Source organism: Kribbella sp. NPDC051620 (assembly GCF_044453825.1).
Taxonomy (GTDB): domain Bacteria; phylum Actinomycetota; class Actinomycetes; order Propionibacteriales; family Kribbellaceae; genus Kribbella.
The window spans coordinates 150613-376961 of sequence record NZ_JBITDB010000007.1 but is presented as its reverse complement, the minus strand read 5'-3'; the positions used below and the strand labels follow the sequence as shown (position 1 = coordinate 376961).

Below are 226349 nucleotides of genomic sequence, written 5' to 3'. Positions count from 1 at the left end.
GGCCTGCTCGATCGCCATCGGCACCGGGATGCCGCAGGCCGAGCCGGGGTCGGTACGCGGCCTGCAGATCGTGGTCGCGGATGTCGCCGCCGCCCGGGAGGAGCTGGCCGGCCGCGGGGTGGAGGTCAGCGAGGTGCAGGAGTTCCCGTGGGGGAACTTCGTCTTCTTCGACGACCCCGACGGCAACGGCTGGGCCCTGCAGCAGCTGCCCGCCTGGCGCTGACCCGGGTGCTGACCGGGCGCTGACCGGGCGCGGGGCGGATTAGGGACGGACAGTTTCGAAAAGTCCTTGCCTGGTTGGGATGTGAACACCGGGTTTCCGGTCTTCGGACAGTTCGAGATACCGCTGGGTTCGCAATGGTGACCGGTTGTAAGGTGGCCTTTGGTTGAGCAGCCAGCCGGCGTTGGATGCGTCGACGACTGATGTCCCTGCCGAGGACGACTATGACCGATCTGCATCACCACCCCATCCCTGCTGTTCGACGCCGTAAATCCGTCTCCGCCCCTGTTCAGAAGTCTGGTGCCATGCCTGTTGCCACCTCCGTGCGCCCCTCGAGCACGCGGCCGGAAGAAGTCCAGGTCCAGCTGGGCGGTCGATGGATCGCCGGCCAGGCCCTGGCCCACCGCAGCGGCGAAGTGCTGGTCAGCCACCACGGCCACTTGGTCTGGGTGGACCAGCAGTCCGTCCGCAAGGCCTGAGCTCTTCCAAGTACTGGTCGATGGGGCCGAGGTTGATCAGGCCGCTGCCGGCGGACAGTTGGCCGGCTGCAGGGGTCAGTGCTTCGAGTGCTCGGCGCATGGTCTCGTGGTCGTCGTGCTCGATGGCCTGCTTGGCGATCAGGCACCAGCGGGCCTCCAGTAGGAGGTCTGCGGCCGGCTCTGTTGGGCCGGGCGTTGGTGCGGTGAGGCCGAGGGACTGCAGCGCCAGGTCCAGCAGGTTGTCGGCCAGCATGCCGGGCATGCCTGCGTTGTCCAGGAGGGTCGCAGCCTGCCGGTACGCCGTTTGATCCCCAGCTCGCATTGCCCGGTACCAGGTGGTGAAGACGGCGACCAGCGGCAGCTCTCGCCTTGCGGCCAGGTCATCGGCTGCTGCTGCGTGTGAGTCGGCAGCGGTGAAGTCTTGGAGTGCGCTGCGGGCTTGCATGCGGATGAGGTGGCCCAGTACCTCGTACGTCGTCAGGTCATGGCGGCTGGCCAGGGTGATCAGCTCGGCGCCGATCTCGTCGCGCTGGTCGGCCAAGCCTGCCCGGTAGAAGGTCTGCATGAACAGGCTGTTGAGGGCGAAGGCGAGCAGCGCCGGGTCCTCCAGCTCCCTGGCGAGCTCCACTGCGTCTTGTGCGGCTGCTCGTGCTCGGGTGCTGTTGCTGCCGCGGGATTCGATCGCCACTGTCGCTAGGAGGCGGGCTCGGGCTGCTGGTTGGGTCGCGGCTTTCAGGGCCCGCTCGGAGGCCGCGACGATCGCATCGGCTTGCTGCTGGTCGTCGGAGCGCGTCCAGATCGCCGGTACGTCGTAGAGGCCGATGACTCGGGCTGTCAGCTCCGGGTCGCCCAGTTCCTCGGCGGCGGTGATGGCGGCCAGCCTGTGTTCGCGGGCCGCCTCCAGACCAGTTCCGCCCGTCACTGCGAGGTTGCGGAGGAGTCCGACGGTCGACTCGAGCCGTGCGCGTGCAGTGGAGGCCACTGCACGGTCATAGGCGGCGGTGGCCTTCGCCCAGACCTGTCCGGCCGCTTGAGGGGTCAGGTGCTCGGCCTGGTTGAGGATGTCGGTCTCCAGTCGCTGTAGTGCTGGAGTGGGGTCGACGCCGAGTTGCTCGATGAGGAGGGTCCGGGCGTTGCGTAGTACGGCTAGAGCGTCGCCCTGGCGGTCGCTGCGGTACAGGGCCAGCGCCAGTAGACGCCAGGCGTCCTCGCGCCACGGGTGCTCGGCCACATGCGCGTCCAGAGCCGGTACTGCGTCCGCCGCCAGGCCCATGGCGAGTTGGGCTTCGGCCTGGCGTTCGATGGCGGTCAGCCGGAGTTCCGCGAGCTTGGAGCGCTCGGCGTGTGCCCAGGGGGTGTCGGCGAACTCCGCGTAGGCGGGGCCTCGCCACCAGTCCAGTGCTTCTTGTAGCTCGGCCAGGGACGCTTGGGGCCGGCGGGCCATCACCTGCTCGAAGCGCCATGCGTCGACGTCCGTTGCTTTCAGGGCATAGCCGGGGCCCTCGGTGATGAGCAGCGTGGGCTTTGAGCGCGGTGGGCGGTCGGGTTCCAGTGCTCGTCTCAGCGCCGCGACGAAGGTACGGACTGCGCTGGTGGCGCCGTCCGGCGGGACTGTCCACAGGTCGGCGACCAGCGAGTCGACGGGGACGACGCGGCCGCGGGCGATGACCAGCCGGGCGAGTACCGCGCGGTGGCGCGGGCCCTTGAGGGCGAGTTCCACGCCGTCCCGCCAGGCCGTGACCGGTCCGAGTACGCCGAAAGCCACCACCTGGTCACCGTATAGCGCTGCTCATCGGATGCTCATCGGCGCGCGGCAGGCTGCTTCGTGTGTCAGACGAAAGGACGAAGATGACCATTCCCGGTTTCGGCTACCAGCGCATCGAGGTCGCCGACGGTGTCTCGCTCAACGCGGCCGTGGGCGGCAAAGGCAGCCCGATCGTGCTTCTGCACGGCTTCCCGCAGACCCATCTGATCTGGCGGCACGTCGCCGTCGAGCTCGCCAAGGATCACACGGTGATCTGCCCCGATCTGCGCGGGTACGGCAACAGCGACAAGCCGGTCGAGACCGACGGTACGACGTACTCGAAGCGCACCATGGCCGCCGACATCGTGACCCTGGCCAAAGCTCTGGGCCACTCCCGGTTCGCGCTGGCCGGGCATGACCGCGGTGCCCTCGTGGCCTTCCGGGCCGGACTCGATCACCCGGACAAGATCACCCACCTGGCCTGCCTCGACGTACTGCCGACCCTGGACATGTGGGACGCGATGCATGGTGTCAACGCGGCCGTCGCCTTCCACCTTTACCTGATGGCCCAGCCACCCGGCCTCCCCGAGCAACTGATCGCGTCGGCTCCCGATGCTTTCTTCGGCTACTTCCTGGACCTGTGGATCAAGGACCCGGCCGCGATCCCCGCGGACATCCGCGCCACCTACCTGAAGGCCTCCCGCGAGGCGATCCCCTCGATCATCGCCGACTACCGGGCCAGCGCCGGCATCGACATCACCCACGATCGCGAAGACCTTGCCGCAGGCAACAAGCTGACGATGCCGGTCGCGGTGGTCCAGCAGGACTGGGGTTCCGCACTGGGCTTCGACGCCGCCGCCCTCTGGTCCGCCTGGGCCCCCAACCTCCACCACTCCACCACCACCGCCGGACACTTCATGGCCGAGGAGTCCCCCGAAGAAATCACCAAGACGATCAGGTCCCTCACCGACTAGCCTCCCGAGCTATGGACAACGAGGCGGCGAAGGACCTGGTACGCCGCGGGTACGACGCGCTCTCGGCCCGGTACGACGAGGCGTTCGACGCCGAAACGAAGTACGGACCCTGGCTGGAAGAGCTGCTCGGTCGACTCGACGGCCCGGGGCGCGTCCTCGACCTGGGGTGTGGCTCGGGGGTTCCGGTGGCGCTCACTCTGGCTGACGCCGGCCATCAGGTGGTCGGCGTCGACATCAGCGAAGTACAGGTTGAACGGGCCCGCGAGCGCGTTCCAGCGGCCACCTTCCTCCGAGCCGATGCCACCCAGCTGGAGTTTCCGGCGGCTGGCTTCGACGCGGTGGTCTCCTTCTATGCGTTGATCCACATCCCCCTCGACGAGCAGCGGGAGCTGCTCCGGCGGATCGGCGAATGGGTCCGGCCGGGTGGGCTTTTCGCGGCAACCGTCGGCGCCGGCGCGTGGACCGGCTCTGAGGAGAACTGGCTCGGGGGCGAGGTGCCCATGTGGTGGAGTCATGCCGATGTCGGCACGACTCGGGGGTGGATCGAGGAGGCGGGCTTTGTGGTGGATCGTGAGGAGTTCGTGCCCGAAGGAGCAGTTGGCCACGCGTTGTTGTGGGCCGTGCGGGGCTAACCTCTGGCATGGAGTTGCGGCAACTGGAGTACTTCGTGGCGGTGGCGCATGAGCGGAGTTTTACGCTGGCGGCGCGGCGGCTGCACGTGGTGCAGAGTGCGGTCAGCGCGGCGATCGCGTCGCTGGAGAAGGATCTCAAGGTCACGCTGTTCGAGCGGAACGCTCAACGTGTAGTACTGACGGAAGCAGGTACTGCGCTGCTGCCCGAGGCGCTCGCGGTGATGGATGCGGTGCAAGGGGCCCGGGACGTGGTGGACGAGCTCGGAGCCGGAATGCGCGGCACCGTGCGGGTCGGGCTGCTTCCTGGGCTCGGGTTGATCGACCTGCCCGCGGCGGCTGGCGAGTTCAGGCGGCGGTACCAGAACGTCGAACTGCAGTTGCGGGTCGAGCCCGAGGGGTCGGCCGGGGTGATCGTCGGGCTGCGCAACGGGGACATCGACGTCGGGTTCCTCGGTGTCGGCGCGGGCAGTGTGCCGCGGGAGCTGACCGCTTGGGAGCTGCTGAAGGTGCCGCAGGTGCTCGCCGTGCCGACCGGTCACCGGCTGGCCCGGCGCCGGTCGGTCACGCTGGCCGACCTTGCCGACGAGGCCTTCGTCGACTTCCCGCCGGGCTTCGGCACCCGGACGCTGATCGACCAGCGGTTCGAGGCGGCCGGGATCGAGCGGCAGGTGGTGGTGGAGGCGCTCGGCATCGACAACGGCGTGCAGTTCGTCCGGCACGGGGTCGGGCTCGGCGTCCTGCCGGCGTATGCCGTCGCCGGGGACGAAAGGATCCGCTCGGTCCCGATCGTCGACGAGAACTTCCAGTGGTCGCTCTACATGGCCACGCTGCGGAAGCGGAAGCCGTCGGCCGCCCTCAGGGCCCTGCTCGGCCTGGTGACCGCGCACCTCCAGCACCCCGCCGGGACCGAGCTCGGCCGCGATCTGATGGATCACCAAAACTGATCTACCCATCGAGATGAGTCGTTGGATTTGATCCGTACTCCGGAGCAAGATTCAAGTGTCAGCAAGGACAAGGCACCAGAATCCGGAGTGAACGACATGACAGAGAACGCAACCACCACCACCCAGCGGGTAGCGATCGTGACCGGTGGCTCGCGGGGGATCGGGCGGGAGACCGCCGGCCGCCTCGGGCGTGACGGCTACGCCGTGGTGGTGACGTACAGCGGCAGCCCCGCCGAGGCCGATCAGGCCGTCAAGGAGGTCGAGGAGGCCGGTGGCAGGGCGATCGCGGTCCAGGCCGACGTCGCCGACGAGCAGGCCGTGAACGCGCTGTTCGACCGGGCCGAGGAGGCCTTCGGTGGTGTCGACGTGGTCGTCCACGCGGCCGGCATCATGCCGCTGTCGCCGTTGAGCGACCTCGACCTCGACGTCTTCGACCAGGTCATCCGCACCAACCTGCGCGGCACCTTCGTGGTCGACCAGCAGGCCGCGCGCCGGGTCCGCAAGGGCGGCGCGATCATCAACATCTCCAGCTCGCTCACCCGGCTGGCCCGCCCCGGCTACTCGGCCTACGCCGCGTCCAAGGGCGGCGTGGAGGCGATCACCCTGATCCTCGCCCGCGAGCTGCGCGGCCGTGACATCACCGTCAACGCGGTGGCCCCCGGCCCGACCGCGACCGCCATGTTCTTCGACGGCAAGCCGCAGGAGATCATCGACCGGATCACCGCCGAGCCCCCGCTGGAGCGCCTCGGCCAGCCCGAGGACATCGCCGAGATCATCCATTTCCTGGCCGGCCCGGCTCGCTGGATCAACGGTCAGGTCATCTACGCGAACGGTGGCTCCGCGGCATGACCAAGACCATCCTGATCAGTGGCGCTTCGAGCGGGTTCGGCGCCCTGACCGCACACGCTCTAGCCGATGCCGGGCACATCGTGTACGCCGGTATGCGCGGCATCGCCGGCCACAACGCGTCGGCAGCAGCGGAGGCCAAGCAGTACTCCGACGAGCACCACGTGGACCTCCGTACTATCGAGCTTGACGTCAGTACGGAGGAGTCGGTCCAGCAGGCCGTGCGGACGGTGATCGCCGAGCAGGGCAAGCTGGATGTACTGATCCACAACGCCGGCCACATGGTCCTCGGTCCCGCCGAAGCGTTCACCCCCGAGCAACTGGCCGACATCTACGACACCAACGTCATCGGCACGCAGCGACTCAACCGGGCGGCCCTGCCGTACCTGCGCGAGCAGCGTGACGGTCTGGTGGTCTGGGTCGGCAGCTCGAGTACCCGCGGCGGCACCCCGCCGTACCTGGCTCCGTACTTCGCAGCAAAGGCCGGTATGGACGCACTGGCCGAGAGCTACGCGTTGGAGCTGGCCAGGTTCGGAATCGAGACCACCATCATCGTGCCCGGCGCCTTCACCAGCGGCACCAACCACTTCGCCCACAGCGGCAAGCCGTCCGACGTGGAGGTGGCGGCCGCGTACGACGAGAAGTACGCCGGTCTGATGGACCAGGTCGCCCAGAAGCTGGCGGAACTCGAGCCGGAGTGGGCTGATGTGGCCGAGGTGGCCAAGGCGATCGTGACCGTGGTCGACACCGAGAAGGGCCGTCGTCCGTTCCGCGTGCACATCGACCCGTCCGACGATGGCGCTGCCGTCGTCAACGCGGTGGCCGATCGGGTCCGCGCCGAGTTCCTGCGCCGGGTCGGGCTCGACGATCTGCTGCACCCCGCGGTCTGATCATGGGACTCATCGATGTCCACGCGCACTTCCTGCTTCCCGAGTACGTCGCGGCAGCCGAGCGGGCCGGGCATGTCCGGCCCGACGGGCTGCCAGCCTGGCCGGAGTGGAGTGTGCAGCGGCACCTGGACCTGATGGACAGCACTGGGATCGCCAAGTCGGTGCTCTCGGTGTCGTCGCCAGGAGTCCACTTCGGCGACGACTTCCGGGCACAGGTGCTCGCGCGACGGGTCAACGAAGCAGCGGCCGAGTTGGGGCGGCAGCACCCGGGTCGGTTCGGGTTCTTCGCGAGCCTGCCGTTGCCGGATGTCGATGGGGCGGTGGTGGAAGCGCAGTACGCGCTGGACGTGTTGCATGCGGATGGCGTGGTACTCACTAGCAATGCAGGTGGGCAGTACCCGGGGGACCCGTCGTGGGATCAGCTGTGGCGGGAGTTGGACGCGCGGTCGGCAGTGGTGTTCCTGCATCCCACCTCGCCGCCGCAGTGGCGGCAGGTTGCGCTGGACCGGCCGCGGCCGATGATCGAGTTCCTGTTCGACAGTGCGCGAGCAGTAGCCGACCTGGCGTTGACGGGGATCTTCAACCGCTACCCGAACGTCCGGTTCATCATCACGCACGCTGGTGGAGTCCTGCCGCTACTCGGCGACCGGCTCGACCTCTACCGCTCCACCTACGTCCCTACTTCGGGTGAGCTGCCCAGTGTGACCTCTCAGCTCCAGGAGCTCTGGTACGACGTAGCTGGTACTCCGGTACCGCACCAGCTCCCAGCAGTGGCCGGCACCGACCACCTCCTCTACGGCAGCGACCACTGCTTCACCCCTGCGTCGGCCGTCGCCGCACAGATCGCCGCCCTCGACCAGTCACCCGCCACCGCCAACTGGCGTACCCGCACGACGGCGAACGCAGTACAGCTCCTGGGCGAACGCGTCAGCTTGTGAACCGCCCGGTACCTGAGACGAGCCTGCCCGCGGAAGCGTTTCCAGGCGTACAGTTCTGAGCTGTTGGGTAATCAACAAAGAGCCCCGGCGGTGCTGTCAGGGCCCGCCGGGGCCTCGTTCGACGCTCAGCTCCGGCCGCGGCCGGTGCGCGCCTGGAGTTCGTCGATCAGCTCGGACGCCTGCGCCTTGGTCAGCTCGCCGTCGGGCAACTCCTCGCCGGCCTCTTGCGCCAGCGTCTGCAGATACGACGCCTGCGGCCCGGTCATCGGCTCGTCGCCGGTGGTCCAGTCGGCCGGGTCCTTCTCCGGTACCGGTTGGACCCCATCGGTCGCGCTCATCTGACTACCTGCCCTTCGAACATCCGCTCGTTTGTCCTCGTCCGGCCGCCCTGTACCCGTCGTGCGCCCGGCGCATGCACAAGCCGCTCGCGGAGCCGCCTCCAAGGCTGACGACGGGCAGGCTTATCGTTGGGTACTGCAACCAAATGTCTGGTCCGGGTGAGGCTTCGCCGTACGGCGAAGTGCCGGTCCGTACTCCTCCGCCCCGAGGCAGCTCGATCAGCTGGCTCGGCCTTGTTCGGCAAGCGCGCAGGAGAACCGACCCACGATGTCTGCCACCGAGACCATGGCACCGCCGGCTGCACCGATCGCCGGACAACCGACGCCGACCGCCGGGCAGCCGGCTCCCGGCGGCCCGACCGCAGGCGGCCCGACCGCTGGGGATCCGGCGCTGACGCATCGGGAGATCCTCGAGATCCTGGCCGGGCTGCTGGCCGCGTTGTTCACCGCGATCCTCAGCTCGACCATCGTCAGCAACGCGCTGCCGACGATCATCGCCGACCTCGAGGGGTCGCAGACGCAGTACACCTGGGTGATCACCGCCAGCCTGCTCGCGATGACCGTGTCGACGCCGGTCTGGGGCAAGCTCTCCGACCTGATGAGCAAGAAGCTGCTCGTGCAGCTCGCGATCACCTTGTTCGTGATCGGGTCGGTGGTGGCGGGGATGGCGCACAACGTGCCGTTCCTGATCGGCGCTCGTGTCCTGCAGGGGCTTGCGATGGGCGGGCTGATGGCGCTGGCTCAGGCGATCATCGGCGCGGCGATCCCGCCGCGCGACCGCGGCCGGTACTCCGGGTACATGGGCGCGACGATGGCCTTGGCGACTGTGAGCGGTCCGCTCATCGGCGGGGTCATCGTCGACACGTCCTGGCTGGGTTGGCGTTGGTGCTTCTACGTCTGTGTGCCGCTCGCCGTGATCAGCTTGATCGTGCTGCAGCGGTATCTGCACCTGCCGCTGGTGAAGCGCCGGGTTCGGATCGACTATCTCGGTGCTTTGCTGATCAGTGGCGCGGCGAGTTTGCCGTTGATCTGGGTCTCTTTCGCGGGTGCGCACTTCCCGTGGTGGTCGTGGGAGACGGGCGCGTACCTGGGTGGCGCCTTGGTACTTGCGCTGCTGGCCGTCGTTGTCGAGACCAGGGCGAGCGAGCCGCTGGTGCCGATGGGGGTGGTGCGCGAGCGGACCACCGCGTTGGCCATCGTCGCGAGTCTTGCGGTTGGCGTCGCCATGTTCGGCAGTGCGGTGTTTCTCGGGCAGTACTTCCAATTGGCTCGCGGCTACAGCGCTACCGAGGCCGGGTTGCTGACGATTCCGATGATGTTCGGGTCGTTCCTCGGGTCGGTGGGTGCCGGGCAGTTGATCACGCGATTCGGGAAGTGGAAGCGGTACCTGGTTCTTGGTGGGCTGTTCCTGGCGGCGGGGCTCGGGGTGCTCGGCACGATCGATCACACCAGCCCGTACTGGTACATCGGCCTCGGCATGCTCGGCATGGGCATCGGGATGGGCATGATGATGCAGAACCTCGTACTCGCCGTGCAGAACACGGTCGACGTCAGCGAGGTCGGCGCTGCCAGCGCGTCCGTGACGTTCTTCCGCAGCCTTGGTGGAGCTGTCGGCGTCTCGGTGCTCGGGGCAGTGCTGGCGACGCGGGTGAAGGACCTGATCACCGACAACGTCCGCGCCCTCGGACCGGATGGCGCGTCGTTGGGCCGGGCGTTGCAGGACGGGTCGGGCACAAGCGTGCTCGACGTCGGCTCGCTGCCGCCGCAGCTGGGTGAGATCGTCAGGCACGCGTACGGCGATGCAACCGGCCGGATCTTCCTCATCGCCGCCTGCTCGGCTGTGGTGAGCCTGCTCGCCGTCCTGTTCATCCGCGAGGTCCCGCTGCGTCGCACGGTCGCGATGGGGGCAGACGCGGTACCGGCGTCGGAGGATCCGGCGGAGCGGGCTGCGGTGGTGGCGCTGGATGTGATCACCTCCGCTGAGCTGACCGCGCGTGAACGCGAACGCGAGGCCAGCGAACGGGTGCAGGCTGCGGCGACCGTCATCCGGCAGATGCGCACGGATGTCGCCGACCTCTTCACCCGGGTCGATCAGCAGATCGCCGACCTCGAGTCGACCCTCCCGGTGCCCGTCGACCCCTCCAACCCGGCCGCCGCCCTGCTGAACTCCCGACGCCCCAACGACGACCTGGTCGACGAACTCCGCCGCTACGAACTGAGCGTGCTCTCCGCCAGCCAACGCACCGCCGACCACCTCCGCGAAACAGCCCGAACCGAAGCCGACGAACTACTCGCCACCGCCCGCGAGGAGGAAGAAGCAATCCGCCACCGCATCGCCGAGCTGGAAGCAGTAGAACAACGCCTACTCGGCACGATCCGAGACGGCCTCTCCAACACCCCACCCCCACCCGCCGCGCCGCCATCGGCCATCACCAACCCGCACTGCGCCGGCTCCGACCACGCCGTCCACCCATCCCACGATCACGCCACCAATGGCTACCCAGCCCAGCACGACCAGGAACGTCAGGCGTTCGGCTGAGGACTGCGGAGCGGGCTGTCCGGGGTGGGTGGCATGCTCTGCGGGGTAGGGACTGAGCGGCAGGGGGTGTGGTGGCGGGCTTGGATGTGGAGCAGGTGCTTGCTTTGGCGCCCGATCCCGCGTCGGCCAAGGCTGCCCAGAGCCTGGCGCGCCCTGAGAAATGGTCGCAGACAGGTGGCTCCGAGCGGGCTCTCTGGGGCCTGTGTCAGGGGAGTGGGAAGAAGCCGTACGAGACGGTGGTCGACCTGGGCGGGCCTGCGTTCAAGTGCTCGTGTCCCAGCCGGAAGTTCCCCTGCAAGCATTCGCTCGGACTGATGTTGCTGGCGGCCGGTGAGCACCTGGAGACGGCGGCTGAGCCGGCTTGGGTGACGCAATGGATCGAGGAGCGGGCAAGCAGGGCTGAGAAGGCGGCTGAGAAGAGCGAGAAGAAGCCGGGTGAGGTTGCGGATCCGTTGGCGGCGCAGCAGCGGATGGCTCGGCGGGCTGATCGGGTGTCGGCGGGGATGGCTGAGCTGGAGAGCTGGCTTGATGACCAGGTACGCCGCGGCCTCGGCGGGTTCGAGCAGCGCGGGTACTCCGAGCTGAGCCGTCTGGCCGCCCGCATGGTCGACGCACAGGCACCAGGAGTAGCAGGCGCCGTACGCCGAGCCGCCGCCGTAGTCGGCCGCACCCACGGCTGGCCGGGCGAACTCCTCGAGGAGCTCTCCCTCATCCACCTGATCGTCTCCGCCCACAAGCGGCTGGCCGAGCTCCCACCCAGCCTCGCCGACACCGTCCAGTCCCGCATCGGCTGGACCGTCGAAACCGCCCGCGTCCTCGCAGAAGGCGAGAAGGTAGAAGACGACTGGCTGGTCCTGGGCCGGGTGATCGAGCCCGACGACCACCTGACCGTACGACGCCTGTGGCTACGCGGCTCCACCACTGGACGCCTGGCCCTGATCCTCAACTTCGCAGCCGGCGGCCGTCAGCTGGACCCTCTCCCGGCCCGCCCCGGCGAACTAGTCCCCGCAGTCCTCTCCTACTACCCGGGCGCCCTCCCCATGCGAGCCCTGCTAACGCAGACCGCCCCACGCCGACCAGCTCCCCGCCCAGGCGGCCTCACCGCCAAGCAAGCCCTGGCTCAGTACGTCGAATCGCTAGCAGCCGACCCCTGGAACGAGCGCTGGCCGCTGGTCCTCGCAGACGTCCGCCCAACCCCCAACGGCGACAACTGGGCTCTGATCGACGCCAACCAAGACGCACTGGAAGTCCTGCCCGGTGTAGACCTCTGGAAGCTCCTAGCTGTCTCCGCAGGCGACCCAGTGACCGTCGCCGGCGAGTGGAACCGAGCAGGCTTCAAGCCGATGACCTGCTGGCACGGCGACCGCCCGGTGATCCTGTCATGAGGGGCTGGGACGGCCTGGTCAGCTCAGCTCTGCTCGGTACCGACCGCAGACCACCCCACTTCGAGGAACTCCCGCCGAAGATCCAGGAGGAACTAGGCGAAGGTGGCCTACTCGACGCCGCCGCGCTGGCCACTCTCTACAAGCGGGCCGGTCGGACACCCCTCGAAGGGCTCCAGCCGCTACCCGCCGCCCCCGGTGAGGACAGCCCGCTCCCGAGGCCGGCCGCGATCCGCAGGCTGGCGGCGATGCTCAGTGGGTTTCAGACGACAGCACTTGGCGAGTGGCTGCGCACGGCCGATGCGAAGGGGTGGGGTGTTCCGCCGGAGTACCTGCCGGCGCTGGCCGACCACGCGCGCGGCCGTGCGGAGTACAGGCCGTTGGTGGTGAAGGCGGCCGGACGCCGGGCGAGCTGGCTTGCGGATCTCAACCCTGATTGGCGATTCCTGCACGAGGCTGTTGTCGAGGGCAATGATCAGTGGACGCACGGGAATCCGACCCAGCGACGCAGTTGGTTGCGAGCGCTGCGCAAGAGCGATCCGGCGGCAGCACTGGAAGCGCTGGAAGAGGTCTGGCCCGCCGAGCCGGCTGCCGTCCGGCTCGACTTCCTCAGCCTGCTTGGAGCCAACCTGTCCGGCACCAACGCGGCGGCCGACGAAGCCTTTCTGGAGCGGGCGCTGGATGATCGTTCGAAGGAGGTCCGGCGGGCGGCGGCCGGTCTGCTGCAGCGCATTCCTGGTTCGCAGTACGGCGAGCGGATGGCGCAGCGGGTCTGGTCGCACCTGACGGTCAGCCAGGGCGTCCTCGCCGTCGACCTGCCGACCAGACTGACAAAAGCGATGGAGCGTGACGGCGTCGAGCCGGAGCCGCAGGAGGGATTCGGCAAGCGGGCTTGGTGGTTCCTCCAGATTGTGGCCGCCGCTCCACTCAAGACCTACGAGCTCGACTACCTGAAGCTACCGGTCGAGGGTTGCTCGCCCGAGGTCCTCCAGGTCGCCTGGGCGCAAGCGGCCGTCCGCGAAGGCAACGCCGACTGGGCCCGCGCACTTCTGCGAGCGAACACCAGGACCGGCGGCCGGGTCGCCGAGCTGCTGAAGATCCTGCCGCCCGAGGAGTGGGTGCCGGCCATCGAGTCGCTGCGCGCCCGCGTCGACATCGCTGACCTGGTCGGCGGCCTGCCGGTGCCGTGGCCTGCCCAGTTGGGCAATGCGGTACTCGACCAGCTGGCCAAGGTCGGCAGCGATCGCCGGCACGCGCGACTCGCGAGCATCGCGGCACGCGCGGTACCGGCCGAAGTACTGGACCATCTGATCACCCGTGAGCCGACCGGTGAGGAAGACACCTGGCGGCGGCGCTTGGTCGAGACCCTGATTTTCCGTCGTGAAATGTACGAGGAGCTGTCATGACAGTGAGCCCTGAGGTCCTTCGCCCGCACGCCGAGCACGAGTACGCCGACGAGCTGGCCGCCCTGGCAGCCACCGACGACCGCACCCGGCCTCCCTCGTGGAAGCTGTCGCCCGCCGCCGTGGTCACCTACCTCCTGGGTGGCAAGGCAGGAGACGTCGAGATCACCCCCAAGTATGTCGGCCCGCGGCGGCTCGTCGAGGTCGCCGTCGCCACCCTCGCGACGGACCGCGCGCTGTTGCTGCTCGGCGTACCGGGTACTGCGAAGACGTGGGTCAGCGAGCACCTGGCGGCGGCGATCAGCGGCGACTCGACGCTGCTCGTGCAGGGGACGGCGGGCACTGCCGAGGAGTCGATCCGCTACGGCTGGAACTACGCGCAGTTGATTGCCCAAGGCCCCAGTGAGCAGGCGCTGGTGCCGAGTCCGGTGTTCCGCGCGATGGCCGACGCGAAGATCGCCCGGATCGAGGAGCTGACCCGGATGCCGTCCGACGTCCAGGACGCGCTGATCACGATCCTGTCCGAGAAGGCGCTGCCGATCTCCGAGCTGGGCACCGAAGTCCAGGCCCGCAAGGGATTCAACGTCATCGCCACCGCCAACGATCGCGACAAGGGCGTCAACGAGCTGTCCAGCGCGCTCAGAAGAAGATTCAACACCGTCGTACTTCCGTTGCCCGACGACGCCGAGGACGAGGTCGGCATCGTCTCCCGCCGGGTCGCGCAACTCGGCTCGTCGCTCGAGCTGCCGCAGCAGGATGACGCGCTGGAGGAGATCCGCCGCGTCGTCACCGTGTTCCGCGAGCTGAGGTCGGGCCGAACCGAAGACGGCCGTACCGCCGTCAAGTCACCGTCAGGCACCCTCTCGACGGCCGAGGCGATCAGCGTCGTCACCGGCGGACTCGCCTTGGCCGCGCACTTCGGCGACGGCGTTCTCCGGTCGAACGACGTCGCCGGCGGCATCCTCGGGGCCGTGGTGAAGGACCCGTCGGCGGATCGGGTGGTCTGGTCGGAGTACCTCGAAACCGTCGTCCGCGAGCGCGACGGCTGGGCCGATTTCTATCGGGCGTGCCGGGACATCTCGGGATGAGCGTCCACCTCTTCGGCATCAGGCACCACGGTCCCGGGTCCGCCCGGGCGCTCGCGGCTGCCCTGGCGGAGTTGCAGCCGGACATCGTGCTGATCGAGGGACCGCCCGAGGCAGACAAGGTGGTCGAGCTGGCGGCCTCCGAGGAGATGGTGCCGCCGGTCGCGCTGCTGGCCTACGCGGCGGACGACTCGACCCGGGCCGCTTTCTGGCCGTTCGCGGTGTTCAGCCCGGAATGGCAGGCCATCAAGCACGCATTGGCGGCCGGCATACCGGTGCGTTTCTGCGATCTGCCGGCGGCGTACCAGTTCGGTAGCTCTGACAAATCCGACCGCCGCGGAGCATCAGCGGATCCGCTGGCGACGCTGGCCGCGGCTGGTGGGTACGACGATCCCGAGCGCTGGTGGGACGACGTGATCGAGCATCGGCGCGACGGCGCCGAGCCGTTCACGGTCATCGCCGAGGCGATGACCGAACTGCGGCGCGGTGAGGAGGCGACCGGCCGCGAGGCCCAGCGCGAGGCCTACATGCGCACGACCTTGCGCAAGGCGATCAAGGAAGGTTTCGAGCGGATCGCCGTCGTCTGCGGCGCCTGGCATGTCCCGGCCCTGCAAATTCCGTTGCCTACAGCAACACATGACCAGAAGATCCTGAGGGGCCTGCCGAAGCGCAAGGTCGCCTGTACCTGGGTACCGTGGACGCATGGCCGGCTCGCCACCGCCAGCGGCTACGGCGCCGGCGTCACCTCACCCGGCTGGTACCACCACCTCTTCACCGCGCCCGACCAGATCACCACGCGATGGCTGACGAAGGTCGCCCAGGTACTGCGCAAAGAAGACCTCCCGGTGTCGAGCGCGCACATCATCGAGGCCGTACGCCTCGCCGATGCCCTTGCTGCGTTGAGAGAACGCCCCCTCGCCGGGTTGAGTGAGGTCACCGAGGCCACTCGGGCGGTGATGTGTGGCGGCAACGACGTACTGCTCAACCTGGTGACTCGCGAGGCCGTGGTCGGCGAGTTGCTGGGCGCAGTACCGGCCGAGACGCCGCAAGCTCCCGTCGCGGCGGACCTTGCAGCGCAGGCCAAGACCCTCAGGTTGAAGCGAGACGCCGCCGAACGGGTGATCGAGCTGGATCTGCGCAAGCCGAACGACCTGGCGAAGTCGCGCCTGCTGCACCGGCTCCGCATCCTCGGCATCGACTGGGGGCTGCCGACCGCGGACGAGCGACGCAACCAAGGCACCTTCCGGGAGAGCTGGAAGCTCGCCTGGGACCCGGGCCTCGAGGTCGATCTGGTCGCCGCCGGCGCCCACGGCACGACCGTGCTCGGAGCCGCCACGACGACGATGCTCAAAGCCGCCGAGGATTCAGCAACTCTGGCCGAGGTGACCTCAGCCTTGGAGCGCTCGCTGCTGGCCGACCTCGAAGACGCCCTGCCGACGCTGCTCCAAGGCGTCGACACCCGAGCCGCGAAGGACGCCGATGTCGGGCACTTGATGGCCGCGCTGCCCGCCCTCGCGCGATCCGCCCGGTACGGCGACGTGCGCGGCTCATCAGCCGAAGGCCTCGGCCTGGTCGCCGCACGAATGGTCTCGCGCGTCTGCGCAGGACTCGGCCGAACCGTGCACGGCCTCGACCCCGAAGCAGCCGCCAAGGTCCTGGAACTCATCGACGACGTCCAGGACGCGACGGCCCTGCTCGACGAGACCATCCGCGAAGAATGGCTCGCGACCCTGCAAGGCCTGAGCGACCGCCCATCCGTACCACCCTTGATCGCCGGCCGCCTCACCCGCCTGATGCTCGACACCTCGCGATTGGAGGCGGCAGAGGTCGCACTGCGGCTGGGCCGAGCGCTTTCTCCCGGTACGCCGACAGCCGACGCGGCCGGCTATGTCGAGGGCTTCCTCGCCGGTGGTGGACTCCTGCTGGTCCACGACGAACGCCTGCTCGCCCTGGTCGACACCTGGCTCGCAGCGATCCCCGATGACGCGTTCCTGGAGGCGTTGCCCTTGCTGCGCAGGACCTTCGGCACCTTCGCCTCACCCGAACGGCGCTCGATCGGCGACCGTGCCAGAGCGCTCGCCGACCCGGCAGCCGCCATCGTCGCCGACGACCACGAGCTGGATTCGTTGCTCGCGGCATCGGTCCTGCCGGTCGTCAAGCAATTGCTGGGGGTGTGACGATGGCCGACGACGAACGGATGCGCCGCTGGCGGATGGTCCTCGGCAGCGAGGCCGACCCGGAGACCGGTTCAGAGCTGTCCTCCACCGACCGCTCCGTCGACGCAGCACTGGCCGCTCTGTACGACGCCGAGCGCGGCGAGCCCGGTACGAAGCGTTCAGCCGGACTGGGTTCATCAGCACCACGCGTCGCCCGCTGGCTGGGGGACATCCGGCAGTACTTCCCGAGCACGGTCGTCCAGGTGATGCAGCGCGATGCGGTGGAGCGGCTGGGCATCACCCGGATGCTGATGGAACCCGAGCTGCTCAACGCGGTCGAGCCGGACGTCCACCTGGTCAGCACGTTGCTGGCGCTCAACGAGGTCATGCCCGAGGAGACCAAGCAGACCGCCCGTGAGGTGGTCGGCCGCGTCGTCGCCCAGTTGGAGGCCCGGCTGGCCGAGCGCACCCGGGCGGCGGTGACCGGTGCGCTCGACCGCGCCGGTCGTACCGGTCGGCCGCGGCACTCGGACATCGACTGGGACCGGACGATCCGCGCCAATCTCAAGCACTTCTCGCCGACGCTCGGCACGATCGTCCCGGACCGGCTGGTCGGCTACGCCCGGCGCAACCACAGCGTGCAGCGGGATGTGGTGCTGGCGATCGACCAGTCGGGGTCGATGGCCGAATCCGTCGTCTACGCGAGCCTGTTCGGCGCGGTACTGGGCTCCATGCGCGCGCTGCGGACGAGCCTCGTCGTCTTCGACACGGCCGTCGTCGACCTCACCGAGGAGCTGGACGATCCGGTGGACGTCCTGTTCGGCACCCAGCTCGGCGGCGGCACCGACATCAACCGCGCCGTCGCGTACTGCGAACAGCTCATCACCCGGCCCGGCGAAACGGTGATGGTTCTGATCAGCGACCTCTACGAAGGCGGCATCCGCGAGGAGCTCCTGCGCAGAGCGCGCAACCTGGTCGAGTCCGGCGTCCAGCTGATCGCGTTGCTCGCGCTGTCGGATTCGGGCACCCCGTCGTACGACGCCGAGAACGCGGCCGCCCTCGCCGACCTCGGCGTACCGACCTTCGCCTGTACCCCCGAACTCTTCCCCGACCTGATGGCCGCCGCGATCCGCCGCGACGACATCTCCGCCTGGGCGGCGACGAATCTCGATTGAGTCGTGGTGATTGACTGAGCGCATGCGGATCGTGACGATGAACGCGTTCTTGCCCGGCTACAACAACATCGCTGGGTGGGCGGAGGAGCACGGCCACGAGATCGTCCTGGTGGTGACTCCTCCAGCGGGCGCCGGCGACCGGTACGACGCGGCTGCGCCGCCGTTCGTGCTCGGACTGCCACGCACGGCCGACGTCCTGGTCACCAGCAAGCTCCGCACCGTGGCCGCGCCGGCGATCGCCGCGCTGGAGCCCGACCTGGTCATCTCGGCCGCATTCCCACGGCTCATACCGGCCGAGATCCTGAAGATCCCGACCTACGGAGCGGTGAACCTGCACCCCTCGCCACTGCCGGCCGGGCGCGGGCCGAATCCGGTCCGGCTGGTCTACGAAGGCGCGACGACGGTCGGCGCGACCCTGCATCGGACCGAGGCGGAGTTCGACACCGGCGCGATCCTGAGTCAGCGTGAGCGGCCGCTGCCCGAGAACCTCACCGGCCCGGCGATCTTCGAGGCCTGGCGGGAGATGCTGCGCGAAGTACTGGTCGAAGGTGCTGCGCGAGCCCTTGCCGGGGAGCCCGGCTCGCCGCAGGATCCAGCGCTGGCCTCGGAGGCGCCGATGTTCACGCCGGAGGAGCAGGTGCTGCGGTTGAGCGATCCGGGCGCGACTCTGGTGCGGAAGTCCGCTGCGCTGAACGTGCTCGAGGCGAAGAGCAAGGTGATCGTGGCGGGGACGAAGCAGTCCGTCCGGCGGATCGAGCTCGTCTCGGCCGGTGAAGAGTCGTCGCAGGCCGGCGAGATCATCACGTATCACACGGACGGCTGGACGGTCCGGTCAGGCGACGGAGTTGTCAGGTTGTACACGACCTGAAGGTGCTTCGGTCCGGGGGTTCCCATCGGGTCGGACCGAAGCGGATCGCCGGCGGTTGCCGGAAGAGGCGTGGTCTGGGCGCGGTTGGTCCTGGGGCTACGGACGGCTGGGGATGAGCCCGGTCGTAGGCGGCACGACGGGCCGGGTCGCGCAGGACGGCATAGGCGACGAGGACTTCCTGCAAGAGCCGGTCGGCCTGCGGGTCGGGGCGTGACTCGCTGCGGGTGTCAGGGTGAAGGCGACGGACGAGGGCTCGGAAGGCCTGGTCCAGCTGGGTCCTGGTACTCGCGACGGTGAGGCCGAGTACTTGGTAAGGGTCCGGGGTCGCTGCCATGACTGTTTCCGTTGGCTGGCTTGCGGGATCGGGGATCGGGGATCGGGGAGGGACGGGGTGATGCGGCGGCCCGTCAAAATGTGTCGTCCTGGGAAGGACAGGCGGCGGGTCGAGGTGCCGCGGATCGAGGTTGTTCGACGGGCGGCCGCATCACCGGTCTGCAGAACTGTGATCTGGGGTGGTCAGCTCCTTTCGGGCAACGGGGACTGGACTGGTCGTCGCGGCGGGGGACCGCGCTGCCGGCTCTCGGGCCGGCGGTGCCGCGCCGGGGTGGCGGGCAGGCCGGGGCGCTGCGGTTTCGGCAGCGGCGGCCGGCCGGCCCATCCACCGTCGGGCGGGCACTCCTTCCCGAGCGGTGGCTCGCACGGTGACTCCCAGCACGCGGCGATCAAGGCATCGAACTCGGCCCGGACCAGGTCGACGTCGTCGTAGACGAGCTCTGCGAAGACGTCGGCCTCGGTGGGCCGTGGTGCGGTCGTGGTCATCGATCTCACCTCGTCGACAACTTCAGTCTGCCTTCATCACTGCGTCACTGCGTCACTGCGGGGAAACGAGCAGGCCTGCGACCGGGGTCGCGGCCGGCGATACCGGTCAGGCGTCGATCTGCTTGCGGTCGCTGTCCGCGGCGGCGATCGAGATCTTGCGCGGTTTGGCCTGCGCCGCGATCGGGATCTTCAGGGTCAGCACGCCGCTGTCGTAGCTCGCCTCGATGTGGTCGGCGTCGAGGGTCTCACCGAGGAACAGTTGCCGGGAGAACACCCCACGCGGCCGCTCGGCGACCTGCATCTCCACGTTGTCGCCCAGGTCCAGCGGCCGGCGTTCGGCCTTCACCGTGAGCACGTTGCGTTCGACGTCCAGGTCGATCGCGTCGGGCGCGACGCCTGGGAGATCGAACGAGACCACGTACTGGTCGCCTTCTCGGTAGGCGTCCATCGGCATCGCCGTCGGCCGGGACCACGTGCCGGTCTGGTTGCCGAAGAACTGCTGGGCGAACTGGTCGAGTTCACGGAACGGATCGGTGCGCATCAACATCGTCCTGCACCTCCTGCTTCGTCGATTCGAGGTGTCAATACGCACTTCCGATATAACACTTCGACCGGCCGGCCGCAAGACCCTTTTCGTTCTTCGATCGCGGTGCCGGGATCGAGTTTGTCCGGCGGCGTCCGGAGTGCTAATTCCTTGTACAGAGGGCGATTCGACCAGGGGAGGGATGTTGAGCTGCAAGGCCTGGGGGCGGCTCATCGCAGTACTTCTGCTGTATCCGTTGATGGCGACCACGGTCGCGCTCGACGCGCTGTGGATCACGGCGTACGACCGCCACTGGCCGCCCGGCCTCTACACCGTGGCGGCGCTCCTGATCGCCGGAGCGGTCTCGACCAGCAGGCAACGGTTGTCGTGTCTTCCGCCAGCGGCCTGCCTTGCGGTCGGTGCGGTGGGGATCGGACTGGCCAACGTGGCGATGATCGTGGCGACCGCTGAGGTTGCGAGCACCAGACAGTACTCCGCGGCTGTGGTGGCGCTGGTGATGAGCGGGCTGACCTTGGTGCTCACCGCCTTGGCTTGCCGCCTCGGCGAGGTCGCGGTCGAGGCGCGTGACGCTCAGCCGGTACGCCGTACGGAGGCTGTCGACACACAGCCGACGCTCATCGACCCCGTGCTCGCCGAACAGGCACTCGCGGAACTGGTCCGCGCCGCCGACCTTCGCACCGCGACGCTGATCGACCTCGACGAGGCACGGGCCGCCTGACCCCGGCATCGCCCGCTTCTTCGCGGCGATCGATTCGCTCGTCAGCGCCGAGGGAGGAACAACAGCCGCCGTGCCCATTGCCTGACGGCAGCGGACACGGCGACCGTGTGGTAGCGGATCAGCCGGCCAGGAAGGCTGAGGTGGTGGCGCGGGCGAGGACGGTGGTCAGGCCTGCTTTGTCTGCGACGGTGCCGGCGACGGTGAGCTCGACGCCGGCGGAGCTGCCGTCGCCGTACGCGTCCTGGAAGCGGGTCGCCACCCAGCGGGTGTGGTTGGCGGCGTCGGTGTAGGTGTACACGATCGTGGAGTACACGACCCGGCCCGAGCGGGCGGTGGCCACGCCCTGGATCTTCAGGTTCTTGGTGTTCTTCAGCGCCTTCTGCTTCTGCGCGACGGCCTGCCTGGTGCTCAGGTTGTACGGGCCCTGGGCCACGCGGAGGAAGTACGACCCGGACCGGGGCGTGAACTTCGCGTCGCTGTGGTTGAGCGAGGTCACCTTCCACCCCTTCGGCACGACCGCGCCGATGTGGCAGTCCTTGCCGCCGAACCAGTTCCCCTCCATGCAGAACCAGCGGGCGTTGACGAAGCTCAGGCTGGACGGCTTGAGGCCGGTGGCGTTGCCGGCGGCAACATTGTGCGTGGTTGCCGCGTTGCTCGGCAGCGCGCCGAGCAGCATCGCTCCGGCGGCGCCGACGGCCGCGATCCCTGCGGTGGCAGCGGAAACGGCCAGCTTGATCTTCTTGTTCATGATTCCCCAAACCCCTTGTGTCAGTCTCGGCAGCACCCCCTCGGCCCTGCACAGACTGAGACGACGTCGCTAGCCGAAAGGTTGACGGCCGATCAGGTTTTTCTTCGGGGCGTAGTAGCTCGTCGGCGTGGATGCTCTGGGCAAGCTCCCGAGAGCAGGCGCGAGGGCCTCCGGGGTGGGGATCAGGACCGAGTCGCCGCGAGCGATGGCGGGGTCCAGGTACTCATGGCCGGGCAGGTTGGCGACCGCGGTCCGGCAGCCGAGCAGCATGCCCTCGAAGAGGGCAGTGGTGGAGACGCCGACCTGGTACGTCGCAGCCGCCAGTAGGGCCAGCGTGTTGCCCGACGACAGCCGGACGCCGCTAGGAACGGCATAGTCCGTACTGCGCTCGCTCGGGTGCAGGTGGAAGGCCACGTCCAAGTCTGGCCGGGCACTGGCCAGCGTGGCTGCATAGGAGAGGAGTGCCGGGCCGGTGGTGCCTTGGGAAAGGAAGACGACCAGGCGCGGGTCCTTGGCCGCCAGCTCGGTTGCCGACAGCGGGGAGATGAAGGAGGCGCCGGACACCTCGGCCTTCATCCCCGCCGGTAGCTCGGCGACGTCGGTCCAGTACGAGCCGAAGCACCAGAGCTCGTCGGGCTGGTCGGCCACGTCGGGACGGCCGGGATAGCTGTAGCCGAGGTGGTACGGGCTGATCGCGCCGTGCTGGAGTTCGACGACGCGGATGCCGAGGTCGCGGGCGGCCCCGACGATGTGCTGGTGGAAGTACGCGACCACGACGTACACGGTCTTGATCCGGCGGCGCTTGAGCAGCGTGCGATAGATCGCCCGCAGCCGAGCGTGTTTCGGGACCTCGCGAGCGACCAGTGCAGCGACCGGGACCTTGATGCCCGTCTCGCTCTCCAATGCCGACGCGATCTCGGCGCAGCGGGCATGCACACGCCGGCTGCGGACAGCGCCGGCCGCCGAGGTGAAGAAGTCGAGATTGACGCTCCCCGGCAGCGGCGTCCCGTTGATCCCCGAGTCGAGGACCAGTGCCGAGTCGCCGAGCGCCGCACGCAGTGAGTCGGTGTAGATCTCGATGCCGCCGGGCTTGCGGGGGTGCGGGACCACCAGGGCGTCGTACGAGCCGCGGGCCAGGAACGGGTTGCGGGTGACGGTACCGGCGACATGCTTGCCGACGAGACGGACCTGGTCGGCGCGGGTACGGCGTACCGGGTGGGGGTCGCCGTGCAGGCCGCTGCGCCGGGTCAGCTCATGGAAGATGCGCATCCGGATGATCGGCCACGGACGTACGCCGTCGATCTGCCAGGTCAGCAGGTCCAGCTCCCGCTCGGCCTTCCAGATCGCCTGGCAGACCGTCGTCACCGTCAGGATGGTGCCTCTCCCGGTACTCGTCATGGTTGATCCCTACTATCCCCGCGAGGCTGCCGATGCCGGAGAAGAACCGGCGGACGGCCTTCAGCAGGTAGGCCTTCCGGAGCGACACCAGGCCGCCCAGGCCGAAGCCCAGCGCCGACACGATCCGGGCCAAAGAATAGGCCAGTACCAGGACGTAGCCGCGCACGCCCGGCCGGATCAGCAGTCGGCTGATGGTGTCGCCGCTACCTGAGCGGAAGGCGCGGCGGACCAGCCAGGACAGGGTCGTCCGGGACGGTGGCACATGTTCGTGAATCTGGGCTTCCTCGCACCAGACGATCCGGTACCCGGCGCGGTGCACGCGGAGGAAGAAGTGCAGGTCGCTGGAGCCGGTGTAGCGGAAGGCGGGATGGAAGCTGGGCGTCACCGAGTGGTAGACGTGCTGGGCGACCAGGGTGTTGTTCGTGTACGCCTTGTTCCGCGGGTCGCCGGTCTGGTGCCGGCCGGTGGAGTCGTGGACGTCGCTGTGCCGGTTCCAGGCCGGCGCGCCGGGTGGCAGGATGCCCCGGACCGGGCCGGTGACAACGTCGGCGCCGGTCGAGCGCCAGGCGCGCAGCAGGGTGGCGAGCCAGCCGGGCGGAGCCACCTCGTCGTCGTCGACGAAGATCAGCGCGTCGTCGTCCCAGGCGAGCAGGACCGACTTCTCCCGGGCGAACGGGATTCCCGGCTCCGGTTCCATCGCCGCCTCGACCGGGTAGCGGCCGTCCTTGGCCGCGCGCTCGATCACCTCGGTGGCGCTGCCCTCGTCGTCGTTGTCGACGACGATGATCCGGACGGTGTAATCCTCTTCGGCCGGAAGTTCCTGGGCGAGCAGGCTGTCGAGCAGCGCTTCCAGCAGCGCGGGTCGCCGAAAGGTGATGACGGCGATCGCGACCCTGGTGCCCATGCCGCCAGACAATATCTGTACATGGGTACCCCGCGTGAGGTCGGCTGTGTCGGGAAACGTACTGGTAACAGTGCAGTCCGGATTCCTGTACCTACGCGTGGGTACAGTGGCGAGGTGGAGACAGCGGAACGGTTGATCCGGAGTACCCAGGAATTGCTCTGGGAACGGGGCTATGTCGGTACCAGCCCGAAGGCGATCCAGCTCGCCGCCGAGGCCGGTCAGGGCAGCATGTACCACCACTTCAGCGGCAAGGCCGAGCTCGCCAAAGCCGCCATCGAGCGGTCCGGCGCGGAGCTGCGGGAAGCCGCGTCGGAGCAGTTCGCAGGCACCGGTACGGCGACCTCCCGGATCACGAGTTATCTCGAGCGCGATCGCGAGGTGCTCAAGGGCTGCCGGATGGGCCGGCTGACCGCCGACCCGGACGTCATCGCCGATCCGGTACTGCGCGCGCCGGTCGCCGAGACCTTCGCCTGGCTCCGCGCCCGGCTCGCCGAGATCGTTGCTGAGGGCAAGAAGTCGGGCGAGTATCCGGCGTCGCTGGACCCGGAGCGGACAGCAGCCACCATCGCGGCCGTGCTGCAGGGTGGGTATGTACTGGCGCGGGCGGACGGGTCGGACCAGCCGTTCGAACTAGCCGTTCAAGGCCTGGTCGATCTGCTCAAGGGAGTTGCCTCGTGAGAATCGGTGCCATCTTTCCGCAGCTCGAGATCGGTGCCGATCCGGGCGTCGTCCGGGACTGGACCGAGACGGTCGAGGCGGCTGGGTACACACATGCGCTCGCCTATGACCACGTGCTCGGCGCCGACCCCGCCAACAGGCCGGGCTGGACCGGGTACACGGACAAGTCGCTGTTCCATGAGGTCTTCGTGCTCTTCGGGTACATGGCGGCCATCACGACGACGCTGGAGCTCGTCACCGGCGTACTGGTCCTCCCGCAGCGCCAGACCGCGCTGGCCGCGAAGCAGGCGGCCGAGGTCGACGTACTGAGCGGCGGGCGACTGCGGCTGGGAGTGGGCATCGGGTGGAACGCGGTCGAGTACGAGGCGCTCGGGGTGCCCTTCGAGCGGCGTGGCGCCCGGTTGACCGAGCAGGTCGAGTTGCTGCGGAAGCTCTGGGCCAAGCCGGTCATCTCGGCTGAGGGCCGGCACGAGAAGGTCGTCGAGGCGGGGCTGAACCCGTTGCCCCCGCGTCGGCGCATTCCGGTCTGGTTCGGCGGCGGGGCGGACGCGGTACTACGCCGTACCGGCCGGATCGGTGACGGCTGGATGCCGCAGAGCCCGCCGACCGCTGAGGCGCGTCGGCAGGTCGAGCTGGTCAGGTCGAGTGCGGTGGAGGCCGGCCGCGATCCGGCGGAGATCGGGTTCGAGGCGAGGCTGACTCTGGGTGCCGTACCGGAGAAGGAATGGCCTGATTTCGTCGAGGGATGGCGGGAGCTGGGGGCGACGCATCTCGGGGTGAATACGATGAACATGGGTCTCGGGAAACCCGAGGAGCATGCCGCCGTACTACGAGACGTCCTGCCGCTGTTGCGGGGCTGATGGGAGATCCGCTGTGTCTGTGGACGTCACCGGGCCGATGGGTGAGCGCTACGACGAGATCCTGAGCGAGCGGGCGCTGGAGCTGATCGGGCTCCTGCACCGGGAGCTGAACCCGCGCCGGCTGGAGTTGCTGGAGCGACGGCAGGCGCGGCAGGCGGAGATCGCGGCCGGTGGGTCGCTCGGGTTCCTGGAGGAGACGAAGGCGGTCCGCGAGGACCCGTCGTGGCGGGTGGCGGAGGCGGCTCCGGGGCTGGTCGACCGGCGGGTGGAGATCACCGGGCCGACCGACCGGAAGATGACCATCAACGCGCTCAACTCGGGCGCGAAGGTCTGGCTGGCCGACCAGGAGGACGCGAACACGCCGACCTGGGAGAACGTCGTCGGCGGGCAGCTCAACCTGCTCGACGCGGTCACCCGCAAGATCGACTTCACGTCAGAGGCCGGCAAGACCTACGCGCTGAAGCCCGACGAGGAGCTGGCGACGATCGTGGTCCGGCCGCGCGGCTGGCATCTGCCGGAGAAGCATCTGCTGGTCGACGGTGAGCGGACTTCGGGGTCGTTGGTCGACTTCGCGTTGTATCTGGTCGCCTGTGGACAACTGCAGCTCGACCGTGGCGCCGGGCCGTACTACTACCTGCCGAAGATGGAGTCGCACCTCGAGGCGCGGCTGTGGAACGACGCGTTCGTCCTGGCCCAGGACTTCCTCGGGCTGCCGCGCGGCACGATCCGGGCGACCGTGCTGATCGAGACGTACCCGGCGGCGTTCGAGATGGAGGAGATCCTGTACGAGCTGCGCGAGCACTCGGCCGGGTTGAACGCGGGGCGCTGGGACTTCATGTTCTCGGTGATCAAGACGTACCGGACCCGTGGCGCGGACTTCCAGCTGCCGGACCGCAACTCGGTGACGATGACGGTGCCGTTCATGCGGGCGTACACGGAGTTGCTCGTCCGGACCTGCCACAAGCGCGGTGCGCACGCGATCGGCGGGATGGCGGCGTTCATCCCGAGCAAGGATCCGGCGGTCAACGAGCAGGCGTTCGCGAAGGTCGAGGCGGACAAGACGCGCGAGGCGGGCGACGGCTTCGACGGGTCGTGGGTCGCGCACCCGGGCATGGTCGAGACGTGCAAGGCGGTTTTCAGTTCGGTGCTGGGTGACCGGCCGAACCAGCTCGACGTACTGCGCGAGGACGTGCACGTGACCGCCGAGCAGTTGCTGGACGTCGCCTCGACGCCCGGCTCGGTGACCGAGGCGGGCCTGCGAAACAACATCAGCGTGGCGATCCAGTACCTGGCCGCCTGGCTCGAAGGCACCGGTGCGGTCGGCATCTTCAACCTGATGGAGGACGCGGCCACCGCCGAGATCTCGCGCTCGCAGATCTGGCAGTGGCGGCAGAACAACGTCGTCCTGGACAGCGGCGCCACGGTCACCACCGACCTCGTCACCAAGCTCGCCGACGAGGAGATCGCCAAGCTTGATGATCCAGCACGTTTTGCCACCGCTCGCGAGACCTTCCTCGCGGTGGCACTCGCCGACGAGTACGTGGACTTCCTGACGCTGCCGGCCTACGAGCGCTTCAAGTAGTCCTCGACGTTCACGGTCGGGATGCCGCCACCCGCGCGAGCGATCACAGCGACGGAGACCTCGTCGGTGGGATTGCTCTCGCGGTGGATGGTGAAGGCCGGGACGTGGATGAAGTCGCCGGCCTCGGCGTCCAGGTAGCCCTCGCCGCCGTCGAACTCCAGCCGGAGGATGCCCGACACGACGTACAGGCTGGTCTCGTTGCGATCGTGGTGATGCCAGCCGGAGATGGCGCCGGGCTGGGTCTCGACCCGCCCGGCCCACAGGATCGGCAGCTCGAACGCCTTCTTGCGAAGCATTCCACTGGTCGGGTCGGTCGCCACCAGCTCGACCTCCCGGATCACCCGCACAGGCTCGCTCATGGGATCAGTCTGCCGCTCAGGACCGTTTCCAGAAATCCCTGGTGGGTGCTTTTGCGGGGGCTGTGGTGCCGGCGAACTCGTCGAGGGCTTGCAGGGTTTCCGCCCAGAGCGCGTCGAGCTGGGCGGCGTCGAGGGGGGTGGTGTCCAGGGACTTCAGGGTGGTGATGAGGGTGTGGAGCTTGGTGGCTTCGACGTTTCGGAGTACGGCTTCCAGGCGGGTGGCGAGGTCGGACAGGATGACGCGGCGTTGCGCGGCGGTCGGCGTACCGGCTGAGCGGAGGAGTTGCGCTTCGCCGGCTGCTTGAGCGCGGGCTTCGACCAGCGGGTCTGCTCCGGCCGGCTCGTCGAAGTCGGCACGGCTCGCCGCTACGCGTTTCGAGCTGCGGGAGAAGATGCCTGGTCCGCCACCGAAAGCCCGGCCTCGGTGTGCTTGCTCGTGGACGGGTATTGGGGCCGGGGCGCCTCCGGGAGCTGAGCCCATGGCGTTGAGGACTTGGGGGGCGAAGGCGGCTGCGGCGAAGCCGGCGGGTGGCGCGGGCATGGCGAGTTGGCGGGCGTCCCAGCCGGCAGGGAGTTCCACGGGTTGGGTGACGCGGTGCTTGGGGCCGCCTTCCGCGACGACCCTGGAGTCGACGGCGACGAGAGCCGTGAAGCGGCACAGGACGTGGTGCTTCAGGGAGACCGCGACGATCTGGTGTTCCAGCGCTTCGAGATCTGTTGAGGTGCCGCCGAACGTGTCGCTGGCGGTGACGTAGCGGTCTTCGAGATCGCGCAGGTGGCTGCGAGCCCAGACGGGGGCTGCGGCGCCTTCGGTTTGGACAGCTGGGATCGTCACCTGCCAGGGCTCGCCGGCGGGGGTGAGGCCGTGGAGGTGGGCTCTGGCGTTTTCGGGGGTGCCTCGGTAGCGGCCGCGGAGTACGAGCGGGACGCCGGCGAAGGCGTTCGGCATCCGGGCGGGGCTGATGGTGTCGTCGAGCAGGGTGAGACCGTCAGCGGTGAGGGTGAGGCTGGTGAGCAGCGGCGTACCGATCCTGAGGTGGATGCGGTCGAGTGCTTCGTCGAGGCGGTCCTCGCTCTCGACCAGTTCGCACCGGCCGCCGCCGAGCCCGGCCAGCCGACCGAGGAAGCCGGCATTGACGGCCTGGTCGATACCGACGGTGTGGATCCGTACGCCGGCCAGCGGGGTGGCCAGTCCAGCGAGAAGCTGGTCCTCGTTGCCTACCTGTCCATCGGTCACCAGGACGAGGACGCGGTCGCGTTTGCCGTCGTTCTCGCCGAGCAGGCGGGCGGCTTCTTGGAGCGGGGTGAACATTTCGGTGCCGCCGCGAGCGGTGAGGCCGGCGAGGTGCTCGACGGCGCGGAAGCGGTTGCGGTCGGTGCCGTCGGCCAACGCGTCTGACGGCAGGTCGGTCGGGCGCTCGATGACAGTGTCGAAGCTGAGTACGGCGAAGCGGTCGGTCGCGGTCAGGGTGTCGACGATCCGGGCGGCCGCGCGACGGGCGGCGACCATCTTCCAGCCGCTCATGCTGCCGGATCGGTCCAGGACGAGGACGACGTCGCGTGGTCTGGTCTGGGTGGTTTCGAGCGGAGGCAGGACGGTCAGCTCGAAGGTGCCTTCGGACTCGCCTGCTGGCTGGCCGTCGACGAGGTGCTGGTCGGGTTGGGTGGTGAAGGCGGTGGCGGTTGCCTCGGGTTCGCCGTACGCGAGCCTGAGGATGAAGTCGCGGTCGACGCGCTCGCCTGGGTTGATGGTGACGGTGGTCTGGCGGTCGCCTTGCTCGGTGGCGATCGCGTGCAGGCTGGAGCGGATGCCGTTGAGGGGCAGGCCGGCGGGGTCGATGTCGGCGCTGATACTCAGGCGGACGGGGTTCGGGAAGCCGGGGAGCAGGATCGGTGGGGTGATACGGGAGGCGTCCGGTACTGCGTCCGTGTCGGGGATGACTCCGTCGCCGACGGAGGGTCCGCTGATCGGCGTACCGGGGATGTAGCGCGGGGCGACGACGAGCGGGAGCCGGTACGTCGCTTCGCCGTCCTCGTAGGGGAGGGGGCCGACCAGGGTGAGCTGCACCGACACCCGCTCGCCCGGGACGATGTTGCCGACGCGAAGGGTGAAGATGTCGGGCCGCTCCTCCTCTGCGATCGACGCACGCTGGCCGGCTGCAATTGCTTGGTCGTAGGTCTCGCGCGCCTGGGCACGCTCCTGCAGCTCAGCCTCGACGGTGCGGCCGTCAGCAGTCATTCGCAATCCGGTCACCGCGGCGCGCGGGGGCAACGGGAAGATGTACGTCGCTTCCAGCGCCACCTCATGAGGATTCTGGAAACCCTGCGTCAATACGGTCCGCGCGACCAGCCCTGTGATGGTGGTCTGCACGTCGATGCTCTCCAGCGGAAGATTCCCCCGCTCGGTCTGCAAACTACCGAGCCCCGCATCAGAGACCGCTTCCAACTCGTCGGGTCGGAGGGTGGGCAGAACAGTCATGACTCGTCTCCTGACGATCGAGAAAGAAGCCCCTGCCGCCTCAACTCAGCAAGGAACGGAGCAGCCGCAGCAGCAAGCCGCTCGGCATCTAGTTCGCCCACCCCGTGATCCAGCACCACAGTCACACCCTCAGCAAGCCGGAAAGCCCCCATCACCGCGACCTCCGGCGCTATCGCGCCGGAGGTCGCGGGAAGAAGGTCGCGCGCCGAGGCGGCAGCGAGACGGTGAGCGGTGTCCGGGGCACCGGCGGCGGCGAGCACGTCGTGGTCCGCCGCACCGAGCGGAGCGGTAGCGCGCCGAGGGGTCTCGCCGGGCGCGGCGTCGGCGGGGATGGCCCCGGGGGAGCGGTCTGCCCAGAAGCGGGCGCGGGGCAAGGCGGGCTGGCTCGCCGGCGCAGCCGCGACCGGCTCGGCCATCGCACCGCCGGGTGCTGTCGGCTCGGGTATCGCGTTGGCTGCCACGCCCGCACCGCGTGGCGCGGGCGGGAGGGGGTTGGGGAGGGCTGCTATGGGTTCGAGGGTTTGGTTGGGGGCGCCGGCTAGTTCGGATTGGATTTGGGCGAGGGTGTGGCCTTGGGACTGGCGGCGTTTGATGGCTACCAGTTGCAGCAGATGGCGGCGGCCGTACAGGGCGGTACGGCCGCGCATCTCCGCCGGCCGATCGATTAGGCCGGTCGTCGTGTACCAGCGGATCGCCCGCTGATCGGGAACCGCGCGCACACGGCCATTGGCCTGGCCCGGGTAGTCGGCCAGTGCCGCTTCTACCCGTTCCGCCAACTCACTGAGGGTCCACAGTTCCATGGACGGATCATGACACTGTTATATGACAGTGTCAACGTTTGGGGTAGGCGGCGTCCACCTCCACCTCGACGAGCCAGCCGGCTACGGGGAGGTTCTCGATCTCGAGGGCGAAGCGGGAGGGGCGGGACTTGTTGATGACGAAAGGTCGCGCGGGGGCGGCGGTGCCCAGGGGTACGGGGACGAATTGGCCGGTGGTGAGGTCGGTGTTGGCGAAGTACTGGCGGTATGCCCGGTTCCAGCCGGCGAAGTCGGCGGCTGGGGCGCCCGCCGGGTTCTGCAGGAAGACGCGCATCGTGTAGACGTCGGAGTACGAGAGCCCGACCGCCTTGAGGTTCTCGCCGATCCGGCGCAAGGCGTTGATTCCCTGGGCTTCGGTGATCGTGACGCCGGCCGGCAGCACGCCACCGGGGAAGATGACAGTGTCGACGTACGACGCCTCGCTCCCCGCCGGAGCGTCGGTGTTCAACGCGGACGGCCCGAGCCCGCTCGTCTTGTAGATCGGGGTGTCGGCGCCGATCCCCACACCAGTGGCGATCAACGGATTCGCCTGACCGGCAGGCAGAGCCGGTACGACGGTGCCGGGCCGCGGCGGTTTCGGCCGATCCCACCAGACGTCGGCGCTCGCAGTACCGGCCGTGAAGGACAGGGCAACAATGGCAACGCCGGCAATCAGACGTTTCTTCATCGGCTCATCACCTTGCTGTGCAGGGCAGTCACGGTCGCCCGGGCGGAGACCATCGCGCCGTGCTGCCAGGCGATGGTGTGGGTGAGGTGGTCGCCGGCGAAGTAGATGTTGCCGGTCGGTTCGAGCAGCTTCGCGTAGACGCCGTCGGTCTGCGACGGCCAGCCGACCCACGAGCCGCGCGAGTACTCCGTCCCCGCCCAGTCCACCGAAAACGATGCCTTGATGTCCTTGCCGTAACCGTCGCCGTGGATTTTGATGCCCTGGGCAACAGCTCGCTCGAGCCGCGCGGCCGGGCTGAGTGCCCCGTACGCCGTAGCGTTGGCGCCCGTGTTGTAGTAGCCGATCATCGTCCCGCGCTCGCCGTGGAAACCGGTCGACGGATACCACATGTTCACCAGGTCCAGATTGCTGTTCGTGATCCCGCCGTAGATCCGGTGGTCGAGCTCCCACCAGCGCCGCCCGTACTCGATCCCGATCTTGCCTGCGTTGGTCGGTTTCGCGTACTGCAGAGCGCTGATGATCTCGCCCGGCAGGTTCGACGGCACGGTCGCCGCGATGTGCGGTGGCAGCGCGCAGATCGCGTAGTCGGCCTTGATCTCACGAGGTTTGCCGCCGCTGCTGTAGACCACCGAGACGCCGGCCGACGTGTTGCGCAACCCGAGCACCTTCGCGCCGTAGACGAACTTCTCCCGGCCGATCGCCCGCTCGAACGCGTACGGGATCCGGTCCATCCCGCCGACCGGCTGGAACATCATCATCGCCTGGTCCCAGCCGAACTCGAACGAGAAGTAGTTCCCGACCCCGCTGGCCAGCACATCACTCAGCCCGTACGGCGACGCGGTCCGGCCACCCTCCAACCCGGCGCCAGGTTCAACCTCGTACCCGCGCCGCCCATCGGCGCCCGTGTACCCGAAGCCGGCCGCTTTGTTGCCAATGGCACCAAAACTGCTGAGGAAGCCGATCAGCGCCTCCTTGTCGGTCGGCGTCAACAGGCTGTCGAGCGCGCCCTGATCGGTCGCCTTGGCAAGCAACTCGGAGACATAGCCGTAGACGTCGGCCTTCGCCGTCCGATGCCGGATCGCCTTGTTCGACAGGGAAGTGGCGCCCTCGCGGTAGAGATAGGCATCGGCGTTCTGGTTGACGAACGGCTCGATCGCCACGCCGAGTTCGCGGCAGTAGTCCAGCGTCACGTGATGCTGCGGGATGCGGCCGGGGCCGGCGTTCATGTACTGGCCCTTGGAGAATCTGGCCCGCTGCGTGTTGCCGTGCAGATCCTTCTCTTCGGTACCGCCGCGGACGGTCCAGTTCCGTCCGCCCGGCCGCTGCCGGGCCTCCAGCAGCGTCACCTGGTACCCGGCCTTGCCGAGTTCGTACGCCGAGGTCAGACCGGCGATCCCGGCGCCGAGGATGACGATGTGCTTCTTGCCGCGTCCGTTCAGGTCATTGCGCGTCGGCGCTGCGAAGGCCGGGGTCTCCGCGGCGGTGGTCAGGCCGAGCGCGCCCATCGTCGAGTACAAGACACCGGCTCCACCGGTGATGCCGACCTGTTGCAGGAACTGCCGTCGGGTCTGGGGCATGTGCCAACTCCTCACTAGGCGGGTGGGGTTGCCTAGAAAGGTAAGGACAAAGTGTTTCCCAGCCGTATCGGCGCTGTGAGTTCTTGGCGGCGATCGCGACAGTAATGTTACGTATTAACGACCCTGTGGGCGTGGCAGGTCTGCCGCGTTACTTGGCGAGCTGCGCTTGGAGGGTTTTCGCTGCTGAGGAGATCTGGGCATAGACGCCGGGGTAGCCGGGTTCGGCGCAGCCTTTGCCCCAGGAGACGGTGCCCAGCAGGCGCCCGTTGAGGACGAGGGGGCCGCCGGAGTCGCCTTGGCAGGCGTCGCGGCCGCCTTCGGGGTAGCCGGCGCAGATGTTGGTGGGAGCGGAGTAGCCGTTGGCGGTGTACTCCTTGTTGGCCAGGCAGGCCGCGTCGCCCAGGTCGGGGACGGCCAGCTTCTCGAGGGTGTCGGCGGGGCCCGTGTCCTGCGTGTCGCCCCAGCCGTAGACGGTCGGTACCGCGCCCTTGCGGTCGGCCTTCGGATTCGTCTCCAGCGGCAGGACCGGTACGCCGGTGAGCGGCCGGCTCAGCGTGAGGACGGCGAAGTCGTAGCGGTTCTGGTCGTGGTTGTAACCAGGGTGGACCCAGATCGACTTGATGCCGGAGGTGCGGCCGACACTGGTGTCGGTCAGGTCCGGCCGGCCCTGGATCGCGGTGTAAGTCGAGGCGGGCTGGATCATGCAGTGGGCGGCGGTGATGATCTTGTTCGCGCTGACCAGGGCGGCGCCGCAGTACCGGCCGGTCGCCTCGGCGGAGTTGGAGTTGGTCAGGGCGATCGCCCACGGCGCTTCGGTGGTGCTGGCCAGCGTTCCCCCGACGATCAGCTCGTGGTCATGGCCGTCCGAAGCAGTCGCCGCACTCGCGGTGACGAGCAGGAGGACGCTGGCGATGGCCGCAGCACGCTTCAACATGGGCCGAACCTACTGCACGTGTTGGCGTGAATGCGGTAAGTCATCAGGCAGGTCGGGTCCGGATCGTGCATAGGTCTGCGGAGTAAGGGCACAGGGCGGTCAAGAGGTTGTCGGAACTCGAGGTCCCACAACCTCCAGGCCCCGGCGTTGAGGAAACCAGCGCCGGGGTCGCCTCATTGCTGGATCCATGACGCACACTGGGGACCAAGAGCGCCGAGTTCCCGGGGGGAAGATCGGCTTCCGGCAAGGAGCTGATGATGATCGACGAACAGTCCGCACATCTGGAGATCGCCGCGGCGATGACCGAGGTCGCGGCCGCGATGACCGGGCCGAGTGATCTGGACGAGACGCTGCAGGTGATCACCCGCTGCACGGTGGACACCATTCCGGGCATCGTCGAGGCGAGTATCTCGATCACCACCAAGGACGGCCGGATCGAGACGCTGGCGCCGACCGGTCCGCTGGTCACCCGCGCGGACCACCTCCAGTACGAGCTGGGTGAGGGCCCGTGCCTCGACGCGGCCGTCGCGGAGCCGGTGGTCGCGGTGGACGACCTCGCCGCCGACCCGCGCTGGCCGGATTTCGGTCCGAAGGCGGCGGCGCTCGGTTTCGGTTCGCAGGTCGCGTTCCAGTTCCGGGCCGAGCCGCATGTCCGCGGCGCGCTCAACCTGTACGCGCTGGAGCCGAACGCGATCGACGAGGACTCGGTCCAGCTCGGCAGCATGTTCGCCGGCCAGGTCGCCATCGCGATGGGCTGGGACCGCCAAGACCGCACCCTGACCGAGGCGCTCGCCACCCGCAACCTGATCGGCCAGGCGGTCGGCATCGTGATGGAGCGCTACAAGCTCGACTCCGACCGGGCCTTCGCCTTCCTCACCCGGCTCTCCCAGACCAGCAACACCAAGCTCAACGCCATCGCCAAGGCGCTGGTCCAGCAGACGAACGACCTCTCCCGGCAGTAGACCGTGTAACCCCGCGCCACATGGGCACGGGAAGCCATGACTGTCTACGGCTTCCATGCCTCGCACGAACAGGTCCCGCCCGCCGACCTGCTGAAGGCGGTGGTACGGGCCGAGCAGGCCGGGTTCACGGCGGCGATGTGTTCCGACCACTTCAGTCCCTGGAGCACCCGCCAGGGTGAGTCGGGGTTCGCGTGGTCCTGGCTCGGCGCCGCGCTCCAGGCCACCGAGCTGTCCTTCGGTGTCGTCAACGCGCCCGGTCAGCGCTACCACCCGGCGATCATCGCGCAAGCGATCGGCACGCTCGCGTCGATGTATCCGGGCCGGTTCTGGGCAGCGCTCGGCACCGGCGAGGCGAGCAACGAGCACATCACCGGCGACCGCTGGCCGCGCAAGGAGGTCCGCCAGCAGCGGCTGGAAGAGTCCGTCGAGGTGATACGGAAACTCCTGCAGGGTGAGGAAGTGAGCCACGACGGGCTCATCACGGTCGACCGGGCGAGGCTGTGGACGTTGCCGGCCGAGCCGCCCGCGTTGCTCGGTGCGGCGGTCTCGACGGCGACTGCGGAGAGATGCGCCAAGTGGGCCGACGGGATGATCACGGTCCCGGCCGAGGACGACCAGTTGCGCCGGATGATCTCGGCGTACAAGGACAACGGCGGTCGCGGGAAGGTCTGCCTGCAGGTGCATCTGAGCTATCACCCGGACGAGGCCGAGGCGATGCGGATCGCGCACGAGCAGTGGCGGACCAACGTGTTCTCGCCGCCGTTCTGCTGGGACACCGAGACTGCCGAGGCGTTCGACCAAGCAGCCGAGCATGTTCGGCCCGAGGCGATGCACCAGGCCGTGCGGATCTCGTCCGACCCGGCGCGGCACGCGGACTGGCTCAACTCGTACGCCGGGTTGGGGTTCGACGCGATCTATCTGCATCACGTCGGCCAGGAGCAGGAGGAGTTCATCGACGTGTTCGGCGACAAAGTACTGCCCCAACTGGAGGTGACCCGTCCGTGAGACTGACCGAGACCGCTGACGTCTGGTGGAAGAACGCCGTCGTCTACTGCCTGGACATCGAGACCTTCTTCGACACCGACGGCGACGGCCGCGGGGACATCCGCGGACTGTCGCAACGGATCGACCACCTGCACGAGCTCGGCGTGACGTGCCTGTGGCTGATGCCGTTCTATCCGACGCCGGATCGGGACGACGGATACGACATCACCGACTTCTACGGAGTGGACTCCAGGCTCGGTACGCACGGTGATCTGGTCGAGCTGATCACGCTGGCGCAGGACCGGGGAATCCGGGTGATCGCGGATCTGGTGGTGAACCACACGTCCGACCAGCATCCGTGGTTCCAGAGCGCCCGGGCGTCGCGCACCTCGCCGTACCGGGACTGGTATGTCTGGCGCGACGAGCCGCCGGCGAACCAGCACGAGGGGATCGTGTTCCCGGACCAGGAGGACAGCCTGTGGCAGTACGACGAACAGGCCGGCCAGTACTACCTGCACCAGTTCTACAAGCATCAGCCCGATCTCGACATCGCGAACCCGGCGGTGCGCGAGGAGATCCTGAAGATCATCGGCTTCTGGCTGCGGCTGGGGCTGTCCGGCTTCCGGGTCGACGCCGTGCCCTTCCTGCTGGACACCAGCGGCGCGACGGACGCCGCGAACCTGGCCGACCCGCACGACTACCTGCGTGACCTGCGCGCTTTCATGAGCCGGCGGGACGGGCAGGCAGTGCTGCTCGGTGAGGTGAACCTGTCGTACAAGGACACCCGGACCTTCTTCGGTGACGAGGACGGCGACGAGCTGACGATGTGCTTCGACTTCATCGGCATGCAGAGGCTGTACCTCTCCCTGGCCCGCAACAACCCCGCGGAGCTGGTCAAAGCGCTGCGCGAGCGGCCCGAGCCACCGGAGGAGGCGCAGTGGGGGACCTTCGTCCGCAACCATGACGAGCTGACCCTGGACAAGCTGACCAAGGACGAGCGGCAGGAGGTCTTCGACGCGTTCGGCCCGGAGGAGGACATGCAGCTCTACGGTCGCGGGCTGCGCCGCCGCCTCCCGGGGATGCTCGGCAACGACCAGGCCCGGATCAAGATGGTCTACAGCCTGCTGTTCTCCCTGCCCGGTACGCCGGTGCTGTTCTACGGCGAGGAGATCGGCATGGGCGAGAACCTGGCGGCCGACGGGCGGAACGCCGTACGGAGCCCGATGCAGTGGACCACCGGCCCGACCGGCGGCTTCTCCACGGCCGATCCCGACAATCTGGCCGGGCTGGTGGTCGAGGGCGAGCTGTCCCCCGAGCACGTCAACGTGGCCGCGCAACGCCAGGACCCCGACTCGCTGCTGAACTGGATCAAGCTCCTGACCCGGCGCTACCGGGAGTGCCCCGAGCTGTCCTGGGGCGAGTGCACCATTCTCGAGCACGAGGCACCGTCGGTCTTCGCGCATCGGTCGGACTGCGAGAACGGCACGGTGATCGCGCTGCACAACTTCTCCGCCGAGCCCGCCGACATCACCCTGGCCGTCGCGGGCGCCGGTGTCGGCGTACGGGTGGCCGACCTTCTCACCGGGGCGACGACTGACCTCGACAACGACGGCACGCTGCGTCATCGAGTGGAGGGCTACGGCTGCTGCTGGCTGCGCGTCCTCCGGCCTGGGGACAGATACCTCGTCTGAGTGAGCGTTGTCCAACAGGACAACGCGAGCAGTTCGGGGCGGTTCTGGGCAGTCGGTGCCGATTGTGGGCAGCGGCGTCCAAGCCGCGGTTTACCTGCATAGAATCCCCCGGCGGCCGTGGATCGGCCGTCGGGGGATTTCTTGTTCGCATGCAGGTTTCTGCTGGGGGTTGTCTGTGCTGCGTCGATGCATCGTCATGCTCGTTTCCGCCTCGCTTCTCACCTCGTCTGTGGTGGTCCCGGAGGCCACGGCCAGGCCGGCCGCCGCTGAGGTTCCAGCGAGCACCACCCAAGCTGCGGCCGCTGCTGAGCTGCAGCCGGCTGCCGGTCAGTTCGTGCCGGTCGCGCCCGCGTCGGTGATCAACGGAGTCGCAGTGGCCGCCGCCGGGGTCTCGACCGTCACGGTCGCCGGTGCCAACGGCATTCCCGCCGCCGCGCAGGTCAGCGCCGTGGCCGTCCAGGTCACCGCGATCGGGACCACGGCCGCCGGCTACATCCAGACCTACGCAGCCGGTACTACGCGCCCCGCCGACAGCACCACCAACTTCGTCACCGGTCGCAACACGGCCAGCTATGACGTCGTACCGGTGTCCGCGTCGGGACAGATCAGCGTCTACTCCAGCGCCGCGTCGAAGGTCTGGGTCAGGCTCCGCGGGTACTTCACCTCGTCGTCGGCCGTGACTGCCGGCTCGACCTTCGTCCCGCTCGCGCAGACCACCGTGATCAACAACGTCGCGCTGGCCGCCAACGGGACCACCAGCTACACCTTCGCCGGCGCCAACGGCATCCCTGCGGCCACCGACGTCGCCGCGGTCGCCCTCGAGGTCACGTCGGCCGCACCGACGGCAGCAGGCGTCCTCAAGGCCTATCCGACCGGCGAAGCCGCACCGGCCGACGCGGTCGTGAACTACCCGGTCACTCAGGCCCAGACCAATTACGAGACGGTCAGGCTGTCCGCTGCCGGGCAGGTGACCTTCTCGGCCAGCGGCGCCACCAAGCTGACCGTCCGCCTCCGCGGCTACTACTCCAAGCCGACCGCGACCAAAGCAGCCGCCTCGTACGTCCCAGTCGCCCCGGCGACCGTCGTGAACAACGTCGCCCTGGCAGCAGCCGGTACTACGACCGCAACCCTCGCCGGCGCCAACGGTGTGCCAGCCGCAGCGACTGTCGCGGCCGTCGATGCCAACGTGGTCGCATCCGCCCCGACCGCCGCAGGCTTCCTGACCGGCTACGCAGCCGGTACCACGCGCCCGACCGACGCCTCGGTGTACTACGCCAACGCCACCAACACGGCTGCCCACGACACCCTCAAGATCTCGTCGGCCGGCCAGACCACCTTCTACGCCAGCGGCGCGACCAAGCTGCTCCTGCGTCTGCGCGGCTACTACAAGAAGGCCACGGCTCCACTGGCTCCGACCGGCATCACCGCTGCAGCCGCGGACGGCCGGGCCACCATCGGCTGGACCGTCCCGAAGGACGGTGGCGCCGCAATCACCGGCTACACGGTCACGGCGAACCCGGGCAACCTCAAGACCACGGTCGGGGTGACCGGTACCGCGACTGTCACCGGCCTGACCAATGGCACGCCGTACACGTTCGTAGTACAGGCCATCAACGCTGCGGGCACCAGTGCTGCGTCTGCCGTCTCCAAGCCCGTCGTGCCGATGGGTGGCGAGGTCCTCTACGCCCATGACGCCGCAGGCCGGGTCAAGGCCGTGTTCACCTCAGACGGCGCCGGTGTCGCGTACCAGTACGACGCTGTCGGCAACATCACCGCCACCCAGGCATTGCCCGCCAACCAGTTGTCCGTCGCGCAGGCCGGTCCGGCGACCGCTGTCGTCGGCGACTCTTACGAGATCTACGGCACCGGCTTCGGGCTCGACCCCGAGCAGGTGTCGGTGACCATCGGCGGTGCCACCGCGCCGATCACCTCGTTGCGACGCAACCACCTGGTCGTCACCGTGCCTGCGGCGGCAACCACCGGCCAGGCCTTGGTGACGGTCGCCGGTACGACGGTCACCGCCGGCTCGGTCACCTTGCTGGCCGCGCCGCAGGTCACGAGTGTCAGCCCGGCGATCGTCGACCGTGGAGCGACGTTGACCGTCTCCGGCAGCAACTTCGCCCCGGCGACCACCGCCAACACCGTGTCGGTCAACGGCACCAAGGTGCAGGTGCTCTCGGCGACCCCGACGACGCTCACCGTCCGGGCGCCCGGCTTCGGCGTGGCCGGCAAGCTGATGGTCCGGACCCGCGCGGGCGCTGTCACCTCGGCCGGGCAGGTGACCGTTCCGCCGTCGCCGTTCCTGGCGGTGGACGTCGCGGCCTCGGTGCACCTCACTCCCGACGCCCCCGCGACCATCACGATGGCGACGTCCAACCAGCTGGCCTTGTTCAGTATCGACGGCACTGCCGGGCAGCGGCTCGGGTTCCAGGTCGACGAGACGATCAGCGGTTGCTACGAAGCGCACATCTGGGCGCCGGACCGCACCGCGGCGTACGCCGAGGAGACGATCTGCGGCAAGGACTACCTCGAACTGCCGCGACCGGCCGTCAACGGCACCTACCTGGTCGAGCTGGACCCGCGGAACCCCGAAACCGGCACCTTCACCGTGGTGGCCAGGCAGAGTGCCGATCTCACCGCGCCGCTGACGATCGACGGCCCGGCCGCGAGCCTCACCACGACCGTCGCACCCTCCCATGCGACCTTCACCTTCACCGGCGCCAAGGGCCAGCTCGTCTTCACCACGCTGACCGCGCCCAGCAACCTGGCCTCCGGGGCGGTGCTCTGGGGTCCGCACGGCCAGAAGCTGGTCACCACCAATTCGTACTACGGCAGTACGAGTGGCTTCCTCACCTCGGTCCTGCTACCCGAGGACGGCGTGTACACCGTCGATGTCGATCCCTACAACTTCGAGCTCGGGACGTACACCGCCCAGGTCAACCTGGTCCCGACGCCGATCTCCGCGACCACCACGCTCGACGGAGCGGCCGCGCGACTGACCATCACCAAGCCAGGGCAGACCGGCTCGGTCGCTTTCACCGGTACGCAGGGCCAGTTGGTCCACGTCGACCTCGCCACCCAGCTGACGTCGACAGCGACCGGCAAGGTCACCCTGCGCGGTCCGGACGGCTCGTTCCTGTTCCGGGACCAGACCTGGACCTACTTCATGGACTACCTCGCCGACCGCTACGTGCTGCCGCAGACAGGTGAGTACCTGTTGCTGGTCGAGCCGGCCGGCGCCCAGACGGGCACCATCGACGTTGCGGTCAACACGATCCCGGCGGATGCCGTCGTCGCCACCACGGTCGATGCCGCGGCGGTTGCTGTCAGCAACAGTAAGCCGGGGCAGCTGGCCCGGATGACCTTCCCCGCAACGGCCGGCCAGCGGGTGATGGTCACCTGCGTCGCGATCACCGGTCACGAGTACGACGTCAGCTACCAACTGCTGAACCCGGCCGGCACGAAGGTCGAGACCGGCAACTGCGCCTCGTCGGACAAGGGCATCCTGTTCGACACCCGGGCGCTGACGGCAGGCACCTGGACCGTCCTGGCCGACCCGAACCGGGCACTCCTGCTCACCTCGACCCTGCGGGCCGTCTCGGTCGCAGCGGACCCGGTGGTCAACTCGACGCTCGGCTCCAGCCCGGTGGTCAACCTCCTGCCGGGCCAGAACGGGACTGTCGTCTTCCCGGTCACAGCAGGCCAGCGCATCTACGTCGGCTGCACCCTGACCGTTCCGGACCAGCAGTACGACATCTCCTTCGAGTTGCTGCGCCCGGACGGCACCAAGGCCGACACGGGTAGTTGCTACACCTCCTTCAAGGGAGAGCTCTTCGACACTGTCACGGCCGCGGCCGGCGGCAACTGGACCGTGCGGATGGATCCGAAGCTCAACGCGAACGCCGGCGCGACGATCGGCCTGTACGCCGTACCGGCCGATGCGGCTCCGACCGCGACGATCGGCGGGGCGGCGGTCACCTTCGACACCGTCGTCGGCCAGAACGCGACGGTCTCCTTCACTGCCACCGCAGGGCAGCGCGTGCTGATCGGCTGCAGCCTCGTGGACTGGGCTGCCAAGCAGTACGACGTCTCCTTCAAGCTGCTGCGCCCGGACGGCACCACGGAGAAGACCACCAGTTGCTACGAGTCCAGCGGCGGCATGCTGGTCGACACGCTCGCCCTCTCGCAGGCGGGGACGTGGCAGCTGTTCGTCGACCCGGACTACATGGTGACGGCCCGGACCACTGTCCGCCTGTACTCCGTACCGGCCGACGTCGCGAAGACCACGACCGTCGGCGGCGCCGGGGTGAGCATCACGACTGTGGTCGGCCAGTCGGGCACGATCACGTTCACTGGTACGGCGAGCCAGAAGATCAAGGCCACCGTGAGTTCGTCGAGCTACCCGGCGTGTGGGGGCTACCTGCGGCTGCGGAACTCGGCCGGCACCAACCTCACGTCGACCTGCCTGACGGCGGCCAGCTACCTGACCTACACGCTGCCGTCCGCGGGCACCTACACGCTGTTCGTGGACCCGGCGGAGCTGAGCGCCGGCACTGCGACGATCGCGGTCGCCAACAACCCGACGGCGGCTGCCGCGAACCTCGAGGACCGTCGGGACTTCCCGCGCGCCGAGCCGACGGCAGCTCCCACTCGGGCTGTCAAGACAGCCGATGAGGAGCCGCCGCCACCGGTCTATCCGCGGAAGCGGGACGCGTCGCTGACCGGACGGATCCTGCGCACCGACGGCAAGCCGCTGGCCAACGTGACGGTTCGGGTCGCCGATCGCGCGGTGAAGACGAAGGCGGACGGATCGTTCGTGCTGACGCGTCTTCCGCAGGGCACCTACCTGTTCGCGATGGACGGCAGGACGGCGTCGACCCGGCGGACGAAGTACGGGTACTTCGATGTCCAGGTCAACCTGCGCAAGGGCGCGAACAAGCTGTTCTACCAGCCGTACCTGCCGATTCTCGACACCGCGAACGAGATCAGCATCGCGGGCCCGACGACGGAGCCGGTCGTCCTCAAGACCCCCAAGGTGAAGGGCCTGGAGGTGCACATCCCGGCCGGGGTGACGATCACCGACGCCGATGGCAAGAAGGTGACGAAGGTTGGGATCACGCCGATCCCGGTCGACCGGACGCCGATCCCGATGCCCAAGGGCGTGCAGGTGCCGGTGTACTTCACGGTCCAGCCCGCCGGCGGTGAACTGCACGGCGGCACGGCGAAGATCTACTACCCGAACTACCTCGACCAGAAGCCCGGCACCCGGCTCAACTTCTGGAGCCACGAGAAGTACGCCGAGGGCTGGGAGGTCTACGGGATCGGGACGGTGACGTCGGACGGGACTCAGGTCCGGCCCGACCACGACACCGCGATCGAGAACTTCGACGGCGCGATGATCAACGTCTCGGGCTGGCTGGAGGGCCTGACCAAGGGCATCCTCGAGGCGCTCGGCTCGGCCGGTGACCCGGTCGATCTGGGCACCGGACGGTTCACCTACACGCAGACCGACCTGACGCTGGGTGGCAACATCCCGATCGAGGCAGAGCGCGCCTACAGCTCCGGCGACGGCCGGGCCCGGCCGTTCGGGATGGGCACGATCGGGACGTACGACACCTTCCTGACCTCCAAGAAGCAATGGCAGGAAGCCGATCTCAACCTGATCGACGGCAGCCAGGTGCACTTCGCCCGGACCTCGCCGGGGAGCAGCTTCACCGACGCTGCCTTCGAGGCGCGCGGGACGACCGGGCAGTTCGCCGGCGCCACGATGGCGTGGAACGGTCGCGGCTGGGACCTGCGGCTGCGCGACGGCACCGTGCTGATCTACGGCGACGAGGCTCCGCTGCAAGGGATCCGGGACCGCTTCGGCCACACCGTGACGATCCGGCGGATCGCGAAGAACGTCTACGGCAGCCAGATCGGCGCGATCGTCTCGATCACCTCGTCGGAGGGCTTCTGGCTGACCTACGACTACGACACGGCCGGTCAGGTCCTGGCGATCCACGACAACGCCGGGCGCACCGTCTCGTACACGTACGAGACGGGGCTGCTGAAGACCGTGACGGACGTGAACGGCGGTGTCACGACGTACGGGTGGGACACGGCCAAGCGGCTGACGACGATCACCGACGCGAAGGACCAGTTGTTCCTGACGAACACCTATGACGCGAACAACCGGGTGATCCAGCAGAAGCTGGCCGATGGCGGGCTGTACAAGTTCGACTACGTGCTGGACAGCACCGGCAAGAAGGTGGTGAAGACCACCGTCACCGATCCGGCCGGTGCCAAGCGGGTGGCCGAGTACGACGCGTCGGGTTATCTGGTCAAGGACACCAGCGCCTCCGGTACTGCGAACGAGCAGGGGTACAGCCTGGAGCGCGACCCGGCGAGCCACCTGCCGACCAAGACGACCGACACCGACGGCCGGTCGATGGTCAGCACCTACAACGCGGACCAGCAGGCGACCTCGACGACCGTCACGCTCGGGGCCGAGCAGCAGCAGGAGACGGCGACGTACAACGGACCTGAGGGCGCGATGGACTCGACCACCGACGCGCTGGGCAACACCACCCGCTACACGTTCGATGCCAAGGGCAACGTCGAGACGACCACCGACGGGGAGGGACGCAAGACCACCTACGAGTGGAACGACGAGGGGTTGATGACCAAGCAGACCCCGGACGGCGCCGGCTCGACGACGTACGAGTACCTGGACGGGATGACATCGGCGGTGACCGATCCGCTCGGCCGCAAGACGACATACGGGGTCGACCCGGCCGGGCGGGTGCAGGAGACGATCGGGCCCGACGGTGGCGTCTCCACCGTGCAGTACGACGCTGCCAACCAGGTGCTGTCGACCAAGGATCCGCTGGGCGCGATCACGACGTACAAGTACGACAAGAACGGCAACCTGGAGTCGCTGAAGGACGCCCGGGGTGGCACGACCAGCTGGTCGTACGGCCTGATGGACCGGGTGCACGAGCTGACGGACCAGGTCGGCAAGAAGACGACCTACACCTACAACGCGCTCGGGCGGCCGGAGACGATCACGGACCGGCGTGGGCTCACGACCGAGTACCGGTACGACGAGCTGCAGCGGGAGGTGTTCACCGGGTACGGCCGGACCGGCTCACCGGGTGCGTACCAGTACCAGTCGACGCTGGTCTCGGCGTACGACGACAAGGGCCGGCTCGAGTCGGTCACCGACTCCACTGCGGGGGCAGGGGCGGTCGCCTACACGTACGACGGCAAGGACCGGGTCGCCACCGAGACGACTCCGCAGGGCACGATCACGCGGGAGTGGGACGACACGGGCCGGTTGAAGACGCTCAAGGTGCCGGGGCTGCCCGACACCGCCTACGAGTACGACAGGTCGGACCGGCTGACCAAGGTCACACGCGGAGCGGTCGTGGCGTCGTACGGGTACGACTCGACCGGGCGGCTCAAGACGCAGACGCTGCCGGGTGGAGTTGTACGCACCTCGTCGTACGACCTCGCTGGAGGCCTTACCGGGTTGACGTTCACGTCCGGCGCGCAGGTGCTTGGTGACCTGACCTATCACTACGACGCTGCTGGCCAGCTGGACCGTACTGGTGGCTCGTGGGCGCGTGCGGACCTGCCGTCGCCGGTCGGGTCTGCTGAGTTCGATCCGGCCAACAGGCTGACCTCGCTGGACGGTGTCACCCGGACCTATGACCCGGAAGGCAACCTGACGGACGATGGCACCTCGACGTACGCATGGAACGCCCGCGGCGAGATGACGTCGACCACGGGTGCAGTAGGAGCCTCGCAGATGCGCTACGACCCACTGGGGCGTCGCATCGGGGCCACTGTCGGCGGCGAGACCTGGAACCTCCGGTACGACGGCGACAACGTGCTGGTCGAGGACGGCCCGGGTACTGCGGACGCGACGTACCTGTCCGGGCTCTCCACCGACTCGGCGGCCGCGCGGGTCGATGGGCTGGATGGGACGGGCAGTGCCTCGGCACTGCTCACCGACCGGCAGGGCTCGGTGGTGGCGAGGACGGTTCCGGGCACTGGGACCGTGGCGGCGGAGTACACGTACGACCTGTACGGCAAGGCGCGCTCCAGCCTCGCGGGCGACGCCAACCCGGTTCGCTACACAGGACGCGAGTCCGGGCCGGGTACGCCGGCAGGGCTGCAGTTCAACCGTGCCAGGTGGTATGAGCCGGGTACTGGTCGCTTCCTGTCCGAGGACCCGGCCGGGTTCGAAGGAGCGGGGCCGAACCTCTACTCGTACGTAGACGGCGACCCGGTCGACGCCACGGACCCCAGTGGCGCGGTACCGCAGATCGTCGCGGCCTGCGCCGGTGGGGCGATCATCAACACCGTCGCTGGCGCACTGCTGGGCCGCAAGCACTCCGCTGGCGACTACCTGCGCGGGCTGGCCAAGGGCTGCGTCGACGGGGTGCTGATGTTCGGGGTCGGCAAGTTCCTCAGCGTCGGACTGCGCTCGGCCCGGCCGTTCGCCCGGTACCTCGACGAGGCGGCCGAGACAGCGGCCAAGGCCTGCAGCTTCACCGGCGAGACGCTGGTACTGATGGCCGACGGCTCCAAGAAGCCCATCTCGCAGGTGGAGGTCGGCGACGAGGTACTGGCGACGGATCCCGAGACCGGCGAGCAGGGGCCGCACAAGGTCACCCAGGTCTTCGAGCACTCCGACCGGGTGATCGATCTCGAAGTGGCCGGCGAGGTGGTCACGACGACGGCGAACCACCCGTTCTGGGACGCCACCGACCAGCGGTTCGAGCCCGCCGCCGAGCTGGACTGGGGCGACCAGGTCCAGTCGGCCGATGGCAGGCGCTTCACGATCGGTGGGCTGAAGACCGGTGGCGCCCGGCAGGCGACGGCGTACAACCTCAGCGTCGAGGGCATCCACACGTACCACGTGGGTCCGGACGAACTGCTGGTGCACAACGCGTGCGTGATCCCCAAGATCACCCCTCGCGGCCTGCAGCACTCGTTCGGGCGGCATGCCGAGCAGTGGTTCGGCCGCGAGGTCGGAGCGAGCAAGATGGGCGAGTGGAGCGCGCTGATCCAGCGGGCGTCGCAGAGCGGCAAGGTGTTCCCGTGGTCTAGCGGCTCGACCGCTACCCAGGCGCACCTGGCCCGGATCGACGGCAAGTGGTTCGTCGCCCAGTTCGACCGGACCACCGGTGACCTGGTGACGGCCTTCGTACCCAACAACAAGCAGGTGTCCGCGATGCTGCGACTATTGGGCAAGTGAGCAAGGACGCGCTCTATCCGGAACCACCGCACCTGACGATCGCAGTGTGGTCGCCCGAGGACGAGGAGTCGGTCTTCGGGCGAGCCTGCGACGTCGTGGCGGCCGCGGGCTGTGTACCGGCCGGAGTAGTCCAGTCAGCGCCTCGTGGGCAGCAGTACGCGATGCTGCAGGACCTGGACGACCGGTCGACGGCGCAGCTCGACGCGGACGCCTTCGAGACGGCCGTGCACGGCCGCGATCCGGTCCTGCGGCCGCTCGAGGCGGGGTACCGAAGCAAGAGGTGGGGCACGGTCGTCGTGGAGCACCTCTTCGGTACCGAGGGGGAGAAGCACCCGGTGGCGGTGTCGCTGGCCGCCGACCGGCTCGGGCTCCCCGACTCCACCTGGAAGGCGAGCGACCGGAAGGCGGCTCGCCGGCTGGCGGAGTGGGCGACCGGGGTACTACGGGAACTCACGCTCAGTACTGGAGCCATGTACGGCGCGATCGGGGTGGAGGAGACACTGCCGACCCCGAGCGCGCTGCGTGCGGGTGAGCCGGCCGGGAGCGTCGTGTACGTCGGGTCGGCGCTACCCGGCGTACAGGCCCGGTTCAGGGCGGCTGTGCCGGGGGTGCAGTGGCCGACCGGAGAGTTCTTTCCCGGCTGGCACCCGTTCGCCGAGTCGCCGGAGCCGGTCGACCGGAAGGGGCTGGCGGCTGCCTCGGTCGCGCTCGGGCAGGCGCTTTCCGGCTCCGCCGGGTGAATTCACGGCATGGAAACGCACCACGGCTCCGCACCTGGGGGTTGGGGTGGGTACCGTCATCGGGTGCAGAAATGGCCTGGTCGTCCCTATCCCCTCGGAGCCACGTACGACGGCTCCGGTACGAACTTCGCGCTCTTCTCGGAGGTTGCTCAGCAAGTTGACCTGGCACTGATCGGTGACGACGGATCGGAGCAGTTGGTCCAGCTCACCGAGGTCGACGGGTTCGTCTGGCACGCGTACCTGCCCGCGGTGCAGCCCGGCCAGCGGTACGGGTACCGCGTGCACGGGCCGTACGAGCCGGCGCAGGGTCACCGGTGCAACCCGTCCAAGCTGCTGCTCGACCCGTACGCGAAGGCCATCGACGGGCAGGTCGACGCCGACGAGTCACTGTTCAGCTACCGGTTCGCCAAGCCCGACGAGCTGAACACCATGGACAACCGCGAGCACACGATGCTGTCGGTGGTGACGAACCCCTTCTTCGACTGGGGCAACGACCGGCCGCCGGGGCACGCGTACCACGAGACGGTGATCTACGAGGCGCACGTCAAGGGCCTGACCAAGACCCACCCCGGCCTGCCGGAGGAGATCCGCGGCACGTACGCCGCGATCGGCCACCCGGCGATCATCGAGCACCTCAAGGAGCTCGGGGTGACCGCGATCGAGCTGATGCCGGTGCATCAGTTCGCCCAGGACGGGCACCTCCAGGAACGTGGACTGTCCAACTACTGGGGTTACAACACGATCGGCTTCTTCGCCCCGCACAACGCCTACTCGTCGCTCGGCGGCCGGGGCCAGCAGGTGACCGAGTTCAAGACGATGGTGCAGGCGCTGCACGAGGCCGACATCGAGGTGATCCTCGACGTGGTCTACAACCACACCGCCGAGGGCAACGAGTTCGGTCCGACGCTGTCCTTCAAGGGCATCGACAACGCCGCGTACTACCGGCTGGTCGACTCGGACAAGTCGCACTACTACGACACCACCGGCACCGGGAACAGCCTGCTGATGCGGCACCCGCACGTGCTGCAACTCATCATGGACTCGCTGCGCTACTGGGTCACCGAGATGCACGTGGACGGGTTCCGGTTCGACCTCGCGTCGACGCTGGCCCGTCAGTTCCACGAAGTGGACCGGCTGTCGGCCTTCTTCGACCTGGTCCAGCAGGACCCGGTGGTCAGCCAGGTCAAGCTGATCGCCGAGCCGTGGGACGTCGGCGACGGCGGCTACCAGGTGGGCAACTTCCCGCCGCTGTGGACCGAGTGGAACGGCAAGTACCGCGACACCGTGCGGGACTTCTGGCGCGGGGAGAAGTACACCCTGGCCGAGTTCGGCTCGCGGCTGACCGGCTCGTCCGACCTGTACCGCGACGACAGCCGCCGGCCGCTGGCGAGCATCAACTTCATCACCGCCCACGACGGCTTCACCCTGCGTGACCTGGTCTCGTACAACGACAAGCACAACGACGCCAACGGCGAGGGCGGCAACGACGGCGAGAGCCACAACCGGTCCTGGAACTGCGGCGTCGAGGGCGAGACCGACGACCCGGAGATCCGCAAGCTGCGGGCCAAGCAGCAGCGCAACTTCCTGGCCACGCTGCTGATCTCGCAGGGTGTGCCGATGCTCGCGCACGGCGACGAACAGGGCCGGACCCAGTCGGGCAACAACAACGTCTACTGCCAGGACAACGAGCTCGCCTGGGTGAACTGGGACCTCGACGAGGAGCAGCAGGACCTGCTGGAGTTCACCGGCGAGCTGGTCCGGCTGCGCAACGAGCACCCGGTGTTCCGGCGCCGCCGGTTCTTCCACGGGGACCAAGGGGTCGACGGGCTGGGCGACCTGGTCTGGTTCACCCCTGAGGGCCAGGAGATGCAGGACGGCGACTGGAGTCGCGACGACGCCCGGGCGGTGGCCGTGTTCCTCAACGGCGACGCCATCTCCGAGCCGGACCCCCGTGGTGAGCCAGTGGTCGACGACTCGTTCCTGATCCTGCTGAACAGCAACCACGAGGCCGAGGACTTCCTGCTGCCCGCCAAGGAGTACGGCGAGGCCTGGACGGTGGTGGTGGACACCGTCCGGCCGACCGGTCGCGCAAATGAGGAAGAGCACCCCGCTGGGAGCACCGTGCGGATCGAGGACCACGGCATGCTCGTACTCACCCGGCCGCGGCAGGCAGCGCAGTGACGGCGGTCCCGCAGGCTACCTATCGGGTGCAGATCCGCGCTGACTTCGGCTTCGACGACGCTGCCGAGGTCGTCCCGTACCTGCACAGCCTCGGGATCTCGCACATCTACCTGTCCCCGATCCTGCAGGCCGCGCCCGGGTCCGCTCATGGGTACGACGTCGTGGACCACAGCAGGTTGTCGGAGCCGGCCGGTGGGCGACCAGCCTTCGACCGGCTCGCCGAGCGGCTGGCCGGCCACCGCATGGGGGCGATCGCGGACGTAGTACCGAATCATGTGGCTGTGCCGACTCCTGCGCGGCTCAACGCTGCTCTGTGGTCCGTACTACGGGATGGCCCGGGCTCGCCGTACGCCGAGTGGTTCGACGTCGACTGGGGTTCGGGCAACCAGCCGCTCCTGATGGCAGTGCTCGGCCAGCGGATCGGCAAGGTGCTCGCCGACGGTGAGCTGTCCGTGGACGGCGACGTGCTCCGGTACTACGACCACGAGTACCCACTGCGTCCCGGGACCGAGAACCTGCCGATCGCCGAGCTGGTGACCGAGCAGTGGTACCGGCTGGCGCATTGGAAGGTCGCTGACGAGGAACTGAACTACCGGCGCTTCTTCGACGTCGACACCCTGGCCGCCATCCGCGTGGAGAACCAGGAGGTCTTCGAGACCACCCACGAGCTGCTGTTCTCGCTACTGCACGAGGGGAAGCTCACCGGCTTCCGTATCGACCACCCGGACGGCCTGGCCGACCCGCGCGGGTACCTGCGTCGCCTGGCCGAGCGCACGGGCGGCGCTTGGGTAGTAGTCGAGAAGATCCTGGAGGGCTCTGAAGAACTGCCGGGAGACTGGCCCTGCGCAGGCACTACTGGCTACGACGCACTCCTGCGCGTCGGTGGGCTCTTCGTCGACCCTGCCGGAGCAGCGCCGCTCTCTGCGTTCCACTCGGAGCTCACCGGCGAGCCTGCCGACTTCGCTCAGGTGGTGGAGCAGGCGAAGCGCGAGGTGGTGAAGCACGGCCAGTACGCCGAGGTGCACCGGCTCGTGGAGCTGCTGGCGCGCATCTGCCAGGACGACGTGCGCCTGCGCGACCACACTCGCCGTGCCTTCCATGCGGTGGTTGTCGAGCTGCTGGTCAACTTCGACCGGTACCGGGCTTACGTAGTACCGGGTGAGCAGCCTGATCAGACTGCTGTCCATGCCATGGAGCACGCGACCGAGTTGGCTCGGCGCCACCTGGACGAGGACCAGCAGGAGACGCTGGAGCTCGTCCGGGACCTGCTGCTGGGCCGTGAGGCCGGCACTGCCAGTCGCATCGACGAGCATGCGCGGCACGAGCTGATCGTGCGGTTCCAGCAGACGTGTGGGCCGGTGATGGCCAAGGGGATCGAGGACACCGCCTTCTACCGGTGGTTCCGGCTGACGTCGCTGAACGAGGTCGGTGGGGATCCGTCGCACTTCGGGGTGTCGCCTGAGGAGTTCCACGCGTTCGCCGCCCGGCTGAACGATCGCTGGCCGCGGACGATGACGACGCTGTCCACGCATGACACCAAGCGGTCCGAGGACGTCCGGGCGCGGTTGGGGGTCCTGTCCGAGCAGCCGGAAGCCTGGACGGAGGCGGTGCGGTCGTGGCGGGCGTTGTCGGAGCCGTATCGCGATTCGGGACTGGACGGGAGTACGGAGTACCTGGTCTGGCAGACACTGTTCGGTACCTGGTCCGACGGTCCGATCGCCGAGGAACGCTTGCAGGCTTACGTGTTGAAGGCTGTGCGGGAGGCGAAGCGGCATACCAGCTGGACGTCGTCGGACTCGGACTACGAGTCTTCAGTTGCCGCCTTCATTACGGGGGTGTTGGGGGACTCCAGCGTGCTGGAGGCTGTTGGGCACTTTGCTGCCGGTCAGGCGGAGTATGTGCGAGCGGCGACCCTCGGGCAGAAGTTGGTGCAGCTGACCATGCCGGGGGTGCCTGACGTTTATCAGGGCACGGAGTTGGTTGACCTCTCGCTGGTCGACCCGGACAACAGGCGGCCGGTGGATTACTCGCTGCGGGTTGATCGTCTTGCTCGGCTGGACGCTGGCGCCCGGCCGCATGGTCTGGCCGAGGAGAAGCTGCTGGTGACGGCCAAGGCGCTGCGGTTGCGGCGGCAGAACCCAGAGGCGTTCGCTGGCAGCTACAAGCCGCTACCGACGTCTAGTGGACATGCGGTCGCCTTCTGCCGGGGTGACGCGGTGGTGACGATCGCCACCCGGCTGCCGGTGGCCCTGCATCGCCTGGGCGGCTGGGGAGACAGCACGGTCGTACTGCCTGAGGGGAACTGGCAGGACGTGTTGACTGGTCGCGCAGTGGGTAGTGGATCGGCCCGCATTCGCGAGCTGCTGGAGGACCTACCGGTGGCACTACTCACTAGGAGCTGATGGCTTGCACACCTTCACCGTCTGGGCGCCTGCTGCTTCTGCTGTGTCGTTGGTACTCGACGAGTCGTTTCTGGAGATGCGGCAGGGCGATGGTGGGTGGTGGTCGGTAGAGGTGGCCTCGGCCGGGCATGGGACCTCGTATGCGTTCTCCGTCGACGGTAGCGAGCCGATGCCTGATCCGCGGAGTGCTTGGCAGCCAGCGGGTGTGCATGGGCCCAGCCAGGTCTTTGACTCGTCATTGTTTGAGTGGAGCGACAGTGGTTGGGCCGGGCGGGACGTACGGGGTGCTGTGTTCTATGAGCTGCATCTGGGGACGTTCACGCCGGAGGGGACGCTTGCGGCGGCCGCTGAGCGGCTGGATCACCTTGTGACGTTGGGGGTTGAGGTTGTCTCGCTGATGCCGGTCGCCGCGTTCCCAGGGCGGCATGGCTGGGGTTATGACGGGGTTGACCTGTATGCGGTGCACGAGCCGTACGGCGGGCCTGGTGAGTTGCAGCGGTTCGTGGATCGGTGTCATGCGGTCGGGCTGGCGGTCTGCCTGGACGTCGTCTACAACCACCTCGGGCCGAGTGGGAACTACCTCGAATCCTTCGGGCCTTACTTCACGTCCAAGCACACGACGCCGTGGGGGCCGGCGGTCAATCTCGATGACGTCGGCAGCTCCGAGGTACGCCGGTGGATCTGTGACAACGCGCTGCGGTGGTACCGGGAGTTCCACCTCGACGCGTTGCGGCTGGATGCGGTCCATGCGTTCCTCGACGACAGTCCCCAGCATCTGCTGCAGCAGTTGTCCTCGGAGACCGCCACGCTCTCGGCCGAGTTGGGGCGGCCGCTGGGGCTGGTGGCCGAGTCGGATCTCAACGACCCGCGCACGGTCGAGCCGGTGAGCGACGGTGGGATGGGGATGACGGCGCAGTGGAGTGACGACTTCCACCACGCCTTGCATGTGTTGCTGACCGGGGAGAAGTCCGGATACTACGAGGACTTCGCCGAGCCGGGGGCTTTTGCCAAGGCGCTGACCAAGGTGTTCTTCCATGACGGGTCGTACTCGACCTTCCGGGGCAAGAACTGGGGACGACCGGTGGATCCGTCGAGGCATCGGGGGTCGGAGTTTCTCGCGTACACGTCGAATCACGACCAGGTCGGCAACCGCGCGCTCGGCGACCGGCCGGCCTTGACGCCGGGGCGGTTGGCGATCGGGGCTGCCCTGGTGCTCACTTCGCCGTACACGCCGATGCTTTTCATGGGCGAGGAGTGGGGCGCGTCGACGCCGTTCCTGTACTTCACCGATCACACCGAGCCGGCGCTGGCCGAGGCGGTGCGGGTCGGTCGGCGGCGGGAGTTCGCGGCGTACGGGTGGGACGCGGAGGAGATCCCGGACCCGCAGGATCCGGCGACCTGGCGGCGCTCGGTGCTCTCGTGGAGCGAGGCCGATCAGTCGCCGCATCGCGAGTTGCTGGAGTGGTACCGGGAGTTGCTGGCGTTCCGGGCGGGGAGTGCGGATTTGCGGGATGACCGGCTGACGTCGGTGGGGATCTCGTCCGGCGACTCATGGCTGGTGGTTCGGCGCGGTGGCGTGCGCGTGGTGGTCAACCTGGCGGCCGAGGAGACGGTGGTGCCGATGGATGGCGTACCGGCGTACCGGGTGCTGGCTTTCGGCGCGGCCGACATTGTCACGGACGGTGTTCGAATTGCGGGTGAGAGCGTTGCCATCTTCACGAACTGAAAGATTTTTCCGTGAAGAAACTGTTTACGAAATGTGCGCGTAACGCCTTTGCTCGTTGGAAAGTCTGGACAAACCTGAGAGTTTGTCCGTATTTCGTGAGTAGTTCAAGAATTGCTTGTATTCGGCTCCGTGGTGACGGACTGTAGAGGAGGCCAGCAGGAGCCGCTACCGGGGGGACGACCGGGAGGACACCTATGACTGTCGGAGGCGTTGACACCTACTACGACTACGAAGAGAAGCAGTGGAAGCTCAGGAGGCTAGGCGGCGGCCCCATCGCCCGCGGCCCGGTCTGCCCAGCCCCACGCGCCGTCGAACATCCGGTGGCAGACCGCCGCCAGCCCACCCGAGACCATCACCCCCAGGACGACAAAATCCACGCCTGACGGGACCAGCGCCCACACGAGGCGCCACAGCACCGGTCGCAACCTCACACCGACCGGTGCGGCCCCCCGTAGACCCGTACGCCGCACAGCCTGGTGCCACCTTCGACCACCCCGCTAGCCGGCGGCTGTGTGGATGTCTTCTGAGGTGAGGTGGCGGAGTTCTTCGGTGGTGGGGAGGCGGCCTAGTTTGCGGAGGCGTTGGGACTGGGCCTTGCGGATCGACTCGACCAGGCGGCGGGCTTCCCGGGCGTTGCCGAAGTTGGGGGTGCCGGCGATGCGGTCGAAGTACGCCGTCAGGGGTGGGGCGGCGGCCGGGTCGAGGTGGTAGTCGCCGCCTTCGACCATCCGGCTGGTGATCAGCAGGAGTTCGTCGGCGGAGTAGTTCTCGAACTCGATGGTCTTGGAGAAGCGCGACGCCAGCCCGGGGTTGGCGTCGAGGAAGTCGTTCATCTCGCCGGTGTAGCCGGCCACGATGATGGCGATCTCGTCGCGGTGATCCTCCATCAGTTTGACCAGCGCGTCGATCGCCTCCTGGCCGAAGTCGCCGCCGGTACCGGCCGAGCGCGACAACGTGTACGCCTCGTCGATGAAGAGCACCCCACCCAGCGACTTCTCGAAGACCTGAGCCGTCTTCTCCGCGGTATGACCGATGTACTGCCCGACCAGATCCCGTCGCGAGACCTCGGTGAAGCTGCCGTGCGGCAGTACCCCCAACGCCTTCAGAAGCTTGCCGTACAACCGCGCGACCGTCGTCTTGCCAGTACCAGGCGCGCCCGCGAAGATCAGGTGATGGCTTACCCCGCCGATGCTCAACCCGGCCGTACGCCGCCACTCATTGACCTGGATCTCGTCGACCAACGCATGGACTTCCGACTTCACCCCGGGCAGGCCGACCATCTCGTCCAGGTCGCTGAGCAGATCGTCCAGCGGCCCACCCACCTCGGCGGGCCGGGCCGACGCGCGCTCGACCACCTCGACCGTCGCACCGGTCTCGATCGCGAGGGCAGGCTGGCCGGTGTTGTCTGTCCGGCAGCCTTCGACAGTCCCGCCGCATCCCGGTGAGAACGTGAACGCCGGCCCGCGGGTGTCATGGATGCTGAGCCGCCGCGCGATCGGCGTACTGCCGTTCGCGACTCCGACGCCTTCAGCGCCGGTGGACGAGATCTCCGTGTCGGTGAGCTCCGGCCGGCTGTACTGGTAGACGTAGACACCCCGCCCGCCGCAGACCGAGATCGTGCAGCCGCGGATCAGCGGATCGGAGCCCAAGGCAACGACTATCCCGTCGCCCGAGATCTCGGTGACCACGGTGTCGAGGATCCGCCCGCTCGCGCCCTCGACCACGATGCCGGTCTCGGCGCCCTTGATCGTGCACCGGTCGACGGTGAAGGCGCTGCTCGCGTGCACCGAGATCGCCGGCCGGGTCCTTGACCGGACCGTGCACTGCTCGACGGTCAGCACAGTCCGGTCAACCGAGACGGCCATCCCGCCACCAGCCCGTACTTCGAGCCCGCGCAGCGTCAGCTCGCCGTCGACGGCCCGCACCGTGGGCCAGTCAGCCCCGTCGCCATCCAGTACTACGGTCGCGCCCGGCTCGGCCTGCAACGTGATCGACCGGCCGTTGAGCTCGAGCGTCTCGGCGTACGTGCCGGCCGCGATCGCGACGGCGGCTCCATCGGGTGCCTCGAGCAAGGCGGACCCGATCGTCGGATAGGCACCCAGACGGTCTGCCGCGACGGTGAGCACCCGGCCCTGCAACGGACCAGGCATCAGCTCGCCCGGTCCAGCAGCCAGCCACGGTCGGCCGCCTTCACACCGGCCTGGAAGCGGCTGCGAGCGCCGAGCCGGTTCATGATCTGCGCGACCATCCGGCGTACCGTCCGAACCGAGATGCCCAGCTGGGCGGCGGCGAACTCATCGGTCGCGCCGAGCGACAGCAGCCGCAGCATCTCCTTCTCGCGCCCGGAAAGGTCGGTGTCGACCGGGATGTCGCAGTCGGCCAGCGACACGGCGTCCGGCCACACCCGCTCGAACAGCTCGGTCGCAGTCGTCACCACGCTGTTCAGCCGCAGTACTGCGACGCTGCCGTTGGTCGAGTCGGCCGGGAGGACCGCGATCGAGTTGTCGATGACCAGTGCGTTCATCGGCACCATCGGGACGGTACGGACGGCCACGCCCGCCAGGGACATCGCACCGAGGTGCCTGCACAGCGTCGGCGCGGTCCGGGCGGTGTCGGGGTAGATCGCGCGGTAGCGGATGCCCGGACGGACGTCCCGCGGGCCGAAGGCCGGGCCGCTCGGGGTCAGGGTGCTCATGGCGATCACCGAGTCCTGGGCGTTGGCCAGCAGCGTGGCGATGCCGTCCTGGGCCGGTACCTGGTGGAAGCCGGTGGGGCGGTTCAGCAGTGTGACAGTCATGAGAAGGGGACCCCCAGAGGTAGCGTGGCGGCGACACCGGTGGTGTGCCGCCCGTCGAGGCGTTCCGGCTCCACTCCGAACGAGCGAGCCAGTGTGGTCAGGACGGTGATGGCGGTGTCGAGCGTGGCCGCGTGGGCGGCGGCTACTCGCAGTACTGCGTCGTGCAGAGCGGGTTCGTGGGACTCGGCGGGTGCAGTGACCGTGATGGCCAGGGTGTGCGCGCTCCCTGTACCGGTGCCGAGCAATGTGTCGACAAGTGCTTGAGCAGTGGGCCGTGGGAGCTGGGCGAAGCCGTTGAGTCGTACGCAGACCTGTACGACCGGTCCTGCGGCCCAGGTGGTCCAGCGTTCGCGGATCTGGCCGCGGCCGGCGTTTGCGTGTGCCAGTGCGCCGATCGACGCCAGTAGGTCGGATTCGTCGAGTGGCATGCACTCGATCTGCTCCCGGTCGAAGCGGCGCACCATCCGGCGGACAGTGTTCGCCAGTACCTGGCTGAGCTGCTCGTCCGTGGCGATGTCCGGCGTACGGGACGCAGCTACTGCGACCCACGCCCGCTGGGGCTGCGACTGCTTCGTACCGGTGTGTACTACGAGTTGCACCGACACCCCAACCGGCTGCTCATCGGCGGAGTCCGCAAGTGAACTCAACCGAGGCAGTAGTTGGTGCTGAGCGTCCGAGCCGACCCGGAGCGCGACGCTGGCTCCGGCCGGCCTGCTGAGCATGCCGTATGGCTGTTCCCGGACGGTCAACTCCTGGGCTGACGTGCGGCCGCAGAAGACGCTGACGAGGTTCATCGCCGGGTCGCCGGCCAGGTCCAGCCGGTGGCGGCGTACGAGGAAGGCGAGCAGGATGCCGACCCAGCGGTAGAGCCAGAGCCCGCGGAAGCGTACTGCGGTCAGGAGGATCAGGGAGACGGCTGCCACCGCGGTGAGGATCAGGACGAGTCGCGAGCCGGTGGTGGCTGCGCCGATGGCTACTAGCGCGATCTGCCAGCAGACGATCTGCCCTACTCGGATTGCTCGCTCGGGTAGCTCGATCTCGTCGACGGTGGGTTGCTGTGTCGTGGGCGGGGTAACCAGGTACGAGCGCTGTGGGGTAGCTGCGGCTGTGGTTGTTGCTGCTGCCGCTGGAGGTACAGAGCGTTGGGGGAGGGCTGCGGCGCGGGCTAGCGGAGTACCGACTGAGGTAGCCGTCGGTACTGCGGCCGGGGCGGGGGCGTGGGCAACCTGCTCGCCAGGGGCGGGGGCGGTTGCGGCTGGGGGCCTCATGCGACCCTCGGGTTCTTGGGGGCGACCAGTTCGAGCTTGGCCTGGCCGGTGAGGCGTACGCGGTCTGCGGCGGCTGTCAGTTCGGCCTCGGACTCGGTGGACAGCAGCATGGCGTAGGCGTGGTCGCGGACCAGCGGGTGCAGGGCGAAACGGCCGGGGGCCGGCTCGTCCACCAGGTGCCGGTCGAGTAGCTCGTCGAGCATTGGCTCCACCTCCTGCTGGTCGGCGTCGAGGAGTCGCGCGGCCCGGCGTACGTCGAACTGCGGGGTCATGCTCAGCAGCCGGTAGAACCGGCGTACCGGCTCTTCCAGCTCGTCGTACGTCGAGTCGAACCGCGCGAGGGTGTTGGCGAGCTCTCTCGCGCGGCCCGTCCGATCGCTCAACCGCGCAAGCAGCCGCGCGGCGGTCCACGGTTGGCGATCCCGCACCCGATCACTCAGCTCGCGGAGAGCCCCCGGATGCCCACCGCACACCCGCAAGATCTCCTCATCCGCCACGAGTACCGTGCTCTCGAACGGCCGGATACTCACCGCAACAGCCCGCTCAAGCCCCACCAACCGACTCCGGCTGGTCACCAACACCACCGACCCAGCCGTGTTAGGCATCAACGCCCGCACCTGAGCCACATCCACCACGTCATCCAGCACCAACAAAACCCGAGGCGCCACCTCCCGCCACAACGCCCCCAACTCATCTGTTGCCTCAGGCAACTGCTCTTTGAATCCAACCCGCCGAAGCAATCGTCCCAACGCCTCAGCAGTACCAACCGGCTCGTTGCCATGGGCCCGCAGATCCAAGTACATCTGCCGCTCCGGTCCACCATCAGCCAGCACCCCAGCAGCCTCCAGCACAAAGGCGGTCTTCCCAACCCCAGCCATCCCATCAACAGTCACCACCGCAACCCCGCCGACCTCCGGCCGGCGCCCGGACAGAGCCGGGCCCGCGGTGCGACTCGCCACGGCGGAGCCGCTGGCGGCGGAGGCGGGAGCTGCCCCGGCCCCGGCAACTGCTCTGGGAGCCGGCGCGCGGCGGGCGGTCGACTCGGCTGCTCCGCCAGGCAGAGCCCGGCTGTCGCGAGCGAGGCTGCGGTCCGCCGCGGCGGAGCCGCTGGCGTCGGGGGCGCAGCGCTCGCCGCCCCCCACCCCACCAACTGCTGCGGGAGGTCCCCCGCCGTCCACTCCAGCTACTGCTGCGCGGAGCGCGGCTAGCTCAGCTTGGCGGCCGGTGAAGTGGGAGATCCTCGGGGGGAGGTCGGACTGCGGGGTGGTTGGTGTGCGGAGCTCGGTGGTGGCTGGGGCTGGGGGTTCTTCGTTGAGGATTTGCTGGTGGAGGGTGACCAGTTCGGCGCCGGGTTCTATGCCTAGTTCTCGGACCAGGGTGGTGCGGGCTCGTTGGTAGGCCGACAGGGCGTCGTGGCGGCGGCCGGTTTGGTGGAGGGTGGTCATGAGTTTGGTCCAGGCGTGTTCACGCAGGGGTTCCTCGTCCGTCAGGGCTCGGAGGAGGGCGATCGCGTCGGCTGGGCGGCCGAGGGCCAGGTGGGCGTCGGCCAGGTCTTCGCGCAGGGAGCGGTGTAGTTCGGTGAGCCGGTCGACGGCGGTGGAGGCGTCGCCCGTCAGGCCGTCGTACGGGCAGCCGCGCCACAGGCCTAGAGCATGTTCGACGACGACAGCAGCTTCCTCGGCCGAGCCGTCGGTGAGCAGCCGGCGTGCCTCGTCCGACAGGCCGGCCGCGACGTCGGCGTCCAGCTCGCCCGGCAACACGGTGACCCGGTACGCGCCCGGGCGGCTCTCGATCCGCTCGCCCGGTAGAGCCCGCCGCAACTGCCACACGTACGTCTTCAGGTTGCGCTGGGCGGATGCCGGCGGTTCGCCAACTGACCAGACCGCGTCGATCAGCTGATCCGTGCTGACCCACGCGTTGCGGTGCAGCAGGAGCAGCGTGAGCATCGTGGCTGGCTTGCCGCCGCAGACGTCGATCGGGGCTCCGTCGGGCCCGTCGACCTCGAGCGGGCCCAGCACCCGGAAGGCGATCCGGGCCGGAGTGTGCGCTGAGTGACCGTTCATGACACATACGATCCGTGTCGACGATGACATTTCGATGACACACGAGGCCCAGCGTGCGCGTACTGGTGGTAGAGGACGACGAGGACCTGCGAATCGCGATCTCCGCGGGCCTCCGGACAGCTGCGCTGGCGGTCGACAGCGTCGGTGACATAGCTACAGCAGACGAAGCATTGTGGGTGAATTCCTACGACTGTGTGGTGTTCGACCGGATGCTGCCGGACGGCGACTCGATCGTCTACATCCGCAGTCGCCGGCAAGAGGGCTGGGCGGTCCCGGTCCTCTTCCTGACCGCAAGGGATAGCCTTGCCGACCGCGTGGACGGTTTCGAGCACGGCGGCGACGACTACCTGGTCAAGCCGTTCGCCGTGGCCGAGCTGACCGCCCGCGTGCTGAGCCTGTGTCGCCGAGCCGGTACCGGCCGCCCGCCGGTACTCCGGTACGCCGACGTCGAGGTGGACACCGGGCGGCGGGAGGTCCGCCGGGCGGGCGTACTGCTGACCCTGACTGCAAAGGAGTTCTCCGTGCTGGAGTACCTGATGGTCCGGCCCGAGCAGGCCGTGTCCCGGTCGGCTCTGATCGAGCACTGCTGGGACGCGGCGGCCGACCCGATGTCGAACGTCGTCGACGTGACCATCAGGCGCCTGCGCAACAAGCTGCGGCAGCCCGAGCTGATCCAAGCAGTCCGCGGCCAGGGGTACCGGCTGACGACCGCCGCTGGTGACGCCGGATGAGAGGGCCATCGGCCGAGCGCCTCCGCCGCCTCCGCTGGCGACTCACCGCGCTCTTCACGGTGATGAATACGGTCGGCCTGATCGTGCTCGCCCCACTGGTCCTGATCCTCGACTCCGGCCGCCGCACCGACAACCTCGATGGCCAGCTCGACAGCGTCATCCAGCCCGTACTGCGCCTAGTGACCGACAGCAATGGCGCCCTGAGCGTCCAGGGCGCACTCAAGGACCGCCTGGCAGCCGAGTGTCCGCAGTACGCCGTACTGCCCAGCGACCCGTCCGAGTTCGCGCCAGCGAAGAGCCAGAAGGACTGCGCACCGATGGACAGCGCAGTGCTGGATGCTGTCGTCCACAGCGCAGTGGCGGACCCTGGTGTCACGGTGGCCGACCGGACCGACAGGAACGGCTCCAAGGTCCGCATCATGGCGGTGGCCTTCAAGGATTCGACCAGTGTGCAACCGATCGGAGCAGTGCTGGCCTGGCAACTCACCAGCGATCAGGACAGCGCGCACAACCGGCTCGTGCTCACCGTGCTCATCAGCTGTGCCGTCCTGATCGGGGCAGCGGCAATAGCCGGGTACTGGCTGTCCGGCCGAGCAATCCGCCCAGCGATGGCTGCGCTCGAGCAGCAGGAGGTGCTGCTCGCCGAGACCGCGCATGACCTCCGTACTCCGGTCGCAGCCCTTCGTGCGTTGGCGGAAACGGCTGCGCAGGACCCACAGCAGCGCGCGGAACTGCTGCCGCGAACAGTCCGCCTGGCAGGCCGTATGGGTGACATCATCGACGGCCTGCTCGTCCGCGCCCGGCTAGCGGCCGGTGTCGAACACCTGACCATGCAACCGGTCTGGCTGGACCAGCTCGTGGCCGGCGTCGTCGAGGACATGCCACCCGGCTCGGCGCGGATCTCAGTGGTGACCGCGCCCACCAAGGTGCGAGCCGATCCGGCCTTGCTGCAAAGGGCGATCGGCAACCTGCTCGACAACGCGATGCGGCACGGCCGTGCTCCCGGCGCGGCCCAGGCCATCGTCACCGTGACGGTCGCCGACGGCCGGGTGACAGTGGCCGACCAGGGCCCTGGGATCGATCCCGCGATCGGCGAGGACATGTTCGAGCGGTACAGCAGCGGCGGCGGTTCCTCCGGCCTCGGCCTGTCGATCGTCCGCTGGGTCGCCCTGTCGCACGGCGGCGACCTGCAGGTCTACAACGCCGACGAGGGCGGCGCCATCTTCGAATTCCGCATCCCGGTCGCGACCGACCTGTGACGCGAAGGATTTCCCTTCCACTGAAGCCTGCGGCGGTGCGGAGAACCGGCGTGGACCAGATCTGGACCCTGGCTGTACCCGGGGTGCTTTAGCCTCAGGGCTGTGAAGGCAATCACTCAGCTGCGTCGGCGCCTCACACTGCGTCACGCCGGGGACCTCGGCGAGCCGCAGGGGCGGCGTGCCCGGGCTACCCTCGCCGCGGTGATCGCCGGCTGCATGGTGATCACCGGTGTCGCCGTGGCCGGGGCAGGCAAGGCCTCGCCGGGCCTGAAGTTCGCCCGTCAGGGCCAGTGGATCTACAACAGCACGCTGGGCAAGATCTTTCACGTCAACGGCTCGACCAAGAACGTCGACAGCCAGGTGCCGCTGGCCGGCGCGGGGCCGGGCACGCAGATCGTCGAGACGGACGAGAACTTCTACGCCTTGGCCCGCGGCCGGACCTTCCAGTTCGGCCAGTCGGACCTGCAGGTGCTGGATCCGGTGCCGGCGCCGCCCGACGAGCAGCCGGTCGGACTCTCCGGTGGTGGCGCGGCCTTCGCGGTCTACCGCAACGCGGGCAGCATCGCGCGGTTGGGCCAGCGGCCTGTCATCGACAAGCCCGGCGTACCGCTCGGGCCGCCGGTCGTCACGTCCAGCGGGACCTTGTGGGTGCACAGGTTGGACAGCGGCCAGCTCTGCCAGTTGCCGATCGACGCCGATCGGCTCACCTGCCCGGCCAAGACCCCGGTCGGGCACAGTGGCGCGCTGACCCTCATCGGCGACGACCAGGTCGTCTTCGTCGACCTCACCGGCCGTTCCCTGTACGCCATCGACGGCGGCGGACTCGGCAAGCAAGCACAGCTCCCGCTGCCCGCATTGCCTGCCGACACGGTCGTCGCTCAGAACGACGTGGCCGGCCGGATCGCGATCGTCACCCCGGAACAGAACGTCCTGTACCTGGTCGACACCGCCGAGCTGAGAAGCGGCAAGACGGCAGCTGCGCCGCTGCGGACGGAACTGCCTGAGGGCCGGTACGAGCGGATGGCGTCCTCCGGCCAGAGCCTCGCGCTGCTCGACGATCGCAGCGGCACGCTCATCACCGTCGACCGCGAGGGCAACCAGCGAGCAAAGAAGCAGCTCGCGCCGCCGTCGCGGCAGGCCAAGCTCTCCCCGGATGACAAGTCCGGCCTGTACCGCGGCGCTGACTCTCGCCTGTACGTGGCGAACAAGTCCGGCGAGGAGGTGATGGTCGTCGACGACACCGGCGAGGTGACCCCGGTCGACACGAGCAAGCCCGAGCCCGCCTCGCCCAAGCCGACCCAGCCCGCCGAGCACCCAACGACGCGGCCTACCCAACCACCGCCGGTCCAGCCCACCACGCAGCCGCCGAGCCAGCCAACGACCCACCCAACTACGCAGCCGACCCGGCAACCCACGCACAAGCAGCCGCCGAACCCGCCGCCCGGCAGGCCGAGCGGCGAACCCACCCAGCGCCCGTCGGAGAACCACCCGCCCACCCAGCGCCCGCCCACCCAGCGACCGCCTACGCAGCCGCCGCCCACCAGCAAGCCGGACCCGAAGCCGACCGTCCAGGCCAGCCGGCCGGGAGCCCCCAGCAACGTGTCCGGCAAGGCCGGCACGGGTTCCGCCCTGGTCAACTGGGGAGCCGCCGCGTCCAACGGCGCCGCCATCACGGCGTACCAGGTGAGCTGGAGTGGCGGCACCAAGAAGCTGGGCGCCGGAGTCCGTAGTACGACCATCACCGGCCTCACCAACGGCACCGCCTACACCTTCACCGTCCGCGCCACCAACCGCGTCGGTACCGGCCCAGGCGCCAGCACCACCCGCCTGACCCCCGATGGCGGCGCCCCCGATGCCCCCGGCAACTTCACCGCGCAGCCCGGCAGCGGCAAGGTGGCGATGAGCTGGTCGCGACCGGCCCTGCACGGTGGCACCCTGCAGGGTTATGACGTGGCTGCCAACGTCACCTCGGGCGGTGGCACGAGCAAGGCTGACACCGCGACCACCACCCGCTGGACCTTCACCGGACTGACCAACGGGGCGACGTACCGGGTCACCGTCCAGGCCGTGGTCAAGGACGCCCAGGGCCGACTCGTCCTGGGCAAGACCGCCAGTCGTACGGTCAAGGTCGGCGGCGGAAGCAGCTCCGGCGCGAGTCTGACGGCGTCGCGCGGCGCGAGCACCACCCACGGCAGTGGCGAGCGCGCCTGCAACCCGCCGGGCTGTGCCTACATCAAGGTGGTCGGCAAGGGCCTCAAACCCGACACGGCCTACTTCTTCCAACCATTCACAACCCGGTGGCAACCCTCTAACACCGGCGCGACCCTCACTACCGAGTCCGACGGCAGCATCGTTCTCGACGACCGGTTCGCCACCGACGCACCTGGACAGCAGGTCTGGGTGGTGGCGACAGCTGACGGCGAACCAACCCTCAGGTCCAACAAGTTCACTTGGAGCACCCCATGAACGAGCGCAGCGAGTTCATCATCGAAGACAGGGCGCTGTCGCGCTCATCCGCGCCCGGAGCGAAGCGAGGACGCGGATGAGCGCGACCATTCCCCCTGGCGAGGCGTACCGACTGGTCGCGGACAACCTGCAGAAGGTCATCCACGGCAAGCCGGAGGTCGTCCGGCTCGCGCTGACCGCGCTGTTCGCCGAGGGGCATCTGCTGATCGAGGACGTGCCCGGCCTGGGCAAGACGACGCTGGCCCGGTGCATCGCGCGCAGCATCGACGCGACCTGGAACCGGATCCAGTTCACCCCTGACCTGCTGCCCGGCGACATCACCGGCGTGATGGTCTACCACCAGGGCAACGAGACGTTCGAGTTCCACCCGGGGGGCATCTTCGCCAACGTGGTGGTCGCCGACGAGATCAACCGCGGTACGCCGAAGACGCAGTCCGCGCTGCTCGAGGTGATGGCCGAGCGCCGGGTCACCGTCGACTCGATCACCCGCGCGGTACCGGACCCGTTCCTGGTGATCGGCACCCAGAACCCGATCGAGATGGAGGGCACTTACCGGCTGCCGGAGGCGCAGCTCGACCGGTTCCTGATGCGGATCGAGATCGGCTACCCCGACCACGACGCCGAGGTCCGGATCGTGCTCGGCGACACCGGCCGGATCGGCCCCGACTCGCTCAGCCCGGTGATCGACGTACCGGCGCTGCGCAACGCCATCGCCGCCGTCCGGTCCGTGCATGTCGACCCGGCGATCAGCTCGTACGCCGTGAAGCTCGCCTCAGCGACTCGCGAGCACACGGCCGTCCGGTACGGCGCCAGCCCACGCGGCAGCATCTCGCTGGTCCGGGCGGCCCGCGCGTTCGCCGCAACGGACGGCCGGGCGTTCACCACCCCGGACGACGTCAAGCAGGTCGCGATGCCGGTGCTCGCTCACCGGCTGGTCCTCACCCCGGACGCGGAGCTGAGCCAGCGCCCGCCGTCCTCGGTCGTGGACGAAGTACTGGCCGCCACGCCGGCCCCGACCGCCAGCGTCGGGAGCGCCTGACCGGGGCGGTTGGCCGGACACAGGCGAGTAGCAAGCGACCAAGGAGACGGGGATGAGCGACGTGAAGCCGATCTGGCGAGCGAGGGCCGCGCTGGCGGCGGTGGTGGCGGTCTGCATGGTCGCGACCGTCGTCGCCGTCTCCGGTGCGGGTGCGTCGAACGCGGGGATGCGGTTCGTCCAGTCCGGGCACCTCGTCTACAACAGCACGCTGGGCAAGGTCTTCCACATCGACGGCGGCACCAAGAGTGTCGACAGCGAGGTCGACGTGCCCGGCGCGGAGCCGGGTTCGCCGTCCGCGCAGTCGGACCAGAACGGCTTCGTACTCGCCGACGGCCGGACGATCGAGTGGGGCAAGTCGGACCTCAAGGTGCTCGACCCGCAGCCGGCGCCGTCGACGGAGAAGCCGGTCGCGCTCGAGGTCGCCGGTGTGGTCTACGCCGTCTACCGCAAGTCAGGCTCCGTCGTCCGGCTGGGCGGCGAGCGTGCCGTGATGACCACGGCCGGTCCGCTCGGCCAGCCGGTCGCGACCTCGGACGGCACTGTGTGGGTGTACGGGCTCGAATCCGGCCAGGTGTGTCAGGCAGCCCTCCAGGCCACCCGCCTGACCTGTACTGCGAAAGTCCCGCTCGGCCATGCGGGCATGCTGACTCTGATCGGCAACCAGCCGGTGTTCCTCGACCTCGACGCCAAGGAGCTGCGAGAGGTAGGCCAGGCCGGGTTCGGCCGGAAGATGTCGCTTGAGGGCGTGCAGTTGTCGCCCAACTCGATCGTCGCCGCCAACGACGTTGCTGGTCGGGTGGCGATCCTCGACCCGCAGAAGAACGTGCTGCAGCTCGTGGACGCCTCGCCGCTGACCAGTGGATCGACTCCCAAGGCTCCCGTCAAGCCGACGGCGATCTCGCTCGGCGCCGGCCGGTACGACCAGATCGCCTCCTCCGGTACGGGTCTGGCGCTGATCGACACCTCCGGCGACGGCACGGTGGTGACCCTCGACCGGGATGGCAAACAGCAGCAGGCCCGGAAGATCCCCACGGCGTCGAAGCAGGCACCCAGGGCGCCGGGCGACCGGCCGCGGCTGTCGCGCGGTGGCGACTCGCGGCTGTACGTCGACGGCGTCGCGGGCGAGCACGTGATGGTTGTCGAAGGCAACGGTCAGGTGACCGAGGTGGCCACGAACGGCGAGGGCGGCCAGAAGACGCCCAAACCGGGGAAGCCGAAGCCGTCCCAGCCCGTCCCGCCGTCGTCGAAGCCGACCAAGCCGGTCGAGCCATCAGGCACCAACGGCCCACCCCAGCCGCCGCGAACCCGCCAACCGGAAGGCCCCGGCCAACCGCAGGGGCCGGGCAAGCCGGAGGGGTCAGGCAAGCCGAAGGGTCCCGAAAAGCCTGGCGGCACGGAGAAACCTGAGCCGCCACCGCCGACGAAGACTGCCCCGCCGAAGCCACCCGCGCCGCCGACCATCACGGCGAGCCGGCCGGGCGCGCCACGCAACGTCTCCGCCAAGGCAGGCAATGCCTCCGCCTCGATCACGTGGGGTGCGGCGGCGGCCAACGGAGCCGCCATCACCTCGTACGTCGTGACGTGGGCCGGCGGGAGCAAGACCGTCGCCGGCTCGGTCCGCGGAGTCACCGCGACCGGTCTGACCAACGGGCAGTCGTACAGCTTCGCCGTACGCGCGCTGAACCGTGTCGGTACCGGCCCGAGCGTCTCGTCCGCCCGCGTCACGCTGGGCGCCGCGGCAGACGCACCCGGTCGGCTGACTGCCAACCCGTCGTCGGGTGCGGTGACGCTGTCCTGGCGCCGACCGAACCTCAACGGGGGAACGCTGGTGAGCTACGGGATCAGCCAGAACGGCGACTCCAGGAAGTCCACCGGTACGAGCTACCGCTGGACCGGCCTGACCAACGGCAAGCGCTACACTTTCGTGGTCACCACCGTCACCAAGACCGCCGATGGACGGGTCCTGGTCGGCGCCGGCGCGACGGTCAGCGCCACACCGACAGCGCCTGGCGGCAACGGCAGGCTGAGGATCAGCAAGGGCACGGCCGTCGACAGCGATCCGGACGTCTGCGAGCCCGGCAAGTGCTTCAACATCCACATCCGGGCCACCGGGCTGCAACCGAACACCACCTACATGTTCCAGGGCCACACCACGAACTACGGCGAACTGCACAAGGACGGTCCAGAGGGCATCGAGTCCGACAGCCAGGGTGTGATCGACGTGCAGAAGTTCTACAACGACGACACCGAGGGCCAGGTCTGGGTCACCGCCACCGGTCCCGGGATCCCGCCGAAGTCGAACGTCCTGGACTGGTGAGGCACCGATGCGACTGACTGGACGTGGGATCTCGGTCCTGGTGGGATCGATCGTGCTCTACGGGCTGGGCGAGCTCGGCGGCTACACCTTCTTCCGGGCATTGGGCGGCATCGGCATCGGCGCGCTGATCGCCGCGACTCTGCTGACTGTGCGCCAACCGCATGTGTCGGTGAAGCGTGGACTGACGCCTGACCGCGTCGAGCGTGGCCGGCCCGCATTGGCGACGCTGCGGGTGCGCAACGAGGGCACCCGCTGGCAGCCGGCCTTCGCGGCCCACGACTCGGCCGGGGTGGAGCGGCAGCAGGTGCGCATCCGTCGACTCGGTCCGGCGGGCGAAGCGACGTACCGGTATGAACTCCCGACGACCCGACGTGGGCGCATCCAGGTGGGCCCGCTGACGCTCGAGCGCACGGACCCGCTGGGCCTGGCCGTCAACCGGCTGGCGACGGGCGAGGTCGCGACGCTCTGGGTGCACCCGAAGCGGCATGCGACCCGCACGGTCGTCGCAGGGCGGCCGCGGCATCATCACCTCGGCCGGACCGCCGACGACTCCCTGCGTGGCTCGGCTGATCTGCGGGATGTTCGCCCGTACGTGGTCGGCGACGAAGTACGGCACCTGCACTGGAAGGCGACCGCGCGGACCGGGCAGTTGATGGTTCGTGACTTCGTCGATCCGGACCAGCCGCGGTTGACCGTTCTGCTGGACACCCGGACGGAACCGTTGCCTGAGGCACTGTTCGAGGAAGGTGTCGAGGTGGCCGCCTCGATCTTGTTCGCGGCTTCGATGGCTGGGCATCGGTGCCGGTTGATCACGTCGGCAGGCGCGGACATCGCCGCGCCGGGCGGGGCGTTGGCGTCGCGGCAGTTCCTCGACGAGCTGTGCATCGTCGAACAGAAGGATGACCGGGATGCCTTGCTGCCGAGGTCATTGACCACCGGGGCCTCCAGTGGTGGCGCGATCGTGGTCGTCACCGGAGTCCGGGGGACGGCAAATGATCTTGCTCCGCTGCTGGTGCGGTACAGCTCGGTGACAGTGCTCGGGCTCGGTCCCGTGCATGGGGTCGCGCCGATCCTCGGTGCACGGGTCATCCTGGCCGCCGACGCGGCTGAGGCGTTGCAGCAGTGGAGCGGGGTGATCGAGTGAGCAGCCGGCGCCGCACCCTCGCGGTGATCGCTGCCGCGCTCATCGGGGGCCTTTGCTTCGGGCCTGTCTTCTCGGTGGCTGGGCTGTTGCTGCCCGTCGGCGCGGTGTGCTTGGCGGCGTACCTGGTCACCGAGCTGTGTCGCGCCTGGCCGTCGTTGCTTGCCTGGCGGCCGATCCTGGTGATCGTGGGCGGGTTGGTGGCCGTGATCGAGACGGTGCTCAGGGCAACGACATTGGGTGGCCTGCCCACCGGCAAGACGTTCTCGGCGCTCGGGCACGGACTGACGTCATGGCAGACGACGCTGGAGTCGACCTGGCCGGCTCGTCCGGACTCTGACCTGGTGCTGTTCGTTCCGCTGCTGGTGCTGCTCGCTTGCCTGCTGGGGTTGGAGTTGCTCGATCGGACGCCGCCCCTGGTGGCAGTACTGCCCGGGTTGGCAGTTGTCGGCGTGAGTCAGCTCTATATTGCGTTGACTGGGCTCAGCGCAGTACTGGTTGCTCTTGCGTATGGCCTGGTGGTTGCTGCGTTGCTGGTGGCCGATTGGCGCGGTCCGACGGACAAGGCTCGGCGTACGAGCCCGTTGTCGCCGTTGCTGGCTGCTGCCATCGTGACGGTGATCGCTGTGGTGGGTGGCATCGCGGTGAGTGCTCTGGACGTGTTCGGGCGTACGCCGTACACGCTGCAGAAGGCTCAGAGCGTTGCTGTGCCGACCTCTCGCGTGCCCAGTCCGCTGGACGAGTTGGCGAGTCGGTTGAGCCAGCAGAACCAGGGCAAGCTGCTCTTCCGGTACAAGTCCTCGGAGCCAGTCAGCCGGTGGCGGCAGGTGGCGCTGGAGCAGTTCGACGGCGCCAACTGGAGCACCGACTACTCGTTCCTGCGCCTGGGATCGGAGCTGGGTCCCGGGCCGCGGGTGACCGTTGCGACGGCCAAGCAGCACGCCACGGTCGAGCTGAAGGGCCTTACCGGCCCGTGGCTGCCCGGGCAGTTGCTGCCGTCCTCCGTCAGCGGCGTGGTCGAGCCGCAGATCGAGCCGAACGGCGGCACGCTGATCGCCGCCGAGCAGCCGGGGATCTACGACCTGACCTGGTCCAAGCCTTCCATCTCCGCCAAGCAGCTCTACCGCTCGGGGATCGACCCGAAGGAGGTCGATGGGCTGGGAGACCTCGGTACCGTGCCCAACGAGATCTCGGTGAAGGCCGACGAGGCGATTCCGGAGAAGCGAGCGACGTTCGCGACCGCGCTGGCGCTGGAGACCTACATGTGGGACCACTACCAGGTCGCCACCAAGGATCCGTTGCCGACGGGACACAGCTGGCCCCAGCTCAAGCCGTTCCTGGAGGGCGAGGCGTACGGCACCAGTGAACAGTTCGCCGCCGGGTACGTCGCGCTGGCCCGGATCAAGGGCATCCCCGCCCGATTGGCCGTCGGCTTCCGGGCGCCCGACAAGGCGGATCCCGACGGATGGTACTCGGTCTACAACCGCGACGCGTTCGCCTGGCCCGAGGTAGCCGTCGATGGGGTCGGGTGGTGGCCGCTGGACCCAGCGGGCAAGGCTGCCGAGGGCAACAAGCAGCCGGCGCCGGGTAGCGACGCGGCGGTGACCCAGGAGGCGCGGAAGGAAGCACCCCCGGTCGACAAGCTCGAGGACCCCGCAGTACCGCCGCCCACCGACGAACCCGGCGACGAGCGGAGCTGGGGCGGCATCGACGTACCGGTGCTCGGCATCTTCATCGGATCGGTCGCCTTGCTCTTGCTGTGGCTGGTGGGGGTACCGCTGCTCAAGCTGATTCGTGGCCTGCGGCGGCGTCGGCGTACTGGCAGTGCTGCGGTGGTCGGCGCGTGGTCGGAGGTACGTGACCGGCTGCGTGCGCACGGGGTCGCGGTGACGTCGGGCATGACTGTGCGGGACCTGGTGGCCGCCTCCGGCGAGGTGGCCGACGACCGTGCTCGCGCGGGGATCGGAGTGGTCGCGCAGACGGTCGACCGGGCCCTGTGGTCTGGGACCCAGGCCGGGCCGGATCTCGGGCGGCAGGCGTGGGCCGGCGTACGGGAGGTCAGCCGCGGGCTGCGATCCCGACCATGGACGGAACGACTGCAGGCGGCCTTCGAGATCAGGAGCCTCTTCTAGCTGGAGCAGGAGGCTCCGCGGATCGGCATCGGCTTGCTGGCGTAGCCGCCGACGCCGTCGGTGCCCTGGACCTCGAAGCAGTACTTGAGGCCCGGGGTGATCTTGCCGGTCCAGGAGGTGTTGGTGCCCTTGTAGAGGAGCACCGGCTCCTTCTTGCCCTGCTCAGCGCCGAAGACGGCGACCGTCATCGGCTTGAACGTGGCCCACTGCAGCTTGACCGACGTACCGAGGTCCTGCGGCGGCTTGAGCTCGATGTCGACCGGCTGAGACGTCGCCGGTACGGAAGTCGTGGTCTGGAGCTGGGGACCGGCGGCCGGGGGCTTCTTCTCCCCGGGCTGCAACACCACCGGTACTACGGCCAGCAACGCCACGGCGGCAGCCGCTGCGATCACCATCGCCTTGGACGGCTTCTTCCAGGATGCCTTCTTCTTGGCGGTCTTCTTCACCGGCACCCGGGCCGGCGCGACCTGAGTGATCCGCCCACCAGCCAGTTCATCGCGGAAGTCGTCGAAGTCCAGGTCGTCCGTTGCGGGCTCATCCGCCTGCAAAAGAAGGGCTTCCAGCTCCTGTACGACCTGCGCCGCCTCGGGTCGCGCGTCCGGCTCCTTCGCCATCATCCGGACCAGTAGTCCGGTCAGCGCCGGCGGCACGTCACGGCCGGAAACCTCAGGTACGGGCTCGCGCAGCACCCGCAGTACGACGTCGTCGCTGGCCTCACCGGTCCTGGCCGGAAAGGGCGAGTGCCCGGTCAACGCCAGGTAGAGCACGGCCCCGAGCCCATATACATCGGCCTGCTCCGACAACTCACCGTCCCGCAGCACCTCGGGAGCCGTGTACGCCGCGTCTCCCATCAGGTCCCGCGGAAACCGCAACCGCAGCGCCATCCCGAAGTCACTCAACACCGGCTGCCCACTGGACCGTTCGAGCACATTGGCCGGCGTAACCCCACCGTGCACCAGCCCGGCGTTGTGCGCATCGGCCAGCACAGAGGCAAGGATCTGCCCCAGCACCACCACATCGCCGATCGGCAGCGGCCCGCTCGCCACCAGCTCCACCAGCGACTGCGGACAGAACTCCATCCGCAACCCGGTCCGCCCGTCCGGCAACTCCTCGAGCGCATCCACCCGCAAGATCGACGGCGCCGACCGCAACCCGGCCAGCTTCGCCTGCTCGACCTCGACCCCGTTGTACGTCCGCCGATCGAGCGGCTGCGGATACACCTTCAGCACCGCCGTCCGCCCACCACCAGCCGGAGCCATCAGGAAGACCGACGCAACCGGTCCCTCGGCCCGGGGAATAAACGAACCCAGCGAAATCTCCACCATCACCGTCATCTTCGCATCACTTCAGCGCACCACGTCGAGATAGGCGCAGCCGTGGCTGGTCAGGTACTTCAGGTCGGCGAGCAGTCCGTCGACGACGTCCTCGGGCCGGCATCCCCTTGCCGACGCGCGGGTCTCACAACACGCCCACAGGCTCGGCGCCGTCGATCCCCACTGCCACAACTCGTAGCGGCCGGGATCGAGAACGGCGGCCGGACCCAGGGATGGCAGACCGACGGCGTACCGATCCGGCTCTTCCAGACTGTTGCCGAGACCGACGAACAGCACACCCAGCCGATGGCCACGGGCGAACTCCTCGGCCGTCGGCCCCGGTGTCACGATCAAACCGGCTGACACCAGCCAGTCCAGCAGAGATCGAGCGTCGCTGATACCCAGCCGGTCGGCGTATCGGCCGAGCTCAGCTTCGGTCAGGACCGCCGCGTCATGGCTCAATGACCACAGGCCGAAGGCGTTGCCGGGTAGCTGGTGCAGCTCTCGGCCGACCCGGACGGTGTGAATCACCTGATCCGCGTGCACTCGCCGGCCGGCGTAGTGACCGATGGGCAGGACGCTGCCGATCACGATGCTTCCCGGCGATCGAAGTACGCCGCCCGGACGGCCAGCAGCCCATGAGCGGATCGGAGGATCCCGGCCAGCAGGCGATGTGGATCGCGTTCATCCGGGGTGGTCTCGGCCGAGCTGCGAGCGATCTCAGCCGCTTCCTGGCACCCGGACCACAGCTGCGGGGTCAGGTGGGTCCACATCCAGACGTCGTACACCGCATGCGAAACCTGGACCACCGGCTGGTCGAGCAGACCGATGTCGGCCAGCCAGGGCTGGTCCGGGTTCGGTCCGAGACCGGTCAGCAGCGGCACCAGTTGGTGGCGGTCGGCGAACCTGATCGCTGACTCGTCGTCGGGATGGAACGTGGCAAGCAGCCCCTTGGTCAGCAGGCGTTCGACGAGCAGCGTCATCCGATCGGCCGACAGCCCGAACCGGCTGCCACCATCGGGCAGCGAGTTCCTGGTCGGCCGGTCGGTGTCATCGATGCCGTGGGCAAGCAACCAGACGGCGAACTCATCGTCGGTCAGCCGGCTGGCGTCGGAGCCCACCCGGACCTGGTGGCGGCGGCCGTGCGGAGCGGCGTACAAGGCACCGAGGTCGTGACCGATCGGCATCAGCAACTCCTCGCTTGCCGCCATCTGGACCTCCTCGGGCTCGGTTCCGCTCAGGCTAGGCCGGTATGACCGTCTGGCTCGCCGGTCGGCAGGAACATGACGCCGCGATACCGAACCGATCCAGGGCCCGTCCAGACCTGGTCCAGCCGGGTGTCCGTTAGCTGCCAACCGGCACGCGGCCGGGGCCTGGCTTGTCAGCGTGGGCGGGAAGGAGAGTGCCGATGAACATCACAGGACTGGTCCGCGTCACCATCACCGCCCCCCAGCGCCGCCTCGACCTGGCTCTGCCCGAGCAGGCGTCGGTGGCCGAGATCCTGCCGGGCATCCTCGCCAAGGCGGGCGAGAACCTCGCCGACGCGGGAGTGCCGGAAGACGGCTGGGTACTACGCACCGCCGACGGACTGCCGTTGGCCCTCGGCCGGACGCTGGGCTCACATCGCATCAAGGACGGCGAGATCCTCCACCTGGTACCGCGGCGGACTGAGTGGCCGGAACTCGAGTACGACGACCTCGTGGACGCCGTCGCCGCGGGGTCCGGCCGGCTCGGCGCGCCCTGGGCGGGCTGGCACACCCGTGGAGCGGGGCTGACCGCAGCGGCGGTGGCCCTGCTCGTCGTCCTCGTCACCGTCCTGCGAGCCGGTACGCCGTGGAGCGGACCGGCCGGCTGGCTGCTTCTACTGGCGCCGCTGCTGGTCGCTGCCGCTGTGACTCTGGCGAGGGTCGTCGGCGATGCTGGAGCAGGTGTGCTGATCGGCGCAGCCGGCCTGATGTTCGCGGCCGTCGGCGGAGGACTGTTGCTCGCGGGCGCCGCACCAAGACCCGCCATTGGCGCACCGCAACTACTCACCGGCTCGGCGGCCCTCGTCCTGGCCGGAGTCGCCTGCTACCTCGGTGTCGTGGATGGTGGAACCCTCTTCGCCGCGGCGATGAGTGCCGGCTTGCTCGGCGTGATTGCCGGATGGATCGGCACGGCCGACTCGCTGGGTGGATCGGACGTCGCTGCCGTGGTCGGGACCGCGCTGCTGGCCTTCTCCCCGTTGCTCGCCTCGCTGGCGATCCGGTTGGGCAGGCTCCCGATGCCGATCCTGCCGCGATCCACGGCCGACCTGGTCCGCGACGATCCACAGCCACCGAGGCGGCACGTCTACGGTGCCGTCGTCCGGGCCGACGGGCTGCTCAGCGGCATGCTCGCCGCGCTGATGCTGGTCCTGTCGATCTGCCTGGTCCTGCTGTTGCAGTCGCAGACCCGCTCGGCCACCCTGCTGGTCATCCTGCTCACCGTCGGGTCCCTGATCAGAGCCCGCCTCTACCCGATCGTCAAGCAGCGTTCGATGCTGCTCATCCCAGGACTGGTCGGCGCTGCCGGGCTGGTGATCGGCCCGCTGAGCCGAGCCAGCGCGGACCCGGTCGTGACGGTCGTCCCCTTGCTCTTGGTACTGGCCGCGCTGATCGTGTTCGTCGGCCTCCGGTACAGCACTCGCCCCGCCAACCCGTACCTCAGCCGCTATGCCGAGTTGCTCGAGATCCTGATCGTCCTGTCGCTCATCCCGGTCGTCTGCTCGGTGCTCGGCCTGTACGGCGTAGTACGGGGCTGGGGAGGCTGAGATGGCGACCAAGCGGGATCAACTGCAGTCCCATCAGTTCCTCGTCCAGCGGATGGTGTCCGCGCTGGTCACCAGGGAGTCCGACCCGGAGCAGCCGTCGTTCAAGAGGCCGTCGACTGCCGCGTTCGGCAGCCTCGCGCTCGCCGTCCTGGCGCTGGTAGCGGTCGGCGTCTACGGCCTGGTGGTGCCGGGCGGCAGCAAGGCGTGGGCCAAGGGGGAGGTGGTCGTGGTCGAGAAGGAGACCGGTACCCGCTACGTCTACGTCGACCAGCGGCTCTACCCGGTCACGAACTACGTCTCGGCATTGCTTGCCCTAGGCAAGAAGGCTGAGACGAAACGGGTCTCCCAGCGGTCGCTGGTCGGCGTACCGCGGGGACCGCAGATAGGTATCCGGGACGCTCCGGACGCGCTGCCCGCGAAGAACCGGTTGCTGTCCGGGGCCTGGACGCTCTGCTCGGAGCCGACCCTCGATCTGTCCGGGGCCCGCACCAGCGAATCTGTGCTGATGGTCGGGCAGCAGCCTGCCGGTGGGCGTCAGTTGACCGACGAGGCGATGCTGGTCGAAGTGATCGAGACGGGCGACCAGTACCTGCTTCGCCGCGGGTACCGGCACCGGATCCTGAAGGCGGACCGGCGGGTGGTCCGGCCCGCGCTCGGTTCCGAGCCATGGGCGAAGGTCGGCGAAGCCTTCGTCGCCGGTCTGCCGGATGGTCAGCCGATCGCGCCGATCAAGGTGGCCGGCCTCGGCAAGCCGTCGACGGCGGTGGCCGGGCGGCCGCGGACGCTGACCGGGCAACTCTTCTCGATCAAGCCGTCCGGCGGCGACGTGCAGTACTACCTGGCCGAGCAGAAGCAGTTGCGGCCGATCTCCGCGCTGCAGTACAACATCCAGCTGGCCTACCAGCCGATGGTCGCGGCGTACGGCGGCAAAGCGCCGTACGGGATCGAGTTGAGCCCGTTGCTGGCCGGACAGGTCGCGCCACCGCCAGTGGACCTCGAGCCGGGACAGGCACCGGCCAGCCGGCCCGAGTTCGTGGCGCCGCGCGATGGGCTCGGAACGATCTGCGCCACCTTCGCGCCCGGCGACAAGACACCTTCGCTGTCCGTCGATCCATCGATGCCGGCCCGCGACCCGGCCATCACGACCGCACGCCGAGGACCGGCCGGTACCCGGCTCGCCGATCGCATCCTGGTTCCGCCGGGCAGTGCGGCTGTGATCGAGGCGATGCCCTCGGATCGTGCTCCCGCCGGGACGCTCTCGCTCATCACCGACCTGGGGCGCAGCTACCCGATGGCAGACCCGAAGGTGCTGGAGGTGCTCGGGTACGCGGGGGTCCAGCCGGTCAAGATCCCGTCGGGCCTGGTCGCCAGGATCCCGCAGGGCAGTGGACTCGACCCGGCCGCTGCGATCCGGCAGGCCGTCTGACCGATCCACCGGCACGAACGGAAGCGCCCCGGGATTTTCCCGGGGCGCTTCGTCGTACCGATCAGGAAGCGGTCATCTGGCCAGCCGGCGCTGCGAGGTGATCGGCGCGGCGGCCGTCGGTAGCGCCTGCTCCTCGCTTTCTACTTGCCACAGCTCCTCGTCCAGGAGTTGCAACGTCTCCGTAGGCTCCTTCACCCGGCTCTTCTTGGCCGCGACCGGTACCGCCGAGAACTCCTCGTTCTTCCCTGCTTTACCGCGCAGAGCAGCCGGTACGCCGGGAGTCGGCCCGGTCTGCCGCCCGCGGCCGGTGTTGGAGCCGCGCATCGGTCCAGCCCCGGGCTTGCCTGCTCGACCTCCGCCGGCGCCCATCGCCCCCGGGGGCATCATCGGAGGCGGAGCGCCCGCGCCGCCAACAGGTCCACCCGCCTGCGTCGAGGGAACACCTGAGCCAGGCATCGCGGGCGCCTGGCCACTGCTCGTCGCGGCCGGACCGCCTGGCTTGGCTACCTGGGCGATCGACTCGACGCCGTGGGGCGTGCCCGCCTTGGCCGGCCCGAGGTCGCTCGCCTTCGCATTCCCGAGGTGACTCAAGCCGCCGCCACCTCCGCCACCTCCGCCGCGGATGCCGGTGGCAGGGCCGGGCAGCGTCGGGTACTTGCCGCCTGGGCTGTTCCTTCCCGGCAGGATCGGCGCCAACGGCACCCCGCCCGGCGGGATGGTGGGGTACTGCGGCACGTGCGACATCCCCAGACCAGGAAGGGCGCCGTTCGGGAGATGCGTCGCCGGACCTGGCAGCGTTGGGATGCCGGCCAGGCCAGGTCCGCTGGGCTGCGCCGGATCGGGCAAGCCGCTCTCGCCCGTGAATCCTCCAGGGTCCGCACCAGCGCCGGGGTCAGCACCCGCCGCCCCCGGATCGGCGCCGGCTCCGGGGTCTGCACCGGCTCCGGGGTCGGCACCTGCCCCTCCTGGGTCGGCACCAGCGCCCGGCGCCGAGCTCGGCCCGCCACCCGGACCACCGGGTGCGGCACCGGTACCAGCAGCCGCGTCCGCTGAACCAGCCTTCGGGCCGACCCAGTTCAGTCCGTTGCCGGCCGCCTCGACCAGGGGTTTGGCCGCGTCGTACTTGCTGGCGAGCAGGGTGACCGACTGAGCGGCCGCAGTCACCGGTGGCCGCAGCTGGTCCGCCCGCGCTTTCTGCATGGCCGCGGCCTGCTCCGGAGTCTGTGGGACTCCCTCGAACAGCTTGTCGTTCTCGCGGAACGACTCCAGGATGCGGTTGAACTCGACCAGCTGCTTGGCCACTTCGTTGGCGGTCAGGGTGACCTGGGTGCCGGCCTGCTGCAGGGCGTCCGCGACACCGTTGGCCATCGCCGCGGCCGACTGGGTCATCGACTGGGAGGTCTCGTCGACCTTGCCCTGGAAGATCGGGGCGTCCTGCCCCTTCCAGCCGTGCATCAGTTTGCTGGTGGCGTTGACCAGATTCGTCTGCGTCTCGGTCACCGCATCGTGCGCCGCGGGCCACATCTGGGCAGCGTCGAGCAGCCGGGCCCGTGTGTTGAGCTCGGACTGGGCGTACTGGTCGAGCGTCTCGATCCCGAACTTCAAGGCCTCCGGCGTATCACCGGAGGCGAACTTCAGGTAGTCCATGACCATGGCTTCACTCCTCGTTCATGACGGCCTGGGAGAACCTCGGGTCCTCGTCGGGCAGCCCCGGCCGCTGGACCGCCAGCTTGTTGACCAGGCCCGCGATCTGCGCGTCGGCGGCGTCGTACCGGGCGCCGATGGTCTTCGCGGTGGAGCGATAGCCGAGCATCCCCTGCTGCACCGAGGTGACATAGGTCGTCAACTGGTTGCGGGAGACCGCGTCGGCCTTCAGCAGGTCCCGGCCCTCGACCATCAGACCCGCGGCCGTCGTCGCCGACGGTCCGGTCTGGTTGATCTTGGTCCCGTCGCTGGTGGCCTGGCCCGGCAGCTCGACTGCGCCGGTCTGGGTGTTCACCAGCACGGCGGACGACGAGGTGGTCGCGTGGGCGGCGATGCTGCTCATCGCGTTGTCGTCCACGCCGACGCCGTCGGTCCCCGCGAATTCGTAGAGATAGCCGACGATCACGTCGACTTCGCTTTCTGCCATCAGTTCACCTTTCCTTCGGTCGGGTCTTCGGTGTCGTCACCGGTCTCCTGATCCGGTGGCGGGCAGGTCAGCTGGATGAGCTGGCTGGTACCGCGCCGGTCGACCAGCCAGCCCCGGCCGGGCGGCAGGGCCTGCGCCCGCAGCCCGCCGAGCAGGACGCCTTCGTCGCGGCTGCCGGACATCAGCAGGCCGGGCGCGCCGACCTCGCGCATCCGGTTGACGAACGGCTCGAACAAACCGCGGCCGGCTCCACCGCTGCGGCGGGTCACGATGACATGCAGGCCGATCTCCTCCGCCTGGGTGAGATACGGGAGCAGCGGCATCAGCGGGTGGTCCTGGAAGGTGGCGACCATGTCGTAGTCGTCCACCAGGACGAAGACCTCGGGCCCGTGCCACCAACTGCGGTCGCGGAGCTGCTGGGGAGTCACCCCGGCTCCGGGCAGCCGCTCGGAGATGGCCTGCGCCACCTCCGTGATCAGGGCCGTGGCGACCTGCTGACTCGTGCCGTAGCCGAGCAGATGGGCTCCCTCGACCGCGCCCAGCAGGCTGCGCCGGTAGTCGACGACCACCATCCGCGCCTGCTCCGGCGTGTACGTCTCCTGGATCCGGCCTGCCAGCGTGCGCAGGAAGCCGCTCTTCCCGGACGAGTTGTCGCCGAGCAGGATGAAGTTCGGATCGTGGCGCAGGTCCAGGTGGACCGGTTGCAGGTTCCGCTCGGCAAGACCGATCGCCAGGCCTTGCTCCGGACTGCTCACCCCGTTCAACTCTTCGTACGCGACCTCGGCCGGCAACAACTTGATGGCTTCGGCCGGTTCCTGCGGCCACGCGTCCCCGGCGGCCCGGGCCAGTTCGGCCATACCGGCTGCCATTCGTTCGTCCTGCTCGCCCCGCAGCCTGGGCTGGGCGATCAGGAAGTGATGTTTGGTGGCGGTCAGCCCGCGGCCGGGAGAGTCGGCCGGGACCAGGATGGCGGACCGGCGGTCGACGAAGGAGTCGGTCGGATCGCCGAGCCGCAGTTCGAGCTTGGTTCCGCACAGGTCGCGGATGTTGGTCCGCAGGTCGAACCAGCGGGCCGCGCTCACCATCAGGTGGACGCCGTAGGCCAGGCCGCGGGTGGCGATGTCGGCCAGTACCGTCTCGAGATCGTCGAAGTCGTTGCGGATGGTCAGCCAGCCGTCCACGACCAGGAAGACGTCGCCGTACGCCGCGTCCGCGAGGTCACCCGCTGCCCGCCGCCCGCGGTAGTCGTCGATGCTGTCGATCCCCGCCCGGGCGAACTCCCGTTCGCGGGTGGCGATGATGCCCATCACCTCGGCGATGGTCCGCCGGACCCCGTTGGTCTCCTGCCGCCCGGCGACCCCGCCGACGTGGGGCAGGTCGCGCAGCGGGCCGAGGACGCCGCCGCCGAAGTCCAGGCAGTAGAACTGGACCTCCCGTGGCGTGTGGGTGAGCGCCAGGCTGCTGATGATGGTCGCCAGCGTCGTGCTCTTGCCGCTCTGCGGACCGCCGATGACCGCGACATGCCCGCCCCCCGCGGACAGATCGAGCCGGAGCTGATCATGGCGCTGGTCGAGAGGACGGTCGACCACACCGACAACGGCTACGAGCCGGCCGACAGCAGTGGCGTCCGCCGAGGTCAGGCCACGATTCTGATCGACGTACGGCCGGCCGAGGAGCTCGTCCAGGGCCGGCGATCCGTCCAAGGGCGGTAGCCAGATCTGGTGGGCCTGGGCGCCGCGCCCGGTCAACCGGTCGCCCAGGACATCCATCAGGGTTTCGCCGACCGCCTCCTCCGCGGCTTCGGCCGCAGCCTTGGTCTGTTCCTCGTCGTCATCGGGATCCACGGCGGGAGCGACGTACGACGTGGAGTAGTCCTGCAGATCCAGTGAATCGTCGGCGGCGGCCAGCATCGTCGTCGCGTTCGGCCGGCGGTGGACTCCGGACACGTAGGCGGACCGGAACCGGTCCATCGGCTCGGTACCGACCCGGAGGAACCCATGACCCGGTGCCCTGGGCAACCGGAAGGCGTCGTTGACGCCGAGCACCGTGCGGCTGTCCATGTCGGAGAACGTCCGCAACCCGATCCGGTACGACAGGTGGGCTTCCAGACCGCGAAGCCGGCCCTCCTCGAGGCGCTGGCTTGCCAGCAGCAGGTGGACGCCCAGGCTGCGGCCCACCCGGCCGATCTGAACGAACATGTCGATGAAGTCCGGACGCGCCGTGAGCAACTCGCTGAACTCGTCGCAGATCACCAGCAGGGTGGGGACTTCCTCCAGCGGAGCACCGGCGGCCCTGGCCTTCTCGTAGTCGCGCAACGAAGAGAAGTTGCCTGCGGCCCGTAACAGCTCCTGGCGGCGGAGCAGTTCCCCGTTGATCGCGTCCGTCATCCGGTCGACCAAGTGCAACTCGTCGGCCAGGTTGGTGATCACCGCGCAGGTGTGCGGCAGCCTGTCCATCCGGGTGAAGGTCGCGCCACCCTTGAAGTCGACCAGGGCGAAGTTCAGTGACCGCGGCGGATGCGTGATCGCCAGCGCGAGCACCAAGGTGCGAAGCAGCTCGCTCTTGCCGGACCCGGTGGCGCCGATCAGCAGGCCGTGAGGTCCCATGCCGTCCTGGGCGGACTCCTTCAGGTCGAGCTCGATCGGCAGGCCGTCGGCCCGGATGCCGAACCGGACCCGCAGCCGCTCGCGGTTCGGGCGGGGAAGCCAGGTGGTGTCCGGGTCGAAGTCGAAGGGATCGCCAAGATCGAGCAACTCGGCCAGCCCCAGGTCGGCGTTCAGCGGCTGCTCGCCGTGCGAACCGGCCGTCAGTCGCAGCGGCGCGAGTTGCCGGGCCAGCCCCTCGGCCGCGACGGCGTCGAGCTGATCGGCTTGCCCGAGTACAACCTCACCGTCCATCGTCTCGCTGGTGATCGTCGCGTCGGCGGCGATGTCGAGTACCACCGCCGTACTGTCGATCGCCCGGGGTGGCGCTGAGCGCAGGTCGACGATGGTGACGCCTTCGAGCCCGGGCCCGACCAGCAGGTGATCCGAGCCGGCGGTCTCGCCACCATCGAGTACGACGACCAGGTGCGGGCCCGACACCCGTCCCGGCGTCTCCGGATCGAACCGAGGCCGGGTGGTCAGCAGGTCGTCCATCATCGCCTCGAGCGCGGTCGCCGACGGAGCCACCAGCCGGATCGGCCCCAGCGCGTCGCTGCGTTCGGGGTGCAGACCGTGTGGCAGCCATTTGATCCAGTCCCAGTCCGTCCGGCCCTGATCGTCCGTGCAGACGGCGATCCGGAGGTCGTCGGGCGGTTGCAGGGTGGCCAACTGAGCCAGCAACGCACGAACCATGCCCAGCGACCTTTCGCGGTCGCCAGGCAGGTAGATCCGGCTGAAGCCGTTCATCGCGATGGCCAGCGGGAGGTCCGGGACGGTCGTGTAGGTGGAGAGAAAGCGCCGCAAAGCCAACGCGGACAGGGGTTCCAGTCGCTCCAGTGGCTGGGTGTCCGGTGGTACGAGAGAGGTTGCCGGGCTCTGCGGGCCGACTCCGATCCGGGCTACGGCGAAGTCCGCGTCATCGCGGCGGCGCTCCCAGAGCCGGTAGCTGGCGGCGACCGACCACAGCGTCTCGGGGGCCGGATGGGCGTACCACAAGGCGTTTCGCTGCTGTTCGACAGAACGGCCGAGCCGCAGCCGCTGCTGGGCGAGGTGCCGCAGATAGCCGCGTCGGGCCTGCCCCATCTCCTGCTTGCCGCCACCGCGGCCAAGCATGCCGGCCACGATCATGCCGATCATCGCGGCGCCGAACAGCCCGAAGATGACGTACCGCAGGCCGCCCCCGAGGCTGCCGGAGAACATCAGCATCATCGCGCCCATCATCGCCACCATCGGCAGCACCATCAGCATCTGCGTCCAGGCCCGGCCGCCCGGTTCAGGCACCTCCGGGGGCGGATCCAGCAGCAGCTCACCCGTCGGCATCTCCGGCGCGGGTCTGCGCATCGGCCGTCGGACCACCATCGTCGCCATCGCGGCACCTTCCACTTGCGGTTGCGTCGATGATCGCCTGCCGGGACGGCCGTGGTCCGGCGATGGCAGGAAGGTGTCGTGGGCGCCGGTTCGGTGCCGCGGATCCCTAGCGTGACAAGGGCAAATGAGGCGATCGACGGAAGGAGTCGAACCATGCCTGGAGAACTGAGCGGTATCACCGAGAGCATGCTGCATCTCGGCAACAACACCAGATCGAACATGGCGGACATGCTGTCCACCAAGCAGGCGCTGAAGGGGCACATGGAGTCCGCGCGCCCTGGATTCATGGGTCAGGGCGGCGACGCGAGCCAGATCACCCATGAGGACTGGGACATCATGGACACGAACCGGGTGCACCTGCCCGGCCTGGACGTGGCCGACCAGGTCACCAACATCGCGAACGGCTACGACCAGGCCGACCTCGACATCAAGGGCCTGGTCGGCAGCCTCGGCCAGGCCATCAACCCGAGCGCGTGACGAGTCAGATCACGAGAGGAGAGTCACAATGACCTACGTCAAAGGGAATTTCGGGGTGATGGATGCCCTGGGCACCCAGTTGCAGCAGGGTGGTACGCAGCTGGGCGAGATCGGCCAGACCCAGGTGACCCAGATCAACGCTTCCGGCACCGACTACTGGGTGGACGGCGCCGGCGGCAACGGCGCGCTCGGTGCGGTCGGTCACCAGTGGAACACCAGGAACACCGACTCGGCCACCACGGCGATCAACCACGGCCAGGTTGTCCACCAGAGCAGGGACATCTTCGCCGACACGCTGCAGAACTCGATCGCAGCCCTGGAGGGCATGTTCTGATCACCGCGTGACATCGAAGGACCCCGGTACTGCGGTACCGGGGTCCTTCTGTGTCCGCCCGCACCGGCCGGTGGGTCAGGCCGGTGTGCGGAACAGCTGGTCGGGCGGTGGTTCCGGGGCCTGCGGTCGCCGGGAGCGTGGAAGGCTGGTGCGCGCGGCGGTCCAGCGTCGGCGCCGGCCCGCGGCCAGGATCGCGCTGACCAGTATCACCGTCGCCACGCCCGCCAGAGCGAGTCCCGTCATCGCCCGCGCTTCGTTGCCAGCGGCAACCCACCAGGCGACCACCGCCAACTGCTGCTGGTCGACCGGCGGTTCGGCCATCGGTGGCATCGCCCGGCCCTTCGACGCGTCCAATCCTTCGGTCACCGCGCGATAGGGATCGACGACACCGGCGCCGTACTCCTGGCTGCCCGCACCGCCTCGCGCGGGACTCGCCGTGGCGCGTAGTCGCTGGGCCACCTGCGCCGCCGTCAACTTCGGCCAGGCCGACCGGACCAGCGCCGCAGTCGCGGCGACGAAGGGTGCCGCGAAGCTGGTGCCGTCGACATAGGCGTGGCCGGCGCGCCTGGTCGTGCTGAGCACGCCGGCGCCAGGAGCCATCAGATCGACGTACGCACCGATCTGTGAGCTGTTGGCCCGGGCGCCCGAGATATCGATGGCGCCGACGCCGATGACGCCCGGATACCCGGCTGGGTAGGAAGGCACGCGCTGCGCGCGATCCTGCTGGCCGTTGCCGACCGCGGCCACGATGACGACGTCCTTGCGCACCGCGTAGGCGATCGCGGCCCTGACCTGCGGTTGGTTCGCCGGGCCGGCCATCGACAGGTTCATCACCTTGGCGCCCCGGTCGGCGGCGTACTTGATGCCTGCGGCAAGGACATTGGAGTCGATCGTCCGGGTGCCGCCGGAATCGTTGGCCTCCCGATCGCTGACCCGCACCGGGAGGATGCGAGCGCCGGGAGCGATGCCCTGGAAGCCGATCCCGGGTGCGGCGTCGGCACTGATCAAGCCCGCCACTGCAGTGCCGTGGGAGACACAGTCGTAGTTGCCCGGAAGTTTGCCGACCAGGAAGAAGTCCCGGCCAGGCAGGACCTTGCCGGGCCGTCGCAACTGCGGGTGGTCCGCGTCGACACCTGAGTCGACCACGGCCACTGTCACCCCGGTACCGGTGCTGTACGGCCATACCCGTTGCGGCATCAGTAGTTGCTGAGCCCAGGGGAGCATGCGGACGGTGGGGTGGGCAGGCTCGGGGTTGCTGCAGGCACCCTTCGGCGGTACGGCGTACACCGGGACAACGGTGGCGATGCCCGACAGAGCCAGGCATCCCAAGGCTGCCGCGAGACAGCGCGTCAACGGTCTCATCACCTCGTCATCGTCAGCGGTGGCAGCGCGGCCGGCCGGGCGGTGGCCGGAAGAGGTCAGCGCGGTAGCGGGCGGGATCGCCGGACCGAGACTGGTCCGGACGATGACCTTGGAGGCTGCGATGGATTTCGGCAAACCGACGGCGACGGATCCTGACGGAGTACTGGCCGGGTTGGACGAACTCGAGCGGCACGCCCGGACATTGCAGCAGGCGATGGCCACCGAGCGGGCAACCGCCGAGTCGGCCGACGGGCTGATCCAGGTGACCGTCGATGCCCGCGGCGGCGTACTCGAACTCGACCTCGATCCGCGGATCTATCGCGTCCAGGACTCCACCGCGCTGGCCGCCGACATCCTGCTGGCGATCAAGAAGGCGACGGCCGCCGCGCAGGGCAAGGTGTTCCGCCAGGCCAAGTCGCTGTTCGGGGCCGGTGCGTTCGGGGCCGGTACGACCGCCGAGGACGCGGACCTGGAGTTCGACGCCTTCCTGCGTGAGGTCGGGCGGCTGAAGGGTGACGACCGTGGCTGACGCTCCGCAGCCGATCAACCTGGGCGGCCTCGGCGACATCGACATGTACCCGATCGAGACCCAGGCCGCGGCGCGGCTCGTTCACCAGGCGGGCAAGGCCTTCGCCACGGTCTGGGACGCGACCGTCCAGCACATCCTCGACGCGGAGAAGATGCTCGGTCAGGGGGCCGACGAGCTCGGCAAGACCTTCCGGGCGAGCTACAACCCGTTCTCCTCGACCGTGATCCCGGCCGCCAGGCAGATCGACCCGACCTACGACGGGCTGGCCGGGGCCGGCTCCAAGGCGGTCGTCCGCTACCTGGAGGTGGACGGCCAGATCATCCCCGACCTCTTCCGCAAGCTCGAGTGACCGGTGATCCCCGAACCCACGGAGGAGATGTGGCTCTGGATCAGGGCCCAGCGCGACAACCTCTGGCCACCTGACAACGAGGACATCGCCGAACAGCTCGGCAACGACTGGGACAAGGTCGCCGACGCGCTGGTCGCGACGATCGCGCTGGCCAACCAAGCCGTCAGCCAGGTGATGACGGCTTGGCCCGACGTGGCGGGCCAGACCTTCACGCGCAAGCTCAGCGCGGTTGCCAACGGCACCGCCGGCGCCGGCCCGGGTGGCGGCATGGGCTCGGCCGGGCACGAGGAACTCGTCGCGATGATGCGCGAGATGGCCCGGACGGCGCACAAGTACGCCGAGACGATCCAGCACATCAAGCTCACCATCAAGGTCGAGATCGCGATCAACATCGCGCTCTTCGCGCTCAGCTTCCTGCTCCCGCCGGGCATCGGCGACCTGTTCCGCTGGCGGATGGCCGCGACGATCGCGACCCGGCTGGCGAACCTGGTCCGGATCGCCGCCGGTGCGATGGGGCACGCTGCCGCGGGCCTCCGGCCGGCCCTCGCCCACCTGGCCAAAGAGATCGTGATGGAGGGGTTCGAGGAGGCGGTGATCGAGGGCACCGCGCAGTTCATCGGCAAGAACTTCGGCTACCGCGACGAGTACGACCCGAAGCAGATCCTGATCAACACCGGGGCCGGTGGTGGCGGCGCGATCCTGGCTTTGCCGCTGGGACCGTTGGGCCGGGGCGCATCCCGGATCACCGGTGGGCTGGCCCGAGCTCTTCCGTCGCCGACCCGCATCGCGCCGATCAAGGCTGCGCTGGTCGAGCATGTCGAGCAGGGTACGCACGTCTTCGTGGTGAACGGGATCACCTCGCCCATCGCCGGTACCACCGCGCAGGCCATCGCCGACGGCAAGCTGAAGGAGTTGTCGATCGCGGGGTACGGACAGGCGATCCTGGACCAGGGCCTCGGGGCCGGCGCGCTGGGCGCGATGCGGGCGCACAGCACCTTGGGCGGTACTCAGCTCGGACACGCTTGGTCGAGTGCCGCCGGGATCGCCCCACCGGTTGCTGGGCACGCGACCGCGAACCCAGCGATCGATCCCGGGCCTAACCCGCCCGTCCACACACCCGCCCAGGCCGGCGCGACCAGCGCCGCTCCAGGCTCCACCACCCCAGGCCAAGGCGCAGCCGGGAACCAGGGCTCGCTGCAGAGTGGGACGAGTAGCCACAGCGGCAGCTCTGGTGCTGACGCCTCTGGTGGTTCCGGGTCCGACCAAGGCTCTGCTACTGGGCGAGGTACAGCAGCAGATCACAACGCCCGGGCAGCCCAGTCGGCACACGATCAGCAGAACAACACCGACCCAACCCAGCACGCCCACTCCGGCGAGCACCAGGCTGACATTGCAGAAAACCCTACGGATCAGACTGTAGAGAGCCAGGCACCCGGCGGTGATCCCACCAATCAGGTCGGCGCTGAACAACACCTCGGCGGCGATCACACCGATCACCTGACCACCGACTCGGCCCAGCCGGACACATCAGCCCACCACGCCCCGACCAACAGCACCGACACCTCGGCAACGGACTCGTCCAACAGCACCAACAGCTCGGCAACGGACTCATCCACCAGCACCGACGGTGCGGCCACGGTCGCGCCCGTTGCCGCACAGGTTCATGCGCAGCCGGCCGCCACCCAGGTTCACGCGCAGCCTGCCAGCGGAGCGACAGCTAGCCATTCAGGCTCGGCTGCCAATGCCTCGCCTTCGAGCAGTACGCAGCAAGGAGTACCCGTCGCCCCCGCGCCGGTCGACAAGGCGAAGGACTCCCAGCAGAGCGGTTCCGAGCAACACGACGACGCTTCAGTCAGCCAAGAGACCACGGATCAGCAGACCAGCGAAGTATCGCCCGCGCCGGTTGATCAATCCGTCCAGGAAGACGGCCATACCAGGGATCCGGCGACGCCGGTTATCCCCGCGCCTGGATCGTCATTCGCGCTTGCCGCCGCGGCGGTCAGGGCCGCCGACAGCAACACCACCGACAGCTCTTCTGCTCCCGCGAACGGTCCCGCCCATACGAGCTCGTCGAACGACTCGGGCAAACCTCCCGCACAGACCGGTCCGCAGGGTCCGGTCGGCCCGGTCGATCCTCCCGGTACCGCCGAGGAGAGCGCGGAACCGGGTGAGTTCGGCTGGTTCGATCAGAACTCGCCAGTGATCGCGCCGGCGGACCAGAAGCCGCGCGGGCCGATCAACGACACCGGCACCAAGAGCTCCGGAAAGAACACAGCCCGGTGGTTCTCGGACGAGAACGGCTGGCTGCGATCGGTCCACGCGCATCTGGCCGAGGACCACGGCGGGGGCGGCCGGACAGCCGCCGACGCGAAGGCGCAGGCGGAGGCTGCCGGCCGTGGTACCGCCGGTGACCAGGGTGGTCACGCGCTGGCCTGGCGGTTCTTCCGGGAGACAGTTCTGCAGAACCTCTTCCCGCAGGCCGCGCAGCTCAACAACAGCGCCTTCCGCAAACTGGAGAACGAGTGGGTCGCCTGGATCAAGAGCGGCCACGAGATCGACCTCGTCGTCCGCGTCCCACCCGGCCAAAAACGCCCCGACTCCGTCACCGTGACCTACACAGTGACCGACTCGACCGGCCGAGTCATCTGGGCCGGCGGCCGCACCTTCATCAACCAGAACGGCCAGATCTACACCCGCTACCCCACCCCCAGAATCAAGGTCTTCGCCCCCAACACCGACAACCTCTTCGAACCACCCACCACACCACCCCCCTCACCCCCCACCGGCCCCCCGCCCTCCGTCCCCACCACCCCCACTCCACCAAGCGGCCCTACCACCCCCACTCCACCAAGCGGCCCTACCACCCCTACTCCGCCGGGCGGTTCCACCACCCCTACTCCGCCGAGCGGTGCCGCCACCTCCACTCCGCCCAGCACCGCCCCGGCCAGTACGACCCCGGCCACCCCGCCCACCACCACCCCGGCCGGCGATCGGTCGTCGGGTCCTACGACGTCCAACCCGCCGAGCCCTGGTTCTTCAGACCCGACCACGCAGGCCGGGCCCACCGGGACGGCTGACAGTGATCGCGGCGCGATCCGCCGGGCTCTGAACCCCGAGAACGGACCGGTCGACCCGTCTGAGGGTGGGCATCGGGGTGACACCGTGCATAGCCCGGAGGTGCCTCACACGCGGTATGTCGCTGACGGCCGGCCGGTCGGTGCTCCGGTGCTCACCCCGGCGGACGTTGTGGCCGCGATCGCTGGTCTGCAGACGAGCGACTTCGGTGGTGCTATCAGTGGTGTGCAGCCGATCTCGCCGGTCGACTTCCGGGTGGACATCCCCGGCGCCGACTCGCAGTACTTCCACGTGGAGATCGGTCCGGTACGCCGGGGAAGTCTCGCGGCGACGACGATCGGCGCCGGAACCGACGTCGACCCGCACCAGCTCACAGTCGCGCCAGGTGTCCACAACGCGATCCTGGCCCGGGTCGGGGTCCACGAGATCAGCCACACCATGCAAGAACTCAACAGCCCGCCGCAGGGCGTGATCCGACGCCTGTGGGGCCGCCTGACCGGCGCTGAGCACAACGCATGCGTCGACGCCCAGTTCAACGAGCATCGGTTGCTCACCCGGCAGTGGGCCGAAGCGGTCGAGCAGGCGCGGCGTACCGGTCTCCCCGCGGACCAGCAAGCCGAGCTCGACCTTCGCAACGACATCGAGGGGCTCGCGAAGGCGATCGAGGCCCGTGGCCGGGTAGCACCCGCTCATCCCTGGGAGTCCAGTACGACGCCGCCGACACTGGCAGAGTACAAGGCCGAGGTCGCCCGCCGACGGCAGGCGCTCGACGACGTCCTGACCGCCCTGCATGACCGCATCAGAGCGAAGACCGAGGCAGCTGCCGAAGCGGGCCGTGCCAGAGAAAAGGCCGAACGTGACCTGACAAAGGCCATGAATGCCAAGGACAACGGCCGATTCGCCCGGACTCGCGAGGCCGGGAAAGAGATCCAAAAAAACACCGAGGTGGAGACTCGGCACCGGGCGCTCGCGGCGAAGTACCAGACGGCTCTCAGCCACGTCGAGGCCGCAGCGACCGGCTACGACCAGATCCTGGCCGACACAGCCGCCACCGCGCCGGACCAACTCGCCGATGCCACCCGGGCCGCAGCAGCCGACCTAGCGGCGTACGAGCAACTGATGGCCACAGTGGCTCCGGCGCCTGCCGCCTTGGCCAGCCTGGTCCCAACCGGGACGCTGCCGCACCTGACCCGGCTCACCGAGCAGCTCAATGCCGAACTGGTTGCCCGTGGCATCGACCATGAGTTCACCGCGACCAGTCTCCAGCAACTTCTGAGCGCCGAGTTCCGCAACGTCGCCGGGCCGGAGGGGGCCGTACTCCGGGTCGGCAGGGCCCGCGTCGCCGAGGTGCGAGTGAGGCTGAACCTCTCCGAGCTAGCCGAGGTGACCAACCCCGGGATGAAGTTCTCCGAGATGGTCTTCGGGCTGTTCCCGCAAGGCGGCCGCCGGCTGGCGACGACCCAGACGAGCACGACCAGCTCCAGCAACCGGCTGTCGCTCACTGCCCTGATCAGGTTGCTCAGCAGCGTCCCCGGACTGCAGTGGGTCGGCGAACACTTGACGCTCAAGCTGACCGTTTCATCGGACCAGAAGCGGTCCGTGACGACGAATGCCGCTGCCTACGCGCAGAGCGCCGGGGTCGAGAACAACCGCGGCGAGGCGCTGCTCCTCAGCGGCAAGGCCGGCTGGCAACTCGACATCCGGCGCCAAGGGACGACCACCTGGCTCGCGGCGGGTGAGGTTGCTACGGGCAACCAAGGTGACAGCAAGGAGCTCAGAGCCTGGATCTCGCACACGTACGTCGACGATCCGTCCGTCCGCCTGGTCCAGCGCGCCGATCTGGACCCTGCTGCCAAGCAGGTCCTGCCGCCCCACGTGCCTTCCGCGATCAGCGGGCTGCATGCTCTCAACGACGACGTCCAGGCGACCTTCGCCGAGGAGATCCGCAAGCTCGGCGCCGGTGCCGCACGGCAGGTTCGCGAGCAGCTCCAGGCCGCGTTGACCGAGGACCTCCCTGGACGGTTGTCCGAGTCGACCGAGCACGCCGTACTGCGTCCGCTCATGGTCGCCGGCAAGCCGGTCGGTCATGTGCAGGTGGAGACGACGGTCCGCTACGAGGAGGCCGAGCTGGTCGGTGGTCAGAGTACGGCGCACTGGCAGGAGCGGAACCGGATCGACAGCGGGACCGCGAGTGCCCGGCAGAACTTCGGCGCGGGCGTCTCCGTCTCGACGGCCACCGGCCTCGGCGGCGAAGGGTTCACCGATGTCGACGGCTCCGAAATCAACTGGGGGCCGGGGGCAACGGGTGGCCACAGTGCCTCCCGGTCGGAAGGGCTGTCGGCCGGCGGTACGGCGCTGCAGATTCACGGTCAACGGTTCACCGGTCCGACCCAGGGGTACAGGCTGGTGTTCGACCACAAGGTGACGCTCGTACTGGGGACCCGAACCGTCGGCACCGCGGAAGGCAACAGCGCCGGGCTGGTCCGTCTTCAGGCCAATGACGCCTATCGCGCCGGGCTTCCCGTGGACGAGTCTGTCCTGGTACGCGCCGCCGACGGCACCCCGTTGATCGAGAACGGACAGCCAGTACTCCGGGGCGACATCCGGACCGATGTCGACCTCGCCGGCCGAAAGCTCGAACTCCCCGCCTGGGCCCGGGATGCCCTGGGACGACTCCGCGGATCCGGTCCATGGGCGGTGCAGGCCGTGACCGGTGGCAAGCAGGCCTTCGAATCGATCGTCGCGCATCTGAGTGAACGCGGCTTCCTGCCGGATCTCGACGCGGCCGGCAATCCGGACCTGTCCAGACTGTCGTCCGACCCGCTCGAACGGCACAGCCAACTGCTCAACCTCGCTGAACTCCAAGCCCAGCTGTCGGCAGACCGGCTCGAGGCCGGCTACGACACCGCTGCCCAGGGCGGCCTGGTGGTGACCTTGAGCCGCTCGGATTCGGCCGGGCCGACGGAGACTGTCAGCCTGCGGATCGCGATCGAGCAGGGCACGGCGAAGGCGGTCGGTGTGACCTCGGACGAGTCGATGGTGACGCTGGTCATCGGCTCGGACTCGGCTGGACGGTCGGGCGAAGTGAGCCGCGCGCTGCCCTGGACCGCGAGCCCAATAGGGGTGAGTTCGGATGGCGGACCGGCGCAGACAGTGGACACGAAGGCCGATGTCTCCTACGGACGGCGGTCGCTGGGCCGCGTTCTGAACTGGTTCACCGGTGGGACGGTCAATCGGGTCACCCTGGTGGAGAGTACGTCGCCGTTGGCGGTCTTCGAGATCTCGCATCGACTGGTCGTGACGGAACTGACCGCAGGCGGCCCCGAGCTCGTGCATGCCGGCGTCGACGGGACCTCGGCCCGTGTTCTGCTCGACTCCGACCTGCTCCCGTACTCCGCGCCGACGGCGACCGTCGTCGACCAGAACCGCCCGGTCGCCCAGAAGGTGCTCGACCGGGCGGTCGTCCTGGCACTGGGAGCGCAGGACCTGATCCGCGGGCTGCCGGAGGCGTTGACGTCGGACGCGACCGCGCTGCAGCACCTTGCGGCGTTCCTGAGTCCGCGCAACCTGATCGCTCACCCCGAATGGACCCAGGACGGCTACCGGACGGCCGCTGTGGTTCGCGGCTGGGGGCCGGCGTCGAAGCGCAGTACGGTGTCGCTGTCAGGGACGGTGCAGGGCGCCGAGCTGGTGTCGGTCACCGAAGGGGTGTCCGGCGACATAGTGCTTGCCCTCAGCAACAACGGGGTTTCGGCCGGCAGCTCAGGGAACAGCACGGCCCGGTTCTCGGCGGGCGCGGCCGAGGACTCGAGCGGCGGTGGGATCAACGGGAGCCTTGGTACTGGAACTACCCGGACCCAGCAGGAGCAGTCGGTCTGGGGGACCGAGCGGCAGATCATCGAGGTGGGACGGCAGTACGTCTTCAAGGCGGGGGTGATGTTCGATCTCGCGGTCGACAAGCTGGCTCCCGCGCAGAGCCGGTCGGAGACGGTCTTCCAGCTGTCCGAGATCGACGCCCTGCGGTTCTACGGCCAGGCCGAACTGTCGTTGCCGCTGGATCAGGTCGCCGATGCCGTCGAGCGTTACCTGCAAGGCGATCTCGAGCTCAGCCGCCCGGACGCGGCGAGACTCGTCCGGACCTACCGGGCCGAGCTGGCCGCGGCACGAGCCTCCGGTACGCCGGTACCGGCGCTGGCCGCGGACCACACGATCAACGCGTTGGCGGGGAAGCTGGTCGGCCGTCCGCTGCCCTCCACAGGTGAGGCCCGGCTGACGCAGGCGCTGGCGCTGGCGGAGAAGCTGGCCGAGCCGACCCGCCTGCCCGGCCACTTCCAGCGGAACCTCGGCGCGAGCCTGATCGAGGGCATCGAGCTGACCGATGGGCAGCACAGCGAGATTCGCCTGGTGGAGCAGGTGAAGGCACAACTGCGTGAGCAGCTGGGGATCGATGCCGAGCAGGATCCCGTCCTCGCCGAGGCGCTGTTCGCCGAGCTGGCCGGCAAACGCTGGTGGGGCCGGATGGACGACATGCTCGGGCCCGACGGGTTCGCGCGGACCTATCCGGTCGGGAAGCCGGGTGCGCTGAAGGGGCAGCGGGTCGCGGTACGGATCCGCGCGATGCTGACCGAGGACGCTGTCAGCCTCGGGGAGACGGGGAAGACCACGATCAGCACGGTCCAGCGTTATGTCTACGACGAGCAGAGCAGGACCGTGGCCAACCGACGATCGGCCGGTATGGGCGCGGATGGCTCGATCGACGCCGGGCACGGCGGTTCGTTGAGCACTGATCGGTCGGGCGACGGATCAGTGGCGCATGCGGAGCAGCGGGTCCGGATCGAGCGGGTGGCGACCTTCGACGGCCTGACCCGGATGCAGCGCGGGGTGCGGCTCAGTATCGAGGTCGTCCACGAGCCGGTCGCCGGCGGGCCGACTCGCGGCCGGCTGGCGCGTACCGCGATACCGGGACCTCCGGCGATAGCTCCCGCGCCGGTCGAGCTCAAGGGCTCGATGGTTCAGCTGGTACCTCGGTACTGGACCAACGCCGCGAATCCCGGGCCGGTCCAGCCGGGCGAGGTCGTCCTCCCGAGCACCTACTTCGTCGAGGGGACGGTGGGGTCCGCCGAGGTGGAGAACTCCTTGCTCGCGGCAATCAATGAGCAGCTTGCCCGGCCGGACATCCTGTCCTTGGACGGCATCCGGTCGCTCCGGGACCGCTTGACGAGCGTGTTGTCGGCAGCGGTCCGGGCAGCGTCCTTCAGCCGGGCGGCCTCGCCGGACAGTCAGGTGATGCGGTTCGCGGTGCCCGACACGGTGCGTCAGGTGGTCGATGTCGGTGTCCGCGCGCGGGTCACTGGTGTGCAGTTGCTGAGCGGTCCGACCGACGGGGTCGAGATCGGCGAGGTCAACCGCAGCATGGCGACGGTCTCGCACACGACGACCTCGAGCAGGCTGCTCCCCGTGACGAGCGGCGGCACCCTGGACGGAGCGGTACTCGGCGGCGGGATGACCTCGGGCGAACAACTCACGGACACGGTCACCGATGTCCGCGGCGCGCGAGGTGAGCTGAGCCGGTACGAGAAGGGATCCGTCGTCACAGTCAAGGTGAGCGTCGAGTACGACGTGAAGGTGGCTCGCAGCAAGTTGCAGCGCAGCGGCGGCGAGCGGGTCCTTGTGACTCGCGCCACTCCAGCGGTCGCGACTGGCGAGGCCTACCTCACGATGTCCACGGCTGACTACCGGGCGATGATCGAGGGCCTTGTACCGGCTGTCCCAACCTCGCCGTCGCCGTCGGCGCCCGCGCCGGCACGGTCGCCCGCGCTGGCACGATCACCCGTCCTGTACTTCCCTGGCTCGGTGCATACCGCGTCGTCCTACCTGTTGGCTCTGCGGCGGGCACAGCAGGAACTTGAGCGGAACTCAGGCGGCGGCTGAGCCGGCTGTCAGCCGCCGATGAAGGTTGCCCGGGTGAGGAAGGCCAGTTGGGCGGTTTTGGCGGTGCTGTCGTGCTGGGTGTAGGTGGCGATGGGGCCGAGGGTGAAGCCGGTACGGGTCATCCGGGTGATGGCCGGGGTATTGGTGGCGTCCGGGTCGGCGACGACTCGGGGGTGGCCGTGGTGGTGGAAGATGAAGGTGCCCAGGGCAACGAAGAGGTTGCCGGTGAAGCCGGGGCGGGCCTCGCCGGGGGCAATGAGGAAGTGCATGCCCAGGTCGCCGGGTTCGACCTCGTACGCCGTTCCGACCGGGTCGGCTTGCGGGTCGTAGGTGTGGAAGAGGGCGACCGGGGTGCCGTCCAGTTCCGCGAGGTAGGCGTGGTGGGTGGGGACGGAGTCGAGGAACTCGTACGTGGCAAGGATCTGCTCGCGGGTTTGGCCGGTCATACCCCAGAAGGCGGCGCGGTCGGCGGTGACCCACTCGTGCAGGAGGCCCAGGTCTCCGGCGGGTACGACTGGGCGGATCCGCACCAGGCCGAGACCTTCTACGTGGTGCTCGAAGGTTTGGTCCTCGGGGGTCAGATCGCCGTTGACGGGGGCCAGGTCGCCGCGCAGCCAGAGGGGAAGTTGGTCGTGGTGGTGGGCGTCGCCCAGTACGCCGGAAGCGCCGAGTGGGACGATCCACGCGCTGTTGTCGCGGTCGGCGACATCCCAGGCGTAGCGGGCGGCAGAGGCGCGGATGCAGACGTCGGTCAGACCGGGCAGACTCGACGTGGACATCACGCAGTGGTGGTCGCCGGACAGCGCGAACTCGTAGTGCTCTTCTCCGGCGGCGAAGACCGGTCCCCGCAGAGCATGCAGCGGAGCCAGCTGATGCGTCTCACCCCAAGGACCGCGCGGCTTGTGGTGGGCGACTTCTTCGAGGGCTTCGCGGGCCAGCCAGTTGACGTTGACGTCGGGGAGCTTGGCCGCGATCAGGCTCTCCAGTGCGAAGTAGGTGTGCGCGGTCGTCTCGAGATAGGGAGCGAAGATCTCGGGGACGTCCACGTCCTGATCGAGAACGGCGAGGGTGGGGTGCTCGGCGAGGCGGCGTACCAGGGCTTTGCGGAGGGCTGCGTAGCTGGAGGCCTCCGTGCTGGATGCCTCCATTCGCTTGTCCCAGGCGAGGAGACGCTCACGCAAAGTGGCTGCCTCGGACGACAGGTCCTCGTGGTCTCTGAGCAGACCGAGCAGCGAGTCTGCCGAGCCCAGGAAGGTGTCCCGATGGATCACCGGCATCGTCTCGACGGTCCAGTCGGTTCGCTCGTGGAGTAGCTGGGTGATTCTGTCGTAGCGGTGCGGGGCGGCGTAGTCGACGCCGAGCGGTTCGGCGAGGTGACGGGTGTTGGCCATCGCCACCGCGTCGTCGACCGTTGCCCGCGGCATCGACTCGTGCCAGCCGTGCCACTGGTGCTCGGCTTCCCAGGCCGGTACTACGCGCAGGCGGTTGTCCTCGTGCCGAATCGGGACGAGACCCGCCGTCCGGTGCAACAGGCCGCCTGCGGTGTCGGCTGCCATCACGACGTTGACCGGCTCGACCCAGCGGTCGACGGCCGTGTCGATGTCCGCGACGGTGGTTGCCTTGAGCAACTTGGGCAGGACCTCGAAGCCGATCCGGTGGGTGACTCGGGGTGGGTAGCGCAGGCTGATCGCCTGCGACTCGTCCGGGCCGCCGATGATGACCGGGCCGCGGGCTGTCTCGATCAGCTCGATCTCGATCGGGTCGGCGCCGGCGACCTCGACCAGCTCGGTGTGCCGGGTGGCCGGCCGCCACCCGTCGGGGCCGAGCGCCTCGATGCCAGTGCTGCCGTCCGTGCTGTCGCCGGTGCGGCCGGCCGTGCTGTCGCGCGGGTTGGTGCGGCGGAGCTGTTCGGAGTACAGGTCCTGGTAGTCGGACATCGCGTTGGTGATCGCCCAGGCGACGCCGCCGGTGTGGCCGAAGTGGGCGAGGCCGGGGATGCCGGGGACCGCGAGGCCGATGACGTCGTACTCGGGGCAGGCAAGGCCGATCTGCTGGTAGACGCCGGGGCTCTCGATGTAGCGATGGGGATCGCCGGCGATGATCGGCGTACCGGCTGCTGTCCGGTGGCCGGGGATCAGCCAGCCGTTGCTGCCGGCGGTGTCGGGGCCTTCGGCATTGAAGAGGTCGAGGTAGTCGTCGCCGAGGTGGCCGGCGACGTGCTCGCGCCAGAGCTTGGTGGGGAAACCGGCGAACAGGATGTGGATCCCCATCCAGATGGCGAGCGGCGCCCACGGCTCCCACTTCTGCGGGGTGAGGCCGGTCTCGGCGAACTCAGGTGCGCGCAGGGCGGCGCCGGGCAGGCTGTGGTTGACGCCGTCGACGTACGCCGAGACCCATTCGCGAGTGTCTTCGTCGAGGTTCTCCCAGCAGCGCTGGGCGGTGTCGGCGAGGCGGGCCTGGCGGGCGAAGGTGTCCCAGCTGAGCGCTTCGGGGCCGAGGAAGGCGGCACTGGTGCCCAGCGCGCGGCGGTGTTCGAGCTCGATCTGCCAAGCCCGGTCGGTCGCGGCGTTGCGGCCCTGGAGGTAGGCGAGTGCAAGCGGGTCGCCGGCTCTCAAGTGCGGTACACCCCAGGTGTCCCGGTCGACCTTGGCGTTCACTCGTCATCCTCGCGTTAGTTAGGTTAGGCTGCGCTAACTTACAAGTCAGGTTCTTGGGCTGCAACCGCCTATTCTGGCTCGATCGGAAGGGACGTGTGTCGTGGGGCATGGCTGGGAGGGTGTCGTCCTCAAGCTGTTCCGGGGCAAGGACTTCGTGTTCACCGTGACGGGTGCCGAGCAGGTCACCGAGCGCTATCGCCGGGTGCACTTCACCGATGGCGGGCTGCTCGGAGTGGCCGGGGTGCACCCGACGATGTGGGTGCGGTTGTGGTTCCAGCACGCGGGCAAGCCGCATCAGCGGGCGTACACGCTGGTCGATCCTGATGTCGAAGCCGGGACGTTCAGCCTGGAGTTCGCGCTGCACGAGGGCATTGCGAGCGACTGGTCGTTGACGGCGAAGGCCGGCGACACGATCGAGGCGACGCTGCAGGGGACGGACTTCGTCGTACCGGATCCGCTGCCGCCGCGGATGCTGGTGATCGGCGACCCGGCCTCGCTGCCGGCCATCAACTCGCTGCTCGCGGTGGCGCCGAAGCTGCCGGCGACGATCTTCTTCGAGACGACGCACGCCTCCGACGCCGAGCTGCCGTTGCGGATCGATCCTTCACATCACGAGTTGCGGACCGTGCCGCGCAAGGGTGACCAGTTGGTGGCCGAGGTGAAGGCGAGTCTGCCGGGGTTGATCGACGATCCGGCCAGCACCTTCGTCTGGGTCGCCTGCGACACGAAGACGACGCGCACGCTGACGTCGTACCTGCTGAAGGAACTGTCCCTCCCGAAGGACCGCGTCAAAGCACTCGGGTACTGGCGCGCGGCGTAACCGGCAGTCGGCTGGTGGTCCTCGCTTCGGGTGAGTCAGCCGCGGGTGCGGATCTGTTCGAAGCCGTAGTACACGGCGAGCAGGAACAGGACGAGCAGGGTCACGGGGGCTGAGATGAAGGACAGGCCGATCGCGGCCGCGTAGAGAAGTGTGCCGACGGAGTAGCGGAGCACGGAGCTGCGTTGTTCGGCGGCCGTCATCTCGTGGTCGACGAGGTGGTTGCGCAGGGCGTACCACCAGATCGCGCTGAAGAAGATCGCGGCCAGGGTGAGGTTGGTGCTGTACACGGCGGCCGCGACGTGCGCGTTGCTGTCATCGTCCTGCAGGAACTCGGCGAAGAGGTTGGTCGGGAACGGCAGCAGGGCGGCCCAGAGCAGCAGTCCGAGGTTGAGGAACATCAGCCCGCGGTCGGCGCGCTTGATCTGGCGGAACATCGAGTGGTGGTTGATCCACATGATGCCGAGGATCGCGAAGCTGGTCAGGTAGGCCCCGAACTGCGGCCACTCGTCGACCAGCGCGGGCCACAGGCGTTCGCCCGGCTCCAGTTCGGGGATGTGCAGTTCGAGGACGAGCAGGGTGATGGCGATGGCGAAGATGCCGTCGCTGAAGGCCTCGATCCGGTTGGTCTCGGCGAGGTCGGGCTGTGCGTTCACGCGGCGAGTCTGACACCTGGGCGGCGCTGGTACTAGGACTTTTGTCGGGCTGCCGGAACGGTGGAGGCGCGCATACGATCCCAGGATGGTCGATGAGCGTGCGCCGGTGTCCACGGTCGGCTTGCTGGTGCGCTTCACTGCGGCCGGGGTGATTGTGCTGCTGTCGCTGGCCGCGTTGATCGCGTACGTCGCGCGCGAGGCTGGTACCGAGCAGGCGAGTGAGTCGGCGCGGGAGGTGACCTATGTGACCGCGCGCGGTGTTGTGGAGCCACGGCTGGACGCCAGCGTGGTCGCTGGGCAAGCGGCAGCGCTGCAGGCCTTTGACGCTGCCATGCGCCGGTACGTACTGCAGGGCTCACTGGTCCGGGTGAAGCTGTGGAGCGCCGGCGGGAAGATCGTGTACTCCGACGAGCGGCGCCTGATCGGCCAGACGTTCCCGCTCGACCCGGACGAGACCGAGGCGCTCCGCATCCAGGGGAGCAGCGAGTCCGAGGTCAGCGACCTCAGCCGGCCGGAGAACCAGTTCGAGATCCCGTACCAGAAACTGCTCGAGGTGTACGTCGGGGTGCGCGGCCCGGGTGGCGAACCGATGCTCTTCGAGGCCTACTTCCAGTACCAAGCGGTCACCCAGGCCGGTCAGGCGGCATGGAAGCGGTTCGCGCCGCCGTCGTTGGGTGCACTGCTCTTGCTGGAGCTGGTGCAGATCCCGTTCGCCTGGTCCCTCGCCCGGCGGGTGCAGCGGCAGCAGCGCGACCGGGAGCGACTCCTGCAGCATGCGGTGGACGCCTCCGACGCAGAGCGACGGCGGATCGCTGGAGAGCTCCACGACGGGGTAGTGCAAGAGCTGACCGGCTTGAACTACGCATTGGATGCCATGCGGCTGGGCAAGCCGACAGAGGGCCAGCGGGCGGACCTGATCGCCGACAGCGCGACCAGGCTGAGGGGCAGTATCGGCTCGCTGCGCACCCTGCTCGTCGACATCTACCCGCCCAACCTGGCCGAGGAACGGCTCGCGTCCGCACTAGCTGAGCTAGCGGCGGGCCTGGAGCGCAATGGGGTCGCAGTACGGCTTGAGACCGAAGGGGCGGAGGACCTGCCGCCGGCTGTGGCAGCGCTGCTGTTCCGGGCGGCGCAGGAGATCATACGGAACGTTGCCGCTCACAGTGGTGCTCAGGAGGTGCTCATCCAGGCCGGTCGCGCAAGTGGCAAGGCAACTCTCGTGGTTGACGACAACGGGCGTGGGTTCGACGAGACCAGGCTGGATGAGCGCAGTAGCGACGGGCACCTTGGGCTGCGGTCGATCGGCGACCTGCTGGCTGAGTCTGATGGCATGCTGACCGTACGGGCCGCGCCAGGCCAGGGGACGCGAGTGGAAGTCGAGGTGCCGGTCAGATGATTCGGGTACTCATCGTCGATGACCACGCGATCGTACGGACCGGGCTGGCGCAGTTGCTCGGTACTACCGACGACCTGGAGCTCGCGGGCGCTACCGGCGACGGTGACGAGGCGGTGGCGCTGGCGGCGGAGTTGAAGCCGGACGTCGTACTGATGGACCTGTCGATGCCGGGGACTGACGGAGTCACTGCTACTGCGCGCATCGTGGCGCAGGACCCGGCCGCGCACGTGCTAGTGCTGACCTCCTTCAGCGATCAGGCACGGATTCTCGATGCGCTGCAGGCCGGCGCGGAGGGGTATCTGCTGAAGCACAGCGAGCCCGAGGTGATCCTGGCCGGCATTCGCGAGGTGGTTGCGGGTGGTTCGCCGCTGGACCCGAAGGCTGCGCGTGTACTGCTGACCAACCGGCGCAGTCCCGGGCCGGAGTTCAAGCTGACCGGGCGGGAACAGGAGGTGCTCGACATGGTCGCCGACGGCTTGCCGAACAAGCTCATCGCCCGCCGGATGGGCATCAGCGAGCGCACGGTCAAGGCGCACCTCACCAACATCTACCAGCGGCTGGGAGTCACCGACCGTACTCAGGCCGCGCTGTGGGTGCAGCGCCAGCGTCGGGCGGAGCAGTAGGTACTAGTACCAAGGTCCGATGGTCTGGAGCCGACTACTGGGTTCACCATCGAGATATGGACCGCCCGATAGTGCTGCAGACCCAGCGGCCGGACACGGAGTCCGCACGGTCGACCCGCTACCTCGCGTGGGTCGGTACTGCCCTGCTCGGCCTCATCGCAGCAGCCGGCTTGGTCGCCGGTACTACGGCAGTCTGGTCAGCCTTCGACCCCGGCACACCGGGCCAGTCGCCCGCGCCCCTCTGGTTCCCGCCACCTGCCACCGTCCACCCCAAGCCAGCAGCCGTAACCGCCACCCCGGACGACGACCACGGCGGCCGGAAAGGCAAGCACTCGGAGGACTCCTCCAAAGGCCACAAGTGAGTTCAGTAGGACTGCAGTTCCAGCAGGTTGCCTTCTGGGTCGCGGAGGTGGGCGGTGCGGAGGTTCGGTCCCCACTGCGGCCGGTCCTGCGCCTCGGCGACCACTGTGCCGCCGTACTGGGTGAAGACCTTCACCGCGGCGTCGACCTCGTCCACCTTGAAGACGAGCATCGACCGGTCCTGCGCCTGTACTTCGGCAGCCAGCTCAGTCGTGCCCACCGTGCCGGCGATCATCGCGCGGCCGAAGAGCACCAGGACTGCCTGGCCGTCGAGATCCCAGTTCGCGTAGCTCGCCTCGGGCACCACCTTGACCGGCTGCACGCCGAACAGGTCAGTGAGGACACCGCGGTAGAACTCCACGGCGGCAGGGAAATCGCGGACCAGCAGTCGCGGGTAGAGCGCATCCATCGTCGACTCTCCGAACATTAGTGGGTGAGTACCAACTATTGGTCGAAGCCTACAATAGGACGATGGAGACGCTGCTGGGAACGACCACCTTCGTGCTGCACAAGGTGGCGGTGGCGAGCCGCCGGGCGATCGCCGACCGGCTGGGTGAGAAGCCCGGGCTGACGCTGTGGCAGTTCGCCGCGCTGGCGGAGGTCGACGAGCGCGGGCCGGTCGCGCAGAACGTGGTGGCGGCGGCGCTGGGGATGGACCCGAGCGACATGGTCCGGCTGATGGACGAGCTGATCGACCGGCGGCTGGTGGCGCGGGATCGCGATCCGGCCGATCGCCGGCGCTATCGGGTGACACTGACCGCCGGTGGGCGCAAGACGCTGGCGGCTGGGCGGAGCGTAGTACGAGAGGTCGAAAAGGCAACGCTGGCCCCGTTGACACCGGCCGAACGGGCAACACTGCGCGACCTCGCGGTGAAGATCCACCGGCGAGACGACTGACCTCCGCCAGACTGCCGTTCGTCGTCGCCCCTCGCCGCCCCACCCAAATTGCATGGGAGGGACGACGGGCGGGGAGGTGGGGCAAGCGGGGCGGGGGCTGGGGTTAGGCGGCGGAGCGGTCGGGGGCGGGGCGGCGGCGGAGGGCGGGGTTGGTCAGGGCGGGGGATTGCCAGAGGCCGTCGGACTGGTAGTGGTGGAGGTCGGTGCCGGGTGGGACGATCTCGTCGATGCGGTCCAGGGTGGCGTCGTCGAGGGTGAGGTCGGCGCCCTTCAGCAGGCCGGTCAGCTGGTCCATCGTGCGCGGGCCGATGATCACCGACGTCACCGCCGGGTGCGACGTGACGAACGCCAGTGCCAGCTCGGGCAGCGTCCGGCCGAGCGAGTCGGCAAGCTCGGCCAGTTGCTCGACCGCGTCGAACTTCGACGCATTGGCCGGCAGCGAAGGGTCGAAGCGATGCGGCGTCAGCGCTGCCCGTCCCGATGCCAGATCCACCGGCTGGTTCTTGCGCACCTTGCCGGACAGGAAGCCGGAGGCGAGCGGGCTCCACGTCAGTACGCCCATGTTCAACCGCTGCGCCGTCGGCAGGATCGACCGCTCGATGCCGCGGGTGACGAGCGAGTACGGCGGCTGCTCGGTCCGGAACTTGCCGTACCCGCGTCGCTCGGACACGTGATACGCGTCGACGAGATCCTCGGCCGGGAACGTCGAGCAGCCGAAGGCGCGGATCTTGCCGGCCCTGACCAGGTCGGTCAGCACCGACAAGGTCTCCTCGATGTCCGTCGCCGGATCCGGCCGATGCACCTGGTACAGATCGATCCAGTCGGTGCGCAGCCGTCGCAGACTCTGCTCGACCTCGAACGTGATCCAGCGCCGCGAGTTGCCGCCGCGGTTGGGGCCGTCACCCATCGGGAAGTGCACCTTGGTGGCCAGTACGACGTCCTCGCGGCGCCCCTTCAGCGCCTTGCCGACGATCTCCTCCGACTCACCGCTGGAGTACATATCGGCGGTGTCGACGAAGTTGATGCCCTGGTCGAGGGCGGTGTGCAGGATCCGGGCGCAGTCGGCGTGGTCGGGGTTGCCGACCGAGCCGAACATCATCGTGCCGAGGCAGTGCGCGCTCACCTCGATACCGGTCCCGCCAAGTGTGCGGTAGCGCATGTCCAACTCCTAGGTTCAGGTGGTCTAGCGCAGAACCTAGGAGCTAGAGCCTTCTCTAGGTCAAGCCACCGCCCGTTGAACCGGTTTGCGAACAGCCACGTATAGACCGCAGACGAGCCAGCTGGAGGGGACATGAGTACGGACGTGGTTGCGCCGCCGGACAAGCGGCCGATAGGGCGGGGAACCGTTGTATTGCTGGGGTTTGCCGTCGTCGGCGCGCTGGTCGCGGTCTCTCTGGGGTTCTACGGAAAGACGCATACGCCGACCGGCAGGCCGTTGGCGTTGATCGTGGGGTTCACGAATCTCACGCCGATGAAGGCCTGGTTGGCCACAGCGGCCGTCGTACTGGCTGTCTTCCAGGTGGTGTCGGCAATGTGGATGTATGGGCGGCTGCCGGTCAAGCGCAAGGCACCGGCGGTGCTGTCGCAGCTGCATCGGTGGAGCGGCGCGGTGGCGTTCGTTGCGACGTTGCCGGTCGCGTACCACTGCTTGTGGAGCCTCGGGTTCAGCACGTTCGACACCAGGACGGCTCTGCATTCGCTGTTCGGCTGCGCCTTCTACGGCGCGTTCACCACCAAGATGCTCGCCTTGCGGGCAAACAAGATGCCGAGCTGGGCACTGCCGATCTCGGGCGGGCTGCTGTTCGCCCTGCTGATCGGGGCCTGGGCCAGCGCGGCTCTTTGGTACTTCACTCAATCCGGCGTCCCACTGCGTTGACAGGAGACAAGAAGATGATCGAACGCAGGGCGGTACTGATCGCGGGAGGCGTCGCGACCACCGCAGTACTCACTGGTTGCGTCGTGCAACAAGCTCCTCCGCAGACCGCGGGAAAGCCTTCTACTGCAGGGCAGCCGGCACCAGTCTCACAGGGGACGACTGGGGCCGCGCCTGAGCCGGCGGCGTTGGCCAAGGTGGCCGACATCCCGGCCGGTGGCGGTGTGATCCTCAAGGAGCAGAGTCTTGTACTGACGAAGGACGCGAGCGGCAAGGTCTGCGCGTTCTCGGCGATCTGCACGCATCAGGGCTGTGTGGTGACCGAGGTCGGCGACGGCACGATCAACTGCCCGTGCCATGGCAGCAAGTTCGACGCCAGTACGGGCGAACGGGTCGCCGGACCGGCCAAGTCCCCGCTGCCGGCGGTCGCCGTCGAGCAGCGCGACGGCGCGATCTTCCAGGCGTAGGGGTCCATCATGTTGAAGAGTCTGCCGACGATGGTGTGGGTGATCGGCGCGACCGTCGCGGTGGCGGCCCTCAGCCCCGCCGTCGGCAACGTCGCCACCACCGCTCCTGCCATCGCCCCACCGCCATCAGCACCCGCCGTCGCCGCGAGTAAACCGCCAAAAGCCTTTCCAGCAAAGCCTGTTGAAGAACCAGTGGTGATCAAGGCCGGTACTACGAAACTCGGCCAGGTCGCGGTGGACGCAGAGGGCTTCACCGTCTACATGTCCATCCTGGACAGCAGGAATCCGCCGAAGTCGGTCTGCAGAAGCAAGGCTTGCCTCGCTGCCTGGAAACCCGTCTACGTCAAGAAGGCCGGGGTCGTCGCCGGGGCGGGCGTGAGTCAGGCCAAGGTCGGCAGCCTGGCCCGGCCGGACAAAGGCGTCCAGGCAACCCTCAACGGCTGGCCGCTGTACCGCTTCGCCAAGGATCGGAAGCCCGGCGACGTCCTCGGCGAAGGTCTCAAGGGCACCTGGCATGTCCTCAGCCCGGCAGGCGTCCGGCTCGGTGTTCTTCGCTGAGCAGGTCGAACGTCAGCAGGTCCTCGTAGCTGCCGTCCCGGCGCCGGTCCGCCGCGCGCCGGACCCCGGTCTGCGTGAACCCATTGCTCTGGGCAACTTTGATGGACGCCAGGTTCCCCCGGGCGGCGACAAGCTCCAGCCGGCGCCGCCCGAGCCCGCCTTGGTCTACCGGCAGGAACGCCTGCTCGATCACCCGCCCGACGGCGGCGGTCACCAGGCCGCGGCCTCGGGCGGCGGGATGGGCGCAGTATCCGAGCTCACCGCTGTCCCCGCTCAGCAGTCCAGCGACACTGACATCGCCGAGCAGCTCGTCGCTGGCCGGATCGGCGATCACCCAGGTGACCCGGTCTCCACTGGCCAGCCCTTCGTGCCGGCTGGCGATGTACCGCTCGGCCTCCGGCCGACCGAACGGCTGCGGGATCTTCGAGAGCCACTGCAGCGAGAGCTCGTCGTTGCTGACCTCGATCGTGCGCTCCACATCGCTGTCCCGGTACGCCCGCAGCCGAAACCGGTCGGTCTCGATCACCGGCACGTTCCACGGAGGAACACCATGTGGAAACTCCATCGGGCATCAGCTCCGTCGGGCGCACACTGGGACTGGCAAACAGAGTACGAGGTAGGGGAGCGCATCGGATGACGGTTATTGACTCGGGCTTGTGGGATCCGCGGCCGGGATGGTTGAACACCGCCTCGTACGGGTTGCCGCCACGGCCTGCGTGGGAGGCATTGCAGGCTGTGTTGCATGACTGGCAGGTGGGAGCGACCAGTTGGGAGCCGTGGGACGAGTCGACTACGCGGGCCCGGGCGTCGTTTGCGCGGCTTGTCGGCGCTGAGGTGGCTGATGTGTTCGTGGGGAGCACGGTGTCGGCGGCGGTGGCGCCGATCGCGGCTGGGTTGCCGGACGGATCTCGGGTGCTGGTCGACGACGTCGAGTTCACCTCGAATGTCTATCCGTGGATGGTGCACGCGGATCGGGGCGTCGAGGTGGTGGCGGCTGGTACGGACAAGTTCGTCGAGGCGATCCAGCCGGGGATCGATCTGGTGGCGGTCAGCGCTGTCCAGTCGGCCACTGGGACGGTGCTTGATCTGGCGGCAGTGGTTGCCGCATGCAAGGAGATCGATGCGTTGCTGGTGATCGACGCGAGCCAGGCGCTCGGGTGGCTGCCCCTGACGGTCGCGGGCGTTGATGCGCTGATTGCCCATACGTACAAGTGGTTGATGTCTCCGCGTGGCGCGACTCTCGGGTATCTGTCGCCGCGGTTGCAGGAGCGCTGCCGCCCGTTGCAGGCAGGCTGGTACGCCGGTCGCAACGTCGGCGGCTCGTACTACGGGCCGCAGATGGAACTCGCGCCGGATGCTCGCCGGTTCGACCAGTCGCCGGCCTGGTTCAGCTTCGTCGGGGCCGCGCCGGCGCTGGAGTTGATCGAGCAGATCGGCGTCGAGACGATCCACGCGCACAATCTCGCGCTGGCCAACGAATTCCGGGCCGGGATCGGGCTGCCGCCGGGCGACTCGGCGATCGTCAGCGCGTCGATCCCGGGTGCCGAGGAGGCGTTCGCGGCGGCCGGCGTACGGGCGGCGGTTCGGGGTGGCAACCTGCGCGCGTCGTTCCATGTCTACTCGACGCAAGCCGACGTACAGCTCGCCCTGGAGGCGCTTAAAGGATTGGTGAAGACCTAGAGCTGACTCTAGGGTGGTGGGCATGACGGACGGAATGAGCATCGGGCAGGTTTCCGAGCGCACCGGGCTGAGCGTGCACGCGCTGCGCTTCTACGAGCGGGAAGGCATCCTCGCCGAGCCGGTACGCCGGGAAGGCAACGGCCGGCGGGTGTACTCCGAGGACGACGTCGACTGGCTGGACATGTGCATCAAGTTCCGCTCGTCGGGGATGCCGCTCGACACCATCCGCCGGTACACCGACCTGGTCCGCCAGGGCACCGGCAACGAGGCGGATCGGCTCGCCCTGCTCAAGAGCCACCAGGAGGCCGTCGCGGCCCAGATCGAGGAACTCACCGAGTGCCTGCGGGTGATCACCTACAAGGTCGACATCTACACCGAGCACCTCGATCAAGGCACCGCCGACAGCCTCTGGGTCTCGCCTTCCCACCAGCCCCAGGACCAGGCGGACCAGGCAGTCTGACCTGCCTTTGGTCTGCAGAAAGCGGCGAAATGTCGAGGGTGGGACTTCCGGGCCGACGTCGCTGGCATGGATGACTACGGAGTGACCGGTGCGACGGTTGAGGTTCAGGTGTTGGTGGGGCTGCGGGTCGCGGAGGTGTGGCGCGCGATCACCGATGTGGCGGGGTACGGGCGGTGGAGTCCGGAGTGCGTCTACGGCGCCTGGGTGGATGGTGCTGACGGACCGGCGGTGGGGGCGTGGTTCGAGGCGCGGAACGAGTTTGCGGACGGGTTCAAGACCGAGGTGCAGTGCCGGGTGACGGTGGCGGAGGAGCCTGCGCGGTTCGGGTGGGATGTGTTCGGTGGGGAGGCTCTGCCGTTCGCGCATTGGGAGTACGAGTTGGTGGCGCGCGGTGAGGAGACGCTGATCCGGCAGTGGTTCACCCATGGGCCGGGCGACAGCGGGATGCGTCGGGGTGTGCTGGCCGACGCTGCTCGGGCGGAGGAGACGAAGCAGGGGCGCCTCGACGAGCTCGGGCGGAACATGGAGCTGACGATCGCTGCGATGGTGAAGTGCCTCTAGACGCCCCAAGGACGGATGCCCGGGTCCATCGGCAGCAGTCGAGCGGCGATGGCTTCCGCTGGTCCCGGGTCGACCACAGCAAACGCATCCGCCGCCGCAGCTCCCCGCAACATCGCCGACCCACCATGCCCAACCGGTACTACGCCCTGCGGGCCCAACCGCACCGGTACCAGCCGAGTGCTCGTGGGGTGGCAATCCACCCCACCAACCACAGCAGCCACCGCCAACCGGTCCAACTGCTCCCCCCGCAGCCCCCGAATCACCGCAACCCCAAGCGTGAGAAACGCAGTCAACGCCGCCAACGGATTCCCCGGCAACCCCACCACCACCCGCCCATCCCCAAACCGGGCCAACGCCTGTGGGTGCCCCGGCCGGCAAGCAACGCCGTCGATCACCAGGTCAGCGCCCAAGCTCGCCAATGCACCTCGCAGGTGGTCGGCCGGTCCGGAGGCGGATGAGCCCGACACGAGAATCAGCTCGGCCTCAGCTCCCGCAAGAGCCGTCACCAACGCATCCCTCGAGTCTTTTAAATGCAGTACTTGGTGGGGCTTTGCGCCGGCTCGGGTGATGAGGGTGGGGAGCATGGGGCCGATGGCGTCTCGGACTCGGCCGGGGGTGGAGGTGCCGCGGTGGACTAGTTCGTCGCCGGTGATCAGGGCTAGGACTCGGGGTTTGGGGATTACTGAGAGGCGGTCGAGGCCTAGGGTGGCGGCTAGGCCTAGGGCTTGGGGGGTTACCAGGGCACCGGCGGGGAGCAGGAGTTCGCCGGGGGTGCACTCTTCGCCTGCTCGGCGGATGTGGCGGCCGGCGTCGGCTTGGCCCTCGACCTTGTCGTCCGAGCGGGCTGCGTGCTCGTACGGCAGTACTGCGGTGGTACCGGCGGGAACAGCAGCGCCTGTGACGATGGAGTAGGCCTGGCCGTCGGCTAGCGGCGCAGCGAGTGCAGAGCCCGCCAGGAGAGTTCCGACGACGGTCCACGGGCCAGGCCCGCGTACGGCGTACCCGTCCATGGCGGCGCGGTCTACCGGCGGTACCAGGGCAGGCGAGACCAGCGGCGTGGCGAGGACGCAGCCGACCGCGTCGGCCAGCGGGAGGCTGCGTGGTAGGAGTGGAGTGGCCGTCGCATGCGCCAGCTCCCGGGCGGTGTCCCACGACAGTGCCGCCGCGGCATGACGTCTGACGACCGCCGCCACCTCGCCTTCGACCTGCGTCACTTCAATGTCGCCCGGACCTGGTTGGCCGCCAGCACGGCCACGGGATCGAGGTCGTCGGCGCCCGCATCAACATAGTCGACCAGTGCCCGTTTCATCCGCGGATCCCAGACCGCCTTGATGTGATTTGCGACTGCCGTCGCCGCATCGGCCGGCGGCCTGTGCTCGAACTGCCGCGCGATCTCGTTGGCCAGCCGAGCCGACGGCGGAAACGCCCCACTCATCGAGCCGGCACCGCCTCACGCACGGCACCAGACGCAGCAGACTCCACCAGCAGATCCACCTGCACGGCAGTGACCTTGTACTCCGGACAGTTGGTGGCCCAGTCCGAGTTGTCGGTCGTGATCACGTTCGCCCCGGTCACCGGGTGATGGAACGTCGTGTAGCAAACCCCGACCGGCATCCGCTCCGACAACTTCGCCCGCAGCTGCGTCCGCCCGACCCGGCTGGACAGCGCGACCATCGACCCGTCCTCGATCCCACGGACCTCCGCATCGTGCGGATGCAGTTCGAGAATGTCCTCCCGGTGCCAGGCGACGTTCGCCGTCCGCCGCGTCTGCGCCCCCACGTTGTACTGCGACAGGATCCGCCCCGTCGTCAGGATCAACGGGTACTTCCGCGTCGACCGCTCCGTCGTCGGCACGTAGACGGTCTCCATGAACCGCCCCTTACCCCGGGTGAACTCGTCCGCATGCATGATCGGCGTCCCGTTCGGCGCCTCCAGATTGCACGGCCACTGCACCGACCCGACCTTGTCCAGGTGGTCGAAGGACACCCCCGCGAAGGTCGGGGTCGTCAGCGCGATCTCGTCCATGATCTGCGACGACGACTCGTACTGCATCGGATACCCCATCGCCTGCGAGATCTCGCAGATGATCTGCCACTCGTGCTTCCCGGTCTGCGGCGCCATCACCGGCCGGACCCGGTTGATCCGCCGCTCCGCGTTCGTGAACGTCCCGTCCTTCTCCAGGAACGACGTCCCCGGCAGCAGCACATGCGCCCACTTCGCCGTCTCGTTCTCGAACAGGTCCTGTACGACGACCAGCTCCATCGCCCCGAGCGCCGCGAACACGTGCGCCGTGTTCGGGTCCGATTGCGCGATGTCCTCACCCTGCACGAACAACGCCCGGAACGACCCGTCGATCGCCGAGTCGAACATGTTGGGGATCCGCAGCCCGGGTTCGTCGAGCAGCGGCGTACCCCACAGCTTCTCGTAGATGTCCCGCACATCGTCGTCCGACACATGCCGATACCCCGGCAGCTCATGCGGGAACGACCCCATGTCGCATGACCCCTGCACGTTGTTCTGCCCACGCAGCGGATTCACCCCGACACCCGGCCGGCCGATGTTGCCGGTCGCCATCGCCAGGTTCGCCATCCCCATCACGGTCGTCGAACCCTGGCTGTGCTCGGTCACCCCGAGCCCGTAGTAGATCGCGCCGTTGCCGCCGGTCGCATAGAGCCGCGCGGCCTCCCGGATCTCAGCCGCCGGTACGCCGGTGATCTCAGCGACCGCCTCGGGGCTGTGCTCAGGCCCTGCGATGAACGTCGCCCACTGCTCGAAGTCCTCGCACCGCTCGGCGACGAACTCCTCGTCGACCAGTCCCTCCGTCACGATCACGTGCGAGAACGCGTTGACCACGGCAACGTTCGTGCCCGGCGCCAGCGACAGGTGATGAGCGGCTTCGATGTGCGGCGACCGCACCAGATCCGTCTTGCGCGGATCGACCACGATCAGCTTCGCGCCCTGCCGCAGCCGCTTCTTCATCCGCGACCCGAACACCGGGTGCGCGTCGGTCGGATTGGCGCCGATCACCAGGATGACGTCGGCATCGTCCACCGAGCTGAAGTCCTGGGTGCCGGCCGACTCGCCGAACGTCTGCTTCAGTCCGTACCCCGTGGGCGAGTGGCAGACCCGCGCGCAGGTGTCGACGTTGTTGTTGCCGAAGACGGCCCGCACCATCTTCTGGACGACGTACACCTCTTCGTTCGTGGTCCGCGACGACGTGATCGCGCCGATCGAGCCCTGGCCGTGCTCAGCCTGGATCTCGCGCAGCCGCCGGGCCGTGAACCCGATCGCCTCGTCCCAGGAGACCTTCCGCCAGGGATCGGTGATCGCGTCCCGGACCATCGGCTCCATCACCCGGTCGGGGTGGCTGGCGTACCCGAAGGCGAACCGGCCCTTGACGCACGAGTGGCCCTCGTTCGCGCCGCCGTCCTTGTACGGCACCATCCGGACCAGCTCGTCGCCGCGCAGCTCGGCCTTGAACGAGCAGCCGACGCCGCAGTACGCGCAGGTCGTCACGACGGACCGGGTCGGCATGCCGAGCTCGATGACTGACTTCTCCTGCAGAGTTGCCGTCGGGCACGCCTGCACGCATGCGCCACACGAGACGCAGTCGGACTCCATGAAGGAGACGCCCGCGCCCGCGGCGACCTTGGAGTCGAAGCCGCGGCCTTCGATCGTGAGGGCGATCGTGCCCTGCACCTCGTCACACGCCCGCACGCAGCGCGAGCACGCGATGCACTTGGAGGCGTCGAAATCGAAGTACGGGTTGGAGGTGTCGGTCGGGGCGTCCAAGTGGTTGGCGCCGGCGTCCACACCAGAGCCGTACCGTACTTCGCGGAGCCCGGTGACCCCGGCCATGTCCTGCAACTCGCAGTCGCCGTTGGCCGAGCAGGTCAGGCAGTCCAGCGGGTGATCGGAGATGTAGAGCTCCATCACGCCCCGGCGCAGCTTGCCCAGCTTCTCGTTCTGGGTGCGCACGACCATGCCGGGGGCGACGGGCGTAGTGCAGGAGGCCGGGGTGCCGCGGGCGCCGTCGATCTCGACGATGCAGAGCCGGCAGGATCCGAACGCTTCCAGGTTGTCGGTGGCGCAGAGTTTGGGGATGTCGAGGCCGGCCTGCTTGGCGGCGCGCATCACCGACGTACCGGGTGGAACGGTGACGCTCACTCCGTCGATGGTCAGCTCGACGGTCGCCTCGCCTTTGCGCGCCGGCGTACCGAAGTCTGGTTCCTTGAGCAGCGTCATGCGTTGAAATCCTCTCCGAAGTGGCGGACCGCGCTGCGGACGGGCAGCGGGGTGAGGCCGCCCATCGCGCAGAGCGAGCCATCGGTCATCAGGTCGCACAGGTCGTCGAGCAGGACGAGGTTCTTCTTGCGGTCCTCGCCGCGGCGGATCCGGTCGATCGTCTCGACCCCGCGGACCGCGCCGACCCGGCACGGCGTGCATTTGCCGCACGACTCCTCCGCGCAGAACTCGAAGGCGAACCGGGCCATCGCGGACATGTCGACGGTCTCGTCGAAGACGACGATGCCGCCGTGCCCGACCATCGCGCCGGCCGCCGCGAAGGACTCGTAGTCCATCGGCAGATCGAACTGCTCGACCGGCAGGTAAGCCCCCAGTGGCCCACCCACCTGTACCGCTCGTACCGGCCGCTGTGACGCGGTACCGCCGCCGAGGTCGTTGACCAGCTCGCCGAGGGTGATGCCGAACGCGGTCTCGACAATGCCGCCGCGGGCGACGTTGCCGCCGAGCTGGAACACGTTGGTACCGAGTGAACGGCCCATCCCGAAGCCTGCGTAGGTGGCGGCGCCGTTGGCCAGGATGGTCGGGATCGTTGCCAGCGACAACACGTTGTTGACGACGGTCGGGCGGCCGAAAAGTCCTTCCAGGGCGGGGATCGGCGGCTTCGCCCGGACCATGCCGCGCTTGCCTTCGAGGCTTTCCAGCATCGAGGTCTCTTCGCCGCAGATGTAGGCGCCGGCGCCAACCCTTATGTGTAAGTCGAAGTTCAAGTCTGAGCCGAAGATGTTCTGCCCGAGCCAGCCGCGCTCGCGGGCGACGCGGATCGCCGCATCGAGCGCCTCGACGGCGTCCGGGTACTCCGAGCGCAGGTAGACGTAGCCTTCGGTGGCGCCGACGGCGTACGCGGCGATCGTCATGCCCTCGATCAGGGTGAACGGGTCCCCCTCGATCAGCATCCGGTCGGCGAAGGTGCCCGAGTCGCCCTCATCGGCGTTGCAGCAGACGAACTTGAGATCGGACTCCGCGCCGAGCACGGTCCGCCACTTGATCCCGGTCGGAAACCCCGCGCCACCACGCCCACGCAAACCACTCGCCACGACTTCCTCGACCACCTCAGCCGGCGTCAGCGCAAGTGCAGCCCGAAGCCCCTTGTTCCCTTGGTGTTCCGCATGGTCATCACCCGACCGCGGATCGATCACCCCAACCCGAGCAAACGTCAACCGCTGCTGCCGCCGCATCCACGGCAACTCCTCAACCAGCCCAAGGTACGAACCTCCGCCACCGAGCTCCGCCCCGCCACCGAGCTCCGCCCCGCTACCAAGCTCTGCGCTGCCGTCAGGCTGCGCCGTGCCGCCGTCCAGCAGGCCGCCCGCGACGAGGCCATCGACGTCCTCCGGAGCGACCGGTCCGTACCCGACCCGGCCTTCGGGTGTCTCCACCTCGACGAGCGGCTCCAGCCACAGCATTCCACGCGACCCGTTGCGGACGATCTCGATGTCCCGCCCGCTGGCCTGGGCGGCCGCGGCGATTCGCTCGGCCACCTCGTCGGCGCCGACGGATCTGGCGGCCGCGTCGCGGGGTACGAAGATCTTCATCGGACCTCCCCGAGCAGCGCGTCCAGCCGGGCCGGCGTGACCCGGCCGTGCAACTTGTCGCCGACCTGCACCGCCGGTCCGAGCGCGCAGTTGCCGAGGCAGAACACCTCGTCGACGGTCAGCTTCCCGTCGTACGTCGTCTCCCCGAACCCGACCCCGGTACGCCGCTTCGCATGCGCCGCAAGCTCCTCCGCCCCGACCGACCGGCATGCCTCCGCCTGGCAGATCCGCAGCGTCGTCCGCCCGGCCGGCTCGCGCCGGAAGTCGCGGTAGAAGGTGACGACACCATGCACCTCGGCGACCGAGAAGTTGAGGACATCCGCGATCACGGGCACATCGAGCTGATCGACGTACCCGAGCTCTTCGGAGACCGCATGCAGGATCGGTATCAGCGCACCCCGCAGACCGCGCAGCTCCGTGGCGATCTCACGCACACGATCAGCACGCCCAGGGATCGGGACAGGGGGCGGGGACGTGACTTCAGCCGTCATACTCCGACTGTCCCCGGCGGTTACCCCGGGGTCAAAGCAAACCTACCTATGACGCGATAGGCCCCAACTATCAACTATTGCTGGCTTCCAGCGCCGTTGCCTCATCGTACTTCGCGGGTCCGTAAATGGCGTGGTCGCGCTCTTCGACGAAGGCCCAGTAGCGGTCGCCGTAGGACCAGTGCCACCACTCGGTGGGGTAGTTCACCAGGCCTGCCGAGGTGAGCACATCGGCCAGCAGAGTGCGGTTGGTGCGCGCCTCGCGGCTGATGTTGGTAGCGGCGAAGAAGCAGGCGCCGTCGCTCTGCTCGGGGGTCGCGTCGATCGGCGTACCGAGGTCGAACGGCCCGTGTTCGCCGACCAGCGTCAGGTCGACAGCAGCGCCGGCAACATGCGGCGCGACCTCGACCGGCGACACGAACCGGCTCGCGAGGATGTGCGCCTCATCGTCCGAGATGCCCGGGTTGAGGACCTTCAGCTCGGCCTTGTACCCGTCATAGATCTCCCGCTGACTCTCGATCGCCCGCAACCCCTCGACCACATGCAGCCGAACGCCCGTCGGCAGAAAGCTGTCGGCGACCGCAAGCTTGTCCGCCACGCTCTCCCGAACGAACTGCCGCCCCTGCGCGGAGATCCCACGACTGAAGAGATCGACCAGCGGCTCACCACTGTCGATCGCAGGGATCCGGGTGATCCGCTCGTCGCTCAGTAGAACAGTCACGCGGTCTTCTTCGCGGCGGCGGTGCGGATGAGGTTGTCGACGACCTGGGCGTACGTCAGCCCGGCGGCGGCCCACATCCGCGGGAACTGCGACATGGCGGTGAAGCCTGGGAAGGTGTTGATCTCGTTGACCAGCGGCTTGCCGTCGGCCGGGACGAAGAAGTCGACCCGGGCCAGTCCCTGGCAGCCGAGCGCGTCGAAGACCTCCAGCGCCGTACGCCGGAGCTGCTCGGTCAACTCGGGATCCGTCGGCGCCGGTACGACGAACTTGGTCGCGCCGCTGTCGTACTTGGCGGCCGCATTGAAGAACGGCTGGTCGGGGTCGGCGTGGATCTCCAGCGCCGGCGCGACGTCCACCCGGCCGTCCGGGAACTCCATCACCGACAGGTCGATCTCGCGGCCGTTGACCTCCTGCTCGACCAGCACATGCGGATCCAGCTCGGCCGCCACGGCCAGGGCCGCCTCGAGCGTCTGCAGGTCGGTGGCCCGGGTGACCCCGAAGCTCGAGCCGCCGCTGCCCGGCTTGACGAAGACCGGGAACTCGATGTCGGCGGCCTTCAACCGCTGGACGACTGCCTCTGCGTCCTTGAGGTCAGCGCCGCGCACGGTGATGCCCGGGGTGACGGGGATGCCCTGCGCGCGCAGGATGCCCTTGGTCAGGTGCTTGTCGAGTCCGACGGCGCTCGCGGCCACGCCGCTGCCGACGTACCGGACGTGCAGCTGGTCCAGGAAGCCCTGGATGACGCCGTCCTCGCCGCCCTCGCCGTGCAGCGCCGGGATCACCACGTCGCAGTCCTGCAGTAGCGCGATCGCCTCGGCTTGGCCGTCCTGCCAGTAGCCCTCGGGATCGAGGACCAGCCGGACGACCTCGTGGCCGGACTGCTCCGCGGCCTCGGCGATGCCACGCCCGCTCGCGAGGGACACCTCGTGCTCCGGGCTGGCTCCGCCACTGATCACGACTACCTTCACCGCTGGGCTCCCTCGACGTAACGACGCGGGACCCGGTTGCCGAGCCCGCAGTAGATTTCATGTGGAATGGTTCCGGCCCACCGGGCCCAGTCGTCGGCCGTCGGCTCGCCGGAGTCACCGTTGCCGAAGACGATCACCGGCGTACCGGGCTCGAGCGGGAGATCGCCCGCGTCGATCACGAACTGGTCCATCGTGACCCGGCCGATGATCGGCATCAGGACGCCCCGGACGAGCACACTGGCCCGGCCGCCGGTGTTGCGCGGGATGCCGTCGGCGTACCCGACCGGGACCAGCGCGACCGTGGTGTCACGCTCAGCGATGAAGTCGTGCCCGTACGAGACGCCCTCGCCGGCCCGGATCCGGCGGACCTGGATGACCTTGGTGACGAACTGCATCGGCTGGCGCAGGCCCGCGTCGACCTCGTCGATGCCGAACACGCCGGCGCCGATCCGGACCATGTTGCAGTCCGGGGCGTCCAGGGTGAGCGCGCCGGACGAGTTGGCCAGGTGCACGTACTCGGGGTCGAGGCCGGCCCGGCGGGCCAGGGTGACGCCGGTGCGGAGGAGTTGGTGCTGCTTCTTGCTGTGTGACCCGTCCAGCTCGTCGCCGTGGGACAGGTGCGACCAGATGCCGCGGACCTTGAGCGCGCCGAGCGACTCGTAGTGGGCAGCCGCGCGAGTCAGCTCGATCCACTGGTCGGGGGCGCTGCCGCCGCGGTGCATACCGGTATCGAGCTTGAGGTGCACGTTGTGCACGTTCGGCGTCGAGGCGATCTGCTGGAGCTCGGCGACGGTCGAGACGCTCAGGTCGATGTCGGTGAGCAGCACGAGTTCGGAGGCGTCGTACAGCCAGATCATGATCGGCTCGGTGATCCCGGCGGCCCGCAACTGGAGGGCCTCGTCGGCGCGGGCGACGCCGAGCCAGCTGGCGCCGGCCTCGATCGCGGCGGTGGCGACCTGGACCGCGCCGTGGTTGAAGGCGTCGGCCTTGACGATCGCCATCACCTCGGTGCCCGGCCGGATCCGCTTGGCCAGCGTCTTCACGTTGTCCCGGACGGCCGACAGGTCGATGACCGTCTCGGCCAGGCCCACGCAGGGGCGGGCCGGGGCTGGGGCCAGGTTCATATCCGTCATTGTTGTGTCCGGCAACGAGCCGGCGCATCCGTTCGGGGGTGGATGTTCAGCGTGGCGAGCATACGACCGTGGTACGACACGACCATGGTTCGGCTCGTCCTTTCGCGCGGAGTTTTACCTACTCTTGTCGGACGCCGCCGCGACCCTTCCGGTTCGCACCCGGCGAGGACGGTCGCTCTGGGTAACCGATTCGGCACACAGTGGAGCCGCGGGCGGCCGCAGGGTGCTGATGACATCGAATCAGTAGAAGCCGTACTACGGCTGTCCACCAAATTGTCTCAACTCGTGGATGACCTAGCTCACACTCCGCGGAGGTCACAGTCCGCCCGGGTGCCGTGTCGTAAGGGGTGTAGACGAAAACACGACAGAGGAGCCCTCATGGACGCCCGTTTGAACCTCTTTGGCCAGCCCGCCGCTGACAAGCTCGTGAAGCACCTGGTCGGCGCCAGCCGTACCGTCGCGCCGGCTCTGCCCTACACGACGCTGGAACTGGTCAACCTGCGCGCCAGCCAGATCAATGGCTGCGCCTTCTGCACCGACATGCACATCAAGGACGCGGTCCACGCCGGGGAGTCGCAGCAGCGGCTCAACATGGTCGCGGCGTGGCGGGAGGCGACCTGCTTCACCGAGGCCGAGCGCGCCGCGCTCGAGCTGGCCGAGGAAGGCACCCGGATCGCGGATGCCTCGGGTGGCGTGAGCGACGAGGTCTGGGAGAACGCGGCCAAGCACTACGACGAGGAGCAGCTCTTCGCCCTGGTCGCGCAGATCGCGCTCATCAACACCTTCAACCGCCTCAATGTCATCACCAAGCAGCCCGCCGGCGACTACGTGGCCGGTCAGTTCCACTGAGCACTGGTGGCCTCCCGCCACCAGTGCTGGGCTACCTACCGAGGACGAAGGTCTGGATGGCGATGACTGCGGCGCCGCGGGCCCATTGGGTGAAGGACGGGTCCTGCAGGACGATCGGCGGCGGGACTGCGGCCGGGTGACGGTCTTGCTGGAGGCCGGCCTGCAGCTCGTCCTGGGCCACCGCGGCGAGCTGGACGCCCTCGCCGCCGAGCATCACGGCCTCGGGCATGGTGAAGTTGCTCGCGGCCGCGATCAGGCGGCCCAGGGCGTGGCCCGCCGCACCGACCACGCGGCGGGCCTCGGGATCGCCGTTCTTGGCCAGGTCGAGGCATTCGTCGTACCGGACCGGGCGGCCGAGCGCGCTGCTGATCTGGCCGGTGATCGCGTCGGTGGTGAGCATCGCGCTGGCGCAGCCGTGGTGGCCGCGGTCGCAGAGCGGGCCGTTTGGATCCAGCGGATAGTGGCCGATCAGACCCAGCCCGGCCTCGGTGGTGTGGACCAGTTTGTCGTGCACGACCAGCCCGTAGCCGATCCCGGCGCCGATGGTGAGCAGACAGAACCGGCTGATCCCGCGGCCGGCGCCGAACCAGTGGATCGCCTCGGTCACCGCGGTGACATCGTTCGAGACGACGACCTGTACGTCGGTCCGCTCGGCGAGGAGTTGCTGGAAGCTCACGTCCTCCCAGTCCAGGAAGTCGCCGTGAATCACGTCTCCCGAACCGGCGACATGCCCGCCGACGCTGACCCCGATGCCGGTGATCCCGGTCCGGTCCTCGCTCAGCGAACGCGCCAGGTCGACCACCAGGTCGGCGACTTCCTCGGGTGAGTGGCTGGGCAGCGGCCGTTCCTCGCTCGCGATCACCTCGGCCCGGAGCGTGGTCAACACCCCGAGCGCGGTGTCCGAGGTCAGCTTCACCCCGACGAAGTGATGCGACGTCGGCACGATGTCCAACGGCTGCGAAGGCCGCCCGACCCTCGGATCCGCGGGTCCACCCGGTACTTCGACCAGCAGCCCCGACTCCAGCATCGGCTTGGTCAGCCGGGTCAGGCTGCCCGCCGACAGTTCCACCCGCCTCGCGAGCTCAGCCCGCGACAGGGGTCCGTCCAGCAGGATCTCCAGCGCAAGCCGGTGGGACGGCCCACTCAACGGCCGCCAGCTCCCCGCTCCCGCCGAGATCCCTCCCACGCCACCAGACCTTACCGTCGGAGCATGCCCGTGCACGGTGCTCCGCGCACCGGGTCAGTGCGGAAGTTTTCGGGTGTCGATGAGTTGCTGGGCGACGTCGCGGAGTTTGGTGTTGGTGTCTTGGGAGTAGCGCTTGAGGATGGCGAAGGCCCGGTCGTCGTCGAGGTCGAAGCGTTCCATCAGGATGCCCATCGCCTGACCGACGAGTTTGCGGGCGTCGACGGCCTGGGCCATGGTCTCTTCGTGCCGGGCCGACGCGACAGCGACCGAGGCGTGCCGAGCGAGGATGTGGGCGATGGCCTCGTCGTCCTCGGAGAAGGCATCCGGCTCAGCGGAGTACAGGCCGAGTACGCCGACGGTGGCGCGCTGCGAGTCGCCGGTAGAGAGCGGGACGTCAAGCACGCTCCGCACGCCGAGGCCCGCCACCTTCGTCGCCCACTCCGGCCAGCGCTGGTCCTGGGTGGTGTCGCGGATCAGTATCGTCACCCGGTCCCGCAGAGTGGTGATGAGCGGGCCTTTGCCGGAGTTGATCTGCAGGCGGTACACGTCGGAGACGACCGGGTCGGTCACTGCCGCGACCTCCGGTTGGGAGCCACGCGCGGCGAGCGTGACGCCGGCGTACATGCAGTTCAGCGCCTGCAGTGCGAACTGGACGACGGCATCCACCGTCTCCTCGACGCCAGGTGCATCGTGTAGTTCGATGGCCAGCCGCGCGAAGGCGTCCGCAGACGTCGGCGCAGCAACCTCGAAGTCGGCCATCAGGGCTCCAGACATGAGTGATCGTCGGGGGTCACCCCGTGGCTGGAGTGTTCCTCAGCGGACATCATGCAGCCTGGCCCGCCCGAAGTGGTAGCCGAGGCACAAGATTCGTCGAGGGGGATCTCAGCGGTGCTCGACCCGGCAGTGCGGAAGACCGGTGGAGGCCGGGGTGCAGACGATGTAGGTGTTGTCGCCGGCTGAGGTTTCGCTGACCCACGGCATCACCGCTTCACCGGTCAGCAGGGCGTCCAAGGTCTGCAGTTCGGGGTCGCGCGGCTCCGGATGGTGACGGTATCCGGCGGCGCCGAGCGCAAGCGCGACCGACATGGCGAGCAGGTTCGTCGCGGTCGGTTGGTCCGGGCGGTCGGAGTCGTCGGCCGGCTCCAGCCGGATGCCGTGATCGGGTACGTCGACGATCCGTGCCACATAGCTGCCAGTAGTCATGCGGCCGACAGTAGACCTTCTCTTTTCTGGGATGCAAATCCCAGAAAAGCGGGTAGGGTGGGCGCATGACGGCGAAGCTGACGCGGAAGGGGCGGGCGACCAAGGAGCGGATCGTCTCCGTGGCCGCCGACCTGATCTACGAGCACGGGGTCGCGGGCACGAGCATCGAGGATGTTCGGGCCGCGGCGGGCGTGAGCGGGTCGCAGATGACGCACTACTTCCAGGACAAGCGCAGCCTGGTCGCGGATGTGGTCGACCATCAGGCCAGGGTGGTGATCGAGTTCGAGAGCAGCCCGCAGGTGGGCGGGCTCGACAGCTTCGAGGCACTGCGTGACTGGGCCGCGATCAACGTGCAACGCCAGATCGACCGGCAATGCGAGGGCGGCTGCCGGCTCGGCTCACTGGCCGGCGAGCTGGGCGATGCCGATCTGCTGGCGCGGGCCCGGCTCGCCGTCGGCTTCGCCGAGTGGGAGCGCAAGCTGCGCGAGGGCCTGCAGTCGATGTCCGACCGCGGCGACCTGCGCCCCGAGGCCGACCCGGAGAAGCTGGCGATGGCGCTGCTGGCCGCGCTGCAAGGCGGCATGCTGCTCACCCGGACCCAGCGGGATGCGGCTCCACTGGCGGCAGCGCTCGATGCGATGCTGACCTACGTCGAGTCGTTCGCGACCGACCCGGCGACCGTTGGACGGAGAGGGCAGGATGGCTGACTTCTCGGGAGTGCTGAGCGGGCGGACGAACTGGACCCGGGAGTTCGCTGCGCCGATCCGGGACTTCCTGCGCACCGAATCGGGCAGCTCCGGCGTGCTCGCCGTGGCGATCCTGCTCGCGCTGGCCTGGGCCAACCTCGCGCCCGGTTCGTACGCGGAGTTCTGGCACACCGACTTCTCGCTGGCCCTCGGTGGCCGCGAGCTGAACATGTCGTTGCAGGAGTGGGTGAACAGTGGGCTGATGACGCTGTTCTTCCTGGTGGTCGGGTTGGAGGCGCGGCGCGAGTTCGACCTGGGTGACCTGCGCGATCGCAGCCGTTTCGTCCTTCCGGTGGTGGCCGGGGTGGCGGGGATGATCGCGCCGGTGCTGATCTACCTGGCGTTCAACCATGGCGGTGAAGGCGCTCATGGCTGGGGCGTGGCGATGTCGACCGACACCGCGCTCGCGCTCGGCCTGCTCGCGCTCGTCGGGCGGGGTGTGCCGGATCGCGTCCGGGTGTTCCTGCTGACTGTCTTCGTCGTCGACGATCTGATCGCGCTGCTGGTGATCGCGATCGTCTACAGCGAGAACATCTCGCTGATGCCGCTGCTGATCGCGATCGTTGCCTTCGGCGCCCTTTTGGCCGCGAGCCTGCTTCGGGTCCGCCAGGTCGGTGTGTACGTCGCGCTGGGTCTGGTCACTTGGGCTGCCTTGCTGACCAGTGGTGTCGACCCCGTGGTCGCCGGACTGGCGATCGGGTTGACGGCCTCGGCGTACTCGCCGGGGCGCGACGAGCTGGAGCAGGCGAGCGGACTGTTCCGCTTGTTCCGCGAGCAGCCGACGCCGGAGCTGGCGCGCAACGCGACACTCGGACTGACCTCGACCCTCTCGCCGAACGCGCGGCTCCAGCACTTCTACCACCCCTGGACGAGCTACCTGATCGTCCCGATCTTCGGCCTCGCCAACGCGGGCATCACGATCGACGGCGACTTTCTGGCGCAGGCGTTCCGGTCACCGATCACACTGGGCATCCTGTTCGGGTACGTGATCGGCAAGCCGGTCGCGGTGATGGCGGCGTCCTGGGCGCTGACCCGCTTCACCGGTGGCCGGTTGCGGCCGCAGGTCGGCTGGGCGGCGGTGGCGGGCAGCGGCACGATCGCCGGGATGGGGTTCACCGTTTCGTTGCTGATAGCAACCTTGGCGTTCGAGGGCCGGGCGCTGACGGAGGCGAAGCTCGGACTGTTGTCCGCGGTGGTCGTCGCCTCGGCCGTGACCTGGCTGGTTTTCCAGGCCGCGCATCTGTTGTCGCCGGCCCGCAAGGCGGTCGCGTTGCTCGGCGACGTGGAGGAACTGGTCGACCTGATGGACCCGGTCGACCCCGAGCGCGACCACATCCGCGGGCCGGAGGACGCCTCGGTGACCTTGGTCGAGTACGGCGACTTCGAGTGCCCGTACTGCGGGCTGGCCGAGCCCGTCGTCCGGGATCTGCTGAAGGACGACGATCTGCGCTACGTCTGGCGTCATCTGCCGCTGACCGATGTGCACCCCCGCGCTCAGATCGCCGCTGAGGTGTCGGAGGCGGCGGCGGCCCAGGGCGCCTTCTGGGAAATGCATGACCTGCTGCTGGCGAACCAGGAGAATCTCAAGCCGGCTGACCTGATGTCGTACGCCCAGCAACTCGGGCTCGACAACGACCGGATCCACGACGAGGTCAAACGCCACGTCGCCGCGGCGCGAGTTGCTCAGGATGTCGAGTCCGCCGATCTGAGTGGCGTGTCCGGCACCCCGACCTTCTTCGTCAACGGGCAACGGCACTACGGCGCCTACGACGTGGAGACCCTGAAAACCGCGATCAAGACAGCCCGCGCCCGCGCCAAGATCCGCGACACCGAGCTTCCGCCGTTGGTCCGCCGCCGGCGGGCTCGTACCACCTGAGTTGGCGGTAATTAGTTGTAGTAGGTCATTTCTGCCACTGTTCTGAGCTGGTGGGTTCGGAGACGCTGAGGGCTCCACAGAAGATCGGCCGAAGGGAATCGACGATGTCGGCAGTGCTGGAGACTCCGCCCGCAGTGCAGCACGAAGCTGTTGAGTATTTTGCCGGGAAGCTCAGGTTCGAGACCGATCCGTCGGATGTGGCGGCCGACATCGGCGCCGGGGTGACCGGCTGGGTTCTCGTCGACAGCCGAAGCCAGGAGAGCTGGGACCAAGGGCACGTGCCGGGAGCGATCCATCTGCCGACCAGAGAGATCGCGGCCCGCGCGGCGGACGTAGTACCGCCCGGCATTCCGGTCGTCACCTACTGCTGGGGCCCCGCCTGCAACGGCGGCACCAAGGCAGCCCTTGAGTTCGCCAAACTCGGCTACCCAGTCAAGGAAATGATCGGCGGCTTCGAGTACTGGACCCGCGAGGGCCTCCCAGTACAAACCCCCACCGGCACCACCCGCCACCCCGCAGACCCCCTAACAGCCCCCACCGGCATACCCTGCGCCTGCTAACCCCCACTCCACCGCCCCACCACTCAACTCTCGCCCCACCAACCCACCTCGGCCGTCCCAGCTTCCCGCTTCCGGCCCCCGCTCCGCCCCCCGGCTCCACCACTCCACCGTCCAGCTCCGGCCTCTCAGCTCCCCGGCTCCGGCGCCGCGCGCTCTGGCACTCCACCTCTCCCACCCAACTCCGGCGCTCCGCTACCCACTCCGGCGACCCAGCGTCCGGCTCCGCCGTTCCCGCCACCCGACCCCGGCGCTCCATCCTCCGAGCTCCGGCGCTCCACCGCCCAACTCCCGCGCCCGACCACCCAGCTGAAGCGCTCCACCGCTCCCACCGGGCTCCGGCGCTGCGCTACCCGGTCCGGCGACTCAGCGTCCGGCTCCGCCGTGCCGGCCACCCGGCTCCAGCGCTCCATCGTCCGAGCTCCGGCGTCCACCACCGGACTCCGGCGCTTCGCCGTCCAGCTCGGGCGCTCGACCGCCCAACTCCCGCGCTCGACCACCCAGCTCGGGCGCCCACCGTCCAGCTCGGGCGTCTCAGCTCCCCGGCCCGGCGCGCCTCCCTACCCGGTCCGGCGACCCAGCGTCCGGCTCCGCCGTGCCGGCCACCCGACGCTGGCGCTCCAGCGTCCGGCTTCGGCGCCCCGCTCCAGCCCCCCAGCGTTCGGCTCCGCCGCTCGCCAGCTGCTCCGGCACCCCTTCCCGCCGTCCCGGCTCCCGTGCCTTCGCCCGGTTCCCGTGCCTTCGCCGGTCTCCACCAGGGTGACTTTGGTGATCTGGCGGTCACCGCGAGGTGTTCGGGGTGCCGGCCAGGGCGTCGGCTGGCTGGTTGGTTAGGCGTCGGGGTTGGTTAGGTGCTCGGCGTTGCCTCGGATTGCTGCTTCGTAGCGTTTTAGTTCGGGGGTGTCGATGCGGTCGGCGATGACCAGGAGGAGGGTTGCCAGCGCCTTGTCGTGGTGGCCGGCGGCGTGGAGGGTCAGCGACTTGAAGACTCGCAGGGAGTCTGACTCGGGGAACTCCTGGCTGGCTGTTTTGAAGACCGCCAGGGACTCGTCGAAGCGATCGAGGTTCCGCAGGGTACTGCCGTACTGGAGCAGGCAGCGGCGTTTGATGTCGCCGCTGAGGCCGGGGAGCGCCTGCTCGTAGTACGGCAGAGCCTTCTCCTCCTGGCCGGCCGTGTCGTAGGCGCCGCCGACCTCGTAGAGCACATACGGGTTGCCCGGGTGCTTGGTCAGCAGGTCCTCGAAGAAGTCGATCGTCGGCTGCATGTTCTCCCGGTCGCGCCGGGCGAACGCCTCATCGATGGTCGCGGCCAGTTCCGGCGTCAGGTCTTCGGTCACGCTCCCATCATGCCGCGCCGAAATGCCGAGCCGCCCGCGGCCGCTCCGACATGGCTGCGTCGGACCGATCGCAGCCTTCGCCGACCCAGCCGGCCACCTGGGAGCTAGCCCAACCCCACCCGCAGGCGGAGTACGGGCTGGGAGGTTGCTCGGGCGGAGTGGTTCAGAGGTCTAGGACTACCTCGGTGGTGGGTTGTGCGCAGCAGGGGAGGATCTGGCCGGGGGGTGCTGGTTCCAGTGGCTCTGGTGAGTAGGTCACCTCGCCGGAGATCAGTGGGGTGACGCAGGTGTGGCAGACGCCGGTGCGGCACGACCAGCGGGTTGGTACGTCGCATGCGTCGGCCAGGTCGAGCAGCGATGGCTGCTGGTTGGACCACGGTACGGACAGGCCGCTGCGGGCGAAGGTGACCAATGGCCCGGTACCAGGCTCGCCCTCGGGTGGATGAGGTGGTACTGAGCGGTGGTCGGTGATCCCGGGGTTGATCGACGCCAGGGTGCCGAACAGCTCGGTGTGGATCCGATCGCGCGCAATCCCCAACCCTGCAAGCGTTTCCGTCATCTCACTCATGAATCCGGCCGGCCCGCAGATATACGCCGACGCATCGGCCGGCAACCCGAGCGCCTCGAACTGCTCGACGGTCGGCCGCTTGCCGCCCGCGGTGTAGAAGACGTGCTGGTGTGCCAGTGGAAGTCCACTCAGCAGCTCACCAGCCTCCGCCGCAAAAGCCTGCTGAGCCTCGTCCCGCGCAACATGGATCCACCACACAGCCCGAGGCTCGCGGGCTCCCCCCGCGCCCGCCCCACCAAGCTGGGCGGGGGCTGGGTTGGTTTGTTCTGCTGCTAGGGCGTGGAGCATGGCTAGTACGGGGGTGATGCCTACTCCGGCGGAGATTAGGACGACTGGGCTGGGGTCGTTGGCCAGTACGAAGTCGCCGCGGGGTGCTGCGACGTCGATGGCCGTGCCGGCTTTCAGGTGGTCGTGGATGTAGGTGCTGACGAGGCCGTCGCGCTTCACGCTGATCCGGTACTCCGCGGCGCCGGGCGCCGACGACAGTGAGTAGCTCCGGACGGCCGGTGGAGCGTCGGGGGTGGCGGCGATCCGCAGGGTCAAGTACTGGCCGGCTAGTGCGGGCGGAAGGGTGCCAGAGCCGTCCTCCGGCCGGAAGCAGACCGACAGGATGGAACTGCTCTCCGGTACCACCGCCGCCACCGTCAACGGCCGGAACCCGGGCCAGCCGATCGGCGCCGGCTGGATGTCGTCCGTTGCGTTGCCGGCGGTCGATGGAGGGGAGTACTGGGCTACTAGTTCTCGGAAGGATTGTTGCCAGCCGGGGCTTAGGGCGGGGATGTCCAGGGAGCGGCGGAGCTTTTCCTGGTCGCGGTTGGGGAGGTACAGGAGTGCGTCGATGTCTGCGACGCTCAGCGCCTGGGGGCCGACTCGGGTGCGGATGATCTCGTCGCCTGCCTCGACGACGCCCTCCTTGATCACGCGGAGGTAGAAACCCGGACGATGGTGGGCAACGAGGAGCGCGGGCAGTTGCGGCTCGCCCATGCGCATACCGACGCGGTAGCAGGTCACCCGCGGCTGCGTGACCTCGAACTCCGCCTCGCCGATCCGGTACCGATCGCCGATGCAGACCTCGTCATCGGGCAACCCGTCCACCGTGAAGTTCTCGCCGAACATCCCGTACGTGAGGTCGTCGCGCCCGAAGTACTCCTGCCAGTGCGCGTAGGAGTCCAACTGGTAGGCCAGCACCGCCCGCTGCTCACCACCGTGCCCGCCCAGATCGCCCTGGCCGTCACCGTCGATGTTCAGCCGTCGCACCATCCGCGGCCCGTCGACCGGAGACTTGAACACACCCGTGTACACCGTGCGGCCGTGCCAGGACACGTCCTTCGGCAGGCCGACGTTCAGGGACCGCAGCGTCGCCATCATCAGCTCCAGCTGTTGAGTACTGACCGAGTCGGATGGAAACGCACCGCCCGGCCCGTCTCGCCTCCGGCATTCCAGTCGATTGTCGCCCTACCGGACAGGTGCAGGGCGGTACCGGTCGAGAAGTCGAGGAACAGTAATGCGGCGGTCGGGTCGACCGCGATGTTGCCGAGGCTGTTGAACATGTTGTTGCCCGGGAAGTCCGGCCACCACAGCTCCCCGCCGTCAACGCGCACGAAGCCGGGTTCACCGCCCTTGTGCGAGGTGTCGGCGCCACGAGTGGGGTGCGCAGTACCGAGGAAGAAGGTGTCCGCGCCCTCGATCAGCGCCACAGCCGCCTCACCGAGCGACCCGTCGGTCACGATCGGCAGCGTCGATGCGGGCTGGGTGACCTTGTGTGGATGGATGTACTGCGGACAGTTGCCATAGGCCTGCTCCGCCGCGATCTCCAGCTCACCCTCGGTACTCCGAACCAGCTCCCCGTTGATCCGCACCCGCCGCCGCAACGCCAGATCGATCACCAGTACGCCGACCTGCTGCCACGCCGGTACTCCGTGCAACGGGTCACCCGGCCCAGGCGCAGTACCGATCGTCAACATGCTGCCACTCGAAGCAAGGAAGCCCGGGGTGCCCGACATCCCCGACGTCCACAACCGCCCATCGCCGTCGCGCGCCGTGATCGCCACGAAGTCGCGCTGCGCCAGGAACTTCTGAGCGCCACCCTCAAGCGATGCCGGCCGCAGCATCCCCTCCAGCCGAGCCGCGTCAAACGCGACGCCAGCCTTCTCCTGGACCGCCAATTCGCCCTCGTGGAAGCCGGTCATGACTGCCTCGTCTTCTCGTAGTGCCGGGCGACCCGGGTGCGATTGCCGCAGCGGCTGCCGATGCACCACTGCCGTCGCTTGTGCTCGGCGAGGAAGAGCATCGAGCAGTTCGGATTCGCGCAGCGCCTGAGCGTCTCGCGCCGGGCCGGGTCGGCCATCAGCTCGATCGTCTCGCGCGCCATCATCGCGAGCGCGGCATTCCCGCCGTACTCCGGATGCCAGCGGATCTCCGCCTGCGGCCCAGCGGCCGAAACCACCATCCGCAGGCTCTGCGGAGCCCCGGCGACGGCCGCGTTGAGGTCGTCCACGGAGGTTGCCGACGGCAACCGATTGGTCAGGTGCGCGTCGAGCACCTCCCGGATCGCGGCCCGCAATCGGCGCACCGCCGCACCGTCCGGAACTGGTCCGGCCGGCAGCCTGCTCGACTGCAGTGACCACCAGCTCGCCAGCTGCTCCGGCGTCTCGAGCAGGTCAATCGGTGGGGTGACCGCCAGCAGCTGCGTGTCGACCAGATCGAGCGCAGCCAGCCGCTCGCCGCCCATGGCGAACCCTGCGGCCAACAGGTCCTCGACGCTCGGGCTCATGCTCATATCGCCACCTTACGCATTAGTTACGTCTCAGATCAACAGTCAAGCGGGGTCTTGCGCAAACCGTGTTAATGGTTTTAGCTTCACTTTAACATTACACCGAAGAGAAGTGGAGAGGCATCATGGGACTGTCCTGGCAACAAGGACCACTCGGCGGCGGCGCGGTCGGTCGCTTCCTGACCCCGGAACCGCTGCCCGAGCGGCTGCTGTACGCCGAGCGCCTGCGGCGGCGGATGCGGGTCCGGTTCGGTGGCGAGTGGATCGCGGACAGCGAGGACGTGATCCTGCTCCACGAGCCGGGGCGCTACCCGGTCGCGTACTTCCCGCGCGGCGACGTCCGGGCAGATGTGCTTTCCGGGGGCGACCGGACGACGCAGCACCGCGACCTGGGGACGACCGCCTGGTACACGGTCGGCGGCTTCGGGCGTGAGGCGCAGCGGGCTGCTTGGGAGCACATCGATCTGCCCGCGTACGCCGGAGAGCTGGCCGGCCGGGTTGCTTTCGCGTGGCGGGCGATGGATGCGTTCTACGAGGAGGACGAGCGGATTCTGGGGCATGCCGCGGACGCCTATCACCGGATCGACATTCGGAGTACGTCGCGGCATCTCGTAGTACGGGCTGGGGATCGGGTGATCGCTGAGACGTCTCGGCCGGTGGTGCTGTACGAATCCGGGTTCGCGCCGCGGTGGTACGTGCCGCGCGAGGACATCGTCGACGGCGAGCTCACGGCGGTCGACGGTCAGACCTTCTGCCCGTACAAGGGCTTGGCGGACTACTACGACATCGGTACTGCGAAGCGCGCAGCCTGGTCGTATCGCGAGGCCTACGACGAGGTCGGCCGGGTGTCGGACCTGGTGTCCTTCGAGGCCGACAAGGTCGAGGTCACCCTGGACGGCGTACGGCTGCTGCCGGAGCCGGGGCAGCAGGTGAAGCCGCATGGCATCGACCGCGGACTCGACACCGACGAACTCATCTCGATCGACTGAAGGGTCTGACTCATGTCTGCATCACTGGAGAACCGCACTGTTCTGGTCGTCGGTCGCGGGAGTGGAATCGCTCGCGCGACCGTGACGGCACTGCTGGCCGCAGGCGCGAAGGTCGTGGCCGCTGGGCGCGATCAGGAGGCGCTGGCGGCGGCGTACCAGGGGACTGCCGTCGAGACGGCGACCGTCGACCTGAATGACGAGGCCTCGATCGCCGCGCTCGCCGAGTCGATCGAGGTCGACCATGTCGTGTCGACGGCATCGGCGCGGGCTCGTGGCCGAGTCGGTGATCTGACGCCGGCCGCGATGCTCGGGTCGTTCCAGACCAAGGTGATCGGGCCGATCCTGCTGGCCAAGCACTTCGCGCCGCGCATGCCGGCCGACGGCTCGTTCGTCTTCTTCTCCGGCCACTCGGCCCGCAAGTCGCACCCCGGCATGCTCGCCGTGGGTGCGACCAACGCGGCCGTCGATGCCGTCGCCAGGTCGCTCGCGGTCGAGCTCGCGCCGCTCCGCGTGAACGCCGTCTCGCCCGGCACGATCGACACCGGCGCGTACGACGGCCTCGGCGAGGCAGCCAAGGCGGACCTCTTCGCCCACCGCGTCGCCGAGAACCCCGTCGGCCGGCTGGGTACCGCGGAAGACCTCGCGGACGGCGTCATCTTCGCCCTCACCAGCACCTTCGTCACCGGTACGTCGATCCCCGTCGACGGCGGCGAACCAATCGTCTGAGGAGTCCTCGAGCAAGCAGGTCAGGACAGTTTGGAGACCTGGTAGTGGTCGATCTTCCAGGTGTTGTCGTTGCCTCGGGCAAGGATGCTGAGGAAGACCTCGAGGGTGGGGCGGTCGACGAAGGAGAAGGCGACCTTGAGGTAGCCGAGAACCAGGTCGTCGCTGAGTTGGCGCGACTCGAGGATCTCGTAGTCGGCTTTCATGCCCAGGGGTTGTGAGGCGTAGTACTCGGCGACGCCGACCGGCCCGATGCTGTACGGGTGCAGGCCCTGGAAGATGGCGCCGTCGGTGAAGACCTCGGCGACTGCCTCTGGTTCGTGGGCGTCGACACCGGCCTTCCAGGCGTCGAGGACCGTGGTGAGGATGCTGGTGGTGTTCATGCTTGGAGCTCCTTGAGCTGAACCCGGCTCGGAAGCGGGCCGAGATGGTGCGGGAAGTGGTGTCGGAGGACCCCGGCAGCGACTGCTGCCAGTGTGACGATGGCGGCGCCGATGAGCAGCGCCTGGTGGTAGCCGTCGTGGAGAAGCGGGGTGACGGCGAGCGGGCCGACGATCTGTCCGGCGCTGTAACCGGTGGTGAGGATGGCGACGGCCCGTGGGATCTTGAGGTGCGCGCCGATCGCCAGAGCCATGCTGCCGATGCCGAGGAACGTTGCGCCGAACAGCGTCGCGGAGATCAGTGCCGGGGCCACCCCACCGGCCACGGTAGGCAGAGCTAGACCGATGGCCTGCAGGACCAGGGCCGTGAAGAGCAGGGTGGGTCGCGACCAGGTGCGGCTGAGGGCTGCCCACAGAGCGGTGGACGGTACTGCGGCGATACCGACCAGAACCCAGGCCGTGCCGCCGAGCCAGCCGCTGCCCGTTTGGTTGATGGCGGCAACCAAGAAGGTCCCCGCAATGATGTAGCCGATGCCTTCCAGGGTGTAGCTGGCGAGCAATGTCCCGAACCATTGGTTGCGCTGATTGACAGCTTTCTCGGGCTGCTTTGGTGGACTTGCTGTCTGGAGTCGCCAGGCTGGGATGGCGAGGATGGCGGAGAGGGCGGCTGCCGTCCACCACGCGTCCTGCCAGGTTCCCGTCGTACGGAGGATCAGTACTGCGATGCCCGACAACGCGATGCCCGCGCCGATCCCGCCGAATGCCCAGCCGATGAGGTGCTTCGCCGGACTCGCGAGGAGCGCGCTGACGGCGATGACGAAGATCAGTGCGCTGGCGATCCCCGCCAGCAACCTCAGCGCGACCCAGCCGCCGGCCGGCATCAGGGCGAGGGTTGCGATCAGAGTCAGCAGCGACAAGCGAAGTACAAGCTGGGAGCGGGCCAGGACGGGCGCCACGATCGCCGCTAGGGCGCCGATCAGGTAGCCGATGTAGTTGGCGGTCGCCAGGTGAGCGCCGGTCCGCGCCGACATCCCCGCCTGCGCCTGCATCAGCGGCAGGATCGGGGTGTAGACGAACCGCCCGACTCCCATCCCCACCGCCAATGCCGCGCCAACCTGCCACGCCTTCATGCTGTCGTTCCTTTCGAGGTCCGGGCGAGCGGTGTGAGGACCGCCCGCCCGGGGACGGGTGACTAGTGGCCGGCGCTCTGGCCGCCGTCGACGTAGAGGATGGTGCCGGTGACGAACGGCGCCTCTTCGAGGTAGGTGACGGCGCCGACGACGTCGGAGATCTCGCCCATCCGGCCGACCGGGTGCAGGCTGGCCATCGTTTCGTGGGTCTCCACCGGGTGCATCGGCGTGCGCATGATGCCGGGGGAGACCGTGTTCACGCGGATCCCACGGGTCGCGTACTCGATCGCCAGCGACTTGGTGACGGCGTTCAGGCCGCCCTTGGTCAGCGAGGCGAGCGCGGACGGTACGTTCGAGTTGGCGTGGTCGACCAGGGCGGTCGAGATGTTGACGATGTGGCCGCCGTCGCCGGTGGCGAGCATCGCCTCGACCGCGCGCCGGGTCAGCTCGAAGAAGCCGCGCAGGTTCACGCCGGTGACGAGGTCGAACTCCTCGTCGGTGTAGTCGGTGAACGGCTTGGCGACGAAGACGCCGGCGTTGTTGATCACGGTGTCGATCCGGCCGAACTCGGCCAGCCCCTGCTCGATGATCCGGTTCCCGGTGCCCGGGGTGGCGATGTCGCCGGCCACGGTCAGCACGAACGGGTCGTCGGAGGGCTGGATGGAGCGCGAGTTGGCGACCACGGCGTACCCGAGCTTGCGATAGGCGGTCACCAGCCCCGCGCCGAAGCCCTGCGATGCGCCGGTGACGACTGCTACTTTCTGGGTACTCACAGCTTGCTCTTCTCTCTGTGTTCTCGGGGGAGAGCGATCGTTCTCCTTGCCTTGATAGTGGCTCGGCGCGGAGCGGCTTTCCACGACTTGTTGGCTCTCTGCTGGTAGGCAGCGCCTACGATCGGGGAATGGAACTGCGACAGCTGCGGTACTTCGTCGCGGTGGCCGAGGAGCTGAACTTCGGCCGCGCTGCCGCCACCCTGCACATCGCCGGCCCGTCGCTGTCGCAGCAGATCAAGGCGCTCGAACGCGACCTCGGCATCCGGCTGTTCGACCGCGACCGCCGCTCGGTCACCTTGACGACCTCCGGCGAGGCGCTGCTCGCTCCCGCTCGTGATCTGCTCAACCAGGCCGACGAGCTCCGCCGCTCGGCCGCCGGCCTGTCGAAGGCCGAGCCGGTCCGCCTCGGCTACGTCAGCTGGCACCCGCCGGACCTGATCACCCGCGTCTCCGGCATCGCGCAGCTCCGCCTCGACGCGTGGGTCCTGCCGTCACATACCCAGGCCGCCCGGGTCGCTGACGGCAGCGTCGACCTGGCGATCGCCTGGATCAAGACCTCCGCGCTGGCCGAGCTCAAACTCGAGGCCCGCTTCCTCGGCGCCGACCGCCTGTACGCCGTATCGCCCGGCCCCGACGATTCGCCGGTACTCGCCAAGGACGTCATCATCCTGGTCGACTCCGACATCGCCACCTGGTCCTCCTGGAACGACTACGCCGAGGAACTCGCGCGGGCGACCGGAGCGCGACTCGAGTACGTCGACGACGGCGGAATGACCGGCCCGGCGTTCCACGAACACGTCCGCCGCCTCCGCCGCCCCGTCCTCAACAACCCGAAGCGCACCACCACCCCGACCCCGCCCGACCTGGTCGAACGCCAAGTCACCAACCCGGCGCCGTACTGGACCTGGTCACTCCTGTCCCGCCAGTCGGACCCCCGCACAGCAGTCCAATCCACGATCCACGCCCTGACCGACGACGTCCCACCCCTCTGCGCAGACCTCTCGGCGTGCTGGCTCCCGGTCGAAGACCCCTACCGATAGGCCCTGACGACGGCTCGGATCTGCTCGACGTAATCACCGGTCGGGCCGAAGTGGGCGACCACGCTCAGCAGTTCGCGGAGATTGAGCAGCCGCATCCGCTGCTGCCAGCCGGGCTCGGGCGGATGGAGCTCGTGGTACGCGGCGAAGAAGCGGTCCGGTACTCCGCCGGAGCAGAACATCATGCTGAGGTCGACCTCGGCCCAGGTCCAGCTCACGGCTGGGTCGATGAACGCCGGCCGGCCGTCGTGGGTGGCGATGACGTTGGCCTGCCAGAGATCGCCGTGAGTCAGGACGGCCGGCGCATCGGGGAGCAGCTGGTCGAATCGGGCGCAGAGCTGCTCGATGTCGGCTCGATCGGCGGGCGTGAGTGCTTCTTGGGTTTTGGGCTCGCGGAGATAGCGCAGTACTCGTCTGGTCGCGAAGAAGTGGTGGCCGTCGGAGTCCCAGGTGTTCTCCTGGGGGAGGCGGCCGAGCCAGCCGTTTTCGGGCCAGCCGTGCCTCGGGGATGTCTTCGTGTGGAGGGTGGCGATGGCTCTGCCGGCGACTTCCCAGAACTCGTCGGTGCCGGGGGTGGTGGGAGTCAGGGCTTCCAGGGTTAGTGCGTTGGCGGTCACCTTGATGACGTCGGGGGTACGGAGGCCCTCGGCTCGCAGTACGGCGAGACCTTTGGCTTCTGTCGCGAAGTCGGCAGCACCTGTTTTGACGACCACTGTCTGGTCGGCCAGCTTCACCAGCCAGGTGGTGTTGGCGAAGCCGCCAGTGAGTTGCTCGGCTGCGAGGATCTCCGTGCCGGGCGGTAGAGCGGCGCTGAGGTCAGACACTCAGCGTGGGTTCGTCGGGGGCGGAGAGGCTGAGGACTGCGCCGGCTACCGCGGGGGAGGCGCTGATCTTGGCTTCCAGGGCGCGGAGGCGGACGGCTACGTGGGACTCGGTGTCGTCGCCGGTGAGGTCGACGTCGCCGATCACCGAGATCATCCGCGGGCCGACGATCTCGAGGCGCAGATAGGTGACCCGGGCAACCTCCGGGGCGGCGAGGATGGCTTGCAGGGCAGCCTGGCGGACCTTCGGATCGGCTTCCTGGCCGACCAGGAATCGGCGGTTGCGGTTGATCAAAAGCAGCGCGACCCAGGCGAGTAGCAGGCCGACGAGGATCGAGCCGATGGCGTCGGGGATCGCCGATCCGGTCAGCTGGTGCGCAAAGAGACCGGCGGCGGCGATGAGCAGTCCGCCCAGCGCGGCGGCGTCCTCGACGAACACCGCGCGCAGCGTCGGGTCGGACGTGGCAAGTACATGCTCGATCAGATCGCGGTCGAAGGTGGCCGCCTCACCCTTCGCCTGCCGGGCCGACTGCGCGAACGAGATCCCTTCGAGAACGAAGGAGACGGCGAGTACGACGTACCCGATGACGAAGTGCCCAACCGGCTCCGGTGTGATCAGCTCCTGGATCCCGTGCGTGATCGACACCGCGGCACCCGCCACGAACAACCCGAGCGCGGCGAACAACGACCATACATATGCCTCACGCCCATGCCCCAACGGATGCAGTTCATCAGCCGCCTTGTGCGCCCTGCGGTTGGCGACCAGCAAGAAGATCTCGTTCCCCGCATCAGCCCAAGAGTGCGCCGCCTCCGCCAAGATCGAAGCCGACCCAGTAGCCAACGCAGCCACCGACTTGGCGAGAGCAATCAACACATTGGCCCCAAACGCAACCAACACCGTCGTCAGACTCTCGCCACCCCCGGTAGCCCCACTCCCCGGCACCTCCGCCAACAAATGCCGCCCATCACCCTGTTCGTCGACCATCAGCCAGTCGTAGCACAGCAGAACAGACGGCTGGTACTAACGCGCGGAGAACCCGCCATCGCCCCGCCGCCCCGGCCGGTCGAAAACCACCGGCACCCCGGCATCCGCGATCAGCGCCTCCACTGCTGCCGTCGGCGCGTCATCCTTCAACCAAGCGCTCACACCGGAGAAATCCTTGGCCGGCCCCGTCGATTCCAGGATCGCGCTGTGATCCGTCATCAGGCGCCTGGCGACAGGCATCAATTCGCCCAACGAGAAGGCGGCCGGCGCGAAGGTCACCGGCACCGGCTGTTCATCCGCCAGCCGACGTAACTCGGCCGGAACCTCGCCCTTCCAATAGACCACCAAGGCCGCGATCACGCCGACCCTCAACGCCGCCGGCTGTGTCGCCGAAGTGAGCCCTGATCCAGTCCGCGAGTACCAAGCCTGCCGTCTGTGCCGGTGTTAGCGGCGGCGTGATCCAGCCGCCCGGCAGCGGTTCCTCTGGCTCCTGCGGGAGCTTGCCGCCGCCCACTTCGTCCGCCATCAACCAGTCGTAGCACACTCCAGTTCCGCGAAGGCGGCGCCGACCTCTGCAAGCCGCTTCATCGCGTAGGTCGGGTCGATGAGGGATTCGGGGGTGTGGATGCCTGGTGGGACGGGGGTGCCGTGGAGGCCGAGTAGGCGTTCGATGCCTAGGGCTATGCCGAGGGCGGTCAGGGGGCGTTGGCCGGAGTGGTTGACGAGGGAGTGGGTGGTGCGGATCGGCGTACCGGCTGGGTCTGTTCCTTCGAGGTCAATCCGTACTTCGGTGAGCGGCTGCCCGGGCTCGGTGCTGACGGCGAAGTCGAGTTGGACGTCGGCCGCGCCGGTTGCGAAGGCGAGGCCGGTGACGTCGAGGCCGGCGACTGTTTGGGCGGGGATCGTGGTGCCGTCGACGCGTTGGATCTCGACCGGGGGCGCGTCGGCCAGCCAGGTGAAGACGCCGTCGCGCCGGACCAGTCCGGCCGAGCTGGCCACGGCCCACCGCTCCAGGTCGGCCAGGGCCGCGGGGCCGCCGATGTCCTGCTCGTCCTGGATCGCGCCGATGTGGATGCTGTCCACCTGCCCGAACTTTTTGGTTGCCTGGAGCGTTGCCAGCGCGACAGTGCCGGCGAAGAAGTGGCTGGCGAGCATGACCGCCGAGGCGTTCGGGCGCTGGGCGACGGCGGCAACTTCCGGGGCGATCTCCATCGGGCCGCTGGAGATGCTGAAGTACGGGATCGCGTGGTCCTGGGCGTACCGCAGGCCGTTGAAACGATCGTCGCGCAGCAAGGCGACCACCGCCGAGTGCTCGGTCGCGAGCTCCAGGTTGTGCAGATCGACGGTGAGGGCGGTCGCGGTGCCGAGTTCGTCGGCGACGCGTTGGGCGCGGGCGAGGTCGCGGCCGGCGATCGTCAGCGGCAGGTCGGGATGCCATTGCCTGAGCAGTCTGGCCGTGCCGGCTCCTGCCTGACCTGAGCCGCCAAGGATGAGTACCGGTTTCATCTGTTGCCTCCACTCGTAGCTACATTTTGTAACCTACACTTTGTAGCCTAGAGTGGAGGCCGGACGCAAGGAGGGTCTTTGAACACGCGGTTGACCAAGACGGCCAGGCGAGAGCAGCTGCTCGACGTGGCCCTAGGGCTCGTGCGCACGCGCGGAGTCGACGGGCTGACCCTGGTCACCCTCGCGGAGGCCGCCGGTGTCAGCCGCCCGATCGTCTACGACCACTTCGGCACCCGCGCGGGCCTCTTGCTGGCCCTCTACCGCGACCTCGACGAACGCCACCGCTTGGCTCTCGAGGCGGCGATCCGCGACGCCCCCGCGACCATCGACGCGATCGCCTCCGTCATCAGCGCCTCGTACTTCGCCTGCACCCTGGACCTCCCAGAGTTCGCCCCGCTCTCGGCGGCGCTGAAGGGCAACCCGGAGCTGGAACCGACCCAACACGAGTTGCTCACCGCCTACACCGCCACGATGGCAGCGGCGCTGAGCCCGTACTCCGAACTGTCTCCCGAAGGCCTCCATCTCCGCTGCACAGCCCTCCTTGGGGCTGCGGAAGCTTTGGCCACCGAGCTGACTCACAACCGGGCAACCGCCTCCGAAGCGATCGCCGCCCTGACCGACTTGATCACCGGACAGTTCACGACCCGCTGACAGCCGTTGACCCGGCCGGATCGGTTCGGATAGCGTCTTGGTCAGCGTGGTTGGGGCCGCGCCGAGACTCGCCGGAAGGCTGGAAGCCACCCTGTTCTCCAACCATTGGCATCGTGTTCCTTGGCGGCCTGTGCGAGTCCGGGCGCGAGAGGACACGTTGTGAGATTCCTGCCTGACAAGCCGAGCCTGGGGTTCCTGCGCAAAGAGGCGAAAGACCTCTTGGCCGCACTCCGCGAATCCGACCCGACAGCATCCTTGGCCGACGCGCAGCGGGCGCTGGCAGTCGAGTACGGGATGCGGGACTGGGCCGAACTGAAATCCGAGGTCGAGCGCCGAGCGGCCGCAGTACCGGTTGCTCCTGCAGGTCTTGCGGAGGCGCTCGCCACCGCCTTCGGCCTGGGGGCTGTGGTCGGCGCGCCGTCGCCGGTGTCGTTCACGCCGATGGGCCGCTGCTGGTCCATCACCACCGACCGCGGCCGCTGGCTCGCGGTCACCGTCTACGACTGGATCACCGCCGAGCAGGCCGAGGTGGGTTCTCGCCTACGCGAAGCCGCCGTCGCCGCGGGGGTCGCCGCGCCGACACCGGTACGCAGCCCACGCGGCTCCTTGATCGAGGCGGTGCAAGGACAGAACTGGCGAGTCCACGAGTGGCTCGAGGTCGGCCCGACGCCGGTACTTCCGACGCCGTCGGCGGTCGCGCGCCAGGTCGGTACGACGTACGGAATCCTGCACACACTGGCCATCCCGAGCGAGTCCCCGATGAGCTGGTACCTGACCACGCGCAAGTCCAGCGCCGACTGGTCGGACCTGCTGGCCCGGGCCCGCGCCGCCGGCAAACCCTGGGCGGACCTGCTCGCCGAATCCCTTCCAGCATTCGCAGATCTCAACCGAATTGAACTCGACGCCGACCCCGCCGACTTCATCCTCTGCAACAGCAACCTGATCCCCGAACACGTCCGCATCGGCCACCATGACGAACTGATCGTCACCGAATGGGATTTCGCCGGCTCCCTGACCCCAGCCCTCGAAATCGGCGGAGCCCTGGGCCAGTGGACCCTCCGCCCAACCTTCAACGAAAAAGCCGCAATCGCCTTCCGGGACGGTTATCTCGACGCCGCCGGCACCTGGCCGAAACTAACCCTCTCCTCTTTCGCAGTAGCCGTCAGCGGCTGGCTCAACTGGACTTACAACTGCATCTGCGAGTCCATCAATCCCACCGACGCCGACCACGCCGACACCACCGAACGCGGCACCCTCGACCTCCTGGCCCACCCAATGACCCGCCCCGCCCTGGAAGAACTGCTCGCAGCCACCGACTCGTAGGCGCGGTGAGATCCGGGTCGATCCATCGACCCGGATCGGTCAGCCTCCGCCGGCTGGGAGCCAGACGGCGGTGAGTTCGTCGGGGGAGGTCAGTATGGTCGCCAGTGTCTTGTCGACGAACTGACGCTCAGTGAGATGCGACTCCTCCACCTGGGTCCGCATCGCGTACTCGATCGCTTCGAGCACCGGGATCATCCGGAACTTCCATCGGCCGCCCTCACGCCAGAAGGTGAGGGAGAACGGGTTCGCCTTGCCGTCCAGGATCATCGTCACACTCGCGGAATCGACGGAGACCTTCACCTCGCCGACGGTCATCCGTTCGATCGCGCTGGTGTTGAGCTCACCCCGCCGGACGGCATCGGCCGCCAGATCGGTCGCCGACCACCGCCGGAGGTCCGCCGCCTCCACGCCTGCCCGTAGATAGAGCACCGCCAATTGATCACTCACCCGGGCCCGCCGCAGATACGGCTCCTTCGCCGTCAGGGCCAACTTCTTGAGCGCGGCGTAGTACGCGATGGTGTCGCCGGTCAACATCGACGCCGCAGCCTTGCCGTCCTTGGCCACCAGGGCTTTCTGGTATGCCGTGAACGCCTGCGCCACCGCCGCCTCGTCCGCCGCCGAGTCAACCCCGGAGACGCTCGCTCGGGGCAATGGCGTGGGCTCGGCCTTCTCCTGCGCACAACCGACCAACGCAAGGCACAGCATCCAGCCCGCAACCATCTGCCGCATATTCACCGGCTCAAGCTAGACGACTGCCCTGGTGCCGACAAAGCCGACTCCGCTCTTCAGGGCGAGCCCTGCAGAGCGGTCAGTACTGCGAGGACTCGGCGATGGTCGTCCTGGGCGCCGTGAAGGCCCAGTTTGCTGAAGATGTTGGCGATGTGGCTCTCCACGGTCTTGGGGCTGACCGTCAGCCGGTCGGCGATCGCGGAGTTGGACCGGCCCTCGGCCATCAGGGCCAGGACGTCGCGTTCGCGTTCGGTCAAGGTGGCCAGGGGGTCGCCGGCGGAGTCGGCGCGCATCAGATGGCGGACGATTTCCGGGTCCAGGGCGGTACCGCCGGCGGCGATCGTGCGGAGTGCGCCCATCAGGGTTTCGACGTCGACGACTCGGTCTTTCAACAAGTAGCCGAAGCGTTCGGCGTGGCGCTTCAGGAGTTGGGAGGCGAAGTGGGTTTCGACTGCCTGCGAGAGCAGGAGTACGCCGAGCTCAGGCATCCGTTCGCGCATTGAGATCGCCGCCACCGCGCCTTCGTGCGTGTAGGTCGGAGGCATCCGGATGTCCACGATCGCGACGTCCGGCTGGTGCCGATCGACCGCTGCGATCAGCGCGGTGGCGTCGGCGACGGTCTCGCAGACCTCGACGCCGGACTCGGCCAGCAGCCGGGCCAGGCCTTCTCGCAGCAGGGCGGAGTCGTCCGCGATGACTACCCGCATGGCAACACCGCCTTGACCTCCGTACCTCCGCCGGTCCGGTCACCAACGGACAGGACACCGCCCAAAGCAGCCACCCGATCGGCGAGACCTTGCAGCCCACGTCCCCGCGGATCGACCCCACCCACCCCTTCATCGAGTACTACGACTCGCAACCCGCCCGCGTCCTGCACCACCCGGATCTCCACCTCATCCACCCCCGCATGCTTGACCGCATTCGACACCGCCTCCGCGATCACGAACCACGCCGCGCTCTCGACAGCCACCGGGAATCGCCGGTCAACCACATCGAGCTTCATCCTCACCGGAATCCGGCTGGCCAGTTCATCGGTCGCCGCCCGCAGACCCCCACCAGCCAACGCGGCCGGTTGCAGCCCACTGGCCAGGTCGCGGAGCTCCTGCACGGTGAGGGCGAGATCCGTGATGGCGCGATCGACCTCGGCCCGTAGTACCGGCTCGGCGCCGTTGACCCGGGCGGATCGGAGCTGGAGAGCGATCGCGAGGATCCGCTGCTGAGCCCCGTCATGGAGATCGCGCTCCATCCGGCGGCGCTCCTCCAGATGAGCGCCGGCCAGCCGGGCCCGCGACTCGGTGATCTGCTCGACCTGCTTGGCGAGTTCGGCCCGCAGCCCCAGGTTGTCGATCTCGGCGGAGGCCTCGTGCACGACGGCCTGTACGACGCCGCGATCGACCCGCGACGGGTCGAACTCGATCCGCGCGCTCACGTTGCCCTGCCGCAGTACGTCGACGAAATCGGGGCTGGGCACGGCGACGCGGCCATCCGAGGTGACCCAGCCGTCGTCGGCCGGGAAGAGTGCCCGTACTTGAGGATCGCCGGTCGCCTCGACCAGCAGCGCGCCGAGATCGGCCGACTCCTTGAGGCCCGCCCGGACGATCTGGACGGCATCGAAGCGACGACGGTTGAAGCGCCGGTCGACCAGCCGCCGGGCCCACGTGTACGCCGGGCGGGCGACCCCGGCAGCAGCCAACGTCGCCAGGATCGTCAGGAGTTGCGCGTCGGGCCGTACGGGAAGGCTCTTGGTGATGACCACGACGACGGTGCTGAAGGCGGCGATGACAGCGCCGGTCGAGATCGCGTACGCGGCTGAGTCGGTGACGATCCGCTCGACGTCGTACAGGCGATACTTCGCCACGGACAGGGCCGCCCCCAGCGCGAGGGTGATGATGCAGACACTCAACAGCCAACCGGCGGCTTGTTCGAATCCGGCGTACGAGACCGCGAAGGAGGCGACGACAGCCGGTGCAAGTGGAGTCGCTCCGGCCACCAGCCACAGCAGTTGCCGGCGGGCCTCACCCCTTGCCCGGCGGAAAGCCGCGACGAGGACATAGACGGATGCGAGCAGGCAGAGGCCGAGCAGGGTCACCGAGATCGCTGCCAGAAGCGCGATCGGCCCGGCGAAGCTCGCGACCGCCCACGGGCTGACGAGGTCCTCGTACGGCTGATCGAGATGAGTGGAGCGAAACAGTGCGGCGATTTGGAACACCATGCCGCAGGCAACCGTCAGCACCGGCAGAATCCGCGAGGCCGGCCGGACAGCCGGCGTGAACTGGATGCCCAGGGCAAGGAACAGGAACCACCAGGCGAAGCTGGTGTCGCTGAACGTTGCCATCAGTGGGCCGTACGACGCCTGGCTCTTCAGTGCTGAGTCGGCGGCGAATTCGGCGAACCCGCTCCACGCCAGAGCGGTACCGAGCCCCAGGAAAGCCCAGCCGGCGGCCTGCTCGAAGACCCGCCAGGTGAGCATGACACCGACTACCCAGCAGACCAGCATGGCGACGAGGTACACGACATCGCCGGCTCCGCCGTCCACCCGTTCGCCGATCGCCACCTGCCCGGCGACGAGCGCAGGGGCGAGCGGCCAGGTGACCACCCGTGCCAGCACCCGCGCTGTCGTGCCCATCTCGTCATAGTGGCAGCAAAAGCGCCCGGAGTACTCAGGGACAGCCCTGACGCGAAGTCGGGTGCCTGCTCGGTCGTCCGCTCGAGCCGGCCGTCCGACGCTGGAGCTACCTCGAACCAAGGAGTTCCATCATGGCAACCACGACAAGCATTCGTACCTCCAGGAGCTCGGCCGTCAAGGTCGCCGCGGCCGCGGCCGTGCTCTTCGCCGTCGCGTTCTTCTGGACCGTCGCCAGCGTCGACGTCCCGCACAAAGCCTCCGACGAGACGCTGCTCGCCTGGTGGCAGCAAAGCAGCAGCCAGTTGGCCGGCATCGTTTCGCAGTACTGCGCAATCGCGGCGGCCGTGCTGTTCGTAGTACTGATGAACTACCTGAAGACGCTCACCGCCGGTACGCGGGCCGTCCAGTGGATGGCATTCGCCCGCTCGATGGGCCTGATCTTCAGCACCACGCTGCTCGTCAGCGCGGCCCTGCGCGGAGTGGTCGGCCACCTGGTCAAGGTCGATGGAGAGCCTCTGCCCGGCCTCGAAGTACTGCGCTACTCCACCGGTTTCACCTACAACCTGATGGGCAGCGTCGCCATGCTGGCCCTCGGCCTGACGATCCTCGCCATCTCGATCGTCATCCTGCGAACGGCAGTCCTGGCCAAATGGCAGGCGTACGTAGGCCTGGCCGCGTCTGCCGTCATCCTGGTCGCCAGCCTGATGATGATCGGCCAGTTCACCATCATCCTGTCCTTGCTCTGGTCCCTCTGCCTGGCGATCGCCATCTGGCGCCAGCCCACCAGGACCTAACCCAGGTACCACGCCTGTGGGCCTGCTCCGTCGTCCGCGCAACTTGGCTCGACTCAGAGATGTTGTTCGACGTTGAAGCCTTCCGCAGCAGGCTTGTCGGGTCCGCCCTCGTCAGGAGGCACAGGGGGGCCAGTCGTCGCCTTCGCGCCGGCCAGGTACCCAGCGATCGTGCCCAGCAGGGTGAAGGCGGAGGTCGTGAACTGCTCGTCCTTCCCCAAGAACGCCAGTGAGCCACCCAGCACCGCCACCGTGATCAACCCGAACAAACGCGCGAAGGTGATATTGAAATGCCCCTTGCTCCGGTCCCTCCGGCGCCGGTCGATAAAGAGGTAGATTCCGCCGAACAACAACAAGGTGCCGAAACCGAACACCAGAATCCACCGTCCGCCGTCCACCATGATTCCTCCCCCGTTTGAAACAAGCCCGATGGGCTCCCCTGGCCCCGACGCTCCTCCCAACGTCACCGGTAGTCAAGGGTCCGGAAATTGCAACTCGCACAGGCCCGTGAACCTGTACAAATCGCGCGATGTTCAAGCCGATGGCGCCGGCTTTGCGGTCCGGCCGTCAGATTGAGGAGGAGACGCCGTTCGGTGTCTGCTGCGAGGTGCCGCTTCTGCTCAGGATGTGAGGGCGCGGGCGATCGGCCAGGCGCCAGGGGAGGTGTTGGACAGTACGGTCCAGGTCGTCCCCGTCCGCGGATCATGCGTCGACTTGAACGAAACGCCCGCGTCGGACCCGACCAGCATCACCGTGTCGGTCTTCGCGTCCAGCCAGAACCCCAGCCCGTACCGCCTGCCTTGCTCCTCCGACAGGTCAACCCGTGGCCGGACAACCTCGTCAACCGCCTCCACGATCTCGCCGGCGAAAAGCGCCCGCCAGAACTTGGAGATGTCACCCGCCGTGCTGTGGATCCCGCCATCACCACTGGCCATCACCGGCAGATGAAACACATTGGACCGGTCCACCCCGTCGATCGGCAGATACCCCACCGCCGCATCCCCCGGCAACTCATCCCCACGCAGAAAGTCGGTCCTGCCCATCCCAGCCGGCCTCAGGACCCGGTCCCTCACCAGCTCGTGATACCCCACCCCACTGGCCCGCTCCGCCAGCAACGCCAACACCACAAACCCACCGTTGCAGTAAGCAAACCGCTCCCCAGCCCTGAACTTACTGGGATGCCCCTCCAACAACGGCAAAAACGCCTCAGTCGTAGTCAACTCCTGCGCAGCACCGACAAAGTAGTCAGTAATCTCCCCACCAGCCTCTTCATCCAGGTAATCCCCGATCCCAGATGTATGAGTCAGCAGATGCTCAACAGTGACATCATCCGCGATCAACGGCAGGTCTTCGCCGAGCAGCGATCGGGCGGTCGTCTCCAGCCCCAACATTCCGTCCCGGACCAACGACACCACCGCCAGCGCGGTGAACCCCTTGCTGCCACTGGCGATCCCGAACCTGGTATCCACTGTGTTGGGCACCCGGTAAGCGCGATTGGCCATCCCATAAGCCTTCGCGAACTCGACCTCCCCACCGCGATCAACCCAAACCACCCCAGAGAACCCGGTCTCCCCAGCGATCCTGTCGATATCCCCCTGTGCCATTCCCGCAGATTAACCCCGGCCCGCACCCACCCCGAACTCATTTAGGGGCGCCGGCCCTGCTCGCCGGACGGACCGCGATCAGTTCTGCTCTCTGGTGGTGTCTGTACGACGATGGGCAGGCCGGCCGGTCCGACGAGGGAGAGGTGGATGTGATGACAACTGACCTGATCTCGAGAGCGCGGTCCGGGGACGAGGAGGCGTTCCGGGCGCTGACCGAGCCGCACCGCCGTGAGTTGCATGTGCACTGCTACCGGATGCTGGGCTCGGTTCAGGACGCCGAAGACGCGTTGCAGGACACCCTGCTGGCTGCTTGGCAGGGCCTTGCTGCCTTCAATGAGCAGGCGTCGATCCGCACCTGGCTGTACCGGATCGCGACCAACAAGTGCCTCAACGCGCTCCGTGCGGCTCGCAGGCGACCGGCGAAGGCCTGGGACATTCCCGGGGTCGAGCCGCCCGAACCGACGCAACTCGGTGATGTCGTCTGGCTCGGACCGTTCCCCGACTCACTGCTGGATGGTGCGTTCGATCTGCCCGTCGGGCCGGCGGCGCGCTACGAGCAGACGGAGTCCATTTCCTTGGCATTCGTGACCGCACTGCAGTTGCTCCCTCCCCGGCAACTGGCGGTTCTGGTCCTGCGTGATGTCCTCGGCTTCCACGCGAACGAGGTCGCCGACATGCTGGACACCACCGTGCCGTCGGTCAACAGCGCGCTCGCGCGGGCACGGTCGAGCCTGGATCGACGACAAGCGCGGCTGCCGCAGGAGTCGTCCCCCGCTGCGGGATCGCCGGCGGAGGACGCTCTCGTGGCCGGGTTCGTCCGGGCTTACGAGTCGGCCGACATCCCGGCTCTCGTCGAGTTGTTCACCGACGACGTCTTCTTGTCGATGCCACCGATGCGGCTCGAGTACGAAGGCAGGGAACCAGCGGCCCGGTTCTTCGAGCTCCTGCTCATCCCAGCCCGCAGGTACAGCCTCGTTCCAACGCGAGCCAATGGTCAGCCCGCGTTCGGTGCCTACGTCCTCGGACCCGACGGAACTCGCCACGCGACCGGCCTGTTCGCGGTCACGCTCGCGGGCAACCGCATCAGGGCGATGATCCGGTTCGAGTCCAGTGAGTTGGCGTGGTTCGGGCTGCCGCTGTCGCTTCCCGGACAGTAGACAGGCCCGCGTTCCGCTCCGATCAGTTCCGCGTCGGTCCGGTGTCTACACCGTCAGCACTGACCCAACGGAACAAGGAGTACTGCCATGGGAAAGATCGTGATCAGCACGAACATGTCGCTCGACGGGGTCATCCAGGACCCGGACGGGCAGGAAGGTTTCCGCCTCGGCGGCTGGTTCGGCGAGTTCGGCGGCAAGGACCTCGAAGCGTGGACGAGGTTGGAGACCAACGAGGCGATGAATGCTCAGGCACTGCTGCTGGGTCGGCGCAGCGATGAGTGGTTCGCCTCCCGGTGGAACGGGCGTACCGGCGAATGGGCGGACAGGTTGAACAGCATGCCGAAGTACGTGGTCTCCTCGACCCTCGAGGAAGCGAAGTGGAACAACGCGACGGTCCTCAGCGGCGACGTGATCTCACAGACCTCCAAGCTGAAGCACGAGTCGACCGGGGACATCCTCGTCTACGCCAGCTATCAACTCGTGCGCACGCTGCTCGAGCACGATCTGGTCGACGAACTCCGCCTGGTGGTGTTCCCTGTCGTGCTCGGCGCCGGGGAACGCCTCTTCAGCGAGACCAGCGACAAAGTGGCGCTGCGCCTGAGCGGCACCCGGTCCCTCGGCGATGGCCTCGCATTCCTCACCTACGAGACCGTCCGGTAGCCGACGCGCACTCTTACCCGCGTAGTTCTGGAACGTGGCCTCATCTGCCTGGGGCGATGTGTGCGAAGAAGATGTCCGTAGGCCCGTTCCGGGCTTGCGGCGTCGACAGGCCGAAGATGGCGGCGAAGCCGGTCGGGAGTCCTGCCAGGCCTTGGTATTCCCCGAACCTGTTCAGCGCGTCAGGTGCCGCGGTGCGCAGATCGGTCGGCCCGGCGACATGAATTTGCCGCCAGGTCGCGCCGCCGTCCTTGGAGGATGAGAACCACAGATCGGCTGTTGTTGCTCCGTCGCCGGGGCGGTCGTTGCGCAGGTCGTACCAGATCACTCCGACGGTCCCGTGCTTGTCGACGGCGATCGCGGGCTCGAAGGCGAAGGCGCTCACGCCGGGCAGTGTGATCCCGGTCCAGGTGCGCCCGCCGTCGCCGGACTTCACGATTCCGATTCCACCGGCGGTAGGGGAAGAGCTGTTCTCGAAGGCGGCGTAGACGGTGCCGTCAGGTCCGACGGTCGAGCTGGGGTAGCCCGGTTGCGGGAGGATCTCACCCGTCTCGGGGTCGTGGAACTCCCCGGCGAGCGGCTTGAAACCGGCCTCGACGGGCGGCAGCCAGGTACGACCCTCGTCGAGTGAGCGCGCGGTTTGGATGGACGCTCGCTGGGTCTCGAAGTCGGCGCGGGCGAAGATCGCCAGCAAGGATCCGTCCGGCAGGGCCTGGATTCGCGGTGCCTGGTCAATTGCGAACGGCCCGGCACGGTCCACGAGAACGGGCCGCGACCACGTGACCCCGCGGTCGCGAGTACGCGCGAACGAGACAGTGTTCGTCCACGGCGGATCGACGTCCAGGCGGAAATTGGACCAGGTCATGTAGGCATGGCCCGATCGCGTGGGGCTGCCGGTGATCGCGGGCTGCTCGTTACCCCCGAGTCCGGGAGCGACTGTCGCCGGTGGAGCCCATCGACGACCGCCGTTGTTCGAATGGCCGGCGACGATGGCGATCTCCTCCGGCTCGGTGGACATGAGTCCGGCCTGTCCGCCGAAGTACGCCGTACCGTCGCCGCCGAAGGAGACCCAGGGATCGCTCGCGGTGTCGGAGCTGCCGCCGGTGCAGCGCGTGAGCCCCGGGATGGTGGTGCGGCGCCACGTCTTGCCGCCATCGAACGAGGAAGCCACGACATCATCCCGGGCATTCCAAACCGGAGAGACGTCCTGCTTCCAGGTGGCAACGAGGTTGCGTGGGTTCCTCGGGTTGACCGCGATGGCCGGCTCAACCACAAGCCCATCGACCTTGAGCTCATCGTGAAAGGCCCCCGGACAGCCCACCGGGAACGGCGTCGGCCCAGAGACCGCAGTCAGCGTCTTAACCCTGTATTGCGCACCAGTCGGCGCCGAGTATTGCGTGCCAGCCGGGGCCGATCGGTCCGCCGCCGCAGCGGTAGTCGCCGCCACGAGCGAGACCGAGGCGAGCCCGCTCAGCCCAATAGCAAGACGTGTTCGCCGATTCCGTCCCTGTCGCTGCGAACTGCTCACAAGATAATTCCCGTCCCGTCGGCCATCGCCGCCCCCGCCAACGGTGGCGAATGTCAGCCTGCCCCAACGACGCCTCCGCTCCTCGAGCGGCCGGGCCTATGTCATCGCCCCATCCCCAACCCACCCACCCTGCGCCCAACCACACCCCGAAGCAATGCCGAACGAACTTCCACCGATAACGGCCGGCCCCGGCGGATCGCGCCTCCACCTGCCATGCCCGTGAAGGCGCCGATGGCGGACGCGCAGTGAAGGTGCTGGGCCGTCAGGTGAGACCGCCGGGGTGCGGAGCCTGGCGGGGTGGGCCTGGCTGTCGGCGACGGGTGTGGTGGTCGCGGCGGCGGGACGAGCGACGGAGGAGCGAGGTAGGCGGGGGGTGGGGAGCACGGCGACGGAGGAGCCGCGCGGGGGCGGCGGTCGGACGAGCGACGGAGGAGCGAGGTAGGCGGGGGGTGGGGAGCACGGCGACGGAGGAGCCGCGCGGGGGCGGCGGTCGTACGGGTGAGGTGGTAGGCCCCGTCGGACTCGAACCGACAACCCGCGGATTAAAAGGCTGCGCGATGCAGTCTCACTGGCCCACCATAGGCGTCACCAGTGTCGCCCGGCACCGGTTTGGTGTCCTTCTCCCTCTCTGGTTGACCCCAGTTCGCGTCACGAACCATGTCACGCGACCCGTGAGCAGTGGCTGATTGCGTCGATGCGGTGCGCAGGCCAGCGTCGGCCCCCAACGTCAACGAGTCGGCTCCAGATAGATCGTCTGGGCGCGCCATAGCGCATCGAGCGCGGCGGCAACTCTTCGTTGCAAGCGAGCAGGGAGAACCTGAGGGAACTCCTGCGGCATGAACATACCCACGGCGTCGATCTCGGCCGCCTGAAGTCTGATGCGGTCGAGCTCCGATGGTGAGATCTGCCCACCATCGAAAACAAACAGGAGCTTGTCGCCTTCACCGGGCGCAGGGGCCCAGTCAACAACCAGTGGGCTACCGATTGCGCGCTGCAGGCCAAGCTCTTCCAATACCTCGCGGGCGCATGCCTCGCGGGGGGTCTCACCGGGCTCGACGTAGCCGCCAGGTAAGTCCCAGAGGGGTTTGTAGTTCGGCTTGACTAGGAGCACTGCGCCAGCCAGGTCACGAAAGATGGCGCCGGCAGCGACTCGCGGCTGAGCGACTGTGAAAGCGGTGTCAGTACTCACGAACCCGACTCTAGAGGACTGCGTCGAGGCTCCAGCTACACGACGTTGATCCGCTGCGCGAGGCCGGCTAGACCCACCGATGGCTTTCCACGTTGATTCCGGATCCAGCTCTGGACCAGGTGTCTGCTGATGTAGTGATACCGAACCTGTTCAGGTGCGAGCTGCTCGGCCTCGAGCAGCTTGCTGAGAGCATCGCCAGTTCGGTTCCTCATGTTCAGCGCACGAGCGATCTCAAGCTCATGGCGGACGCGACGTTCGATCGGCATCGAAGCTGTGTTGATCTGCGGGCCGAGATCGGCCGCCACCTGAACGTCGCCTAGCTCCATGGCCGTCGAGACTCGGTGAATGGCAACGTTGGTTGGGCCGAAAGCGGTCCACAGACGGTTGTCATCCCGTCCAAGACGTCGAGCGAGATCCGCGGCGGTGTCGAGGAAGGTCTGGGTGGCATCGCGGTTCTCGGCCCTCGCCGCAGCCATCGAACCGGCCAAGAGGAGGGTCCCGTAAACCGAGAGCATGGTGTCGTCGGCATCGTCCAGTTCTGGAGAGAGGACGTCCGCGGCGTGCTCTGTCAGGTGTACAGCTTCGCTATACCGACCAGTTGAGAGAAGCGTGTGCACGACCGACCGGAAAAGCGATCCTCGCACAGCGGCATTGTCAGTCTGCTGCGCAGCCGCGAGTCCTCGATCGGACGCAATCCATGCCAGGTCGTGTTCTCCCACCTTGATGAGGGTCGTCGCGGCGGCTTGGTAGGTGAGGGCAAGTATTCCGTGCGCGCGCACGGACTCGTCGCCTTCATACGACTTTGCTGCTAGCTGGCTGTCCTGTACGAGTTCTGCGATATGGCCCGTCACATAGCCGAAGCGAGACTCTTGGTATGCCTGCCAGATTGAATCCAGATTTGCTCCGAGCCGCGCGAGCGGGAGCGGCGGGCCGTCAGCATGGTGCGTGGGCATTTGGGTGATCCGTTGGTAGTCCATCAGCGCAGATCGCAGGCCAGGAACAGTTCGTGACCCACTATCGGCGGTCCACTCAAGGAGAGATGGCTCGTTGAGCAGGTCACCAACCGCGATGTCCAGTACTTCGGCGAGGCCTCTGATCACAGACAGTCGATCGATCTCGATCCGGCCGTTCTCGACCTTGCTGAGCCAATCGACAGTCCGGCCAACCAGGCCGGCGACAACCTCCTGTGACAGCCCACGCCGGCGGCGGTACCACGCGATCCGCTCGCCGAGGCTGAGGTGCCCTGTCATCCCGCGCATGCAACCAGTGTGACAGCCCGAGGCTGAACGACCCCGGAAAGTTTTTCCGGGTTACTTGGGACAACTGCACTTTCACTAGTCCCTATGGACTCCCCAGCAGCCTCAATTTCGCCTCCTCACTCTGGAGGCAACGCGGTCGTCTGCTGCTCCAGGGCGGCGACGCGGTCTCGCAGGTCGTCGAGGTCGCGCCGGAGCTGTTCGACGGTTCCCCCCGCGTCGCTTCTCCCGTCCGCGACGAAGACTCCTACTCCGTGGGAGGAGTGCAGGAGGCCCTCTGCCCGAAGATTGTCGATCGCCTTTCGAACCGTCATCAGCGCGACGCCGAACTCGGTTGCAAGCTTCGGCCCAGCCGGCAGTTGCTCGCCAGGTTGCAGTTCGCCCGAGGAAATGGCCGCGCGGATGGTTGCTTCGACGCGTGCGTACGCCGGGCCGGGGGCATCACTCAGCTTCATGAACTAACTGTAGTCCGGACTAGCTGAGCTAGTCAGGGCTAGTATTGCGGGAACAGCTAGACTAGTCTAGTCTAGTCAAGACTAGATAACTGAGGAGAGGTAGCGATGACAACAACTGAAAGCGACGCAGCGCAGGAGAAGACGTGGCTCACGGTCGAGGAAACCGCTGAACTGATGGGCGTCTCCGCAATGACGCTCTACCGCGTCATCAACGCGGGCAGCTTTCCGGCCGTTCGGATCGGGCGACGCATCTGCGTGCCTGCTCAGGCGATCGCCGAACTGGCCACAGCGGCCCTACGCACCGGCGCGACTGTCGACACCGCCGACTGGCGATCGGTGCTGATGACGGGATGAGGCGACCGGCGTCGTCCGCCCAGAAGGAAATCAAAGACCGGCCCCGCACAGGCGCCAACCAGAACAGGGCCGGTTCTCCCATCACTCAGGTACGAGTTCGAGAGGTCTACAGCATGACTGACGAGGTGCAGGGCGGCACGGAGTGGGTGCCGCGGTTTGGGATGTTGGAGGTTCCGGCCGAGCGGGCCGCACTGATCAGGGATCTGTTCGCGCTGGCTGCGTTCGTGGCCGATCACCCCGAGTTGCCGGTGCCGGTGGTTCAGGCGCGCTTCTACGGGCTGTTTGTTGGCGATGCTGCGCAGCGGTTCGTGGACCAGTTGGCCGTTGTCGAGCACCTCGCGGCGGCGCTGCCTGGCGAACCGGTCGCAGACGAGGACGGCCGGGTCGAGGTCGCCCGGCGGATGGGTTCGGTTGAGGTCATGGCCGTCGCCTACTCGCCGGAGTCGTGGGAGCGGTTCAACGCGCGTCACTCCTACACCGCCAACGTGATCACCGAGCCGGTGGCCGGTGAGGCCCGATGAGCAGCGGCATTGAGCTTGAGCTCGCGTGGCGGATGCACGACGCGGCGAAGGAGGCGATCGACAAGGCCGACACGAAGGCGGGTTTCGCGGCGACGGTGGAGACCGCGCTGGCGGCGGTGGTGCTGACCCTGGTGTCACGGTCGGAGGCTGCGCCGCTGGTCGCGCGGGTGTTGTTCGGTGTCGCGCTGGTGGCGTTGGCGGTGGCGCTGGGTTCGGCGCTGCTGGTGGTGGTTCCGCGCTTCTACAAGCCCGGTGATGCGTTGCTGCCGGGGGAGTTTCTGTACTTCGGTGCGGTCCGCCGCCGCACGGTCGAGCAGTTGGTCGACAACCATCTGGCGCCGACGTACGGCCCGAACAGGGTCGCCGAGCCGCTGGTGGCGGTCGTCCATCACGCCAAGCGTCTGGCGGGCATTGCGTGGGCCAAGCATCAGTGGTTGCGGGTGTCGTTCGTGGCCGCCGGGGCGGGTGCCGTGTTCACGGTGGCCGGCGTGCTGATCGGTGGTGCCCGATGACGGGGCGTGCGAAGTCGTTCGGGCCGGTGCAGCTTGCTCGGCACTTGGGCTGGCAGGACTTCCAGGTCTCGCGGGCAGTGCGGCGAGGCCTGATCCCTGCGCCGGATCTGGGCAGCCGCTGGTCGACCGGGCTGGCCGACGAGCTGGTGGCGCGTGCCGACATGCTCCGGGCCGAGGTTGGGTCGCTGCCGGACATGGGAGCGACGCGGGCAGCGCTGGTGCTGGCCGAGCGGCTCGGGTGCGAGGTGACTGCTGACGCGGTGTTCGAGTTGGGTCGGCGCGAGGTGTTGCCGATCACGGACTTCTACAAGGGCAATCCGTTGTTCGATGGCGGCGAGGTCGAGCGGTTCGCCGATCGAGTGGTGCTCGCCGAGGCGATCGAGGCAGGTCGCTGCGTGACTGCCGACGAGGCCGCCGTGTACCTGCGGATCCGCCGGGCCGATTTCGACCACCTGGTCCGCGCCGGGCGGGTCACGGCCGCGCGGTGGGTCTACGGCTCGTATCGCCGTTCCAGGCGCGCTGCCCCGCTGGTTGCGCTGTACCGGGTCGTTGACCTGGACGCGATCCAGGCCGCCTCGGACATCGATTGGGTCGTTGTCCGGGCCACCGAACGAGGCCGGGTCTCGCCGCTGGCGGCGTTGCCGACGGCAACCAACAACCAGAACGGGTCCGACGACGAGGAGGTGCAGTGATGAACAGGCGACCGACCGCCCGCGAGGGCGTTGTGATGCCGAAGTTTCTGGCCCTGTCGCTGCTGCTGGTGCTGGCGGGTTTCGCGCTGGTGCGGCTGGCGCCCTCGGCTTCGGCGCCGGTGGGACTGGTGGACGGTGCGGTGCGGGCAGGGTGGTGGATGACCGGTGTCGGTGGCGTAGGTCTGGTGACCGGCCTGCTCCTGTTTTGGCGGGTCGGTACCGGCCTGCTGCTGGCGGTGCCGTTGTGGCTGCTGCTGGCCGGCGCGGTCGCCACGGCTACGCACATGGACGGTGGCGCGGGCGGCTGGCTGATCACGGCCGGGCTACTGGTGGCGCTGTCTCTGGGTCTGCTCGCGGTGAACCGCACGGTCGGCGCGGGGGCCGTGTTCGCGGCCTGGCTGGTCTATGCGGGACTGCTCGCGCGGGTGCTGCCGGCCTCTGCCGGTGTGCACGGCTGGTGGTGGGTCGCGGTACTCGCCGGTGTCGCCGTGTTGGTGGCGACGGTGGCGCGGGTGGTGTTGTCGCGGTCGAGCTCGCGAGGCCTGCTGCGCAAGCTCGGCCGGGCCGGCCGGGAGACAGACGGAATGGCGTCGTCGGTGGACGTGTTCAAGGGCGCGTCGGCGCGGGTGCTGCGCCGCAAGGCAGCCCAGCTTCGCCCGCACCTGGCGCACGTTTCGCGCTGGGCGCGGCGCCGGACCAGTCTGGACGAGCTGGGTGTGAAGATCGCCCGTGTCGGGCTGGTCTCGGTGTGGTCGTCGGCCGAGGATCACACGATCACCTTCGGCGGTCCGCGCAAGGGCAAGACGCAGCAGATCATGAAGTACGCCCGCAAGGCGCCGGGCGCGTTGATCACCACGTCGACCAAGCTCGACCTGTTGGAGCACACCTACCAGCGGCGCGCTCAACGTGGCCCGGTGTGGCTTTTCGACCCGTCCGGTGTGATCCAGCCCGGATCGAAGCTCGCGGCGGCGCTGGCCGCCGACGACCGGGTGACGTTCGTCCGGTTCAACCCGCTGAACGGGTGCGAGGTCGCGGCCACCGCGATGGACCGCGCCGCCGACCTGATCGACGGCGTGGGGCGTTCGACCGACGGTGGCGGCGAACGGTGGGACGGCTTCGCCAAGCACGTCTTGAAGGCCTTGTTGCACGCCGCCGCGCTGGGCGGCTACTCGATGTACGACGTGCAGCGCTGGGTCGCGTCCCCGACGGATCACGCGATGCGCGAGGTGCTCTACGAGCTGAAGCTGGCCGGTAAGAAGGCCGAAGGGATGATGTCGGACGCGACGCAGTTCTTCAAGAACAACCCCGCCACCCAGTCCTCGATCACGACCGGGATCATGCCCGCACTGTCGTGGCTGTCGGTCGAGTCGGCCGTCGAGGCGTCCGCGCCGGGCGGGCAGCAGTTCGACATCGAGACGCTGCTCGCGACGCACGGCTCGGTGTACCTGCTGGGCAAGGACGACAACAAGATCGCGCCACTGGTCACGTCGCTGACCGCTGACCTGGCCCGTCGGGCCGAGCAGATCGCTGCCGGCCTGCCGGGGCAGCGCCTCGACCCGTTCCTGACGATGGTGCTGGACGAGGCCGCGCTGATCTGCCTGATCCCGCTGGACAAGTGGTCGGGCGACTTCGGGTCGCGTGGGATCTGCATGCACATCGCGGCCCAGTCCAGGGCGCAACTGCGCAAGCGGTTCGGTGACGCCGCGACCGGTTCGCTGCTGACCAACACCGCGACCAAGGTCGTGTTCGGCGGGTCCGGCGACGACGACGACCTGAAGTACTGGTCGACGCTGGCCGGTGAACGCGACGAACCGGCCATCACCCGCGACCGCGCCACGGGGTCCAAGCAGGAATCCCTGCGCCGCACGCCGGTGCTGACGCCGGGCCAGGTCGGAGAGCTGCGGGCGCGGCAGATGCTGGTGATCAGCAACAACATGCCGCCGGTCGTTGTCAAGACCCGGATGTACTACCAGACCTGGGATGTCCGCGCCGAGCGGTACGCCGCGAAGGCCCAAGCAGCCCGCGTTTGGTTCCTCGAGCTGCCCCTGGTCAAGGCCGGTACGGCGGCAGCCGAGCGGGCGGTCGACGGGGCCGGGCAGTGGCTGCTGTCGCGGTGCTCGTGGATGCTCGCGCCGCTGACCGGTGACGCACAGGTCGCGGCCGGCGGCCATGTCGTCGACCCGGTCCCCGATGCAGCACGTGCCGCCGTTGGGATGCGGAGCCGGGTCGCCGCCGCGATGTCGTGGCTGGACACCACCGACCCGCTGCGTGAACTGGTAGCCCGAGGCCGCCTGAACCGATCGACCCGCCAGGCCCGCGCGGCGCTCGCCGCCCGCGACACGACCCGCACAGCAGAGCGCGCGCTGGTCGGCCGCGACGACAACGGCGGCCAGTGATGACGACACACGACGAGCGCCCAGGCGTTCAGTGGGTGGAGTTGTGGGACGGCCGGTCGTGGCCGGGCCGGGTCCGCAACGGCCTGCCGGAGTTCCAGTTCGGGCAGGCCCCAGCCGGGTTGTCGACCCGTCGGCAGCTCCGCGCACGGGGGCTTTGCCGGGGCGGTCAGGAGCCGTTCGCGCGGCTGACGTGGAAACGCGATCAGCGGTTCGCGTGGCTGTACGTGGACGCAAAGGCCAAGCAGAAGCGGACCCCGACCGCCAAGCAGCTCGACGCCGTCGAGAAGGCGCTGGCGGCGCGGAAGGTGTGCGCCGAGTGCGGCCCGGTCGAGCACTACGTGCGCACCACCGACCAGCTGTGCGGCGACTGCCACACCGCCGGCGTCGCACCCACCGCGGGCGGCACGGACGGCTGGCGCACTGTCCACGACTGGCAGACCCAAAGCACCACTGGCCGGGCCGACACCACCAAGCAGGTCGACACCAGCGACACCGACGGCGCGGTGCAGGCCGACGACGACGGGTCCGATCAACCGGTGGTGGCGGCAGGGCGGGCCGCTGAGGCGCTGGCCCGTACTGCGGACCGAATCGCTGCCGCCGAGGCGGCACAGCGCGATGAGGAGCTGGCGCGCTGGCACGCCGACGACGACGCCCAGCGCGCCACCGATCAGGCCGACGCGAGCACCGATCAGCAATGGACCTACGACGAGAGGGGCGTGGCATGACAACCCCGGCCGCGACCTACGACGAGCTCGCCGCGCGGCTCACAGTGCAGGGAGAAGAGGACTGATGCAGTACGACGACGACAAGGACCCCGGCACCGCCGCGCTCGCGGCGACGGCCGGGCTGGCCCGCCAGCTCGACGCGATCGAGCGCGAGGTGTACACGCTGAAGCGGGGCGTCGACCAGGCCGCGACCAAGGACCGCGTCAAGAGCCTGGAAGGTGCAGTCGCGTCGCTCGGCAACACGGTCGCGGCGTTCGACGACATGCTGGCCCGGCTGACCAAGCCCGCCCGGCCAGGTAAGAGCACCGGCGACGACGCCGAGTCCGATGGCGGCCCAGAGCCGATGCGTTCGTGGCTGCGGCTGCCCGAGGGCGACGTGGCCGCCGTCGAGACGGTGCTGGCCGAGCTGCTGCCATGGATGGAGTCCATCTACCTGCGCTACGCGACGGCGCGTGAGTCACTGCCGCCGTGCTGGCTGTGGCACCCCGAGGTCGTCGAGGAACTGCTGTGGCTGATGGACGCCTGGTCGGCCGCCTACCAAGGCGATGAGGCCTGCAACAAGCTCGTCGGCGACTGGCACGACCGGCAGCGACCGGGCGTCTCCCGCCGGGTCGGTGAGTACGCGGCGGGCTGCAACGTGCTGGAGCACCGCGACAACGCCTCCACTCGCGCGGTGGTGGTGCCGCTGGCGACCGAGGCCAACCCGTTCGTGACCTGGTGGGCAGACGACCGCGGCGACACCGGCCCCGCACCGACCCCTGAGCAGATCCGCGCCGGCCGCACGGGCTTGTCCGCTGTGCCCGACACGGCTGGAGGACACCGATGAACAACCCCCTGATCACCCTGTCGGCAATCGACCTGCCGAGCTGGGCGCCGGACCAGGTCACAGGCCCGATGCTGGTCGCCGGCGGCGCCGGTCTATTGACGATCGCCGCGCTGGTGGCGGCTGTGGTGTGGGTGACCCGCCGCGCTGTTCGCGCCGTATCTACTGCGGTCGAGTCGGGCCGGTGGACGACCCGCCGCGTGCTGATCGTGGTCGCGATCATGGCCGCGCTCGGCGTCGCCGGGATCGGCGGTGCCCGGTCGTTCGGCGCGGTGTCGGAGAAGTTCGACAGCCCGCTGGTGCCGTTGGTTGCCGACGGCATGATCATCGCCTGCACCGCGCTGCGGCTCGCGGCCCTGACGCGCGGCTGGCGGATCCCCGGCGCTCTCGTGACGACGTATGTGTTCATCGGCGGCACGGTCTGGCTGAACATCGACACCGCCACCGGGATCGCCGACGCTCTGGCGCACGCCCTCGCGCCGCTGGCCTACGCGGTGCTGGTCGAGATGCTCGCGCATCTGCTGCGCCTGCACATGAAGCTGGCGCAGCCCGCGAAGCCGCGACTGTCGGCGCTGACCTGGTTCACCTCGCCGGTGATCACGACCCGCGTGTGGCTGCACCTGTCGCGGACCGGCGCGGACGACCCGGCCGAGGCGCGGGCGCTGGTTCAGCAGGTCGTGCGGATGGCGTCGCGGCTGGCGACGCTGTGCCCCAGCTACAAGCTGTGGCCGTTCGACCCGGCGAGGGCCGCGCGGTCGGCGTGCCTGCAAACGATTCGCGACGGCCTGCTGTCGGCCGGCGAACTGGCAGCGCTGCTCCCGGCCGCCGGCCGCCTGACGCCGGGTGAACTCCTCGGCCTGGTCGACTCGGCCGCACTCGGCCTCACCATCGTCAACCCGGCTTCGCCGGTGACCGGCGACGTACCCGATGCCGTCTCGGATCGGGCACCGGAGGTCACTGGTGCACCGCTGTGGCTGGTCGCGTTCCTGATCGGTGCACTCCGCACCGCACCGCAGACCGCACCGATGCCGCCCGCGACCCGCACCGAAGCACCCGCATCGGAGTGCACCGAGGCCGGTCGCGGTGCACCCGCACCGGTGCACGCACCGCACCGCACCGACAACCCCACCGAGGCTGCTGCGCTCGTCGTCGAGAAGCCGAGCGACGACGAGTTGCTGGCGGTGGTGCAGCGGCACGCCGCCGCGCACGGCGGTGCACCCCTTAGCCAGCGCGAGATCCGCCGCGCCACCGAGGAGGCCTTCGGTACGGCGGTTGGCTTCGGCCGCGCCAAGCGGCTTCAGGAGGCGGCGGGGTGGGCCGACTCTGCCGCCACGGCCGAGGGGGCGGGGGAGGCCCCTGAGCAGACGCGCGGCCAACTGCTGCTCCTCGCAGCGGCCGGGGAAGCCGACACCAACGACCTCACCGAAACCCGAGTCGAAGACTCCACCGACCTCGATCTCGAAACGAGCAGCAGCCGATGACCGAACACAGCAAGGAGCAATCGACCATCACTCAGCAAGAAGCCATCACCTCAGCACCCAGCACGTCAACAACAGTCCTCGCCACAGCCAGCAGCACAAACCCAACCCCAAAGATCGATCATGCACACCCATGCATCACGATCAAGTGGAGCCCCGACTCCGCTTCGCGTCGTCGGTACGGCCTGCCGCCTTCGGCGGCCCAGGGGCTGGCTCGGCCGGTCACGGCAGGTGGTGCGGCATGGCTGTGATGGGGATGCAGAGCGGTCATTCCGCGAGCTATCTGACCGGGTCGGTTGCGACCGGGCGGGAGAACTACTACACCGGCGCGGTCGCGGCCGGCGAGCCGCCGGGGCGCTGGTTCGGCCGCGGTGCTGAGGCGTTCGGCCTGGCGGGAGAGGTCGACACCCAGGACATGACCGCGCTGTATGAGCGCTACCTGGACCCGCGTGACGCGCGGTTCCGCGACCCGGCGCTGTGGGAGGAGGCCGACACGCTTGGTCACACCGGGCGGGCGTACAAGACCGAGGCCGAGGTGTACGCGGCTGCACTGGCCAAGGAGCCCGGTGCATCCGCGGAGCGCCGCGAGGAGTTGCGGGCCGAAGCGGGTGCATCGGTGCGCAGCAACGTGTCGTTCTTCGATGCGACGTTTTCGCCGCAGAAGTCGATCACGGTGCTGCACACAGCGTTCGAGGCCCAAGAGGTGGAGGCGCTCGGTGCAGTCGAGGCGGCCCGCGGTGCACTGGCCGGTGCACGCCGGTCCGGTGACCGCACCGCGGTGCACCGCTTCGTCGGTGCGGTGCGCACCGCTCAGCGCGAAGCGGTGCAGTGGGGTCAGCGCCGCCAGGCGATCGAGGACGCGATCTGGGCCGGGAACAACGCGGCCTTGTCGTACTTGCAGGACAAGGCCGGATACACCCGTGTCGGGCACCACGGCGGGGCCGCCGGCCGCTGGGCCAAGACACCTGATCTGACCATCGCGTCGTTCTTCCAGCACGACAGCCGCGACCACGACCCGCAGTTGCACATCCACAACGCGATCCTCAACCGGGTCCAGGGACCCGACGGTAAGTGGCGCACCCTGGACGGGCAGGCGCTGCACCGGGTCAAGCCCGCCGCTTCGGCGGTGGGGGAGCGGGTGATGGAGCAGCACCTCGCGCGGGCACTCGGGGTGCAGTTCGTGATGCGTCCGGACGGCAAGTCGCGCGAGATCGCCGGGGTCGACCAGACGGTCATGGACTTGTTCAGCAAGCGGCGGCGCGCGATCACGAAGAAGACCGCGCCGCTGGTGGCTGCGTTCGAGAAGAAGTGGGGCCGCGAGCCGAACAACCTCGAACTCGCCTGGTTGCAGGAGACCGCGACCAAGGCGACCCGCAAGGCGAAGTCGCACGACGGCGAGACCTACGAGGCGCGGTTGCAGCGCTGGGACGCCGAGCTGCGCGCCCACCTGCGCGGGGGACTGGCCAAGGTTGCCGCCGACGTGCTGGCGACCCGGCAGCGGCAATGGCTGCCCGGACGGATCAACAGAAGCAAGGTCCTCGAGTTGGCGCTGGCCGATGTGCAGTCCAAGCACGCCACCTGGCGCGCGGCCGACCTGACCCGCGCGATCAGCGACGCGCTGCCCGACAACCTCGGCAACGTGCGACCCGCGCGGGTGACCCGGCTGCTGGACAAGCTGACCGAGCGCGGTCTGGCGATGGCGCAGCAGGTCGACACGAAGAACCGTGGCCAGGCCGGGGAGCTGCCCGACGCGTTGGTGCGCAGCGATGGCCTGTCGGCCTACGAGGCGCCGGGCGCTGCCCGGTACGTCACCCCGGACCACCTCCGGGCCGAGCGGAAACTGGCCTCGGCCGGCTATGCCCGTGGCGCGGAGGCGATGACCACCGCCGCGACGGATCTGTTCGTGAAGGAGCTTGCCGCTGCCGGGTTCGAGCTGGGCGCGGACCAGGCCGCCGCGGTGCGCGGGGTGTTGTCGAGTGGGGCGAAGGTCGAGACGCTGGTCGGTCCGGCCGGTACCGGCAAGTCCCGCGTCGTCGGCGCACTCGCCAAGGCGTGGCAGGACCCGGACCTGTGGGGCGGCCAGCAGCACCGGATGGTGGGTCTTGCCGCGTCCCAGGTCGCGACCGAGGTGCTGGCCGCTGACGGTGTGACGGCGATGAACATCACCCGTTGGCTCGACACCCAGCGGTCGCTGGCGATGGATATCACCTTCGACGCACGGTGGGAGGCCTGGCGGCTGCGGGCCGGTGACCTCGTCGTGGTCGACGAGTCGGCGATGGCCAACACCAGCGACCTGGCAGAGATCCACGCCAAGTGCGAGCACGCCGGCGCGAAGCTGCTGCTGGTCGGCGATCACCGCCAACTCGCCGCCGTCGGCGCCGGCGGCGGGATGGAGCTGGTCACCGCGAACGCACTGACCCACGAGCTGGTCGAGACGCGCCGCTTCCGCGCGGGTTGGGAGGGTCCGGCGTCGCTGCGGCTGCGCAGCGGTGACCAGACCGTGCTGGCCGAGTACCACAAGCAAGGCCGCATTCTTGACGGCGGACACATCGAGTCCGCGCAGCGCTCGGCGATCGACGCGTGGCTGGGCGACCACCTCGACGGCCTGCACGCGTTGCTGATCGTTGACAGCAACCTGCAAGCCGCCGAGGTGTCGGCGCAGGTCCGTGCCCGGCTGGTCGAGTACAAACTGGTCGACGACGAGCGCACCGTGGCGCTCCACAGCACCGGCAACCGCGCCGGCCGCGGCGACCTGATCCAGACCCGGCTCAACGCGTGGCAACTGAACGGGTACCGCGGCAACACCCGCGCGGTGTTCAACCGCGACGAGTTCGAAGTGGACTGCGTGCTGGACGACGGGTCGCTGCGGGTGCTGCCACTGCTCCAGGGCACCCGCACCCCGGTGCCCGGCGAATCGCTGGTTCTGCCCGCGCAGTACGTCCGCGATCACGTCGCGCTCGGCTATGCCGCGACCGTGCACTCATCGCAGGGCATGACGGTCGATTCAAGTCATCTGGTCACGACGCAGAACACATCCCTGTACGCGCTGTATGTCGCGATGACCAGGGGCCGGGCCAACAACACCGCGCACGTCGTCACCCAGGCCCTGGCCAAGGAGTCGGAGTTCGGCCAGACCAACGACGCGGTGCAACGCTCGCCGTTGTCGGTGCTGCGGGCAACGTTCGACCTGGACGACCCGCAACTGTCGGCGTTGCAGGCAGCCGCCGAGTCCGCTGCCGAGGCGAACCGGTTGCGGACACCGGCCGAGCTGCTGGCCGACGGGATCGCGCTGGCGACCGCCGATCGCACCAGCGGGTGGCTCGACGAGCTGACGGTCTCCGGTGACCTCACACTGGCGCAGCGCAGCGCGCTGTCCACCGAGGACGGGGCCGGGACGTTGGCCAGCCTGCTGCGGCAGGTCGAGCTGGCAGGCAAGGACGCACGCCAGGTGCTGACCGACGCCATCCGGCGACGCAGCCTCGACGGTGCCCGCAAGCTCAGCTATGTCATCCAGGACCGGATCAAGCACGCCGGCCCGTTCGACCCGGACGGGGACACCTACATCGACCGGCTTCCGCAGGTCGACAACCCGCAATGGGCGGCCTACCTTGCCGACCTGGCACGCGAAGCCGACGCCCGCACCGTCGAACTCGGCCACCAGGTCGCGGCCGAGCAGCCGCAGTGGGCAGTCGAGGCGTTCGGGCCGCCACCCGCAGCCGACAGCGCAGCTCGCGACGAGTGGACCACCCGCGCCGGGCAGGTCGCCGCGCACCGTGAAGTCATGGGCTACGACGCCCCCGACGACGCACTGGGCCGGCCCCCGAAAGCCGGGCAGGTCGAGGCGTACGCCTCGTGGCGGACCGCCTGGCGTGCACTGGGCCGGCCCGAAGCCGACCACGCCGAGGCGTCGATGTCGAACGGGCAACTACGGGTCCGGGTCCGCGCCTGGCAGCGCGAGCTGGCGTGGGCCCCGCCGTATGTGAACCAGGAACTGGCCGGAACCCGGCAGAACGCCGACCGCGAACGCCGCACCGCGACGCTGCGCACCGCCGAAGCGGAGGCGTGCAACGACGAATCGACCCGCGCGCGGATGCGGGAAGAAGCCGAACAGGCCAAGGCGCTGGCCGAAGCGCTCGACCTGCGCGCCGCCGAACTGCAGACAGTCGACGACGCCCGCGCGGTGTGGCTGGCCCACACCGCCCAGACCAAAGCCGCCGGTGAACGCGCCGAGTACGAGCTCAAGAGACGCGGCATCGACAACACCGACACCGGCCCCACCGCAGCCGAAGTCCTCGACGAGCTGGATGCCGAAGACACCCACGAAGACACCCACGACGACGCAGATTGGCGCTTCGTCGACGAACAGGATCTGGCCGAGGTTGCCGACGCCCGCGAACGCGACTACGCCGAGGCCCAGCCGGGTGACGAGTTCGTCGAGGCCGAGCTCGTCGATGACCAGCTCGACTCCGCATCCGAAGAGCAGCTCGACGAATCCGAGTTCGTAGACGCCGAGGTCGTTGCCGATGACAACACCAGCGCAGATCTCGACGACACGGCCGACGAGACCACCACCGATGCGGCCGACATGGATCGGGCACGCGAGGAGCTCGCTCCAGTCGATGTCCGCGAGATCGCCGCAACCGAGCAGCCGGTGGCCGAGGCCGACACCCCGACTGTGCCGAGCGCAGACGAGACCGCCGAGGCGGCCCGGCGCGCGAAGCGAGCGCTGATCGAGGTCCAGCACCGCCACGCGATCGACGAAAGCCACGACGCCGGCGCGGACGACGCCGCCCGCGATGACGAGCTGGCTCGTTGGCACGCCGACGACCAGCTCCGTGCCCGCGAACAGCAGATGACACACGATGCCGCGCTGGTCATAGACCGACGCGACGACTAACCACCCACCGCAAAGGAGCACACACCATGACCGATCAACCACGCTGGCAGCAGCAGATGCTGGCCCAGCCGTCCGGACAAGCCAGAGCGCCTCAGCAGCACACAGCAAACACCAGCCGACCCCCGACAGCAGCGGCAGAAACCGATCTGTCCACGATGGCCGGCCAGGACCAGTGGGCGAGTGTTGACGATTGGATGGAGCACGGGACGCCGCCTGATCTTGGGCACAGCGAGTTCATTCGTCGTCTCGCGCGGCAGGCCGACGCTATGGTCGCGGCCGGTGATCTCGACACGGCCAGTCGGCTGCGGACCGTCGCCGACCAGATCAGCGACCACGCCCAAAATGACGAGTCGTCAGCCATGAGCGCCGCGATCGACGCCCCGGATCGGCAGGTGTCCATCGAGCAGTCCCGCGCGGAAGCGCGGGCGGACATGGACCGGCTCCTGGCCCTCTACGACCTCCAACTTGCGCCCGCCCTGCTAGACGAGCAGCACACCGAGAACGACCAGCAGCAGTCCAGCAGCGCCACGCACGAGAGCGACTACGAGGCCGGGGCGCGGTTGCAGCGTGAACGCGGCATCGAGCGGGCCGTGCAGCACGCCTACGGGATGGCCGACGTCGAGACTGACTTCCCGTCGGCGTGGCTCGAACTCGAGTCGCTGCACGGCGAGCTGCTACGAGAGGCCCGGCAGGCCGGCCGCGAACCCTACAGCCGCGAAGACATCGACGCGGCCGTGGCCCGGATGACCCGTGATGGAGCAACCGACGGCAGCACAGTGCGGCTGAGCACCGATCCAGACACCGGCCGCGCCCGTGTCATCTTCGAGGACCCAGCCCCTGCAGCGCGCGACGATCTCACCGACACACCGGCCGCGACGGCCGACACTGACCACCAGGTCGCCGCTGAGGTCGTCGCCGACGAGTCGTTGTCCGATGACGGCGCTGAGTTCGCGGAGAAGTCCATCGAAGAACACTTCGAGGACTCCATGGAACACGAAGCCGCCCTTCACTACGGCGACCTCGACCACACCGAGAACCTCGACGCCGCCGATGGCACCGAGGACCCGGTACGTGTGGAGCTGCGGGGAAAAGGCTGGCTCGGTGACCCGCTGACCGATGCGGACAGGGAGACCGCGTGGAAGGCCAGCGGCGGCCTAACCGCCGAACGGGAGCGCCCGCCGTACGGCGACTGGGCTGCACCCAGCTCCGACCAAAGCCAGGAGCCAACCCGCATGGTCGAGGACCAGGCCGCCGAGACCCACAACGACAACAGCGACGACGCGGCCAACTCCGGTGTTTCGGAGTCGAGGAAGGCAGCCGAGGCTGCACCGGCCGTAGAGAAATCGGCCGATGCGAAAGTGGCCGATGAGCCGGTTGCGGTGGCCGAGACGACGGCGTGTGCGGTCGCGGTGACGCGTGCGCGGTGTGTGGTCGATCGGGCGCGGCAGCAGCTCGACGCCGCGGAGCAGGAATCCGCGACCGAGCGTGATGAGGAGCTGGCGCGCTGGCACCGCGACGACACCGCAGCACAGGCAGAAAACGAGCACCGCAAGGACACGAGCGCGGCGCAGGTCGATGGCCCGGCGGGTCTGTAGCGCGAAGCGCTGACCAGGCTCTCCCGCCCCTGGCGGGCGGGAGAGCGACCCGGCCCTAGGGGGCCGGAGCAAGAACAGCCTGGCGCGGGTATGGCGGGCGGCTAACAGACCGTCCCCCTCCACCCGAATCGGTGCTGGCCGTTCTCACCTGGAGGACGGCGGCGCTCGCTTCGCTCACCGGTCGCTGCGCTCCCTCGCACTTGTCCACCACGTGACAACGGCCAGCACCGATTCGCGCGGAGCCTCTTGGACGGCCTGTTAGGCGGCAGTAGCCGGCAGGCCCCCAAGAACGGGGCTGCCGCCAACACAACGCCCACCAGCGACCAGGCGCCAGGGAGCACACCATGACCAAGAAGCAGACCGCCGGAACCCCCACCCCATGCCCCAAGTGGTGCAACCCGAAGAAGCACGTTCTGTGCGGCGGACCGCTGTGCTGCCCGCACGTGCACGAGAAGCCCCGACCGGCCCGCAAGACCCGGACGAAGCTCTTCTCCCGGTCGGGCTGGTGACGGCCGATGATGGCAACTAAGCGCACCCGTACGGCGGCGCACCGACCAGCGGCCCGGCAGCGCCGGTTCCGGCACGACACCCTGACCGCCCTCGACCTCTTCTCCGGATTCGGCGGCCTCACCCAGGGCATCGAGCGCGCCGGGTTCGAGGTGATCATGGCCGCCAACCACAACTCCTACAAGGTCGAGGTCCACGAGGCCAACCACCCGACCACCGAGCACTGGATCGCCGACCTGGCCAACCCGGACTCCTCCGACTACCACGACGTACGGGACCTGCCGGCTGCCGATCTCGTCGCCGCCGGTGTCTCGTGTGTGAACCACTCTCCCGCGAACACGATGAAGGCCTACGAAGAGGGCCTGACGTTGTTCGACATGGAAGACCCCGACTACGACGACCGCGTGACCCGCTCCGAACGTGATCGGGCGACAGCCAACTGCGTCCTGCACTATGCCGCGACCCATCACCCGCGCATGATCCTCGTCGAGTGCACGACCGAACTGCAGTCGTGGGGCAAGCTCGTTCCAGGGAAGAAGAAGGTCGGCGACGGCTCGACGTACCGGTGGTGGCTGAAGCAGTTCGATCTCCTCGAGTACCGCTGCCAGGTGTTGTTTCTGAATTCGATGTTCTTCGGCGTCGGCCAGTCCCGCAATCGCGGCTACTGGGCATTCACGAAGAAGTACCTGCCCAAGCCGGATCTTGAGCACCGACCGGCGGCCTGGTGCAAGCGGTGCGACACCGTGGTGGAGTCGTTCCAGTCGTGGAAGACGGGAATCCCGCCGACCGGCTCGGTGTCCTACGGCAAGCAGTACGAGTACGGCTGCGTGTCCTGCCGTCGCCCGGTCGTGCCGCAGTTCACGCCGTCGCTGGCCGCACTGGACCTGTCCAACCTGGGCACCCGGATCGGTGACCGAGACAAGCCCCTCGCGCCATCGACCATGGCCCGCATCGAACGAGCCCGTCAACGGCTCGGTGAGTTCCCGGCCGTGCTCATGCCCGCCAAGGCAACCCGGGGGAGTGAGCGGCACCCGTGGCAGCCGATGTCCACCCAGACCAGCCAGCAAGAGACCGCCATTCTGTCCACCGGCGCGCTCTTGGCCGTTGCAGGCAACACCTTCGAGCGGGCAGGGTCTGACTGCCGCACCCGCGATTTCTCCCAGCCTCTGCCCGCGCAGACCGCCACCAATGCGATGGGTTTGATCACACCACCCGTAGCAGCCGCGGTCACGCAGGAGCAGGCAATGCTGCTTGCCGTTGACAACTTCCAGGGGGCCGCACGCGGTGCAGGTGATCCGTTGCCGACACAGGGTGGTTCGGAGACGATGGGACTTCTGTCGAGTGCCGTCCTTCCGTTCCGGAAGAACACCACGCCCACGATGCACGCTGAGGCGATGCCGACCGTGACGGCCGAGCAGGTCCCCGGCTTGCTGTTCGCGAGCTGGTACAAGCAGAACGGTTCGACCGGCACTGAGACCGCACCGCATCCGCTCACTGATCCGCTCGGCTCGCTGACATCTCGCGACACCACCGCACTCGTGTTCGCCGAGTGGCACCAGACACTGTCCGAGAGCCCAATTGAGGACCTTCAGTTCCGGATGATGGGGCCCCACGAGATCGGCCGAGGCTGCGGCTTCGACCCCGACTTCGGCGACCACCAGGGCACCTACATCGTCTGGGGATCAGCCCGCGACCAGGTCGACGGCTACGGCAACGCCGTCACGCCTGCTGTCGGCGAATGGATCGGTACCCGGATGCGAGCAGTGCTTCACCGCGAACACACGGCCGCCTAAGCCCACACCAACTACTCAGACCCTCTGGGGGAGGGCCCGTGCGTGGACCGGCGGGCCCTCCCCGCAACCCAAACCACACAAGGAGATCCGGTGACTGAACCACAGGAAGTTCCGGCGAGCGCCGTACAGCTTGACCTGCTCGCCGAACTCGACCCCGGCAACTTCTGCGTCATGGTCACCCCGCCCGGCGACCGCTGGCTCGTGTCTTCGATGACCGAGCTCACAGAGTCGAGCCGCTGCGGCGGCCTCTACACCAGCAACGTGCACGCCCGGAAATGGGTCAACGCTGCATGCGGCGCGTACTGGGGTCCAGAACTCTCGTTCCACGTCAACACCGACGGCTGGCGGCAAGAGGCCGGCCAATGAGAGATCAGCACACAGCAGTCCCAAATCACCAACCCACCAGGGAGAATCCGAGATGACCACACCACCCACCAGTGCTGAGGCTCAGGGCAACGACCCCGCGGAGCCGGACGACTTCGAGATCGCCCATACCGCGATCACCCGCGCGATCCGCGCGATCAACAACGAGCAACGTGCAGGAGACGGAGCCGAGTTCATCACCCACGTACTGGCGACGGTCGCGGCCAACCTCGGCGGCACGTCGGCCGTGGTCGGCGCGCGATCCGGGTCGTGGGAGGCATCGGGCGTCACCGATTTGCTGCACAGCACCGTCGGCGCGGACGACGACTACCTGCTGACCTACCGCACCGAACCGATCGAGATCGTGGCCAGCAGCCTGTACGAGCTCGATGACCTGAGGATGTATGAGACTTACGAAGCCAGCGTGAGTCACATCGGGCGGGTGCTGTTCGGTGACCGCTGGACACCGGGGCGTGGCCGGCTGACGGTGGCTGAGCTGGACCAGCTTGAAGACGTGCACGGCCACCTGGCCGAGCTGGAGCAAGCCGACCGGAGCGACTACGAGAGCCGGTTCGCCGCAGTCGTGCAGGCACGGTGGGAGGATCTGCGCGCCGGGGAGCCGTGGCGCTACCCCGAAAGGCTCCAGGTGACGGTCCGGTTCGTCCCCGATAGCGCTGAGGATCGTGCCCTGACTGAAGGCTGGGGCGACGACGTGGCCAGCCGGCTCTACCAGTACGCCCGAGAGAACACGCTGCTGCCCGGCAGTGACGCCAAGCCGGACTGGTCGCCTGGTTTCGTCGACCGCCTCTTGGTCGATGGTCACTGGCCGCACCTGCGCGTCCCCGAACTGGCCCGCTTCGGCACCCCCGACACTGGCAACGACCCGAGGAGCTGACCGGCATGGACACCAACACCCCCGGCGCGGTGGGCGCGCCCTACGTCAGCACCTGCCGCGCGTGCGGAAGCGAGTGGCCGTGTGCACCGGGCAGCGCCTGGGCCGCCGGGCACGAGCCGTTCCCGATCCCACCTGGCGCGGTGTTGACCACGTCAGAGCACGTGACGACCCTGATCGAGTGGACCCTGGGCGCCGGCGTCGCGGTGGTGATCGACCGGCACGCCACGCCGTGGCTGCTGTTCGTGAACGAGGACGGAGACCAGTTCGCTATGACGGTTGAGTGCCCCGACGACGAGCTGGGGCCGTTCTGCGAACCCGGCGCATTGCCCGTTGATCGTGGCCCGTTGCTGCTGCTGTTCGACGGCGAGCTCGCTGCCGTTCCGGGGATGGGGTTGGACCGGTGACTGTGCCTGGCCGGCGCCGCAGTCAGCGACCGGTGACCGATCCTGTCCACCAGATGCTGAGCCGGGCCGCGCACTGGCACGCCGACCGGGGGCTCGCGGTGTTCCCGTTGGCGCCCGGACGCAAGGTGCCCGCTGTTGCCAAGGACTGGGAGGCTGCGGCGACGACGGACCACCGCTCGATCGCCCGCACGTGGAGAGAAGCGCCGTACAACATCGGTGTAGCGACTGGGCCGTCCGGGTTGCTGGTCGTGGATCTCGACCTGCCCAAGACGCCCGATGACCTACCGCCGGTGGAGTGGGGTTCTCGAGGAGCGGCCAGCGGCGCGGAAGTGCTCGCGTTGATCGCGGCGGATCACTCAGTGAGCATGTCGGCCACCTACACGGTCACCACGCCATCGGGCGGCCAGCACCTGTACTTCCGGCAACCCAGCGACCAGCAGTTCCCGAACAGCGCCGGGCGGATCGGATGGAAGATCGACACCCGCGGCCACGGTGGCTACGTCGTCGGCGCCGGATCAACCATCGGCCAGCGCCACTACACGAGTGCCGGCACCCTGCCCCCGCAAGCTCTGCCCGACTGGATCGCCCAGACCCTCACCGCTCCCGATCACGCCGAACCAAGACACGAGCCTGCTTCTGTGCCCAGGCACAGCGATGCGTATGCGATGGTGGCGCTGACCGGCGAACTCGACAAGCTCCTGACAGCGACCGAAGGCCGACGCAACCACGCTCTCAACGCCGCAGCGTTCGCGCTCGGCCAACTCGTCGGCGCGGACATGCTCGACGAAGCCATCACCCGCGACGAGCTGATCTCAGCGGCCGGCCGGATCGGTCTGCCCAGGAACGAGGCCGAGCGCACCATCACCTCTGGACTGACCGCAGGAGCCCGCCACCCACGCACACGACGCTGACCGGGTACTCGTCGTGCAAGCCTTGCAAACGACGCAGCCCGTGCCGTCTTGTCGCGCACAGGGCGGCGTGCTAGGTCGGCCGTGGCGCCCGGCGACGGGCCGGCCGATCTTTCACGGCAATCGACTCGGGATCGTGCGTTTGATTGTTGCTGGCTGCTGACGGGGTGTAACGGATTGGGGTGGGTGGGCGATAAGGGGGCTGGGTGTGGGGGAGATACATTTCGTGGGGGAATGTGTGCCCTGGGGGGGAATGCGGGGGTGCGGGGTGGTTTGTGATGTCAAGTCGTTGACGTTCGATTTCTCGGCTACGGCTGGGCTTTATTCAGCTATGACCGGTGTTCTCGCGGGCTTCGCCTTTGCGGCGATTACGCTCGTGCTGCAAGGTGCTCATCGGCGGGCTTCGGCGGCGTCACGAGATGTCGACGATGTGGTCGACGTTCATGTACTCGTGTCGTTGACCTGCGCCTTCCTGTCCTTGCTGATCTCTACGCTGGCATACTCGGTGGTGGGTGGCGAGCGAAGCTGCTCCTTGGTTCAGGGGCGAGCGGCGAGTGAGGAGTTTCTCGGCGGAATCACGTTCGCCTTCGCCATTTTCTGCCTGCTGTATTCAATTGTCCATCTGGTGAGTCATGCCGGCGTGCCGCGTGTTGTGCCGCACGTCCGGGCGATAATCATCATCGTCGGGCCACCGCTGACGATACTGTTTCTCTCGACTGCCGCACTGGACGTCGCTTCGACACCGTGGAAGCTGGAGGACGGCAACTACCTGCCTCGGGTGAGCGGATTCTCGGACGCGCTCCTCGTCGCCGAATGGGCGCTACCCCTGTGCGTACTTGTCCTGTGTTCCCTGATGTGGCGGATGGGGTCGACACGAAGGCGGAGTGCAGGATCTGCGGAGGCGAGTTCGCGATGGATCTCGCGGTGGACCATCTACCCCTACACCTGTCTGGGGTTGACGATCGTGGCTGAGGTTCGGGCAGCTTTCCTGCCAGTCACGGACCCCGGTGCGTCCATTTCTCCTTGGCAGGTATGGGCCGGGCTGATCCTGTGCACCGTCGTCCTGGTCGCGCAGAGTGCATCGCTCTCCTTCGAGGCCGGGGTCGACCAGGCGAAGCAGAGCGCGCCGGAGCAGCCTTCAGCCGGGCCCGATCCTGTCGAGGGCGGTCCGGGGTCCGGGGAGGCTACCAAGTCGCGTGTGTGACGTCGGCGGGACTGGCGGTTTCGGAGGCGGCGGCCGGCCGGCCGCCGCAGGGGCTGAGCTCTGCGATGTCGGCCGGGGTGCTCCACGGGCGGGTGGTCGAGGCGTGGTCAGGCGTGATCCGTGGTCGGGTGTTGGGCGTCGGTACGCGCGTTCCTGGGCGTGCGGTGTCGGCACCCGCCCCGACAACGAGCTGAGTCGATTGGGTCAGGAGGCTAGAGGCGGCCTGGAGTAGTCGCCCCCGGGGGTTGTGGCGTGGGTGTGGGTAGGCGCGTTGATCTTCCTCAGCTTCGATCGCGACCGATAAGACGCTTGGATCCGCGTCGCGCGTGTTTAGTCCTCTGAGCTGAGGACGGCTCGTGTCGCCTCCGCAAAGCCACCAGGTCGTTCTGTAGCGACGTCGACGAAGTCGACCAGCAGCCAGGCTGTGTAGCACCAGGCCAGGTGGCCGGATTGCCCGGATCGAAGCCGACCGCACCAAAACCTCGGGAATGATCGCAGGAGCATGTAACCCGCGCACCCGGCGATGATCCGATCCCGGCAACACAAAGGCCTCGAGTCAACTGGTCTTTGTGCACCGGAGGCTCGCGGGCAGGGACAAGCCTTCGGGCCAGAGCGTCTCGTCCGAGCACACGGCAGTGGCCAGGGCGCTGGACTCGAGCCCTTTCGCTTGCGCAGCGCGCGAACCAGCAGACAGAACAGTTCAGTCAACTAGCCGAAGTCGGCGAGCCGCTGCTGCTGCGCATCCCTTCGTCGCTGCGCCACCGCCGCGGTACGGGTGGCCCTGGCCAGAGCGCGTTCAAGGCTTGATGTTTCGCGCTGGGTGGACTGCAGTTGGCGCCTGGCCTGTTCCAGTTCGTCGGCCAACCGGTCGATCGTGGCCTGCAGGTCTGCGAGGTCGTGCTGGTTGGCGTCGAGCGCGGCTTCAGCGTCGGCGCGCTCCTGCTCTGCCTCGCGGTAGTCGGTCTCGACCTCGTTCGCGCGGGCCTGGAGTTCTGCCCGGCGACGCTGCAATGCCAGCTCAGCTCCGGACCGGTCCGGAGCTGCCGCTACCTTGGCGGTCTTCTTGCTCGTCTTCTTGGCCGGCGCGCTGCGCACGGCGCGGGGCTTCAGCGGGGCGAGCCGGGCAGGCTGGCCGCTTTCGTCCACGACACCAAACCCGACGTGTCGCAGCGCGCTTGTCAACTGACCGGTGCGCAGCAGTTGAGCGGCGCCGGGATCGATAAGTGCTGCATCGAGGGTCTCGGTAAGGCGGTCCGCGACCGCAGGAGTCACGGTCCTGCCGAGCTGCTTAGCCTCCTTCCCGGCCGAAGCGACTAGCTGTTTGACCAGGGCATGGCGCCTCGGAGTCAGGGCGCGGAGCCGAGCTCCGTCCGCGGACAGGTGGGCAGCGCGCAGATCCTCACCGAGTTCGGTGAGCGTGTTGACGCCGTCCGGGTCGGTCCGGACGAGCAGGTTGGCCAGCCATGCCGAGAGCGTCGGTTTCCGTAGTGCCTTGATCGCGGCGGCGGTTGCGCCGTCGGCGTGCTTGGCCAGTTGGTTGCGGGCAGCGGTGAACTCGTCTGGTGTCAGGCCGTACAGCTCCACGGCCACCGTGTCGAGATCCACCTCTCCACAGTGCCCCGGAAGGCCTTTGATAGTCCAGACGTAAGGACAGATGGCTTGCGCTCTAACCGAACACATGTTCTATCCTGGGTGTCGTGGGCGGAACTACGTGGTATCCACGGGATCCGGCGTCGGACATCGCGCGCCGGCACTGCTGGGTCCTTGCCACCGCGCACGAGCGCGGTCCCTGGCCAGGACTGATCTTGGAGTGGCGACGAGCGAACTCCGGGGACTGGATGGCCCGTGTCGTGTACGTCCCGAATGCCCGTGACACCGGCGCGGTGGAGATGTGGTTCGCCTCGGGCTACCTGCGGCCACTGGATCCACAGGCACCGTCTCGAGCCGAATTGGAGGCAGCGCGCTATGCCACCAGGTGAAGGACCCACGATCAAGCTCGACGGCGGCCCAGGTCACGGCCAGGTCTTCTACGAGTCCGACTTCCGCGCGCACGTCAAAGCCGCCCAGCGGATGCGCCACACCAGCCCAGCCGGCGCTGGCTGGGCCCTCGGCTACGCGCCCGGCGGTCTCACTCCGACCGGTGGCAAGCTGTGGTCGTGGCAGGGCGTCAACTGCCACCCCACGAACCCGGCCGACCCGGACCTGGCAGCGTTCGGCGCTGCCTTGGCAGCCGAGTTCCACGCCGCCACCCCGGCGGGGGCCTAGCTCGTACCGTGGCACGAGGACGACGACGCGCAACACCACCGCCAATTGGCCAGTCGCCCGAACGGCGACCGTGGCTGGGCGGGCACACCACGGCTGGTTTTCACCGGGAGAAGGTCCCTGACCAAGCGGTCACCAACGAGCACTGGCCCCCGCAGACGGTGGCCCGGTCCCTCCAACCGTTCCCCTCGGCCTATCACGTCGACGTCGACGCCCGAATTGTGTGGAAGGTCGACGGAGAGGAGTGGGTCCGAGCAACCGCGATCGCGTGGACACAGCAGCACGTCAAACTGGCCTGCCCCGACCCTCGCCTGCTCGTGCCCTACGTATGGCTTGCTCCGCGCGACGTCCGTCGCCGACCAAGCGCCGACGACGCACCAGCCAGCGGCTAGTTCACGCGGTGCCCTACGATGAGCTGGGCTGTTAGATCGCCGGCCGGGCCGCGGACGGTGGCCAGGTAGCGATCGCCGCCGATGTTCGTCGGCTCGCCAACCACCTCGAACCGGTCGCCGTCGGCGAGGAAGACCAGGCCGACGTCGACGTGCTCGGCTGCCAGCAGGAACTGGCCTATGCCGACCCGGACCGCACTCACCGGGACTGGGGCGTCGTCGCTCATACATCCACCGTCACCCGCGCCGCGTCTTGGCCGCAAGAAGTTCGGCATGTAGGTCCGAGCTCGTACCCCGTTCACCAGAAGTCTTGCAGCCCGCACCGGCGGCCCGAGCAGCCCCTGTGGATAACTTCGACAGAGCGCCGCTCGATTACGGCACTCTGTCTGTAAGGCCTCGGGCGAGGCCGCGACCACTGGACCCGTCACGCGCCGCCAGATAGCCGGCTCCGGGGCCGCCAGTTGATCGCAGGCCACCCGAGGTCTCTCCGGCCTCGAATAGCTCCTGCTGTGGCGGGCAGCGGGCTCCTTGACCAGCTTCACATCCGGCGGCCGCGGCTCGTGCTCTGCCTGCCTATGCGAGTCGCCGACGAGCCCCACTACATCGATCATCGCGGACCGTAGTCGACACGAGCGTCAATCGAAGCATCCTTGACGCGGGCGCACACATCTGCAACCTTCGAACATGTGTTCGATCTCTCGAAACGGTCAGCTTGACCCGTAGCTACCTTCGGCGTAGGTGCCTAGGCTCGGGGTAGCCTAGATGAGGGGGGCAGATGGTACCGATTGTTCCGTTTGAGTTGCCTGCGTTCGTGGGTAACGGGCGAGCCGACAAGATTGAGACTGCCGTGAAAACGGCCCAGAGCCCGGAGTCGCCGAGTCAGCTTGTCTACCTGTGTGGCCCAGTGGGAGCGGCGCAGCAGATACAGGAAGCCCTGTCGCCACACTGTGTGCCTGTGGCTGTGCCGACTGAGCTGAGGACTGAGTACAGTCACGCTTTTCTTTTTCAGGAGGGGCTCTACGCCGAAGCTGAATCCTTCATCAATTTGTTGATGGAGGTTCGCATCTTGAGGCAAATACCGCAAATTGATCACGCCTTAGTGTTGGACTGGTACAAGATTCCCCCACCGGACAACTCCGATAGATGGCCGAATACACCGGCAGGGGAATTGGTCTACCGCGCAAAGTATTACAAAGATAGTAGTGCGGTTGCCCGCGCACAGGCGAGGCGAGAGCTTGTTGATAAGATGGTTTCTGTGATTCAACGCCATCCATTGCTGAGTGGGGCATCGGCCATTGTCACCGTTCCTGGGCATAATGCTGATGGTCAGAGTTTTGGCGAGCAGCTCGCGAAGGTGATCTCACAGCGGACTCTCCAGCCCTTCGCGTTGACCACCTGCCCCAGTGGCCCTCGATCGCAGCGGAAAGAAGTGCAAAACCCAGATGACCCGCCTCCCGTCTTCGCCGTTCCGTATCTTTTGGAAGGGAGTGTCGTTATCGTGGATGACGTCATCCGGTCGGGTAAGAGTATTCAGGGCGTCGCGATAGCGGCAAGAAAAGCTGGTGCTGCTCGCGTGTTTGCCTTTGGCGCGGTTAAGACTATGCGAGGATAAGACTGTGACACCGGACTCTTTAGTGCTGGCCCTCACGGCTTTCCATGTGTTCCAGAGCCCCGGGAAAATCTCCCAGGAACTTCGGACCAACGGGCGAGCCGGGATGGAGGACGCTTTGTCGGGGCTGGATGCCTTTTCTCAGGCAGCGATGTTCGAGCAAGCTGCGGACCTTCGGTCACGTTCTATTGAGGCCCTGTTATACGGGGACGATGACTACCCCGCATCGCTAGTTCACAATGGCCGGCCAGTTGCCCCAGTCCTGTTCCTGTGGGGTGAGCGGCGCTTGCTGACAGCCCACGGGATTGGGATGTGTGGGTCTCGATCTGCGAGCAGTCTTGGGCTAAAGGCTGCCCAGTCTTGCGGCCAAGCGGTTAGTTATCGAAATCTGGCAGTTGTATCGGGCTACGCTAAGGGCGTCGACACGGAAACACATTTGGCCGCCTTGCGGACTGGAGGCCATACGGTGATTGTCCTTGCCGAAGGATTCAATCATTTCAAGATTAAGCAGTCATTCTCATCTGATTTTGACCCGCGTCGTTGCCTGGTTGTTTCTCAATTCCCCCCGACTCAACCTTGGGGTGCATATGCCGCCATGGCACGAAACAAGATCATTTACGGATTGAGTGACGCACTGGTTGTCGTTGAGGCTGGAGAGCGAGGGGGAACTCGCGCCGCGGGGGAAGGTGCGCTCAAGCTTGGTCGTCCTGTCTTCGTCCTCGACTTTGGCTCTGAGACTCCCGCGGGAAACGTGGCCTTATTGAAGGCTGGCGGCATCCCAGTGAGGTCAGTCGATGAGCTCGGGGAGGTGCTCGACCGCCTGCGGTCGACACTTGCTGAACCCATGAACGTGCAAGCCGAACTTCCCCTCTAGGTCAGACCACGGTTGACACGTATGCGTCAACCGCAGCCCACTAGCCAACCGCCATTGGTGATTGAGGATTTTAATTTGAGTCGCGAGTACGCAAGCCTCCTGGCTCAGGTAGTTCCGGTGATCGCTATTGCGTTGGGCATAGAAATTAGAGCTATCATCGCGAGAATTCGAGATATCGGCCGGGAGAATGTTCCAACCTGGCGCCTAAGCACTCTGGTTTATCTAGGCTTTACATTGTTAGTGCTCGGAATCGTTGAAATTTGCGCTCTGGCAGTCGTTGCGGGAGACTTCTTTACCCAGTCGTGGACCTGGTTCCTTGCTCTGGCGATACTGGTGGCCTTCATTGCCCCAATATTTGATGCCGCCAGCGAGGGGCTGGTTGGCCGAAGAGACTTCGAGCGGATACGGAAGTCGCTTAGTCCACGCCACATTGTTACTCTGATGATCCTTGGGTTCGTCGCCTTAGTAAATTTGATCCTTGTAATAGGAAGCATCTTCTTCTAGAGGCGATCGCCCGATTGCGGCACGGACCGTCCCGCCCATGATTGCTAGCGGGACGATGCGGTAGCCGAAGGTGAGACGGCACGCCGCCTGGACCACGACGGCGGGTGGCCGGCCGCGCGGCCACGGCGCGACCGACTGTGGGTCAGCTATCGCGGTACTCCAAGACGTGGCGCCGGGCCGCCGGCACAAGCCCACTCGAACGCGTCCTGGACGCCCTCCAGGTATCCGGGCCGAGGCGGCATGCTGTCGGTTTTGAACCCGTCCGGGAACAGCACCAACATCCGGGTCGTCTCATCCCGCATGAAACCGATCGAGTCACGGGTCGCTCGGCCGGCGGGCGTGCCTGACAGCGGGACGAACGGAGCCTGCTCCGGGCCGAGGCGGTCTTGCGCCGCCGCCAACCACCTGACCGTGCCCAACACCCCGGAGGCGTAAGACGACTCCCACGCCAACTCCCCGGGCCGGTTCGCCCCGATCAGCCGCAGACACTCCCTATCTGCTCGACTCCAGAACTCACAGAACTCATCCACCGGCACCTGCACGTTGCCCGGCGGAATCGACGACCGCAACTCCTCGCTGATCTCCATACCACAGCACGATCCCAGCCCTCGCCGACAGTTTCTCGACGACATCGTCACGCTCATTAGCCAGCTGTACGCCGGTCGCTTCAAGTGGTGTCATCCGGGGGTGTCTCGCTGGTACAGGCTGTGGCGACACGCCCTATGCCCTTGGTGATAGTTGACGCTAAGCGGGTATACGCTCAAGGCTGCAAGCCAAGTTCACAGATGACTTGCAGCCTTGAGTGCCTAGTGGTTCTTGAGTTGGAAGTACAGGTACGCGAGTGATGTGACGTGGAGCGCGGCGTATGCCTGGGAACCTGCTTGCCATGGCCTGACCCAGGTATACAACCGCAACCGCAATGTCACGTGGATGCGCGCCTTCGGAGTCTTGTCCGGCGGACGCTGCCGCCGTCTCCTACTGGGTGGCTTGCGTTTCTTCTTTGACATGTTCCTCCCGCATGACCTCAACGACGCCGCAGCTAACGCACCGCGACGATGCCCGCTGGTCGGGCACACCTGCCAGGGTGGGGCCTCGCCGACGCTAATTCGGGGAGTGACACGCGGGCCGCGCTTAGCCGTCTGCCAATGCACCGACATTGGGCGGTGGCCGTTGCGATTAGCGGTAGCGGCGCTGCAGCGGAACCCTCCTATAGGGAGTGCCGGAGTCCTCTCAGTCGTCGAGGCTGAGCTGAGCTTGGGCTACTTGGTGGCTACGAAGGTTGTCACGGGGTCGGTCGATCCCGCGAGGCGCACAACAAGCTCGTAGTCACCGATCTCAGCCAGCTCTCCGCCGCTTCTTCGAATCGCTCCGACGAGCAAGCCGCGCAGATCTGCGTTGCTGTCTGGGTTTCCATCAGCTCGGAACTTCGTGACAGTTTCGCCGAGCTGGCGGACCTCAAGGTCTAGCGACGTGGTTGTCGCCTCGACGCTGGGGGGTAGCGAGATCGAGATTGGAGCGGGCGCCACCGGCGTGGCTGCCGTGTACTTAACGATCGTCCGTCGGCCGGGGTTGAGCTCGACCAGGCCCCAGTCGGCAAGGAGTTTCACGGCTCTTTGAGCGGTGCCGGCGGATGCGTTGTTGTCGGCCCCGATCTGCTTGACCGGCGGCAAGGGGAGGCCAGGCTGGAAGGTGCCGGCGATGATCTGGTCTCTGAGCGCGACGGCGAGGTGCTCGTAGGGGCTTGTCGGCTCAAGATCGGGGAACTCGATCGTTGGAGCGGCCGTCGTCGGGCGGGCGGGCATTCGAGTCGCAAGGGTTCCTGCGGCTCGCTGGTCTGCTTCTGAGGACCAGGCGGTGTAGGCCCTAAGGGTTGTTGTTCCACCACCCCCATGGCCCAGGCGGCCGGCCACCGTGCGAATGTCCACGCCTCCGGCGATTAGCTCGGTGGCCGAGTAGTGCCGAAGCTTGTGGATGGTGGTCTTGATCTCCAGGCGCTCAGCCAGTTTGCGGTATCGCTGCCCGACAGAGTCCGGGATCAGATGCCTTGAGCCGTCAGGAGCGAGCGAGAAGACATAGGCGTCGTCTCGCAGTTCAAGTCCCAAACCAGATGTGCGGGTCTTGAATCGGGTTTGGTGTTCGCGGAGGATCTCGACAGTCTCGAGGTCGAGTGTGATCCGCCGGTCCTGGTGGGCTTTGGTGTCCTTCTCCCACTTCTTCGCGCCTCGCTGGCCGATGGCCTTCTCCAGGTGGAGAACGCCGTGGTCGAGATCGAGGTGTGCCCACCGGATGGCACAGAGTTCCCCGCGGCGGTGGCCCGTGACCATGGTGAGCCAGACGAGTGCACCCCAGTCGGGGTCTTTGAATGCCTCGTTGATGATGCGCGCGGCTTGCTTGGCTGACGGCGGCCGCGGATTGCCCTTCGGTGCTGGTGGTGGCTCCGCGTCGGCGATCGGATTGTTCGTCACCCACTTCCACCTGCCGGCCGCCTTGAGAGCACCCTGGAGGATGAAGTGGATTTGTCGGATCGTCGACGCGGCGAGCGGTCTGCACTGGTGTGGCCGGCACCGGTCATCGCACTCGTGCTCGCGAACCGTCCGGTGGTCGGTCTGCCCTTTGGTCTTCTTGCAGTGATCGCGGCATCGCCGGAGCTCGACGTACAGAGAATCCATCACGCCCGCGTCGAGCGCGCCGACCTTCGTCTCCCCGAGGAGCGGGCGAATGTGCTTCTTCGAGTAGCCGACGTAATTGTCGCGGGTGCTGAACTCCAGCTCGGCTTCGACGAGGTACCGGTCAAGGAGTTGGTTGACCGTCGCTTTGGTCCGAGGATTGCGCTTCTCGTACACCTGGTTCAGCAGGCTGATCCGCATCTGCTCCGCGAGCTTCGCGGCATCAGGGCCGGCCGGGATCGTCTCGGTCAGGACGTTGGGCTTCTTGGTGACAGGGTCCGTGCCTGCGTAGACGCGCACCCTGAAGGCGCCGCTGGGTAGCTCGTCGACGCTCCCGCCCTGCCGCTTCTTCTGACCGTTCGACCGCATCATGAGGCAAGTTTAGGGGCATTTGTGTCACGAACCGTGTCACGCTGCTCTTTCCAGTGACCCTGAGAGGCGCTCAGCAGAGTGGCCTCTAACCTGTTTGCGCAGGTCAGAGGCCACTTTTGCGGGGTGGGCCCCGTCGGACTCGAACCGACAACCCGCGGATTAAAAGTCCGCTGCTCTGCCAATTGAGCTAGAGGCCCTGGGTGTTGGGGACAGTCTGGCAGGTGTGGGGGGTGGATCGCGAATGGGTTGGGGTAGACCAGCGCGTTTGGTGGTTTCGGAGGGTAGTTAAAAGATCACGTGCGGTTGAACCGGATGGGGTGGTGGGCCGTTCTGGGGGTGAGGGCACCCCCAGAACGTGACCAAGTGGTGGGGGTGCGTGGACCCGTCCGTTCACCGTGAGGAGCAAGTGATGAGTGTGCTGGAGCGCTGGCAGGAGCAGGTACTGGCTGTTTTCCGGATTGTGGTGGGGTTCTTGTTCGCTACCCATGGGGTGGCGTCGATGTTCGGGATCTTGGGGTCCAAGCAGGTGGAAGCGTTCACCTGGCCGGGGTGGTGGGCGGCGGCGATCCAGGTTGTCGCGGGGGCGCTGGTGATGGTGGGGTTGGGGACCCGGTACGCCGCTTTGCTGTGCTCTGGTTCGATGGCCTACGCGTACTTCACCGTGCACCAGCCTGGCGGGCTGTTCCCCGTCGAGAACGGTGGCGAGAAGCCGGCGTTGTTCGCGTTCGCGTTCCTGCTGATCGCGTTCTTCGGGTCCGGTGTCTGGGCGCTGGAGCGGTTGCCGGTGTTCAAGCAGCAGGAGGCGCGGCAGCTGGCAGCTGCGGCTGAGTGACCCCGGGAAGGCCGGACGATGAGCCGCACGACGACTGGACGGGAGTGCCGATGGCCGACGACCGCGCGGCGCTGCTGCGGGAGCTGCACGACGTGCACGCGCCCTCGTTGTGGCGGTTCGTCGTCCGGCTGACCGGAGACGACAGGTTCGCCGAGGATGTCGTTCAGGAGACCCTGCTGCGGGCGTGGCGGCGCCCGCAGATCCTGACCGAGGACGAGGCGGGCGCCCGGGCATGGCTGTTCACGGTGGCGCGCAATCTCGTCATCGACGACCGGCGCAGTGCCCGCGTCACCCGGGAGGTGGCCAGTGACGACCTGCCGGAACGACCCAGCGCCGACCACGCCAACGCAGTACTGGACGCCTGGCTGGTATCGGACTCGCTGGCTCAGTTGTCGGACGACCATCGGCAGGTGATCGTGCGCGCGTACTACGGCCGGCGCACGGTCACCGACATCGCCAAGGAGCTCGACATACCGGCCGGCACGGTGAAGTCGCGGCTGCACTACGGGCTGCGGGCGCTGAAGCTGGCGCTGCAGGAGAGGGGGGTGACGAAGGAATGAGCGACCCGTACCGGGAGTGGGATGCGGCGTACTTGCTCGGGGCGTTGTCGGCGGAGGACCGTCGGGCCTACGAGGAGCACCTGCACACCTGCCCGGAGTGTTCGGCGGACATCAAGGCGCTGGCCGGCGTACCGGGGACTCTGGCGGTACTGCCGGACGACCGGGCGCTGGCCACGCTCACCGCTCCACCGCCGAACCTGTTGCCGGGCCTGGTGCGCACTGTGCAACGGGACCGGCGGCGCAGGCGGTACCGGCTGGCTGTGGTGGTGGCTGCGACGGCCGCCACCGCAGCGGTCGCCGGCGTGGTGTTCCAGGGGACGCTCAGCAGAGACGAGCCCACCAGTGACACCGTGGTGCTCGCGCAGACGGTAGTCAGCAAGCTGACCGCCGATGCCAGGCTGGTGGACGAGCCGTGGGGGACGACGATCGAGATCAGCTGCCGGTACGAGGAGCTGGCGACGCCGAGTGAGCGGGCTCGCGGCTACGAGCTGTACGTCACCGACGATGCCGGCAAGGCGACACTGCTCGCGAGCTGGACGGCAGCACCCGGTACGACCGTGAAGCCGGCCACCACGACCAAGCTGCGCCGCGACCAGATCAAGGGACTCGACATCCGCGGCGCCGAGTCGGGCCGCGTGCTGCTCGCCGTCGCCTTCTGAACCGTCGCGTTCCGAAACCGGCACCTTCCGAAACTGGTTGCCACCAACCACCCGGTAGTTGATTGACCACGGTTCGAAAGGGCACCAGGGAGCTAGGAGCGGCTGGTCGCTCGAGAGATTGGTCATTCCAGGCCCCGGCGTTCAGAGGCGTGCGCCGGGGCTGCCGCCCTGCGCCGCAGGAAAAACCGGTCTCCAGCAGGAATCTCGGCAAAACCTGTAACACCGCGACCGTGACCAGCGATACACCGTGTGTAACGCCACTGAGAATCCTGCCCCAGGTTAACCGCCCGAAGGCCTGGGGCGGGGTTCTCGTCCGTCGCTCGAGGCGCCCCGACGTCGTTACACACGAAAGCCCCCGGATGCTCCCGGGGGCCTTCCTGTGTTTCCTCCTCAGAACTCCAGCAAGCTACGAAGCTCGCTCAGTCGGCCGGTCCGACTCCGGTAGCGCGATCAGGTCCGCCGGCAGGCGATCCGTCTGCTCGATACCGTCGTCGCCCTCGTACTGCACCACGCCGATCCATCCCGTGTCCTCGTGCTCGCGGCCGATCAGCCAGCCGCGCCGCCACTGGCCGTCCACCTGGACGACCACGTGGCTGGGCAACGAGAGACGGGACACCAACTCGGTGTCGGGCTCGAACTCAGTCATGCCCGAAGGCTAGGCGGTCCCGCCGACATTTGCCCATTGACGCGTGTTCTCCGTCACACGTCCGATGACCTGGCAGCGAGTTCTCGCACTACGTCACCAGGCAGACCGAGCGTTTCCACCGACCCGGTGACTTTGAGTGCACGCCCGCCGGGGATGCGGGTCACCCATCCGTGGTTCAGCGCATGTGCGCACATGGCGGCGCCCACAGCGCCGGCCAGATGCGGCCGCCGCTCGGTCACGTCAAGACATGCCCGTACTACGGGACGCCCGCGCCGCGGCTCCACGACGATGCCGAGCTCGTGGAGCCACGCGGCGCCTTGTGGCGTGAGCGCCACGCCTGAAGACCAATCGAGCAAACCACGCTCCGTCATCGCGTCCGCCAGCGCGACCCCGAGCCGCCCGGCGAAGTGGTCGTAACACGTGCGGGCACGAGCGAACGCGTCCCGCTTCGAGGCCCCGGCGAGGCTCGTTGCCGCAGCCGGCCGGCGGGGAGCCAACGCGGCAAGGCCTTCGAGCAGCTCAGCCGTGTCCGGTCCGGCGAGTTTGACGTACCGATGCCGTCCTTGCCGTACTTCGCTGAGCAGCCCGCCGTCGACCAGGACGTTGAGGTGTTCGCTGATCGTCGGCCGCGAAACCCCGGCCAGCTTGGCCAGTTCGGTCGCCGTCCACGCCCGCTCGTCGAGCAGCGCCAGGCACACCGTCGCCCTGGTGGAGTCGGCGAGCATCTTCGCCCAGGCCGCGAGCTCCTGGCCTTCCGTCGACGTGTTCACGCATCCATCCTGCCTCGCCGACGCTTCGGCGCCCACCTAACCGACCGGCTCCTAGCGTCGGCGCCATGACGCATCTGACGATCGAACCGTCCATCCTGTACGTCGGTACGCCGGTCGAGCTGATCAGTACGGACAACGGCGACGGCACCTTCAACCTCGCCCCGATGTCGTCGGCCTGGGCGCTCGGCGACGTCGTTGTCCTCGGCGTCGGTACGGACGGCCAGACCGCGCACAACCTGCGCCGGCGGCCGGAGTTGGTGATCAACTTCCCATCGCCGGAGCTCTGGACGGCGGTCGAGAGCATCGCCTGCATGACCGGCCGGTACCCGGTACCGGAGGAGAAGCGCGAGCGGTTCCACTACGAGCCGGCGAAGTTCGAGGCGGCCGGGTTGACGCCGGTACCGTCCGAGCTGGTCGGTCCACCGCGGGTGGCCGAATGTCCGCTGCAGTTCGAGGCTGTCGCCGACGACATTCGATTGGATGCCGGTGGCAACTTCTTCGTCGTCGAGGCTCGGGTGGTGCGAGTGCACGCCGACCAGCGCATCGTCGTACCGGGGACTTCGTACGTCGACCCGCGGCGCTGGTCGCCGTTGATCTACAACTTCCGGCACTACTTCGGCCTGGCCGAGCAGCTTGGCGAGAGCTTCCGTACCGAAACGCCCACTGCAGCAACGTGCAACGGCGTCTCGGGGGTGAGGTGAGTGATGCACACTTAGCCGGTGAATGGGGTTCGGCGGGGATGGGTTCTGGGCCTTGCGGCGCTGGTCTTGGTCGGTGGGGTTACCGGTGGAGTCCTTTGGCGCGGGCATGAGGGCGAGAAGATTGCGCCGGCGGACAGTAAGCCCACCGCGGTACAGATTGACGCGGGTACTCAGCGGGCCGCTGTGGATGCGATTCTGAGGCGGCGGGCTTCCGCCGTACTGCGGAAGGATCGGGCGCAGTTCCTGGCCGACGTCGATCCGGGGAACAAGAAGCTGGTGGCCGAGCAGAAGGTGCTGTTCGGGAATCTGGTGCAGTTCGGGTTCACCAAGCTGAGCTATCTGCTGGGTGAGCCGCAGGTCAAGCAGTGGGTGATCGACGAGTACGGGCCGACGAGCTACCCGGTCAGCGTGGTGATGGCCTACCAGATCGGTGGGATCGACGATCAGCTGGTGAAGGCGGCGCTGGGGTACACGTTCGCGCAGCGCGGCGGGCGGTACGTGCTGGTCAACGACACCGATCTGGACGGCGGCCTGCCGAACGGGGCACACAAGGAAGCCTGGGATCTGGGTCCGGTGCTAGTACGCCGAGGGAAGCGGGCGCTGGTCGTCGTCGAGCAGGGCAACACGAAGCTCGCCGCGTCGACCCTGGCCCAGGCGGAGGCTGCGGTGAAGGCGGTGAACAAGACGTGGTCGGCCAGTTGGCGAGGTGGCGGTCTGGTGATCGCGCTGACGATCAACGACCAACAGGTACGTGACGTCGACTTCAGCAATCCGCAGCAGGAGTCCCTTGCGCAGGCGTCGCATGTGTACCGGACCTTGCCGACCGAGACCGACAAGAGGGGCCAGGACGCCGGCGCGTATGTCGTGGTGAACCCGACCGATCGCTATGACCTCACCACGCCGGTCCTGGTCCACGAGTTCACGCACGTCGCCTGCGCGGCGTACGGGCCCTTCGGGCCGCGCTGGCTCGTCGAGGGCGCGGCGCGGTATGTCGAATGGGGACCGATCGCCGGTGAACGCGACCTCGACCTCGCCCGGTACCGCAAGGAGATCCGCTCGGACTACCTGGGCAAACTGAACATGCTGCCGTCGGACGAGAAGTTCTACGCGACGCCGGAAAGCTCGTACCAGATTGCCTGGCTGACCGTCGATTACCTTGTCCGCAAGTACGGTGAGGGGAAGGTGGTCGGGCTCTACCGGGAGTTGGCTTCGCGGGGGTCCGACCAGAATCAGCGGGATCGGATCATGGTCGCTCAGCTGGGACGGACCGAGCAGCAGTTGTTCGCCGATCTCAAACGTAGTTAGGACATGTCGTGAGTCAGCTCAGTCACTTGAATCCTGAGGGTGTCGCGCCAGGGAACGGGTACAGCCATGTGGTCAGCGGGCCAGGGCGGTGGGTCGCGATCTCGGGGCAGGTCGCGTTCGATGCTGAGGGCAACCTTGTCGGGGAAGGGGATGCCGGGGCGCAGGCGCAGCAGGTGTTCGCCAATCTGGAGCGGTGTCTGGCGGCGGCGGGAGCGACGTTTGCGAATGTGGTGAAGCTCAACTTCTTTGTCACGGATATCGCGTATCTGCCGGCGATCCGGGCCGCGCGGGATGCGTACGTCGACACGGCCAATCCGCCGGCCAGTACTGCGGTGCAGGTTGTCGCGCTCTTCCGTCCGGATGTGCTGCTCGAGGTTGAGGCCTACGCGGTCGTCGCTGAGTAGTCAGCGCAGGTGGTCGATGGCTAGGCGGGCTGCTTCGCCGATGGCGGCGTCGACGCGGGGGAGACGTTGGTCGCCGCGGGCGGCGTGGGTGAAGACGGCGATGGCGTAGGCGTCGCCGGCCGGCATCACGATCACGCCTACCTCGTGGCGCAGGGCGCCGAAGGTTCCCGTCTTGCCGGCGACGCGGACGCCGTCGTATGGGAAGCCGGCGGCGAGACGTTGGGAGAAGACCTGTTGCTGCATGAGCGTCTGGGCGAACGCCGTCTGCTCGTCGGACAGCAGCCGGCCGGACCACAGGTCGGCCAGTAGCGTCGTCATGTCCCTGGCAGAGCTCGCGGCCATCCCGGCTGCGTCGTACACACCCACTGGGTCCGTCTGGTCGTTGTCAGCCAGTACTGCGAACGCCGCGTCGACGTCACTCGCACCAGTCCGTCGCCGCAGCTCGTTGAGGTTGCCGGCGGCGCCGCGGCGTACCTGGGTGTGCTCTAGTCCGAACGACCGTAGGAGGTCGGCCAGACGCTCTACGCCGACCTGGTTGAGCAGGGCGTCCGCGGCGGCGTTGTCGGAGGCGGTCATCATCATGACGGCCAGGTCGCGCAGGGACATCGTCACTGGGTCGCGGAGGATCGACAGGCCGGTGGGGCCGGGGATGCGATCGGCTGGTTGGAGTGTCAGCTGTTCGCGTGGGTCCAGCTCGCCGGTGTCGACCAGATGGCAGAAGGCGACCAGCAGCGGGAGCTTGTAGACCGAGGCGACCGGTACGACGACGTCCGGGTCCAGCTCGACCGTCTGTTCCGGGTGCTGGAGCGAAACAGCATGCAACCACCCACGAGCTCCCGCATCCTCGAACGTCGCACGAATCCGCCCGGTCATCGCGACGACCTCGACGGGGTCAGGGCTTGGGTTAGGTGGGGGATTGCTTTGGGTGGGAGGGCGTTCGGCGTACCGGGGTGGGGCCAGACGAGGCGGAGGCGGGTGGGGAGGGGATCGTCGACCAGGCGGTGTCTGCCGACGCCTGTTGCTTGGAGGGAGTCGTCTGGGGTGATGAGGATTGCTTGGCCGGCTGCGGCCATTGCTAGAGCTGCTCGGTCGTCGGTGACGACCACTGTGCCGCCGCCTGGCCTATGGAGGCCGAGAGTGTCCAGGAAGAGGTCCCTGGCAGCAGGGGCTTCGGCGCGCGGCCGTACTGCGATCGGTAGTCCGTCGAGCTTGCGCAGCGGCAGCGGCTGCCCGTCGTCGGGGTGGAGAGAGGTCGGTACCAGTGCCCAGCTCCGGAGGAGCGTCACCGGTCCTGCCTGGAGGCCGTCGAGGACAGTGGGATGCAGTACTACGGCCAGCCCGAGCCGGCCAGACACTACCTGGCTGACCAGAGCACTGGTCGGCGCGGAGATGGCTGTCACCCGACTACCGGGCACTGCCTCCCCACATGCCGCAGCGACCGCGGCCCCCACCGACGCAGGCACCTCAGGAGCCAGCCCGAGCCGAATCTCCGGCCCCTCCGGATCCTGAGCGACAGCCGCATGGTGGAACTCGTCGATCGCCCCCAACGCCCGCCGGGCATACGGCAGCAGCGCCGCCCCAGCCGCCGTGAGCTCGACCCGTCCGAGCCCGCGCTCGAACAGCTTGGCGCCGACCATCGCCTCCAACCGCCGAAGCCCCTGCGAGAGCGGCGGCTGGGTGATCCCCACCACCCGGGCCGCATCCCCGAAGTGCTGCTCCTCGGCCAGCGCCACGAAGATCTGCAGATACCGCTCAGTCAGCATGACCCACCTGACCTGCACTGATATCCCCAGCAGATCGCCTCATGTGTAAGAGCATATTCGACACACACCGAACCGCTCGCCTTGACTGAAGGTCCGGTTTCGAGTGAGGGAGACGGCGTGACGTTGAGTCGTAGAGGTGTGCTGAAAGGTACGGCGGCGGGTGCCGCGGGAGTGGTCGGCTGGCGTAGTACCACCGGTGTTGAAGCGGCAACAGGTACCCCAGCTGGCCGCGACCCCGTGACGCTCACCTGGTGGGGGAACCACGCATGGGAGCTCAGGTGCGGGAAGTACGTGGTGCTGACCGACCCCTGGCTGACCAGGTTCAAGACTGGGACGTACAGCGCAGAGGGGGCTGATCCGGGGACTCGGGTGGTCAGCGAGCCGGCGCTGGTTGATCGGTACGTGAGTACGGCGGATGTGGTGCTGGTGCATCACGGGCACTACGACCACATCCCGGATGTGCCGTACGTGGCGCGCAAGACCGGAGCGACGGTGCTCGGGAACGAGTCGCATCTCAACCTGCTCAGGGCGATGCGGGCGCCTGCCGACCAGTTGTCGCAGGTGAGTGGCGGGGAGTACCTGCCGTTCGACGGGTTCACCGTCGAGGTGTTCCGGTCGGTGCATTCGTGTAGTGGGAAGCGGCATCAGTTCGCGTTCCCGGGGACGCGGCCGGGTGCGGTGCCCCCGCGGCCGCGGACGATCGCTGACCTTGTCGAGGGTGGCACGCTCGCCTACGTGATCACGATCGGCGGATTGCGGATCCTCAGCCTCAGCACAGCGGGCTTCGATGCCAATGAACTGAGGGATCTGCAGGTCGACGTCGTACTCGCGGCGCCCGGCGGCGAGCCGGGAGTGACCGACCGGCTCTTGCAGACGATCAAGCCGGTGAAGACGGTGATCGCCACCCACTGGGACGACTTCGATCAGCCGCTGGACAAGCCGGCTGTCGACTGGGGCGGCCTGGCCAAACTCCGCACCTCCGCCGAAGCTGCCGGCGCAACCTTCCTCACCGTCGACCACCTGCAGTCGATCATCCTCTAGGAGAGCGCGGTACCAGCCCCAGCGGGCGCCAGGCGATACCCAGCGTGCGCCGAGAACTCCGCAGCCAGAGCAAACCGATCACCCCGTACTACGGTGTGCCGCCACTCGATCTTGCGGCCCTGGGCGTGCCCTAGCCGGTTGATCGAGAAGGCGGCCGCGTCGGCCGGGCAATGCAGCAGTGCTCGCTCTGCCGACGTCGGGTTGACCGCCCTGATGTCCTCCCGGCCGTGGTCGAGCCGGAGCCCGGTGCGCTCGGCCAACTCGTTGTAGAGGCTCGTATGGCTGAAGTCGGCGTCCAGTAGTCCCTCGGCCAGGGATGCGGGCAACCAGACCCGGTCCAGCGCCAGCGGCTCGTCCCCTGCGAACCGCACCCGCTCCAGGTAGACCAGTGGGATCGACGCCTCCAGATCCAGTCGACTGGCGATCACCCCGTCTGCACGGACGTCCAGAGCCCGTACGACGCTGTGCTGCGGCAGCCCAGACGCCTCGACGGAGGAGAAGAGGCTGTAGAGCGCACCCATCGGCTGCCGGATCTCCGGCGAGGTGGCGACCCGTGGCTGGCGTCCACGCTCGGCGACGATCAGCCCGTCGGCCCGGAGCTTGCCGAGCGCCTGGCGAACTGTGTGCCGGCTCACCTGGTACTCCTCGACCAGCGCGAGCTCGCCGGGGAACAGGTCGTCGAACTCGCCGGCCCGCAGGCGGCGTACCAGCTCCTGCTGCAGCTGCTTCCACAGCGGTTGCCCACCGCTGCGATCCAGCTTGCGCTCGCTCATCCGGACCTCTCCGTCGATTGCCGCCTTGCCAAATGTCCGGTCATCTCCTAACTTAAATGTACGCACATTTCTGTCAGGAGGGCCGCTCGTGGTGCACGTTGAGGTTAGTTCACCGGCTGTTGCTGAGACCGGACCCGGCGCGAAGCCACACTTCATCGAGCGGGTTCCTGGGCTTTTGGTGGTGCTCGCGCTGGCTGCGGCCGCCGTGCCGCTGGGCCGGTTGGTGCCGGTGATCGGTGGGCCGGTCTTCGGGATCGTGCTCGGGGTACTGGCTGGGGTGCTCGTGCCGGCGCTGCGGGGGTCGTGGGCTCGGCCGGGGTATGAGTTCGCATCGAAGACGTTGCTGCAGTTGTCGATCGTCGTGCTCGGCACCGGGCTGTCGCTACAACAGGTTGTGAAGGTCGGCGGTGACTCGCTGCCGGTGATGCTGGGGACATTGACCGTCGCGTTGGGTGGCGCGTGGTTGTTCGGGCGGCTGCTCGGCGTGCGCGGTGACACCCAGACGCTGATCGGCGTCGGTACTGCGATCTGCGGCGCCTCGGCGATTGCCGCCGCCACCGCCGCGATCGGGGCGAAGCGCTCGTCGGTCGCCTACGCGCTGGCCACGATCTTCACCTTCAACGTCGTCGCGGTACTCGCCTTCCCGCCGCTCGGCCACCTCCTCGGACTCGACGCCCAAGCCTTCGGCCTCTGGGCCGGTACCGCCATCAACGACACCTCGTCGGTGGTAGCCGCCGGCTACACGTACTCGCAGGCAGCCGGCGACCAAGCCCTGGTCGTCAAACTCACCCGCTCCCTGATGCTGATCCCCATCGTCATCGGCCTGGTAATCCTCAAGTCGAGGCGAGAAGCACGCACTGCCACTGCAGTCGGCAAGGCGGACTCCATGGGCACAGCAAGCGGGGTGGGGACGGGCAGGTTGCCGTGGCGGCGGATGGTGCCGTTGTTCCTCATCGGCTTCATGCTGGCTGCGACCTTGCGGAGCCTTGGTGTGGTGCCGACGGCTTGGCAGGAAAGCTTGTCGTTGGTCGGGACGTTCTTGATCACCTCCGCGTTGGTGGCGATCGGGCTGTCGATGCGGCCGAGTGAGTTGCGGAAGGCCGGCTGGCGGCCGTTGGCGTTGGGGGCGTTGTTGTGGGCTTCCGTAGCACTGAGCAGCTTGGGGCTGCAACTGCTCACCGGCACGTTGTGAAATAAGAAACCCGAAATACCAGATCCCGGGACAGGGCTGGTAAATGTCCCTTCCTAAGTCTTATCTTGCACAAAGACGGCGCCCCCCGTCATGAACGCAAGGAGCTCACCATGGTGGAAGCAACCCAGCGCGAAATCTGGATCGCCCCGGACTTCATCGAGTTCGAGACGCCAACCGAAGTCACCTCCTACGCGGCGCGGATCGACTGACACACCGCTGAACGGGGGCCTGCGCCGCAGGCCCCCGTTTTCCGTGATTTCCCCTGAACAAGTTCCGTCACAAGGCAATCTGTGTGCCCGAGTTCCATTTGTGACGTTCAATTGTGAGGTGGAGGCGTTGTGTCCACGATGAATGGCGAGGAATTCGCCGCCGCATTACGCGGGCTGTCCTACCGGTACTGGGGAACGCACCCCTTCCACCGGCGACTGCACGCCGGCGACCTGGACGAGCGGGAACTGCGGCTGTGGGCCGCCAACCGCTGGTACTACCAGAGCATGATCCCGCAGAAGGACGCGGCGATCATCAGCAACTGCCCGCTGCCGCACGTCCGCCGCCAGTGGATCGACCGCATCACCTACCACGACGGCAAGACCGGTACCAACGGCAAGACAGTGAGCGATGGCGGGCTGGAGCGCTGGTTGCGGCTCTGCGAAGCGGTCGGCCTCAGCCGTGAGGAGGTGCTCGACGAGCGCCACCTCGCCCCCGGCGTACGGTTCGCCGTCGACGCCTACGTCACCTTCGCGCGGACCAAGCCCTGGACAGAGGCCGTCGCCTCCGGCCTGACCGAGCTGTTCTCCGGCCACCTGATGAAGCAACGCGTCGTCGACATGCTCACGGCGTACGAGTGGATCCACGCCGAGGACCTCGCCTACTTCACCAATCGCATCGACGCGGTCTCCGGCGAAGGCCAGGCGACGCTCGACCTGGTCGTCGAGCACTGCACCACCCGCGAGCAGCAGGACAAGGCGATCGCCGCGCTGTCCTTCAAATGCGACGTCCTCTGGTCCATGCTCGACGCGATCGAACGAGCGGCGGCGAAGCAGTGAAACCCCGCCTGAAGCGCGGTGTGAGGCTGACCTACGACCACACCAGGGACCTCCAGGTCCTCCTGTACCCCGAAGGCGTGCTCGTCCCCAACCCGACAGCGACCGCGATCCTCCAGCTCTGCGACGGCGAGACCGAGGTCGAACAGATCACCGTTGCCCTGAGCAACCAGTACGACGGCGTGCAGCAGCAGCAGGTAGTCGACGTTCTCACCCGGCTCGCCGATCGACAGGTGGTGGAGTGGTCATGACGGAGGCACCCCTCGGGCTCACGGCGGAGCTGACCCACCGCTGCCCGCTGCACTGCCCGTACTGCTCCAACCCGCTCGAACTCCTGCAACGCGACCAGGAGCTGAAGACCGAGCAGTGGAGGGAAATCCTCAGCCAAGCCCGCGAGCTGGGCGTCCTCCAGGTCCACTTCTCCGGCGGCGAACCGCTCGGCCGCCCGGACCTCCCCGAACTCATCGAGCACACCGCCGACCTCGGCGCCTACGTCAACCTCGTCACCAGCGGTCTCGGCCTCACCGAGCGCAGGCTCGATGATCTCGTCGGCAAAGGCCTGTCGCACATCCAGCTCTCGGTCCAGGCCGCCGACGCTGAACGGGCGAACAAGATCGCCGGCACCCGTGCCCATCACCACAAGATCGTCGCCGCCGAGCTGATCAAGCGCACCGGCCTCCCGCTCAGCGTCAACGTCGTGCTCCATCGCGCCAACCACGATCAGCTCGAAGGCATCATCGCGCTCGCCGAGCAGCTGGGCGCCGACCGGTTGGAGCTGGCCAACACCCAGTACTACGGCTGGGCGCTGCGCAATCGCGACCAGTTGATGCCGACGCTCGAGCAACTCCAGAGGGCGCAGCCCGTAGTACGGGCCGCCATCGATCGGTTGAAGGGCAAGATGCAGGTCATCTATGTCGTCGCCGACTACTACGAGGAGTATCCGAAGCCGTGCATGTACGGCTGGGGTGCTCGTCAGCTGACCATCGCGCCGGACGGGACGGTACTCCCGTGCCCGGCGGCGAGCGCGATCGAGACGCTCAACCTCGACAACGCGACTACCAAGTCGTTGCGCGAGATCTGGTACGGCTCCGAGTCGTTCAACGCGTATCGCGGTGAGGACTGGATGAGCGACACCTGCCGGAGCTGTGACCGGCGCGGACTCGATCACGGTGGTTGCCGCTGTCAAGCATTCCTGCTGACCGGCGACGGCGCCGCGACCGATCCGGTCTGCCAGAAGTCGCCCGATCGCGGGCTGGTCGACTTGATCCTGAAGACACCGGCCAAGCAGGCCGAGTTCGAGATGCGCCGATGAAGGCGATCCTGCTCGGCACCGCCGCCGGTGGAGGCTTCCCGCAATGGAACTGCGCTTGCCCGACCTGCTCCGACCCGGGGCTCCTGCCTCGGACGCAGGACGGTCTGGCGATCAGTGCTGATGGCAACGACTGGTAGCTGGTGAACGCGTCGCCCGACATTCGCGCTCAGATCCTCGCCACCAAAGAGCTTCGAGCCGGTCCGGGGCCGCGGGAGACTCCGATCAAGGGCGTCTTCCTGACCGATGCCGAATTGGATCACGCGCTCGGCCTGATGATGCTGCGGGAGGGTTCCGGCCTCAACGTCTATGCTCCGTCCGCTGTCCTTCAGGCGCTGGAGGACGTGAGGTCGATGCTGCGCAACTACGGCGCCTGGACGTGGTCGACGCTTGGCGCTGATCAGTACCTGGCCGGCTTCCGCGTCAAGGTGCTTGCCGTCAGCAACAAGCGGCCGAAGTACGTGAGCAGCGCGACGGGCGATCCATGGGTGGTCGCGTACCGGTTCGAGGATCCCGCGACGGGCGGGGTGCTCGTCTATGCGCCCTGCCTGGCGAGCTGGCCGGACGGGTTCGATGAGTTCGTGGACGGGGCCGCGTACGTAGTACTGGATGGCACTTTCCATGATGCTGGGGAGATGTCGGACAAAGCCGACGCCACCGGCAAGGCGCAGAGCGTGATGGGGCATCTGCCGATCGAGGCCAGCCTCGAACGCATCCGCAAACTCAGCGCCGCCCAGCCCGGCACGGCCTGGGCCTACACCCATCTCAACAACACCAACCCCGCCCTGGACCCGGCGACTTCGCAGTACGCCGGAATCCGGGCAGCAGGCATCAAGCTCCCACCCGACGGAACCCTCCTTGTCCTCTAGCCACGCTCCGCCCCTCGCCCTCCGTCAGCCCAACCCATCGCTGGCTGTCCGAGCCCACCAATGGTGGGCTCGGACACCCAGCGGTGACCTTGAACAAGAAATACCGTGTCCGAGCCCACCCTTTCCTGTTCAAGCCCACCCTTTCCTGTTCAAGCCCACCCTTTCCTGTTCAAGCCCACCCTTTCCTGTTCAAGCCCACCCTTTCCTGTTCAAGCCCACCCCTTGCTGTCCGAGCCCACCACTGGTGGGCTTGCACCCAAAACGGTGGGCTTGGACAGGAAATACGGTGTTCAAGGCCACCGTTTGGTGTTCAAGCCCACAAGTGGTGGGCTTGCCACGCTCGGGAGGTGGGTGAGGAGGAGGTGGGGAGGTGGGGACGGGTTACTGCTCGTACGCGGCGGTGCGGAGTTGGACGGCCTTGATGCGGGGGACGTCCAGTTTCGTGCTGCGGTCGAAGCGGTAGATGCCGTTCTCTTCCTGGAAGACGTCGGTCAGCTGCGTGTAGCAGTAGCCGAACATCAGCGGGTTGTCGAGCAGTACGCCGACCAGCCCGGCGAAGCGGTCGTAGAAGTCGGCCTCGTCCTTGACCCGCTGGCCGTAGCCCCACGACTCGGCGTCGTTGCCGGAGGCGGTCGCGGCGTCGGGGTTCCACCAGATCCCGCCGAACTCGCTGCAGAAGTACGGCTGCCCGTTGTATGCCTGCGAGATCGGCCTGCCCTCCGGACCGGTGTTCCCGTACGGCGCTCCGTCCGCGAGCCCGGCCATCTGCTTCCCGAACTCGACCGGGTCCTGTTCGTAGTTGTGCGAGTCCCAGACATCCGTCTCCGGCACCCGATGCGAGTAGCCCGACGTGTCGAGCACCGGCCGGGTCGTGTCGGCCGCCTTGGTGGCCAGGAACATCGCCCGCATCACGTCGTCGAGCTGCGTGATCCTGTCGTGCAGCACCTGGTGCGTCTCGTTCAGCGGGCACCAGCCGACGATCGACGGGTGGTTGTAGTCGCGCTCGACCGCCTCCAGCCACTGCGTCACGAACGACGCGGTCGGCTGCTGATTGTCGTCGCCGGTGCCGGCGACGCCTGCACCCCAGTCGCCGAACTCGCCCCAGACCAGGTAGCCGAGTCGGTCCGCGTGGTACAGGAACCGCTCCTCGAACACCTTCTGGTGCAGGCGTGCGCCGTTGAACCCGGCGGCCAGGCTCAGCTCGATGTCGGCGACGAGCGCCTCCTCGGAGGGGGCCGTCATCAAGCTCTCAGGCCAGTAGCCCTGATCCAGTACGAGCCGCTGGAAGACGTGCTTGCCGTTGATCAGGACGGCTTGGCCGTTGATCGAGACGGACCTGAGCCCGGCGTAGCTGTCGGCCGCGTCGACGATGTTGCCGTCGGCATCGATCAGCTCCAGGCGGACGTCGTACAGATGTGGATCGGTGGTCTCCCACAGGCGGACGCGATCAGCCGGTACTGCGAGCACGAGCCGCGGGGCGAGGTCGAGATCCGCGCGGACCTCGGCCGACGCGACCTCGCCCGCGGCGTCGGACAGTACGGCGCGGACCTTCCAGCCCGGCTTGTTGGCGGAGAGCGGTACCGAGACGTGGAAGCAGGAGCCCGCGACGTCAGGGGTGATGCGCGGCCGCTTCAGGTGGATCGAGGGGACGGCCTCCAGCCAGACGGTCTGCCAGATGCCGGTGGTTCGGGTGTAGTGGCAATCGGCGTTGAAGTACGGCTGGGACTGCTTGCCACGCGCCTGTACGCCGTACCGGCTGTCGCGCGCGCGGACGACGATCGTGGCGTCCTCGCCGGGCGCGGCGACGGCGCTGAGCGAGGCGCTGAACGGGGTGAAGCCGCCGCGGTGGCGCACCACCTCGACGCCGTTGACCCAGATGGTGGCGTCGTGGTCGACGGCCTGGAAGTGCAGGACCGCCTCCTTGCCGGCCCAGCCGGCGGGGATCGTCACCGTGGTCCGGTACCAGACGGCCTCGAGGAAGTCGACGTTCTCGATCCCGGACAGCTGCGACTCGGGGGCGAACGGCACGGTGATGCGTTGCAGCAGGTCGCGATCGCGGACCCCGCGCTCCAGCCCGGAGTCGGACCGGTCGAGCTCGAACTGCCACTCGCCGTTGAGGTTGAGCCAGTCAGGGCGGGTGAACTGCGGCCGCGGATGCTCGGGGCGGGGTTGCTGGGCGGTTGGCATCGAGGGCTCCCGGGGCTGGAGGGGATGCGGTCGCTGACGAGCGTACAACGTTGTAATGGACGTGAGCAACGACGGGGTGTGGTCCGCTCAGAAGTGCAACAAGCTGCAATTCTGGTTGAAAGGTTGACCGCACCGAACCATTTGGGGGCCTCAAGCATCATGCTGGTGGAAGCGGCGTGGGGGAGATGGCGGAGGAGATGGGTGACGACTGAGCGAACAGCCGAGGTGCGGCGGCTGCGGGTGCGGGTGCCGCAGGCGGACCTCGACTCGCTGTACCGGCGGTTGCGGACGTTCCGGGACAGTGGCGACTACATCGCCGCCGGGCTCGACCGAATCGTGCCGGCCACCTATGCCGACGACCTGGTCGACTACTGGGTCAACGGCTACGACTGGCGCGCTCACGAGAACAGGCTCAACACGTACGACCACTACACGACCGAGATCGCTGGGCAGTTCGTGCACTTCCTGCACCTGCGGGCCGCCGACCCGGATGCCCAGCCGGTGCTGCTGACGCACGCCTGGCCCAGCGGTGTGATGGATGCGCTCTCCACTGCTCTTCCGTACGAGGCCCGGGGTGCGTATCACCTGGTCATTCCGTCGATCGCGTGGACGGCGTTGGCCGGCTTCGGTGAAGCGTCCACTAGCCGGCGGACAGCGGCGGGGTGGGATGAGCTGATGCGCCGGCTCGGGTATCACGACTACCGGGTAGGTGACGACCGCGACGGGTTGAGTGCGACACCGGCGTACACGGAGGTCACTGAGACGCAGGCCGAGCGGCGTGGGATGGACCCGGTGGAGCTGGCGGAGGTCCGGTGGTTCAACGAGAACCTCACCGCGTTCAGTGAACGGCAGCAGATCTCGTCGCTGGTGCTCAGTACTGCCTTGCACGCCTGGCATGCGCAGTTGGTCGATCTGCTGGTCGACCGGGACGAGATCCTCACCGGACTGACTCTGGCGTGGTTCGCCGCGCACCTACCCACCGAGTAGGCGGTTGCCGTTCTCCCAGCAGACGGCTCGTAGCCAGTCGTCGCCTAGGTCAAGGTGTTCGAGGGCTTCCAGCTGTACTGCGTATTGGTACGGGATGTTGGGGAAGTCGGAGCCCAGGACTACCCGGTCTTGGAGGGCGGCGTAGCGGGGGAGCAGGTCGCGGGGGAATGGCGCCAGTGCCTCGGTGAACGGGGTGCAGGCCATCGTGGTGTCCAGGTGGACGTTGGGGTAGGTCTCCGCGAGCTGTAGGTGCTCGGCGTACTCCGGCATGCCCAGGTGGGCGATGACCGCGGTGAGGCGGGGATGCTTGCGTAATACGTCGCCCATCGGGCCGGGGCCGGTGTGGCGGCCTGGGATGGGGCCGGAGCCACAGTGGACGACCACTGGTACGCCGGACTCGGCCAGCTGGCCCCATACCGCGTCCAGGTCGTCGTCACGCGGGTCGTAGTCGCCGACCTGGACGTGCACCTTGAAGATCTTCGTGCCCTCGTCGAGAGCCTCTTTCACGTACTGCGCCGCGCCGGGCTCCGGGTAGAAGGTGCCGCTCGAGACGCAGCCTGGCGTAGTCGCTGCGAAGTCGCGTGCCCAGGTGTTGAGGGACGCGGCCATGTCGGGCTTGTGCGGGTAGACGAGTGCGGGGAACCGGCGTACGCCGAGGTCCTGCAGCGTCTGGAGCCGCTCGGCGACTGGCGTGCGGTAGGTGACCGGCCAGGGGGTGCCGTAGTGGGTTGCTGCTTGGTCGAAGTAGCTCCAGACGGCATCCATCACGCGATCCGGCAGGAAGTGCACATGCACGTCCACCAGCCCGTCGAGCCCCAGCCGCTGCCACCACCCAGGCACCTCGTCATCACGCACGCCGCCACCCTACTTCCGGCGGTACTTGCAATACCTACGTAACTACGTACTATCCACAATGTGGAGAACCCTGTGGATAACCGGCTCGCAGAGCTGGAGAAGCGCGTGAGTGCGCTCGAATCCGCGGCTTTGTCCACACCCCAAGAGCACGCGCCGCCCGCCGCCCTGCGGGCGTCGGGCGGCGCGGAAGCGGGGGGCGTAGCCGTCGAGGGTGCTGTGGGTCAGGTGGCTGAGGCCGGGCCCGACTGGGCGGGGTTTGCCGGGACGCTGGCGGCTCTGGGGAGTCCTGTGCGGCTGAGGTTGTTGCAGGAGATCGTCCAGGGAAGGAACACCGTCAGTGCGCTGAGCGAGGTTGACGGGTTGGGGACCAGTGGGCAGATCTATCACCATCTAAGGCAACTGACTGCTGAGGGCTGGCTCCACAGTCCCAGTCGCGGTACCTTCTCCGTCCCACCACCGCGTGTGGTCGCCCTTCTGGCAATCCTGGAAGCCCTGCAGAGGTAAAGCCTTGAAAGTGTCTATAAGCGCGGGGATCGCGATAGTGGTCGCGCTGGCAGTAGCGGTCGGAGGGTGGTTGGTTCGGCCGCGGACGATCGAGTTGGAGTCGGCGCGGACCGGTGACAACAAACTCCAGACCTATATCGACCAGCACTACCAGGGCGCCGGACATCGCCTCGAAGTAGTTGTCATCGGCGACAACTCGCTGACCTTCGCCGGCCGCGGCGCCAACGAGCACAGCGAGTTCGAGATCGGTTCGCTCAGCAAATGCTTCACCGGACTGCTGCTGGCGAACTCGATCCACCACGGTGAGGTCAAGCTCGACGACCAGGTCGGGACCTTCCTCCCTCTCAACGGCGCCGAGGTCTCCACCGCGACGCTCGAAGACCTCGCGACCCACTACTCCGGCCTCCCGCGCACGTCGACCAAGCCGCTCGACGTAGCGCGCGGCCTGCTCACCACCCTCGACGCGGGCAACCCCTACCCGTACACCGTCGACGACCTGATCAGCCAGGCCAAAGCCGACGCGGGCGGCCGCGGCCAACCGGCGTACTCCAACGTCGGCGCGGCCCTGCTCGGCCAGGCCCTGGCACGCAAAGCCGGCATGAGCTACCCGGACTTCCTCCGCGAGCGCCTCCTGAAGCCACTCGACCTTGATGAAACCCATGTACCGACGACAGTCGACGACGCGGCCCCACCTGGCTACAGCTCCGGTGGACGCAAGGAGGATCCGTGGATCCAGGACGGCTACGCCCCGGCCGGCGGCATCGTCTCCAGCGCAGGTGACCTCTCCCTGCTCGCCCAGTCGTTGCTACGGGGCAACGGAGTCGAGGCACTCGCGCCCCTAAGAGACTTCGAGGAAGGCGACCGGATCGGCTACTTCTGGCTCACGAGTCCGTTGGCCGGCACTGATCGCAAGATGGTCTGGCACAACGGTGGTACCGGCGGTTACCGCTCGTTCGTCGGCCTCGACCTGGAGAAGAAGCGAGCGGTCGTGGTGCTGTCCGATGTCGCGGCGGATGTCGACGAGTTCGCCACCAAGCTCCTGGCGGACCAGTCGTGAAGTACGTCGCCATCGCCCTGGCCGTGGGCTACCCGCTGCTCGCCCTCTGGCAGATTCGCACCAGGAAGCTCCGCGACCGCCTGGACCTGCTCATCGTCCTCGCGGCCGGCATCCTCTTCCTACTGCTCGCCCGGACCATCACCAACTGGCAAGACCTCCCACCCTGGCTCTGGCTGGTAGGCCTAGCCCTGCTGGCCGCAGCCACGGCGTACTCCGGCTGGGCCTGGCCAGACCTCCCCTGGCTCAGACCTGCCCGCCCCCGCCGCCGGGCAGTCTCCGCAGCCCTCCAACTAGTCATCGCCGCGGTACTCGTGGCACTACTGGTCTAACCCTGGTCACTGACCCATAGACCGGTCAGGCCGCGGAAGTGGGCCAGGAACTTCTCCTGCTCGTGGGCCGGGTAGGTCGCGGCAACCGTCTCGCGCAGGATGCGGTCGAAGTCGTCGCCGGAGACCCAGTCGACCAGTTTCGCGTCGAAGTCGGTCAGGTTCTCGGCACACCACTCCTGGTACTTCGCGGTCTCGAAGTACTCGTCGGCCAGCGCGAGGTACCCCTCCAGCTTGGCGTCGTAGTCGAGCGAGTCGTCGTCGGCGATCGCGAAGTACCGCTCGGTGTGCAGGTCGACCTTGGTCTTGCGGCCGGTCGCCAGCGAGAACACCGACCACTTGACCAGCGCGCTGATCGCCCACGGGAAGTAGTAGTGCAGCGAGGTGATCGCGACGTCGGGGCAGGCGTTCGCATAGTCGATCGGGTGCACCGAGTCGCCGGCCACCAGCATCTCGCAGGAGTTGAACTCCCAGCCGAAGAAGGCGTTCACGATCCGGCTGATCGCGACCGCCTGGTGGCCGGCCGACGGGCTGAGGAAGTCGTGCGAGACGGCGTACCGGTTGTGCATCGGCTCGTCCGGGCGGAAGTCCATCACCATCGTCTCGGCGCCGATCGACAGCGCCCGGGCGAACTTCTCGTACTCGACCGTGGCCTGCAGGTGCATCAGCATCTCGCCGGACTCGTCGTAGGCGGTGTGCAGGTCCTCGCGGTTGTTGATCCGGGAGACGCCGCGCCAGCCGCCGCCGTCGAACGGCTTCATGTACATCGGGTAGCCGAGGTCGTCGGCGATCGCGTCCAGGTCGAACGGCTTGTTGTACTTCTCCGCCGTGTACGCCCAGCGCACGTTGTCGACCGGGTTCTTGAACGGCACCAGCACGGTCCGCGGGATCTTCAGGCCGAGGCGCAGCATCGCGCAGTACGCGCTGTGCTTCTCCATCGACTGGAAGGTGAACGGCGAGTTGAGCAGGTAGGTGCCGTTCATCAGCGCGGCCTTCTTCAGCCACTCGCGCGGGTGGTAGTACCAGTAGGCGAGCCGGTCGATCACCAGCTCGACCCGGACCGGATCGTTCAGGTCGAACGGCTCGATGGTCAGCCGGTCGGTGCTGAACTCGTGCGTGGTGCCGCCGGCCTTGACCGGGCCGACCTGCCGCAGCAACGCTTCGAACGCCTGCGGCCAGTCCTCCTCGGCGCCGAGCAACAACCCGATCAAATGCTGAGAGCGGTCAGCCATCCCAAGCTCCTTAGACGAATCGGGGCAGGTGGTGGGCTAGTTGTTTGCGCCACCAGGGCCAGTCGTGGGCTACGTCGTGTCCCCAGAGGTCCAGCTCATGGGGGATGCCTTTGGCGGCCAGTACTTCGGCAGTGGCGCGCGCGGACGGCAGCGAACCGGTCGGGTGCGTCTCCCAGTCGCCCTGGCCGACCGTGAGCACCAGGAACAGCCGCTGGCGCAACCACTCGAGGTGGTCGCCCTCCAGGTTGGGCAGGTAGTCGGCCGGGTTGTTGAAGTACGTAGCGTCGCCGCGCTCGCCCCAGGCGTGCCAGCTGGCCGCGTCGTAGTTGCCCGACTGGCAGATCGCGATCGGGAACAGGTCGGCCCGCTTGACCGCGAAGTTGAGCGCATGGAAGGCCCCGAGGCTGCAGCCGGTGGTGATGATGTCCGACGCACCAGGGGTGTCACTACCGATCGCCGGTACGACGTGATCGAGGATCCACGACTCGTAGAGCCCATGCCGCCGCGCCCGCTCCTCCAGCGGGATGCTGCGATCGGACCAACTCACGTGGTCGTAGGAGTCGACGCAGTACAGCTTGACCCGGCCGGCCTCGACCAGGTCGGCCACTGCCCCGACCATCCCGTTGTTCTCGTAGTCCCAGGCCCGCCCCTGCTCACTGGGGAACACCAGCACCGGGCGGCCATAGTGCCCGTAACGGATCAGCGTGCCGGGCCGGTCCAGGCCCGGCGCATCCAGCTCAACCTGCTCTCGCTCCATCAGCCTCACTCCAGGTGCGCTTCAGTAGATCCGTCAGACAGGGATCTAGCACATCACGCCAGGCTGTGAAGTTGTGCATGTCCGGCGTTTCGTCGAAGGCTACGCGCAGACCGAGCTTGGTGAGGTGGGCCGCCATCACCCGGTTGTTGTGCACATTCTCCTCCGGCGTACCGGCGGTGATGGCGATGGCTGGGTCGCTCGGGAAAGAGGTGGCCGCCAGCACCGAGTTCACGAAGCCGGTGACCTCGGTGTAGTACTCGAACCGGGACTCCTGTGGGTCGGTGTCGAGGGTGAAGAAGGAGCCGGACTGGAGGAAGAGGCCGGCGAAGGTGCCTGGGTGGTGCCATTCGGCGTGGAGGGCGGCCAGGGCGCCGAGGCTTGCGCCCATCAGTACCGGCTTCTTGCTCCGGTACGCCGAAGTGACCGCCGGCAGCACGTGCTGAGTGAGAGCTTCGGCGTACGACGGGTTGGCCGCGTACCAGAGGTTGCGTGAACCCGGCCGGATCAGCGCGAGACGCAACGGTGGCAGCGTGCCGTCGGCAATCATGGCGCCGACGTAGTGGGTCAGCCCGGCGTACGCGGCGAACTCGGGCCCGTCGTGGGCCAGCAGCAGCGGTAGTTCGAAGCCCGGCGCGATGCCATCCGGCGACCAGACCGTCACGTCGATCGGGCCGACCGGAGTCGGGTCGGCAGTCAGCGGAGTCAGGGTCGACGCGATCGGCTCGATCGTGATCCAGTCCGGCTCGACGTACCCGGGCAGCGGCAGCCAGGAGTGCTCGCCGAACGCGCCGCCGACGACCCGGGGGTTGGTCGGGTCGGTCCGCATCCCGCTGCCGGCGATGTCGAACAGGTACTCCATCCGGTGCACCGAGGGGCGCGGCAGCCGCAGTTCCCAGCCGTAGTCGACCGGCTTGAACTCGAGCTGCTCGGCGGCCAGGCCGAGCTCTTCCCACAACCGGACACCGGTGAACGCATGCTCGGAGTCACCAAGGCGGAACACCACCTCAGCACCTTCGACCGCACTCACGATTGCTTCGGGCATCAGACCACGGTACGGCCTCCCGGCGCCGGAATCGTCCGGCATGGGCAGCTGACAGGCCCGATACCGGCACCTCACCGCCATTGTGCACGCTGAGCGGAGGCAGGAAAGTGATGCTGACAACATCTGCTGTGGAGGAGCCACTCGCCTGCCGTGGCACCGGTCCGGACGCTCACTACGCGACCGCTGTGTGGCTGCGCGGCGCGTACGCCGATCTCGGCTGGACCGTCGAGGACGCCGTGGTGGAGGGCGACCTGCTCGCCCTCCGCAAGGCCCGCCGCGCCTGAGCCCGGTAAAGTCGAGCCCGTGGTGGATCTGGAGGACATCCGGGCGGTGACCGAGGGGTTGCCGCGCAGCTACGAGGTGATCGTCCGCGACCGGATCAAGTTCCGGGTCGGGCAGATCGTCTACCTCGCGCTGTCGCGGGACGAGAAGACGATGGGGATCGGGTTCCCCAAAGAGGAACGGGCGGCGGCGATCGCGGCGTACCCGGAGAAGTTCCTGCCGCCCAGCAAGGCCGACGAGCGGTACAAGTGGATCGAGGTCAACCTCGCCGCGCTCGACGAGGAGGAGCTGCGCGAACTGGTGCTGGAGGCCTGGCGGATGTGCGTGCCCAAGAAGGTGGCGGCCGAGTACTTCGGCGAGTGACCATACAGGGGCCTACGGCAACAATGTGGATCGGTTGTCATCCCTGGGGATGATTCCGGGGCTGCCAAGGGGCGACTTGGGTCACGTCCGAACCGTTCCCGGGGAGGATGGAAACCGCCGCTTTCCCCGGCAGGCTTGACGGTATGACCGGGGACTTCTTGCCACAACGCCGCCAGGCGTCAGTACTTGCTCAACTGCTCACCATCGTCGTGCTGATCGCCGCCGCCCTCGGCGCCTGGCTCCTGCTGAGCTGACGCCGGCAAGAGCACCTCAGCCCTCCCAGCGGACCTCGGCCTCGCCCGGGCGGACCACGCCGGCCTCGTAGGCCACGACGACCGCCTGGACCCGGCTCGACAGGCCGAGCTTGGACAGGACGCTGCTGACGTGGGTCTTCACCGTGGTCTCGCTGACGAAGAGCTTCGCCGCCAGATCGCGGTTGGACAGCCCGCGCGCCATCCAGACCAGGATCTCCCGCTCGCGCTCACTCAACTGCGCGAGCGGCCCGGTCCACCGCCCCGCAGCAGCCGGCGCCGACTCAGCAGTCCCACTGCCGACCTGCCGCTCCAGCTCCACACACCGCTCGAGCAGCACCCGCGTCGACGCCGGATCGACCAACGAGTCGCCTCGATGCACCGCCCGCACCGCCGATACCAGCAGATCCGGATCGGTGTCCTTGAGCAGGAACCCCGAAGCACCAGCCCGTACTGCGCTCAGCACGTACGCCTCGTCGTCGAAGGTCGTCAGCACCAGGACGGCGGGCCGATTACGGCCGGACTCCTTCGCGGCCTTGGTGATCCGCTCGGTCGCCTCCAGCCCGTCCATCACCGGCATCCGGATGTCCATCAGCACGACGTCGGGGTCGTGCTGCGCGATCATCCGGATCGCCTCCTCGCCGTCACCGGCCTGCGCGACCGTGGTCAGGTCCGGCTCGTGGTCGAGGATCATCGCCAGGCCCATCCGGATCACGCCCTGGTCGTCGGCGACCAGGATCCTGATCTTCTCCGTCACCTCTGCGGCGGCAACCATGCCTGCACTCTCCATCCACCCAGTGGTCCGGCGGCGACGGTCAGTGTGCCGCCGCTCGCGTGCGCGCGCTCGCGCATTCCGATCAGTCCGTTGCCGCGGCCGCTCTCCTGCCGGCGGGCGGTCTCCAGCACGTTCACCGGCGGTGGTCCGCCGCTCCCGTTGTCGTCGATGGTGAGCAACTCACCCTGCGGTCCACTCTGCCAGCTCACATGCGCGGCAGTGGCCTTCGCATGCACCATCACATTCGTCAGCGCTTCCTGAATGATCCGTACCGCGGTCAGGTCGGTGGCTGAGGTGAGTTGCCGGCTGCGGGTCGGCAGTTGCATCGTCACGTCGATGCCGACGGCCTTGAGTCGGTCGCCCATGCGTGCAACGTCGGCCAGGTCGGGTACCGGCGCGGTCAACGCGCTCGCGCCGGGGGCAGCCGTGTTCAGTACTCGCACGGTCTCCCGCATCGCGGTCAGCGCTTCACGGCCGCTGGCAGCGATCCAGCGCACGGCTTCCCGTAGTACCTCGGGCTTCTGGTCGGCCACGCGGTCGGCCGCTTGCGCACGGATCACCACGGCGCTCATGTGGTGCGAGACGACGTCGTGCAGGTCGCGGGCGATCCGGGTCCGCTCGGCCGCTGCTGCCCGCTCGGCCTCGATGGCCTGGAGCCGGACCAGAGCCGTGTTGCGCTGCTCCAGTACGAGCAGGCTCTTGCGTCGGCGCAGCGCATTGGCGCCGAGCAGGACCATGCCACAGATCAGCGCTTCGGCGAAGACGAACAGGGACAGGTCGATGTAGCCGTAGAGGCTGTACGGGTCCCGGGGGAGGTTCGCGTAGCGCTCGCCGTACCGGTAGACGCTCGGCGGGGCGTGGCTCATCACGATCGCGACGACCGCCGGCAGGCCGATCATCAGCGCCGCCAGGCTGCCCATGGTGAAGAACAGACAGGTGAACCGCCGTACTCCGCTCGCTGCCGCGAGATACCCGACCACCAGCAGCGGGGCGAGGTGAAGCTCGGACTGCAGCGCGGCGTCGCTGATCGCGGGCGCCCGGAGGATGCTGAGCCCGATCTGCTCGGCCAGCCCGGTCTCCGCCGCCGCGTAGACGAGTGGATAGCAGATCGACACGATCAGCAGCGTCATCCGCGGCACCATCCGGGCGATCGCGATCGTCATCACCAGGAACATCCCGGTGACCACCGAGACACTCGGATTCTTCGGCCGCAGATCGCTGCTGTTGATCACAGCGAGTCCCCCGAACCAGACAACGCCGACCACCGCGGCCAGCAGAATGTCCTGCTGCCACGCGGCAAGTCTTCGCCATGAGGTCACTTGCAGAGCGTAGTCGCGGGCGACAATTTTCGGCTCCTGCGCCAGGAGGGGTGGTTTTCTCCAACTTTTGGATGAGACCGGGCGTCGGACCTGATACCCAGGTCCGACTTAAGGCCTTCCGAGACGGTCCCTGGGACCGATGTGGCGAACCCGCCGACCCGAGAGGCTGTACCCCATGACCAACGACTCGCCGCCGCGTCGCCCGTTCACGGTGCGTGCCCGGTTGCTGTCTGTCACCGGGGTGGTCGTCGTCGGTTCGCTGCTGATCTGGCACGCCCAGGTGATCGACCTGCTGTCCTTCGACTCCAGCGGCGACAAGCAGCCGGTGGTCGCGAGCGGACCCAACGGTTCGCCACCGCCGCCGGCCCCCAAGCCGGTGCGGAAGACCTCCGCGCCGATCGAGACGCCGACGGCGGAGTCCAAGCCGAAGAAGACGCCGTCGCCCGAGGCCACCAAGTCGACCGGCAAGAAGAAGTACTCCGAGGAGAGCATCGAGGGCCTGGCCCCGGTGCTGCGCGGCCGGCTGCGCAAGGCGATGGCCGACGCGCACGCCGCCGGAATCCCGATGCGGATCAACTCCGGCCGCCGCAGCGCCGCCAAGCAGCAGCGGCTGTTCGACGAGGCCATCAAGAAATACGGCTCGTACAAGGCGGCCACCCGCTGGGTGCTGCCGCCGGACAAGTCGGAACACGTGCAGGGCCGGGCGGTCGACATCGCCCCGCAGTCGGCGATGGCCTGGCTGGAGCGGGTCGGCTGGAAGTACGGGATCTGCCGCATCTACGACAACGAGCCCTGGCACTTCGAGGCACTGCGGTCGCCGGGCAAGACGTGCCCTCCACTCCAAGACAGCTCACCCGCCGAGCGCGGCTGACCACCACCGAATCAGGAGCGCAACTGATGACGATGACCTATGCACTGCCGATCACCCGGCGAGCCAACCGCAGCCGCCACACCGTACCGGCGCTGTGGCGTCAGGTGGTCCGGGGTGCCGCGAAGGACGAGCAGGTCGAGCCGGACCGGTCCGCGCACACCCAGCTGGAGATCTACGAGGGCGTACTGACCGCGTTCGAGCGGCGGACCGAGGTGCTGCGGACGATCGAGGGCGCATCCGACCGGCTGACCGCCGCGTTCCGGGTCCGTCAGCTGCTCGGCGTCAGCCAGCTCCAGGCGACCGCGATCCTCGAGCTGCAGGCGCAGGGCTTCAGCATCGCCGCGCGCGACCGGGTCGCCCACCGCGCGGCCGAGCTGCGGGCGGCACTGGCCCGCTGAGACTTTCCTCCCAGGTAGTACCCAAGTAAACGCAATTACTGAAAGGAGGGGGTTGTGCCACCGGCCACGGCCGGCCAGGTACGGGCGCTGCTGAGGGGCCCCGCCCATACCTGGCCGGCCGTGCACCGTTGTGGCGCAGCCCCCTCCGGTTAGCCGTTCAGGAGGGCCAGTAGCGCTTCGGCGTACGCCTGCTCGGCATCCTCGGACGGGTAGCGGCCATCGGTCAGTACGACCGCATAACCACCCGGTACCGCCTCCAGCCGCTGGAAATGCGGGCCGAGCAACGCGCGCAGCTGCTCCTCGCGTGGCAGCCAGATCACCTCGCGCTGCTCGATGCTGTCGAGCGCCCACTCGGTCGTCCCGTTGAAGCCGATGACCTTGCCGCCGGGGTAGTCGTGCACCTCGACGGTCATGTCGCTGACGACGAACACGTCGTCGTCCATCTCCCGGTCCGGTACGACGAACCGGTCGCCGGCGCCGGGCACCCACATCGCCCCGGCCTTCCGCAACCTCCGCGCCTGCTCAACCGTGATCACGCTTCCATCGTCTCTCCGGACGGCAAGGGATCAAATGCCCGTGTCACCAGCCGGACCGCGCGGGCGACTGCAGGGCGTCAGTGGACGGACCGCCAGTACTGCTTCTTGTCCCGGTCGCGGACCACATATCCGAGCTTGCCGAGTTCCTGCCGGAGCTCCCGCAGGTCGGCCTTGCCCTTGTCGCCCTGGTCGAACGCCTTCGACCGGGCCTTCAGCACCGCGTTCGCCGCCGGCGACAGATCCGGGTCGCCCTCGACCCAGCGGCGGAACTCGGCCTCGTGCGGATCACCCGCGTCCGACCACGGGTAGCCGTGAGCGCGGAAGGCCGCCTGGATCTTCGTCCTCGCGGCGGCGCCCAGCTCGTCGTGCTTCTCGCGGGCGAGCTCGGCCGACCGGCTGTCCTGCAGCACGATCTCCTTGCCGTCGAGGAAGACGAGCGCGACCTTCTCCCGCGGTACCCGGGTGGTCCGCTGGTTCTTCAGGAACTCGACCTCGGTGTTGCCGATCGTCGTCTTGAGCGTGTCCTCCAGCGCCATCGCCGCGAGCAGCACCCCACCGATCAGGCCGACCGCGAGGCAGATGGCGACCACCCACCAGCCGTCCCAGCGGGAGATGAGTTCCAGCGGCCCCTGGAACGGCACCCAATCCTGCTTCGCTCCCCAGTCGGCGATCCGGGGCAGGAAGAAGCCGAGTACCAGCCCGAGCAGCGGCAGGCCGCCGTACAGGAGGAGCTTGTCGGCCGCGGAGTGCCCGATCACCGTCTTGGTGGACGAATCCGTGCTCATCTCCCGCTCCGTTCCGGCCGCATGGCCCCGAAATTAGCAGCGCGCGAGCCTGGTGCGGGGTGACTTTGGTAGCCGGTTGACCGTTCCTTGGTCGTTTTCTGGCGGGCTCAGAGCCGGATGACACGATGCTGGACATGACTGATGGCATCTGGTTGCGGTTCCTGTCCGGTCCCGAGATCGACTCGCTCGGGCTCACCCGGCTGGAGATCGTGGACGCGGTCGAGGCGGCCGTGCGCGATCACGGTGAGGGCGAGACGAGCTTCGAGCCGCGGGTACACCTGATGCCGGACAACGGCGGGATCGGGCACTTCAACGTGTTGCGCGGGCATCTCAACCGGCTGGGTGAGCACGGCATCAGCGGGGTGAAGGTGGTCGGCGACTTCGTCCCGAACTACCAGGTCGGTCTGCCGAGCGAGCTGGCGATGGCGACGCTGTTCGATCCGACTACCGGCGTACCGCTGGCGGTGCTGGACGCGACGATGATCACGGCGGCGCGGACGGGGGCGATGACGACGGTGGGCGCGCGGTATCTGGCCCGGCGGGACAGCAAGGTGCTCGCGCATGCCGGCGCGCGCGGTACCGCGTGGTGGAACGTCACGATGCTCGACGACCTCTTCGACCTCGACGAGATCCGGGTGACGTCGCGGCGGCCGGAGTCGCGGGAGAAGTTCGCGGCTGAGCTGTCCGCGGAGTTGTCCACGCCGGTACGGGTCTTCGCGACCGCGGAGGAGGCGTTCGACGGCGCCGACGTGATCGTCGAGGCGACCCGGCTGATGGAGCCCGAGCCGTTGCTCCGTACGGCCGCCGTCCGACCCGGCGCCTTCGTCGTCCCCTACGGAACGGTCAGCGCCGTCGAGCTGGACCTTCTCGACGTGATGGACAAGGTGGTCGTCGACGACTGGCGCGAGGCCCAGTCCGGCCGCTTCGGCGCCCTGCGTCGGCATGTCGACACCGGCCGCCTGTCACCGCAGACCCTGTACGCCGAACTCGGCCAGATCGTCGCCGGCCAGAAACCCGGCCGCGAATCCGCCACCGAACGCACCCTCTTCTGGCACCGGGGCCTGTCCCTGCTGGACGTAGCCATCGCCCACCTGATCCTCCGCCGAGCCGAAGCCGCCGACGTCGGCACGATGCTGAGATTCCACTGACATGCTGATCAACTCCGCCGCAGACCTGGGCCCCGAGCAACTAACCTCTTCCGAGCCCCTGGAACTATCACCCGCCCTACTCGAACGCCTTCGCACAACCCGTCAGGCCGTCCTGTCATCCCTGGCCACCGGCGCCCCCGTCTACGGCGTCAACACCGGCATGGGCGCCCTGAGCAAAGTCCGCCTGTCAGACGCCGAACAACGCACCCACCAACACAACCTCCTCCTAGCCCGAGCCGCCGGCGGCGCCCCCTGGCTCCCACCCCTGGAAGCCCGAGCCGTGCTGGTCGCGCGCCTGAAAACCTTCCTGACCGGAGATGCCGGCGTCTCCCCTGAGCTATGCCTCCAACTGGTCGCCCTACTCAACAGCGGCCTAGTCCCCGCCATCCCCACCGGAGGAGCCGGCTCCGCCGGCGAAATCATCCCCCTAGCCCACGCCTCCGGCCCCCTGGTAGGCATCGGCTCCCTCCTATCCCCACCACCCACCACGTCCACACCACCCACTGAGTCCACCACTGCGGGGCCGCTCGCTGGGCTTACCGCGGCGGGGTCGCCCGCTGAACCGACCACCGAGGGGCCGCTCGCTAGCCCCACCACCGCTGTACCAACGGCTGGGCTCGCCCAGCCCGCGTCGCGCGTCGGCTCTTCACCTTCCGCCCATTCCGCGCGCAGCGCGGAATGGGCGGTTGTTTCGGCGGAAGGTGTCCTGCCGCCGTTTGAGCTTGGGCCGAAGGAAGGGATTTCTTTGCTGGCGGGGATTCCTGGGGCGACGGGCCGTGCGTGGTTGCAGGTGGGGATGGCTCGGCGGCTGGTGGAGAAGCTGACCTTGGTTGCATCCGGGGCGATTGCTGTGGTGGGGGCCAATCGGGATCCGTACAACGCCTTGTGTGGCAGGGGAGATGAGGTGTTGGCGGGGGAGTTGGAGCGGATACGGCACGCGGCTGGTGCTGAGGATGAGCCTCGGGGGTTGCAGGCGCCGGTTTCGTTTCGGGTGGTGGGGCCGGTTAACGCGCAGGTGCGGCGGGCGGTGGGAAGGCTGGAGGAGGCTGTTGAGCGGGCGTTCAGCGGCGTGACGGACTCACCGGCGTTCCTGGACGGGGAGTTTGTCGGTACTGCGGGATTCCACGGGATCGACCTGGCGGCGCATTGTGATCAGCTGGTGGCGGCGTTGGCGCATGCGGCTGAGGTGTCGACGGCTCGGATCCATCGGTTGCTGGATCCAGCGGTCACCGGGTTGCCGGCGCAGTTGGCCGCCGAGCCGGGTCCGCAAGCCGGGTTGGTGACCGTGCACAAGAGGGCCGTTGCTACTAGCCACTACCTTCGCAGGCTGGCGATGCCGTCGGCTGTCGGCGCGATGGAGACGTCCAACGGGCAGGAGGACGTGCAGAGCTTCAGTTGGGAGGCTGTCGGCGTACTGGGTGAGGCGATCCGGCTGACGCGCGAGGTGGTGGCGTGCGAGCTGCTCGCGGTACACCAGGCGTTTGCTTTGTCTGAACGCCCTGTCCCAGAAGGGTTACAAGGACTTCTCGATGAGGTTGCGGACGTGGTACCGCCGATCGTCGCCGACCGCCCGTTCGGGGTGGATCTGGCGCGGTTGCTCGAATACATCGTCTGACTACTCCTCGTTTGCTGATCGTCGCTCCGGGTACCCGGCCGAAGAAGGCAGTTGCCGAAGACAACGAGAACGGGGATGGTTTCCGATGAGCACCACGCAGGAGCTGGAACGGGCGATGGGCCAGGACGTGTACGACGTCGAGGGCCACAAGGTCGGTACGGCGTCCCACCTCTACGCCTCCGACGTGTCCGGGGCGCCGGAGTGGGTGACGGTGAAGACCGGACTGTTTGGCAGCAAGGAATCCTTCGTCCCGTTGACGGGTGCGCGAGCCGAGCGGGACGGGTTGCATGTCGGCGCGCACAAGGACGTGATCAAGGACGCGCCGCGGATCGACGACAACGGTCATCTCTCCGAGGCGGAGGCCGCCGAGCTCTACCGCCACTACAACCTGCCTGTCGGTACGCCGGGCATGGGTCAGCCGGGCATGGGCCGGCCGGGCATGGATGGTCAGCCGGCGAAGCATGCCCAGGGCAAGAAGGGCAAGGATGCCGCGCAGGGTATGGCTGGTCAGGAGTCGATGGTTCGGTCCGAGGAGCAGTTGCGGGCTGGTACCGAGACGGTCGAGACGGGCCGGGTGCGGTTGCAGAAGCACGTGGTGACGGAGGAGCAGCAGGTGACCGTCCCGGTCAGCCACGAAGAGGTCCGTGTCGTCCGTGAGCCGGTCGCCGGTACGGACCCCGGCACCGGCAAGATCCAGGAAGACGAGCGCGAGGTGGTCCTCCACGAGGAACGCCCGGTCGTCGCCAAGGAGACGGTCGCCGTCGAACGCGTCGGCCTGGAAACCGAGACGATCCGCGACGAAGCCACGGTCAAGGACACCGTCCGCAAGGAACGGATCGACGTGGATGACACCACGAAGCCCCACAAGCACTGACAAGAACAAAACCCCCAGCGCCGCAGCACCCTCCAGGTGCTGCGGCGCGTCGCGCTAGCTGTGGCTGACTGAGAGGTTGTAGATGGTGGTTTGGCCGTAGTTGGTGGTGTTGCAGGGGGTGGAGTTGTCGCAGTTGGCTTGGGTGTAGACGCCGGCCTTGAAGTAGCCGGTGGTGAAGCTGACCGGGATGGTGGTTTGCAGGACGCCGTTGTAGTACGCCTCGATCGAGCCGTTGCTGACGACGAATTTCGCCTGGAAGCGGGTGCCCAGGACGTAGTTGCTGGTCACCAGCTTGTAGTGGGTGTCGTTGTCGCGGGTGATGTAGAGCGCCTTGCCGTCGAGACGGAAGGTGGAGCGGTCGTTGCCGTCGTGGATCTGGCCGGCGACCACCTGCGGCTTGGTGTTCGGCAGGTGGTTGATCGCCTGGTCGATCACCATCGTGTGGGTGCCGACGTTCGACGACCAGATGGCCTCGGTGGTGCCGTCGGCCTTCATCTCGCGCAGCTCGGACCGCGCGTAGGTGGTGTTCGGCGTCTTCACACCGTTCACCGCGTTGCGGAACTGCACGCCGTCACACGACGACGTCGGCTTGAACCACGGCGACAGCACATAAGTGTTGAGCCGAGGCCGGGTCACCTGCAGGATCTGGGTGCCGGACTGCGCCGGGTCGTCGATCGGCAGCTGGACCTTCCACCGGGTGAGGTCCAGAACCTGCGCCGGATAAGTACAAGCAGCCGGTACTGCGGACGCGCCGCCGGCAGTCAGCAGGGCAGCGCTCGCGACAACCGTGGACAAAAGAGCAAGGGGGCGGATACCACGCATGGTCGAACTCCTTCGGGGGCGGAAGTACAGCTATCTGGTGTTCCTCTCAGAACCACTTCGACTTGTCGACGACATTGATCAAGGGATCACCGGCAACGAAACGCCGGGCGTTCTCCAGCAGTACGGCGAACCGCCGCTCCGCCTCATGCGGCCCGACTCCGGCGACATGGGGAGTGATCAGTACTTCGGGACGCCGCCACAACCGATGCCCCGCCGGCAACGGCTCGGTCTCGAACACGTCGAGTGCCGCCCCGCGCAACCGCCCGGCCGACAGCGCCGCGTCGAGCGCGTCCAGGACAACCGTCGGCCCGCGACCCACATTGACGAAGAACGCCGACGCCTTCAGCAGCTTGAGCCGCCGCGCGTCGATCATCCCTTCGGTGTCCGGTGTGTGCGGCACGGTCAGGATCACCAGGTCGGCACCAGGCAACTGCTCATCCAATGCCTCAACCGGCAGCACCTCGGCAAATCCAGGCCGCTCACCGGCCCGCACATCGATCCCCGTCACCCGAGTCCCGAACGCATGCAGTAGCCGCCCGATCTCGGAGCCCAGAGCACCCACTCCCACAACCAGAGCCGTAGCGTCCGACAAGGAGACGATCGCCTCAGGATCCCAGTCGGGATTCCACGCCGCAGTCTGCTGATCGCGGACATAGCGCGGCAACCCCCGACACAACGCCAGTACCAAGGCAAGAGTGTGCGTCGCGACATGGTCGGTGTAGGTGTCGCGCATGTTGGTGACGACAACTGGATGCGCAACGAGCTCCGGATAGTAGAAACCAGGCGGCGGCCCAGCCTGCTGCGCCTGCAACCACCGCAGCCGAGTGGTTGCCGCCAGCAACTCAACCGGCAGTACGCCGTACGCCGCGTCAGCCAACTCCAACGCGGCCGCAGCATCTTCCGCAGTCGGTCGCAACACAGTCAGCCCGGGCACCAGCGACATCAGCCGCTCCGCCCAGTCCGCAGTACTGTCCCGCTGCGGCGGTACCATCACCAAGGTTGGGCTCATGCGGACTTCGCCTGCCCCGACTCGAAGATCTCGTGCTCCAACGGCTCACCCGCGACATAGTGAGCCAGCTCCGACGCCATCAACTGCCCTTGTCGCCGGCGCTCGAGATTCAGCGTGCCGGCCAGGTGAGGCGTCACCACGATGTTCGCCGCCGAGAACAACGGCGACCCCGGCAACGGCGGCTCCGGATCTGTCACATCGAGCACTGCGAACAGATCCATCCGCTCCCGCAACACGTTGACCAACGCATCCTCGTCGATCAGCGCTCCCCGCGCGGTGTTGATCAACGTCGCCTCGTGTTTCATCGACGACAGCAACCTGGTACTGACGACCTTGCGCGTCTCGTCCAGCACCGGCGCATGCAAGGAGACCACATCGGAGGTCGCGAACAACTCGTCCAACGAGACCAGTCGCACACCCAGTGCCGAGGCGACGGCCGGGTCGATGTACGGGTCATGAGCCTGCAGTACAAGGTCATGCCGAGCGAGGAGCCGGGCAGTCGCCTGTCCAGTCGCGCCCAGCGACATCAGCCCGACCACCGATCCCGCTGCACCCGGTTCATTCGTGGCTCTAGGCAAAGATTGGGCGCCGAACCGCGCTCCCAGCACATACCGCCATCCATGCTTCAACGCGTAGAGCACCTGAGCCAGCGTGAACTCGGCGACCGATGCGGCGATGACGGAGTTGGCCGTCGTCACTCGCACCCCGCGCGCCCATGACGACGGTGTGACGATCGACCGGACGGACCCCGCGCCGTACAGGACCAGCGCCAACCGCGGCGCGGACTCGAGCAACTCGGGCGTGAGCCGCGGCCCGCCCCATGCCGTCACGAGAACGTCGACGTCGGCCAGCAGCGCCGGCGTCAGTTCGGCCGGCGTGAGTGGCGGTGCGGTGATCCGGAGATTCTTCTCGATCGCGGCGCGTTCCTGGTCGCCGTACACGTCGGGAAAGCGGTCGAGGTCCATCACGTAGAGGCCGTTGAGCATCAGGACACCTCCTGGACGGCGGCCCGGATCGCCGCCTGGCGAGCGGGCGATGCGAGCCCGGCATGGTAGTACCGGAGCTCCGACGCACCCGCCGCGACGAGTCGGGCCGCAAGCGCGGGCAACTCCGACGGCCGCTCACCGAGAGCGTTGACATTGGCAACCAACGGTACGCCGGTACGCCCCGCAGCAGCCTTCACCCGAGCAATGGCAGCCTCGTCATCGTCCCAGCACTTCAACACGAAACCCGCCGCCTCGACTCCGGTCAGGTCGACGCCGACATCCGGCCCGGTCACCTGTGGATCATCCGTTGCCATTAGCAACAACTCGCCCGACCCCGCCAACCCAGCAGCCTCACGCACCAGCCCGGTGATCACCGACTGCCGATGCCGATAGATCTCAGCAGCCCGCGAGGCGCCGAGCGCATCGGCCAGATTCGACCCTGCATAAATCCCCTCCTGCAGCTCGCGATCCACAACCGACCTGATGTCCACCGCAAGCTCTGGTACGTCCAGCGTCAAAAGAGCCGCACAAGCGGAGCAGAGACAAATCGAGAGGAGATCGCGCGCGCAGGCGGAGAGGTCCGCACCCGAGGTCTTCTCATGCTGACTCGCATGCTCGAACCCGAGCCACCCACAAGCCTCCAACACCAGCGCCGGTACGTCGTACTGCTCGCAGATCTCCTGCACGAGCGTCAACGCGTAGTCGTGCACAGCAGGCTGAGCCGGGCAGAGCGCATAGCTGAACACCTCGTCGTAGGCGTTCCGCACAGCGAGCGAAGGATTCGAACGCCCGAGCACCGACGAGTGCGTCAGCACCACCCAGGCCTCGGTTCGGAGCCCTGCGGCGGAGAGCGCGGCGGACGCAGTACCGAAGCGGTCTTCGTCGTCGACTCCCCAGGTGGGTGCCAGCGGGCGCAAGCCGCGCCAGCGTGATGGCCGGATCCGGAAGTACGCCGCCGCGTGGTCGGCGTGCACGACCCGATGCGCCGGATGCCAGGCCGTCGTCGCGCGCACCGAATGATAGGCAGCCTGCAGAGTCACCGTGTCGATGCCGAGATCGGCGAAGCGGGCGGCCGCCGAAGGATCGCCGACCAGATCCCACGTGTAGGCGAAGGCTCCATGCCTCACCATCGCGGGCCTACCATCTCGGAATGGCCGGGTCCCAATCCGGCTGGATCGCCCGCATCGGCGTGACGTCGTCGCGGGTGTCGAAACCACACTCCTTGTACTGCTCCGCGAGCCGGGCCAGCGAATCGAGATCCAGCTCGACGCCCAGACCCGGTCCGGCCGGCACCTTCACCGCGCCGTCGGCGAAGTCCAGCACCCCGGGCACGACGATGTCTTCCACCAGGTACGGGTAATGCGTGTCGCAGTCGTAGGTCAGCTCGGGCGTCGCGCCGGCCAGGTGGGTCATCGCGGCGAGGCTGATGCCGAGGTGCGAGTTCGAGTGCATCGACAGGCCGATGCCGAAGGTCCGGCAGATCGCGGCCAGCTCACGCGACCGGCGCAGCCCACCCCAGAAGTGGTGGTCGGACAGGATCACCTGAACGGCGTCGACGCGGATCGACGGCGGCAGATGACTGAACGCGGTCACGGCCATGTTCGTGGCCAGTGGCATCGAAACCTCGCGCGCCACCGCTGCCATCCCATCGATCGTGGCGGTCGGGTCTTCCAGATACTCCAGCACTCCATCGAGTTTCTTGCCGACGGCAACACTGGTCTCAACGGTCCAGCCTGCGTTCGGATCGAGCCGCAGCGGATGATCCGGGAATGCCGCGCGCAGGGCGAGAACGACCTCGACTTCGTCGAACGGCGGAAGTACGCCACCCTTGAGCTTCAGCGACTTGAAGCCGTACTCCGAGACCAGCCGGCGAGCCTGGGCGACGATGCCGTCGGCATCCATCGCCTCCCCCCAACTGTCCGGCTCGTAGTCCGGCGGCGGGGTGTGCGTGACGGGCTTGAAGAACAAGTAGCCGCTGTACGGGACGACCTCGCGCACGTTGCCGCCGAGCAACTCGACGAGCGGCCGGCCGAGTGCCTTGCCCTGCAAGTCCCAGCAGGGGATCTCGAAGGCCGACAGCACCGTCGCGAGCGTCTTCTCGTCACTCGCTTCGCCGACCAGCCCGTGGTTCGCCAGCCCGGCGGTCGAACCGAGCGTCTCGCCGATGATCCGCTCCAGCCCGTTGAGGTCGAAGGGGTCGAGCCCGGTCAGTCGGGGCGCAACCTGGCGCAGCTTGGTCAGTACCGCCAGATCGCCGTAGGTCTCACCGAGTCCGGTCAGACCTTCGTCGGTCCGGACCTGGAGGATCGAGCGCAGCGCGTACGGCTGGTGCAGACCCTGGATGTTGCGCAGCGGCGGGTCTTTCATCGCGATGGGGGTGATGACTACCTCGGTGATCTTCACGCGACTGCCTGCTTCCGGACGAGATTCAAGCCTTCGTTCACGAGATGATCCAACTCTTCGAGATGCTCCGGAAGTGGATCGGTGAGCGGCGAGCGGACCGAGCCCACATCGGTCCAGCGCCTCCGCACGGCGGCCTTGACCAGCGAAACGGCGTACCCGGCGCCTTTGTCCCGGAGTTTTACCAAGGGGAGATAGAAGGCCGGAAGCAACTCGTCGAGGCCGGCCTCGTACGCGTGGGCGATCTCCGGGGCGAAGCAGTGCACGGCCGACGAGTAGGCCTTGACGCCGATCGCGGCGTACGAGCGGGCGGTCACCTCAGCGGTGGGGAGTCCGTTGAAATAGGTCAGGTTCGGCGCGGCGGCGATGATCCGCTGGAGCAAGTCGAGGTCTCCGAAGCCGTCCTTGAAGCCGATCACGCCGGGAATCCGGGCCAGCTCGGCAGCGCTGTCCGCGGTGAAGATCGCGTTGTCGCGCTGGTAGGCGATCAACGGCAGACCGGCCGTCGCGGCGAGGCCGCGGAAGTGGTCGAGCAGGCCTTGCTGTGACGGCTTGATCAGGTACGGCGGCAGGACGAGCAGGCCGTCCGCGCCTGCCTCGCGGGCAGCAGCGGCGTACTGCTTGGCCATCGCCGTGCCATAGCCGGTGCCGGCGAAGACGGGGAGGGCACCGGCCGCCTCGTCGACGGCAGCGCGGACCGCGGCGGCGTACTCGTCGAGGGTGAGCGAGAAGAACTCACCGGTCCCACAGGCCGCGAAGATTGCGGCGGGTCCTGCGTCGATCTGATGCCGCAGGTGCTCGCGGTAGGCGCCGAGTGCCAGCGCTCCGTCGGCGTCGAACGCGGTGACGGGGAACGACGAGAGTCGGTCGAGCTGCATGGGAAGCCTCTCGGTAAGCGTTTGCCATCGGAGATTAGTCCGGCTCCGGTGTGCTGGCAAGGGTTCGCCTGAAAGCGGTTTCAGAACCCGCGCTTGCGGAACACCTCTTCCTGCGCGACGCTGTGCAAGCGTTTTCTCAACTGCTTGAGGAGGGATGCGTGCAGAACCGCCCGGGCCGGTCCCCGCGAATCACTATCAGCGACGTCAGTACGGCGGCCAAGGTGTCGGCCGCGACCGTCTCGCGCGTCCTGAACGGCACCGCCAAGGTCGACCCGCAGCTCGTCGACCGGGTGCACGACGCCGTCCGCGAGCTCGGTTACCGCCCGAACGCCGCCGCGCAAGGCCTTGCCCGCGGCGAGTGGGGCACCATCGGCGTCCTCGTGCCGGACCTCGCCAACCCGTACTTCCCTGAGGTGCTCAAAGCGGTCTCGGCCGTAGCCCGCGCGCACGGTCGCCGGATGATGGTGATGGAGTCCGACGAGGATCCCGCGCTGGAGTACGAGCTGGTCGAGGACCTGATGCGTTGCTGCGACGGCGTCCTGCTCGCCTCGCCACGAATGCCGCGTGCCGAGCTGGTCGATCTCCTGGGGCGCGATCACCCGATGGTGCTGTTCAACCGGGTGGTCGCCGGGGCGCGGGTGCCCTCCATCTCGGTCGACTTCACCGGCGGGATGACCCAGGTCTGTGGACATCTCGCGCAGCTCGGGCACCGGCGGGCGGCGTACCTGGGCGGACCGCCGGCCTCATGGGGAAACGACGAACGTGTCCGCGCCTTCGAGGCGGCCCGGGCGTTCGGGCTCGAGGTGACGGTCGTCGAGTGCGGTGGCTCCACCAGCCAGGCCGGGTACGACGCTGTCGCGGCGGTACTCGAATCGGATGCGACCGCGGTGCTGGCCTACAACGATCTCGTCGCGCTGGGGGCGATCGCGCGGCTGCGCGAGCTGGGCGTCGGCGTACCGGATGAGCTGTCGGTGATCGGGTTCGACGACATCTCGCTGGATCGGGTCGCGCACTCCGATCTGACCACGGTGTCGGTATCACGTGACGAGCTCGGGCGACGGGCCGGCGAGATGCTCGAACGGCTGCTCGTCAACGACTACAGCGACGAACCGTTGTACCTGCCGATGACGCTCCAAGTTCGCGACACGAGCGGTCCGCCCGCCGTACGGTAGGCGCATGAACTCGCTGCCGCCGCCGGAGGCTGTGCCCTTCCCGCCCGCCGAGGCGACCGGGGAGGCGTTGCCGGCCGAGCCGCTGCCCGCGCCCGAGAGCGAGGCGGTCGACGAAGGACTGCCCGCGCTGGTGTCCGTACCGACAGACGGCACCGGTGAGTCGTCGGCCGCGCGGTATCCCGATCTCTACCAGGCGGCCACCAATGGGCCGGCGACCTTCCGGCATCTCGTCCAGGCGCATCAGCTGGCGGCGTCGACCGAGCAGTTGGCCTGCGACGCGGGTAACTGGTTGATCCCGGCGCTGTCGCAGAAGTTCAGCGAGGTGCACGGCGGGATCGAGAAGGAGTACTACTGCAGCGCCGTGGTCGGCGGTTGCCTGCTGGCCAAGGATCGCGCGGTCTACTCGATCCTCAACTCGCCGCCGCCCGAGCTGGTCGATTCGGAGATCGCTTGCAAGGTGGTCGCGAAGGAAGCGCTCTACGGCCTGCAGGGCAAGGGCGTCGTCCAGCAACTCGAGGAGGCGACGGATCACGCGTACTCCGGCCTGACGCGGGTGATGGTCGCGGCCGACCTGGTCGCCGGTGGCGGGACTCCCGAGGAGATCACGGCGTCGATCGCGGCCGCCAAGAACGAGGTTCTGGTGGTGAAGGCGCGGGTCGAGGTGCTGCTGCAGCGGCAGGCGCGGCTCGAGTACTTCCAGGGCGTGCTCGGCGGGATCGTACCGACGTTCGTGCTGGTGATCCTGTTCGGACTGGCCGCTGATGCCTGGTGGCGCAGCTCTCTGGTGCCGTCGGCGCTGGTCGCGGCGATCGCGATGTCGGCGCTGGGGGCGACGATCAGTGTGATCCAGCGGATGTCCAAGGGGTCGCTGGTGATCGACCACAGCTCGTCGCGGTGGCAGCGGACGATGCTCGGCGCGTTCCGGCCGGGGGTGGGTGCGATCTTCGGTTCGCTGGCCTACTTCACCTTGCTGGCTGGTGCATTGGCGGGTGGGGCGACGGTGAGCACTCCGGGTTCGGTGGCGGTCTTCGGGCTGACGGGGTTTGCGGCCGGCTTCAGCGAGCGGTTCGCCACCGACATGCTCGATCAGGCCAGCAAGTTGATTGCCAAGTAGATGTACGTTCCCAAGCGCTTCGCGGCGGACGAGTCCGTAGTACGGGATCTGCTGGTGGGTCACGGGGCCGGCGACCTGGTCACCAGTACGGCCGACGGCCTGCTCGCGACGCTGTTGCCGTTCATCTACGACCCTTCGGTCGGCGAGCAGGGCGCGTTGCTCGGGCATCTCGCGCGGAACAACCCGCAGTGGAAGACGCCGGTACTCGGGGAGGCGCTGGCCATCATCACCGGGCCGGACGCGTACATCTCGCCGTCGGCGTATGCGTCGAAGCAGGAGCATGGGCGGGTCGTACCGACCTGGAACTACGTGATAGCCCATGTCTATGGCGAGCTGGTGATTCATGACGATCCGGCCTGGCTGGACGGGCTTGTGCGGCGGTTGACCGGGAAGCATGAGGCTCAGTTCACCGAGCAGTGGTCGGTGGATGACGCGCCGGAGGCCTATGTGGCCGGGCAGTTGCGCGCGATCGTCGGTGTCGAGCTGGTGATCAGCCGGATCGAGGCGAAGGCGAAGCTCAGCCAGAACCGGTCCGGCGCGGACATCGACGGGGTGGTCGAGTCGCTCGAGGCCCGCGGTGACCTGGCGTCGGCCGAGGCGGTTCGCGCGGCGAAGTTGGAGAAATGAAGGCGACACGCCGATCGGGTAGTAGCTTGTCGGCGGGTTGTGTCGTTGGGGAGACGTACGGGCGCAGGCGGATCGCGGACCGGGCTGTTGGTAGGGCCTGGAGATCGTCTAGCCTGGGGCGGGTTTTCAGTCGGCGACGTGGAGGATTGCGTGAAGCGGTTCGTAGTACCGCCGAACTGGCCGACGCCGCCCCGCCGCAGCTGGATGCCACCGAAGACGTGGCGACCCGACCCGTCCTGGCCGGCCGCGCCCGACGACTGGAAGTTCTGGGTCGACGGCAAGGGCAACGCGGTGCGCGGGCCTGTCGGCCGGTATGGCGGTCCCTCGCAGCGGGTGGTGGCGCTGGGCTCTGTCGGGCTGGTGTTGTTCCTGGCGGTCAACTTCTGGGCGTTGTCGGCGATCGGTTTGTTCGACGGTGGACCGTCGGACTCGCAGGCGCTGCCGCCGGTCGACGATCGCGTGACGCCGACGCCGGTGATACCGACGACCCCGCCGAGGACGACGACCACCGCCGAGACGTCCGCGCCGCCGCCGGTCGTGAAGACGACCCGGCCGCCGACCACCCCGACGCCGACCAAGACGAAGACGACGAAGAAGCGTCAGCGCGAGAACAGCGAAACCACGCCGACGAAGCCGCCGACCACCAAACCGACGACGGCCAGGCCGACCCGCACCCCCTCGACCCGGCGCCCCACCCGCGAAGAGATCATCCAGGCATACTGCGCCGCCCAGGGCTACGACCCCGCCTGGTGCAACCCAGAAAACTGGCCAGACTCCGACGGCCCCTGAGCTACTGCGGCGTGGGCCGGTGAGGAGGTTGTGATGCGGGAACTGACGGTCGACATGTTCAGCACGCTGGACGGATTCGGCGGCGGTGGGCCGCAGTCGGCGCCGTACTGGGGCTATGGCGGGCCGGGGCTGGATGCGTGGATCGAGCGGCAGCTCGCTGTCGAGCACGTCATGGTGATGGGCGCGACGACGTACCGGACGATGGCCGAGGTCGTCCAGCAGGACGACGACCCGAGCTTCGCGCGGATGGCCGAGTTGCCCAAGCTGGTCTTCTCCAAGACCCTGACCCCGCCGTTGAGCTGGCCGAACACCACGGTGGTCAGCGAGCCGATCGAGACGGCCGTTCCCGCGCTGAAGGCGCTCGACGACCTGCCGATGCGGACGATCGGCAGCGCCACCTTGATCCGCAGTCTCTTCGAGCACGACCTGGTCGATCGTGTTCGGGTGATGGTCTTTCCCACCCTCCACGGCCGCACCGGCGAGGGCCCCGTCTTCGCCGGCCTTCCCGACGTGACGCTCGACCTGGTCGGCACCGAGACCATCGACGATCGCCTGGTCCTGCTCGACTACCGCGTCGGCGAGCGGCTCTAGCCCGACGATCAGACGATGTTCTGCTCGGCGCGCAGGCCTGAGGTCTGGAAGCGGTCGGCGTCGAGCGGGGAGATGTCGACGAAGGGTTCGCGGGTGAGGTACAGGTCCCGGAGGATCTCGCCGATCGCCGGACCCTGCAGGAAGCCGTGGCCGGAGAAGCCGGTCGCGTAGAGGAAGCGGCTGACGGTCGGGGACTCGCCGATCAGGGCGTTGTGGTCGGGGGTGTTCTCGTAGAGGCCTGCCCAGCCGCTGGCCAGCCCCACATCCAATAGCGATGGTGCTCTTTGTTCCATGGCAGCGGTCAGTCGGGGGAGCCAGGCGTCGGAGCGGGCGAGGTGGAAGCCAGGTTCTTCTTCGGGGTCGGACATGCCGACCAGCAACCCCGGGCCTTCGCCGTGGAAGTAGAAGGTGCTGCTGAAGTCGATGGTCATCGGCATCTCGCGCGGCAGGCCGGGAATCGCTTCTGTCACGACGATCTGACGACGCAACGGCGTCACCGGCAGGTCGACGCCGACCATCGCGGCGAGCGGCGCGGACCAGGCGCCGGCCGCGCAGATGACGGTCGAGGTGGCGACCGTTCCGCGGCTCGTCCGGACTGCCCGGATCTCGTTGCCAACGGCATCTATCTCGGTGACTTCGCAGCCGGTGACGAGCTTCGCGCCCAGCTTGCGGGCGGCTGTGGCGTAGCCGAGGACGACGGACTCCGGCGTACAGTGCCCGTCGTTGGGTGAGAAGCAGGCGGCGACCAGGCCGTCGGGCGAGAGGATCGGCGCGATCCGGACCGCCTCGGCGACGTCGAGCATCCGGGTCGGCTGGCCGGCCGCGTTCTGCAGCCGGGTGCTCTCCTCGAACAGCTCGACCTGCTCGTCGGTCGACAGCAGGAACAGGTAGCCGACGCGGTGCAGGTCGATCTCCTGCCCAGGGCGCTCGCCGAACCGGGCGAACGCCTCCAGGCTGCGCGCGCCGAGCGCGATGTTCAGCTCGTCGGAGAAGTTCGCCCGGATGCCACCGGCCGCCTTGGAGGTCGAGCCCGAACCGAGCTCGTTCTGCTCCAGCAGCAGGACATCGCGGACGCCGGCCTCGGCGAGGTGGAAGGCGATACTCGTGCCCATCACCCCGCCGCCGACGATCACCACCTCGGCGCTGGTGGGCAGGTTCATGGCAGCCGGAAGTCTTCGTCCGCCTCGACCTCGACGGTGTCCATCTGGGCCTTCTGCAGCTTGCCCGAGTAGTCCCAGTTCATCGACTGCCAGCGGGTGAACTGGTCGAGCACCCAGACCCCGCTCTGCCGCGAACCGTTGCCCGACTTGCCGTTGCCACCGAACGGCAGGTGCGCCTCGGCGCCGGAGGTCGAGTTGTTGACGCTGACCATGCCCGCCGAGATACCTTGCGCGAAACGGAACGCCTTGTTCGGATCGGTGGTGTAGATCGAGCTCGACAGGCCGTACCCGGACTTGTTGCCCAGAGCAATCGCTTCGTCCAGGGTCCGGTACGTCGTGATGCCGACGATCGGCCCGAACGTCTCGTTCAGGAACAACTCGTCGTCCGGCTGGACCTTGTCGACGATCACCGGGTGGTAGAACAACCCCTTGGCGGGATCACCGACGAAGCCCTCGCGCGGGTTGTCCGCGCCGACCCGCCCGGTGGAGCCGATCACGGCGTGGTGGGCGCCGATCCAGCCGAGCGACTTCTCGAAGCCGGCCGCGAACTTCTCGTCCAGCAACGGCCCGAACAGCACGTCCTGGGTCGGGTCGCCCATCGCGGCCTCCCGCACGGCTTCAGCGAACCGGGAGACGAACTCGTCGTGCACCGACTCGTGCACGATCACCGTTCCCAGCGAGGTGCAGCGCTGACCCGCAGTACCGAAGCCGGAGAACAGCGCACCCTCGACGGCCAGGTCGAGCTCCGCGTCCTCGGTGATCACCATCGGGTTCTTGCCGCCGAGTTCGAGGCACGGCGTCTGCAGGTGGCGGCCGCACAGCTCGCCGATCCGGGTGCCGACCTCGCTCGACCCGGTGAAGCCGACCTTGTCGATCAGCCCGGCCTGCAACGACTGCTCCAACCCGGCGAAGGTGTCCGGCCCATCGGCGTACACGAGATTGAAGACCCCGGCCGGTACGCCGGAATGCGCGAAGATCTCGTAGAACGCCTCCGAGACGACCGCCGAGTACTCCGCCGGCTTCCAGACCACCGTGTTGCCGCACAGCAGCGCGGGCACGATGTACCAGGACGGGACCGCGACCGGGAAGTTGCCGGCCGAGATGACCGCGACCGCGCCGACCGGGCGGCGGAAGGTGAACAGCTGCTTGTCGGGCATCTCCGACGGTACGGTCTGGCCGTAGAGCCGGCGGCCCTCGCCGATGAAGAAGTCGCAGGTGTCGATGATCTCCTGCACCTCGCCCAGCGCCTCCGCGAGCGGCTTGCCGATCTCGCGGGTGACGAGCGCGGCGAGCCGCTCCTTGTTGGCGGTCATCAGGCGCCCGACATGCGCGATCACCTGCCCGCGCTGAGGAGCCGGCAGCGCCGCCCACCCCGCTTGCGCGTCCTTGGCTGCCCTCGCCGCCTTCACGAACACATCCGGCCCCGCAACCCCGATGGTCCCCACCACATCAGCGGTATCCGACGGATTCGTCGACGGCGCGGTCCGTACCGGCTCCTGCACCCGCTCCCCATTGACCACGGACAAAATGACAGACGACACAGGCAGATCCTCTCCTCAAACGCCTCGTTCCCCCACCCTCAGCCATCCCACCCCCCTTGCCAACCCCACCCCGCGCGCCCACCCCTCACCCCTCACCCCTCACCCCTCGCCCCGCCCCACCCCGCGCGCCCACCCCCCACCCCTCACCCCGCCCCACCCCTCACCCCGCCCCAGCCCGCGCGCCCACCCGCCGGCCCGCCCCACCCCGCGCCGCGCGACTTTGAGCACCCACCAGTCGTGCTTTCGCCATCCAAGCGACTGCTCCGTGCCCAAGGTCGCTCCATCTCGGTGCGCTCACCTCAGCGCGCCCACCTCGCGCGCCCACCCGCCGGCCCCGCCCCGCCCGGGCACCGCGCGACTTTGAGCACCCACCAGTCGTGCTTTCGCCACCCACGCGACTGCTCCGTGCCCAAGGTCGCTCCATCTCGGTGCGCTCACCTCAGCGCGCCCACCTCGCGCGCCCAGCTTCCCGGCCCCGCCCCGCCCGGGCGCCGCGCGACTTTGAGCGCCCACCAGTCGTGCTTTCGCCATCCACGCGACTGCTCCGTGCCCAAGGTCGCCCCACCTCGGTGCGCTCACCTCAGCGCGCCAACCTCGCGCGCCCACCCGCCGGCCCCGCCCCACCCCGCGCCGCGCGACTTTGAGCGCCCACCAGTCGTGCTTTCGCCATCCACGCGACTGCTCCGTGCCCAAGGTCGCTCCATCTCGGCACGCTCATCTCGGCACGCTCATCTCGGCACGCTCACCTCGGCACGCTCACCTCGGGGGCCCACCTCGGGGCGCCAACCTCGCGCGCCCGACTCAGCTGGCCGACTTTGGGCACGGCGTAGGCACGACTTCGGCGTTGGGGTGACTGATGGGTGCTCAAAGTCGCGCGGAGTTCAGCGGTGTGGCGACCTTGGGCACGGGGTGGTCGCGCTGCTGGGGGCGCGGTGGCTGGCGGGTGCTCAAAGTGGGCGGGGCTCGAAGTGGGCGGGTGAGGGGTGGGGGCTCAAAGTGGTGGGGTTGGGGTGGGTGGCGTGGGGGACTGGGTGGGGGTGGCGTGTGAGAGTGCTGGGGTGAGTTTGAGTGATGAGGAGATCGCGGGGATGTCGCCGGCGGAGCGGCGGGAGTTGATCCGGCGGTTGCTGCCTGAGTCGCCGTTGGGTCCGCAGCGGCGGATGCTTCAGCGGTTGCGCAAGTGGCGGCTGCTGCTCCTGGTGCTCTGCGTCGCGGTGCTGGTGCCGTGGACCGTGTACCTGGCCGTCACGCTGCCGAGCCGGTACGTCGCTCGGCACTGGGTCGCGACCTGGGTCGGGTTCGACATCCTGCTGATGGTGATGCTGACGGCGACCGCGATCGCGGGGTGGCGGCGTCGGCAGTTGGTGTTTCCGACGGCGTTCGCGTCCGGCGTACTGCTGATCTGCGACGCGTGGTTCGACGTGATGACGAGTCAGCCGGGCAACGACTTGCTGCAGGCGGTGCTCAGCGCGCTGCTCATCGAGTTGCCGCTCGCGATCGCGTTCATCGCCGGGCCGCTGCGGTTGATGCGGATCGTCGCCACCAGGCACGGGCTGGTCGAGCCGGGCACCCGGATGTGGCGGGTGCCGATCCCGTTGCCGGAGCTGTGGTCCGATCGCACCGTACCGAAGCAGTAGGCTTGTGAACGCAATCACAAGCCGGTAAACTCGGTCGTACAGCAACCACGTCGGAGTTGACTGGAGGCGTACATGACGCAGCGCAAGCCGCCCGGGATGAAGACCGAGGACTGGGTCGAGGCGCAGATCAAGCAGGCGCAGGCGCGGGGTGAGTTCGACGATCTGCCGGGTGAGGGCAAGCCGCTGGCCAAGCTGGCGGACCCGCACGATCCGGACTGGTGGGTGAAGGACTTCATCCGCCGCGAGAAGATCGAGACCGACGCGCTGCTGCCCCCGTCGGTACAGCTCCGCAAGGAGAAGCAGGCCCTGCAGGACAAGCTGTCGGTACTCCGTACGGAAGCCGAGGCCCGCGACTACCTCCAGGACCTCAACCGCCGAATCCTCATCCAGATCCGCGACGCCACCGGCGTGGTCGTCCCCGTCGGCCCGGTCGACGAAGAAGAGATGCTCGCCGAATGGCGCAAAGCCCACGAAGCCCGCCAAGCAGCCCGAGCCCGCCTTCGCGAATCCGAACCGCCCCCCGCGCCGAAGCGCAGCATCTGGCAACGCCTCTTCAGCTGACCCACACCCACCCCGCACCAGCGGTACACCCGGCACCAGCGTGCGGTGCTCGCCTTTCTCCATCCGCGTCGGGGCGCGCCCGCGCGGGGGGGGGGCGGGGGGGGGGGGGGGGGGGTTGTGGGGGGGGGGCCGGGGGGGTTTTTTTGTGAGGAGGGGGTT

At 68.1% G+C, this 226349-nt stretch carries 204 protein-coding genes and 1 tRNA gene (1 of these 205 running past the window's edge); 116 read left to right on the top strand and 89 right to left on the bottom strand.

Annotated elements, in window-relative coordinates:
- Positions 1-223 carry the 3' portion of a glyoxalase superfamily protein gene (locus ACIA12_RS34950; protein WP_396371577.1) on the top strand. Its footprint begins 149 nt before the window's first position, so only the last 223 of its 372 coding nucleotides appear in the window; its start codon lies beyond the left edge, outside the window; the stop codon is at positions 221-223.
- 420 nt (positions 224-643) lie between these two features.
- Here the strand turns inward: ACIA12_RS34950 and ACIA12_RS34945 are convergent, their stop codons facing one another.
- Entirely contained in the window at positions 644-2467 is a 1824-nt protein-coding gene (locus ACIA12_RS34945) for a BTAD domain-containing putative transcriptional regulator (protein WP_396371576.1), read from the bottom strand.
- A gap of 80 nt (positions 2468-2547) precedes the next feature.
- Here ACIA12_RS34945 and ACIA12_RS34940 point away from each other — a divergent pair, with 80 nt between their 5' ends.
- From ACIA12_RS34940 to ACIA12_RS34915, 6 genes are all read left to right on the top strand, one after another.
- A complete protein-coding gene (locus tag ACIA12_RS34940) occupies positions 2548-3417 on the top strand; it encodes an alpha/beta fold hydrolase (RefSeq protein WP_396371574.1) in 870 nt (289 codons plus the stop codon).
- Between the two features lie 11 nt (positions 3418-3428).
- Positions 3429-4049: a class I SAM-dependent DNA methyltransferase gene (locus ACIA12_RS34935; protein WP_396371573.1), complete on the top strand. Its 621-nt coding sequence runs from the start codon at positions 3429-3431 to the stop codon at positions 4047-4049.
- Between the two features lie 8 nt (positions 4050-4057).
- The gene (locus tag ACIA12_RS34930) at positions 4058-4993 is read left to right on the top strand and encodes a LysR family transcriptional regulator (protein ID WP_396371572.1); all 936 of its coding nucleotides are present in this window, start codon (positions 4058-4060) and stop codon (positions 4991-4993) included.
- Positions 4994-5089: 96 nt separating this feature from the next.
- Positions 5090-5842: an SDR family oxidoreductase gene (locus ACIA12_RS34925; RefSeq protein WP_396371571.1), complete on the top strand. Its 753-nt coding sequence runs from the start codon at positions 5090-5092 to the stop codon at positions 5840-5842.
- Complete coding sequence (locus tag ACIA12_RS34920) at positions 5839-6729, top strand: SDR family oxidoreductase (protein WP_396371570.1); 891 nt, start codon at positions 5839-5841, stop codon at positions 6727-6729. Before ACIA12_RS34925 ends, ACIA12_RS34920 begins: the two co-directional genes overlap by 4 nt.
- Positions 6730-6731: 2 nt before the next feature.
- Positions 6732-7667, top strand: coding sequence for an amidohydrolase family protein (locus ACIA12_RS34915; RefSeq protein WP_396371569.1), 936 nt, complete (start codon positions 6732-6734; stop codon positions 7665-7667).
- Between the two features lie 125 nt (positions 7668-7792).
- On the opposite strand, the gene ACIA12_RS34910 is transcribed toward ACIA12_RS34915, so the two are convergent.
- A complete protein-coding gene (locus ACIA12_RS34910) occupies positions 7793-8005 on the bottom strand; it encodes a DUF3072 domain-containing protein (protein WP_396371568.1) in 213 nt (70 codons plus the stop codon).
- Positions 8006-8273: 268 nt separating this feature from the next.
- Between ACIA12_RS34910 and ACIA12_RS34905 the strand changes: the two genes are divergently transcribed.
- The 7 genes from ACIA12_RS34905 to ACIA12_RS34875 all read left to right on the top strand — a co-directional run bounded on the left by ACIA12_RS34905 (position 8274) and on the right by ACIA12_RS34875 (position 18613).
- A complete protein-coding gene (locus tag ACIA12_RS34905) occupies positions 8274-10544 on the top strand; it encodes an MFS transporter (protein ID WP_396371567.1) in 2271 nt (756 codons plus the stop codon).
- A gap of 86 nt (positions 10545-10630) precedes the next feature.
- Entirely contained in the window at positions 10631-11929 is a 1299-nt protein-coding gene (locus tag ACIA12_RS34900) for an SWIM zinc finger family protein (protein ID WP_396371599.1), read from the top strand.
- Positions 11926-13332 carry a DUF5691 domain-containing protein gene (locus ACIA12_RS34895; protein WP_396371566.1) on the top strand — a complete coding sequence of 469 codons (1407 nt, stop codon included), beginning with the start codon at positions 11926-11928 and terminating at the stop codon, positions 13330-13332. Before ACIA12_RS34900 ends, ACIA12_RS34895 begins: the two co-directional genes overlap by 4 nt.
- Entirely contained in the window at positions 13329-14417 is a 1089-nt protein-coding gene (locus tag ACIA12_RS34890) for an AAA family ATPase (protein WP_396371565.1), read from the top strand. The genes ACIA12_RS34895 and ACIA12_RS34890 overlap by 4 nt, the downstream gene beginning before the upstream one ends.
- The gene (locus tag ACIA12_RS34885; RefSeq protein ID WP_396371564.1) at positions 14414-16591 is read left to right on the top strand and encodes a DUF5682 family protein; all 2178 of its coding nucleotides are present in this window, start codon (positions 14414-14416) and stop codon (positions 16589-16591) included. Before ACIA12_RS34890 ends, ACIA12_RS34885 begins: the two co-directional genes overlap by 4 nt.
- A complete protein-coding gene (locus ACIA12_RS34880) occupies positions 16588-17745 on the top strand; it encodes a VWA domain-containing protein (protein WP_396371563.1) in 1158 nt (385 codons plus the stop codon). Before ACIA12_RS34885 ends, ACIA12_RS34880 begins: the two co-directional genes overlap by 4 nt.
- A gap of 22 nt (positions 17746-17767) precedes the next feature.
- Entirely contained in the window at positions 17768-18613 is an 846-nt protein-coding gene (locus tag ACIA12_RS34875) for a methionyl-tRNA formyltransferase (protein WP_396371561.1), read from the top strand.
- Here ACIA12_RS34875 and ACIA12_RS34870 read toward each other — a convergent pair.
- The 3 genes from ACIA12_RS34870 to ACIA12_RS34860 form a co-directional block, all read right to left on the bottom strand.
- Positions 18594-18947 (bottom strand): J domain-containing protein, encoded by a 354-nt coding sequence (locus ACIA12_RS34870; protein ID WP_396371560.1) that lies wholly within the window; start codon positions 18945-18947, stop codon positions 18594-18596. The genes ACIA12_RS34875 and ACIA12_RS34870 overlap by 20 nt on opposite strands.
- A 182-nt stretch (positions 18948-19129) precedes the next feature.
- Positions 19130-19432, bottom strand: coding sequence for a hypothetical protein (locus ACIA12_RS34865; RefSeq protein ID WP_396371559.1), 303 nt, complete (start codon positions 19430-19432; stop codon positions 19130-19132).
- Positions 19433-19538: 106 nt separating this feature from the next.
- Positions 19539-19979 (bottom strand): Hsp20/alpha crystallin family protein, encoded by a 441-nt coding sequence (locus tag ACIA12_RS34860; RefSeq protein WP_396371558.1) that lies wholly within the window; start codon positions 19977-19979, stop codon positions 19539-19541.
- A gap of 178 nt (positions 19980-20157) precedes the next feature.
- Between ACIA12_RS34860 and ACIA12_RS34855 the strand changes: the two genes are divergently transcribed.
- Positions 20158-20694, top strand: coding sequence for a hypothetical protein (locus ACIA12_RS34855; RefSeq protein ID WP_396371557.1), 537 nt, complete (start codon positions 20158-20160; stop codon positions 20692-20694).
- A 118-nt stretch (positions 20695-20812) separates the two neighbouring features.
- On the opposite strand, the gene ACIA12_RS34850 is transcribed toward ACIA12_RS34855, so the two are convergent.
- The 3 genes from ACIA12_RS34850 to ACIA12_RS34840 all read right to left on the bottom strand — a co-directional run bounded on the left by ACIA12_RS34850 (position 20813) and on the right by ACIA12_RS34840 (position 23744).
- The gene (locus ACIA12_RS34850) at positions 20813-21442 is read right to left on the bottom strand and encodes a hypothetical protein (RefSeq protein WP_396371556.1); all 630 of its coding nucleotides are present in this window, start codon (positions 21440-21442) and stop codon (positions 20813-20815) included.
- A gap of 69 nt (positions 21443-21511) precedes the next feature.
- Positions 21512-22711, bottom strand: a complete 1200-nt coding sequence (locus tag ACIA12_RS34845) for a hypothetical protein (RefSeq protein ID WP_396371598.1) — start codon at positions 22709-22711, stop codon at positions 21512-21514.
- The gene (locus ACIA12_RS34840; RefSeq protein WP_396371555.1) at positions 22695-23744 is read right to left on the bottom strand and encodes a glycosyltransferase; all 1050 of its coding nucleotides are present in this window, start codon (positions 23742-23744) and stop codon (positions 22695-22697) included. The genes ACIA12_RS34845 and ACIA12_RS34840 overlap by 17 nt, the downstream gene beginning before the upstream one ends.
- Before the next feature lie 114 nt (positions 23745-23858).
- Here ACIA12_RS34840 and ACIA12_RS34835 point away from each other — a divergent pair, with 114 nt between their 5' ends.
- The 3 genes from ACIA12_RS34835 to aceB are packed head-to-tail and all read left to right on the top strand — an operon-like array spanning position 23859 to position 26864.
- Entirely contained in the window at positions 23859-24422 is a 564-nt protein-coding gene (locus ACIA12_RS34835; protein WP_396371554.1) for a TetR/AcrR family transcriptional regulator, read from the top strand.
- Positions 24419-25282, top strand: a complete 864-nt coding sequence (locus tag ACIA12_RS34830; protein WP_396371552.1) for an LLM class F420-dependent oxidoreductase — start codon at positions 24419-24421, stop codon at positions 25280-25282. Before ACIA12_RS34835 ends, ACIA12_RS34830 begins: the two co-directional genes overlap by 4 nt.
- 13 nt (positions 25283-25295) lie before the next feature.
- Positions 25296-26864 (top strand): malate synthase A, encoded by a 1569-nt coding sequence (aceB, locus tag ACIA12_RS34825; RefSeq protein ID WP_396371551.1) that lies wholly within the window; start codon positions 25296-25298, stop codon positions 26862-26864.
- On the opposite strand, the gene ACIA12_RS34820 is transcribed toward aceB, so the two are convergent.
- The 6 genes from ACIA12_RS34820 to ACIA12_RS34795 form a co-directional block, all read right to left on the bottom strand.
- Positions 26846-27223, bottom strand: a complete 378-nt coding sequence (locus ACIA12_RS34820) for a cupin domain-containing protein (protein ID WP_396371550.1) — start codon at positions 27221-27223, stop codon at positions 26846-26848. The genes aceB and ACIA12_RS34820 overlap by 19 nt on opposite strands.
- A 16-nt stretch (positions 27224-27239) precedes the next feature.
- Positions 27240-29702, bottom strand: a complete 2463-nt coding sequence (locus tag ACIA12_RS34815) for a VIT domain-containing protein (protein ID WP_396371549.1) — start codon at positions 29700-29702, stop codon at positions 27240-27242.
- Entirely contained in the window at positions 29699-30502 is an 804-nt protein-coding gene (locus tag ACIA12_RS34810; RefSeq protein WP_396371548.1) for a MerR family transcriptional regulator, read from the bottom strand. The genes ACIA12_RS34815 and ACIA12_RS34810 overlap by 4 nt, the downstream gene beginning before the upstream one ends.
- A gap of 31 nt (positions 30503-30533) precedes the next feature.
- Positions 30534-31187 carry a Rid family hydrolase gene (locus ACIA12_RS34805; RefSeq protein ID WP_396371547.1) on the bottom strand — a complete coding sequence of 218 codons (654 nt, stop codon included), beginning with the start codon at positions 31185-31187 and terminating at the stop codon, positions 30534-30536.
- Entirely contained in the window at positions 31184-32764 is a 1581-nt protein-coding gene (locus ACIA12_RS34800; RefSeq protein WP_396371546.1) for a flavin monoamine oxidase family protein, read from the bottom strand. The genes ACIA12_RS34805 and ACIA12_RS34800 overlap by 4 nt, the downstream gene beginning before the upstream one ends.
- A gap of 148 nt (positions 32765-32912) precedes the next feature.
- Positions 32913-33698, bottom strand: a complete 786-nt coding sequence (locus ACIA12_RS34795) for a S1 family peptidase (RefSeq protein WP_396371545.1) — start codon at positions 33696-33698, stop codon at positions 32913-32915.
- Positions 33699-33955: 257 nt separating this feature from the next.
- Between ACIA12_RS34795 and ACIA12_RS34790 the strand changes: the two genes are divergently transcribed.
- The 8 genes from ACIA12_RS34790 to treZ all read left to right on the top strand — a co-directional run bounded on the left by ACIA12_RS34790 (position 33956) and on the right by treZ (position 53631).
- Positions 33956-34660 (top strand): GAF and ANTAR domain-containing protein, encoded by a 705-nt coding sequence (locus ACIA12_RS34790; RefSeq protein ID WP_396371544.1) that lies wholly within the window; start codon positions 33956-33958, stop codon positions 34658-34660.
- Between the two features lie 36 nt (positions 34661-34696).
- A complete protein-coding gene (locus ACIA12_RS34785) occupies positions 34697-35665 on the top strand; it encodes a TIGR03885 family FMN-dependent LLM class oxidoreductase (RefSeq protein ID WP_396371543.1) in 969 nt (322 codons plus the stop codon).
- Positions 35662-37335, top strand: coding sequence for an alpha-amylase family protein (locus tag ACIA12_RS34780; protein WP_396371542.1), 1674 nt, complete (start codon positions 35662-35664; stop codon positions 37333-37335). The genes ACIA12_RS34785 and ACIA12_RS34780 overlap by 4 nt, the downstream gene beginning before the upstream one ends.
- Positions 37336-37531: 196 nt before the next feature.
- Entirely contained in the window at positions 37532-46582 is a 9051-nt protein-coding gene (locus ACIA12_RS34775) for an RHS repeat-associated core domain-containing protein (RefSeq protein WP_396371541.1), read from the top strand.
- Positions 46579-47322, top strand: coding sequence for a hypothetical protein (locus ACIA12_RS34770; protein ID WP_396371540.1), 744 nt, complete (start codon positions 46579-46581; stop codon positions 47320-47322). Before ACIA12_RS34775 ends, ACIA12_RS34770 begins: the two co-directional genes overlap by 4 nt.
- 63 nt (positions 47323-47385) lie before the next feature.
- Positions 47386-49503 carry a glycogen debranching protein GlgX gene (glgX, locus tag ACIA12_RS34765; RefSeq protein ID WP_396371539.1) on the top strand — a complete coding sequence of 706 codons (2118 nt, stop codon included), beginning with the start codon at positions 47386-47388 and terminating at the stop codon, positions 49501-49503.
- Positions 49500-51905 (top strand): malto-oligosyltrehalose synthase, encoded by a 2406-nt coding sequence (gene treY / locus ACIA12_RS34760; RefSeq protein WP_396371538.1) that lies wholly within the window; start codon positions 49500-49502, stop codon positions 51903-51905. The genes glgX and treY overlap by 4 nt, the downstream gene beginning before the upstream one ends.
- A gap of 4 nt (positions 51906-51909) precedes the next feature.
- Positions 51910-53631 carry a malto-oligosyltrehalose trehalohydrolase gene (gene treZ / locus ACIA12_RS34755; protein WP_396371537.1) on the top strand — a complete coding sequence of 574 codons (1722 nt, stop codon included), beginning with the start codon at positions 51910-51912 and terminating at the stop codon, positions 53629-53631.
- 257 nt (positions 53632-53888) lie between these two features.
- Here the strand turns inward: treZ and ACIA12_RS34750 are convergent, their stop codons facing one another.
- From ACIA12_RS34750 to ACIA12_RS34730, 5 genes are all read right to left on the bottom strand, one after another.
- The gene (locus tag ACIA12_RS34750; protein WP_396371536.1) at positions 53889-54047 is read right to left on the bottom strand and encodes a hypothetical protein; all 159 of its coding nucleotides are present in this window, start codon (positions 54045-54047) and stop codon (positions 53889-53891) included.
- A gap of 81 nt (positions 54048-54128) precedes the next feature.
- A complete protein-coding gene (locus ACIA12_RS34745) occupies positions 54129-55781 on the bottom strand; it encodes a right-handed parallel beta-helix repeat-containing protein (protein WP_396371535.1) in 1653 nt (550 codons plus the stop codon).
- Positions 55781-56428, bottom strand: a complete 648-nt coding sequence (locus ACIA12_RS34740) for a LuxR C-terminal-related transcriptional regulator (RefSeq protein WP_396371534.1) — start codon at positions 56426-56428, stop codon at positions 55781-55783. The genes ACIA12_RS34745 and ACIA12_RS34740 overlap by 1 nt, the downstream gene beginning before the upstream one ends.
- Complete coding sequence (locus tag ACIA12_RS34735) at positions 56425-57696, bottom strand: hypothetical protein (protein WP_396371533.1); 1272 nt, start codon at positions 57694-57696, stop codon at positions 56425-56427. Before ACIA12_RS34735 ends, ACIA12_RS34740 begins: the two co-directional genes overlap by 4 nt.
- Complete coding sequence (locus ACIA12_RS34730) at positions 57693-59759, bottom strand: BTAD domain-containing putative transcriptional regulator (protein ID WP_396371532.1); 2067 nt, start codon at positions 59757-59759, stop codon at positions 57693-57695. Before ACIA12_RS34730 ends, ACIA12_RS34735 begins: the two co-directional genes overlap by 4 nt.
- Positions 59760-59812: 53 nt before the next feature.
- Between ACIA12_RS34730 and ACIA12_RS34725 the strand changes: the two genes are divergently transcribed.
- The 7 genes from ACIA12_RS34725 (at position 59813) to ACIA12_RS34695 (ending at position 70844) form a co-directional block, all read left to right on the top strand.
- Complete coding sequence (locus tag ACIA12_RS34725; protein ID WP_328333205.1) at positions 59813-60490, top strand: response regulator transcription factor; 678 nt, start codon at positions 59813-59815, stop codon at positions 60488-60490.
- Positions 60487-61749: a sensor histidine kinase gene (locus ACIA12_RS34720; protein WP_396371531.1), complete on the top strand. Its 1263-nt coding sequence runs from the start codon at positions 60487-60489 to the stop codon at positions 61747-61749. Before ACIA12_RS34725 ends, ACIA12_RS34720 begins: the two co-directional genes overlap by 4 nt.
- A gap of 102 nt (positions 61750-61851) precedes the next feature.
- Positions 61852-64215 carry a fibronectin type III domain-containing protein gene (locus ACIA12_RS34715; RefSeq protein ID WP_396371530.1) on the top strand — a complete coding sequence of 788 codons (2364 nt, stop codon included), beginning with the start codon at positions 61852-61854 and terminating at the stop codon, positions 64213-64215.
- A gap of 76 nt (positions 64216-64291) precedes the next feature.
- Positions 64292-65254 (top strand): AAA family ATPase, encoded by a 963-nt coding sequence (locus ACIA12_RS34710; RefSeq protein ID WP_396371529.1) that lies wholly within the window; start codon positions 64292-64294, stop codon positions 65252-65254.
- Positions 65255-65306: 52 nt separating this feature from the next.
- Positions 65307-67571, top strand: a complete 2265-nt coding sequence (locus ACIA12_RS34705; RefSeq protein WP_396371528.1) for a fibronectin type III domain-containing protein — start codon at positions 65307-65309, stop codon at positions 67569-67571.
- A gap of 7 nt (positions 67572-67578) precedes the next feature.
- Complete coding sequence (locus ACIA12_RS34700; protein WP_396371526.1) at positions 67579-68715, top strand: DUF58 domain-containing protein; 1137 nt, start codon at positions 67579-67581, stop codon at positions 68713-68715.
- Positions 68712-70844, top strand: a complete 2133-nt coding sequence (locus ACIA12_RS34695) for a transglutaminaseTgpA domain-containing protein (protein WP_396371524.1) — start codon at positions 68712-68714, stop codon at positions 70842-70844. Before ACIA12_RS34700 ends, ACIA12_RS34695 begins: the two co-directional genes overlap by 4 nt.
- On the opposite strand, the gene ACIA12_RS34690 is transcribed toward ACIA12_RS34695, so the two are convergent.
- The 3 genes from ACIA12_RS34690 to ACIA12_RS34680 are packed head-to-tail and all read right to left on the bottom strand — an operon-like array spanning position 70841 to position 73368.
- Positions 70841-72178: a serine/threonine protein kinase gene (locus ACIA12_RS34690; protein WP_396371523.1), complete on the bottom strand. Its 1338-nt coding sequence runs from the start codon at positions 72176-72178 to the stop codon at positions 70841-70843. The genes ACIA12_RS34695 and ACIA12_RS34690 overlap by 4 nt on opposite strands.
- A 12-nt stretch (positions 72179-72190) precedes the next feature.
- Positions 72191-72748 carry a hypothetical protein gene (locus ACIA12_RS34685; protein WP_396371522.1) on the bottom strand — a complete coding sequence of 186 codons (558 nt, stop codon included), beginning with the start codon at positions 72746-72748 and terminating at the stop codon, positions 72191-72193.
- Complete coding sequence (locus tag ACIA12_RS34680) at positions 72745-73368, bottom strand: hypothetical protein (RefSeq protein ID WP_396371521.1); 624 nt, start codon at positions 73366-73368, stop codon at positions 72745-72747. The genes ACIA12_RS34685 and ACIA12_RS34680 overlap by 4 nt, the downstream gene beginning before the upstream one ends.
- 197 nt (positions 73369-73565) lie before the next feature.
- Here ACIA12_RS34680 and eccD point away from each other — a divergent pair, with 197 nt between their 5' ends.
- Together eccD and eccB are read left to right on the top strand one after the other, a co-directional pair.
- Positions 73566-74948: a type VII secretion integral membrane protein EccD gene (gene eccD, locus ACIA12_RS34675; RefSeq protein WP_396371520.1), complete on the top strand. Its 1383-nt coding sequence runs from the start codon at positions 73566-73568 to the stop codon at positions 74946-74948.
- A 1-nt stretch (position 74949) separates the two neighbouring features.
- Positions 74950-76374 (top strand): type VII secretion protein EccB, encoded by a 1425-nt coding sequence (gene eccB, locus ACIA12_RS34670; RefSeq protein WP_396371519.1) that lies wholly within the window; start codon positions 74950-74952, stop codon positions 76372-76374.
- A gap of 72 nt (positions 76375-76446) precedes the next feature.
- Here the strand turns inward: eccB and ACIA12_RS34665 are convergent, their stop codons facing one another.
- The 3 genes from ACIA12_RS34665 to eccCa are packed head-to-tail and all read right to left on the bottom strand — an operon-like array spanning position 76447 to position 82515.
- Positions 76447-78027 (bottom strand): hypothetical protein, encoded by a 1581-nt coding sequence (locus ACIA12_RS34665; protein WP_396371518.1) that lies wholly within the window; start codon positions 78025-78027, stop codon positions 76447-76449.
- Positions 78028-78031: 4 nt separating this feature from the next.
- Positions 78032-78505, bottom strand: coding sequence for a hypothetical protein (locus ACIA12_RS34660; protein ID WP_396371517.1), 474 nt, complete (start codon positions 78503-78505; stop codon positions 78032-78034).
- Positions 78505-82515 carry a type VII secretion protein EccCa gene (gene eccCa, locus ACIA12_RS34655; protein WP_396371516.1) on the bottom strand — a complete coding sequence of 1337 codons (4011 nt, stop codon included), beginning with the start codon at positions 82513-82515 and terminating at the stop codon, positions 78505-78507. The genes ACIA12_RS34660 and eccCa overlap by 1 nt, the downstream gene beginning before the upstream one ends.
- 153 nt (positions 82516-82668) lie before the next feature.
- Between eccCa and ACIA12_RS34650 the strand changes: the two genes are divergently transcribed.
- Positions 82669-82992, top strand: a complete 324-nt coding sequence (locus ACIA12_RS34650; protein WP_396371515.1) for a hypothetical protein — start codon at positions 82669-82671, stop codon at positions 82990-82992.
- Between the two features lie 28 nt (positions 82993-83020).
- Complete coding sequence (locus ACIA12_RS34645) at positions 83021-83326, top strand: hypothetical protein (RefSeq protein ID WP_396371514.1); 306 nt, start codon at positions 83021-83023, stop codon at positions 83324-83326.
- A 75-nt stretch (positions 83327-83401) separates the two neighbouring features.
- Here ACIA12_RS34645 and mycP read toward each other — a convergent pair whose 3' ends face one another.
- The gene (gene mycP / locus ACIA12_RS34640; RefSeq protein WP_396371512.1) at positions 83402-84823 is read right to left on the bottom strand and encodes a type VII secretion-associated serine protease mycosin; all 1422 of its coding nucleotides are present in this window, start codon (positions 84821-84823) and stop codon (positions 83402-83404) included.
- Between mycP and ACIA12_RS34635 the strand changes: the two genes are divergently transcribed.
- Genes ACIA12_RS34635 through ACIA12_RS34625 form a run of 3 tightly spaced genes read left to right on the top strand, consistent with a single transcriptional unit; the run spans position 84810 to position 94572 of the window.
- A complete protein-coding gene (locus ACIA12_RS34635; RefSeq protein WP_396371511.1) occupies positions 84810-85217 on the top strand; it encodes a YbaB/EbfC family nucleoid-associated protein in 408 nt (135 codons plus the stop codon). The two genes, mycP and ACIA12_RS34635, sit on opposite strands and share 14 nt — an antisense overlap.
- Positions 85210-85566 (top strand): hypothetical protein, encoded by a 357-nt coding sequence (locus ACIA12_RS34630; RefSeq protein ID WP_396371510.1) that lies wholly within the window; start codon positions 85210-85212, stop codon positions 85564-85566. The genes ACIA12_RS34635 and ACIA12_RS34630 overlap by 8 nt, the downstream gene beginning before the upstream one ends.
- A gap of 27 nt (positions 85567-85593) precedes the next feature.
- On the top strand, positions 85594-94572 hold the full coding sequence (locus ACIA12_RS34625; protein WP_396371509.1) for a DNA/RNA non-specific endonuclease: 8979 nt from the start codon (positions 85594-85596) through the stop codon (positions 94570-94572).
- Positions 94573-94580: 8 nt separating this feature from the next.
- Here ACIA12_RS34625 and ACIA12_RS34620 read toward each other — a convergent pair whose 3' ends face one another.
- Positions 94581-97229 carry a GNAT family N-acetyltransferase gene (locus ACIA12_RS34620; protein WP_396371508.1) on the bottom strand — a complete coding sequence of 883 codons (2649 nt, stop codon included), beginning with the start codon at positions 97227-97229 and terminating at the stop codon, positions 94581-94583.
- A gap of 100 nt (positions 97230-97329) precedes the next feature.
- Here ACIA12_RS34620 and ACIA12_RS34615 point away from each other — a divergent pair, with 100 nt between their 5' ends.
- Positions 97330-98049 (top strand): siderophore-interacting protein, encoded by a 720-nt coding sequence (locus tag ACIA12_RS34615; RefSeq protein WP_396371507.1) that lies wholly within the window; start codon positions 97330-97332, stop codon positions 98047-98049.
- 35 nt (positions 98050-98084) lie between these two features.
- On the opposite strand, the gene ACIA12_RS34610 is transcribed toward ACIA12_RS34615, so the two are convergent.
- The gene (locus ACIA12_RS34610; protein ID WP_396371506.1) at positions 98085-98702 is read right to left on the bottom strand and encodes a TMEM175 family protein; all 618 of its coding nucleotides are present in this window, start codon (positions 98700-98702) and stop codon (positions 98085-98087) included.
- Positions 98703-98787: 85 nt separating this feature from the next.
- Here ACIA12_RS34610 and ACIA12_RS34605 point away from each other — a divergent pair, with 85 nt between their 5' ends.
- Genes ACIA12_RS34605 through ACIA12_RS34595 form a run of 3 tightly spaced genes read left to right on the top strand, consistent with a single transcriptional unit; the run spans position 98788 to position 101083 of the window.
- A complete protein-coding gene (locus ACIA12_RS34605) occupies positions 98788-100098 on the top strand; it encodes a sensor histidine kinase (RefSeq protein ID WP_396371504.1) in 1311 nt (436 codons plus the stop codon).
- Positions 100095-100721: a response regulator gene (locus ACIA12_RS34600; RefSeq protein ID WP_396371503.1), complete on the top strand. Its 627-nt coding sequence runs from the start codon at positions 100095-100097 to the stop codon at positions 100719-100721. The genes ACIA12_RS34605 and ACIA12_RS34600 overlap by 4 nt, the downstream gene beginning before the upstream one ends.
- 56 nt (positions 100722-100777) lie before the next feature.
- A complete protein-coding gene (locus tag ACIA12_RS34595) occupies positions 100778-101083 on the top strand; it encodes a hypothetical protein (protein WP_396371501.1) in 306 nt (101 codons plus the stop codon).
- 2 nt (positions 101084-101085) lie between these two features.
- On the opposite strand, the gene ACIA12_RS34590 is transcribed toward ACIA12_RS34595, so the two are convergent.
- Positions 101086-101508, bottom strand: a complete 423-nt coding sequence (locus tag ACIA12_RS34590; RefSeq protein ID WP_396371500.1) for a VOC family protein — start codon at positions 101506-101508, stop codon at positions 101086-101088.
- Between the two features lie 44 nt (positions 101509-101552).
- On the opposite strand from ACIA12_RS34590, the gene ACIA12_RS34585 reads away from it, so the two are divergent.
- Positions 101553-101978, top strand: a complete 426-nt coding sequence (locus ACIA12_RS34585; protein ID WP_396371499.1) for a MarR family winged helix-turn-helix transcriptional regulator — start codon at positions 101553-101555, stop codon at positions 101976-101978.
- Positions 101979-102081: 103 nt separating this feature from the next.
- Here the strand turns inward: ACIA12_RS34585 and ACIA12_RS34580 are convergent, their stop codons facing one another.
- Positions 102082-103137 (bottom strand): aldo/keto reductase, encoded by a 1056-nt coding sequence (locus ACIA12_RS34580; RefSeq protein ID WP_396371498.1) that lies wholly within the window; start codon positions 103135-103137, stop codon positions 102082-102084.
- 132 nt (positions 103138-103269) lie between these two features.
- Here ACIA12_RS34580 and ACIA12_RS34575 point away from each other — a divergent pair, with 132 nt between their 5' ends.
- From ACIA12_RS34575 to ACIA12_RS34565, 3 genes are read left to right on the top strand one after another with little or no spacing between them, the layout of a single operon-like run.
- Positions 103270-103854, top strand: coding sequence for a DUF6529 family protein (locus ACIA12_RS34575; protein ID WP_396371497.1), 585 nt, complete (start codon positions 103270-103272; stop codon positions 103852-103854).
- Positions 103855-103868: 14 nt separating this feature from the next.
- Complete coding sequence (locus ACIA12_RS34570; protein WP_396371496.1) at positions 103869-104318, top strand: Rieske (2Fe-2S) protein; 450 nt, start codon at positions 103869-103871, stop codon at positions 104316-104318.
- A 9-nt stretch (positions 104319-104327) separates the two neighbouring features.
- Entirely contained in the window at positions 104328-104876 is a 549-nt protein-coding gene (locus ACIA12_RS34565; RefSeq protein WP_396371495.1) for a hypothetical protein, read from the top strand.
- Here ACIA12_RS34565 and ACIA12_RS34560 read toward each other — a convergent pair.
- The gene (locus ACIA12_RS34560; RefSeq protein WP_396371494.1) at positions 104839-105441 is read right to left on the bottom strand and encodes a GNAT family N-acetyltransferase; all 603 of its coding nucleotides are present in this window, start codon (positions 105439-105441) and stop codon (positions 104839-104841) included. The genes ACIA12_RS34565 and ACIA12_RS34560 overlap by 38 nt on opposite strands.
- 68 nt (positions 105442-105509) lie before the next feature.
- Here ACIA12_RS34560 and ACIA12_RS34555 point away from each other — a divergent pair, with 68 nt between their 5' ends.
- From ACIA12_RS34555 to ACIA12_RS34545, 3 genes are all read left to right on the top strand, one after another.
- Positions 105510-106556 (top strand): aminotransferase class V-fold PLP-dependent enzyme, encoded by a 1047-nt coding sequence (locus ACIA12_RS34555; RefSeq protein ID WP_396371493.1) that lies wholly within the window; start codon positions 105510-105512, stop codon positions 106554-106556.
- Between the two features lie 22 nt (positions 106557-106578).
- Positions 106579-107016, top strand: a complete 438-nt coding sequence (locus ACIA12_RS34550) for a MerR family transcriptional regulator (RefSeq protein ID WP_396371492.1) — start codon at positions 106579-106581, stop codon at positions 107014-107016.
- Positions 107017-107082: 66 nt separating this feature from the next.
- Positions 107083-107577, top strand: coding sequence for an SRPBCC family protein (locus tag ACIA12_RS34545; RefSeq protein WP_396371491.1), 495 nt, complete (start codon positions 107083-107085; stop codon positions 107575-107577).
- Here ACIA12_RS34545 and ACIA12_RS34540 read toward each other — a convergent pair.
- The 8 genes from ACIA12_RS34540 to alr all read right to left on the bottom strand — a co-directional run bounded on the left by ACIA12_RS34540 (position 107574) and on the right by alr (position 116715).
- Positions 107574-108791, bottom strand: coding sequence for a molybdopterin molybdotransferase MoeA (locus ACIA12_RS34540; protein WP_396371490.1), 1218 nt, complete (start codon positions 108789-108791; stop codon positions 107574-107576). The two genes, ACIA12_RS34545 and ACIA12_RS34540, sit on opposite strands and share 4 nt — an antisense overlap.
- The gene (locus ACIA12_RS34535) at positions 108788-109012 is read right to left on the bottom strand and encodes a formate dehydrogenase subunit delta (protein WP_396371489.1); all 225 of its coding nucleotides are present in this window, start codon (positions 109010-109012) and stop codon (positions 108788-108790) included. The genes ACIA12_RS34540 and ACIA12_RS34535 overlap by 4 nt, the downstream gene beginning before the upstream one ends.
- Positions 109009-111822 carry a formate dehydrogenase subunit alpha gene (gene fdhF, locus ACIA12_RS34530; protein WP_396371487.1) on the bottom strand — a complete coding sequence of 938 codons (2814 nt, stop codon included), beginning with the start codon at positions 111820-111822 and terminating at the stop codon, positions 109009-109011. Before fdhF ends, ACIA12_RS34535 begins: the two co-directional genes overlap by 4 nt.
- Positions 111819-113414, bottom strand: coding sequence for a formate dehydrogenase beta subunit (locus tag ACIA12_RS34525; protein ID WP_396371486.1), 1596 nt, complete (start codon positions 113412-113414; stop codon positions 111819-111821). Before ACIA12_RS34525 ends, fdhF begins: the two co-directional genes overlap by 4 nt.
- Complete coding sequence (locus ACIA12_RS34520; protein ID WP_396371485.1) at positions 113411-113848, bottom strand: NAD(P)H-dependent oxidoreductase subunit E; 438 nt, start codon at positions 113846-113848, stop codon at positions 113411-113413. The genes ACIA12_RS34525 and ACIA12_RS34520 overlap by 4 nt, the downstream gene beginning before the upstream one ends.
- Positions 113849-113975: 127 nt before the next feature.
- Complete coding sequence (locus ACIA12_RS34515; RefSeq protein WP_396371484.1) at positions 113976-114623, bottom strand: M15 family metallopeptidase; 648 nt, start codon at positions 114621-114623, stop codon at positions 113976-113978.
- The gene (locus ACIA12_RS34510; RefSeq protein ID WP_396371483.1) at positions 114620-115591 is read right to left on the bottom strand and encodes a D-alanine--D-alanine ligase; all 972 of its coding nucleotides are present in this window, start codon (positions 115589-115591) and stop codon (positions 114620-114622) included. Before ACIA12_RS34510 ends, ACIA12_RS34515 begins: the two co-directional genes overlap by 4 nt.
- Complete coding sequence (gene alr / locus ACIA12_RS34505) at positions 115588-116715, bottom strand: alanine racemase (RefSeq protein ID WP_396371482.1); 1128 nt, start codon at positions 116713-116715, stop codon at positions 115588-115590. The genes ACIA12_RS34510 and alr overlap by 4 nt, the downstream gene beginning before the upstream one ends.
- A 387-nt stretch (positions 116716-117102) precedes the next feature.
- Here alr and ACIA12_RS34500 point away from each other — a divergent pair, with 387 nt between their 5' ends.
- Positions 117103-117573: a carboxymuconolactone decarboxylase family protein gene (locus tag ACIA12_RS34500; RefSeq protein ID WP_396371481.1), complete on the top strand. Its 471-nt coding sequence runs from the start codon at positions 117103-117105 to the stop codon at positions 117571-117573.
- A 31-nt stretch (positions 117574-117604) separates the two neighbouring features.
- On the opposite strand, the gene ACIA12_RS34495 is transcribed toward ACIA12_RS34500, so the two are convergent.
- From ACIA12_RS34495 to ACIA12_RS34485, 3 genes are all read right to left on the bottom strand, one after another.
- Complete coding sequence (locus ACIA12_RS34495) at positions 117605-118759, bottom strand: ROK family protein (protein ID WP_396371480.1); 1155 nt, start codon at positions 118757-118759, stop codon at positions 117605-117607.
- Between the two features lie 54 nt (positions 118760-118813).
- The gene (locus tag ACIA12_RS34490; protein ID WP_396371597.1) at positions 118814-119518 is read right to left on the bottom strand and encodes a GAF and ANTAR domain-containing protein; all 705 of its coding nucleotides are present in this window, start codon (positions 119516-119518) and stop codon (positions 118814-118816) included.
- 123 nt (positions 119519-119641) lie between these two features.
- Complete coding sequence (locus ACIA12_RS34485) at positions 119642-119962, bottom strand: hypothetical protein (protein ID WP_396371479.1); 321 nt, start codon at positions 119960-119962, stop codon at positions 119642-119644.
- A gap of 65 nt (positions 119963-120027) precedes the next feature.
- Between ACIA12_RS34485 and ACIA12_RS34480 the strand changes: the two genes are divergently transcribed.
- The 3 genes from ACIA12_RS34480 to ACIA12_RS34470 all read left to right on the top strand — a co-directional run bounded on the left by ACIA12_RS34480 (position 120028) and on the right by ACIA12_RS34470 (position 123144).
- A complete protein-coding gene (locus tag ACIA12_RS34480; protein ID WP_396371478.1) occupies positions 120028-120669 on the top strand; it encodes a TetR/AcrR family transcriptional regulator in 642 nt (213 codons plus the stop codon).
- Positions 120662-122584 carry a Na+/H+ antiporter NhaA gene (nhaA, locus tag ACIA12_RS34475; protein WP_396371476.1) on the top strand — a complete coding sequence of 641 codons (1923 nt, stop codon included), beginning with the start codon at positions 120662-120664 and terminating at the stop codon, positions 122582-122584. Before ACIA12_RS34480 ends, nhaA begins: the two co-directional genes overlap by 8 nt.
- A gap of 104 nt (positions 122585-122688) precedes the next feature.
- Positions 122689-123144 (top strand): rhodanese-like domain-containing protein, encoded by a 456-nt coding sequence (locus tag ACIA12_RS34470; RefSeq protein WP_396371475.1) that lies wholly within the window; start codon positions 122689-122691, stop codon positions 123142-123144.
- An 827-nt stretch (positions 123145-123971) separates the two neighbouring features.
- Here the strand turns inward: ACIA12_RS34470 and ACIA12_RS34465 are convergent.
- The 4 genes from ACIA12_RS34465 to ACIA12_RS34450 all read right to left on the bottom strand — a co-directional run bounded on the left by ACIA12_RS34465 (position 123972) and on the right by ACIA12_RS34450 (position 127825).
- Complete coding sequence (locus ACIA12_RS34465; protein ID WP_396371474.1) at positions 123972-124478, bottom strand: tetratricopeptide repeat protein; 507 nt, start codon at positions 124476-124478, stop codon at positions 123972-123974.
- 163 nt (positions 124479-124641) lie between these two features.
- Positions 124642-126414 carry an MOSC domain-containing protein gene (locus ACIA12_RS34460; protein WP_396371473.1) on the bottom strand — a complete coding sequence of 591 codons (1773 nt, stop codon included), beginning with the start codon at positions 126412-126414 and terminating at the stop codon, positions 124642-124644.
- Complete coding sequence (locus ACIA12_RS34455) at positions 126414-127235, bottom strand: pyridoxamine 5'-phosphate oxidase family protein (RefSeq protein ID WP_396371472.1); 822 nt, start codon at positions 127233-127235, stop codon at positions 126414-126416. Before ACIA12_RS34455 ends, ACIA12_RS34460 begins: the two co-directional genes overlap by 1 nt.
- Positions 127232-127825: a CGNR zinc finger domain-containing protein gene (locus tag ACIA12_RS34450; protein WP_396371471.1), complete on the bottom strand. Its 594-nt coding sequence runs from the start codon at positions 127823-127825 to the stop codon at positions 127232-127234. The genes ACIA12_RS34455 and ACIA12_RS34450 overlap by 4 nt, the downstream gene beginning before the upstream one ends.
- Before the next feature lie 119 nt (positions 127826-127944).
- Between ACIA12_RS34450 and ACIA12_RS34445 the strand changes: the two genes are divergently transcribed.
- Positions 127945-128808: a DUF427 domain-containing protein gene (locus ACIA12_RS34445; RefSeq protein WP_396371470.1), complete on the top strand. Its 864-nt coding sequence runs from the start codon at positions 127945-127947 to the stop codon at positions 128806-128808.
- Positions 128809-128820: 12 nt separating this feature from the next.
- Entirely contained in the window at positions 128821-129534 is a 714-nt protein-coding gene (locus ACIA12_RS34440; protein WP_396371468.1) for an SDR family oxidoreductase, read from the top strand.
- 20 nt (positions 129535-129554) lie between these two features.
- Here the strand turns inward: ACIA12_RS34440 and ACIA12_RS34435 are convergent, their stop codons facing one another.
- The 3 genes from ACIA12_RS34435 to ACIA12_RS34425 all read right to left on the bottom strand — a co-directional run bounded on the left by ACIA12_RS34435 (position 129555) and on the right by ACIA12_RS34425 (position 131814).
- Positions 129555-129914, bottom strand: a complete 360-nt coding sequence (locus ACIA12_RS34435; RefSeq protein WP_396371466.1) for a hypothetical protein — start codon at positions 129912-129914, stop codon at positions 129555-129557.
- Entirely contained in the window at positions 129911-131041 is a 1131-nt protein-coding gene (locus tag ACIA12_RS34430; protein ID WP_396371464.1) for a YbfB/YjiJ family MFS transporter, read from the bottom strand. The genes ACIA12_RS34435 and ACIA12_RS34430 overlap by 4 nt, the downstream gene beginning before the upstream one ends.
- Positions 131042-131103: 62 nt before the next feature.
- The gene (locus ACIA12_RS34425; protein ID WP_396371463.1) at positions 131104-131814 is read right to left on the bottom strand and encodes an SDR family NAD(P)-dependent oxidoreductase; all 711 of its coding nucleotides are present in this window, start codon (positions 131812-131814) and stop codon (positions 131104-131106) included.
- A 128-nt stretch (positions 131815-131942) separates the two neighbouring features.
- Between ACIA12_RS34425 and ACIA12_RS34420 the strand changes: the two genes are divergently transcribed.
- Positions 131943-132854 (top strand): LysR family transcriptional regulator, encoded by a 912-nt coding sequence (locus tag ACIA12_RS34420; RefSeq protein WP_396371462.1) that lies wholly within the window; start codon positions 131943-131945, stop codon positions 132852-132854.
- Here the strand turns inward: ACIA12_RS34420 and ACIA12_RS34415 are convergent.
- From ACIA12_RS34415 to ACIA12_RS34400, 4 genes are all read right to left on the bottom strand, one after another.
- Positions 132845-133675 carry a fructosamine kinase family protein gene (locus ACIA12_RS34415; protein ID WP_396371461.1) on the bottom strand — a complete coding sequence of 277 codons (831 nt, stop codon included), beginning with the start codon at positions 133673-133675 and terminating at the stop codon, positions 132845-132847. The genes ACIA12_RS34420 and ACIA12_RS34415 overlap by 10 nt on opposite strands.
- On the bottom strand, positions 133668-134657 hold the full coding sequence (locus ACIA12_RS34410) for a cation diffusion facilitator family transporter (protein WP_396371460.1): 990 nt from the start codon (positions 134655-134657) through the stop codon (positions 133668-133670). Before ACIA12_RS34410 ends, ACIA12_RS34415 begins: the two co-directional genes overlap by 8 nt.
- A 36-nt stretch (positions 134658-134693) precedes the next feature.
- A complete protein-coding gene (locus ACIA12_RS34405) occupies positions 134694-135017 on the bottom strand; it encodes a hypothetical protein (RefSeq protein ID WP_396371459.1) in 324 nt (107 codons plus the stop codon).
- Between the two features lie 165 nt (positions 135018-135182).
- On the bottom strand, positions 135183-136163 hold the full coding sequence (locus ACIA12_RS34400) for a saccharopine dehydrogenase (RefSeq protein WP_396371458.1): 981 nt from the start codon (positions 136161-136163) through the stop codon (positions 135183-135185).
- A 78-nt stretch (positions 136164-136241) separates the two neighbouring features.
- Between ACIA12_RS34400 and ACIA12_RS34395 the strand changes: the two genes are divergently transcribed.
- Entirely contained in the window at positions 136242-136814 is a 573-nt protein-coding gene (locus ACIA12_RS34395; RefSeq protein ID WP_396371457.1) for a TetR/AcrR family transcriptional regulator, read from the top strand.
- 159 nt (positions 136815-136973) lie between these two features.
- Entirely contained in the window at positions 136974-138137 is a 1164-nt protein-coding gene (locus ACIA12_RS34390) for a hypothetical protein (RefSeq protein WP_396371456.1), read from the top strand.
- Positions 138138-138176: 39 nt separating this feature from the next.
- On the opposite strand, the gene ACIA12_RS34385 is transcribed toward ACIA12_RS34390, so the two are convergent.
- Genes ACIA12_RS34385 through ACIA12_RS34375 form a run of 3 tightly spaced genes read right to left on the bottom strand, consistent with a single transcriptional unit; the run spans position 138177 to position 141492 of the window.
- Positions 138177-138872: a hypothetical protein gene (locus ACIA12_RS34385; RefSeq protein ID WP_396371455.1), complete on the bottom strand. Its 696-nt coding sequence runs from the start codon at positions 138870-138872 to the stop codon at positions 138177-138179.
- A 50-nt stretch (positions 138873-138922) separates the two neighbouring features.
- Positions 138923-139573 carry a LuxR C-terminal-related transcriptional regulator gene (locus tag ACIA12_RS34380; RefSeq protein WP_396371454.1) on the bottom strand — a complete coding sequence of 217 codons (651 nt, stop codon included), beginning with the start codon at positions 139571-139573 and terminating at the stop codon, positions 138923-138925.
- A complete protein-coding gene (locus ACIA12_RS34375; protein ID WP_396371453.1) occupies positions 139564-141492 on the bottom strand; it encodes a histidine kinase in 1929 nt (642 codons plus the stop codon). Before ACIA12_RS34375 ends, ACIA12_RS34380 begins: the two co-directional genes overlap by 10 nt.
- Before the next feature lie 131 nt (positions 141493-141623).
- On the opposite strand from ACIA12_RS34375, the gene ACIA12_RS34370 reads away from it, so the two are divergent.
- Positions 141624-142286: a hypothetical protein gene (locus ACIA12_RS34370; protein WP_396371452.1), complete on the top strand. Its 663-nt coding sequence runs from the start codon at positions 141624-141626 to the stop codon at positions 142284-142286.
- A 53-nt stretch (positions 142287-142339) separates the two neighbouring features.
- Here ACIA12_RS34370 and ACIA12_RS34365 read toward each other — a convergent pair whose 3' ends face one another.
- The gene (locus ACIA12_RS34365) at positions 142340-142684 is read right to left on the bottom strand and encodes a hypothetical protein (RefSeq protein ID WP_396371451.1); all 345 of its coding nucleotides are present in this window, start codon (positions 142682-142684) and stop codon (positions 142340-142342) included.
- Positions 142685-142903: 219 nt separating this feature from the next.
- Positions 142904-143887: a serine hydrolase domain-containing protein gene (locus ACIA12_RS34360; protein WP_396371450.1), complete on the bottom strand. Its 984-nt coding sequence runs from the start codon at positions 143885-143887 to the stop codon at positions 142904-142906.
- Between the two features lie 152 nt (positions 143888-144039).
- Here ACIA12_RS34360 and ACIA12_RS34355 point away from each other — a divergent pair, with 152 nt between their 5' ends.
- Both ACIA12_RS34355 and ACIA12_RS34350 read left to right on the top strand, forming a co-directional pair.
- Positions 144040-145044 (top strand): RNA polymerase subunit sigma-70, encoded by a 1005-nt coding sequence (locus tag ACIA12_RS34355; RefSeq protein ID WP_396371449.1) that lies wholly within the window; start codon positions 144040-144042, stop codon positions 145042-145044.
- An 87-nt stretch (positions 145045-145131) separates the two neighbouring features.
- Positions 145132-145704, top strand: coding sequence for a dihydrofolate reductase family protein (locus tag ACIA12_RS34350; RefSeq protein ID WP_396371448.1), 573 nt, complete (start codon positions 145132-145134; stop codon positions 145702-145704).
- A 40-nt stretch (positions 145705-145744) separates the two neighbouring features.
- Here the strand turns inward: ACIA12_RS34350 and ACIA12_RS34345 are convergent, their stop codons facing one another.
- The 4 genes from ACIA12_RS34345 to ACIA12_RS34330 form a co-directional block, all read right to left on the bottom strand.
- Positions 145745-146872 (bottom strand): sialidase family protein, encoded by a 1128-nt coding sequence (locus ACIA12_RS34345; RefSeq protein WP_396371446.1) that lies wholly within the window; start codon positions 146870-146872, stop codon positions 145745-145747.
- Between the two features lie 1084 nt (positions 146873-147956).
- Positions 147957-148418 (bottom strand): NUDIX domain-containing protein, encoded by a 462-nt coding sequence (locus ACIA12_RS34340; protein ID WP_396371445.1) that lies wholly within the window; start codon positions 148416-148418, stop codon positions 147957-147959.
- Between the two features lie 35 nt (positions 148419-148453).
- On the bottom strand, positions 148454-149677 hold the full coding sequence (locus tag ACIA12_RS34335; protein ID WP_396371444.1) for a helix-turn-helix domain-containing protein: 1224 nt from the start codon (positions 149675-149677) through the stop codon (positions 148454-148456).
- Positions 149678-149793: 116 nt separating this feature from the next.
- Positions 149794-150129, bottom strand: coding sequence for a GntR family transcriptional regulator (locus tag ACIA12_RS34330; RefSeq protein ID WP_396371443.1), 336 nt, complete (start codon positions 150127-150129; stop codon positions 149794-149796).
- Between the two features lie 105 nt (positions 150130-150234).
- On the opposite strand from ACIA12_RS34330, the gene ACIA12_RS34325 reads away from it, so the two are divergent.
- The 17 genes from ACIA12_RS34325 (at position 150235) to ACIA12_RS34245 (ending at position 170196) form a co-directional block, all read left to right on the top strand.
- The gene (locus ACIA12_RS34325) at positions 150235-150483 is read left to right on the top strand and encodes a helix-turn-helix domain-containing protein (protein WP_396371442.1); all 249 of its coding nucleotides are present in this window, start codon (positions 150235-150237) and stop codon (positions 150481-150483) included.
- Positions 150484-150596: 113 nt separating this feature from the next.
- Positions 150597-151004, top strand: a complete 408-nt coding sequence (locus ACIA12_RS34320) for a hypothetical protein (protein ID WP_396371440.1) — start codon at positions 150597-150599, stop codon at positions 151002-151004.
- Positions 151001-151516, top strand: coding sequence for a Pycsar system effector family protein (locus ACIA12_RS34315; protein ID WP_396371439.1), 516 nt, complete (start codon positions 151001-151003; stop codon positions 151514-151516). Before ACIA12_RS34320 ends, ACIA12_RS34315 begins: the two co-directional genes overlap by 4 nt.
- Positions 151513-152208 (top strand): hypothetical protein, encoded by a 696-nt coding sequence (locus ACIA12_RS34310; protein WP_396371438.1) that lies wholly within the window; start codon positions 151513-151515, stop codon positions 152206-152208. The genes ACIA12_RS34315 and ACIA12_RS34310 overlap by 4 nt, the downstream gene beginning before the upstream one ends.
- Positions 152208-154604 carry a type IV secretory system conjugative DNA transfer family protein gene (locus ACIA12_RS34305; RefSeq protein ID WP_396371437.1) on the top strand — a complete coding sequence of 799 codons (2397 nt, stop codon included), beginning with the start codon at positions 152208-152210 and terminating at the stop codon, positions 154602-154604. The genes ACIA12_RS34310 and ACIA12_RS34305 overlap by 1 nt, the downstream gene beginning before the upstream one ends.
- Positions 154604-155329 (top strand): RRQRL motif-containing zinc-binding protein, encoded by a 726-nt coding sequence (locus ACIA12_RS34300; RefSeq protein WP_396371436.1) that lies wholly within the window; start codon positions 154604-154606, stop codon positions 155327-155329. The genes ACIA12_RS34305 and ACIA12_RS34300 overlap by 1 nt, the downstream gene beginning before the upstream one ends.
- A gap of 64 nt (positions 155330-155393) precedes the next feature.
- Positions 155394-156155, top strand: coding sequence for a hypothetical protein (locus ACIA12_RS34295; protein ID WP_396371435.1), 762 nt, complete (start codon positions 155394-155396; stop codon positions 156153-156155).
- Positions 156152-157633, top strand: coding sequence for a DUF2637 domain-containing protein (locus ACIA12_RS34290; protein WP_396371434.1), 1482 nt, complete (start codon positions 156152-156154; stop codon positions 157631-157633). The genes ACIA12_RS34295 and ACIA12_RS34290 overlap by 4 nt, the downstream gene beginning before the upstream one ends.
- A gap of 238 nt (positions 157634-157871) precedes the next feature.
- Positions 157872-162527 carry a MobF family relaxase gene (gene mobF, locus ACIA12_RS34285; protein WP_396371432.1) on the top strand — a complete coding sequence of 1552 codons (4656 nt, stop codon included), beginning with the start codon at positions 157872-157874 and terminating at the stop codon, positions 162525-162527.
- 26 nt (positions 162528-162553) lie between these two features.
- The gene (locus ACIA12_RS34280; RefSeq protein ID WP_396371431.1) at positions 162554-164122 is read left to right on the top strand and encodes a hypothetical protein; all 1569 of its coding nucleotides are present in this window, start codon (positions 162554-162556) and stop codon (positions 164120-164122) included.
- 344 nt (positions 164123-164466) lie between these two features.
- Positions 164467-164631: a hypothetical protein gene (locus ACIA12_RS34275; RefSeq protein WP_396371430.1), complete on the top strand. Its 165-nt coding sequence runs from the start codon at positions 164467-164469 to the stop codon at positions 164629-164631.
- Between the two features lie 6 nt (positions 164632-164637).
- Complete coding sequence (locus ACIA12_RS34270; protein WP_396371429.1) at positions 164638-166422, top strand: DNA cytosine methyltransferase; 1785 nt, start codon at positions 164638-164640, stop codon at positions 166420-166422.
- Positions 166423-166512: 90 nt separating this feature from the next.
- Positions 166513-166788, top strand: a complete 276-nt coding sequence (locus ACIA12_RS34265) for a hypothetical protein (protein ID WP_396371428.1) — start codon at positions 166513-166515, stop codon at positions 166786-166788.
- Positions 166789-166840: 52 nt separating this feature from the next.
- Positions 166841-167680, top strand: a complete 840-nt coding sequence (locus tag ACIA12_RS34260) for a hypothetical protein (protein WP_396371427.1) — start codon at positions 166841-166843, stop codon at positions 167678-167680.
- Positions 167681-167685: 5 nt separating this feature from the next.
- Positions 167686-168084 carry a hypothetical protein gene (locus tag ACIA12_RS34255; protein WP_396371426.1) on the top strand — a complete coding sequence of 133 codons (399 nt, stop codon included), beginning with the start codon at positions 167686-167688 and terminating at the stop codon, positions 168082-168084.
- A 32-nt stretch (positions 168085-168116) separates the two neighbouring features.
- Entirely contained in the window at positions 168117-168995 is an 879-nt protein-coding gene (locus tag ACIA12_RS34250; RefSeq protein WP_396371425.1) for a bifunctional DNA primase/polymerase, read from the top strand.
- A 328-nt stretch (positions 168996-169323) separates the two neighbouring features.
- Entirely contained in the window at positions 169324-170196 is an 873-nt protein-coding gene (locus tag ACIA12_RS34245; protein WP_396371424.1) for a hypothetical protein, read from the top strand.
- A gap of 708 nt (positions 170197-170904) precedes the next feature.
- On the opposite strand, the gene ACIA12_RS34240 is transcribed toward ACIA12_RS34245, so the two are convergent.
- Positions 170905-171801 carry a hypothetical protein gene (locus ACIA12_RS34240; protein WP_396371423.1) on the bottom strand — a complete coding sequence of 299 codons (897 nt, stop codon included), beginning with the start codon at positions 171799-171801 and terminating at the stop codon, positions 170905-170907.
- A 360-nt stretch (positions 171802-172161) separates the two neighbouring features.
- On the opposite strand from ACIA12_RS34240, the gene ACIA12_RS34235 reads away from it, so the two are divergent.
- Entirely contained in the window at positions 172162-172461 is a 300-nt protein-coding gene (locus ACIA12_RS34235) for a hypothetical protein (RefSeq protein WP_396371421.1), read from the top strand.
- A gap of 385 nt (positions 172462-172846) precedes the next feature.
- Here the strand turns inward: ACIA12_RS34235 and ACIA12_RS34230 are convergent, their stop codons facing one another.
- On the bottom strand, positions 172847-173074 hold the full coding sequence (locus tag ACIA12_RS34230; protein WP_396371420.1) for a hypothetical protein: 228 nt from the start codon (positions 173072-173074) through the stop codon (positions 172847-172849).
- Positions 173075-173802: 728 nt separating this feature from the next.
- Between ACIA12_RS34230 and ACIA12_RS34225 the strand changes: the two genes are divergently transcribed.
- The 3 genes from ACIA12_RS34225 to ACIA12_RS34215 all read left to right on the top strand — a co-directional run bounded on the left by ACIA12_RS34225 (position 173803) and on the right by ACIA12_RS34215 (position 175834).
- Positions 173803-174459 (top strand): hypothetical protein, encoded by a 657-nt coding sequence (locus ACIA12_RS34225; protein WP_396371419.1) that lies wholly within the window; start codon positions 173803-173805, stop codon positions 174457-174459.
- Positions 174460-174562: 103 nt separating this feature from the next.
- A complete protein-coding gene (locus tag ACIA12_RS34220) occupies positions 174563-175330 on the top strand; it encodes a DNA-processing protein DprA (RefSeq protein ID WP_396371596.1) in 768 nt (255 codons plus the stop codon).
- Between the two features lie 75 nt (positions 175331-175405).
- Entirely contained in the window at positions 175406-175834 is a 429-nt protein-coding gene (locus ACIA12_RS34215) for a hypothetical protein (protein ID WP_396371418.1), read from the top strand.
- Between the two features lie 146 nt (positions 175835-175980).
- Here the strand turns inward: ACIA12_RS34215 and ACIA12_RS34210 are convergent, their stop codons facing one another.
- The 3 genes from ACIA12_RS34210 to ACIA12_RS34200 all read right to left on the bottom strand — a co-directional run bounded on the left by ACIA12_RS34210 (position 175981) and on the right by ACIA12_RS34200 (position 179069).
- Positions 175981-176421 (bottom strand): hypothetical protein, encoded by a 441-nt coding sequence (locus tag ACIA12_RS34210; protein ID WP_396371417.1) that lies wholly within the window; start codon positions 176419-176421, stop codon positions 175981-175983.
- A gap of 672 nt (positions 176422-177093) precedes the next feature.
- On the bottom strand, positions 177094-178701 hold the full coding sequence (locus tag ACIA12_RS34205; protein ID WP_396371416.1) for a tyrosine-type recombinase/integrase: 1608 nt from the start codon (positions 178699-178701) through the stop codon (positions 177094-177096).
- Positions 178702-178996: 295 nt separating this feature from the next.
- Positions 178997-179069: transfer RNA gene (locus tag ACIA12_RS34200), tRNA-Lys, on the bottom strand.
- Positions 179070-179281: 212 nt separating this feature from the next.
- Between ACIA12_RS34200 and ACIA12_RS34195 the strand changes: the two genes are divergently transcribed.
- The 3 genes from ACIA12_RS34195 to ACIA12_RS34185 are packed head-to-tail and all read left to right on the top strand — an operon-like array spanning position 179282 to position 180923.
- Entirely contained in the window at positions 179282-179704 is a 423-nt protein-coding gene (locus ACIA12_RS34195) for a DoxX family protein (RefSeq protein ID WP_396371415.1), read from the top strand.
- A 50-nt stretch (positions 179705-179754) separates the two neighbouring features.
- A complete protein-coding gene (locus ACIA12_RS34190; RefSeq protein ID WP_164600137.1) occupies positions 179755-180264 on the top strand; it encodes a sigma-70 family RNA polymerase sigma factor in 510 nt (169 codons plus the stop codon).
- Positions 180261-180923: an anti-sigma factor family protein gene (locus ACIA12_RS34185; protein ID WP_396371413.1), complete on the top strand. Its 663-nt coding sequence runs from the start codon at positions 180261-180263 to the stop codon at positions 180921-180923. The genes ACIA12_RS34190 and ACIA12_RS34185 overlap by 4 nt, the downstream gene beginning before the upstream one ends.
- A gap of 406 nt (positions 180924-181329) precedes the next feature.
- Here the strand turns inward: ACIA12_RS34185 and ACIA12_RS34180 are convergent, their stop codons facing one another.
- Positions 181330-181569, bottom strand: coding sequence for a hypothetical protein (locus ACIA12_RS34180; RefSeq protein WP_396371412.1), 240 nt, complete (start codon positions 181567-181569; stop codon positions 181330-181332).
- Between the two features lie 53 nt (positions 181570-181622).
- Complete coding sequence (locus ACIA12_RS34175; RefSeq protein WP_396371411.1) at positions 181623-182339, bottom strand: ArsR/SmtB family transcription factor; 717 nt, start codon at positions 182337-182339, stop codon at positions 181623-181625.
- 65 nt (positions 182340-182404) lie between these two features.
- On the opposite strand from ACIA12_RS34175, the gene ACIA12_RS34170 reads away from it, so the two are divergent.
- From ACIA12_RS34170 to ACIA12_RS34160, 3 genes are all read left to right on the top strand, one after another.
- Positions 182405-183040 (top strand): flavin reductase family protein, encoded by a 636-nt coding sequence (locus tag ACIA12_RS34170; protein WP_396371410.1) that lies wholly within the window; start codon positions 182405-182407, stop codon positions 183038-183040.
- Positions 183041-183223: 183 nt separating this feature from the next.
- Positions 183224-184345 (top strand): hypothetical protein, encoded by a 1122-nt coding sequence (locus ACIA12_RS34165; protein ID WP_396371409.1) that lies wholly within the window; start codon positions 183224-183226, stop codon positions 184343-184345.
- 8 nt (positions 184346-184353) lie between these two features.
- Entirely contained in the window at positions 184354-184749 is a 396-nt protein-coding gene (locus ACIA12_RS34160; protein ID WP_396371408.1) for a RidA family protein, read from the top strand.
- On the opposite strand, the gene ACIA12_RS34155 is transcribed toward ACIA12_RS34160, so the two are convergent.
- Together ACIA12_RS34155 and ACIA12_RS34150 are read right to left on the bottom strand one after the other, a co-directional pair.
- Entirely contained in the window at positions 184750-185622 is an 873-nt protein-coding gene (locus ACIA12_RS34155; protein ID WP_396371407.1) for a serine hydrolase, read from the bottom strand.
- The gene (locus ACIA12_RS34150; protein WP_396371406.1) at positions 185619-186512 is read right to left on the bottom strand and encodes a LysR family transcriptional regulator; all 894 of its coding nucleotides are present in this window, start codon (positions 186510-186512) and stop codon (positions 185619-185621) included. The genes ACIA12_RS34155 and ACIA12_RS34150 overlap by 4 nt, the downstream gene beginning before the upstream one ends.
- Before the next feature lie 117 nt (positions 186513-186629).
- Between ACIA12_RS34150 and ACIA12_RS34145 the strand changes: the two genes are divergently transcribed.
- On the top strand, positions 186630-187553 hold the full coding sequence (locus ACIA12_RS34145; RefSeq protein ID WP_396371405.1) for an MBL fold metallo-hydrolase: 924 nt from the start codon (positions 186630-186632) through the stop codon (positions 187551-187553).
- Here the strand turns inward: ACIA12_RS34145 and ACIA12_RS34140 are convergent.
- On the bottom strand, positions 187550-188326 hold the full coding sequence (locus tag ACIA12_RS34140) for a GntR family transcriptional regulator (protein WP_396371404.1): 777 nt from the start codon (positions 188324-188326) through the stop codon (positions 187550-187552). The genes ACIA12_RS34145 and ACIA12_RS34140 overlap by 4 nt on opposite strands.
- 88 nt (positions 188327-188414) lie before the next feature.
- Here ACIA12_RS34140 and ACIA12_RS34135 point away from each other — a divergent pair, with 88 nt between their 5' ends.
- The 7 genes from ACIA12_RS34135 to ACIA12_RS34105 all read left to right on the top strand — a co-directional run bounded on the left by ACIA12_RS34135 (position 188415) and on the right by ACIA12_RS34105 (position 192739).
- Positions 188415-189518, top strand: coding sequence for a YeiH family protein (locus tag ACIA12_RS34135; RefSeq protein ID WP_396371403.1), 1104 nt, complete (start codon positions 188415-188417; stop codon positions 189516-189518).
- 110 nt (positions 189519-189628) lie between these two features.
- A complete protein-coding gene (pqqA, locus tag ACIA12_RS34130) occupies positions 189629-189727 on the top strand; it encodes a pyrroloquinoline quinone precursor peptide PqqA (RefSeq protein WP_396371402.1) in 99 nt (32 codons plus the stop codon).
- A gap of 138 nt (positions 189728-189865) precedes the next feature.
- Positions 189866-190564: a pyrroloquinoline-quinone synthase PqqC gene (gene pqqC, locus ACIA12_RS34125; protein ID WP_396371594.1), complete on the top strand. Its 699-nt coding sequence runs from the start codon at positions 189866-189868 to the stop codon at positions 190562-190564.
- Positions 190507-190812, top strand: a complete 306-nt coding sequence (pqqD, locus tag ACIA12_RS34120; RefSeq protein WP_396371401.1) for a pyrroloquinoline quinone biosynthesis peptide chaperone PqqD — start codon at positions 190507-190509, stop codon at positions 190810-190812. The genes pqqC and pqqD overlap by 58 nt, the downstream gene beginning before the upstream one ends.
- The gene (gene pqqE / locus ACIA12_RS34115) at positions 190809-191873 is read left to right on the top strand and encodes a pyrroloquinoline quinone biosynthesis protein PqqE (protein ID WP_396371400.1); all 1065 of its coding nucleotides are present in this window, start codon (positions 190809-190811) and stop codon (positions 191871-191873) included. The genes pqqD and pqqE overlap by 4 nt, the downstream gene beginning before the upstream one ends.
- A complete protein-coding gene (locus ACIA12_RS34110; RefSeq protein WP_396371399.1) occupies positions 191870-192010 on the top strand; it encodes a hypothetical protein in 141 nt (46 codons plus the stop codon). Before pqqE ends, ACIA12_RS34110 begins: the two co-directional genes overlap by 4 nt.
- Positions 192011-192013: 3 nt before the next feature.
- Positions 192014-192739 (top strand): MBL fold metallo-hydrolase, encoded by a 726-nt coding sequence (locus ACIA12_RS34105; RefSeq protein WP_396371398.1) that lies wholly within the window; start codon positions 192014-192016, stop codon positions 192737-192739.
- A gap of 381 nt (positions 192740-193120) precedes the next feature.
- On the opposite strand, the gene ACIA12_RS34100 is transcribed toward ACIA12_RS34105, so the two are convergent.
- Positions 193121-194926, bottom strand: coding sequence for a glycoside hydrolase family 2 protein (locus tag ACIA12_RS34100; RefSeq protein WP_396371397.1), 1806 nt, complete (start codon positions 194924-194926; stop codon positions 193121-193123).
- Between the two features lie 201 nt (positions 194927-195127).
- On the opposite strand from ACIA12_RS34100, the gene ACIA12_RS34095 reads away from it, so the two are divergent.
- Entirely contained in the window at positions 195128-195913 is a 786-nt protein-coding gene (locus ACIA12_RS34095) for an epoxide hydrolase N-terminal domain-containing protein (protein WP_396371396.1), read from the top strand.
- On the opposite strand, the gene ACIA12_RS34090 is transcribed toward ACIA12_RS34095, so the two are convergent.
- Positions 195899-196768 carry an amidohydrolase family protein gene (locus ACIA12_RS34090; RefSeq protein WP_396371395.1) on the bottom strand — a complete coding sequence of 290 codons (870 nt, stop codon included), beginning with the start codon at positions 196766-196768 and terminating at the stop codon, positions 195899-195901. The two genes, ACIA12_RS34095 and ACIA12_RS34090, sit on opposite strands and share 15 nt — an antisense overlap.
- A 60-nt stretch (positions 196769-196828) precedes the next feature.
- Here ACIA12_RS34090 and ACIA12_RS34085 point away from each other — a divergent pair, with 60 nt between their 5' ends.
- Genes ACIA12_RS34085 through ACIA12_RS34075 form a run of 3 tightly spaced genes read left to right on the top strand, consistent with a single transcriptional unit; the run spans position 196829 to position 198658 of the window.
- A complete protein-coding gene (locus ACIA12_RS34085; RefSeq protein WP_396371394.1) occupies positions 196829-197272 on the top strand; it encodes an ArsR/SmtB family transcription factor in 444 nt (147 codons plus the stop codon).
- Between the two features lie 10 nt (positions 197273-197282).
- Complete coding sequence (locus tag ACIA12_RS34080) at positions 197283-198329, top strand: serine hydrolase domain-containing protein (RefSeq protein WP_396371393.1); 1047 nt, start codon at positions 197283-197285, stop codon at positions 198327-198329.
- Positions 198326-198658 (top strand): hypothetical protein, encoded by a 333-nt coding sequence (locus ACIA12_RS34075; protein WP_396371392.1) that lies wholly within the window; start codon positions 198326-198328, stop codon positions 198656-198658. The genes ACIA12_RS34080 and ACIA12_RS34075 overlap by 4 nt, the downstream gene beginning before the upstream one ends.
- Here the strand turns inward: ACIA12_RS34075 and ACIA12_RS34070 are convergent.
- The 3 genes from ACIA12_RS34070 to ACIA12_RS34060 are packed head-to-tail and all read right to left on the bottom strand — an operon-like array spanning position 198655 to position 201686.
- A complete protein-coding gene (locus tag ACIA12_RS34070; RefSeq protein ID WP_396371391.1) occupies positions 198655-199887 on the bottom strand; it encodes a hypothetical protein in 1233 nt (410 codons plus the stop codon). The genes ACIA12_RS34075 and ACIA12_RS34070 overlap by 4 nt on opposite strands.
- A 10-nt stretch (positions 199888-199897) precedes the next feature.
- The gene (locus tag ACIA12_RS34065; RefSeq protein WP_396371389.1) at positions 199898-200644 is read right to left on the bottom strand and encodes an esterase family protein; all 747 of its coding nucleotides are present in this window, start codon (positions 200642-200644) and stop codon (positions 199898-199900) included.
- The gene (locus ACIA12_RS34060) at positions 200625-201686 is read right to left on the bottom strand and encodes an alpha/beta hydrolase (protein WP_396371387.1); all 1062 of its coding nucleotides are present in this window, start codon (positions 201684-201686) and stop codon (positions 200625-200627) included. The genes ACIA12_RS34065 and ACIA12_RS34060 overlap by 20 nt, the downstream gene beginning before the upstream one ends.
- Before the next feature lie 110 nt (positions 201687-201796).
- Here ACIA12_RS34060 and ACIA12_RS34055 point away from each other — a divergent pair, with 110 nt between their 5' ends.
- A complete protein-coding gene (locus ACIA12_RS34055) occupies positions 201797-201970 on the top strand; it encodes a hypothetical protein (RefSeq protein WP_396371386.1) in 174 nt (57 codons plus the stop codon).
- Positions 201971-201989: 19 nt separating this feature from the next.
- On the top strand, positions 201990-202331 hold the full coding sequence (locus ACIA12_RS34050; protein WP_396371385.1) for an MmcQ/YjbR family DNA-binding protein: 342 nt from the start codon (positions 201990-201992) through the stop codon (positions 202329-202331).
- Positions 202332-202601: 270 nt separating this feature from the next.
- On the opposite strand, the gene ACIA12_RS34045 is transcribed toward ACIA12_RS34050, so the two are convergent.
- The gene (locus tag ACIA12_RS34045) at positions 202602-203339 is read right to left on the bottom strand and encodes a response regulator (RefSeq protein ID WP_396371593.1); all 738 of its coding nucleotides are present in this window, start codon (positions 203337-203339) and stop codon (positions 202602-202604) included.
- Positions 203336-204676, bottom strand: coding sequence for a sensor histidine kinase (locus ACIA12_RS34040; protein WP_396371384.1), 1341 nt, complete (start codon positions 204674-204676; stop codon positions 203336-203338). The genes ACIA12_RS34045 and ACIA12_RS34040 overlap by 4 nt, the downstream gene beginning before the upstream one ends.
- A gap of 175 nt (positions 204677-204851) precedes the next feature.
- Here ACIA12_RS34040 and ACIA12_RS34035 point away from each other — a divergent pair, with 175 nt between their 5' ends.
- Together ACIA12_RS34035 and ACIA12_RS34030 are read left to right on the top strand one after the other, a co-directional pair.
- Entirely contained in the window at positions 204852-205547 is a 696-nt protein-coding gene (locus ACIA12_RS34035) for a M15 family metallopeptidase (protein WP_396371383.1), read from the top strand.
- A 26-nt stretch (positions 205548-205573) separates the two neighbouring features.
- Positions 205574-205945 carry a hypothetical protein gene (locus tag ACIA12_RS34030; RefSeq protein WP_396371382.1) on the top strand — a complete coding sequence of 124 codons (372 nt, stop codon included), beginning with the start codon at positions 205574-205576 and terminating at the stop codon, positions 205943-205945.
- Positions 205946-206094: 149 nt separating this feature from the next.
- On the opposite strand, the gene ACIA12_RS34025 is transcribed toward ACIA12_RS34030, so the two are convergent.
- Positions 206095-206481 carry a pilus assembly protein CpaE gene (locus tag ACIA12_RS34025; protein WP_396371381.1) on the bottom strand — a complete coding sequence of 129 codons (387 nt, stop codon included), beginning with the start codon at positions 206479-206481 and terminating at the stop codon, positions 206095-206097.
- A gap of 77 nt (positions 206482-206558) precedes the next feature.
- Complete coding sequence (locus tag ACIA12_RS34020) at positions 206559-207266, bottom strand: hypothetical protein (RefSeq protein WP_396371380.1); 708 nt, start codon at positions 207264-207266, stop codon at positions 206559-206561.
- 134 nt (positions 207267-207400) lie between these two features.
- Here ACIA12_RS34020 and ACIA12_RS34015 point away from each other — a divergent pair, with 134 nt between their 5' ends.
- The 3 genes from ACIA12_RS34015 to ACIA12_RS34005 all read left to right on the top strand — a co-directional run bounded on the left by ACIA12_RS34015 (position 207401) and on the right by ACIA12_RS34005 (position 210903).
- Positions 207401-208414 carry an ornithine cyclodeaminase family protein gene (locus ACIA12_RS34015; RefSeq protein WP_396371379.1) on the top strand — a complete coding sequence of 338 codons (1014 nt, stop codon included), beginning with the start codon at positions 207401-207403 and terminating at the stop codon, positions 208412-208414.
- Position 208415: 1 nt separating this feature from the next.
- Entirely contained in the window at positions 208416-210029 is a 1614-nt protein-coding gene (locus ACIA12_RS34010) for an aromatic amino acid lyase (RefSeq protein WP_396371378.1), read from the top strand.
- A gap of 85 nt (positions 210030-210114) precedes the next feature.
- Positions 210115-210903: a YsnF/AvaK domain-containing protein gene (locus ACIA12_RS34005; protein ID WP_396371377.1), complete on the top strand. Its 789-nt coding sequence runs from the start codon at positions 210115-210117 to the stop codon at positions 210901-210903.
- A gap of 54 nt (positions 210904-210957) precedes the next feature.
- Here the strand turns inward: ACIA12_RS34005 and ACIA12_RS34000 are convergent, their stop codons facing one another.
- Genes ACIA12_RS34000 through ACIA12_RS33975 form a run of 6 tightly spaced genes read right to left on the bottom strand, consistent with a single transcriptional unit; the run spans position 210958 to position 216998 of the window.
- Positions 210958-211725: a polysaccharide lyase family 7 protein gene (locus ACIA12_RS34000; RefSeq protein ID WP_396371376.1), complete on the bottom strand. Its 768-nt coding sequence runs from the start codon at positions 211723-211725 to the stop codon at positions 210958-210960.
- Positions 211726-211771: 46 nt separating this feature from the next.
- On the bottom strand, positions 211772-212734 hold the full coding sequence (locus ACIA12_RS33995) for a D-2-hydroxyacid dehydrogenase (protein WP_396371375.1): 963 nt from the start codon (positions 212732-212734) through the stop codon (positions 211772-211774).
- The gene (locus ACIA12_RS33990; protein WP_396371374.1) at positions 212731-213720 is read right to left on the bottom strand and encodes a hydroxyacid dehydrogenase; all 990 of its coding nucleotides are present in this window, start codon (positions 213718-213720) and stop codon (positions 212731-212733) included. Before ACIA12_RS33990 ends, ACIA12_RS33995 begins: the two co-directional genes overlap by 4 nt.
- Positions 213720-214850, bottom strand: coding sequence for a hypothetical protein (locus tag ACIA12_RS33985; RefSeq protein WP_396371373.1), 1131 nt, complete (start codon positions 214848-214850; stop codon positions 213720-213722). The genes ACIA12_RS33990 and ACIA12_RS33985 overlap by 1 nt, the downstream gene beginning before the upstream one ends.
- A 7-nt stretch (positions 214851-214857) precedes the next feature.
- Positions 214858-216123 (bottom strand): glucarate dehydratase family protein, encoded by a 1266-nt coding sequence (locus tag ACIA12_RS33980; protein WP_396371372.1) that lies wholly within the window; start codon positions 216121-216123, stop codon positions 214858-214860.
- Positions 216120-216998 carry a 5-dehydro-4-deoxyglucarate dehydratase gene (locus tag ACIA12_RS33975; protein ID WP_396371371.1) on the bottom strand — a complete coding sequence of 293 codons (879 nt, stop codon included), beginning with the start codon at positions 216996-216998 and terminating at the stop codon, positions 216120-216122. The genes ACIA12_RS33980 and ACIA12_RS33975 overlap by 4 nt, the downstream gene beginning before the upstream one ends.
- Positions 216999-217156: 158 nt before the next feature.
- Here ACIA12_RS33975 and ACIA12_RS33970 point away from each other — a divergent pair, with 158 nt between their 5' ends.
- The 5 genes from ACIA12_RS33970 to ACIA12_RS33950 all read left to right on the top strand — a co-directional run bounded on the left by ACIA12_RS33970 (position 217157) and on the right by ACIA12_RS33950 (position 221291).
- A complete protein-coding gene (locus ACIA12_RS33970) occupies positions 217157-218170 on the top strand; it encodes a LacI family DNA-binding transcriptional regulator (RefSeq protein ID WP_396371369.1) in 1014 nt (337 codons plus the stop codon).
- 4 nt (positions 218171-218174) lie between these two features.
- Positions 218175-219284 (top strand): hypothetical protein, encoded by a 1110-nt coding sequence (locus ACIA12_RS33965; RefSeq protein WP_396371368.1) that lies wholly within the window; start codon positions 218175-218177, stop codon positions 219282-219284.
- Positions 219285-219911 (top strand): FMN-binding negative transcriptional regulator, encoded by a 627-nt coding sequence (locus tag ACIA12_RS33960; protein WP_396371367.1) that lies wholly within the window; start codon positions 219285-219287, stop codon positions 219909-219911. It abuts the gene before it with no gap.
- Between the two features lie 150 nt (positions 219912-220061).
- Positions 220062-220700, top strand: coding sequence for a hypothetical protein (locus ACIA12_RS33955; protein WP_396371366.1), 639 nt, complete (start codon positions 220062-220064; stop codon positions 220698-220700).
- Positions 220701-220733: 33 nt separating this feature from the next.
- Complete coding sequence (locus ACIA12_RS33950) at positions 220734-221291, top strand: dihydrofolate reductase family protein (RefSeq protein WP_396371365.1); 558 nt, start codon at positions 220734-220736, stop codon at positions 221289-221291.
- Positions 221292-221299: 8 nt separating this feature from the next.
- Here ACIA12_RS33950 and ACIA12_RS33945 read toward each other — a convergent pair whose 3' ends face one another.
- Together ACIA12_RS33945 and ACIA12_RS33940 are read right to left on the bottom strand one after the other, a co-directional pair.
- A complete protein-coding gene (locus ACIA12_RS33945) occupies positions 221300-222451 on the bottom strand; it encodes an NAD(P)/FAD-dependent oxidoreductase (RefSeq protein ID WP_396371364.1) in 1152 nt (383 codons plus the stop codon).
- The gene (locus ACIA12_RS33940; protein ID WP_396371363.1) at positions 222448-223992 is read right to left on the bottom strand and encodes an aldehyde dehydrogenase family protein; all 1545 of its coding nucleotides are present in this window, start codon (positions 223990-223992) and stop codon (positions 222448-222450) included. Before ACIA12_RS33940 ends, ACIA12_RS33945 begins: the two co-directional genes overlap by 4 nt.
- A gap of 1058 nt (positions 223993-225050) precedes the next feature.
- Here ACIA12_RS33940 and ACIA12_RS33935 point away from each other — a divergent pair.
- On the top strand, positions 225051-225629 hold the full coding sequence (locus ACIA12_RS33935) for a hypothetical protein (protein ID WP_396371362.1): 579 nt from the start codon (positions 225051-225053) through the stop codon (positions 225627-225629).
- A 72-nt stretch (positions 225630-225701) separates the two neighbouring features.
- A complete protein-coding gene (locus ACIA12_RS33930; protein WP_396371360.1) occupies positions 225702-226190 on the top strand; it encodes a DUF1992 domain-containing protein in 489 nt (162 codons plus the stop codon).
- Positions 226191-226349: the final 159 nt, after the last annotated feature.

What these genes read in the sequence shown, in the direction of transcription:
- ACIA12_RS34940 (WP_396371574.1), top strand. Translation starts at nt 2,548, where the DNA reads ATGACCATTCCCGGTTTCGGCTACCAGCGCATCGAGGTCGCCGACGGT.
- ACIA12_RS34935 (WP_396371573.1), top strand. Translation starts at nt 3,429, where the DNA reads ATGGACAACGAGGCGGCGAAGGACCTGGTACGCCGCGGGTACGACGCG.
- ACIA12_RS34930 (WP_396371572.1), top strand. Translation starts at nt 4,058, where the DNA reads ATGGAGTTGCGGCAACTGGAGTACTTCGTGGCGGTGGCGCATGAGCGG.
- ACIA12_RS34925 (WP_396371571.1), top strand. Translation starts at nt 5,090, where the DNA reads ATGACAGAGAACGCAACCACCACCACCCAGCGGGTAGCGATCGTGACC.
- ACIA12_RS34920 (WP_396371570.1), top strand. Translation starts at nt 5,839, where the DNA reads ATGACCAAGACCATCCTGATCAGTGGCGCTTCGAGCGGGTTCGGCGCC.
- ACIA12_RS34915 (WP_396371569.1), top strand. Translation starts at nt 6,732, where the DNA reads ATGGGACTCATCGATGTCCACGCGCACTTCCTGCTTCCCGAGTACGTC.
- ACIA12_RS34910 (WP_396371568.1), bottom strand. Translation starts at nt 8,005, where the DNA reads ATGAGCGCGACCGATGGGGTCCAACCGGTACCGGAGAAGGACCCGGCC.
- ACIA12_RS34905 (WP_396371567.1), top strand. Translation starts at nt 8,274, where the DNA reads ATGTCTGCCACCGAGACCATGGCACCGCCGGCTGCACCGATCGCCGGA.
- ACIA12_RS34895 (WP_396371566.1), top strand. Translation starts at nt 11,926, where the DNA reads ATGAGGGGCTGGGACGGCCTGGTCAGCTCAGCTCTGCTCGGTACCGAC.
- ACIA12_RS34890 (WP_396371565.1), top strand. Translation starts at nt 13,329, where the DNA reads ATGACAGTGAGCCCTGAGGTCCTTCGCCCGCACGCCGAGCACGAGTAC.
- ACIA12_RS34885 (WP_396371564.1), top strand. Translation starts at nt 14,414, where the DNA reads ATGAGCGTCCACCTCTTCGGCATCAGGCACCACGGTCCCGGGTCCGCC.
- ACIA12_RS34875 (WP_396371561.1), top strand. Translation starts at nt 17,768, where the DNA reads ATGCGGATCGTGACGATGAACGCGTTCTTGCCCGGCTACAACAACATC.
- ACIA12_RS34870 (WP_396371560.1), bottom strand. Translation starts at nt 18,947, where the DNA reads ATGGCAGCGACCCCGGACCCTTACCAAGTACTCGGCCTCACCGTCGCG.
- ACIA12_RS34865 (WP_396371559.1), bottom strand. Translation starts at nt 19,432, where the DNA reads ATGACCACGACCGCACCACGGCCCACCGAGGCCGACGTCTTCGCAGAG.
- ACIA12_RS34860 (WP_396371558.1), bottom strand. Translation starts at nt 19,979, where the DNA reads ATGTTGATGCGCACCGATCCGTTCCGTGAACTCGACCAGTTCGCCCAG.
- ACIA12_RS34855 (WP_396371557.1), top strand. Translation starts at nt 20,158, where the DNA reads ATGTTGAGCTGCAAGGCCTGGGGGCGGCTCATCGCAGTACTTCTGCTG.
- ACIA12_RS34850 (WP_396371556.1), bottom strand. Translation starts at nt 21,442, where the DNA reads ATGAACAAGAAGATCAAGCTGGCCGTTTCCGCTGCCACCGCAGGGATC.
- ACIA12_RS34845 (WP_396371598.1), bottom strand. Translation starts at nt 22,711, where the DNA reads ATGCGCATCTTCCATGAGCTGACCCGGCGCAGCGGCCTGCACGGCGAC.
- ACIA12_RS34840 (WP_396371555.1), bottom strand. Translation starts at nt 23,744, where the DNA reads ATGGGCACCAGGGTCGCGATCGCCGTCATCACCTTTCGGCGACCCGCG.
- ACIA12_RS34820 (WP_396371550.1), bottom strand. Translation starts at nt 27,223, where the DNA reads ATGAGCGAGCCTGTGCGGGTGATCCGGGAGGTCGAGCTGGTGGCGACC.
- ACIA12_RS34815 (WP_396371549.1), bottom strand. Translation starts at nt 29,702, where the DNA reads ATGACTGTTCTGCCCACCCTCCGACCCGACGAGTTGGAAGCGGTCTCT.
- ACIA12_RS34810 (WP_396371548.1), bottom strand. Translation starts at nt 30,502, where the DNA reads ATGGAACTGTGGACCCTCAGTGAGTTGGCGGAACGGGTAGAAGCGGCA.
- ACIA12_RS34805 (WP_396371547.1), bottom strand. Translation starts at nt 31,187, where the DNA reads ATGAAGAAACGTCTGATTGCCGGCGTTGCCATTGTTGCCCTGTCCTTC.
- ACIA12_RS34800 (WP_396371546.1), bottom strand. Translation starts at nt 32,764, where the DNA reads ATGCCCCAGACCCGACGGCAGTTCCTGCAACAGGTCGGCATCACCGGT.
- ACIA12_RS34795 (WP_396371545.1), bottom strand. Translation starts at nt 33,698, where the DNA reads ATGTTGAAGCGTGCTGCGGCCATCGCCAGCGTCCTCCTGCTCGTCACC.
- ACIA12_RS34790 (WP_396371544.1), top strand. Translation starts at nt 33,956, where the DNA reads ATGATCGACGAACAGTCCGCACATCTGGAGATCGCCGCGGCGATGACC.
- ACIA12_RS34785 (WP_396371543.1), top strand. Translation starts at nt 34,697, where the DNA reads ATGACTGTCTACGGCTTCCATGCCTCGCACGAACAGGTCCCGCCCGCC.
- ACIA12_RS34775 (WP_396371541.1), top strand. Translation starts at nt 37,532, where the DNA reads ATGCTCGTTTCCGCCTCGCTTCTCACCTCGTCTGTGGTGGTCCCGGAG.
- ACIA12_RS34745 (WP_396371535.1), bottom strand. Translation starts at nt 55,781, where the DNA reads ATGCCTGGTCCGTTGCAGGGCCGGGTGCTCACCGTCGCGGCAGACCGT.
- ACIA12_RS34740 (WP_396371534.1), bottom strand. Translation starts at nt 56,428, where the DNA reads ATGACTGTCACACTGCTGAACCGCCCCACCGGCTTCCACCAGGTACCG.
- ACIA12_RS34735 (WP_396371533.1), bottom strand. Translation starts at nt 57,696, where the DNA reads ATGAGGCCCCCAGCCGCAACCGCCCCCGCCCCTGGCGAGCAGGTTGCC.
- ACIA12_RS34730 (WP_396371532.1), bottom strand. Translation starts at nt 59,759, where the DNA reads ATGAACGGTCACTCAGCGCACACTCCGGCCCGGATCGCCTTCCGGGTG.
- ACIA12_RS34720 (WP_396371531.1), top strand. Translation starts at nt 60,487, where the DNA reads ATGAGAGGGCCATCGGCCGAGCGCCTCCGCCGCCTCCGCTGGCGACTC.
- ACIA12_RS34710 (WP_396371529.1), top strand. Translation starts at nt 64,292, where the DNA reads ATGAGCGCGACCATTCCCCCTGGCGAGGCGTACCGACTGGTCGCGGAC.
- ACIA12_RS34705 (WP_396371528.1), top strand. Translation starts at nt 65,307, where the DNA reads ATGAGCGACGTGAAGCCGATCTGGCGAGCGAGGGCCGCGCTGGCGGCG.
- ACIA12_RS34700 (WP_396371526.1), top strand. Translation starts at nt 67,579, where the DNA reads ATGCGACTGACTGGACGTGGGATCTCGGTCCTGGTGGGATCGATCGTG.
- ACIA12_RS34690 (WP_396371523.1), bottom strand. Translation starts at nt 72,178, where the DNA reads ATGACGGTGATGGTGGAGATTTCGCTGGGTTCGTTTATTCCCCGGGCC.
- ACIA12_RS34680 (WP_396371521.1), bottom strand. Translation starts at nt 73,368, where the DNA reads ATGGCGGCAAGCGAGGAGTTGCTGATGCCGATCGGTCACGACCTCGGT.
- eccD (WP_396371520.1), top strand. Translation starts at nt 73,566, where the DNA reads ATGAACATCACAGGACTGGTCCGCGTCACCATCACCGCCCCCCAGCGC.
- eccB (WP_396371519.1), top strand. Translation starts at nt 74,950, where the DNA reads ATGGCGACCAAGCGGGATCAACTGCAGTCCCATCAGTTCCTCGTCCAG.
- ACIA12_RS34665 (WP_396371518.1), bottom strand. Translation starts at nt 78,027, where the DNA reads ATGGTCATGGACTACCTGAAGTTCGCCTCCGGTGATACGCCGGAGGCC.
- ACIA12_RS34660 (WP_396371517.1), bottom strand. Translation starts at nt 78,505, where the DNA reads ATGGCAGAAAGCGAAGTCGACGTGATCGTCGGCTATCTCTACGAATTC.
- eccCa (WP_396371516.1), bottom strand. Translation starts at nt 82,515, where the DNA reads ATGGCGACGATGGTGGTCCGACGGCCGATGCGCAGACCCGCGCCGGAG.
- ACIA12_RS34650 (WP_396371515.1), top strand. Translation starts at nt 82,669, where the DNA reads ATGCCTGGAGAACTGAGCGGTATCACCGAGAGCATGCTGCATCTCGGC.
- ACIA12_RS34645 (WP_396371514.1), top strand. Translation starts at nt 83,021, where the DNA reads ATGACCTACGTCAAAGGGAATTTCGGGGTGATGGATGCCCTGGGCACC.
- ACIA12_RS34635 (WP_396371511.1), top strand. Translation starts at nt 84,810, where the DNA reads ATGGATTTCGGCAAACCGACGGCGACGGATCCTGACGGAGTACTGGCC.
- ACIA12_RS34625 (WP_396371509.1), top strand. Translation starts at nt 85,594, where the DNA reads ATGTGGCTCTGGATCAGGGCCCAGCGCGACAACCTCTGGCCACCTGAC.
- ACIA12_RS34605 (WP_396371504.1), top strand. Translation starts at nt 98,788, where the DNA reads ATGGTCGATGAGCGTGCGCCGGTGTCCACGGTCGGCTTGCTGGTGCGC.
- ACIA12_RS34600 (WP_396371503.1), top strand. Translation starts at nt 100,095, where the DNA reads ATGATTCGGGTACTCATCGTCGATGACCACGCGATCGTACGGACCGGG.
- ACIA12_RS34595 (WP_396371501.1), top strand. Translation starts at nt 100,778, where the DNA reads ATGGACCGCCCGATAGTGCTGCAGACCCAGCGGCCGGACACGGAGTCC.
- ACIA12_RS34590 (WP_396371500.1), bottom strand. Translation starts at nt 101,508, where the DNA reads ATGTTCGGAGAGTCGACGATGGATGCGCTCTACCCGCGACTGCTGGTC.
- ACIA12_RS34585 (WP_396371499.1), top strand. Translation starts at nt 101,553, where the DNA reads ATGGAGACGCTGCTGGGAACGACCACCTTCGTGCTGCACAAGGTGGCG.
- ACIA12_RS34580 (WP_396371498.1), bottom strand. Translation starts at nt 103,137, where the DNA reads ATGCGCTACCGCACACTTGGCGGGACCGGTATCGAGGTGAGCGCGCAC.
- ACIA12_RS34575 (WP_396371497.1), top strand. Translation starts at nt 103,270, where the DNA reads ATGAGTACGGACGTGGTTGCGCCGCCGGACAAGCGGCCGATAGGGCGG.
- ACIA12_RS34570 (WP_396371496.1), top strand. Translation starts at nt 103,869, where the DNA reads ATGATCGAACGCAGGGCGGTACTGATCGCGGGAGGCGTCGCGACCACC.
- ACIA12_RS34565 (WP_396371495.1), top strand. Translation starts at nt 104,328, where the DNA reads ATGTTGAAGAGTCTGCCGACGATGGTGTGGGTGATCGGCGCGACCGTC.
- ACIA12_RS34560 (WP_396371494.1), bottom strand. Translation starts at nt 105,441, where the DNA reads ATGGAGTTTCCACATGGTGTTCCTCCGTGGAACGTGCCGGTGATCGAG.
- ACIA12_RS34555 (WP_396371493.1), top strand. Translation starts at nt 105,510, where the DNA reads ATGACGGTTATTGACTCGGGCTTGTGGGATCCGCGGCCGGGATGGTTG.
- ACIA12_RS34550 (WP_396371492.1), top strand. Translation starts at nt 106,579, where the DNA reads ATGACGGACGGAATGAGCATCGGGCAGGTTTCCGAGCGCACCGGGCTG.
- ACIA12_RS34545 (WP_396371491.1), top strand. Translation starts at nt 107,083, where the DNA reads ATGGATGACTACGGAGTGACCGGTGCGACGGTTGAGGTTCAGGTGTTG.
- ACIA12_RS34535 (WP_396371489.1), bottom strand. Translation starts at nt 109,012, where the DNA reads ATGAGTGGGGCGTTTCCGCCGTCGGCTCGGCTGGCCAACGAGATCGCG.
- fdhF (WP_396371487.1), bottom strand. Translation starts at nt 111,822, where the DNA reads ATGACGCTGCTCAAGGAACCAGACTTCGGTACGCCGGCGCGCAAAGGC.
- ACIA12_RS34525 (WP_396371486.1), bottom strand. Translation starts at nt 113,414, where the DNA reads ATGAAGATCTTCGTACCCCGCGACGCGGCCGCCAGATCCGTCGGCGCC.
- alr (WP_396371482.1), bottom strand. Translation starts at nt 116,715, where the DNA reads ATGAACCTGGCCCCAGCCCCGGCCCGCCCCTGCGTGGGCCTGGCCGAG.
- ACIA12_RS34500 (WP_396371481.1), top strand. Translation starts at nt 117,103, where the DNA reads ATGGACGCCCGTTTGAACCTCTTTGGCCAGCCCGCCGCTGACAAGCTC.
- ACIA12_RS34490 (WP_396371597.1), bottom strand. Translation starts at nt 119,518, where the DNA reads ATGGCCGACTTCGAGGTTGCTGCGCCGACGTCTGCGGACGCCTTCGCG.
- ACIA12_RS34485 (WP_396371479.1), bottom strand. Translation starts at nt 119,962, where the DNA reads ATGACTACTGGCAGCTATGTGGCACGGATCGTCGACGTACCCGATCAC.
- ACIA12_RS34480 (WP_396371478.1), top strand. Translation starts at nt 120,028, where the DNA reads ATGACGGCGAAGCTGACGCGGAAGGGGCGGGCGACCAAGGAGCGGATC.
- nhaA (WP_396371476.1), top strand. Translation starts at nt 120,662, where the DNA reads ATGGCTGACTTCTCGGGAGTGCTGAGCGGGCGGACGAACTGGACCCGG.
- ACIA12_RS34470 (WP_396371475.1), top strand. Translation starts at nt 122,689, where the DNA reads ATGTCGGCAGTGCTGGAGACTCCGCCCGCAGTGCAGCACGAAGCTGTT.
- ACIA12_RS34460 (WP_396371473.1), bottom strand. Translation starts at nt 126,414, where the DNA reads ATGATGGCGACGCTGCGGTCCCTGAACGTCGGCCTGCCGAAGGACGTG.
- ACIA12_RS34455 (WP_396371472.1), bottom strand. Translation starts at nt 127,235, where the DNA reads ATGACCGGCTTCCACGAGGGCGAATTGGCGGTCCAGGAGAAGGCTGGC.
- ACIA12_RS34450 (WP_396371471.1), bottom strand. Translation starts at nt 127,825, where the DNA reads ATGAGCATGAGCCCGAGCGTCGAGGACCTGTTGGCCGCAGGGTTCGCC.
- ACIA12_RS34445 (WP_396371470.1), top strand. Translation starts at nt 127,945, where the DNA reads ATGGGACTGTCCTGGCAACAAGGACCACTCGGCGGCGGCGCGGTCGGT.
- ACIA12_RS34440 (WP_396371468.1), top strand. Translation starts at nt 128,821, where the DNA reads ATGTCTGCATCACTGGAGAACCGCACTGTTCTGGTCGTCGGTCGCGGG.
- ACIA12_RS34435 (WP_396371466.1), bottom strand. Translation starts at nt 129,914, where the DNA reads ATGAACACCACCAGCATCCTCACCACGGTCCTCGACGCCTGGAAGGCC.
- ACIA12_RS34430 (WP_396371464.1), bottom strand. Translation starts at nt 131,041, where the DNA reads ATGAAGGCGTGGCAGGTTGGCGCGGCATTGGCGGTGGGGATGGGAGTC.
- ACIA12_RS34420 (WP_396371462.1), top strand. Translation starts at nt 131,943, where the DNA reads ATGGAACTGCGACAGCTGCGGTACTTCGTCGCGGTGGCCGAGGAGCTG.
- ACIA12_RS34410 (WP_396371460.1), bottom strand. Translation starts at nt 134,657, where the DNA reads ATGGTCGACGAACAGGGTGATGGGCGGCATTTGTTGGCGGAGGTGCCG.
- ACIA12_RS34400 (WP_396371458.1), bottom strand. Translation starts at nt 136,163, where the DNA reads ATGAAACCGGTACTCATCCTTGGCGGCTCAGGTCAGGCAGGAGCCGGC.
- ACIA12_RS34380 (WP_396371454.1), bottom strand. Translation starts at nt 139,573, where the DNA reads ATGCGGGTAGTCATCGCGGACGACTCCGCCCTGCTGCGAGAAGGCCTG.
- ACIA12_RS34375 (WP_396371453.1), bottom strand. Translation starts at nt 141,492, where the DNA reads ATGGGCACGACAGCGCGGGTGCTGGCACGGGTGGTCACCTGGCCGCTC.
- ACIA12_RS34370 (WP_396371452.1), top strand. Translation starts at nt 141,624, where the DNA reads ATGGCAACCACGACAAGCATTCGTACCTCCAGGAGCTCGGCCGTCAAG.
- ACIA12_RS34365 (WP_396371451.1), bottom strand. Translation starts at nt 142,684, where the DNA reads ATGGTGGACGGCGGACGGTGGATTCTGGTGTTCGGTTTCGGCACCTTG.
- ACIA12_RS34360 (WP_396371450.1), bottom strand. Translation starts at nt 143,887, where the DNA reads ATGGCACAGGGGGATATCGACAGGATCGCTGGGGAGACCGGGTTCTCT.
- ACIA12_RS34355 (WP_396371449.1), top strand. Translation starts at nt 144,040, where the DNA reads ATGACAACTGACCTGATCTCGAGAGCGCGGTCCGGGGACGAGGAGGCG.
- ACIA12_RS34350 (WP_396371448.1), top strand. Translation starts at nt 145,132, where the DNA reads ATGGGAAAGATCGTGATCAGCACGAACATGTCGCTCGACGGGGTCATC.
- ACIA12_RS34335 (WP_396371444.1), bottom strand. Translation starts at nt 149,677, where the DNA reads ATGCGCGGGATGACAGGGCACCTCAGCCTCGGCGAGCGGATCGCGTGG.
- ACIA12_RS34330 (WP_396371443.1), bottom strand. Translation starts at nt 150,129, where the DNA reads ATGAAGCTGAGTGATGCCCCCGGCCCGGCGTACGCACGCGTCGAAGCA.
- ACIA12_RS34325 (WP_396371442.1), top strand. Translation starts at nt 150,235, where the DNA reads ATGACAACAACTGAAAGCGACGCAGCGCAGGAGAAGACGTGGCTCACG.
- ACIA12_RS34320 (WP_396371440.1), top strand. Translation starts at nt 150,597, where the DNA reads ATGACTGACGAGGTGCAGGGCGGCACGGAGTGGGTGCCGCGGTTTGGG.
- ACIA12_RS34315 (WP_396371439.1), top strand. Translation starts at nt 151,001, where the DNA reads ATGAGCAGCGGCATTGAGCTTGAGCTCGCGTGGCGGATGCACGACGCG.
- ACIA12_RS34310 (WP_396371438.1), top strand. Translation starts at nt 151,513, where the DNA reads ATGACGGGGCGTGCGAAGTCGTTCGGGCCGGTGCAGCTTGCTCGGCAC.
- ACIA12_RS34305 (WP_396371437.1), top strand. Translation starts at nt 152,208, where the DNA reads ATGAACAGGCGACCGACCGCCCGCGAGGGCGTTGTGATGCCGAAGTTT.
- ACIA12_RS34300 (WP_396371436.1), top strand. Translation starts at nt 154,604, where the DNA reads ATGACGACACACGACGAGCGCCCAGGCGTTCAGTGGGTGGAGTTGTGG.
- ACIA12_RS34295 (WP_396371435.1), top strand. Translation starts at nt 155,394, where the DNA reads ATGCAGTACGACGACGACAAGGACCCCGGCACCGCCGCGCTCGCGGCG.
- ACIA12_RS34290 (WP_396371434.1), top strand. Translation starts at nt 156,152, where the DNA reads ATGAACAACCCCCTGATCACCCTGTCGGCAATCGACCTGCCGAGCTGG.
- mobF (WP_396371432.1), top strand. Translation starts at nt 157,872, where the DNA reads ATGGCTGTGATGGGGATGCAGAGCGGTCATTCCGCGAGCTATCTGACC.
- ACIA12_RS34280 (WP_396371431.1), top strand. Translation starts at nt 162,554, where the DNA reads ATGACCGATCAACCACGCTGGCAGCAGCAGATGCTGGCCCAGCCGTCC.
- ACIA12_RS34275 (WP_396371430.1), top strand. Translation starts at nt 164,467, where the DNA reads ATGACCAAGAAGCAGACCGCCGGAACCCCCACCCCATGCCCCAAGTGG.
- ACIA12_RS34270 (WP_396371429.1), top strand. Translation starts at nt 164,638, where the DNA reads ATGATGGCAACTAAGCGCACCCGTACGGCGGCGCACCGACCAGCGGCC.
- ACIA12_RS34260 (WP_396371427.1), top strand. Translation starts at nt 166,841, where the DNA reads ATGACCACACCACCCACCAGTGCTGAGGCTCAGGGCAACGACCCCGCG.
- ACIA12_RS34255 (WP_396371426.1), top strand. Translation starts at nt 167,686, where the DNA reads ATGGACACCAACACCCCCGGCGCGGTGGGCGCGCCCTACGTCAGCACC.
- ACIA12_RS34245 (WP_396371424.1), top strand. Translation starts at nt 169,324, where the DNA reads ATGACCGGTGTTCTCGCGGGCTTCGCCTTTGCGGCGATTACGCTCGTG.
- ACIA12_RS34235 (WP_396371421.1), top strand. Translation starts at nt 172,162, where the DNA reads ATGCCACCAGGTGAAGGACCCACGATCAAGCTCGACGGCGGCCCAGGT.
- ACIA12_RS34230 (WP_396371420.1), bottom strand. Translation starts at nt 173,074, where the DNA reads ATGAGCGACGACGCCCCAGTCCCGGTGAGTGCGGTCCGGGTCGGCATA.
- ACIA12_RS34220 (WP_396371596.1), top strand. Translation starts at nt 174,563, where the DNA reads ATGGAGGACGCTTTGTCGGGGCTGGATGCCTTTTCTCAGGCAGCGATG.
- ACIA12_RS34210 (WP_396371417.1), bottom strand. Translation starts at nt 176,421, where the DNA reads ATGGAGATCAGCGAGGAGTTGCGGTCGTCGATTCCGCCGGGCAACGTG.
- ACIA12_RS34205 (WP_396371416.1), bottom strand. Translation starts at nt 178,701, where the DNA reads ATGCGGATCAGCCTGCTGAACCAGGTGTACGAGAAGCGCAATCCTCGG.
- ACIA12_RS34195 (WP_396371415.1), top strand. Translation starts at nt 179,282, where the DNA reads ATGAGTGTGCTGGAGCGCTGGCAGGAGCAGGTACTGGCTGTTTTCCGG.
- ACIA12_RS34190 (WP_164600137.1), top strand. Translation starts at nt 179,755, where the DNA reads ATGGCCGACGACCGCGCGGCGCTGCTGCGGGAGCTGCACGACGTGCAC.
- ACIA12_RS34185 (WP_396371413.1), top strand. Translation starts at nt 180,261, where the DNA reads ATGAGCGACCCGTACCGGGAGTGGGATGCGGCGTACTTGCTCGGGGCG.
- ACIA12_RS34180 (WP_396371412.1), bottom strand. Translation starts at nt 181,569, where the DNA reads ATGACTGAGTTCGAGCCCGACACCGAGTTGGTGTCCCGTCTCTCGTTG.
- ACIA12_RS34170 (WP_396371410.1), top strand. Translation starts at nt 182,405, where the DNA reads ATGACGCATCTGACGATCGAACCGTCCATCCTGTACGTCGGTACGCCG.
- ACIA12_RS34155 (WP_396371407.1), bottom strand. Translation starts at nt 185,622, where the DNA reads ATGACCGGGCGGATTCGTGCGACGTTCGAGGATGCGGGAGCTCGTGGG.
- ACIA12_RS34150 (WP_396371406.1), bottom strand. Translation starts at nt 186,512, where the DNA reads ATGCTGACTGAGCGGTATCTGCAGATCTTCGTGGCGCTGGCCGAGGAG.
- ACIA12_RS34140 (WP_396371404.1), bottom strand. Translation starts at nt 188,326, where the DNA reads ATGAGCGAGCGCAAGCTGGATCGCAGCGGTGGGCAACCGCTGTGGAAG.
- pqqA (WP_396371402.1), top strand. Translation starts at nt 189,629, where the DNA reads ATGGTGGAAGCAACCCAGCGCGAAATCTGGATCGCCCCGGACTTCATC.
- pqqC (WP_396371594.1), top strand. Translation starts at nt 189,866, where the DNA reads ATGAATGGCGAGGAATTCGCCGCCGCATTACGCGGGCTGTCCTACCGG.
- pqqD (WP_396371401.1), top strand. Translation starts at nt 190,507, where the DNA reads ATGCGACGTCCTCTGGTCCATGCTCGACGCGATCGAACGAGCGGCGGC.
- pqqE (WP_396371400.1), top strand. Translation starts at nt 190,809, where the DNA reads ATGACGGAGGCACCCCTCGGGCTCACGGCGGAGCTGACCCACCGCTGC.
- ACIA12_RS34110 (WP_396371399.1), top strand. Translation starts at nt 191,870, where the DNA reads ATGAAGGCGATCCTGCTCGGCACCGCCGCCGGTGGAGGCTTCCCGCAA.
- ACIA12_RS34100 (WP_396371397.1), bottom strand. Translation starts at nt 194,926, where the DNA reads ATGCCAACCGCCCAGCAACCCCGCCCCGAGCATCCGCGGCCGCAGTTC.
- ACIA12_RS34070 (WP_396371391.1), bottom strand. Translation starts at nt 199,887, where the DNA reads ATGGCTGACCGCTCTCAGCATTTGATCGGGTTGTTGCTCGGCGCCGAG.
- ACIA12_RS34065 (WP_396371389.1), bottom strand. Translation starts at nt 200,644, where the DNA reads ATGGAGCGAGAGCAGGTTGAGCTGGATGCGCCGGGCCTGGACCGGCCC.
- ACIA12_RS34060 (WP_396371387.1), bottom strand. Translation starts at nt 201,686, where the DNA reads ATGCCCGAAGCAATCGTGAGTGCGGTCGAAGGTGCTGAGGTGGTGTTC.
- ACIA12_RS34055 (WP_396371386.1), top strand. Translation starts at nt 201,797, where the DNA reads ATGCTGACAACATCTGCTGTGGAGGAGCCACTCGCCTGCCGTGGCACC.
- ACIA12_RS34035 (WP_396371383.1), top strand. Translation starts at nt 204,852, where the DNA reads ATGACCAACGACTCGCCGCCGCGTCGCCCGTTCACGGTGCGTGCCCGG.
- ACIA12_RS34030 (WP_396371382.1), top strand. Translation starts at nt 205,574, where the DNA reads ATGACGATGACCTATGCACTGCCGATCACCCGGCGAGCCAACCGCAGC.
- ACIA12_RS34020 (WP_396371380.1), bottom strand. Translation starts at nt 207,266, where the DNA reads ATGAGCACGGATTCGTCCACCAAGACGGTGATCGGGCACTCCGCGGCC.
- ACIA12_RS34015 (WP_396371379.1), top strand. Translation starts at nt 207,401, where the DNA reads ATGACTGATGGCATCTGGTTGCGGTTCCTGTCCGGTCCCGAGATCGAC.
- ACIA12_RS34010 (WP_396371378.1), top strand. Translation starts at nt 208,416, where the DNA reads ATGCTGATCAACTCCGCCGCAGACCTGGGCCCCGAGCAACTAACCTCT.
- ACIA12_RS34005 (WP_396371377.1), top strand. Translation starts at nt 210,115, where the DNA reads ATGAGCACCACGCAGGAGCTGGAACGGGCGATGGGCCAGGACGTGTAC.
- ACIA12_RS34000 (WP_396371376.1), bottom strand. Translation starts at nt 211,725, where the DNA reads ATGCGTGGTATCCGCCCCCTTGCTCTTTTGTCCACGGTTGTCGCGAGC.
- ACIA12_RS33995 (WP_396371375.1), bottom strand. Translation starts at nt 212,734, where the DNA reads ATGAGCCCAACCTTGGTGATGGTACCGCCGCAGCGGGACAGTACTGCG.
- ACIA12_RS33990 (WP_396371374.1), bottom strand. Translation starts at nt 213,720, where the DNA reads ATGCTCAACGGCCTCTACGTGATGGACCTCGACCGCTTTCCCGACGTG.
- ACIA12_RS33985 (WP_396371373.1), bottom strand. Translation starts at nt 214,850, where the DNA reads ATGGTGAGGCATGGAGCCTTCGCCTACACGTGGGATCTGGTCGGCGAT.
- ACIA12_RS33975 (WP_396371371.1), bottom strand. Translation starts at nt 216,998, where the DNA reads ATGCAGCTCGACCGACTCTCGTCGTTCCCCGTCACCGCGTTCGACGCC.
- ACIA12_RS33965 (WP_396371368.1), top strand. Translation starts at nt 218,175, where the DNA reads ATGAACTCGCTGCCGCCGCCGGAGGCTGTGCCCTTCCCGCCCGCCGAG.
- ACIA12_RS33960 (WP_396371367.1), top strand. Translation starts at nt 219,285, where the DNA reads ATGTACGTTCCCAAGCGCTTCGCGGCGGACGAGTCCGTAGTACGGGAT.
- ACIA12_RS33950 (WP_396371365.1), top strand. Translation starts at nt 220,734, where the DNA reads ATGCGGGAACTGACGGTCGACATGTTCAGCACGCTGGACGGATTCGGC.
- ACIA12_RS33945 (WP_396371364.1), bottom strand. Translation starts at nt 222,451, where the DNA reads ATGAACCTGCCCACCAGCGCCGAGGTGGTGATCGTCGGCGGCGGGGTG.
- ACIA12_RS33930 (WP_396371360.1), top strand. Translation starts at nt 225,702, where the DNA reads ATGACGCAGCGCAAGCCGCCCGGGATGAAGACCGAGGACTGGGTCGAG.